We start from the raw sequence: 165,027 nt of genomic DNA, 5'->3' as shown, positions 1-165,027 counted from the left end.
ACCTGCGCAGATTGCTGGTATAGCGGCGAAGGTCGGCGTTACCGGTTGGTTCACTGTTACCGTCAGTGTAGTGGTATTCGCACACTGTCCTGCTGCTGGTGTGAAAGTGTAAGTTGTTGTGGCTGTATTGTTGATGGCAGGTGACCAGGTACCGGTAATGCCATTTGTAGATGTTGTAAGCAGGTTAATGGGGGAGCCAGCACAAATTGCCGGAATCGCGTTGAAAGTCGGCGTAACTACTGGGTTAACCGTTAAGGTGAATGCTTTTTGTGTGCTGATACATCCTGTTGCCGAGATCCGTACCGTAAGTGTTCCATTATAAGTGCCCGGCGTGATACCGGCGGGCACTGCCAGATTGATAGGTGAAGCAGGAAGGACAACATTCGTTGAATTAGTCAAGCCCGCTGACAACGCTGCTGCATCCCAGACAATGCTGTACTGGTTGGGCGTATTCAGTGTGGAATTGTATGGCAAAGGCGCTACAGTAGTTCCAACGCAGATCACAGGATTTGCTCCTAAGGTGATGTCAGGTAAGGGTCGCACAAAAATCGTAATAGTTACTCCAGTATTCACACAACCAGTTGTCGAGTTTCGTACCGTAAGCGTTCCTGTGTAGTTTGCAGGTGCAGGATTCGAAGGAATAGTAATGGGAATGGGGCTGGCTGGTAATGCCACATTCGTCACATCGGGGAAGCCCGCCGTATTTGCAGCTGGTCCCCAAACTATACTGTATTGGTTAGGCGAATTTGTTGTTGAGGTATAAGTATAGTTGACCAGCGTCGTACCTACGCAGGCTATTACATTTGGTCCCATCGTGATAGTTGGCGGTGGTGCGATAGTAACACTGATATTATAATTGATGCTGACACAGGTATTGGTTGTATTCCTGACCGTCAGAACAGCATTATAAGTTCCTGTGGCTGCACCTGCGGGAAGTGCTATAGTAATAGGACTCGCCGGCAAATTGGTAAACGCAACATTGTTGAAACCAGCTGGTGCACCGCTCCATGTCAGAGAATACTGGTTCGCTCCTCCTGTTGTTCCACTGTAAGTAAGGCTTGCGGAGGTAGCTCCCTGGCAAACCGTCGGGTTTGCACCTAGTGTAATGGTTGGTGCCGGATTCACCGTTACGGTGAAAGGCACGGCAACACTTTGACAACCCGTAGTGGAATTGGTCACCCGGATCGTTCCTGAATAAGTGTTCGGTGCAAGTGCGCCAGGTAATGCAAGCGTGATCGGTGTTGCCGGTAATGTCGTATTGCCCACGTCGGTAAGTCCGGCTCCTTCTGCTGCTGCATTCCAGTCGATACTGTACTGGTTGGGCGTACCCGTGGTACCGGTATAAGGCAGACCGACCGATGTTGTGCCCTGGCAGACTGATGGATTCGGGCCAAGGGTAATCGTGGGTGGTGCTACCACCTGAACAGTAAAGGGAACACTCACGCTCGAACAACCTCCCGCCCCTGCCCTTACGGTGATTGTTCCATTATACGTATTGACGGCTGCTCCTGCCGGTACTGTTATCGGTATGGGACTCGCCGGCAGACTGGTAAAGCCCACATTCGTAAAGCCCTGTCCGGGTGCCCCGCCTGACCAGGTAATGCTGTATTGATCCGGCGACCCGGTTGTGCCTGTATATGGCAAACTCGTTGAGGTAGTACCCTGACAAACTACCGGGGAGGTACCCAGTGTTATCGTCGGTGCCGGCGTAACGTTTACGGTCACCTGATCCTCGCGGAAACAGCCGGAAGCAGTCGTGAGCCGAACGATATAGGTGGTAGTTACTGCTGGTGTAACGGTGCCGGGATCTTCCACGGAAGAAGTGAAACCTGCCGGCAGGGAAGTCCAGGTATATCCTGCACCGGATCCGTATGTGAATGATAAGGTGAAATTATTAAAGACCCCGGTATAGCCTGTGTTTTCATCATCCACCATCCGGAGTGTCCATGTTCCATTTGGATTACAACCAGTATTCAGGGTGCTGAAAGCCTGTTCCGGGCGAAATGAGCCTGTAAACGGTGCAATGGCGCCTGACCCACCAACTGTTGCCGCAGCGGCATCAGTAAAAGTAGTGTTGACATAATTAACACCTGTTCCGCCCTGGTCAGCCACCAGCCGGACGCCCATGCCAGCCGCAATGGTATATTCGAACGTTCCCGCGCCGGCGCCAAAATTGCCGCCGCAGGGAGGCAATAAATACATCTCCACTTCCCGGTCACGCTGGTGGGCAACATTTACTGTCAGGGAAATCGTCACCGCGCCCATATTGGTCGGCAAACCCGACACCACTACTGATTTGTCGATAAACTGCGGGTTACCATTCTGGAAAGCCTGCGTTTGCGTATTGCTGAATGAAACCGTGGTGGTTGCACTATTCGATCCGGTAGAAGAAAGGTTCACTGATTGTCCGGCACAAATGGTTGTAGCAGATGCTGCGGCTGCTACGGTGGGTAGCGGATTGACGTTAACAGCCCGGGTAACGAAGTTGGTACAGCCGCCTGATGTTACGGTGTATACTATATTGGCGGCTCCGGAACTGACGCCAGTCACCACACCTGAACTATTCACTGTTGCAATACCTGGCGTTGTGCTTGACCATGTACCACCTCCCGTAGAATTGGTCAATTGGATGGTGCTTCCCTCGCAAACAGATGTGGGACCGCCGATCGCCGGGATATTGGGATAAGGATTTACCGTTACAGATGAAGTCACTGCCGGTGACGTACAACCGTTGGGCGCTGTTGCAGTGATGGTAAATGTTGATGTTTGTGATGATCCTGTAAGGTTGATGAGTGCACCGGAAATAGATGTGGGATTGGTTCCGGGATCACTGGGATCCATACCTGCTGTATTGGCTGTATTGTCCCTGCTCCAGGTATAGATAATGCCGGGTGTACTGTTTACATTGGTGAAGTTGATTGTTGAAAACGCAACACCCGAACAAACTGTCTGGTTCGTCGGGCTAACGCTGATCACGGGTGTGGCCCGAACCGTTCGTCTGAATGTCAATGGTGCACTGGTACAACCGTTAAGGCTGGCGACTACAGTAATATCAGTAAAGATATCTGCGCCTGTATTATTGGTTGCGGTATAGGCAGGTATATTGCCTGTTCCGCTAGTTCCGAAACCGATGTCATTAGTGCCCGTCCAGCTAATCGTTGCACCAGGTGTAGTACTGCTTAATGTAGTCGCTCCAAACGCAATACCCGCACAGGAACTACCTCCTCCCAGGCTGGCTGTAGGCGTCGCAGGTGAATTGGCAACTGTTATCGTAGTTTGGGCGGAATTCGTGCACCCGTTTCCGTTAGTGTAAGTGTAGGTGATGGTATGGGTGCCTGCTCCGGCAGTTGCAGGATTAAAATTGCTTCCGCTCACGCCTGTCCCGCTGAAGGTTCCACCGGCCGGACTACCCGTTAACGGAATGGAGGGTCCGCTGACACACTGGCCAGTGTAGGTTCCGGCACTAACGGTTGGTAATGGGTTAACGGTAATGTTCAGGGTATTTGAAGTAACCACCGGATTGGTCCCATCATCATATTCAGCATAAATGGTGTGATTGCCTGGTGCCAAAGGTGATGGCGGTATAGTTGCAGATCCGCCCGAAAGCGGTACCGTAGCGACTGGACTGCCGTCTATAAAAAACTGAACATTTCCGGTAGCCGATGTGGGATCAGCCTCAGCAGTAAAAGTCACTGATTGATTCTCGCAGGGGCTGTTGTTACTTGCTGTCAGATTAAGGCTATTGATCTGCGCATGCAATCCGGAAAATGAAACGGGAAGAAAAAAGGCCAACGCTGCAATAGCTAAAATCTTTGCGATGATCGGCATGCCGGGTATCGCCACACTTCCCTTAATTACCGATGCCCGCCTTTCAGGGGCGGGTTGGTAAGGTTGGGGCAGGGTTTGGCAATACACTTCTTGCAACATGCAGTGCGTGTTTTCTACGATTTCGTTTATTCTAAAGGGCTATCGAACGATCTATTTACTCTGTCGATGTAATTTTCCTGAGGCTATTTCCAGGGACAATAGATGACGCCGCGCTGTTTTTCCCTGTCTCCTCTCAGGATCAGTGATAATTCAAAGGTGGTCGGCCGCTTTGTGCCAGCACTTAATTTGGATATGGTAATGTCATAGGTAATTCCGACCTGGAATTTTTTATATACAAGGCCAACATATGGTATGATAGCATTCTTCGACCAATACCATAAACCGCCATTGACAATAATATCATCCGTTTCTTCAGGATCACTGAGGTAGTATCCGAGTGCGCCACCAATGGAAAAATAACTGGTGGTACTCTGTTGCTGATAGATAGCGTTGGCATTCAGCACAAGGATATTGCTCAGCAATTGCTGATAGTTGGCGTACCCTACATAACGTACAGGCAACACCTGGTTTTCATCCTGAACAAAAGTTTGTTTGGGCTTATTGATGTGAAAGGCAGATCCGCCTACATCAACGTTTGCGTACTCAGTATTATAGCTGTACAACATGCCGACGCTGGTGGAGAAATATGGCTTCATCTGTGCCAATGAACTTTCGCCCGTCGGCAGATTCTTGTCAAAGGTTGTGCCATTGAACTGGTTGCCAAAAATAAGCCGGCTGAAATCCATTCTCCTGTTGCCGTAAATGCCACCAAAACCAAGCCCCACGTGATGTGAGCTGTAGTCATCACCTGCCACCTGGATATTGTAATTGACGTTCAGTGAAGCATAGCTGCTTTTCAGAACACCATCCATTACCTTGTCATACATCAGCATCCCACCGACGCCGAGCACAGAGGTTTCCGGAAGTTTATTCCGTAAAATTTTTTTGTCGAACGAAATCGTTCCTGTCACATAAGGGTACGCCGGTCCCGCCCATTGGTAACGCAGATTTGAGACCAGTCTCCACTCACCATTGATATTACCGGTAAGCGCCGGATTGATGTTCAGTGGTGAAGCGAAAAATTGCGAAAAACTAGGATCCTGTGCCTCTGTGCGCAAACCAACCAACGTGAGGAAAACCAGTGTCGCCACGAGCCGGTAGACTTTTCCCACGGGTAGAGTTTTACATCATGTATTCCTGTTAAATCATCTCAATTTTGTTCGGATAAGGGCAGAACTTTCCTGTCTGGCTCCCCGCCTCGGGAAGACAACAACGATCAACCTGGGTTCACAGTAAATTAAACTCGGAGGGAATATTGGGTTTTAATGCTGTTGCACTAAATCCATCTGTTTTAGATATGAATTGGATTGGGTCTAAGGGGTAATCTGTATCTAATTTAGAAAGGCTTTTTGAGGAATGCAAGCACTTTGAAAAAAAATTCCAATTAAAATTAAGTGCGGTATTTCTTCTACTATAACGCAGGCTTCAGGTTCACAGGAGCTGATGCAGCCTGGTTTTCCCGGACTGTGAGGTCATCTCCGGGCAAGTGCCCGGATGGCGGTGTAACGGCATCAAAATCTACCTGAAGGTGATGCCAGCCATCCTGGTATATATAACTGATAACGAATTGATTCAATTCGCAGATCTGTTTTACAATAGCCAACCCGATTCCGACTCCTTTGCTGCATTGATTGCCTTTCTTGAACCTGCTGAATAATTCATCAGTGCCATTCGCCGGAGCATCACCGGTGTTGCTCACCCGCAGCGATTGTTTGCTCAGTGAAACGACAATCCTTCCTTCGCCAGTGTTATGCCGGATGGCATTGCTGATCAGGTTGTTCAGCAACATATCTGCAAGCAAAGGATGCAGATTCACCCAAACCTGCTTCTCTACAGTCTTTTCCAGGCGCAGGCCTTTCATGTCTACCAGTTCCTGGTAGGTAGCCAGCGACGCATTGATAAGCCTGCAGAACCGGATTGGTTCCTCCGCAGCATATTCATGATTTTCCAGTCTCGCCAGCAACGTAAGGGATTGATTGATCTTAGACATCTTTTCCAGTGATTGCTGAAGATCACTTATAAGTATGGCCTGCTCATCATTTGTAACTGTTTCGGCCAGCAACTCCAGTTTTCCGCGCATGATCGCTACCGGTGTCTGCAGCTCATGTGAAGCGTTCTCGGTAAATTCTTTCAGCGAGGAATAATCTTCAATGGCCTTATCCGACATCCCTTTCACAAAATGATTCAGTTGCCTGAATTCCAGCGTGTTGGTATCAGGTAATCGGATCGGTTGCTGCTTCTTGATATTAAAACGGCCAATCGCCCGCAGTGCCTTGTGAAACGGTCCCAATATGATACGGGAAGCAAGGCTCGCCGTTAGAAATATCAAACCCAGGATGATGCTCCATTTCCAGATGATGGAAGCTTCAATACCAGACAGGATCTGATCGGTGTGGGTGACGTAATCAAAGGAGCGGATCCGGTACCAGACGCCGTTCACTTCATGATCGGTCGCAACCGTCAGCCTGATCTCACGGTGACTGTGAAAGGGACCATTGATGTCTTCCTGGGAAACTCTTGAACGGGTGTCATGATCACTGCCGGTTATTTTTTCAACCTGCAGCTCAGCGCCTTCCAGGTACTGCGGAACTGCTTCTCCCCTGTCCAGACGTGCCACGGCACTCTGGTTCAGCTTCTCCAGCCTTTTTGTGGCGGCCTTGCTGATCCGGTCTTTCACACTCACATAAGTGATCATGGTACCGGCAATGGTGCAGACCATTGCAATACTGAGGTACCAAAGGGTGAATTTATGAACGAGCTTCATGATTCGTTGTCATTGAATTTGTACCCGATGCCATAAACCGTACTGATATAGTCGGCGCCTTTCACTGCGCTGATCTTTTTGCGCAGATTCTTGACATGCTGGTAAACAAAGTCAAAATTAGCGAGATCTTCCGTATAGTCGCCCCAGAGGTGTGCTGCAATGGATTGCCTCGACAGCACCCTGTTCTTATTGACAATAAAATAAAGCAGCAGGTCAAATTCCTTGCGGGTCACCTCCATAGGAGACTGATTAACGGTTACTTCCAGGGTATCGGTATTCAGGCTGATTTCCCGGAACTGTACCAGGTTGCTGCCCTGCAGGTTTTTCCGGCGATAAATAGCCCGGATCCGGGCATGCAGTTCACTCAGGTGGAAGGGTTTGGTAAGGTAATCATCAGCCCCCAGCTCCAGGCCGGTCACCTTGTCGTCGATGCTGTTTTTGGCGGAGGTAATCAGCACATTTCCCTGCTGCTGCTCCTGGCGGATCAGTTCGAGCAATTTCAGCCCGTTGCCATCCGGCAACATGATGTCCAGTATGATCAGATCGTACTGGAACAGGCTGATCTTTTCCCGCGCAGCATCGGCTGTATCTGCGATCTCGCAGATATAGCCCTCCCTGACCAGGAAGTCGCGCGTATTTTTAGCCAGATGTTCGTTGTCTTCGACCACCAGTAATTTCATGCTCTCAAATTTCCGGACAATTTTTGAAGGAATTCTGAAGCATGGGGAGATATAGCGGATTTGGTTGTATTTTGCTTCAAATCCACCTTATGAAAAATGGCATGTCCGGTAAATTCCTCAGCTATCTCAGCGGTAACCTTGCCGGCAATTTCGCAGGTTTCGTGATCGGCATGGCTTCCACCCGCCTCGTCGCCCATTTCTTTACCACCCGCTCTATTCACAATTTATGGGGACTCACAGCAAGAAAAACGGTGGTGGACAAACAATCCTTTCACGCCCTGGAATGGTGCATCTCCACGCTGATCGGATTCCTGGTATTTGAAGTCGTTTCCAAATTCCTGAAGCAAAAACTGGATGATTTACTACCGCGGTATAAAGCAACGCGGTGGTTAGTCGAAACCCAGGAAGCTCCCGCTAAAAACTAAAAGGCAAACCCGATATGTACGATATACCGGAAGCCAATACTGGTTGTTTTCATTGATCCACTGGCATCAAACGACTTGTCGGCAAATACATAGTTCATCCCGGGAAATTTCTGGGTGATCAGTTGTTTGAGGGCATCCTGTAGTTTCGCCCGTTGCTCTTCGGTCAGGTTGCCAGTTGACTTACCCTGCAGGTCATAGGATGATATGCCCGGACCGATCATTACCAGGTCAATGGCCAGCCGTTTCCAGACGATGAACTGGTAACCAAGTTCACCGCCCACCGAAAAAATCTTGAAGTCCGTTTCAGTTGTCAGCAGCTGCTCATCCGCACTTCCTTTTCTGAAAGTCCATTGATTGTTTCGGGTGAATTTGTTGTAGGATATCCACGGACCGATATACAGGCCGTGTGGGGGGAAATATCTATTCTCTTTTGCCAGGTAGAAACGGTAGTCGGCTGAAATATTGAATCCGTTATTCTTCAGATCCTTTTGAAGGTAGAAACTGTCGGTCTCAATGGTTACCAGTTTAGGAAGGGCAACAGTTCCACCATTGATCGAAAAGCTCTGATGCTTGTTTACCACCCGTTCATAACCGAAAACGACATATTTGTCAAACCCGAACAGTGCAGCACCTGAAAGGTCATAACGTATGACGTTCTTGCGGGCATTGTGCCACGAGGAATCTATGGTAGTTTCCTGGGCGAATACCGGGCGTGAAAGCAGGAGTAACAGACAGATCACTCCGGCCAGGGATCGTTTGCGTAACATGGTTGTGGTTTTATGAGTCGGGTACGAAATGGCGTAGACAACCAGGAACGGATACAGAAAGGATCGGGAAGGAAAGTACCACGAAAGTAGAAAGTATTTTCGATTGATTGGCAATTGTTTAACAGGAAACCATACCTGCCTTTTGGCACTTTGAAATAAAAAGTGCTTTAACTTTCAGAATTAAACCTCTTTATGAAAATCAAATTTGTGCTTCCGGCATTGACTGAAGCAAAAAGTCCATTCTGGCGTCCCATTAAATACTCACTTTTCCCCCCGCTGGGCCTGGCCACACTTGCTGCCTATTGTTCTGAGAGTGACGAGCCCATCTTGCAGGATGAACACGTGGAAAAACTTGTTACCGATGACCAGCCCGACCTGGTGGTCATCCAGGTGTATATTACCAATGCCTTCCGCGCTTATGCACTGGCAGATCATTACCGGGCACGGGGGATATATGTTTGCCTCGGCGGACTGCACGTGACTTCCCTTCCTGAGGAGGCAATGGCTCATGCGGACAGTATTTTTATCGGTCCGGGGGAAGATACTTTCCCGCAGTTTCTAAAGGATTTCCGGATGGGGAAACCGCGCTCCTGTTATATCAACCAGGTGAGAGATCTCAGCGAGCTGCCGCCGGTAAGACGCGATCTGATCAAAAGGGAACGTTACCTTGTACCCAATTCCATCGTCGTGTCAAGAGGTTGCCCGCATCACTGCGACTTCTGCTATAAGGATGCCTTCTTCGAAGGCGGTCGATCTTTTTATACGCAAAAAACCGATGCTGCCCTTAGGGAGATCGACAGGCTTCCGGGACGGCATCTGTATTTTCTGGATGACCACCTGCTGGGGAATCAAAAATTTGCTGCCGCTTTGTTTGAAGGCATGCGCGGAATGGACAGGGTATTCCAGGGGGCTTCTACGGTAGATGCGATCCTCCGAAATGATCTGATTGAGAAGGCTGCCGCGGCCGGGTTACGCAGTATTTTTATCGGATTCGAATCTTTAAGCCAGAATAACCTCCTGCAGAGCAACAAGAAACAGAATCTTAACCGGAGCTACCGGGAAGCCATCCACAAACTGCATTCGCTTGGAATAATGATCAATGGAAGTTTCGTTTTCGGACTCGACGATGATGATAAAGATGTCTTTAAAAGAACGGTCGACTGGGGCGTGAACAGCGGTCTTACTACCAGCACTTACCATATCCTTACCCCCTATCCGGGAACCCGGCTTTACAGGCAAATGGAGGCAGAGGGCCGGATACTTCACCGGAACTGGGATCAGTATGATACCCGACAGGTTGTTTACAGAACCTACGGACTGTCTGCATCGGAATTGAAATCGGGTTATGACTGGGCCTACCGGTCATTCTACTCCTGGCGCAATATTGCTAAAGCAAGTTGGCAACATGATCAGCCGGAAATGATCCTCAAACATTTCGCCTATTCCGGGGGATGGAAGAAGTTTGAACCGCTTTGGAATATGGTAATTAAGACCAGGGGGTTAAATAAGATGCTGCCGCTTCTGGAATCAATTCTGTCCAGGAGCAGGAACGGAAAATATAACTCACCCCGGTCCCCCTTTCCCGCGATTGCCTAGTTGTGTCTCCTCACACGGAAACTGCAACTGAAATCATGTACGGCCGAATTGTCAAACGCAATAAGCTTACCAGTAAACGATCCGCTGATAAAGCCACCAATTTCACCATATTCAGTGATGGCTAGTGGAATGGGCTCAGGCCAGTACCCGCGGCCGCCGGCAAATTTTGGCGAGAAAACCTCGGTAACAAAATGAGATTCACCAATGGTCCTGTTGCCATCGAACTGGAAACTGATATCGGGGTTACTGGTTGCATTATGGCTCAACGTAACAATCTGCGTATTGATATTCGCGGCACTTTCAGAAGGGGGCACCAGGTAAAACCCTGCCATTTTCATGGCAGGCTCATTCAATGTTGTGGTGACGCCGTCGATCGTAAAGGTGATATTCCCCATTGTGCTTGTTCCGCAGGCTGTCAGGTTGCCGAGATCATTGAGCCCGGCAACCAGGTTAATGATTTGAGGCTCACCCTGCTGGTTGGTAAGGTTATCCACAGCAACGATGTTTACGGGAAGATTACTGCAGGCCATTGCCGTAAAGCTGAAACGGCCGTCCACTACAGGGATCCTGTTATAGAAGCCATGATCATAAGTTTGTACATAGCCATCCTCAACAGGCTGGTTTAAGCAATTGGCAACAGTTCCGGTCAGGGTAACCAGGCTTTGGCCCATATTCCCGGAAACCTGGCCGAGATCGATAGCGGTAGAGGTGGTAACAAATGGCTGTGCATAAGCGGCAACTGCACAGGGCGTCATCACCTGCAGGATCAGGCTGCGGTTGGCAAATACCGACCCACTGATATTGCCGTCGGCATCGCTGTAGCCAAAACGGCCATAGCCTGCATTCAGCGGCATACCTGCTACGGTGATGCTCACCGGCACATTTGCCAGCGGATCACCATGCTCATTCACTACCCGGGCTTTGAAGTTGACCAGGGGAATTCCTTCAGCGCCCTGCCAGAATGAAAAATGGGTGGTATTCCCACAATAACTGTCACCTTTCCTGACAGCAGTTCCCTCCTGTTTCCATAGTCCTGTTGTTTCATTCAGACTCCAAAGGGCTATTTCCTGTGGTGCAGATCCCGCCATCGCAGCTGGAATGGGTATACATATGCTGGCTGTTTTGCCCTGCGCTATCTGTAATGCCTGGCCACTACTTCCGGTTAGTTCTATTGCTGCCATTCCGAACGAGCGCAAAGCTTTCAGGTAACCGGAATTATCTGTTCCCCTGCCATCGCCCGGCAGGAAGTCCGCTGCATCCGGAGTCTCTGTGGTCGTCAGGTTTTTGCAGTTGACCTGTACCATTCCATCATAAACGGTTCCATTGGCGGCCGATACCACGGCATCTGCCGGAATTACGATCCTGGTGCCATCAGCGGTAACGATTTCCCCGCCAGCGGTGGCTGGAAATGTTCCTGAGAGTGCTTTTGGGGTCAGGCGAATTCGGACAAACCCATTCCCGTCCGTCCTGGGCGATATGGTTTTATAACCGGTAAAAAAGCCGTTCCTTGAAACCTTTATAAGCGCCGCCGCAGCCGGAACAAGTTCCTGGCTGAAAGAGAAATAGCCATATTCATCCGTTACCGCATCGGTGTTCCCCATGTTGACTGCTGCCATAGCCACGGGTTTCCCCTCCGCATCGGTAACATATCCCGATACCGAAGTTGAAAGCCTTGTGGATAGGTCCGGCGTTACAGGATCAGGTTCCTTCAGTGGTAAATGATCACTCTTTTTGCAACCCGGCAATATAGCCACGAGTCCAATGACCGTAATTAATGTAACGATTGGTTTCATGCCTGCATAGATTTCTTGTCTCCAGAACGGAGACCTTTGAACGAAAATCCACCGGCATTAGTATTAAGCGTTACTGCGTTGTGAGCAGTTGATTGGTTTAGGATGTAGTATCTGCAATTTGTAATACAATCCGTCCTTCAATCTCACCCTTTTTCATTTGCTCAAAGACAGCGTTGATGTCTTCCAGTTTTGCTATATGCACACTGGATTTTACTTTACCGTCAGCTGCGAAAGCAATGGCTTCCTGCATGTCTTTTCTCGTTCCGACGATCGATCCCCGTATGGTGTGCCGGAAGAGCACCGTTTCGAAAATGGGCATTTCAAAATTGCCGGGTGGCAGCCCAGTCATGGAAAGTGTTCCTTTCCTGCGGAGTACTGACAACCCCTGTTTATAGGCTATTGGTGAGACGGCTGTTACCAATACGCCATGCATCCCCCCGGTCTTTTCTTTCAGAAATACGCCCGGGTCCTCTTTTCTGGCGTTTACCACCAAATCCGCGCCGAGCCGCTTTGCAAGCGCTAATTTGTCATCCGCCACATCGATCGCCGCAACCTTCAGTCCCATCGCCTTGGCGTACTGAACTGCCAGGTGTCCGAGACCACCGATACCGGAGATTCCTACCCATTCACCTGGTTGTGTGTCCGTTTCTTTTAGCCCTTTGTACACGGTTACTCCTGCGCAGGTAATGGGTGCTGCTTCTGCCAGGTTCATATTTTTGGGAAAATGGGCGATATAACGGGAATCAGCCACCACGTACTCCGCATAGCCGCCATCTACACTGTAGCCGCCATTTTGCTGACTTTCGCAGAGCGTTTCCCATCCTGTTATACAATACTCGCATTCGCCGCATGCGCTGAACAACCAGGGCACCCCCACGATATCACCCAGCTTTACGTTTGTCACTTCCGGGCCCAATTCTACCACTTCACCGATGCCTTCATGGCCAGGGATCAACGGTAATTTCGGTTTTACAGGCCAGTCGCCTTCGCAGGCATGCAGGTCTGTATGACAAACACCGCAGACGATCACCCTGACGAGAATCTGATGAATACCGGGCCTTTTTACCGGAACCTGTTCAATCTGCAGGGGCTTTCCGAACTCATACAAAACAGCTGCTTTCATCACTTCTGGAATCATTGAAAAATGCATTTTGGTAGTGAAAAAATGATTGCTACAGATCAGCGCATCAGCCGTAAGGATGAAATTACTAAAATCAGTTGTGATTCATTCCGCTCCCAAAATGCTCATGGAATTTTAATGCTGGCGGTTGCTGCTGAATGAATCCCGGTACATCTTCCAGCCCCTTGTCGTTTTTTTCCAGAGCACCAGGAATTTGCCATCGTCAAAAAGTTCACCTTTCGCATTAAAACTCTGCCAAAGCCCGACTTCCACCACATACCCCTCTCCTGCTCCATACACTTCCTGTGTTATGAATTTGCCATTCCTCAGACCAATATCGTTATAGGCCAGTCTGAAAAACTGCAACGGTGCAGCGGCACCGCACAAAGCCGGTGAATTGGGTGCCATGATGCAGGCGTCTTCTGCATACCGGTTGATAAAAATGCTGGAATCGCCTTTGGCAAAGGATTGAAAATAGATGGCGTTGCTTTCAGCAATGGCTTTTTTGGCTTCTTCCAGGGCCGCGGAATGCTGAGCGGCGACGTCGGTTCCGGAGGCTACAGCGAAAAACACTACAGTGGCTAAATAAACTAATATCCTTTTCATTGTAAAGATTTGCCACAAAACTATACAGGACCACAAAGACCAAATTGTACAAATCGGAACTGATATCAGCTTTCCGTAGTCGCCTGCGATACCGGGAACTCATCTGCCGAGTACGCGGAAGGCACCAGCCCGGTAAACGCCTTGAACTCCCTGATAAAATGTGCCTGGTCAAAATAACCGGCCTCGTAGGCAACGGCCGTAAGCGATTCGTTCTCCTGCCGTAACAGGGCCAGGCTTCTGCGGAACCGGCGGATTTTCATAAAAGATTTCGGACCGATTCCTGTATAAAGTACAAACAACTTGTGCAGGTACCTGGGACTGATATTATACCTGCTGGCAACGGTTTCCACCGTCAACGCATTATCCGGCAGCGAAAGATCGTTCACGACCTGCGAGATCAATGGCATTTTTCCGGAAAGCACCGTCTCCCCGGCGATTCGTTGAAGCAGCCAGGTTTCCAGTACACTTATCCTGTCTGAGGATACAGGAGTATTCAATAACTGCTCATAAAGCGTCACCACTTCTCCGCCGACCACATCCCGCAGGTCCATCACCTGGTCATTGAAATGTGATGCTTCCTGGCGCAGGAACAAAGATGCTGCATGAGGGTAAAACCGCACACCCAACATGTGATTCTTCCCCCCCGCCTTTACCCGGAGCGGTTGGGTGATCTGCCCCCACAACTCGACCGGCGGCGTAGTCAGGAACCGCTCATTTTGCTGAGTCTTCCAGAAGCCATCCCCCAGGTTAAAGATGAATTCCATAAAGCCACCAGGAAACACGGTATCCTGAATAGTACTGTCCGATTCAAATGTGTAATAACATCTGATATGGTGCCGTAGCGCCGGTGACGGTTGTATTTCCTGGTAAAGCAACATGCCGACAGACAGTTTCGGCTAAATTACCTTTTATTCTTCTTCGCCACTGTTCTTCATTTTCATCAGGATCGTATAGGCATTCTTTGTTACTATCCTTGTTGCCGGAAGTGCCCCCTGGATCGCCGTATAGCCATCCGAAGATTCACTGACATCCACCGGGATCATCCTGAAACGGTCACTGCCCTCTACGCCGAAGAGATAATATCTGTTTTGCCATTTGACTACGGCGTCATCCGGAACAGCCCTGAGGCGTGCATTCGTCAGTTCGATCGTGGCATTCATGTAAGTGCCCGGCAGCAGTTTGCTCCGGTTGTCAAAATCACAATGCACTTCTGTACTGCGCTCCTCCCCTATACTTGGGGTAATGAACACTATGGTTGCTGAATATTTTTCACCAGGATGGCTGTTCGTAGAACAGGTGATCTTCTGCCCTACGGAAAGCCTGGATGCATCGTTTTCAAAAACCGTGAGTGTCAGGTGCAGGTCATCCGGATTAATCAGCTCAAACAACACATCCGTCGGACCAGCATACTTGCCCATATTGACGTTCACCCGCGTAATATACCCGCTGAATGGTGCATACAGGTGAACAGTACGTGAAATGGTGTTTTCATTCAGCGTCTCCGGGTTAATTCCGATAAGTCGCAGTTTTTCTGCCAGGGAACGCAACAGTACTTTCTGGCTCTGGAAATTACTCGCCACTTCCTGGAAGATCTTGTCGCTGGTGGCTTTGGTTTCATTCAATCCCTTCTGGCGCGTATAATCCGCCTCCAGGAATGCCAGCCTGCTTTGTGCAGTGAGGTAATCCTGCTGCAGCTGAATATACTGCTGATCTTCCAGCGTGGCCAGCACACTGCCTTTATTCACTTTCTGCCCGGGGATCAAAGCCGTCTTTTTGATATAGCCTCCAAGGGGTGCACTCACAGAAGCGATATTGGCGGGTGGCACTTCAATGGTGCCGTTCACCCTGATCGTACTGTGCATTTCTTTTTCTTCCGGGGCCCCGGTTTCTATACCCGCGTTTTTCATTTGTTCTGCTGTAAGGGCTACAATTGCCGTATCAGCCGGTAGGTAATTCTGCTTTTCAGTAGCGTCAGCCGGTTGAGTCGTCTGCCTGCATGAAACTGAAGCAAAGAGCAATAATATTATTGTGGTGTGGAAGATTTTCATTTGATGATTTTTTATGGGTTGATGCCGCTGAGTTTTTCCAGTTCAAAAGCAGCCGTATTCAGCTGCTGGATGGTGTTCAGGTAGTCGTTGCGAATGCCGAGTGCCTGGTTGACATGAATCACAAAATCGAGGTAACCGATATCGCCTGCATGCAACTTTTGTGTGGCCGTTTGCAGAATCTCGCTTGCATTGGGCAACAGCTGACTTTGATAGGTTGCCGCCTGTTGTGCATTGAGCTGGTATTGTTCGGTTGCATTGGCAAATGCGGTAGACAATTCCTGCCGGAGGGCGTCCTTTTCAGCCGACTTCTGGCGCACGAACACCCGGGCCGCATTGATGCGCGATCGCTGTGCTCCGGAAAAAATCGGAATTCCGATTCCCACGCTGGCGGAATTGAACCGCCTGTTGCTGCCATACCAGGTTTCTTCCTTTTGCTGGTTCGCCTGCCAGCCTATAATGGTAGAACTGTTCACGCCGGCATTGAAGGAAGGCAGCAACCTGCTTTTCTCCAGCTTCACCTGTTGTTCGGATAAAATGATCATCTGCTGTTGCAGCTGCAGGGCCGGTAGAGCTTCCAGGATAGCGGAATCAGGGATTACAGGCATGAGGTATGCTATCGAATCAGCAATAGGTTCAACTGCCACCGCACTGTTGATCAAAAGGCCCAGGTCATTTTGAATCACTGCGTACGCCGTAGCCAATTCCCGCAGCTGGCTGGCTATCTGCAGGCGCTGGTTTTCTGCAGTAGTCTTTTCCAGGATATCCGTCTCCCCTGCTGCGAATCGTTGCTGCGCCCGCTGCAGGAAATGCCTATACAGGCTGTCGGCGTCGCGGAGCAACTGTCTTTTCCGTTGCAGTACGACCAACTGGTAAAAACGGGTTTTGACCTGTACGGTTATGTCCAGCTGTTTCTGTTTCAGACTGCTCTTGCTGATAGCGATATTCATTTGATTGATGGCACCCTGGAGGCGGAAAATGGTTGGGAAAGGGATAGATTGGGATAGTGAAAATTTGTTGTCGTTGGCCATGCTGTTGAATTTTCCGTATTCAAAGCCGGCTTCTGTCTTCTCAATGTCGAGGTGACTCTTTTTCAGTGCCTCCGCAAAACGCACCTGGGTCCTGGAGACCTCCAGTGAAGCGTTGTTTTTCACCGCGCTGTCGATCGCGGCCTGCAGGGTAATCGGCTTTTGCGCTTGCGTAAGCGAAACAGACAATAACAACAGAAGGATCGTTACAGCTGCTTTTTGAGGCCTGGGTTTTTTAAGACCGTTTTCAAACAGGATATACAATACAGGCAATACAAAAAGGGTAAGCATGGTTGATATTATTAATCCGCCGATCACCACCGTAGCAAGAGGCTTCTGCACTTCACCGCCTGCGCCGGTACTGATGGCCATGGGAATGAATCCGAGCGATGGCACGAGGGCTGTCATCAGCACGGCTCTTAATTTGGATTTGGTGGCATGGATGACAATGCGCCGGACATCAGTCCACCCATCGTTTTTCAACCGGTTGAATTCTGAAACCAGGAGGATGCCATTCAGTACGGCAACACCAAAGAGTGCGATAAAACCGACACCTGCGGAAATACTGAAAGGCATATCCCGCATGGCCAGGGCGAAAATGCCGCCCGTGGCAGAGAGAGGTATGGCAGTGTAAATCAGCAACCCTTGTTTTACTGAACCAAAAGCGAAATACAGCAACAGGAAGATCAGGAACAGTGCGATCGGCACCACGATGGCTAACCGATCCTTCGCTGCGGTCATGTTTTCAAAAGAACCGCCATACGCAATAGTGTAGGTTTTCTGCAGGTTCAGTTGCTGTTCAACTTTATGCTGCAGTTCGCTTACAATGGACTGAACATCCCGGCCATTCACGTTGAACCCCACGATTATTCTTCTCCGCGTGTTCTCGCGCTGGATCTGGTTGACGCCTTCCACCTCTTCAATATTGGCCACGAACGACAGCGGGATCTGGGTACCCTGGGCTGTCTGTACCATCAGGTTCTGCACATCATGAAGGGTTTTGCGTGCATCTCCCGCCAGCCGGACGGTCATGTCAAACCGCTTTTCCCCTTCGTACACCTGTCCCGCTGCCTGGCCGGCAAATGCCGTGTTGACCACGCGGTTGATATCACTCACATTCAGGCCATACTTGGCCATGCCATCGCGGTCATACTGAATCACGACCTGCGGCATACCGGTTACTGTCTCTTCGTAGATGTTTACCGCACCGTCAACGGTTTTGATAATATCCGTGAGGCGGTGCGCATAAGCTGCAAGACTATCCAGGTTCTCGCCAAAGATCTTGCAGACGATGTCCTGCCGCGCACCGGTCATCAACTCGTTGAAACGCATCTGCACCGGGAACTGAAAACCGACGGTGATGCCCGGAATCACGTCCAGCGCCCGGGTCATTTTATCTTTCAGTTCCGGGAAGGAATGTGCGGACGTCCATTCACTCTTTTCCTTCAGGATGACCATCATGTCACCAGCTTCAAAAGGCATCGGATCGGTTGGGATTTCAGCACTGCCGATCTTGGTGACTACCTTTTCCACTTCCGGGAATTTTTCCAGCAGGATTTTCGATGCCTGTTGTGTTGACCGGATGGTGTTGTTCAGGTTACTTCCTGTAAGCAACCGCGTTTCGACAGCAAAATCACCTTCTTCAAGTTGCGGGATGAATTCCCCGCCCATCCGGCTGAGGATCACTACCGCAACAAAAAAGAGGGCCAGTGTCAGGGCTATGGTGAACTTCGGCAGTTTCAGGATCTTTCCCAGGAGCGGCTGATATTTTCTTTCCAGCCAGATCATCAGTTTGTCCGTCACCGTGTGCTGATGTGAAAGTTTTTTATTCAGACACAATGCAGCCATCATCGGTACATAGGTGACGGAAAGCAGGAATGCGCCCAGTATAGCGAAGGCAATGGTGAGGGCCATTGGTTTGAACATCTTGCCTTCTATGCCTTCCAGGGATAAAATGGGCAGGTATACGATCAGGATGATGATCTGGCTGAATACGGCGGACTTGATCATCGCCCCGGTCGATTTACTGACCTCGTTATCCATCTGTTGCTGGCTAAGTCGGGATATTCCCCTGAAATGCCTGGAATGGGAAAACCGGTGAAGAATCGCTTCCACGACGATCACGGCACCATCCACGATAAGGCCGAAATCGATCGCGCCGAGCGACATGAGGTTACCGCCCACCCCGAATTTGTTCATCAGGATAATCGCAAACAACATTGACAGCGGAATAACGGATGACACGATGAGACCCGCCCGAATGTTTCCCAAAAAGAAGACCAGTACGAAGATGACGATCAGCGCCCCTTCCAGCAGGTTGGTCTCAACGGTCTTAATGGCGTTGTTGACCATTTTCGTCCGGTCAAGGAAGGGTTCCACCACCACTCCTTCCGGGAGCATTTTCTGAATTTCGGCGATCTTCGCCTTCACGCGTTTGATCACCACCGAGGAATTTTCACCTTTCAGCATCATGACCACGGCACCGGCAACTTCGCCCTGGTCATTGTATGTCATCGCGCCGTACCGGATGGCTGAGCCATAACCGACTTCCGCCACATCACGCAGCAATAAGGGCGTCCCGTTAGCCAGGTTTCGGATGACGATCTTCTGTATATCGTCAATTGAAGTAGTGAGCCCCTCGCTGCGGATATACAGCACAGTTGGTCCCTTTTCGATATAGGCCCCGCCAGTATTCTGGTTGTTCTTTTCGAGCGCCTCAAACACCCCACCGATGGTAATGTTATGTGCCTTCAGCTGTTCCTGCCTGACAGCAATTTCATATTGTTTAAGCTTTCCTCCGAAGCTGGCCACTTCAGCAACGCCCGGCGTACCCAAAAGCTGGCGGCGGACGATCCAGTCCTGGATGGTCCGGAGGTCCATCTCGTTGTATTTGCTTTCGTACCCTTTCACAGGGCGCACTACGTACTGGTAGATCTCGCCGAGGCCTGTGGAGACCGGTGCCATTTCAGGCGTGCCGATGCCATCCGGCAGGTCCCGGGTCACCTGCTGTAATCTTTCGCTGATCTGCTGCCGGGCCCAGTAAACATCAGTTTCTTCATCAAAGACAATCGTCACGAGCGACAGCCCGAACCGTGAAAAACTCCTGATCTGTTTCAGTCCGGAGATGCTGCTGCATGATTGTTCGATAGGAAAAGTGATGAGCCTTTCAACATCAGGTGCTCCCAGGGATGGGGAAACCGTGAGTACCTGTACCTGGTTGTCAGTAATATCAGGAACAGCGTCTATGGGTAACCGGGTGACTTCCCATGCCCCCCAGCCAATCAGTGCAAGTACAAATATTCCAATGATCAGCTTGTTCCTTACGGAAAAACTGATGATATGCTGTAACATAACCTTTTCTCGATTTCAAGTAAGTAATACACGCCTGTTCACTGGATGTAAACGGGCAGAGAATCAATAAGTATCATTGAGGAAGGTTATGCCCTTGGAGGACGGAACAATGCGTTGATCGCCGGATTGGGAAGGTGGTTGATATCCGTTACCGGGTAATCTTTGACTAGTACCGGTGTAGCTGCCCGTTTTAACGTAAATGTTCGGGGCGTGGATACGAAAGACAGTTGAAATGACTGGATGTTGAAGGACTTGAAGGGTAGTTGCCGGTCTCTTTCTTCATCATGATCATTAAGATCAGTGCCCCAGTAATGCATGGAAAGAAAATCGATAAAGCCAAGTTGCCTGTCCAGTTGCTGGTGCTCCATAAAATGAGCGACAAGCACCTGCAGCTTCATCAACTGGTTGATGGTGGAGCTGCTGGCGATGCACAAAACCAGGAATATGATCGCAGCGCGTCTTTGCACGGACGCAAATATAAAAGTTTAGCCGTTACCAATGGTGCCGCTATTTCTCCGGATGCAGTGTGTCCAGCGGTTTGCCTTCTTCAGATTCAGGGTCTTCATCCACTTGTTTTCCCTTGAGATCGTTTAGTGTTACTTTTTCTGCTTTGCCCCTTTCTTCACCTGGCGCTTTGTCGACTCCTTCCAGGTCTGCATTTGAAGCAATATCTGGATCAACGATCTTTTGTGGTTTGCCCGTTGTTTTCTTTTTCATGGTGATGAGTTATGTTTCAAACCATAAAAAGCAATGCCAGCTATAGCCGGGGTTAAGGCAGCCGACCTGGCTCAAACCTTCAGCCATACTGTATCCGTCCATCTGCCGGCCGGTGGGTTGTATCCCGTATTAAATATTGTTTTATTTGAGATATCTAAACGTTTTGTTAAAAACGGAATGATTTTTGACCCATAACCCAGCCGCCGGAATTAACAATCAGATCCCCAGGGGAATTGCCGGGAAGCATGGACGAAGCCAGGATGAAGCCGGGAAGCATACAGGTAGCCCCTGAGCTCACCCTAACCTGACCCTAACCTGACCCTAACCTGACCCTAAGCAGACCCTAAGCAGACCCCAACCAGACCTGCAAAAATGCAGGTAATCCGATTAATAAATTCTTGTGCTGCAACCTATCCAATATTGTATCTATTTAATAATCAGTAAACTGTGAAAAATCATGGCAATTCTTGACCAAAATCTGCTCATGCATGGAGCCAGCGGCTCCATCGACAACTATTATACCCGGCAACACCGGGGTAAAACCCTTCTCTGCCGGAAACCAACTTCAAAAGACGGCTGGAAAGCCAAAGGCGGACAAATCGAAAACCGGGAAAAGTTAAAGGCCGCCAATGCGTATGCTAACAGGGTGCTCCAGAATCCCGAACTCCTTGCGACTTACGAGGGCCTGCTCAAAAAGTACGAAAACGTGCAAAATATCGCCGTCCGCGATGCCTGGCGATCACCGGAAATTCTCGACCTGGCATTCGAACACAACAACACGGCAAAGAGACTAACTGTTACCGTTATCGCCATCGATGATACCAAAGTGGTGAGCGTGGAAGTTTTACTGATGGATTGCATTGACCAGGTGTTGTTGCATGGACAGGCCGTTCGTCACCCTTATAATCATAACAAATGGATCTTTGAAGCAGACAACGTAGCGGCATTACCGGAGCATGGGACAATTGAAGTCATCGCCTGTGACCTTCCGGGGAACAAGGCTACAGCAACCATGCTGACCGGCAATTAATATTTTGATGGTGAAGGCAGCCGCAGGCGTTAGCGCATTGCCTTCACCAGCTTTGCGAGCTGCTTCAGCCTGGGCTCCAGCTCCGGGGTCAGCAATACACCCAGGGAGATCCGCATACAGTTGTCGAACTGCGGCTGCAGTGTAAACATCCTGCCGGGCGAGAAACCAATCTTTTGCTTCAGCGCGATGTCGAAGAGTTCTGATGTGTTGACCATCCTGTTCAACTCGACCCATAAGGCAAGTCCGCCTTGTGGGCGGCTGATCCTCGTATCCGGCGGGAACCAGGTGGTGATGGCAGTCTCGTATCGCACATAGTTCTGCTGCAGCTGAACGCGTAGCTTCCGCAAATGATTCTCATATCTTCCTGAGCGTAAAAAGCTGGCAATAGCTTCCTGTGTGATCGTTGATGAGGAGATGGCATGTACCCACTTCAACCGAAGCAGTTGCTCTTTGAATTTGCCCGGCACCACCCATCCCGCACGATAACCAGGGGCCAGCGTCTTGGAAAATGAGCTGCAGAATAGCACATTGCCTTCCTGGTCATAAGTCTTGCAACATTTGGGACGTTGTGTGCTGAAATACAGATCACCATAGATATCATCTTCAATCAATGGTACCCCGTGTTTAGCCAGGAGTTCAACCACAGCTTTTTTATTTTCTTCCGGCATGCAACTGCCCAGCGGTGTATTGAAATTGGGAACGAGCAGGCAGAGGTCGATTTTTCGGGCAACTTTTTTCAGGGCATCCACTTCCACGCCCGAAACCGGATGGGTGGGAAGTTCCAGAACTTTTAATCCCAGGCTCCTCGCCAGTTGCAGGCTGCCTGGATAACAGGGAGATTCCATGGCAATGGTATTGCCAGGTTTACTCAGCGCCATCAGGCAAAAAGACAGGGCGTTCATCCCCCCTGCTGTTGTAATAATGTCGTCATCCCGCAGTTTTCCACCCCATGTGATAGACCGGGCAGCAATCATCCGCCGCAGGTTTTCATTACCCTGTAAAGGTTCGTATTCCGTCCCAGCAGCAGGAAGCCGCCGGGTCGCCTGCACGATTTCCCTGTTCAGCCTGGTAATGGGTAGAAACTCTTTGGCCGGTACACCGGTGGAGAAATTCGTGACTCCTTTAGCACCCCTGATCGAATAGACTTTCCGTAACAGATCATCCGGCTCCGGCCTGTCGGTATTGGTTGAGGGATTGCTGACAGAAGGAATCGGCAGTCTTTGAAAAGGCGGCTGGCACACAAAGTACCCCGACTGGGGTTTCGATTCGATCAGCGATTTAGCTTCCAGCTCCAGGAATACCCTTTTCGCTGTATTCATGCTGATGCCATGTTCTTCGCACAGCATCCGCACCGAAGGCAACCGGTCGCCTGGTTGTAAAACCTTGTCCCGGATCAGGCGGGCTATATTATCGGTGATGTCAGCGTAAAGAAAACTGCTTTTCATATTACAAAGGTAACTGTGTCCATATAAAAACTGAAAACTGTGACTGTGTCTATTGGTGTGCCTGGGGTAGTTTTGTTGAATAATTCATACTTATGCTGAAAGTAGAAATCAGGACGGGAAAAGAGAATATGGATATTGGCACCATATACCAGTTTCTCAGCGGAGAATCCTACTGGGCGAAAGGAATTTCTCTTGCCTTCGTAACCAGTTCTATGAACAACTCCTATTGTGTCGGGGCGTTCCACGAAGGCAGGCAGATTGGATTCGGCCGCGTAATTACGGACTACTATACATTCGCCTGGTATGCAGATTTTTTTGTGCTGCCGGAATTCCATGGACAGGGCGTCGCCAAACAAATACTCTCCCATATCGCGCAGCAGCCCTGGTCACAGCGCCTCCGTCGTACCATGCTGGGTACGCGGGATGCGCATAGCCTTTATCGTCAGTTTGATTTTAAAGAATTAAAGGTTCCCGCCAATATCATGGAAATATCAAGGCCCGACATCTACCGATAGTTCGCGATCCTGACCAGCTGTCCCACATCGTGAATTACAATCTTGCGGCCCCTGGTCTCCAGCATCCCGGCCTGTTTAAACTCCGTGAGTACCCGCACCACATTTTCCTTTGTCGTGCCCACAAGGCCGGCGAGATCTTCACGGCTCATGTTGATGATTACGCTCATACCCGGCTGGAAATCCACTTTGTATTTTTCGCGCAGCACCACCAATTGCAGGGCCAGCCTTTCACGAACTGATTTTTGCGTGAAGAGCGTGAGTCCATTGGCCAGAACACCAAATTCGTGGCTTAGATTCTTCAGCAGCCTTCGACCCAGGATGCCGGAATGGTTGAGCATATCGAGAAAGTCTTCTTTGGGAATAAAGGCGATCCGGCTTTCTTCCAGTGCTGCGGTTGAATCCGGATAACGTTCTTCGGCAAGCACGGCATGGTAGCCGATCAGGTCTCCGGCATTGGCCACATAAACAATATGTTCTCTGCCGGATTCATCCACCTTGAATTTCTTGACCTTCCCTGCCATGATATAAAAAATCCCCTGGGGATAAGCCCCTTCCCGGAAGATCAGTTCCCCTTTTTTATATACCTGTTCCAGGCGGTGTGCCATGAGTTGATCCAGGTCGTTTTCTGGCAGGCCGGAAAGTATGGATCCGCTTTTGAAATCCCACTTGTCCATGGGGAAAATTCCATTTAAACTCATAGCGAAGCAAAAATACCTTTTTAAAAATTGATATTATGCAGTTTTTCAATTGATATGGCTCAATGAAACCGGTGCCGTCCCCGGCTAATTTTGCGGGAATCCCTGACAGATATTTAAAAAATCCGGATCAAAGACTATTGAAAGCATATGAACATGAGAATTACCCAGCAGCTGCGAGAACGATGCAATGACCTTTGTGAACTGTGCAATGAGGAACAAGCCAGTGTAGCTTATGCCGTCAGCCCGAAGACAAATGAAGAAATTGAAAATGTTGTGGCGCTTTGCAACACCTGCCTGCCTTCGCTGGTAGATCCCGAGGCCGCCAATCGCTGGCGTTGCCTGGCCGGAAGTATCTGGAATCCCGAACCAGGTGTACAGGCGCTGACCTACCGGATCCTCTATGCATACAAGGATCAGGAATGGGCGAGTGAGATCATGAGTTCGGTCGAACTGGATGAATCGGTAGTCAATTGGGCATTGAGCGCCTACGAGGTGAAAGCGGTGCACAAAGACAGCAATGGCAATGCACTGGAGAATGGCGATACGGTGGTATTGACGCAAGGGTTAAATGTAAAGGGAACCAGTTTCACTGCTGCTAAAGGAACGATTGTACGGAAAATCAGGCTGGTGCCGGACAATGTCGAACAGATCGAAGGGAAGATCAACGACCAGACGATCGTGATTCTCACGAAGTACGTACGCAAATCCTGAACCGGTGTTCAAACCAAAACTCTTTACCACGTTAAAAGGCTACACCACCCTGCAACTGGGTAAAGATGTTCTGGCGGGGATCATCGTAGGAATCGTTGCATTGCCCCTGGCGATCGCCTTTGCCATCGCATCGGGCGTATCACCGGAAAAGGGACTGATTACTGCTGTAATTGCCGGCTTTATCATTTCAGTAATGGGCGGCAGCCGGGTACAGATCGGCGGACCGACGGGTGCGTTTATCGTGATTGTTTATGGCATTGTGCAGACTTACGGTATCGACGGACTGACGATTGCCACTTTTATGGCGGGGATCCTGTTGTTGATTATGGGGTTGGCGCGGATCGGATCTGTTATTAAATTCATTCCCTACCCGCTCGTCACCGGTTTTACCAGTGGAATTGCCCTGATTATTTTTGCGTCTCAGATAAAAGACTTCATGGGACTGAGCATGGGCGCTGTACCGGCGGATTTCATAGCGAAATGGGAAGGTTATATAAAGCATATCCGATCAGTGAATGTCGCAGCTGTCTGTATTGGGATGGCATCCATTCTGATCATTCAACTTACACCTAAAGTCACCAGGAGAATCCCTGGTTCATTGATTGCGCTCCTGCTGACGACTGCAGTTGTTTTAATTTTTCATCTTCCGGTGGAAACCATCGGCAGCCGGTTCGGCAGCATTACTGCATCCATTCCGTTGCCGTCGCTGCCGCATATCGATTATGCTTTAATCAAAAACCTGATTCAGCCTGCATTTGCCATCGCACTGCTTGGTGGCATTGAAAGCCTTTTGAGTGCGGTCGTCGCTGACGGGATGATCGGCAGCAATCATAAATCCAACATCGAGCTGGTGGCACAGGGCACTGCCAACATTTTTTCATCCCTTTTTGGAGGCATCCCGGCCACCGGCGCGATTGCACGTACTGCTACCAATGTAAAAAACGGCGGGCGTACACCTGTTGCCGGGATCGTCCACGCCCTTACCTTACTACTCATCATGCTGGTCGCAGGACAATGGGCCGTTTATATCCCGATGCCGGCGCTGGCGGGTATTTTGATCGTGGTAGCCTATAACATGAGTGAGTGGGAAAATTTTGTGTCGATGCTCCGGGGCCCCAAGGGTGACCGGCTTGTCCTCCTGGTGACTTTCCTGCTTACTGTTCTTGTGGATCTCACAGTGGCCATCGCGATCGGGATGATACTGGCAGCTTTCCAGTTTATGCGGCAGATGATCGAAAACAGTAAAGTAACGCAGTTTGAAGATACCGTGAATATTGACTCTGCCGGTATTCCCGCAGGCGTGGAAGTGTTCGAAATTACCGGCCCACTTTTCTTCGGCGCTGCATACAAATTCAGAGAGGCGATGCGTTTGATCGAATCTCCTCCAAAAGTCCTCATCATCCGGATGCGGCATGTGACTGTTATAGATGCTACCGGCATCAAGGCAATCCGCGAAATCCACAAAGATTCCAAACGCCACCACACCCGGCTCCTGCTTGCTGAAGTTAACGACACCGTGAAATCCGAATTGAAAACAGCAAGATTATTGTTCGCCATCGGCAAAGCGAATGTCACCCCGTCGCTGCCCGCGGCAATTGACCGGAGTCATCACCTCCTTCACGAACAACCCCTCTGACAGCTCCGCTAGCAGGTTCAGTATCTGTTGAATAACATATTACTATTTCCTAAGGTATTTAATTTTTCAAACAAATTAATTAAATGTTTGAAAAATTAAAATCTGTCCGTTATCTTCCATAACAGGATCAGACGAGAAAAATGATGAGCAAAAAGGAAGTCAATAAGGAGAAAATAGGAAAAGCCGCCATGAAATGTTTCATGAAGTTCGGCCTGGATAAAACAACACTGGATGATATCGCCCAATCTGTCGGATTGAACAAAGCATCGCTTTATTATTACTATAAAAACAAGGAAGACATATTCGTAGAAGCAGCTTTGAAAGAAGGGGAAGATTATCTTGTTTCGCTGCAACAAAAGGTTTTGGCAAAAAAGGGAGTGGAAAGCCAGGTTTCCTTTTATATGGAATCCCGGTTCAATTATTACAAGAATGTGCTCAACATGAACAGCGTTTCCGTAGAGACATTAAACAAGATCCTCCCCCGTTTTTTTGAATTGTACGAAGCGTTGATGAAACGTGAAAAGCAATTCCTATCGCTGCTGATCAAAAAGGCAATCGACGAAGGCGAACTGGAGAAAACCAATACAGAAAAGATTGCATCGGTGCTGATCAACATCAGCGATGCCTTAAAACATAGCGTGGAACAACAGGCCATTTTGAAAATGGAAAGTGAAATTGACTATTCGAACAGTCTTAAGGACATGAAGTTCCTGATTTCGCTGATGTTTAACGGGCTTAAAAAATAGTTTGAACGATTTTGCTGCCATGAGTGAATTGCATGTACTGAGAAACTTTTATGAAAGCGGCGCAACGCGTCCGTATGAATTCAGAAAACAGCAATTGCTGCTTTTGAAAGCAGCTGTGCTGAAATATGAGCAGGAAATTTACGTTGCGCTTCATACAGATCTCAAAAAAAGTGCTGAAGAAGCCTATGCCACGGAATCCGGGCTGGTGCTTGCTGAGATCAACCTGGCCCTGCGCCAGTTGCGCCGGTGGATGAAACCCCGGCGGATTCTTCCCGACCTGGTCAATCTTCCCTCCTCAGGCAGGATCCATGCTGATCCGCTGGGGGTAGTATTGATTATTGCTCCCTGGAACTACCCGCTTCAGTTATGCCTGATACCATTGGTGGGGGCTATCGCTGCCGGAAATTGCGCTGTGCTGAAACCATCAGAACTGGCACCCGCAACTTCGGCAATCATACAGAAAATCATCAGCGAGATCTACCCGCCTGCGTATATTAAAGTTGTTGAGGGCGATGGAAGTGTGGTAATCCCGGAAATGATGCAGCAGTTTCGCTTCGACCATGTATTCTATACCGGTAGTATCCCGGTGGGAAAAATCATTTACCAGCTGGCTGCCAAAACCCTCACGCCGGTGACCTTGGAACTGGGTGGCAAAAGCCCGGCCATCGTTGAAAAGGATGCCGATATAACAGTAAGTACAAGACGTATTGTACTGGGGAAATTTGCGAATGCAGGACAAACCTGCGTAGCACCGGACTATGTGCTGGTGCATGAAGATATCGCTGAAGCGTTTACCAGGAAACTGGTTCAAACGATACAGGATTTCTTCGGAAAAGATGCCCAGAAAAGTGCGGACTATGGAAAGATCATCAATGCCCGGAGATTTGACCAGCTGGCAAGCTACCTGAAAGATGGTGAACTCGTTTACGGTGGAAAAACAGACCGTACATCGCTGTATTTCTCTCCTACCGTACTGAAAAATATCACCGCGGGTTCGGCCATCATGACCGATGAAATCTTCGGGCCTGTATTGCCTATCCTGACCTTTTCCACCACGGAAGAAGCTGCCGCCATCGTAAGGCAACATCCTGATCCGCTTGCTTTTTATCTCTTTACTTCCGACAAGGTAAAAGAGAAGACGTGGTTGGATCAAACGCGCTTCGGCGGCGGCTGTGTCAACAATACCGTCTGGCACTTCGCCAATCACCGTTTCCCTTTTGGCGGAATCGGTAACAGCGGCATCGGTGCCTATCACGGTAAACATTCTTTTAACACTTTCAGCCATGAAAAAGCGGTGATGAAAACGCCGCTATGGCTGGATCCTGCTATAAAATATCCGCCATTCAAAGGAAAACTAAAATGGTTTAAGCGCTTTATCAGATAAAACGGGCCTCAAAAACTAACGATTGCAAACCTATAAACCCTCAACTGCTGCTTATGAAAGTAATCCAATCCATGCTCACTGTAGTATTGGTGTTTACTTCGGCGCTTTTATTTGCCCAGGCTGGCATTAAAGGCACGGTAAAAAACAAGGCTACAGGCGAATCCGCTCCTGCAGTATCCGTCTCCATTAAAAACTCATCTGAAGGGACCTATACGGATGACAGGGGAAGATTTACACTCAATACCAGGAAGCCCTTCCCGGTGATACTGGTGATCTCTTCCATCGGTTTTGAAACAAAGGAAGTGGAAGTGCATGACAACAATGCCAGGATCGACATTGCCATTGCTCCTGCTTCTTCATTGGGTGATGAAGTAGTGGTATCAGCAAGCCGCACCACGCAGCGGAAACTATCCTCGCCGGTCACCATTGAACAGATCAGCAGCAAGGATGTCGCTACCTCCCCACAGCTCAACTACATGGATATGGTCCAGGGCCTGAAGGGTGTTGATGTTACTGTATCAAGCATTGGGTTCACCACCATTACCACAAGAGGATTCAATACAAGCGGTAACACCAATTTCACCCAGATTGTGGATGGCATGGATAACCAGGCGCCGGGTCTGAACTTTCCCCTGGGCGGTGCCATCAGCCTTACCCAACTGGATGTGGACAATATTGAAATTCTTTCGGGTGCTTCTTCTGCCCTCTATGGTTCACGTGGCCTGAATGGTACCATGGTCATGACGGGCAAAGACCCCTTTAAGTACCAGGGGCTCAGTATGCTGATCACCCAGGGTGTCAATCACGTGAAAAGCAACAGCAGCAATGATCCGGTCGGTGCATCTCCCTACTATGACTGGGCAGTGCGTTGGGGTAAGAAGATCAACGACAAGTTTGCCTTCAAGATCAACCTGCAGTATACCGGCGCTAAAGATTGGGTAGCTACCGATACCACCAATAAAAATGGCCCGGGCACCAAATACACGGATCCGAACTACAACAGCCCCAACTATTATGGCGGTGCAACATCTGTGAATATCAACCCTTTCCTGGAATATGCCCTGGCTATGGATGAATCGCTGGCGCCTATCATTGAACCCATGCTGGGTCAACCCAACTATGTTGCCCGTACAGGCTATGGTGAGTATGGTTACCTGGATAACAACGCAAGGCTGTTTAAATCAAACGTTGAGCTCCGCTACAATATCAACTCCAGGATACAGGCGATCGCTTCGGGTACTTTCGGAACTGGTAACGTGGTGTATACGAATGATACGCGTTACCAGATCAAGGATTTCAAGGTTGGACAATACCGCCTTGAGCTGAGGAGCAACCGGTGGTTTGTACGCAGCTATCTTACCGCTGAAAACTCCGGTAAAACGCTGGTTGCCGGCCCGACCGCTCAATACATCAATGAAGGCTGGAAACCGAGTTTTGATGAAAGCACCGGCGATGGCTGGTATCCACAATATACCATGGCGCTTATCGGTGGATTGGCAACCGGTGCTTCGGCAGCTGACGCTCACTGGGCGGCAAGAGGATTTGCCGACCAGGGCCGCCCCATGCCTGGCGATCCCCAGTTTGAACAATTGAAAAGCGCCATTTCCACTACCCCGATTCCTGAAGGCGGTACTTTGTTCCAGGACAGGAGTAAACTGGTGAACACGGAAGCGCAGTATAATTTTTCGGACCTAATCAAATTTGCCAATGTAATAGCCGGAATCAACTGGCGGCTGTACAGCCTGAACAGCAAGAACACCTTGTTCCCGGATGAGAACAAGCCGATCAATGTAAATGAATACAGCGCCTATGTGCAGCTTTCCAAAAAAGTGATCAACAACAAACTGAATATCGGTGCCTCTTTCAGGCTGGATAAAAACTCGTTGTTCACATCACCTAAAGTTACTTCACGCGCATCGCTGGTTTATGAGGCTGCGAAAGAAAACTATATCCGGTTTTCCTACCAGAACGCTTACAGTTTCCCGTCCAACATCCAGGCATTGCAGAGCACCCTGAATGGCTACAACAGCTATTCTTCCGGTGGTTCCAATTTGTTGCTCATCGATCATTATCATTTTGATCAGTATGCGCCTTATACTTTGCAAAGCGTAGAGGATTACCAGAAATCAGATGATCCCGCAGCGCTTAAGAAATTTCTGTACAGCGACATCAAGCCGCAATCCGTAAATGCATTCGAACTGGGTTATTCCACCCTGATCGCCAAAAGAGTGCTGATTGATGTACTGGGATATTACTCCACCTGGCAGAACTTTATCGGGTACGCTGATGTAGCCAATACGCCCGGCACTACAGACCCTGAAGCCTTCAAGGACCACAGCACCTATATCCAGTACAATATTGCCTTCAATGGCGCGCAGACAGTAAATACCTATGGTTATGCGGCAAGTGTGAGTGTTGACCTGAGTCACAATTTCCTGGCAAAAGTCAACTACTATTCAGATTTCATGAAGAACAGGAACAACAGCCAGGTGAATAATTTCAACACACCCAACTATCACCTGAACATGGAGTTCGGCAACAATGGTTTCGGTAAGAAACAACTCTGGTCTTTCAATACCACCTTTCGCTATAAGCCCGGTTACTTTTATGTAGTGTCTGGCGGATTGGCGCAGGGTCGTGTGCCTTCCTCCGCTGTTCTTGATGCACAGGTCAGCTATAAGCTGGTGAAAGCACATTCAGGTATCCGCGTGGGTGGTACCAATGTTACCAACAAATATTATTCTACGGGTATCGCCAACCCGAATATTGGCGCAGTTTACTATGTTACTTATGCCTACAATATTTTCTAAGTCTACAAACACTGCAAATTATATGCGTAACCATTTTTGCCTGTCAGCCGTGATCGCGGCCTGTTGCCTGTTTGCTTCCTGCAGCAACCTCCCGAAAGATGCAGCTGAAAAAGCTCCCGAGTATGCCACGGAACTAACTTTTAATCCTGGTGAAGAAAGCAAGATTGTCGAAGCGCTATTGTCCCTGAAAGCCAATACGAGTATATTATTGAAAGCCGGCAAATATTCATTCGACAACCTGAGCATTGCCCAGGTAAATCATATTGCTTTAAAGGGGGAAGGAAAAGATAAGACGATACTGGATTTTTCCGGGCAAAGCCAGGGTGGCGAGGGCATCCGGATCACCAATGTGATCGGTCTGACTGTCAGCGACATGACCATCCGTGATTCCAAAGGAGACCTGTTAAAGATCAATAAAAGCCGGGATGTTGTAGTCGCCAACCTCAATGCCGTGTGGAAGACAGCTGATTCCACCAGCGGCGGCTATGCGATATACCCGGTAATGTGTAATAATGTGCTGATCGAAAACTGTTATGCCGAAGGTTCATCAGATGCCGGTATTTACGTCGGACAAAGCGACAGCGCTGTTGTGAGAAATTGTAAAGCTGCCAAAAACGTGGCAGGATGTGAGATTGAAAATACTACGAATGCATTGGTGTACAACAATGAGTTTTATAATAATACTGCCGGTTTCCTGATCTTCGACCTGCCGGGACTTTCCAAGCGGGGCGGTCATGTTAAAGCATACGACAACTACTTTCATGACAACAATTTCAGAAACTTCGCAAAAGCAGGCAGTTTCGGAACCTCCTGGGGCGTAGGCAATGCATCACCCGGAAGCGGTGTGATCATCCTGGCTACCTCTCATATCGAACTGTACCAGAACCGGATCATCAACAACAACAGCTCAGCGATCACAATTGCCTCTGGATTTGCAGTGGACGAGAAGGCTGCTGAGAAGATCAACGACAACTACGCTCCTATTTCACAGGATATCAAAATCCATAACAACACCATCGAAATGGGACCTGAGTTTCCTGCGCCTGCTTACGATCACCATATCGGTAAATTGCTGGTGGCCATTCAGCAGAAGCTGAATAAAAGGATCCCGGTGATCATGTATGATGGCATTTCCTCCAATATCATGACGAAGGGAACAGCCGCCAATCCGGACGGGATTTGTATCAACCAGCCCGGCGACAATATTTTTGTGAACGCTGATTTTCTGAACATGCAGCACCCGGAAAAGTGGAGCCCTGCTACGGATATCACTGCTTATACCTGTAAATAATGAAGAAGATCAGTTTTTTTACGCTGTTGTCGGGAGTGATTCTGGGTAGCCTTGCAGTGATGCAAAGTTGTGGAAGCGGAGCGCAAAAAAAGGAAGAAACCGTTAAAGGCAGCGCCCCGCTGGAATTCCGGGAGAAGCTTTCTGATTATGGATTTTTCGTGGGAAAACTCAGCAGTCTGCAACCGCAGTCCAATGTCATTCCTTATGAACTGGCTACTCCGCTGTTCACGGACTATGCCGTGAAGGACCGTTTCATTGTGTTGCCTGAAGGAAAGCAAATGCGTTATGTTGCCGAGGGCGCACTGGATTTTCCGGATTCCACTTTTATCATCAAAAACTTTGCCTACACGAATACAAATCATGAGAAGATCATGATCGAGACAAGGATCCTTGTCAAAGATCCATCCGACAAGCAATGGAAGGTGATGGATTACCTCTGGAACGCGGAACAGACAGAAGCGGTAAAACATATTACTGGTGCAAAATTGCCGATCACACTACTGGATGATAATGGCAAAGCCGTTTCTACGGTTTACCAGATGCCCAATACCAATGACTGCAAACGGTGTCATATCAAAAACGATGTATTGACGCCAATTGGTCCCAAAGCGAGAAATCTCAATTTTACGCCTGCTGCAATGCCTGCCAACCAGCTGGCTGTTTGGGCATCGCGTGGACTGCTGAAGGGATTACCTGATTTGAAGGCCGTGGAACAACTGCCCGACTGGAAAGATAGCAGGCACTTCAGCCTGGAACAACGGGCAAGAGCGTACCTTGATGTGAATTGTGCGCATTGCCATACCAAAGGCGGGGATGCCTACAATACCGGGCTGTTCCTGGAATATGAGCAGCAGGAGCCGCATTATCTCGGTATCGGGAAGGAACCGGTTTCAGCTGGTTCGGGTGCCGGCGGATTGAATATTGATATCATTCCAGGCGATCCGGAACATTCCATTTTGGCTTACCGGATGAACAGCACAGAACCCGCCACCGCGATGCCCGAACTCGCGAGAACCATTATTCACAAAGAAGGTGTTCAACTGATCACAGAATGGATCAAAAGTATGCCGAAGCAAAAGGTGCCAGCGAAATAAAGAAGGTTGGGGAAACCCAACCTTTACTTCATCACTTTACATAAACAAACTCCAAGGCCACTATTTGGGTACCCCCTGGCTCTTCCTGGTACCCTACGCCGTAACACCCCTGCGAACCAGGTGTGCGCAGCACTACACAATATTGCTCCTTCTTTTTGACCCTCAGGTCAACTTCAAAGCTTATCGCCCTGGGAGACCAGCCAATATTTGCCACGGGAACAGTCGCTTCAGCTAAACGATCACCGGTTGGATTGCCCTCTCTGTCAGCCTGATATACTGCTAGTTCCAGGTTCCCGTCCGGGTATCCAGACTGAAAAGAAGTGACCTTAATATGCTTTAGTGTGCCGGTTAAAAATGCAGTTATGGGTTGCGACACCGAAACCCCATTGCTTACTGCGCAGGCGACTGTTTTCCGGTTGCCTCCAACCGCCTCCCCGGGCATGCGGTAAGTATCACTGCAAACGAGCGGCTTAATTGATCCATCTGCATTAAATGAAAGCCGCGTCCAGTAAAAATTGGCCAGCGCCTCATTTTTGGCGGCATTGTTCCAGAGATCACTGCCATAGAGGATCACCTCGCCTTCAGGAAACTTGAAAGTGGACACAAAGGAAGGCTGACCGCCACAGGAATTGTCACTGATCTTAACAGGGGCAGACCATGGTCCCAATGGTGCCGGTGCCGTACGGTAGGATGTTCCGGTTCCGCTGCAATAGCCGCAGTTCGGATCGGAATACAACACGTAATAGATGCCGTTACGCTTGAACACACCCGGTGCCTCTGTTTGACCGCCAGTGATGTTGGTCACGTATTTGCCAGTGCCCGTCAGGTAGTCATCGCTCAGCTGTTCGATCACGATCGTTCCCTTCGTGCGCCAGTCCGTGAATGCCAGGTAGCACTTGCCATCATCATCCACAAAGAGGTCGTGGTCACCATTGTTCAGTTCCCCTGCCGGCATATTGCTGTTTACGGCGAGCTTTGGTTCTGCTACTTCCGTAAATGGCCCCGTGGCATTCCTACTCGTGAACACGCGGTATCCGCTGACATTGTCGTATACATTAATCCAAAGCACATATTGGCCGGTCCCTTTGTTGAACACCACGTGGGGCCGGAAACATCCATAAGTATTGCCGTTGCATCTTTTCTGCCATACCGGCGTATTGGGATCAAACAGGAAACCTTTATCTACCCAGTTTACCAGGTCGTTCGAAGCATAACATTTGAAGCCACAGAAGGGCGCATCTTTTTTCCCCCATTCAAATCCGCAATCGTAGCTCGTGCCATAGAGATAATAAGTTCCGTTGAACCATGCTATCTCACCGTCGTGTGCATCCAGCGCATTACCCAGGTTGCTGAAACGCACCAGCTGTTTTCCCTTTTCATCAAAATTGATAATCCGGGGAAATTCCCCGGGCTTTGTTTGTCCGTAAACAACAGTGCCAAACAGGAAACAAAAAACCAATGGTAGCCACGAATTCATCTTTAAACCTGGTTTGGTATAAAATAAAAAAAGTTCTTCCTATGCGCGACCCAACATCTTCAGGTAACCAAAATGCGACCGGATCGCTGCCGGTATACTTCGTTCATTATAGGGTAAATTATATACCCTTGCTTTTTCCCGTATGAGTGGTGTGATCTGGTTGTATACCGTATGGGGCAGGTTAGGAAACAGATGATGGGATGTATGGGAGTTGAAACCGCCAAAAATCCGGTTGGCCCATTTGCTTTCAGGATGGTAATCCAATGAAACGGCCAGTTGATGCTCATAATAATCGTATGGCAACTCGCCGTTCTCGTCAACTTTGGGAAACTCGGTTTCCATAGCCAGGTGAGAAATGATCAGCGTCAGCACAAAAAACAGGGACACGACCACATGCATGACGGCGAAAGCGAGTAATACCTGTGACAACGTAAGCGGCGTCAGCCAGACCGGCAGCGCAACAAGTAAAACCAGGTACATCATTTTCAGCAGGATAACTTCCGACACAAAGCCAAAGGAGTAAACCTGGTTCTTCAGGTTGGCCAGCTCCTTCTTACGCAGGTAAATGAAATCTTTTACAAAGATCCAGTGCAGGGTATAAATGGCATACAGAACCGGCGCATAAAGGTGCTGGTATCGTTGATGTCGTCGCAAGGGATGGTGTGGTGACAGCCTCATAAAGGGATTGTCGTCGATATCAGCGTCACATCCATCAACATTGGGAAAGATATGGTGCGATGCGATATGTCTTTTCTGCCACAGGCGGGAATTCACGCCCTGCAGGTTGAACACCAGGTAGAATACGATGCTATTGATGCGCTTATTGTCGGTGAATGTGCCGTGTATGCAATCATGGGCGCAGTTGAAAGCCAACAGGATCCCCGTCAGCCCGAACAGTATATAAATAAGAATCAGAAAAACCAGGTTGGACTGAATGATGGGAAAGTAAATGCCGGAATAGAGCGTAATATATATCAGTGAATAACAGGCGAACTTGGTGAGCATTTCTCTTTTCGCCAGCCGGAGTTTTTCGTTGTCCAGCAGATCAGCAACATCCTGTTTCAGTTCAGCGTAAAAAAGCGAACTCTTTTTCCTGAACTTAATTTTTAACGGTTTAGCCGGGGTCATGCGGGTTTACTTACAACAGGCAATAACACCTGAATTGAAGTAAATCAAATACTGGCACAAACGAAAATTACCGATCCTAATATTTCGTTAACTGACTTGCGGAATACTAATCAACCGCCCACTCATAATTGAGCCAATCCCGGTTTTCACTTGCGCCCAGGCGTTCGTAAAAGGCCTTACCGGCTTCATTCCAGGGAGCGACAGTCCATTTGATCTGGCAACAGTTGTTCTCCCGGGCTTCCTTATAAAGTGCCTTCATCAGCATTTCACCGATTTTTTGCGAGCGGTGGGATTCTGCAACAAACAGCTCCTTCAGGAAGATTGCCGGCCTGTTCCGGGCGGTATAGGGCAGGAAATAATAGACCAGCATTCCTGCAATCTCCCCGCCATTTTCCGCTACCAGGCAATAAAAGTCCGGCGGATCTTTCCGGAATCCACTCTCCCGCACTATTTCCGGCGTAATGGCAAAATCATCCAGGTAGTGCTCAAATACCGCCAGGTCTTTCATCAAAACCCACAGTTGATCGCTATCTGCTTCGATTGCTTTCCGAATGATGATCTTTTGGCCGTCCATTATTTAAAAGTATTGAAGTTTAACGCCTAATTCTATGAACAAATGCCTATATTCAGAAATCATTACCCGCAAAGGTGAATAATTTTTTAGCCGTCATAACCCGATGCGTATTGCTGGTGGTCATGGTCAGTCATGTTATCGTGTACCTGATCCTGCCGGGGTCCGAGAATTGCATGGACAGCAACAACTGCTATTCCATGGAAAAGCAGCATAAAACATCCGTCAATACGACGGGTTACGACTTCGATGGTATCGAGCACACCCTGCAAGCGGTACAGATCGGGGCGTTCACGATGAACCGGTTATCATTTGAAAGAATCATCTCAGATATCAGCCTGCCAGGTTACCCTGTGCCTGCCGCATATGACCTGGCTTCGGTTTATCCCGATAGCCTGGTTCCGCCCCCGTGGAACTGATCTTCCCTAACCGAATCTTTCAGTATCAGCATTCCAAACTTTCATTTTAACCATGGTGTTGTGGCCAGTTACGGCGCAATCCAAATCAAAAGCAAGCAATGTTTTTAGACCTGTTCGGCGCAGCGAAAATACCCTTTGAACATATTACGCACCTGGAAAAACAATCCGGCGACCTCATTGTGTATGCGATCCCTTTTATGGCTTTTTTCACTTTCCTTGAAATCTACATTTCTCACCGTAACGAAGGGAAAAAATACAATACAAAAGAAAGCCTTGGCTCCCTGTTTGTAGGCCTGGGAAATGTGGCGCTCAACCTGGTGATCAAAGTCGGACTGATCTATTGCACCGTATTTGTGTACAACCTTGTCCCCTGGCGGATGGCGCTGAACTGGTGGACCATCATTCCCTGCATCCTGATCTACGATCTTTGCAGTTATGCAGCACATGTGACTTCGCATTATTGCCGTTTCTTCTGGGCTACCCACGTGGTACACCATACGGCTGAACACTATAATCTCACCGTTTCTTTTCGCCTCAGCTGGGTGCAGCATTTCAAGATCTTCTTCTTTCTGCCGGTTGCGTTCCTCGGATTTCATCCGGTAGTTTTCTTCCTGGTGAACCAGATCGGTGTCTTGTTCCAGTTCTGGCAACATACAGAGTACATCACCAAACTGCATCCCATCATTGAAAAATACATTGTTACCCCTTCCAACCACCGGGTGCATCATGGGTCAGATGAGAAGTACCTGGATAAGAATTTCGGGGTGATCTTTGTGTTCTGGGATAAACTCTTCGGCACCTTCACCCCCGAGCAGGAAAGGCCTACCTACGGGATCACGACCCCGATTGATACCAGCATGAACCCCCTGTATCTGAACTTTCATGAGTACCAGGAAATGGTGACTGATATCAAAGGCGCAAAAGGATTCCGGCAAAAGATGTTCTTCCTGTTTGGCAGTCCCACCAAAATTGCCCTCCATAAGAAGCAGATGGCTGCAGCGGCACAAACGGCTGTGAGTGTGGAGACCCGCGCCTAATCCGTCAAATTGTGATAATTTGGATGGAAAGGCGATTTTATGAAAAAGGTTTATAAAATTATCTGGCGGCACGTTATTACCGGCTTCATTTTCATTATGCCCGTTCTGATCACATTTGCTGTAATCAGTAAATTCTGGAAGAAATTCCTGGTTATGGGAGGGAAAGTAACGAAGCTGCTTCATATAGACACCGTATTGGGGCCGGGTGGAGATGCCGTCATTGCTGTCATCCTTTTTCTGCTGATTTGCATCATAGCAGGTTTCCTGGTGAAGATGACGCTATTTAAACGGATGAGTGACTGGCTGGATGGCAAACTCGCTGATTTTGTGCCGGGTTACGGCGATCTTAAGAAAGAAACTGAAGTAAAGATTGGGACGGCAACGGTTAAGGAAGATGTTTATGAGACCTGTATGGTGCATACCGATGGCTACTGGAAACCTGCTTATTTAATTGATGTTGACGCCAATGATAACGCAACGGTTTTTATTCCCGCAGCCCCCGTTTTTTCCAATGGACAGGTAGTGGTTGTTCCTGCCGGTACATATAAAAAACTCCCGATCGATTCGGGCGTGTTGAATTCCCACCTGAAGAAACTGGGTAAAGGATTGCCTACCGGCTTTTATATTTAGACGGTAACAGGAATTGCATTGGTAGCAGTCACTGCTTCACTTTCAGCAGACTGGCATTGATCGCCACCACTACCGTGCTGACACTCATCAGGACTGCACCTGCCGCGGGACTCAGTAAGATTCCAGCCTTGTACAACACGCCGGCGGCAAGCGGAAGGGCAAAAATATTATAACCGGTGGCCCAGGCGAGGTTCTGGATCATCTTCCGGTAGGTGGCTTTGCCAAAAAGAATGAGGTTTACTATGTCTTTCGGATTACTGTTCACCAACACGATACCGGCGGTTTCAGCAGCGATATCGGAACCGGAGCCAACTGCTATCCCGATATTGGCCTGTGCCAATGCAGGTGCGTCATTCACCCCGTCGCCGGTCATTGCTACAAATTCCCCCTTATCCTGCAACTCTTTTATCTTTTGTAGTTTCTCATGCGGCAGCACCTCAGCAAAAAAGCTGTCCATTCCCAGTTGCTTGCTGACGCTCTCCGCCACCTGCCGGTTATCGCCAGTAAGCAACACCGATCTGATCCCGTTTTCACGCAGGGTCTGAATGGCTTCCGCGGACTCCGGCCGGATGGTATCGGCCAGCGAAATATATCCCGCCAGCCTGTCGTCCAGGAGCACAAAAACCACTGTTTCATCTGCTGCGGGACGAAAGCTACCGGGAATGGAGATGTTGGTTTCCTTCAAATAACCAGGACTCACCACTTTGACCAGCCGGCCTTCTACTATTGCCTCCACTCCTTTCCCCGTAATGGCCGTAAAGTTTTCAGCCAGCGGTACAGGTACAGAAGATGCTTTAGCTTTCTGCAGAATACCTGTGGCAATGGGATGTTCGGAGTTCTGCTCCAGTGCGGCGGCATACCGCAGCAAATCCGTTTCAGTAAGTTCGTTCAGCAGGACGACGATTTTCGATACTTCAAATTTTCCAATGGTCAACGTACCAGTCTTGTCAAATACCAGCGTGGTTATTTTACGGGAATTCTCAAAGGCAGTCCGATTTTTGATCAGCAAGCCATTTCGGGCAGACAAAGAAGTAGATTTAGCCACAACCAGCGGAATGGCCAATCCCAATGCGTGCGGGCAACAAATGACAATAACTGTTACCATCCTTTCGATGGCAAATGCCAACGTGCTCCCGGAAAGATACCAGATGAAAAAAGTAACCAGACCCGCCACGATAGCGATCAGGGTCAGCCAGCGGGCTGCTGTATCTGCCAGGAGCTGCGTTCGCGACTTCGATTGTTGCGCGTCCTGCACCAGCCGGATCACCTGGGAGAGATAAGAATCCTTTACGCCATGCAAAACGGTCACCCTGATTGCACCATTGCCATTGATAGAACCGGCAATAACCTTATCGCCCTTTTTCTTCTCTACCGGTTTCGATTCACCGGTAAGCAGGCTTTCGTTCACATAGCTTTCTCCGGAAGCGATCAGTCCGTCAGCTGCTACTTTCTCCCCCGGCTTGATGAGGATGACATCATTTTCTTTCAGCGTAGCTGTTTTCACGTCCATCACTTGTTCGCCGTGAACAAGGTGGGCATCATCAGGCATCAGCTGAACCAGCAACTCCAGTTCCCGGGATGCCCCTGCAATGGATTTCATTTCGATCCAATGACCCAGCAACATGATCAGTATCAACGTTGCCAGCTCCCAAAAGAAATCCATCCCCTGCAGGCCGAATATTGTCGCCACACTATACCCATAGGCAACGGTAATGGCAAAGCCGATCAGGGTCATCATACCGGGCGCCCTGTTTTTTATTTCTTCCCACCACCCCTTCAAAAAGGGCCAGCCACCATAAAAAAAGATAATGGAAGAAAGTAACAGCAGAACATATTGACTTCCCGGGAAACTGAAATGAATTTTCAGCCAGTGCTGGATCATTTCCGATAACAGCATCACCGGTACCGTCAGCACCAGCACGATGTAAAACCTTTTTTTGAAATCGTTGATCATCATCGCATGATGATCATGACCGGCATGGCCCATGGGAACATTATGCTGTTCCTGGTGCTGGTGCTGATGCTGATGTTCTTGCAGGTGCTGCGGTTTATGTTGGTGCTGATGTTCCATGATCAATTGTTTATGCTGAATGGAAATTCGATTATAATTTGTTCCCAGGCCATCGCAATCTTACCCGCATTTCTGGTGGTGCCGGTGATAAAGTACTGCAATCGCTCGGTATGCCCATTTTTTTTCGGCCTGACTTTCAGCCTGACAGCATCATCTTTCTGATCGTATTCCGAGGCCAGGTGTTGTTGCCAGTGACGGTTGATGATGACCATCCATTCCTTTTTGCCGGGAATGGTAAACAAGGCATACTTTCCCGGGGCCAGTTCCTTGCCGGCGATGATCATCGTCTTTCCGATTTCAATGGTCGTTGCATCGTGGGCGCCGGTCACCCAAACTTCATCATAGGGCACGAGTCCGCCCCAAATCACTCTTTTTCTCACAGCAGGTGAATGATAAGCTATCCTGATGCTATCCCCCGAAACAACCCCCACCGCCATAGCGTTGATGCTCTTTTTTGATGTATCTTTTACCAGGTTGGGGTTATAACACACTTCAGTTGCCTGCGCACTGGCTTCCAAAGATCCCGTTACCAGGAAGAGCAGTATAACTGATAAACGCAATAGGTATTTCATTGTTTGAGAAATCATGGTAATGGAATTATTTGATACTGTCTTTCACTTCCCCGCAGGTTTTCATTTTCTCACCGAAATACGGATTGACAATCTTCCTGCCGGAACTAATCCAATAGGCGCCTTTATCGTTCAGCGCCATGGGACAGAAATCGATATACAACTCGCCACTAGATAGTCCCGATTTTTTCGCCAGCGTGATCAATGCATCGCTCATGGTTGAATACGCTTCCCGCTGGGCATTGATATCGGTTGCTGACGAGATCTTTGCCGCGCTGGCCGCCAAGGTCACGCCATCGGCCATTTCCTTGCTACCGGCCTCAATCGCATTAGCCGCTACGCTGGCTTCATTCGCATCATCATTGGTCAAGGCTGTGGTGAGGTGAATGTAGTGCTGGTAGACGGCATTGAGCTTGTCTTCTTTGAATTTCGCCTTTTCCGGAGTTGCTGCTGCAGGAGCAGTTGCCGTTGCCGTACTGTCATGACCCTCATGACCGGCGTTCCGGTCAGTTTTTCCTTCCCCGCAAGACACCATAAAGATCAATGCTGTTAATGCCGTCATGGTCGTGTTGATTGTTTTCATTGCTTTGGTTGATTATGATTTTTTTGCCTATTGATGATGGTGACCGGTCATAGGATCCGCACCTTTTTTCAAAATGAATTCACTGTTCAGCAGGTAAGCCCCGGTCACCACTACACGATCACCCGTTTCCAGTCCCCCCAGCACTTCGATCATGGCCTCGGTTTCCGCACCTGCCTGAATCATCCGGGGTTCGAATCTTCCCTTCGCCGTCTCCAGCCATACATGCAAGCCTTTCCCTTCACGGATCACTGCATTGACAGGCAGGATCAGTGATTTGCCCGGTTGCCGGTGGGGTATTGATATGCGTGCCTGTAATCCCGGCTGCCAGTGGTTGCCGGGATTCGAAATGGAGCCCCTGACCTGGGTGAGCTGACTTCCGGCCTGATATGATGGATTGATAAACTGAATGGTCATGTTTTGTGGTTGTTCTTCCCACCCGGGAATGATAACGGTAACAGGCTGTCCGATAGTTATTGAAGCAAGATCGGCAGGATATGCATCGGCTTCTACCCATAATTTGTCATATCCTTCCAGCCGCATGATGCCACCACCTTCAGCTACATATTGCCCTTCCGTCACCATCAGTTCCGACACCACACCACCTGACGGGGCGGGATAGATTACAAAGGGATCGGTTTTCTGAGCACTGATCAGTTGGTCCAGTTGAGCCGGAGTGCGGGAATAGAGCAACAGTTTCTGCCGGGCTGCCTTTTCAATCTGCCGGAAACGTTCGTCTTCCGGAAATTGTTTCGCCTGTGCAACTGCCAACAGGAATTCCTGTTGCAATACAGCCAGTTGTTCTGAGTAGATCCGGTACAGTGGTTGGCCCCGTTCCACCTTTCTGCCCAGTTCCTTAATGTACAGATTCTCAATTCTTCCCTGCATGCGGCTGGAGATCACGGTGGTCTGCTCCGGATCCACCACCAGTCGCCCATTAAGCGATTTGGAAGCGGCAAAATCACCGCTACCCACCAGTACCGTACTGATATTGGCCAGCGCCACCTGGCTTTCATTTAAAGTGAGAAATGACACGGCATTGTTCTTGTCAAAAGGCACGAGATCCATTCCACAAATGGGACAGGTTCCGGGAGCCTCCTGTACGATCTGCGGATGCATAGAACAGGTATAGGTCTGCTTTTTTTTGCTTTTAGCCGATCCTTTATTATCGCTGCTGCAGGCCATCAGCAACACTGCTGGTAAGATGGCAACAGCAGCCAGATTTTTTATGAATGCTATTCGTCGCATTTCTATTGCTTTTTTTGACTGTCCGTCGAAAGGAAACTCTCACTATCCACCAGGTACCAGGCATTTTCGGCCAACAGCCAATCGCCAATCGGCGTTAGTACCTGTACCCAGCCTTCAGCTTCAATTCCGGTTCTCACTGTTTGAGGAACGAAAGCTGTTTTTTCTTTTCTGAACACGATACTGTTATTTCCGGATCGCCAAACGGCTTTTTGAGGTATCCACCATCCGGATGGATGCACCAGGGGAATGGTTGCACTGACGATTTGTCCCGGCAGGAGTCCGCTGTTCCTCAGGTAAACCCTGGCCAGCGTGAAGTTTTCACCGGAATTGACAACCGGCTGGATCAGCCCGATAAACCCGGGTATTAATTTCTCCGGTTGTCCTTCGGCGCGGATCAACAGCTTTGAACCGTTTTTGATGTGGGCTGCCTGTTCCGGCCGCAATGCGAAAGCCGCTACGAGGTCTTTCTCCTGGTAGATGGTATACAGCGATTGTCCTGCACTGATATACTGCCCCTCCCGCAGCATGACCGGTGGTGCTGTGATTTTGGCGGTACCATCACTGTTCGAAGTTTCTGCGGCAGAGCCATTCATCTGGTTCATCTCATCAGCACCGGATACATTAAGGGACCTTATGGTGGGTATACCCGCAATTGCAGCTGCCTGTTTTTCGAGGATATAGCCATCGGCGTTGCTGTACACAGGCACACGGTACAACACATTCCCTGTTCTGATCAGCTGATCGATCTGCCCCGGCAGCATGCCCAATAACAGTAATCGCTGCCTTGCCCGCTGCAACAGATCACCAGCATTACCGGATTGGGAGATGTACAACAGCTCGCGTTGTGCTGCCGCGAGTTCCGGAGCATAGATTTCAAGGATGCGCTGCCCTTTCTTCACAGGCTGGAAATTATATTTCACGTAAAGCTTCTCGATCCGGCCGTTTACCCTGCTGGAAATGCTGGTTTCATTCCTGGTATCATAAGTGACCGTTCCCCTGATGGTTACGGAAAACACCTTCATGCCGGAATCGGGTTGTATCACCGGTATGCCGGAACTGATCCGAATAGTTACCGGCTGCGCTGCCGCGATGATATTGCTGTCGATGCGCAGGTCATGTTTAGCGGCGTGGCCACTTTTCTCCGGCTCGCGGTCTTTGATTTTGCAACCCGCCAGTGCCGATAGCAACAGCGCCATAAATAAGATGTTACCGGTATAGTGCTTTTTCATATTCAATGATCATTTCATACAATTTCAGTTTGTCATCCAGCACCGTCATCTGCATCATGGTCAGCGCCTCCCAGGAATCAATTACCTGTGTCAGCTGCATCCTGTTTTCCTGGTAAGTGATGAAGTTCGCATCCAGCGCCTGTTTCAAGGCAGTGATCACTTTGTCTTCCGTTGCTTTTACCCTGGTCTGCATGGTTTGGATCTCATACTGCATACCGTACAGCATTCCCTGGGTTTCCTGCAGCATAGCGGATCTTTCCTTCTGCATGCTCTCAATATTGAGCTGCATCGATTTTATTTCCGATTTGTACATCCTGGAAGCCCATGGTGCTATCGGGATAGTTGCCATGCCCATAATGCTGAAAGCAGTCGGCATACCGGATCCCAGTGGGTACATGTTGTCATACCGGATCCGGAAGTCGGGTTTCTTCTGCATTTTCATGCTTTCGATATTCAGGGTCATCGAACGGATGCTTTCATCCATTCTAAACACATCTTTCCGGATGCCGGACAGTGCCAGCGTATCATAGGTAGTCATAGGATTGAATAAGGGCTGATAGGTGGTATCGATGTCGAAAGAATCATTACCTGCTGCGTTCATCAGGCTGTTGAGCCACGCCCTGGCTTTGGCTATTTCCCCCTGTTGCATCCGGATCATGTTGCGGTTCTCCTCGATCCCGGCATTGGCCTTGTACACATTTCCCAGTGGGGATTGGTTATAGGGATAACGGACCTCTTCAATTTTCTTCATCATCACGAGCAACTTCTCATTCTCCTCCAGCACACTTATCCGTTTGCCGGCAATCAGCCAGTTGCTGTACAATCGCCTGGCCTGCGATTTCAGGTCATTAAGCGTGATATCCCGCGTTGCACGATCGACGTTGCCCTGCGAGGCGATAAAGCGTTTTTTTGCCGCCAGCTTTGCCGGATTCGGAATGTCCTGTTCGATCTGCAGCATCAGGTTGCCCTTGTCCCGCGTGTCCATGATTTCCTGGCCGGGATAAGGTGTCATAAAGGTGCCGACGCCTACCATCGGGGGCATCCACGCAGTAGCGGCATCCGCGGTGTATTTATAGCTTTCTGCTTTCAGCGCGAAGGACTGTAACAGTACATTATTGCGCTCGATCCGCTGCAGTATCGTGTCTAGCGGCAGCACCGGTGTCTCCTGCGCCAGCAATTGCAACGGCAGCAGGAGCAGCAGCGACGCCGCGTATTCAGTGATGTACTTCATGTAATTGTAGTTTACCATATTTGCGCAGTTCATATTCTTTGGTCATCAGGAAGATCAGTGGCGTTACCAGCAGGATATGGGTGGACGACGTGAGTACACCACCGATCATCGGCAATACGATCGGTTTCATCACATCGGTACCTACCCCTGTTGCCCACAATACCGGTACCAGGCCGAACAGGGAAACACATACGGTCATCAGCTTCGGCCTTAACCGTTTGGCTGCCCCCATGATCACATACTGCCTGAGGTCTTGCGCACTGATAGTTTCCTTCGAATTGCCTTTCTGTTTCACCAACTGGTGCATCGCGTCGTTGAGGTAGATCACCATTACGATACCAGTCTCCACGGCGATGCCAAAAAGGGCGATAAATCCAACGGCTACGGCAACAGACAGGTTCACACCCCAGAAATAGATCATGTAGGCACCGCCGATCAGCGCAAAGGGAACCGTGATCAGGCTCAGGAAAGCTTCACGGATAGAATTAAAGGCAAAGTAGAGTGAAAAGAAAATGATCAGCAATACGATGGGTGCAATCCACAACAGGGTTTGTTGCCCCCGGATCAGGTTTTCATATTGCCCGCTCCATTCTACATAGTACCCGGCTGGCAGAATGCCATTGGCCTCGTTCATTCGTTGTATCGCCTCCTGCACCGTACTGCCCAGGTCTCTTTCCCGCACATTGAACAGGACGGCTCCCCTCAACATCGCATTCTCAGAAGTGATCATCGGCGGACCATCTTCGAAACGAATGTCTGCTACCGCAGCTAACGGCACTTCTCCAAATTCGGGCGATAGCAGCGGAATGCGTTTGATCCGTTCGACGCTATTCCTGTAATCCTGGGCCAGTCGCACATTGATGGAGAAACGCTTTCTGCCTTCCACGGTATTGCCGATAGAGGCACCTCCAAGGGCTGACTCCACCAGCTGGTTCACACCTTCGATGTTCAGTCCGTATCGGCTGAGCTCTTCCCGGCGGGGATGGATGGAAAGGTATTTACCCCCGGTCACTGGTTCAACATACAGGTCACGGATGCCCGGCGTTCCTTCCAGCACTTTCCTTACACGTTCGGATACAGCTGCCAGGGTATCGAGGTTCTGTCCGTAAACTTTAACACCCACATCGGTACGGATACCGGTTGACAGCATGTTGATGCGGTTGATGATCGGTTGCGTCCATCCGTTCACTACGCCCGGGATCTGGAGTTTGGTATCCAGTTCGTTGATGATATCTTTTTTGGTAATGCCCGGCCGCCAGTCCGTTTTTGGTTTCAGCATGATGATGGTTTCAATCATACTGATGGGTGAATTATCGGTTGCGGTACCCGCGCGCCCAGCTTTGCCCAGCACTTTATCCACTTCCGGCACCGTCTTGATGAGCTTGTCCTGCACTTGTAGAATGCGCTTTACTTCCGAATTTGAAATATCAGGAAGGGTGACCGGCATAAACAGGATACTCTGTTCATCCAGGGGCGGCATGAATTCTGTTCCCAATCCCCTGAGCAACGGAATGGTAATCACCAGTGCGATGATGTTGATCGCAAGCGTTGTTTTCCGCCATTTCAGTACAGCCTTGATAAGGGGTGTATACAGCTTTTCCAGCAGGCGGTTCACCGGGTTGGCATTGTCGGGCCGAAACTTCCCTTTCATAAAAAAGGAAATCAGTACCGGCGCCAGGGTGATCACCAGGAGCGCATCCACCAGGAGGATAAAGGTTTTCGTAAAAGCCAGCGGGTGAAACAGCTTTCCTTCCTGCCCGGTCAGCATAAATACGGGAAGAAAAGACGTAATGATGATCACGGTCGCAAAGAAAACCCCACGGGAAACCTGCTTGCTCGAACTTTCGATCACCTTCAGCCTTTCTTCCTCTGAAATCCAGGGTGTTTTCATGTTCTTTCTTCTTTTAGTGATGACTCTTGCCAGCGTTCATACTTTTCTGCGAGGTGTTTGTAGGCATTCTCGCTCATGATGATGCCATTATCTACAATCACCCCGATGGCCAGTGCAATACCGGTCAGCGACATGATATTGGAGGAAATCCCGAAGGCATTCAGCAGGATAAAACTGATGGCAATGGTGATGGGGATCTGGATGATGATGCTCAGTGCGCTTCGCCAGTGAAACAGGAAGACCAGTACCACGAGTGAAACAACGATCATTTCTTCGATCAGTGTCTTTTTTATCGAGCTGATCGATTCACTGATCAATTCGCCGCGGTCATATACTATATCGAATGTTACGCCCTCGGGAAACCCTTTGGCCACTTCCTGCATCTTTACTTTTATCCTGTCGATCACGGCGGCTGCATTTTCTCCATAGCGCATCACCACGATGCCCCCTACCCGCTCTCCTGCTCCGTCTTTATCAAAAATGCCCAGCCTGCTTTCACCCGTCATCTGTACGGTGGCCACATCGGCCACGCGGATGGGAATACTCTTTTGAGTTGTCACCGGGATATTTTCGATTTCTTCGATTGACTGCAGGTAACCAGATGTTTTAATGATATAACCGATATCACTCAGCTCGAATTTTCTTCCACCGGATTCATTGTTGTTGTTCCGTATGGCATTGATCACATCTGCAACCGAAAGCCGGTAATAGAGTAGTTTATTGGGATTGACGGTCACCTGGTATTGCTTCTGAAAGCCACCGAAAGAGGCGATCTCACTAACTCCTTCCACATTCTGCAGGGCGAACTTCACATACCAGTCCTGTAATGCCCGCTGCTCTCCCAGGTCCATCTGTGGTGCATCGAGGGTATACCACAGGATGTGGCCTACGCCGGTGCCATCGGGCCCTAACTGCGGTGTGGCGCCTGCGGGTAAGGAACGGGAAATGGTACTCAGCTTTTCCAGGACCCGCGATCTTGCCCAGTAGATATCGACGTCGTCGTTGAAGATGACATAGATAAAGCTCATGCCGAACATGGAAGTGCCGCGAACGTATTTGATCCGGGGCAACCCCTGCAGGTTGGTGACAAGCGGATAGGTGATCTGGTCCTCGATCAGCTGCGGGCCGCGTCCCATCCATTCCGTAAAGACGATCACCTGGTTTTCCGATAGATCAGGAATGGCATCAATGGGGTTTTGCTTCACGGCAAATATGCCCCATGCCAGCAATACTGTGGCCAGCATCAGTACGATGAACCTGTTTTTTAACGACCACGCGATGAGTTGGTGAACCATTTATTGAATTTTTTCTTCTACTATGCCACAATTCGGCATTTTACTGCCGTAATAGGGATTGATGATGTCCGCATGCTCACTTAACCAGCCGGCGCCCTTGTGTTCATTAAACATCGGGCAGAAATCATGATAAAGCGTTCTCCCGCTACCAAAGGCTTTGGCGATATCGTAGACATCTTCGCTCATCATGGCAAAATGTTCGCGCTGGTGACCGATTTTGCTTTTACTGATGTGTTCAGCATGCTCTTTCAGGTCGTCTTCAATGCCTTCATAAAGCTTTTTCTGTTCGGCTGTAAACAGTGATTTGTCCAGCTTTTTCAACATCTCCGACATTGCTGAACTGGCCTCTTCGGCAGCATCGGCGTCATCCCTGGCCAGTGAATTTTTTATTTGCAGGTAGCGTTCGATAATGGCGTTGACAGACGTAGCCAGCTTCGGATCTACGTCGGTGAATGTTGCAGCAACAAGCTTCAGGTCCTGGTCATTCACCGCATTGGATGGTGCCAAAGGATCCTGAATTGCCTGCTCGCCGGTGTTGTCTCCGGCTTTGTTGTCAGGAATGTTGTTGCAGGAAAGGAAAGCCCATGAAAGAAGGGCTACGAAAGCTGTGGCCAGCTTATACATGGTAAATAGTTTATAGTGAGAAATCCGGGTAATGTGAACAGCCGGAATTGACCGGCGGGAAATGCCGATAACCCGACAGAATTGTCCGGCTAATCAGTCAGAAACAAACTTAAATGCGGAAAGTACAGTTGCGGAGGTATACAGCGACAGCGCTACATCGTGGTGGAGCATTGCTCACAGGGTTCTGCTCCGCGATAGAAGCCAGCGATGTTTCCGGCAAAATAAAATGGGTCTCAGGTAGCAACGCGACAGTAGCCTGTTGAATATCGAAGCCACTGGCAGCTTTATGATCGTTTTCGACCTTTACCTGCTTGTGTTCATCCTTACAGCAACCATCCCCGATTGCCTTGCCTTTGTCCATACCACATTTACTGCACGTGGCAGCACGCTGATCATGGTGTGACAATCCCCAGTCCACCAGTTTCCCCATGCAGTAATGCAGGTGAACGGTAGCGCCGGTGGATGACCAGGCATACAGAAGGGTGATAATGGCTACGATGAATTTCTTCATGCTGCACAAAAGTAGGAGTAATTCAAATACGGGATCATTCAAATTGAGAAGTTCCCGTATTCGTGTTCATTTTTAACAAGCAGGTATCATTTGAATGCCGACTCGTAATCCAAGACAAACTGGCTGAAGGGAATCACATCCCTGCCCGTAACGCGTTTTACAGTATCGGATACCTCCGTAGCCTCACCCCTTGCATAATGCGCATAGTCTTCAATCAGTCCGCCTACCTGCCATTCCGGAAAACCGGCGGCCCGTAGTGCACTTTCCATTTGTTCCGGTGTCACATCAATGAAACGGATGGTTCTGCCCAGTACCCGTGAAAGTTCCCCGGCCATCTCCTCATGTGTGAGGGCATGAGGACCAGTGATGTTGTAAATTTTGTTTTCATGCCCCGCTTCCGTCAATGCCCGGGTAGCAACAGCCGCGACGTCCCTGGTGTCGACGGCACTGATACCGGCACTACCCACTGCCGCATAAAACCTGTCTTCCTTCGCGATATAGTCTTTGAATGCCAGTAGCCCCTGCATAAACAGGTTGGGCCGAAGGAAGGTATAGGACATTCCCGTTTTCTTTATCGCGTTTTCCACTGCAGCATGGTAACGCAGGAAACGTACGGGGGAATTTTCATCCGCAGCAAACTGCGACAGCTTGACCAGGTACCTCACACCCGCCCTCTCTGCTACGGTCACAAAATTCAGTTGCAGCTGTTCTGCAGCTTCAGAAGAATTCGTCAGCAGGAAAGCTTTTTCGATACCTTCCAGTGCGGGTTTTAATGAAGCTGCATCGGTAAGGTCGCCCACCCGGATGTCAGCCAACGGGTTTTTGGTAAAAAGCGGGTTATTTTCCCGGCTGCGTACCAGGGCCCTGAAAGGGATTTGCATAGCGGCGAGTTGTTGCACTAATTGGGAGCCTATACTTCCGGTTGCACCGGTAATCAGAATCTTTGGATGTGTCATAACATTTTTGTTGTTTTTTTTGATGACACAAAATTGATCCCCTGAAGCCGCGTGAGATTGTAAGAAAACGAAACCTATCCCCTGGGGTTGCAGACGGTTTGCTGGAATTTAAGGTACTGAGCCGGACTTATATGAAGAAAGTGATTGAAGTCGTGAATAAGCTGGCTCTGGTCATAATAACCACATTGATCAATGATTTTGAACCAGTCTGTTTTGGAGTTGCCTTTCGCAGCCATCGATTGCAACAATTCAACCGCTTTCAGGAAGCGCAGGTAGCGGCTGATCGCTTTTGCGGAATACCCAAAGTGTTTTTTGTGCTGCAGTTGAATGGCCCGTTCGGATAAATTGTTTTGTCCGGCAATTGTTTTGATGGCGCCCAGCTCTGGGTTGTCAAATGTTGCCAGCTGACCGGCGATGCCGCTTCTCTCGCGCAGGTAGGGCTGGCAAAAGGCGACCAGCCGGTCAATGATGCCTGCATCGGTACTGATCGTGCAAAGTTCCTGCCACAAGTCTGCAAAACAGTTACTTTCCAATAGCGCGTCAGGATCGGCAACAGTATGTTGCGTAATTACGGCCGTCCCGAAAAACCGGAAAAAAGCATCATCCTTAAAGTTCACCACTATGATCCTTGCACCGGGTGGTAACTGGTAACGGAGGGCCTGGCGGATTGGTCCCGCCACCACGCATTTTTCTACGGGCAGACTTTCTCCCGCTTCCGTCAGAAAGGACGCCGGGCTGCCAAAACTAAAAACCATAATGGTTTGAAAAGAAGGCAGCAGGGTCTGGTAGATGATCTCCTGCGATGCATTTCCACCAAAATAAAAATGGGAGAAGATACCTTCCACTACCTCTGGTACACCCACCCGGTAGCCATAATAACCTTCTTTGAACGCCATAATACGAAGGTAGGCAGCCAATCGGGTTAACTTCTTATTCCTTTATAAATTTCACAAGTACCCTAATTTTATCCCGTTCAACCGGCGACACCATGAAGCGCAACAAAGTTAATTCCTTAGTTCCTGTTATCGGCATCCAGGATTTTCGTAAAGGGCAGGTTGCCGGCCGGGAAGAACTACTCTTCAATGAACTGCACGGTAAACGCGTGATTGAAAAACCTCACCGGCACGATTTCTTCATCATCACACTTTTTGACAAGGCAAACGGCACCCATACCATCGACTCCATCGAACATAGCATCGGTGGCCGCCAGGCGCATGTGCTTTTCCCCGGACAAATGCATAAGTGGGACATCAAAAGCGGCACCATCGGCTACCAGTTGATGATTGAACGCAATTTTTTCGAACAGTTCGCCCCCTATTTCCGGTTCTCTTTTACCAATTACCAGAACCATCCGGTGATCCAGTTATCTGTTGGTGCCTTCCGCCAGTTGCTGTATGAGTTTGAAGCTATCCGTGATGAACTGAAGAACCGGGATTCCCTCATGCACCTGATCAGCGCCCGTGCGGCCGTCATCGCAGCGATCGTCAGCCGGGAAGCAGAGAAAGTATTCGGGGAGTTTAAAGTGTATCAGTCCCAGCCCCGGCTGGCAGCCTTCAATATGCTCATAGACGAACATTTTAAAGAACAGAAATTTGTCAACTTCTATGCGGGGAAACTTCATGTCACGCCCAATTACCTCAACATCCTCTGTAAAAAGAACCTGAAGATTTCCGCTACACAGCTCATACAGCAACGGGTTTGCACAGAAGCCAAGAGATTGTTGCAAAGCACCAGCCTCACGGTAAAGGAAATTGCCTTTGAACTGGGCTTTTCCGACCAGGCTTATTTCTCCCGTTTCTTTAAAGAACAAACCGGCTCCACCCCTTCCGGATTCCGGGAATAGTGATAAATAGTACAAATAATGCGATAAATTCCCCATCTGTTCCAGCGGCGCATTCAGGAACTTTGTACTCAATATCAAAGCTATTCACCGCCAATGGAACAATCAGGCATGTCACGCAAACAGTTTATCCGGAACGCTGCCCTGGGTTTTGCCGGGACGGCCCTTGCCCCCGTAACAGGCAAGGCATTGCCCTTGGGAGAGGCAAAAGGCATGAGCGACAACATTGCGGCAAATCGCTACCGGTTCAAAAATGTTCGCCTGGAGACCGGCTTTGAATTTGATGGCGAAGAAGTGGTGGGCACAAAGACCGGGTTATTTTCCATTGATATTGAAGACGGCAAAATCCGAACGATCAGTTCCAATCGCCCCGAGGAAAATGCTATCGATGCCAAAGGCATGCTGATGTTGCCTTCGTTTAAGGACATGCATATACACCTGGACAAAACCTTCTACGGCGGGCCCTGGCAGGCCGCCAGGAAAAGAACAGGTGGCGTAAAGGGGATGATCGCACTGGAACAAAAGATCCTGCCCGACATGCTGAAGACTTCTACTGCCAAAGCGGAAAAGCTCATTGAATTGCTCCAATCCAAAGGAACAGCCTTCGCGCGGAGCCATGTTAATATCGAGCCGACCTCTAAACTGCAATCCTTAAAAAACCTACAGGCAGCGCTTGACCATAAGAAGAAGGTTTTCGGCGCGGAGCTTGTCGCTTTTCCGCAACACGGGGTTTACTATACCGATTCGGTTCCCTACCTGAAAGAGGCCGCAGCGATGGACATTGATTTCATCGGTGGCCTGGATCCTTTCAGCATTGACGGGGCTATTGAAAAGACGATGGACTTTACAGTACAGCTGGCATTGGACCATCATAAAGGAATTGACATCCACCTGCATGAATCCGGTGACTCAGGTTTAAAAACAGTGGAGTACCTGATCAATAAGGTAAACGAAAATCCATCGTTGAAAGGAAAGACCTATATCAGCCACTGTTTCGTGCTGGGGAAACTGGACTCCGCTAAACAGGAGGCAATTGCAGAACAGCTGGCCGAGGCGCAGATCGGCATTAATTCAACCATCCCTTTCGGGGGACTGATCATGCCGATTCCCACCCTGATGAAACATGGCGTGAAAGTGATGACCGGAAATGACAGCATTATCGATCACTGGAACACTTTTGGTACGGGCAGTGTGTTGCAGAAGGCAAACCTGGCAGCGCAATTATATGGACAGTCAACTGAATTTGGCCTGTCGAGAATGCTGGCCCTCGCCACCGCTGGTCCGGTTCCCCTGACCGATAAGGGCGTGCAGCAATGGCCAAAGCCCGGGGATGTTGCCAACCTGGCCTTCCTCGATGCCAGCTGTTCGGCTGAGGCTGTTTCCAGGGTGTCTCCCGTTGTATCGCTGGTATACCAGGGCAATATTGTGTATTAAAAAGAGCAACGATGCATATAGTCGCTTTACTGCTGGTGTTCAGCGTGACCATTGGCTCCTGCTATTCAACACCAGTTAATGATAACGAAAATTCAGCCATCATGAACAGTAAAGATATCCTGGCCATGGTCAGGCAAAATGATCTGGCCGGTGTGGAAGCTGCGCTGAAAGCCGGTGTGAGCGTTAATACCACGGACAATGGTAAGCGCAACCTGTTGCTCATCGCTGTGAACAACCACCTTACGGAAATGGCAATACTCCTGGTGCGGTACAAGGCGGATGTCAACCAGCAGGCCGATAACCTGGATAGTCCCTTCCTGTATGCCGGGGCAAGCGGACAAACCGAACTGGTGAAACTCTTTATTACGAACGGTGCAAGGTTTGATATCTTCAACCGCTACAATGGCACGGCGCTGATCCCGGCCTGCGAACGGGGACATATAGAAACGGTCCGCCTACTGGCCAATACCAAAGGCTTCCCGATCAATCATGTGAACCGCCTGGGCTGGACTGGGTTAATGGAAGCGATCGTACTGGGAGACGGCAGTAAAAAATACCAGGAGATCGTGCAGATACTGAAAGATGCCGGGGCAAAACTGGATATACCGGATCATGATGGCGTTAAGCCACTCCAACATGCAAAACAAAAAGGCTTTAAAGAGATTGTGGATATTCTGCAGTAGTTTCCCATTCGAACCACATCAGAATTGGGTTCTTGTCCAGGTCTCCGTTCTGCCCAGCAGCGAGATGCCCACATAGCCCCGCACTTTTAAGGTAGCGCTGTTTTGCAGCGACAGGAAGGCGCTGTAGGTTTTTCCGCTTTCAGGATCATACACTTTACCACCGTTCCATTCATCATCATCGAACCGGAAATCCTTTAAGATGAGCAGTCCTATAACCGGCTGGTTTTGCAACCTGGGATCCGGATTCTTTGAATCGACAATAGGCTTGCCATCCTGTTCGGGTTCTTTCAGCCAGACTATTTTTCCATAATACCGTCCTCCGGAAGCGTAGATCTGTATTTTGGCCGGATGGTCTCCTTTCGTCAGCCAGAAACCGACAATGGCATCGGCATTGGTTTGCGCTTTCAGCGGTGTCGTGAAAGACAGTAATAACAGTATCAGTATCGAACTAATCGTTTTGTGAGCACCCATAAACTCCTGGTTACATGCTGTAATCTACAGAAAAGGATAATTAGTGCTGACTGGACGCAGGAAAGTTATTCGTTGGTTTCACTTTGTAATTCAAAGAGCTTTATTATCTTTATTGTATCACAGCTTTTGGACGTAGAATTGATCAGATGAAAACTAAAACCTTCAACGTCGTTACCGCCACTTCCATGGCTTTCACGACCGATACCTTATGAAAAAGTTGCTGTTCTTCATTTTCATTATCACCGGTGACCGCACGAATGCACAATACCAGGTGGATACCAATATTACGGCAGCTTACCGGAAAGTTTTTCAACAGGCACCAGACCATATTCAATCGTTAAAAGATACTGCGTTTCGAAACGGCTTAGGTCTTTTGACCAACATTCATACCGACACCCTGAACAAGGAACACCTAAAGCCGGTTGACACTTCATTACAGATCTTCATTGTCAACAAAGAAACAGGAATAGAAGAACCATTGGCATCCAGTATCGATGAAAACCTGTCCATCACGACAGAGCATCCTGCATGGTTAACCTGCCGTTGCCGGGTTAAAGGTGATACGCTTGAGATCGCCGCCGGACGGGCATTGTTATCAGGGTTCGGTGTTACGGCAAAACTTACCGGCAATAGTGTAACGGCACGTTATAACGAATTCACCAAAATCGCGGCCTTCCGAACCACTAAGTCGGGGAAAATGGTGGACAATTTCGACATACCTGCCACTGTCAGCAACCTTGTTCTTAACAGGAAGTATGAAAAAGGTCAGCAGGAAATTTTTGGAAAGCTATCAGTTACTTCAAGTGGTTTTTTCAGCTATCTGGATGCATCTGCTTTTACTCAAGGCTACCAGCATAAACGCATGCGCCTGGAATTTTACTTTCGCTGTTCTGTTTTGAATTAATCCGGCGATCATTTTCTATTTCCTGGTCAACCGTACCTGATCAATCATAGCCTGGTTAACTTCACCATTCATGTTATCATTCACATCCCGGTACTCGATTAGCAGTTCATGTTTTCCCGCGGTCAGGAAAACCTGTACACTGTTGCTGTAACCCCAGGCCGACCACTCCCCCTTTCCTCTTTGCGGTAATACCAGTACGCCCTTCTTATTACCATCCACCAGCAAGGTCCTTACGGCGCATTTGTTATCCGTATTGGTGGGACCATTTCCATTGGCATACCGGCAATCGATCAGGAAATTGCCATCCTTCTTTACAGTGATGGGGATGACGATCCGCGGGTTGACTGTTACAGTAGTTTCAACAAAACCCTCCCCGGAATATCCCTTATAAGGCAACGCAGCCTTCCCGGCATATTGTTCTGCCTCATAAATGGAAATAGCGCCCGCTGCCGTTACAGATACCGGCTCACTCGCAAAGGAAGGCACATTGTTTTTATCCAAAGCAATAACCTGGTACTCATCAAAACCCGACGCCCGCACCGACAGGATGGTGCCGGTAAGTTGTTTGAACGCCTTACCATTTTTCAGCACCTGGTAACTTGTCGCTCCTGCTATCGTGCCCCACTGCAATTCACCGCTTTCATATTTAATCTCCGGCGCCGGCAACGATGTGTAATTCCCATTGCCGGGCTTGTTGCCGTTCTGAACCAGTCCGCCGGTCATTACGATCTCCACATGATGGGTTCCTGACAAATCCGCCGGAACCTGATGAGACGAAACTTCTTTTCCATCCACAACAAACCGATTTACCACATTGCCGAAACCTTCCAGGTCTATGTTCAGCACAGCATTGCGGTACCGGAAATGATGCAGGCTTCTTTTTCCCTGCAGGGCCTTCGGCACAAAGGGGCGAAAAAGCAGGCCGTCTTCCCTGAACTGCATGCCGAACCATACCTTGTGTACAATGGCGATATTTCCCGCCAGGCTCCATAGCATATTGCTCGAGTTGATCTGCGTACCCAGGAAATCGCCATTCTCAGCAACAAAGTTTTCCTTGTTGGTCGCGAACAACGAAGCCGCCCGGTAGATGGTACTGATGCTTTGCATCACCGCTTCCTCATTGCCGCATTTCGCTGCCGCCAGCATCCAGTAGGCCTGCACAAACGGCCATACGCCATTGTTGTGATAGGGGGGAATATCCGGGATTTGCGGAGCAATACAGGGTATGCCAAAATCCGTTATGGGTGCATTGATCATCATCTGTTGCGCCTGCGCCTGGTCGGCAATATCAAATAAAATACACAGGGCCTCCCCTAATGTTTCCCACCGCGGCGACAGAATCCTGCTGGCACGGCCATACAGGAACTGCCCGTAGTACCGGGCATCTTTCTGCCATAAATAGTTATTGATACCGCGTTTGATGGTCAAAGCCAGCTGCTGATGCTTTTCCGCTGCCGCCTTGTCGCCCAGCAATGCACTCATCCTGCCCAGCACCATATTGGCCCTGTAATGCACGGCGTTGGTACCCAGGTTTTCTGATTCAAAAATATCCACCGGCTGCATCCACCGGGGATAGGTCTGCTCCCTCCAGTCCAGGAAGGAGGACTCACCTTTTACCAGTCCGGTCGCCGGATCATAAACATTCTCCAGGTCATCTTCTACCGAGTTTTTAATGATCTCCTGCGCCTGCCGCAGCCATTCCCTGTCTCCTGTCACTTCATAAATTTCCCAGGCGGCAATGGCCCATACCATCCGGTCAGTCGATACCGGCCAGGCCCCGCCCGTCCCCGTATCCTGGATGATCCTTTTCTTTTTGTTCACCTTGCGCAGCAGGCTGTTCATTGCCACCTGCGGCTGCAGCTGCGCCATCGAAAGGATAATGCTGTAGCTCACATCGCGCGTCCATACACCCGCCCATTCCTTACCGGTACGGAAAGTACTGTCGGGTTCCACGGCATTCAGCATTTCTTCCAGCGACAGGTTATAGTTCGCATCCGAAATCGGGTAAGGGGATTGGTACCGGGGCCAGGCATCCAGGTTCTTTTGCATTGCCCACGAGGCATCTGTCGTTTTCTGCTGGCCAAACGCATTCATGGTCAGGGTCACTTCATAGATCCCGTCCCCATCGGTATCCTGCAGCTGCAGATCCGGGTGGTTTACCAGGTTGTCGAAATCCCAGATCAGCGGCGCCGTACTACCGGCCACATACACGCCCTTGAAATCCTCCTTATAGATTTTCTCTCCTTTAAACGTCGTATAATAACCTGTTGCCGCAAATGCCTGTATCACCTCCCGCATATCCACGCGGATGGTCAGCCGCGTATTGGGTGCGATATATGCACCGGAGGGCTGGTATTGGTCCTGCGCCACCGTGCCGAATTTCAGCAGCGGCGTTGTATAAGCGCCATTTACTGCAACGCAGGCGAGATGGTGATCCGTTCCCGAAACCATCTCATTATCCTTTCCGTTGATACTGAATTTGAAGCTGATGTCCGCGCTCTTAAATAGGTTTGCGGGACTCTCATAATTGGACACGAGCTGCGTACCACTGATCGCTTTCGCCACATAGTTTCCCTGGCGCACGCTGTCTGCATATACGCTATAGGCCTTGTTTTGCCATAAAGGCTTTCCGTTTTGGGCGTTCGATCCCAGGGCTGCCGCAACCAGCATACCCAAAAATACTGTCGATTTCATCAGGATTATTTTGCTGTTGCCGGAGATTTGATGGTTACCTGTAGTGGCGCACCACCAGCAGGAAGTTTTATGGAACAGACTTTTGTCTTCTCGTTCCAGCTCCAGGCGGTGGTGGTGATTTCCTTACCGATCGCTGTTTCCAGTGCCGCTGCAGTAAGTACCTTCGCTGTAACCTTGCCGGTCGCAACAGCGGAAGGCTTCCTGTTGAGGTGCAGGTTCAGCACGATATTGCGATGGCTGTTCTGGACAAATCCATTTTTAGTATCGGTGACAACACTCACGGAATAACCGGCCCCTTCTTTCTTACAGGTGAATTGAACTGTTCCATATTCATCTTTCTGGTACCCGAGCGAATTGCCATCATCCTCATAAAGGGTAAAAGTCGCTTCCTCCCTATTGTCATGGGGAAAGATCTCTGCATAAACCGGATGATTCTTTTCCTGCCCGATATACTGCATCACCGGCATCATAGGAATGATCGATCCCTTCCGCACAAAAATTGGCGTCACGGCTAACGGTGCCGGATAGTTGATCACCTGTCCGCCGTTATAAACGGTCTTCCCGTCATTGAAATCGATCCACTCGCCTTCCGGCAGGTAAACATTCCGGCTCACCGCGCCTTTCTTCAGCACGGGCGCTACCAGCAATTCGTGGCCGAACATGAATTCATCGTCCACTTTGAATGCATTTTCATCTTCAGGATATTCCAGGATAAGCGCACGCATCAGCGGCAATCCCTTTTCATGTGCCTCCCGGGCATAAGTATAAATATAGGGAAACAGGCGGTACTTCAATTCAATTGCTTTCCGGCAGATGTCTTCTGCTTCTTTACCGAACAACCATGGTTCCACGGCATTATCGCCCTCATGGTGTGCCCTGCTCAGCGGGTTGAAAACGCCGAACTGCATCCACCTGGTATACAATTCCGCCATGGCGGGATAATCTTTTACATCACCACAATACCCCGAGATATCGCATGCCCAGAAGGGCAGCACACCCATTCCCGCCGATATACCAATCGGCACCTGGTTCGCCAGCCGGTTCCAGCCGTCCAGCACATTATCGCCATTTCCTGAATCGCCCGACCAGCCAAAAGTATACCGCTGTAATCCCGCATAGGCGGCACGCGTCATCTGGAATACCCGCTTATTGGGATTGCGTTTTTCAAATTGCTCTTTCACAACCTTATCCCAGCTGAAGCCATATACATTATGGATCTCATCGTGCATCCCGAGATAGTGTTTCATACGCAGGCGCTCAGTCGCATCCTCATTACTCCACGCCGGTTCACCCATATCGGTCCAGAACCCGCGCACGCCATCATTCAATGGTTTTTGCTGCTGCGCCCCCCACCAGTCCGCCACTGCCGGATGGGTAAAATCCACCACCCCGCAGTTACCACCCCAGGGCCAGGGCATATCGTATGATTTTCCCGTACTACTATCAACGGCGAAATAATGCAACGAATCTGCTTCCCGCCACTGCCGCTGTGTTGCCTGCGAGATTACCGGGTCCTGTGACAGGATCATTTTGAATCCCATTGAATCGAGGTAGCTGACCATCCCTTTCGGATCTGTATACTTATCCTTATGCCAGTTGAAATCCTGCAGACCATCTACCCAGCCGATGTCCTGGTAAATAATATCGCAGGGGATCTTCCTTTTCCTGAATTCCGCCGCCACACTCCTTGCCAGTTTTTCATTGGTATATAATCCGCGGCATTGGGAGAAACCAAAAGCCCAGTCGGGTGGCAATATCGGTTTTCCTGTCAGCTGCGTATACTGCTCAATGATCTGCTTGTAATCATTGCCATGGATGAAATAGTAAACCATCTCACCATTCGGCGCCTCAAAGGAATAATACTCATCTGACGCCGTTCCGAATTTGAATTGTGTCTTATAGGTGTTATCGAAAAAGATGCCATACCGATAGCTGCTCATGAAGAACGGAATGCTTTTATACAAAGGATCTTCATTCACACCGTAACAGGGTTTGTCGCTGTTCCACATCCTGTAACTCCGGCCCCGCCTGTCGAGGGGACCGGATTTTTCTCCGAGTCCCAGGAAATGTTCATCGCTGCGCAATGTCTTGAATGCTGCCGTGGCGTTGCCTTCGCTCACATGCCCCAGGTCTTTGTAATCGCCCAGCAACAACTTCTGGTACTTGTCAAAGACCTGTACCTGCAGGGGATACTTGTTCACCCTCACCCGCAGTTTACCGGTAAATACTTCATAACTCTGCGCCTGTTCTTCCACCCTGATCTCACTGAGCGGTTCCAGGTTTTCATTGATCACCGCAAAGGATTCATTGTTCCTTTTGAACGCGCCCTTCGGATCATACCAGATCTTCACCACACTCCCGCTGCTGAATTTTACAGAGAGTTTTGCCTTACCGGCAGTATTGAATACCACCGTGTTGCCGTTCGCTGCAAAGGAAGTGCAGTCACCTGCCTTCTGCCAGTTTTGTGCGTGTACCCCAACCGTCACCAGCAACACCAGCACCGTCAGCCATTTATGTTTACGCATGTTCATTTAGTTTTCGATCACTACCATATCCCAATACTGTAACACGGGCAGGTTGAAATTTACGGTATTACCATTTTGTGTAAAAGCGACCGGATGTGCAACACCATGATCAGTATCTGGTGATGCGACCCAGATCTTTGTCACCGGTTTTGCTGAAGTGAATTGTATCGCAGCGTTCTGAATAGTCAACGGCATCGTCTGGTTACCATTGGTATCGCGCCAATTCAGGTGCGCTGCATTGGCGAAATTGATGAGATGCAATACCTGCTTGTTGCCCAGGTCTTTCGCCACAACGGAAACGCTGCCGGATTGCGGCGGCCAGTTGTTCAGCAACAGCTTCCCGTTGGTACAGCTAACCGGCGCAGTCGTAAATGTACCGCCATCCCGCAACAGGTTCTGGTATGCCACCATGAAGTCATAATAACGCACCAGGGCCTGCTTCAGGTCATCTTTCATCTGGAGGTTATTATTAGGAAAATATTCCTTTCCCAGCATGTGCTCGCCCAGCTCCAGGTGTGCTCCGCCGAAGGCAAAGATCACGGCGTCGGTCAGCAGTACCCCGGGCGTATTGAACCAACCCTGGTTATCTGCCACCGCATAATCCATATAGGCAGCCAGCACTGTTTTTTTCAGTCCCCCCGCAAACAGGTCATTGTTCTGAATAATGGTCGCCAGGTCTTTGTACCCTTCATTCGGCGACCACACTTCCGTGTACAGAAAATCCACCGGCGATGCCGCAATACTGTTCTGCTGGCCGTACTGGTTCACCGCATTCATCACGAGCTGCCTGCCCGGTGATGCCGCTTTCATGGCTTCCACAAAAGGTAAATAAGCCGCGGCAAGGTTGATGCTGTTACCTGCATAATCGTATTCAGCACCCCGGTCTCCCAGCTGATCGATATGAAAACCGTCAAAATCAAATACGCTGTAGACGTCGTTATTCCTTGCCGCGAGATATTGCTGCCACACCGCATTGGAAGGATCAGTCAGGTAGATGTCGCTCTTAAAAGGGGGCTTTGGCAGCGGATGCAGATCTTTTACACCATGCGACCGGTCTTTGAACATATACCATTGTTCCTGTACGCCGTCCGCTGCCGCATCGTTCAGGGCACCCATGGCCAGGTTGTAAAACATCGCCTTCATGTTGCGGTTATGCGCCGCCGAAATATAACCATTCACCGTACTCCGGTAATTATCCCGGTTGGCTATATCCTTCCAGTTGTCTGCCGGGTTCGCCGCTGACCCCGCAAGCGGCTGGTGATGCTTGAAATGCCAGTCCTGGAACTGCAGCCCGTTGATATGATGCCGATTCAGGTTCGCGACTACATCTTCTATTGCAGCCGTACTCATCTGTCCGAAGGCGGATAAGAATCCATACCGCGGGAACTTTGCCCAATCACTTGATACATCCACTGCAATACTCCCATAAACCTTATCACTGTCGCCCACCCGTTCGTAGAGGTCAACAAGGTAACCAGTGTAGTCATCCGAAGGCGCCACCCACTCCCAGGAGGTGCCGGTGAGGGCATCCTCCCGGAGCGTGGTGCTTTGCCGGCGATAACGAACCTTAACCGTTCCCGGTATTGTTTTGCTGATCGTAAACATCACCCGGTCGCCGGGGTAGTAAGCTGCCTTATCGGTTGACAGGTCAACCTGGTAAGCGCTCTGTCCAGGGGTTATTGGATTATTCGTGGGGCCATCTTTTTTGCATCCGGCAATCATTGCCAGCATCACACAGCCTATAAAAATTCGCTTCATCAATGCTATTGCTTCGTTATCGTAATGGTCTCGTACAGTTGATTGATCACAATTTTGTAATTGCCCGGCGTGGTCACCTGCCACTTGTAATCCGGATCGCCCTTGGCCACAAACTTCATCTGGTTCACGCTGAGGTCCTGGTGATTCTTCACCGGCATGAAATAATCGCCACCCCAGTTCCCGGTACCCAGCGGAAACTTAAACTCCCCGGCTGTCAGCGGTCCGGTATACGTGAATACATAAGGATTCGTCGCATCGGCTACCAGCGGCGTCGGATTGTCGATGTTCCAGCCAGCCGGCGTCGCATCGCCCACCATCCAGATCTGCGTATATGGGGTAAAGGGCTTAATGTCCATCGTCAGGTGCTGCATGTCCAATACGATCTTATAGGGACCGGGATTGGTGATCTGCCATTTGTTATCTGGACTACCCCCCGGCACAAGCTGGACTCCCCGCTCAGTAATGGCCTGGTGATTAGTTAACGGCATGTAATAATCGGTGTTGAAATTACCGGTCGCCGTGGGGATCTTGAACTCACCTGCCTTCAGCACTTCATTGTACCGAAATACAAACAGGTTGGCAGAATCGACCCGCATTTCTGATGGATTGTCAATGTTCCAGCCAGTAGGCACGGCATCGCCCAGCATCCACAACCGCGTATAGGGCGGAAATTCAGACGGCCTGATGTTGATGGAAAGGTCCAGCAGGTTCAGCGTGATGTCATAGGCACCGGGCGTGGTGATCATGAATTTATCATCTGGTTGACCGTCTTCTGACCGGTATACCAGGTGAAAATCATCCGCCCCCTTGTTATAGCCGGGCAGGAATTGTCCAAGTGTCGTGATAAATTTCATTTCACCGCTTTTCAAAGATCCCTGCCAGGTAAAGGTGGTGGCATCTGAAGGCAACGGTGTTAACGCTGTCGCCTTGCCGGCATCCCATCCGTTGGGCGTGGCGTCTCCGATGAGGTACAGGGTTGTCGACGCTGGCTGGTATGGCGTGGCGGTGAGGATTACTGTAGCAGAGGTGTCGGCAGCAATGCCTTCGGCTTCTACGATCGCGATCACCCGGCCTTCCAGGGTGATGGGGGTACCCGGTGTAGCTTCCCAATGCTTCAGCAGGGAATCGTTCAATGCCGCATTCGAAAACACCCGCGAATAGATGGCTTTGCCGAGCGGCTCCACGATTGCATTGGTAAAGCCATCGCCTTCTTTTGCCAGCTGAAAAATATAACTGATGCCGGCATCGGTTCCATGGTTCGTACCGGTGGTCCAGGCAAATACCACGGCATCAGTAGCAGCGCTTTTTTGTTCCAGCACCACGGTGGTCTTTGATGCCGTGATCGCTAATGGCGTATTCCCTTTGTCGAATTCAGGATCGTTGTGCTTCATACAGGAAGACCAGGTCAGCAGGCTGATCGCTGAAAGCAGGAATAGTATGATGGGAAGTTTTTTCATGATAATCTTTTTACAAGGGGTTGGGGAAGATTAATAACCGGGGTTTTGTAGCAAATTGGGATTGGCATCGATCTCTTTCTGCGGGATCGGCAGCAGCAAATGTTTGGGCGCAGCATTCAGTTTCCCGATGGTGTGCAGGAAGTCCAGCGCATACTGACCTTTGTTGATCCTGATCATGTCAAACCACCGCTGTCCCTCAAAGGCGAGCTCCATCCGGCGCTCATGCAGTACTTTGTCGCGAAACGCATCTTTGCCGAGTCCGTTGACATCCCCCAGTCCCGCACGCTTTCTCACCTTATTCAGCGGTGTTTCCGCTTCACTGGTTTTGCCCAGTTCATTCAGCGCTTCCGCCTTCATCAGCAATACATCAGAAAACCGCAGTACGGGAAAATCCGCCGGGTTGGTGTCATAATCGGGTGACACCGATAAAGGGACCAGGAATTTCCGCACATTGTAACCGGTGGTGGAATAGGATGCGAGGTAAGGTTTGCCGTCGAAATCCGGACATCCCTCATACAGGATCGTCTGATCCTTGCGGTTATCCCCTGCTTCATAGGCATCCACAAATTCCTGCGTGGGCTGATCCCAGCCATATCCACCACCTACAAAATTCGAGTTCCGGGGACCCATAAAAGTGCTCACCCACGAAGCCTGGTTCTCATTGTCCCAGAAACTGTACTTCGTCTTTCCGAAATACTGGATCTCAAAGAGCGACTCTTTCGAGTTCTTGGTAGCAGGATTGAAATTGTCGGCATAATTATCATTCAGGGCATACCCCATGCCTTCTACCTGCTGGCATAAATCCACCGTCTTCTGGTATTCGCCAAGGGTCAGATACACTTTCGCCAGTAATCCCACCGCAGCGCCTTTGGAAGCCCTGCCGATATCTGACCCGGTATAACTTTCCTTCGCCGGCAACAGGTTGACCGCGTCATTCAGGTCTTCCGTGATCAATGCATACACTTCATCTTTCGGCATCCGCGGGGGACGAAGATCATCGCCCGGAACCTGGGCTTTCGTGATCAGGGGCACATCGCCAAACAGCTGCACGAGGATGAAATAGTAACTGGCGCGCAAAAATTTCGCTTCCCCGATGATCCTGTTCTTCAAGGCTTCATCGATATTCATGCCCGGTACATTCTCCAGCACCAGGTTACAACGCAGAATCCCGGGAGCTGGTCCACGCCAGATATCCAGTGCAGCCGCATTATCGGTTGTTGTTACAAAATTGGCCAGATCCTGCGTCTCAATACCATCGGTACCGCCGCCGGCTCCCACCACACTGTTGCCCGCCATGATATCGGTGGTCCACATGCGCAGGTTGTACAGCTTCGGCCATTGCATCGGCTGGTAAGCGCCATTGATGGCATTGATGGCATCGTCGGCTGTCTGGTAATAATTCGCCGTATTGATCGAATCCAGCGGCGCCTTGTCGAGGTACTTGTTGCAGCTGAAGCTCAACGTCACCAGGCCCGCTATTACCATATATTGAATGAATTTCATTGGTGTCTGTTTTGGTGCTTAAAAAACAAGATTGATACCGGCACTGATGGTGCGCGTTACCGGATACAGGTTGTAGTCAATTCCTGATGCCGCTACTTCCGGATCGAAGCCGGAGTAATTTGTGAAGGTGTACAGGTTCTGGCAGGACAAATAGATCCGCGCACTGCTCATTTTTGCTTTCCGCGAAATATCACCGGGCAGGGTATAGCCAAGGGTAATATTTTTGATGCGCAGGTAAGAACCATCTTCTACAAACCGGTCAGAGATCCGTGTATTCTTGTTGGGGTCATTGAATATCGCGCGCGGCATGCTGTTGCTCGTGCCCTCTCCCGTCCAGCGGTCCAGCACTTTGGTGGTCTGGTTCTGCGCAACGGCCATCCCTTCCTGGTAAACCCGGTTGGCATTGAAGATCTTGTTGCCCGAAACGCCCTGCAGGAAAATGCTCAGGTCAATTCCTTTCCAGGCGAAGGTATTGTTCATCGCGAAGATCAGGCTGGGGTTGGGATTGCCGATATAGGTCCGGTCGTTGTCATCGATCTTGCCGTTATTGTCAAGGTCCCTGAACCGGATATCACCGGCCGATGTGCGGTTGTAAGGATCAGCACCCGGAACCTGCGATGCATATTTATCCACCTCAGCCTGGTTCTGAAAAATGCCATTCGTTACAAAACCATAAAAGGAATTGATGGGATGTCCCGCATTCTGAATGGTCGTATTCTGGTTCAGTCCGCCGCCAAAACTGGCAAACATCGGCACACTGTCGTTCAGGCTTACGATTTTGTTTTCGTTGTAGGAAATGTTGAAACTGGTGTTCCATTCAAGAGCACCGCGAAGATTCCGCGTGTTGATGGTCAGTTCTATACCCTTGTTCTGCACCTTACCGGCATTGATATAAGGCACCAGGATATCAGAATAACCAGTTGAAATGGGCACCGACATCGGCACAAGCATGTCCGTGGTATTTTTCACATAGGCATCGGCGGTAATATTAATGCGGCTGTCCAACAGGCTCAGATCGACCCCGATATTCGCCTGCTCCACACTTTCCCATTTTACATTGGGATTCGGGATCATCTGCGGTACCACGGCATTCACCAGCTGCCCGTTGAAATTATAGTTCACCGTCTGCAGCACGGATGCAAAGGAATAATTACCGATGTTCTGGTTGCCGGTAACGCCATAGCCTATACGCACTTTGAAATCATTGATCAGGTCGGAATGATAGAAATCTTCATTCGATACCCGCCACGCAAAGGATGCCGAGGGAAACCAGCCCCATCGGTTATTCTCCCCGAAACGGGACGAACCATCCCTCCTCAAGGTTGCCGTCAGCAAGTATTTGTCGTTGTAGGTATAATTCACGCGGCCAATGAAGGACATCAGCGCCCATTCGCTTCCACTGCCATTGGTAGTTTGGTATGCCGGATTGCTGTTGCCCATCTGCTGCGTATGATCGCTGGCGAAATCCTTGCCGGAAGCAGACAGCCAGTCGTACCGGTTGTTCTGCGCACTGGTACCGGCGAGCACCGTCAGGCGATGCTGACCAATAGTCTTGTTGTAGGTGAAATAGTTGTCCCACAACCAGGTAAGTGATTTATTGGATTGCTGATAAAGCGAGGACAAAGGATTGGGAATAGGCACCCACGGATACTTTGGCGCCCAGCTGCGACTGTCCCAGAACAGCGCCTGCACACCACCGGTAGTTTTGAAAGTCAGGTCTTTGAACAACCTGACCTCTGCATAAAGATTTCCGATGACATTATATCCTTTCGTTGAATTCTCATTGATGGTCGCTTTTCCGATCGGGTTGTTGATATCGCCATACCAGGAGGATTGTCCTGCTGGACCGGACCATGATCCATCCGGATTGTAAATGGGTTGCACGGGGAGCGCTGCCATCGTATTCCGGATATCATAGTCACCGCTGGTTTTCTGGTCATGGTTCAGCGTGAGGTTATTGCCAAACTTGAGCCAGTCCAGCACACGCGATTCGCTGTTGAACTGCACTGTGTAGCGGCGATAGCCGGTATTCAGCACAATGCCTTTCTGATCAAGCATCGCACCGGAAACATAATAGTTGGATTTAGCCGAGCCGCCGTAATAGGACAGCGAATAGTTCTGAATGGGGGCCGTACTGAACAGGGCACCCATCCAGTCGGTTCCTTTACCCAGCGATACAGGGTTGGCATATGCCGGATTCTGTGGCTGTCCGTTGGCACTCATCATTTCATTGTGCAGGGAAGCAAACTGGCTGGCATCCAGTAAAGGCACCATGCTGGTAGCTTTCTGCACACCGGCAAAAGCTTTCAGTTCGAGGTGGCTGCCCTCACTGTTCCCTCTTTTGGTGGTGATGATTACCACACCGTTAGCGCCCCGCGAACCATAGATGGCAGCAGCAGACGCATCTTTCAATACTTCAATGGAAGCAATATCGTCGGGACTGATCGTATTCAGCGGGGCATCGGAAGGAATGCCATCAATCACCAGTAACGGTTCGCTGTTGTTGATCGTGCCGATCCCGCGGATCCGGAACGCCACATTGGATCCCGGAGCACCAGAAGAGATCACCTGCACGCCGGCCGCACGCCCCTGCATCGCTTCGCCGGCATTGGCTACCGGCAAAGACTTGATCTCCTTATTGCTGATAGACGAAACCGATCCGGTGAGATCCCGTTTCTTTTGGGTGCCGTAACCTACCACGACCACGTCATCCAATAAATTCTTTACATGGAACAGGGTGAAGCTGATCGCAGTACCATCGCCAAGGCGCTGCTGTTGACGGGCGAAACCCACCGACGTGGCAACGATCGCCGTATCGGAACCGGCACTAATGGAAAAATTACCATCGGCACCGGTCTGCGTACTGGTATGGGATGGAAGCAATTCGATGGTCACGCCGGGCATCGGCTTGCCATCTTCGCCGGAAACAACTTTACCGGAAATTATCCTGGTTTGTGCCAAAAGCAGGGAGGGTGACAGGACGATCAGGAGCATAGGTATCAATCGCCTGAAGCTGAGACTACATGCGGACATAAGCAATCGTTTGGCTTAATAAAAGGGTTTATATTCTTGGTGAAGAAACTTAGATTTGACAAGTAACTAGTATCTGTGCGTGTCAAATTGTTTTCATCCTGTATCATCTTCTTTCTTGGTTTGCAACTCCTGCAGGCGCAGCCCTACTATTTCAAAAACTACCAGGTCAACCAGGGCTTGTCCAGCAACACGGTGACCAGTATCACGCAGGACAAGAACGGGTTCATGTGGTTCGGAACCCGCAATGGATTGAACCGTTTTGACGGGGGTACGTTCAGGGTGTTCCGGTACAACGACAAAGACAGTAAAAGCATCGGCAGCAACTCTATCCTGAGCCTTTATGCCAATGAGGATAAGAGCCTGTGGGTCGGTACGTATAAAGGAATTTATGCTTATGATCCGCACACGGAAACCTTCAGCACGATCCCGCAATTGCCCCCGGGTGAAATAAGGGCAATCAAAGGCAACGGGGATCATGTATGGATCATCTCAGATTATCATTTGTTTGAATACAACAAGAAGCATCGAACTACCACTTCGCTGGAATCACCGAATACAGAAACTGTCGCCTTGTCTGTTGCTCCCGACGGCACCATGTGGAGCGCCACCGGTGAAGGCATGATTAAAAAATACAATGCCGTTACAAAAAGCTTTACAGCATTCAACCTGCCTTCGCTTTATAAAGCTGGTCCCGTTACGCGCATCCAGGAGATCTATACCGACACCGATTCCACGATGCTGATCGGTACCATCAACCAGTTGTTCCTGTTCAATGTAAAGACCAATACCCTGACCGATCTGCTCACTGTCTATAACCACGGAAGGCCGATTCAAACCCATTCCATCATCCGGCACGGCGAAAATGTTTACTGGATCGGTGCAGAGACAGGCCTCTATATCCTGGACCTTAACCGGCACTCTTTGTACCATATGCAGAAGGAGGCAAACGATCCCTATGCCATCACTGATAATGTAGTGTATTCTTTCTGCCGTGATTCCGAAGGCAGTGTCTGGATCGGTACTTTTTTCGGCGGCATCAACTATTATTCGCAGCAGAACAACCGGTTCAAAAAATATTTCCAGCAATCGAGCCAGAACAGGATCAGCGGCAACCTCGTACACGAGATCTGTGAAGATGATTACAACAATCTCTGGGTAGGCACGGAAGACGCGGGCCTCAATAAGATCAACCGTGTTACGGGTCAGGCAATATACTACCGCCCAGGTGGCCCGGGCAGCATTTCCTACACCAATATCCACGGACTCATCGCTGATCGCAACGAATTGTGGATCGGTACGTACGAACATGGACTCGACGTGATGGATATCCCCTCCGGAAAAGTCATCCGGCACTACAGTTCCGGTACCGGACCGCATGAGCTGAAAAGTAATTTTATCGTCAGTATGTATAAAACGAGGGACAATGACATCCTCGTCGGCACCTGGTACGGTTTGTTCCGGTATGACCGTGCCGCGAACAATTTTATTCCGCATTCCTTTTTCAATACGCAGATCCAGGCCGTGCACGAAAGCAATGACGGCACCCTGTGGATATGCAGCTACGGCAAAGGCGTCTATTATTATAACGCAGCAAAACGCGATTCAGGCAGATTACAATTTGATGCCGCCAACAGCAACAGCCTCTCCAATAATTATGTGAACAACCTGTTTGAGGACAGCCGGAGAAACCTCTGGTTCTGTACCGAGAGCGGGCTGTGCAAATACGCACCGGCAACCGGGAAGTTTACCCGCTACGGCATCGAAAACGGCCTGCCCGATAACCAGGTGTTCCGCGTTCTGGAAGACAAGCACGGCAACCTGTGGATCTCTACGGCAAAAGGCCTGGTACTGTTTAACGAGCAGGAACAATATGCCAAAACCTTTACGACCACGAATGGCCTGCCCACCGATCAGTTCAATTATAACTCCGCTTTCGCCGATGCCAAAGGCAACCTGTTCTTCGGCACCGCCAAGGGAATGATCAGTTTCAATCCCGGCGAATTCACCAAAAGCACGTTCGTCCCGCCGGTATACGTCACCGGCCTGCACGTGAACAATAAATCCGTACCCATCGGCGATAAATCTTCGCCGCTGCAACAATCCATTTCCTTCACGCGGAAATTGTCTCTGCCCTATGAACAGTCCTCCATCAACCTCGATGTGGCCGCACTCAGTTATGTGACACCCGAGATGAACGAATTCTCCTACAAAATGGAGGGGCTGGACAAAGACTGGGTGAACATCAAAAACAACCACACGATCTACTTCAATAAACTCCCACCGGGCCATTATGTATTGCGGCTGAAAGGCGCAGCTGGAGGGGAAGTGTGGAATCCGCAGGAAACTGTCGTTGACATTACCATCCTGCACCCCTGGTGGGCCAATACCTGGGCCTATATCACTTATGCCCTGATCGGGCTGGCGATAATTTTCACGATCATGAAGTATTACCTGCTCGCCGTCAACGAGCAGAACAAACGCAAGTTCGAAACGCTGGAAATTGAAAAGGAACGCGAGATCTATAATGCCAAGATCGAGTTCTTTACCAATATTGCCCACGAGATCCGGACACCGTTAACCCTTATCAAATTACCCCTCGATAAACTGATCGGTAAAGCCAACCATAATGCTGAAGACATCGCAAATCTGAACATGATGAAAAAGAATACGAACCGGCTGATCGACCTGACCGATCAGTTGCTGGATTTCCGGAAAGCGGAAGCAAACAAGTTCAGCCTGACCTTTATCCGCACCGATATCAATGATATCCTGAAGGATTTTTTCATCAGTTTTAAACCGGTCGCGGAACAGAAGGATATCTCCATGAAACTTGAACTGCCTCGCTTTTACCTGCAGGCCTATGTGGATCCGGAAGCCTTCCGAAAGATCCTCAGCAACCTGTTCAACAACGCCATCAAGTATGCAGAAAAAAGCATCGTCATCCGGCTGCTGCCTTTTTCGAGCAACGATACCTTCTTCACCATCGAGATCCGGAACGATGGTTACCTGATCCCCTATGAATTGAAAGAAAAGATCTTCGAACCTTTTTACCGGATCGGGGAAACTGCCAAACAAACCGGTACCGGCCTCGGCCTTCCCCTTTCCCGTTCCCTTGCTGAACTGCACAAGGGCGTGCTTGACCTGAAGCAACCGGAAGGCAATATGAATGTGTTCCAGTTGTCGCTTCCCATCCACCAGGACAAAGAGATCGACCTCTATGAATACGAAACTTTCGAAACCGGTGATACCAGGGAGGCCGTTACCGATGAACCCCTGCATGACAATGACAAGCCGCACCTGCTGATCGTGGAGGACAATAGAGAGATCGCCACCTTCCTTCGGAACGAACTGCAGGCGCAGTACAACATCACCCGCGCCGGTAACGGCCAGGAAGCGCTGGACATCATCGACCGGGAAAACTACCAGCTCATCATCAGTGATATCATGATGCCGGTGATGGATGGCATCGAATTCTGCAAAACCCTCAAGACCGACCTGCGGTACAGCCATATTCCCATCATCCTCCTGACGGCGAAAAACACCACCCAATCCAAGATCGAGGGTCTTGAAACCGGTGCAGATGCCTATATGGAAAAACCCTTCGCCTTCGAGCACCTGCAGGCACAGATCAACAACCTGATCAACAACCGCAAGATCATCAAGGAATTTTTCGCCCGCTCACCGCTGACCCATATCCGTGGGATGGCAAGTTCCAAAGCGGATAAAGAATTCCTGGAGCAGCTCAACCAGGTGATCTACGATAACATCACGGATATGGACCTGAACGTGGACAAGCTGTCGAAGATGATGAACATCAGCCGGCCGACACTCTACCGGAAGATCAATGCGATTTCCGACCTTACCCCCAATGAGCTCATTAACGTTACGCGCCTGAAGCGTGCTGCCGAGTTGCTCGCGGATGGCCGGTACAAGATCAATGAAGTATCCAGCATGGTAGGATATACCCTGCCGTCTAATTTCGCACGGGATTTTAATAAGCAGTTTGGGGTGACGCCTTCGGCGTATGTCAATTCGTTGGAAAAGGAAAGCAAATAAGGCTCAGCATTCTGCTTACAGCAGGCTGTTATTGATAGCTACGGGCTCCTGAAAAATTTTCAGGCAGTGCGAAAAAAAGACAGAAAAACTGCAAAAATTTCAGCGTTTTTCCCCTCTGGCACAGCCTTTGTTTTTTCGCTTTTTTGCCCAGCATTTGCTGCGGATGATCTTTTATTAATTGTTCATCTAAATCAAAAGGAGGTTGATTATGTCACTCATGAAAAAGAATGCTAATTTTCCGACTTTCCCGACACTGTTTGAAGACTTGTTCGGCCGGGAACTGATTCACTGGAACAATGGTAATTTTTCATCAACCAGTACCACTGTACCTTCGGTGAACATCAGGGAAACTGCAGACAGTTTTGAAGTCGAAATGGCCGCCCCGGGTATCGACAAGAAAGATTTCAACATTTCTCTGGAGGGCAATACCCTCACTATTGCCTCACAGCGACAGGAACAGGACGGCCAGAACGGTAACGGGTACAGCCGCCGTGAATTCAGCTACCAGTCTTTCCAGCGGAGTTTTGTGCTGCCCAAAGATGTGGTGGACGACGAAAACATTGAAGCCCGGTATGAGAACGGCCTGCTCCGGCTGACCATACCGAAAAAGGAAGATGCCAGGAAGAAAGGTCCCCGGCACATCCAGATCGGCTGACAATATTTAAAGGGCCCGTCCTGCGGGCCCTCTTTTCCGATGAATTGTAATTTCCGTCATTATTTTTTCAGAAATGAAACAGGCTTCCTCCATTACCGTGGATATGAGGGTGCCCGGTGGCTATGTGGAATATTGCCGTTTTATGCTTCCCTGCGATCAGCAGATCGCGCGCGGAATATTTTCCAGGTTGAAAACGACTGCTGAAACAGGAATAGCCCGGCCGCTGCGGCTTTCGCTGATCAATCCGGAGGCTATGCCGATGGAAGTGTCGGGCGTGGTCTATTGCAGACTTGACCAGCTGGCATGGAACTGCCGGTTTATCACGCGGGAAATTTTCAAGTATCATAACCTGGAATAGCGAGACGTCATCGTGTTGCCGAAATACATCGGGTTCCTTTAAATTTGCTTCTATACACTGCTGTCCTATGCCGCTTGAATTCAAAAAGTACCTGAAAGAGCATGTCGATATTACGGACGAACAATTTGAGGTGTTGTCTGCAAAAATCAAAGTAAAAACGCTGAAAAAAGGAACAACGTTAACCACTCCCGGTAGCGATGAGGAAGCTGGATTTTTTGTATCCCGCGGGTTGTTGCGGTCCTATGTCGTCGATTCAAAAGGCAGGGAGCATATCCTTCAGTTTGCACCAGAACGGTGGTGGATCGGCGATCGCGGGAACCTCTATCTTGGCCGCCCGGCCACATTTTTCATTGATGCCATAGAAGATTCGAGGGTTGCCGTGATAGACGGTGATTTCATTGAATGGGGAAAAGAAATTTGTCCCCGGCTCGGCCAGTTTGATCTGTACCTGCTGAATCATTTTATCATCAATCTGCAGCAGCGCATCACCCTGTTGCTGGCAGCTTCAGCGGAAGAACGATATCTCTCTTTCCAGCAAGTGTATCCTGACGTTTTGTTGCGCGTTCCGCAGCAGATGGTTGCTTCTTACCTTGGCGTGACACCGCAGTCGCTGAGCCGGGTAAAAAAGGAAATCGCGACCCGCGGCCGGGGATGAATCCGCCCGCTGGAAAAGAAAGTTCACCTGAAAAAATAAGCCCCGGTGTGGAAACACCGGGACTTTTGATTAAGGCTCTGATTAGTAGCTATTTTGACAGCAGCGCTGTTTTTTAATGTTGTTATAGTCAAGCAACAGATCAATGACAAATTCTTCGGGTGATGTGCTGCCTTCCGTCAGCCAGTCAAACAGTGCAGCGACAATAAAAGTTTCTTTTTGGCCACAGATGACCAGCGATAACAGGTTTTCAAAATGCTCGGTGATGCCGTCAATGGCTTCCAGCATTAATTTATCACCATAACTTCCAGAACGGTCATACAGGGTTTTAAGATAAGCGAGCCCAACCATTACTTGTGCTGCGCGCAGCCTGGTCAGGACGGCGTTAATGTTCTGGGATGCCGATACGTCAGAAATCATGCTGATTGTTTTTCAACAGCGCATAACCGTTAGCGTCGGTTTGTCACAAGTAATGGATGGCTTCTGATCTGTTTCGAATGTAAAAAAAATAGATATCCGTATGGACGCTTTACGAAGAAAGTGGTGATTTGTTACCTTATGATAAGTAACATTCCGGGGTATACCCGCTTTGTGGTACTATTGCCACCATTCACTTCCCAACCAAACCTGCAGATCCACCTGGCCATCCGCCGTGCCGCTGCCTTGCAGCGCAATGCATAGACCGTAATACTTGCCTACCGGCATTCCAGCCAGTTATTATTCCGGCATTCGTCGCCGTGTGTCGTCCTGATTTCAACTATCAGGTCGCCAGCTGCGACGAATATCAAAAATTGGGACCTTCTATTACAGCTTCCGGTCTGCCCCGATCCAGGTTATCGAATTTTACCTGGCACTATTTAGGGTGTTTTACCTGTCTCCTTTTTAACTGATTTTTACTTTTTTGACAAGTTTATACGAACTAAGTAATCGGTGTAGAAAAAAAGTTCACAAAAAGTGAACATATTGAACATTAAAGGATACCTTTGTTATGAAAGTTCATCTTATCAGAAAGGAAACTATCGAAGCGTTTGTCAGGAGAAATGTACAGGGCAGGGCGTCATTTGATCTTTGGCTTGAAAAATTGAAATATGCAGATTGGGAAACCCCTGGCGATATGAAGCGTACTTTTCCCGGAACAGATTTGTTGGGCAGCGGGTCTGGCAGGGCTGTGTTTGACATCGGTGGCAATAAATACAGGCTGATCGGAAAATATGCTTTCGGCGAAAAGCAGGTACATCTTTTTATTTGTTGGATGGGCACACATGCGGAATATGACAAAATTTGTGCAGCAGGGGAACAATACAGTGTAACCGAATATTAAATCTCACATGATGGAACTTAAATACAAGGTCATTACCAGTAAAAAGCAATATAAAGACTATTGCAATATATTGGAGCAGCTGGTCTTTTCTGGTGCAAAAGACAGAAATGCAAAGGATGAAATAGCCCTGCTAACCCTGCTTATTGAAAAATGGGATGCCGAACACCTTGTATCCCATGAAACAGATCCTATTCAGCTCCTGCAGTCTTTTATTGATGACCATCAACTGAAGGCGAAAGATCTTGTAGAAATCCTGGGAATCAGTAAAGGATATGTGTCAGATATTCTGAATTACAAGAAGGGCCTTTCCAAGGACGTGATCAGGAAGCTGGCCAGCTATTTCAAAGTATCACAGGAAGCATTTAACCGGCCTTATAAATTGAAGACCGAACAAGGTCAGCGGAAAGGAGCAACTGCTTCGGGTGCACAAGTTTGACGGTCCTGAACAGATTACCCAAACGCTTTTCGGTAACAGCCGGGAACCTCATATGCTCTTCATTATACCACTAGCCCTACTCCTTCGGCTCCAGTCCTTCTGCATCTCCACTCCTCGATTCCACAAATCCCCTGCGTGTCCTGCTCTGCGACCCATGCGACCCCTGGGCGAGCTCCCGCCGGTTGTAACACTTTCATCAAACTTTGATACAAAATGCACACTCCGCGTGCTCCCTTTTCGTGAATTTTACGCTTTCCAAAAGTCTAACGATTCAAAGAGATGAGAGCACCCCAGACACTTACCCTTACCCTCCTGGCAATAACCATATTCGTTGCGGGCAAAATCCAGGCACAGGAAAGAAAAGCCCCGGCCTACCCCCTGATCACCCACAATACCTATTTCAGCATCTGGTCCACCACCGATCAGCTGAATGCCTCCACCACACAACACTGGACCGGTGCGGAACATTCCCTTACCGGGCTCCTCAGCGTAGACAATAATATCTACCGCTTCCTGGGCAAAGCAGAAACCCAATACAAAACCATTCTCCCTGCAGCAGATGAAAAAGCCTTTACGGTAAGCTATACAACCGAACAACCCCAGGACAACTGGATGGCAAAGGACTATAATGACAAAAACTGGAAATCCGGGCAGGCACCCATCGGCGACAATGAGCAACAGGTAAAGACGGTATGGAAATCCGATAATATTTGGGTTCGCCGCGCTTTCGAAGCCGCCAACCTGGCGTCCATCAAAGAACTCCTCCTGAAGTTGAACCATGACGATAATGTCGAAGTATTCCTGAACGGAAAACAGGTTTATCAGAAAGAAGGCTGGACCAACCGTTTTGAATATATCCCCATCAACAAATCTGACCTTAAATCCGGAGACAACATCATTGCCATCCACCTGAAGAATTCAGCCGGCGGCCGTTACCTCGACTTCGGACTAGTGGAGAAGCTGGAGCCAAAGGGCAATGCCATTCAGCTGGCGGAACAGAAAACTGTGGAAGTGACCGCAACACAAACGATCTATCATTTCACCTGCGGTGCAGTCAACCTCAAACTGACCTTCACTTCTCCCCTGTTGCTGAATGATCTAAAACTACTTTCCCGCCCCGTTTCCTATATCACTTACGCGGTGCAGGCGAATGACGGAAAAGAACATGCTGTTAAAGTATTGCTGAGCGCGTCCTCCAGTATCGCCGTATATCAGCCTTCGCAGGAAGTAACGGCAACGCAGTATGCTGCTGGTAATCTCTCCATTTTGAAAACAGGCACCATTGAACAGCCGGTATTGCAGAAAGGTGCAGATGATATGCGGATCGACTGGGGCTATTTTTATGTCGCCGCACCCAAATCAAGCGGCGCTACCCAGTTCATCTCGAAAGCAGGCGCAGATGCCACTGCTTTCCAGGCGGGCAACAAAGGCACGTCGCCTGTTAACGGTAAGCAGCTGAGCCTGAATACTGTTATACCTTTTGGAAAAGTATCTGACACCCCCGTTGAACGCTTTATCGAACTGGGATACGACGAGATCTGGTCCGTTCAGTATTTTAACACGAACCTCAGGCCCTGGTGGAACAATTCCGGGAAAGAAACGATCGAAGGACAACTCACAGCAGCTGCTGAGGAATACAAAGCTGTGATGGCAAAATGTGCGGCGCTGGACCAGGAGATCCGGGAAACCGCACTGAAATCTGGCGGTGCAGCTTATGCTGAAATCTGCGTGCTGGCCTACCGGCAAAGCATAGCCGCACATACCCTCGTAAAAAGTCCGAAGGGAGAAGTGCTATGGCTGTCAAAAGAGAACAACAGCGGCGGCTTTATCAATACGGTGGACGTTACCTATCCGTCGGCTCCCCTCTACCTGTTGTACAATCCGGAACTGCTGCAGGGCATGCTGAACGGTATCTTTTATTTCAGTGAGTCCGGCAAGTATCCGCATCCCTGGGCGGCGCATGACCTGGGCACTTATCCCACTGCGAACGGACAAACCTATGGCGAACCGATGCCGGTGGAAGAATCCGGCAATATGATCATCCTGACAGCAGCAATTGCGAAAGTGCAGGGCAATGCCAACTATGCGAAGCTTCACTGGAACACCCTGACCACCTGGGTGGATTACCTGGTGAAAGAGGGACTGGATCCCGCGAAGCAATTGTGCACGGACGACTTTGCCGGTCACCTCGCCCGCAATGCCAACCTCTCCGTAAAAGCCATCGTGGGCATCGCCTGCTATGCACAACTGGCTGAATCCCTCGGGGAAAAGGAAACCGCAAAGAAATACCGCGCAATTGCAGAAAGCATGGTACCGAAATGGATGGGCATGGCTGCTGCCGGCGACCACTATGCGCTGACTTTCGACAACAAGGATACCTGGAGCCAGAAGTATAACCTGGTATGGGATAAGGTGCTCGATCTGAACCTCTTCCCGCAGAAAGTCTATGATACCGAAACCACCTATTACCTGACCAAAGGCAATAAGTTTGGCATTCCGCTGGACAGCCGGAAAGCTTATACCAAGAATGACTGGATCATCTGGACGGCCACTTTTGCACCCACGCAACAACAGTTCGAGGCATTGATTCAACCGATCTACACCTTTGCACTCGAATCACCCTCCCGCGTGCCCTTCAACGATTTCTACGATTCCAACACCGGCATCCGTGAAAATTTCAAAGCCCGCAGTGTTGTCGGCGGCTTTTACATGAAGGTGCTGGCGGACCGGCTCAAAGGCAATAGTGTTGCGGGCGACAGAAAGAAGTAATAGTCGCAAGTTTCAAATTAGATTAGCCCCCTTTGCTTTGGTGCAGGGGGGCTTTTTTTGGACCAATCGGTCCAAGCTTATCAATTCAATTTCGTGTTTGTACTCAATCAGCCAGGCTAACGATCCTTTCAAATTCGTACCAACCCTGACCCTTTCCCTTTAATTTCAGATCGCTAGTGAGCTTAGAATGAATGTGTTTTTCTGAATTGACATGATTGTTTTTAATACATCCAAACAATAGTTGGTTAGTGATAAGATCCGAATTGTAAGCGACAACTGACACTGATTGAATAGAATCTGAAAATATGTTTGAATAGATGTTGAGCAGGTACTCAACCATTTTATTATACTCCTTGCTATTTCCTTCATAATCCAGGGGGTTTTCCTCTCTGCAAGACGCAATAGAACCAGAAAGGAAAAAAAGCAAAAAGACATATTTCATTCTTCTGCATGTTAGTGTCGGGCAAGTTTACGACGAAAAAATCACCCTTAGCCATAACCCTTTCACGGCGGCCAGGAGGCCAATGCTCATGGCGGCACTTACCAGGAAAACGGAATAGCCAAATACCTGCCGATAAAACATCCCGTCGGAAATTTTTACCCGGAAATACCAAACGGCAATCAGCTGCGGCAGCAGGTAGGTAACAATACTAAGCACATTAAGTGCCGGTCCGCTGAATGTGTACGGGTCAAATCCGGCCGGACCGCCATTAACGACCAGCCATAGCATCAGGAATACCCTGAAAAACCAGACGCCGCTCATTGCCAGCAACAGGTGTACCGCCCAGCGGTTGTGATCGGCAATCTTCCGCTTCACGGCATTTCTCCATACCAGCCAGGCGCAGCCGATAATGATCAGGGCATTCAAACTGATTACTACAGCCTGAAACAGGTCTTTCCCGGAATCCTTCCGCCAGATGAGGCCAAGTCCATCCAGCCCGATGAGAAGCGCTGCAAATACATATACGCGGCCCATTAGCCGGTGCAACCCCGGTGTCCGGTTCCGGATTGCGGGCACAAACTGCAGGGGGCCAATCAGGCTGACGATTCCGGCGATCAGCACATGCAGTGCGAACAAAGCATTGATTACAGGCCTGTCTGCGGAATAGATCTGCGGCACGACGGCATTCCATCTGGCTGGATTTCCCGCGACAAAAGAACTTCCATAAAACAGCAGGATGTAAAGTGCAAACAGGACCTGACCGGTAAAAAATATCGCGAACCAGGATTTTATGGAAAGATCAAAAGCCCTGGACGAGGAACGCAATGGGATGTTTGACATACCGGACAAAAATATCCGGACCTGCATGAAAGCCACTTAACATTTGTTAGGAAATCTCTTTTCGTATACGGCTGAGACTTTCAGGCTTGATACCGAGCCACGAAGCAATATATTTCAGGGGGAAGTTTTTAATAATAGCAGGCGATTGCCTGATCAGCTTCAGGTACCGCTGTTCCGCGGTCAGGTTGGCGAGATCATCCACCCGTTCAAGGTAAGCTTCCTGTACCTGTTGAAATAACTTTATCGTGTAGTCTTTTTGTGTGAGACTGGTTTTTGCATCCGCATCGGCGTCGGCTTTGGTAATGCGCAGCAACTCACAATCAGTTACGCATTGCAGGTACTCGTTAGAAATTGTCTGGTTGGCAAAATGGTAGTAAGAAGTAAAAAACGCGGACCATCATTCAGATCAACCGTTACCTCGTCCCCTTTATCATTGATATAGTACTTCCGCATGAAACCGGAAACAATAAAGTTGTGGTGCGTATGCACTTTCCCCGCAACTTCAAGCAAGCTGTCCTTAGACATCTTCAAGGGCTTAAAACTGATCCTGCATTGCGCTTTGTCCTGCTCGGGTAACTTTATGATCTGCCCGATATAACCAAACAATGCATCGTAATAATGTTCCATACCCCCTAAAAATATAGAAAACTTCAGAATGGCTTGCTTACCCATCCTGAAGTTTTCCATCTTTGCCTACTGTCTTACCAGCTGGATCTCACTATTGATCTTCACCTCTTCGCCGAGCATGAGACCACCGGTCTCTGCTACTGCATTGAAATTAACACCCCAGTCGGTACGATTGAGTTTGCCGGTCACCTGGAAACCGGCCCTTTCGCCGCCCCAGGGATCTTTGGTAATGCCATTGAACTCCACATTGAGTTTAACGGGTTTCCGCTGCCCCTTGAGCGTAATGTCGCCATGCAACGCAAAGGTTTCATCGTCTACTTTTTCAATACGGGTGCTCTCAAACAGCAGTTCCGGGTACTTTTCCACTTCGAAGAAGTCGGAGTTGCGTAAGTGATTGTCCCGCTGTTCATTATTGGTAAAGATAGAGTCCATTGCGGCGGTGAGCTGAATCTGCGCTGTACCGAAATCAAGGTCTTCCGTTTCAACAGCAGCTTTTATATCCCTGAAGGAGCCGGAAACATTTGAGATCATCAGGTGACGGATTTTAAATCCCAGTTCGCTGTGTGTGGGGTCAAGAGCCCATTTTATTTTTGCCATAAGTGGTGTATTTATTGTCGTTTGACAATGCAAACCTACCTATCTTTGCTATCTGTAGGATAGTACTATCCTTTAGGAAAGCACTTTCCAAAAGGAAAGCACTATCCCAAAGGATAGTAACGCAACAAAAGCAAATACGCAAAAAAAGCAAATTCACAACATATGGCACCAGCAACAAAAGCAAAAACAGAAATCCATACTGCCGAAAGCTGTATTGCCAGTGTACGTGCGGTAAAGGATGCCCTGGAGGTATTGAGTGGCCGGTGGAAATTGCCGATCATCCTGTCGGTGTCGTTCGGAACGAAGCGGTTTAAGCAGATCTCTAAGGAACTGAACGGCATTACGGATAAGGTACTATCGAAAGAATTGAAAGAACTGGAAGCCAACCAGCTCATTTCCCGTACCGTATATGATGCCTTCCCGCCCGTGGTAGAGTATGCTATTACGGATCATGGAAAAAGCCTTAATAAGGTTATTGCCGAGCTGGGTACCTGGGGAGCAGCCCACCGTAAGAAGATCATCGGACGATAGCCAGGTTGCTACGCTTCTTTTTCACCATTCTTCTGAAACACCAGCGCGCCTGAAGGACAGTGTGCTACCTGCTGTTCAATCCTGTCTGCCGGGGCGCCATCAGGTTCAATCCATTTTTTCTGCGACGGTTTAAACACCTGTGGCAATTGCGTCCAGCAACGCGTGGAATGCTGACAGAATTCCGGCTTCCACAATACAGTGATCTCTTCGTTGCCGTATTTAATTGTTTTGGTATCGCCGGTTCTGAAGACAAATGTCCTCACCTTCACGTCGCTCTGCATGATTTTTGAGATCGGGCAGTTTTTGGCGATCTCCTGCAGCTTCAATTTTTGCTCTTCACTGACTTCACTGAGGAAAACTATGTCACAATCAATAATGTTGGTCGTCACGCCATCTTTAACTTCCTGGTACATATTGGCATTGATGGCTATCCTTTCAATATTCCAGCCTTTGCGGTCGATATACATCCGCAGGGTGATCAGCTTGCAGGAAGCGAGGGAGGAGAGTAATAATGTATAGGGATCAGGACCCGTATCCTTTCCACCCAATGATTCCGGTTCATCTGCCACAAATTTTCCGTTCCGCCACTCAATGGAACACTGGTACTTTTCAGTTCCGATACTTCCCTGGACGGGTTTGTCAAGTTTGTATTTCATGGTCGATTTATAAAAGCTGTTTCAGGTTCTTCTGGAAGAAATCCGCGCTTTCCTGCACACTGTCCATCGAATTCTTCCTAAAGTTACCCCCTTGTTCGATGTAATAGTATTCCAGGCCGCTCAGCTGCGCATCCGGCAGAATTTTGGTATAATCGATCAGGCCATTCCCCATCTCCGTATAATCTTTCGACACCTTGTCCATATCCTTGATATGCCACATCACAAACCGTCCCGGCTGCTTCCTGAAGAGCTCCGCCGGCGTGGTCGCCGCAGCACGGCATACCCAGTACAGGTCGACCTGCAGTTTGACATAGCGGGCATCTGTTTCTTTCAAGATGAGCTCATAGCCATTGGTGCCGTTATAATCAACAAATTCAAAATCATGGTTATGATAGGCAAAGCCCAAACCGGACTTCGATACGCGCTCCCCTACCAGGTTCAGCTTCGCGGTCAGCAGCTTAAATTTTTCCATATTCCGGTCGGCGGGATCGAGCCAGGGCCAGGTGATGTATTTCTGGTTAAGGATCTTCGCTCCCTCGATGCATTTATCCACGTATGCCAGGAGTTCCTGTTCAGGCACATTCAGGTATTTGAACAGGTCATAGTGGCCGCTGGTCGTAACCAGGTTGTTCCGCTTCAGCAGTTGCTGAAAGTCTTTTGCCTTATAACCGTAATAAGACATGATCACGGGATCGAAGCCATAGGTTTCCGTGTCCTGGTAACCCATCGCCGCGATACGCTGCAAAGTGCCGGCTGCATCGCTGGCCATCGCATCCCGTATCGTATACAACTGAAGCCCCATTTTATATTTTCGGGCGGAATTTGCGAATAAAGATGGAATAGCCAGCATCCCTGCCGCTGTAATGGCATTTTGGCGGATAAACGTTTTTCTTGTTAGCATGACAGATCGTTGCGGTTGGGTTAATTGTCTTTTCAATAAGGATCGGGTTGTCCGATCCTTGCAATATAATGCAATATTTTGCCGCTGACTCCAGTGAAATAGCTAAATGCGGTGTAAGGCATTATAAAATTCAAACCAATCGTTAAACAATTCAAACCCTTCCGCTTCTGCTTCTGAAAAAAACTTTGATTTTCATAATTTTGATTTATGCAAACAAGCGCCCCGCGCACGGTGTCTCCTTTTAACAATGATCTCAAACTAAAGGGGTTTAACGTCTTTCAGATTGAAAGCGACGGGGCAGCTACGCGGATCTACAGCAGGAAGGACTTTTACAAAATCTGCCTGACCACGGGAAGGAGCAGCATCCACTACGCGGACAGAAGTTTCGAGCAGGAAGGGACTATTCTTTTCTTCGGCAATCCTCATATCCCGTATTCCTGGGAGACTTTATCCACCACGTATGTTGGCTACACGGTATTGTTCTCGGAAGATTTCTTCAGTGCAGCTGACCGCAACGAAAGCCTGCAACACTCGCCGCTGTTCAGGATCGGCGGAACACCGGTATTCAAAATCGCTGAAGTGCAGCGTGAATTCCTGAATACGATCTTCCGGAAAATGATTGAAGAGCAACAGGGAGACTATGCTTATAAACAGGATGTGATCCGCAACTACATCAACCTGATCATTCACGAAGCCCTGAAATTGCAGCCTTCAGCGGATCACGACCAGCAACCAAATGCCGCGACCCGGCTCACGGCCGTCTTCCTCGAACTGCTGGAGCGGCAGTTTCCCATTGAAACAACAGATCGCCCGTTGCAGTTAAAGACAGCACAGGATTATGCCAATGCCCTGCACGTGCATGTCAATTACCTGAACCGGTCGGTGAAAGACACCACGGGTAAATCAACCACCACGCATATCAGGGAACGCGTTGCCGGAGAGGCCAAAGCCCTGTTGCAGCATACGGACTGGAATATTGCGGATATTGCCTATTCGCTGGGTTTCGAATACGCCACCTATTTCAACAATTTCTTCAAGAAGCTGACGGGCACCAATCCCAGGGCACTGCGCCTTCAGGCGGTTTGAAATACTTAAGGATCGGTTTGATTATCGTTACCTGCTGTTCCGGGTTCTGCGGAACTTTGTGTAATGAAAGCAGACTTACCTTCCAAAAACATATTTGAGCAGCTCCGGGATGGCGTAGCCATGGCTGCAGGGCACCCAGATGCTTACCAGCTGCGGGAAGCAGCTTTCGCCACAAAGCGATTGCTGGTGCAGCTGAACAACGCCACCGACCCGGCAACTGTTACAGACCTGCTCAGCCAGATCACCGGGTCTGCAATCGACCCCAGTGTTTCCGTATTCACGCCCCTGTACATCAACTATGGCCGGAACACCAGCATCGGTAAGAACGTATTCATCAATTTTGATTGCGTGTTCCTCGACCTGGGTGGAATTACCATTGAAGATGATGTACTGATCGCCCCAAAAGTCAGCCTGCTGTCCGAAAGCCATGGGCTATCCCCCGACGAAAGGCATGGTCTCCTGACCGGGCCGATTCATATCAAACGAAATGCCTGGATCGGTGCGGGCGCGACTATCCTGCCAGGTGTAACCATCGGAGAAAACGCTGTCGTTGCAGCGGGGGCAGTGGTATCGAAAGATGTACCCGCCAATACCGTTGCTGCCGGGGTTCCTGCCAAAGTGATCAAAACAATAGAGCAATAAATTAAGCGTCAATGAAAAAGATAGTAATGGCGGCCGGATTGATATTCCTGGCCGGACAGCTTCGTGCGCAAACAAAAGAAAACAGTAAAACCATGAACAACAACAGCCCCCGCGAACATTATACCTTTACCCTGGGCGAAACCGTAACCCGTCAGCATGTAACGTTTAAAAACCGGTACGGCATCACACTTGCCGCCGATCTTTACCTCCCCAAAAGCAAGGGGAACCAGCTGCTCGCTGCTATCGCCGTCAGCGGACCTTTTGGTGCAGTGAAAGAACAGGCATCGGGTTTATACGCCAATAAGATGGCAGAAAATGGTTTTGTTACCCTGGCATTCGATCCCTCTTATACTGGTGAGAGTGGCGGTGAACCCCGGAATATTGCGTCGCCAGACATCAATACGGAGGACTTCAGTGCTGCCGTGGATTTCCTGGGACTCCAGCCTTTTGTCGACAGGCAGCAGATCGGCATTATCGGGATCTGCGGATTCGGCGGAATGGCTTTAAATGCAGCAGCGGTTGATAAACGGGTAAAGGCGGTGGTCACTACAAGCATGTATGATATGTCTCGCGTGATGGCAAAGGGTTACTATGACAAGCTGACCCCGGAAGGTCGTACCAAAATGCTGCAGCAGATGGGTGAGCAGCGGTGGAAAGATGCCCAGGCCGGAACGCCTGCACCGGGTCCCCGCAACCTGCCGGAAAAGCTGACGGGAAATGAACCGCAGTTTGTAAAAGACTATTTTGACTATTACCGTACACAGCGCGGGTTTCATCCCCGTTCGTTGAATTCCAACGGCGCCTGGACCGCCACCAATGCATTATCCTTTATGAACATGCCGCTGCTAACCTATATCAAAGAGATCTCTCCGCGGCCAGTGTTGCTGATTGCAGGGGAAAAAGCGCATTCGCGTTATTTCAGTGAGGATGCTTTCAAGGCAGCGGCAGATCCGAAAGAACTGATCATCATTCCGGGTGCGGTGCATGTAGATTTGTACGACAAACCGGATATTATCCCCTTTGAAACGATCACCAGGTTTTTCCGGCAGCACTTGGAGGTGGCAACTCCTGCAACCCCCGCAATCCCATAAAGCCGCTGAACAGATTTTTCCGGCGCTGGATTTTAGTTCCCGGTCAGCGGAAAGATTTTTACAGACCTGAACGTTACCGTTCCGTGCTTGCCGTAAAACCACAGGTAATTGCCTTTTTGCTCTGGCGTACGGTTGACAATGCAACGGCGGCCATCAATACAAACATCAATGATATCATCCCTGAGTATGATGTCTGCTTTAATGGGCTTGTCTAATCCTGTCACAGCTTTTATGTCTGTATTGCCCAGGCTTACAATGCCTGTGTTGGGATTTATATTGAAACGGTATCCTGTACCGGCTTTATCGTCGGATCTTACTATAAGGCCGAATTCCTCCAGTGCTGTTGTGGGTTCAACTTCCATAGTTATCCGGCATTGTGCCGGTACATCGCTGATGGATGCAGCGCCTACGGCCCCGGGGGCTGTAATGGTTAAAGTACCGGAAGCTGCAGCAGCATTTACCCCTGCCGTTATTTTTACCGGCAACGCTGCCCCGGTAGATGGTATTAATTCTTCCGGAAATTTTGTCGTAAGCGTTCCGTCAGGCAGCTGCATCACTTCCCGGAATACCGCGTTCCCGCCAAAGATCTCATGCTCGTTGTCTTTATTATTATTGCGGTTAGGAATCCATGCGGCAGCAATGCGCCGGTCATTTTTAAACGCAGCGGTCTTTACTACATTAGCCCACGATTCATTCAATGACTGGAAAGACGGCTCGCTCCAGGGGCCATAGGGATTTTTGGACTTCACATAATAAGTATCGCTGCCATCACTGTAAACAAGATAATACCAGCCTTTCCAGAAGAAATAGTCGGGACATTCAGGAACAGATGGCTGGCCGGTAAGAATGGGTTCCAACACTTTCCAGTCCTTCAGATCTTTCGAAACCAGGTGCACGAGACATCCACCCGCATGATCCGGAATAAAACCTTCCTTCCAACTCGATACAAACAGGTGAAATTCGCCAGTCTTTTCGTCCACCACTACTTTTGGATCGCGGAAATCCCGCTTGCTGTAGCCCGGCGCAGACGTATAAAACGGATTTGGCCGTTGTTTTTCAAAATGGATGCCGTCTTTGCTGGTGGCATAGCTCAGTTGCTCATTTACATGGCCTTCGCTGTTGATCAGCCTGGTCGCATAGAACGCATAAAACAAGCCTTTATAGAAAACGACCGAACCCGTGCAGATAGATTTTTCCCAGGCTTCATCAATGCCCAGCACAACCGGGTAGTGTTTCCAGGACTTCAGGTCCGTGCTGGTGCTCAATGCCCACTGGTGCCCGCCCAGTCCGTTCAGGCTTTTGTGATGCGCAGAATCCAGCAGCCAGTACCAATAGTAAGTGCCGTTGTGCGCAAAAGGAATACAATCTCCTACAAACAAGTCTCCTTTGGGTTTGAAATATTGCAGGTTGGAGGTCTGCTGAACGGATGGATCGTACCGCACTCCCAGTTGAGCATTGACTACGGGGTGGCAGAGCAGCAACAAAGCTGTAACCAGGCAAAAGAAGATCAATCGATTCAGTTTCATGTAAATCTTTTATGGCGACCTTAAGATAAGCCCGTTTTCCTGCAAGCCGGGCAAAGTTTCCGGCGTTATTTTATTTTAACTATATGCTTATGCGCACAATAGTCATCACTACCAGATCCATGCAGAAGTATTGTTCAACTTTCACCGCAAAAGCCATGGCATAATGAAACCGGTCCTTGCTTTATCAGTTTACTGTAGTACCTTGATGTCTTTCATAGGATAAGGTTTAAATTCGCCCTGCTGTTCTCAGCGGGGCATGTTTTATTATTCCTTCAACCACTAAGTTATCCTGTGAATTGCCTCGTACCCGGGTCGCCGACGCAAATTAAAACCTTACCGGTATGGGCACGCGCAGATCTTCATTTCGGAACCTGACTGCAATAATTGCAATGACCATTGCGGTACAACTGAATTATAGCTGTTCTTTCGGACAGGATTCAACGAAAATCAGATCGCTTCCCGATGGCACCGAAGGAGAAAGGCTGGAAGTGATTGACAGTTCCACGATTCATAAGAAGCCCTGGAACATGCTGGATGGGAAATTTTCTACCCTGAAATTCGGGGTTGCTTTTCTGTTTGAATATGCAGGATTCTCGCCGGATGAAACAGTGAAGGAACAGATGAAGCAGGCAAAAGTTGAACTGAATTCAGGATTTGATGTACGGGATTTCCGGTTTCTGCTCAGCGGCCAGATCAAAAGCAAAAGAGAAATTACCTGGAAAGCCGGACTGATGTACGATGGATCACTCAAGTCATGGTTCGTGCGGGAAAGTGGGATTATGATCGCTTTTCCTGAAATCAGGAGTCATGTATTTGTGGGACGAACCAAAGAAGGATTCTCGCTCAGCAAAGTAATGAGTGGCTATGCCGTTGAAATGATGGAAAGGCATATGGCCAGTGACCCCATTCCTATTCTAGCAGACGGCATTAAGTGGATGGGCTTTCTGCCGAAATCAGGGTTCTTCTGGAACCTCGGCATTTTTGCGGACTGGCTATCAAAGGGACAATCTTTCTCAACCGATCGCTGGCAGCTGGCATCCCGGATCGGCTGGATGCCTGTTCATTCACCCAAAACAAACCTGCACCTGGCAGCCAATATCCGCTTCGGACACCCGCTCAATGATACCATCCGGCTGAAGTCAAGGCCCGAATCGAACCCCGCGCCCTTTTTTATTGACACCGGTAAGTTCCCGGCTGAACAATCCACCTATTTCGGCGGTGAAGCCTATTACAGTTCTGGCCCCCTGCAGATCGGTACTGAGATATTTTGGCATAAATTCAATTCACCCACCACCAATGACCCCCTGTTTCACGGCGGAGAAATCATGGTCAGTTATTTTTTCACGGGTGAATCCAGGCCCTACAGTACGGATGCCGGTAATATTTATGGTTATGTGCCGGTAAAAAAATCAGTGTTCAAAGGAGGCAAAGGCGTATGGGAAGCAGTGATCCGGTATTCGTCCTTTGACCTGGACGCAGGCACGATCAAAGGTGGCAGGTTCTGGAAGATTACGCCAATGGTGAACTGGTACCTGGCAGATTTTCTTCGCTTTGAACTGGCTTATGGTTATGGCGTGCTCAATCGTTTCAATATGCAGGGAGGTACGCATTTCCTGCAAAGCAGGTTACAGTTTCTGATCAGATAGTTCTACCTAAAAATCTGAGTTATGATCGCAAGTTACCGTATCGCAATGGTTGTTCTGATCACCATGGCAGGCAGCCTTCCGTTGCGTGCACAGTTTGGTTCAACCCCACCTGAAGATTCCACACGGGAAAAGAACAGTGACCACCGGCCGGGTACTGGATTCTTACTGGTGAGTAAAAAAGGTGGCACCCTGATCTTTTCTCCCTTCGCAACAATCCGTTACCTGAATTCCAAAGGCATCAAGGATAGTTATACGGATGTCGGTGGACAAACCCATGATGTTGCCCAACGGGATGATATCCAGTTTCAAAAAGTTACCCTTTATTTTAAGGGTTGGTTGTTTACACCCAAATTCCGGTACTTCACGTATGTGTGGACGTCCAATGCCAACCAGGGGCAGGGCGCACAGGTGGTGGTGGCGGGCAACCTGCAATATGAAATCAACAAACACTTTGATGTGGGTGCCGGTATCGGTGCCCTTCCTACCAGCAGGTCGCTGTATGGTCAATGGCCCTTGTGGCTGCGGCAGGATGCAAGGCCCATGGCGGAGGAATATTTCAGGGGATCCTTCACCACCGGTGTCTGGCTTCAGGGAGAAATCGTCAACGGGCTATACTATAAAACGATGCTGGGAAACAACCTGAGCCAGCTGGGTGTAGACGCGGGACAGCTCGATGATGGATTCAATACCTGGAGTACTGCGCTATGGCATACTACCGGCGATTTCGGCAGGTTGGGTCCATTTGGCGATTTTGAAAAGCATGCGTCGCTGGCAACCATTGTGGGCGGATCGTTTACGAGAAGCAATGAGACCCGCCAGTCCCAACCCGGTACCGATGCGCCGGAAAACAGCCAGATCCGGCTCTCCGATGGTACCGGCATTTTCGGCCTGAATGCCCTGGCGCCCAATTCACAGGTGCAAGAGGCCAAATACGAGATGGCATCTTTTAACGGCGGCATCAAATACAAGGGGTTCTCGTTCGATGCAGAGTACTTTATCCGTTGGGTGTCCAAATTCACCACGACAGGTGTGATTCCCGTTTCCAGACTGAAGGACAATGGCTTTTCCATGCAGGCTTCAGCTATAGTGGTAAACAAGCTGTTACAGGTCTACGCTGTAGGGTCATATATTAACGGGCAATATGGTTACCCGTCTGAATTGAACTTCGGACTGAATTTCCATCCCTTTAAAAACCGGGTTTTCCGTATAAATCCGGAGGTGATCTTTTCCAATCATTCACCCGTTGGCTATTACAGTTATCCCACCGTCGTCGGCGCCAAAGGCACTATTTACATGATCAACCTGGAACTGTTCTATTAAGGCAGGTTATTGAACAATATTTACTGACAGCTTATTGAAAACCTTTTTGGCCTCCTGTTTTCTTATCGCTTTGTCGGTAGCGATATAATGTTCCTTCTCCCTTTCGACCAACTTGAACCAGGCAATAGCAGGTATGGTTTTTTTAGAATGTATTTCCAGGCGTATGATAATACTATCACCGGGAGACCGGTGGTTGTTGATCAACTGGCTTAATTCCGTTTCATCAATACCGATCTCAGTGGCAAATTCCTTTCTTTTTTTGTTCTGCAGTTGAATATATTCTTTCAGAAAAAAACTGAATCTCATTCCCGGATCAAATACTTCACTTTCCAGGTAATCTTCCAGCTTAAACCTTAGATACAGTAAATTAGTTTTAAGCTTTTCCGCTGGCGACGTTTCAGATTGAACTTTGGACCTTGCAGCCTTTAGCTGTTTGTCCGCGGCCTTCTTTTCCTCCGGCGTTAATCTTACAGGATAGACCAAGGCTTCAGCCAATTCTGCCGATGAAAATCTGACTCTTTCCTTTTTTGTCTTCATGATTGATATTTGAGAATCATATTGTTTAACGGTTCCCCTTCCAAAAAAAGTTGGCGTCCGGCATCTTTCATTCCATATTTTCAATGTAATGTGGCTTTAATCTGGTTTTGGCACCAGTGACACACAAGCCCGGCATTTATGCAGACTGATAGCAATGCGGCATGCAAAGGTAATAAGATGTCCGGCTATGCCGTCGTATACCTTTGTCTTGCTGATATTTTCCCTGGAGCAAGTCAGCAAATTAATTTCAACCCTGCTTTCCACGGGAAACCGGATGATCGCCATCACGCCCAGAATATCATCGTCACCATCAATCATCAACTTATATAAAGTAACATCTGACCGATGCAAATAAGATCTCCAGGAAAAAAGTACCGTCCTTTAGTCAGTTTCTTATAATCTTCCCTTTCCAACGTCACTATTTTGACGCTCAATATTCTGCCAGTCTTAACTTCAATCAGCGCCATTGTAAATATACAAAAATCTTTACAGAAAATGTAAAGTATATTGCATGCTGCCTGCATGCCTGTTTGGTTGCCTGAGGCGAGTTAAAAGAAGGAAATTGTTTTTATCGCAGGAACAGTGTTTTGACCCAAAAGCTGCGGAGATTGTTTCAATCCCACTCCTGCTCTCTTCCGGAGAAAAACCATGCAAAAACGTATAAGTTTGTGAAATGTAGTGTAGTGGCTCATTTCACTCAGATTTATGAATTAGGCATTTTCAGAAAACAGCATCTCCCTTCGCCAAGGCTTTGGGAGACAAAGTCTTCCTTCGCCAGGGCTTCGGAATGCAAAGCCCGCTTTCGTCTTTAGCCTCTTACCGTATCACCGTGTACCGTGTCTCCGTCGTATGTCCGGCTGGTTTTCGGCGACATAGGTGTGCAACATGATGTTGACAAACAATTCGGCCATCCAATGTCGTTGCATTTTCAGTCCCGCCTGTGCGGTATAGGAATGGCCATATTCATGCAGGGCAAGGAGATCAAAGAAGGGCATCATGGTAAAGGAGCCGTCCTGCCTGCCATAGGCCTTTTTGATCTGTGCTGCAACGGCAGGTGGAAGTTTGTCCACTGCGGGCAGGAAGCCCGCCCAGAAGGCATTGTCGTCGGTCGCTACGACCAGCCGCACATCATCAATATTGTGGGAGAAACCATAAACATCCTTCAGCGGTTTTGCTGCTATGGCTGGCCAGTCCTGCGGGGCAAGGATGAAGATGGTGGTTTTTGGTAAAAATTCCAGTTGTTGATGTTAAAGATAATTGGTTAGGATGGCATTCCATAATGCTCCGGGATAGACATTTTCCGTTTCGGATCAATTCACTAGATTGCGCCGCGGTTTAATGTTTAGTATTGAAAGTCATACCAACACATTCTGCCAAAACCTGAAACACTATGAAAATATTAAAAACCTCCCTCCTCCTCCTATTGACAGCATTTCTGGCGTGTTCCAAAAGCAAATCTGATAACCTGTCCAAACAAACGGTAATGGAGTTACTGGTCAACAAAAAATGGCAGCTTACATCAATAACCGGCACAACAGATACCGGAAACCCCATTATCGATCAGTTTCCATCTCAGGAGGATTATATCAAGGACGATTACCTTTTGTTCAATAGTGATTTGACCTTTATTTACAGTGACAATATTATACTCAACCCGCAATTAAATGGCAATATAATTGAATCGGGCACCTGGAAGGTGACTGACTCAGATACCTATATCGAACTACTCAGCGATACGCAACAGGAGCAGGAAACCAACACTACTGATTATCCGACAAAGATTGTGGAAATCTCAGCCAGGCAGATGAAATGGGACATTTATACGGACTTTCACATCATTTATCATTACACCTTCAAGGCGCTATGACTTTGATTGAGCGCAGGGTTGAAGTCCGCTGATATCAGGGTTTATTCAGAGTACTCCAGTTTCCATACCCCTATTGTATTGTTATCCGATCGGATGGTGGTTTGCTTTATCCGCTGATCCTCGTCCAGAACGTTTTCAAAGCTGAAAATCTGCGTGTCCGGATTCATTTCACCATTCGGCAGGGACTGGACTTCGCGAATGAGACCAGATTTATGCATCGTGACTTCTATATCCTGGGAACCAACTGCCAGCAAAAAAGTACAGGGATATGGCAGGAAACCAGATTGCGAAGTTAAATCCCAACGCTGCGGCGCCATCAGGTAGTGACCGTCCAATCCACCTAATACCCGGTATAGGCTATCGAGACCAGTACCTGTAGGTTCATAACTCATCGCCTGTCCATACCCAAGGTCATTTGTATAGGTTTTGAGCCTGGATTGGCCATCGTATGTCAAAACTTCTTTAGCCCAGATGATCGTATGGCCCTGACCTTCGAAAGTGCCACCCGAACCCGCTATCAGCGATTTATCGGAGAAAACGTACCGCCTGCTGACCCGGATTCTTCTGTGCATGTGGTGGTGATAGTTAGTGGTTACTGCTTTTTCGCCGGCCTCCCGGTTATTTTACGGATCATCCGTTCATAAGTATCGGTATAGCGCTGCATGCCGATATCTGTCGGGTGGGTGCCATCGACGGTTGTACTGGCATCGAAGGAGAAAGCTTCCGCCGGCAACAGGTACAGTTTTTTGATCCCGGACCGCTGCAGCTTGTCAAATACGGCTTGCTGCAACTGGTTTACCCGACGGTAAGGATTCACCAGCGCAGTGTCGAGGGAAGCTGCTGCCACACCTGCCGGATGTTCAACCAGGAGGATGGGGACATCAGGACGCGTTTTGCGGAGATTCATAACAGCGGTTTCTATGCGCTGTTGTACTTCTTCCCGGGAGAACCTTTGTGCATCGTACAGGTTAGGCAGGCAGTCGAGTACATACAGGGATGCATCAATGGATTGCAGGAGATCAATGACAGGAGCTTCCAGTAACCCGTTTCCGGAAAACCCCAGGTTGACCACCGGCTGAGACAATCTTCTACCCAGCATATTGCTGTAGGCCAGTCCCGGCCTGCTGGCACATGCGCCCTGAAGGATCGATGTGCCATAAAAAACAATGGGTTTCGATTGCGGCACCGGCAGGAAAGCAAAGCTGCTGCCTTCCGCAGCGCCGATCTCCAGCCAGTTTACCGCATTGTACAGGGGTAAGTAAAGCCGGTACTCTTTCAGGGGAATCGCGGCGTGGATATGGGAGAATTTGTATTCAACGGTATCGCCAAAATTGTACTTCCCGTTTACCCAATGCCAGTAGTCCTTTTCATCGCGGGCGTAAAGATCCACCCCCCTGACGCCGGTCGCCGGCATATGCGGCATTGCCATCCCCCCTTCAACAGTATACCGCACCACTATTTCCGGTGCCGTGGTGGTAAAGGAGATATACAGGCCGGCACTGTTCCGCGACAGTTGCCACACGTCATTCCGTAGTTGCTCTTTTGCGCTGCCCGGAAACCTGTTAAAGGGAGAAGCAAACCCGGATGCCCAGCCACGGCCTGCGATCCCCTGAACATCGGAATTAGCCGGGTTGTGCCATTGAAACGGTTGTTCCTGTGCATTGGCATCACCCACCAGGGAGCCCAGGCCAATAACCAGCCGGAAAAAGAATCGTATCACGTAAAAGATTTAGTCTGATAAGGTAATGAACGTGCAACTTTTTTCCTGCAGGCTAACGATTGCGTAAGATCATGGAAAGATTTGCTATTTTAACGGAGGCTTTATTCGAATGATTTATGAGAGAACACAACAAGCGGTGGTTAATTTCAATGATGAAGACTGCGGGAAGCAGGCGTGACCACTTGCATAACGGCCGGTATGCCGATGAACGTCACCTGCAGAAATTCCAGTCACTGGAGGACCTCCCTTTCCACGAGCCGATTAAGGCCACTACAAAGTTTTACAATGGGAAGATCAATTACGGGTTGCTGGTCCGCTTTCTCCGCGGACAAACCGGCAATGACTGGGACGCCGTATACTCAGAGATCATCAGCCGCATACCCACCAAATTGCTTGCCTACAAAGAGATGGTCTTCTGGTTTGTTGCCGACCAGGTAGAGATGATCGACGGCCGCCCATGGAATAAGCGTACCCAACAGTTTATCTGGACCGAAGGAAAAATTGATCAGGTTCATTATACCAGGATTAAACAAAATCCCGAGTTTAAAGAGTTTTATGTAGATCCTCAAAGTAACAAGCTGATCCGGATACCACAGTTATCGCGCAGCAAACATTACAAATAATGTTCTGATGAAATTAATATTAAGTACAATGCTGATTGCCGCTTGCTTGTTCTCCTGCAAACAAGCATCTACAACAGCTGACAAATCACCTGCAGATACCAGCATCAAAAAACCCGCCTATTTTGATTATTCCGGAAGCGATGACCATGTGACGGGCGGGATAAAAATGATCCCCATTTCCACACCAAAAGGGACTTTTAAGGTCTGGACAAAACGCGTGGGAAACAATCCGACCATAAAAGTGCTGCTGCTTCACGGTGGTCCCGGCGGGACGCATGAATTCTTCGAGAATTTTGACGGCTATCTTCCCAATGAAGGCATAGAATATATCTATTACGACCAGCTGGATTCGTATTACAGCGACAAACCGAACGATTCCACGCTGTGGACTACCCAGCATTTCGTGGAAGAGGTGGAACAGGTGCGGAAAGCATTGAAACTCGATAAAGATAATTTCTATTTACTGGGACAATCCTGGGGCGGACTCCTGGCGATGGAATATGCGCTGAAGTATCAGCAGAACCTGAAAGGCCTGATCATTTCCAATATGATGGCCAGTATACCGGAATATGAGAAATATGCCAGAGAAGTACTGGCGCCGCAACTTCCGCCGGAAGTCTGGAAGGAAATTGCTGCCCTGGAAGCAAAGGGAGATTTTCAGAACCCGCGATACTCGGAGTTGCTGATGAAAAATTATTACACAGAGCATGTGGTGAGAAAGCCATTGGAAGAATGGCCGGAATTTATCAACAGGGCTTTTTCACACCTCAACCCGAAAATCTATGTGTATATGCAGGGGTATAGCGAATTTGGCGTAACAGGAAATGCCACCCTGAAGCACTGGGACGTATCGGGTCGTTTAAAAGAGATCTCCGTTCCTACTTTGATGATCGGCGGAAAATATGATACGATGGATCCGAAGTATATGGAATGGATGTCGAAACAGGTGCAGCACGGGAGAAATCTAACGGTAAACGCCGGGCATTGCGCGCAATATGATGATCCGGAAAACTATTTCGGCGGACTGATCAAATTTTTGAAGGATGTGGCGAACAATCAGTTCACAGCCAACTAGGAAAACCCACTCAGATTCACGAACCTGGTCCGTCGAGCCAGAAATAGACAATCTTCATCCGCATTCGCCTGTTTTCAAAATATGCTTTGATCTCCTTTTCGTGGTTGGATCCGTCACTATACCTGTCTGGTGTTTTGCGCTTCAGGCGAAAGACGTCTTCATTTTCGGCATCCCGGCGGCCATTAGTGTTCGGTTTTTTTGTGATTTGTTCTTTCCTATATGCAGGTTTTTAGGTGTTGAGCAGGTGAACAGGCTGTTTCAGACAGGGAGCGGGTGCGGAAAGTGCGGAAGAGGAAGAATACCTGTGTAAACGGGTGAAGAAAGGGGAAAAATGCGGTAAAAGGAGGTGGATTTTCCCGATTGTGCCTGTCGGAAATAGTTTGTAGGTTATTCCATATGAAATTATTTATTACAGCAATCTCGCTCATTGCCCTGCCACTCCTGGTAGTAGCGCAAGTCAAACCAACCCGTATCCTGGGTACTTTCGTGTACCAGAAAAAGGTATACAACTACGACTTTTCCATGCTGGCAGCAGACCGGTACTCTTTTAACATCAGCCGCGCCTTCACCCGCTCCACCCATTCCGACACTACCATCAAAGACCTGAGCAAAACAACGGATCAAACAGCAATGGAAGAAGAAACAAACGAAGAAGAGATATCAGATCAGCCGGATAAAACAGGCAAAAATGGCAGTGATACAACCAACGCCGGTGCCCTCCCCCTCTCCGGTTTTGATGTGGATGGTTTCGTCACCCTGTTTACAGAAATCATGACGGAGATCCAGGGGGCCACAGACAATGACACCCTGGGTAACGTAGCCCGTGAAGTGTTTTTCAGTATTAAAGCCCGCCTGCAGTTTGTAGATGATGAGCCGGTCACTGCCTACCTGATCCTGAAAAAGGACCGGATCAACAGTTTTCTGAAAAACAACAGCTCTACTTATTACCGCGGCGTCTATGGCCTGCTCTATTTTAACCATTTCATCAACCATGTCAGCGTGGAAACTGAAGGTGGCGCCATCAAAAACATCACGGTACAGGTGGTCGATACCAGCCTGGCCGCCAGGAGCATCCAGTCGCCCCGCGACTATATCGAATTCAAAAATCAATTCCCGATCAGTATCTCCGGAAAATTTGACCCGGAAAAATTCGCCAACATTAAACTGTATGCATACAACGCCGCCGGCATCCGTGGCCTGACCCGATACATCAAAATGGGTGACCTGCTGACGCTGAACATCGTGCTGGAAAGTGAAAAAGAAGATTATAGTCCTTCCGACCGGACCGTTGCCCTGAGCCCGGCCAACCCCATTGCCGAACTGAAAAAGGAAAAAAGGTCAAGGATCCTGGAAATTGCGGCCTTCACCGATTTTATCGGGCTGGACCAGGAAGAACCAAATGGCCTGATCCAGATCGAAGCCCGCCGGAAGATCAACATCAATTCCAAATCCAACCTGTTGATCAACGCCAGCAAGGATGAGTTGTCAGAGAATGTCCAGTTCGGAAAAATTGAAAAAACAGTCATCCTGGAAAGAAAGAAGAAGAAAGTGCTGTATGGCCTTAAACTAAGAGGCAGCAACACGAAATACCTCCCGCTGACCAAAGCAGAAAAGGATAAATTGATCGTCGGGGAAGGTGACGAATCAACCTTGAAAAAAATAGACTCATTCGGGTGGCAAACTGTAGTGGTTAAAAACAGAAAATTCCACTCTCCCTACTTTACACTTTTCCCCTACATCGAACCAAAATTGTTGTTCTCCAAACTGGAACAACATAACCGGGTAATCGATTCCGGTAAACTTGTGTCCAATCAAATCACCCCGATTCAGCTATACCGCTACCAGCTCGCCTCTTTCGGCGCCCAGGTAAACATCATCCGGTTCAATTTCCCGCAGCTAAAATTTAACGTCAGCCCGCTGAACATCGGCTATTACTGGTTCCGTACCCGGGTCGGTTCACCTTCCGACTCCCTCACCCAAAATTCCATCCCCCTGAACAGCCAGTACTTTTCCTGGGGCGCCCAGGTCAATTTCCAGCCCGACCACCGCTGGGGCGCTTCCCTTAGCGCTGAATACATCAGGGAAAAGATCCTGAATGACGCCTATTCCCTGACCAACAAGAACGGTCTTTTCCAATATGGGTTCGACGGTCATCTGAAAACCGGTGACTATTCCAAATTGTTCTTCCGCTTCCGGTGGACACATGAGCACCACAACCGGAACGACAATTTCACGCAAATCCAGCTGGGTTATTCCCTCAACCTGTTCGTCGGGCCATCCAACGACGACAAGAAGTAAAAGCATATGAAAGAACATAAACTGGGACTGTCTTTATCCGGCGGCGGTTACCGGGCCTCGGCCTTTCACCTCGGCACACTCAAAAAACTGCACGACATGAAGATCCTGCCGCTTGTCGATGTGCTGTCTACCATTTCCGGCGGGTCCATCACGGGTGCCTGTTACTGTTGCCACAAAGGCAGCTTCGACAGTTTTTACCAGGACCTTTACCTGGGTTTGCAAACCAAAAATGTGATCAGGAAAATTCTGTTCTCCTGGATGGGGCTAAGGTTCCTGTTATTGTTCCTGGCACTTGCCGGATCCTTTTATTTTCTGTTCACCCCCCAGGCCTGGCTCTTTCCTGTGGCCCTGGCCCTGATCCTGTTCCTGGTGCTGAAATACCAGTTTAACCTGTTTCCCATCAGTAAACGTATCGAAGAGATCTACGATGAATTTTTCTACCAGGGAAAACAACTCGGCGAACTCGAAACCAATCCAACGCTGGTCATTGGCGCCACCAACCTGCAGACCGCCAGGCCCTTTACCTTTTCCAAAAACTGGATGCAGGACAGTACTTACCAGTTCCTCGACGAACCCGTCAAATTTAAAGCAGCGGCTTTTCCAGTTGCGAGGGCCGTCATGGCCTCCAGCTGTGTGCCCTTCGCCTTCACTCCCGTTACCATTGACCGGCAATTTTTTTTAAACCCGGCTGATGCAGACACGGTACATCCGATACTGGTGGATGGCGGCGTCTACGACAACCAGGGTATCCACAAAGTGATGCAGAAAGGTTCCTACGCCTGCGATACGGTTATTACCAGCGATGCCGGGAGCGGGTCATCCGGTGAATTACATTTCGTGAATACCCTTTCCCTGTTGATGGAAACCGTCAATGTCTTTATGTCGCGGATTAAGAACGCGCAGATGGTGCGCAACGTGTATGATAACGCGAGTACCGCAAACCGGCAGGTGGCCTATTTTTCCCTGGGCTGGGATGCAGAAAATTGCATCGAGGGGTTTATCAGGAACCTCGAAAAAAAGCAGATCCCGAAATCCGTTGTGGAGGCGCACGAACTGCCTGTAGAATGGCAGGAAAATCCCAAAGCGTTTACTGAAGCGATCACGCTTTACCTGAAGCACCGTATCGACTACGATCATGTTCGCCTCCCCGATGCTGCAGCCCTGAAAACAGCCCGGTCGGTGAGCACTAACCTTACCGCTTTAAGCAAAAAACAGGTAGATGGCCTCATCGCCCAGGCGGAAGCGCTTACGGAGATCCAGGTGAAGCTGTATTGCCCTGTCCTGATTCAACAGTTTCACCCAGTCAATAAATAATAATATAAACAATACCGTATTAATAAATACTACTATCATGAACCGCCCAACCAGCCGTCAACTCCGTGGCTATTCGCTTGATCCCGGTTTCTCTACCAAACTGGATACCGCAGGTGTTAATGAAATCGTATATGCCGTCCCCTGGGAAGATGAGCTTTCACCCGGACCCAAAGGGCAATACTTTGAAGTGTATGACTATGATCCGGCCAGCAACTGCTGGTATGAACCGGTGGATTTAAACGACACTTATACACTCGCCCAGGACGGCGAGGCGCCCAGTGAAGGAAACCCCAAATTTCACCAGCAATTTGTCTATACGATTGCCATGAAAACCCTGGAGCACTTTGAAAACTCCCTGGGCAGAAAAATCATCTGGGCGACCAACCTGAAATTCGATTCCAAAGCGGAACTGGCCCGAAAGAAAAAAGAAAAAGATGAAGGCCCCCCGGCCGGTACCTACAATGCAAGGCTCAGGCTGTACCCACATGCCTTCCGGGATGCCAACGCCTATTATACTTCCGAAAAGAAAGCCATCCTGTTTGGGTATTTCGAGGCGGCTTCACAAATCCAGGGAAGTAACCTTCCCGGTGGCGTGATCTTCACCTGCCTGTCCCCGGATATTATTGCGCATGAAACCACCCATGCGCTGCTGGACAGTATTCATCCGCGGTTCCTGGAGAATACCAACAAAGATGTTGCTGCCTTTCACGAGGCGTTTGCAGACATTGTGGCCCTGCTCCAGCGGTTCACCATTACTCCACTCGTAGAACACCAGATCGCGCGCACCAGGGGAAACCTGGGCGAATACAGTGTATTGGGAGAACTGGCCACCCAGTTCGGAAACGCCTTGCAAAACAACCGTGGCGCGTTGCGCGGTGCCATTGGCGCGGTTAATGCCAAAGGTGTATGGGAACGCTTTACACCTGATCCTTCTCTCTACGAAAAGCAGTTTGAATGTCATGATCGCGGTGCCATACTGGTCGCCACTTTCTTTGACGCCTTTTTACGTTTATACAATGATAAAACACAGGACCTGCTGCGCATCGCTTCCAACGGCACAGGGATCCTGCAACCCGGCGCCATTCATCCTGACCTGGTGAAACGCCTGGCCGATCAGGCCTGTACCATTGCGCAGCACCTGCTTCATATTTCGATCCGCGCATTGGATTATTGTCCCCCGCTGGACATCAATTTCGGTGACTTCCTGCGGGCCCTGATTACAGCCGATGTGGATACTTCCCCCCGCGACACCAATGGTTACCGGATCGCACTGATCGACTCCTTCAGGAGCTGGGGAATATTTCCGGACCGGGTCAATACGCTTTCAGTGGAATCCTTACAATGGGCAAAACCGACCAATCTCACGCAGCAGGAAAAAGACATCTGGGCTTCCATTGCCAACCGGCTGAAAGACGATATCCGGCATATCATCGACCTGAGTCTCTCGCCCGGTGATCACCGCGAGGAAATCTTCAACGAAAGCTGGAAGGCACAACAAAAACTTCGGCTGATCTTATTGGAAAATTCTGACAGCTTCAATGTGACGGAAACGATCTGGAAAAACTTTTTATCCAAGCTGGGACTGACCAACGAAGCCGTAGAATTCGAATACGACGGAGGCTTTTATGGAAAAGCAGAGGCACCGGGACTGGAAGTACATAAGGTCCGGCCGGTTTACCGGGTTGGCCGTGAGAATAAAATTGTAGAGCAGATCCTGATCACGCTGTCCCAGACCATCCGGTTCCGATCCGGTCCACTCGAAGGTGCCAAATTTAGGGGCGGGTGTACACTGATCCTGAACATGTCCGGCAACTACGATGTCGAGTACATTATCTATAAAAATATCCATAGCCAGCATCGCTTTACCGCACAAATGGATTTTCAGCTGGGGCGTGCAGCCGGCAATCCCTCTTTTTCAGAATCGCTGTATGAAGACGGGAATGGGTTTAAGGATATCAATATTGCACAATTACATTCTTAAAAAAGCCTAAACTATTCATATGTCCATCACCGTAACGACACGTATGTACCAGGTTGGCGAACTGGGGGACTGTTTCCTGATCCGTTTCAAAAATGGTCAGACGGAAACCAACGTGCTCATCGACTGCGGCTCGTTTCGCAACGGCGCTGCGTCTATCACCCGGATGCAGAAAATAGCTGCTCATATCAAAAAAGACCTGAATGGCAAGAAGCTGGATATCGTGGTAGGCACTCACCAGCACAACGATCACGTATCAGGATTTGTGCATGCGGAGGCAACGTTCAATAACCTGGTGGACCAGGTTTGGCTGTCGTGGCTGGATGACCCCACGGAAACCCTGGCGAAACGCATCAAGCAGGAGCAGAAAAACCTGGTCAGCCAGTTGCAGCAAATTTATGGTCATGCCGAAAAATTGCAGCTTGCCGGTGACCATCTCACTGCTGTAAAAGACCTGCTGGGTTTTTATTCCATCACGGCCGCCAAAGGGGACGATCCGGAAATTCCTGCAAAAGGAATCGGGATTCTGAAAAAGATCGGTGCAAATCCCGTCAAATATCTTTCCCCTGGAGATCAGCCGGAGCTGCCCCGCTTTTCAGAGAACCAGGTAAAAGTGTATGTCATGGGTCCGCCCCGGAAAAGGGAACTGTTGTTTGATAAGGACCCTAAAAAAAATGAGTCCTTTGATCCCAAACTGGCATTTGCCAATATCTCCGCCAGCCGGATCCTTTCAGCCCTGGCTGCAAGGAGCAAAGGCGCAGACCGCCGTGAAGAAGACCAGTTTCCTTTCAACAAAAGCTTTAAGAAAACGGCCCGTCAGCTGGACCGCCAATTTATGAAGGACTACAACGACCCCGACGACCAATGGCGTCAGATCGACCTGGAATGGCTGGAACAGGCCGAAGGGCTTGCTTTGTATCTTGACTCTTTCACCAACAACAGTAGTCTTGTGCTGGCTTTTGAGCTGGTCAAGTCAAAGAAAGTGCTCCTGTTCGCTGCAGATGCGCAGACGGGCAACTGGTTGTCGTGGAATGAAATTTCCTGGAAGAATGCAAAGCCGGGATTTACCACAAAATCGTTGCTGGAAAATACCGTGCTGTACAAGGTTGGGCACCATGCCAGCCATAATGCTACGCTGAAAGACAGTCTGCTGGCGATGCAGCACGACGAGCTGGTTGCCATGATCCCTGTCGATGCCAAGGATCCCAATATTGACCGGGAGAAGGGCTGGAAGATGCCTGCTAAAAACCTGTATGCCGCCTTAAAAAAGCAAACCAAATTCCGCGTGTTGCGCATGGATATGGGATTTGCCGATGAGTGCGACCCGGTAAAAAACAAGGCCACCTCGAAATGGAAAGACCTGGCCCATAAGCCGGTTTTCGATACAAAGAATTTCTTTATGGAGTATACGGTTAGTGATTAGTAGGAGAATCTTTAGTAGAGCGGCTATTCAGTTTATGAACCGGGCGCGCGAATACAAGCTAACAGGAAATATCAATGCTTGCAGGGAAGACGTCAAAACCACATTTTGAAAAGTGCTATAAGATTGACTATAATCCGACCGCAGCAGGTAAAAGAGAAAAAATCAGAGTTTCCGACATTTATACTCAATTCCTTTCTCCACATAATATTTCTAATTGACCCGCTAACTTTCCAATATTTTTTGGACCCGGTTAACGCTAGTGCGTGCTTCCCAGGGTCCCATTCTTTGGCAAAAAGTGCCTAAATTGTAGGTAGGCTGACTGATTCCAAAACAAGGTATGCGGACTGCCATTACCATACAGTTATTGCTTGCCCTCTCTGCAACCGGATTGTGTGCACAACAAGGAAGCACCTACAATACTGCAGACATAGACAAAACATTGCAAATCGCCAAAACGCTTATTTTCAAGAAAGGCGAAGATCCAACGGACCTTGACAGCAGCATCAGGCTCCTGACAAAAGTTGAAACTCAGGCAAAACTCGTTGGAGATGAAAAGCAGCTTGGGGTAACTTACCTGCTTCGCTCACAGGCATTCCGTGAACTAAAACAACCGCAATCCGGAAAGGTATTTGCAGACTCCGCAATTGCGATCTTTGCCAGGACGCGTTCGGTCAATCAAACGGGGCATTCCTATATTGAGCTTGCTCAATACTACAACGCGTTTAACCCCAACGAACTTGCTCAGAAAATAGTCTATTATGAAAATGCCCGGGAATATTTTTTGTTGTCCCGTGATACACTAAATGCTGCAAATACCTACAAGGTTATTGGGGAGCTATATGGTATGAAGCACGATATCGCCACTGCGATTTCCATGCTCAGCAAAGCACTTGAACTGGGAAAACCGCTCAGGGGATTCGACCTCCAGGGGACATATGATTTGCTGGGAGACCATTACACTACCAACGGTAACCTGCTGGAAGGCATCCGATATGGTTTGCTTGCCGTTAAAACGGCAGAACTTCAGCGGGATTCCAGCCAGTTGAGTACTCTTTATAACCGGCTTGGTACAACTTACCTCGAACTGGACCAGTTTGAGAATGCGGATGACTATTTTCAAAAATCACTGGCGATTGCTATCAGTCACCGCGATACGACGTCAATTTATATCCTGGCTACCAACATCGGTATTAACTATGTTCTTATGAATAAGGGAAGAGAGACTCTGAACCTTATGAATAGCATTACCAGAAAATATCCACGTCCGCCAAACCAGATGATCAACCGGTTGTACATGAGCGGATATATCCTGGTGAATCAGCCGGATTCCGCAAAAAAATATTATCAATACCTCAGTAAAGCGTTAAGTGAACTGTCGGCCACCGATCCAACGCGCCGTGCCCTGGAGGGGCCAATTATCAAATACCTGATTGCCACCAAACAAATAGACCTGGCTTATCAGCATCTCAGCAGCTATTACGAAATGCGGAAGTCTTCCCCTTCAGCAATTGCCGACAGGCAATACCATTTATGGTCCTTCCAGGCAGATTCAATGAGCGGAAAGTTTGCATCTGCTGTCCGGCACTACCAACATTACAAAAACATCTCCGACTCCCTGTTCAATTCAACAAAAAACAACCTGGTTGAACAACTTAAAGTTGAATATGAAACCGGTAAGAAAGATATGGAGTTGCAGTCCCGCCAGGAAAACATCCAGTTGCTGGTTCAACAGAGCCATTCCCAGCAGAAACTCATCAGGCAGGAACGTCTCATCAGGAATATGATTGTTTTTATCTCCTTTGCGCTTCTGCTATTGCTTATCATCGCATACAATCGTTACCGGTTTAAAAAGCGCAGCAATATCCTGCTGGAACGACAACAACAGGAAATTAACCGGAAAAATAAAACGTTGGAAAAACTTGTTGGCGAGAAGGAGTGGTTAATGAAGGAAATCCATCATCGGGTCAAAAATAACCTTCAAACCGTCATAGGTTTACTAAACGTACAGATTGCCCATTTGAAGTACAACGACATGAAGGATGTACTAAGGAGCAGCCAGAACAGGATTACGGCGATGGCACTTATTCATCAGAAGTTGTATCAGGCCGGAAACAGTACTGAAACCTACATGCCATCATACATTTATGAACTGGTTGAACATCTGCGGGACATATATGGTGTAAAAGGTAAGATCAGCTTTGATCTAAGGATTGACAAAGTTTATCTCAATGTAGCCTTAGCTGTTCCAGTGGGTCTGATTATCAATGAATCTGTCACTAATGCGATCAAGTATGCTTTTCCGGGCAACAGACCCGGCACTATCAGGATTTATTTTATGAACAATAATGAAACCTGCAGTTTATCCATAGCAGACAATGGTTGTGGCATATGCTTTCAAAATGAAACGTTGCAAGATAATACACTTGGATTTCAATTGATGAAAGGTCTGGCAAAAGAGATCGGGACAGCGCTCGAAGTAGTAACGGACGCTGGACAAGGCACATCGGTTGCGATTCATTTTGTACCAGGCGCTGAGTTAACTAATATAGAAGAATATGCAGGGGAAAATTCTGATCGTTGAGGACCAGTTTATTGAAGCGCTTAACCTGAAGGTAATTCTGGAGAATGCCGGCTTCCCGGTCTGTGAACCGGTACAGTCGGTACCGGAAGCTTTACAGGCAATCAAAAAGCACCATCCCCGGTTTGTAATAGTTGATATCTTTTTAAAGGGTCCGGGAACGGGAGTAGACCTCGGCAGGAATCTTATGGAAAATCATATTCCCTTTATTTATTTGTCCGCCAATACCAACGCCGATGTGCTCGAAGCAGCCAAAAAAACCCATCCTTATGGTTTTTTGGTAAAGCCTTTCCGGGAAAAAGATGTTTTAGTAGCATTGAATATCGCACAATACCTCCACGAAAACAGTTTTGAGTCGCAGCTGTTTCGGGAGAAGATACTGTCCAATGAATTGGAAAGCATCAGGAAAGAAGGCGAAACCATAAGTCAAATTTTAACTGCCATAGCGGCGGTATTACAGTCACATATTCCCTTTGACTACTTTTCGATAGATTGGCCGTCAAATGAACAGTCGTCCATACGCAAAGGATTGCTTAGGGTTGGATTCAGAGAATACCAGGAGATTGGGCCACAGGAATTGAGTAACATTTCGCGGCAGGCATTGCCAGTGGTCGATACTATCAAACTTCAGCCGCAGCGGTTAAAAAATGCCGAAGTCTTCTCGGGCGACATGGAAACCCTATTGGCAAATCAACCGTTGTTCCGGGTACTGGCAGATTCATTTTCATTCCGCTCTTGCCTGGTATACCCATTTAATGCCACAAACAGCCAACTTTTGATCCTTTATTGTTTCAGCAGGAAAGAAAATGCATTTCAAAAGGAGCATACCGATTTGCTGGGCAGGATTGAACAAAAACTGCACAAAATATTGAAAACAATTACCGGAGAGGTCACTAAGGTTCAAAGATCAGGAGGTATTGCTTCCAGACCTATCCCGGCGGAAAACCCCGATCTGATCATTGGTCGGAGTGATGCCTTAATGAAAGCGTTGGATAAGCTATCGCTTGTTGCCCCCTGTGACGCGTCTGTACTGCTTTATGGTGAGAGCGGCACCGGCAAAGAAAAATTCGCTAACTACCTGCACCAACACTCAGCACGAAGCCGGCAACCATTTGTAAAAATTAATTGCGCGGCTATACCTGCTAACCTGGTAGAGTCCGAGTTGTTCGGGCATGAAAAAGGTGCATTTACGGGTGCATTGGCGCGAAGGATCGGTAAGTTCGAACAGGCAGACGGTGGCACTATATTTCTTGATGAAATTGGCGATATGCCGCTGGAACTACAGGTAAAATTACTGCGTGTGCTTCAGGAAAACGAAATTGAAAGGATTGGAAGCCTTCATACGATCAAAGTAAATGTCAGAATAGTTGCGGCTACCAATAAGGACCTTGAAAAAGAGATTGCTGCGGCAAGATTCCGGCTCGACCTCTATTACCGGCTTAACGTATTTCCGATCGACCTCCCTCCTCTTCGTCACCGCCAGGAAGATATAGTTTTGTTGGCCAGATTCTTTCTGCAACAGACCTGTGCCAAACAGAATAAGGCGATTCCGTCAATACATGCGGCTGCTTTTGATGAATTGTTGCGCTATCACTGGCCGGGAAATATCAGGGAATTGCAGCACGTTATTGAGCGAAGTGTTATCCTGTGCCGGGATGCTGAAATACAAAGTTTCCTCCTGCCTTCGTCTGACAGTTATTACGATAATCAACAACCACCGCTTAAAACCTGGGAAGAACAGGAAAGGGATTATATTATTTCTGTTCTTAAGCGTTGTTCCGGGCGGATCAGTGGTGAAAGAGGTGCTGCAAAAGTCATGGGAATACCAGCTACGACTTTGGAATACAAAATGAAAAAGCTTGGGATCAAAGGAAAAATTTCCTGACAGCTTTTCACGGATACCCGTGAGGCAAGCCGACTGGTTTCACGAATAACCGTGAAATCCTTCTTACTCCTTCAATAAGTTCATCCCGTATACATTGACATTCAGTTTGTTGCAGATTCCGGAATAGCTTTTGGAATTACTTCTGCGTAATCAAATTTGAAAATCAGGAAATGAAACTTCTATGAATCGCCTCAACCAGGAAGCATCTGCCATTTTCTCTGCTTTGCGGGCAATGGGATTTCACCAGAATTTCAGGATGGCGGGTGATTATATCCTATCGGTCAGCGAAAAGGTTCATGTTTCAGATTTTATCATACTGGAAGTACGTCCGCTGCAATGCTACATTGGTGTCCTGATACGAATAAATATATACCTGATTGAAAGCTACTCCGGTATCAGGGGACTGTTAATCACCAGTGGTAAGCACAAAATGGAAAGCCTTACAGATTCGATGCTAGAGAAATTGTGGGTAGGTTGATCAGGATAAAAAATCATTCTTAAACATATAAAAACAGAAACATGGAACAAAGACCTCCTTTTCCTCCGTTCACGAAGGAAACAGCAATGCAAAAAGTTCAGCTTGCAGAAGATGCATGGAACACCAGGGACCCCCAGAAAGTGTCAATGGCCTATACAGAAGACACTGAATGGCGTAATCGCGATATATTCCTGAACGGGCGCGCGGAAGCGGCTAAATTCCTGGAGGGTAAATGGAAAAAGGAACTCGATTACAAACTGAAAAAGGAATTGTGGGCATTCACAGACAACCGGATCGCGGTAAGGTTTGAATATGAATGGCACGATGTAAATGGCAATTGGTTCCGGTCTTATGGCAATGAAAACTGGGAATTCGAGCCTAATGGGCTGATGAAAAAAAGGTATGCTTCAATCAATGACATTCCTATCAATGAGAAAGACAGAAAGTTTAAGTAACCAAAAATAGCAGTTATGACCACATCAAGTCTTGTTGCCGGGAAGCTCTTCCTGGTGCTGTTTGTGAGCACAGTTCTTCAATTAAATGCGCAAAAAATGAACTATTTGACAGATCCCCATTTAAGCGTTGGTACCAAACAGTTTTTAAAGCTGTTAAACACTGGTGGTCCGCCCGTGGAAAGCCTACCGGTACCGGATGCCAGGAAAGTTCTTGAGAACGCCCAGGCATCTGTGAACGTGGACTTGTCCGGCGTAGATTTCACTGGGAGGACGATAGAAACCGAAGGATATCGCATTGTACTTGACATTGTAAAGCCTTCAGGGTCGAAAGAAATGTTGCCAGTTTTTATGTTTATCCATGGTGGCGGTTGGGTATTGGGGGATTTTCCCACGCATAGGCGTCTGGTGCGTGATCTTGTAACTGCATCCGGTTTTGCAGCAGTTTTTGTGAATTATACCAGAACACCAGATGCGCGGTATCCGCGTGCAATCCACGAGATCTACGCCGCAACTAAATGGGTATCGCAGCATGGTGACGAAATCGGGGTGGATGGAAGCAGGCTGGCGGTAGTGGGTAATAGCGTTGGGGGAAATATGACCGCAGTTACCGCCATGATGGCAAAAGCCCATGGCGGACCGGAGATAAAACTTCAAATCATGATGTGGCCCATTGTTGATGCGCAGTTCAATACAACTTCTTACAAATTGTACGGTGAACAGCGGTTTTTAACAACGTCGCTTATGAAGTGGATGTATGACTTATATACCACCGATCCAAAAGAGAGGAAAGAGGTCTACGCTTCGCCATTGCAGGCGAGCATAGAGCAACTTAGGGGCCTTCCCCCGGCATTGATCCAGGTGGCAGAAAACGATATCCTGCGCGATGAAGGTGAAGCCTATGGGCGTAAACTGGATGAAGCCGGCGTTACTGTATCGACAGTTCGTTACAATGGCGTGATCCACGATTTCGGCATGCTGAATGGGATGGCTGACCTTCCACAGACGCATTCGCTGATCCTGCACGCCGCTGCAGAATTGAAAAAATACCTGCGTTAGTTATGTCATCCAAATAAACAGTTATGAATACTATACATTATCGCACAATTGATGTCAATGGGGTTAGTGTGTTTTACCGTGAATCAGGCGACAGGCTCAATCCGCACATCTTATTGCTACACGGTTACCCCAGTTCGTCTTTTATGTTCAGAAATCTTATGCCGGTTCTTGGGGAAGACTATCATGTAATTGCCCCTGACCTGCCAGGGTTTGGGTTTTCGGCTGTGCCTGATTCGGGAGAGTTTGCATACACTTTTGAAAACCTTACAGCAGTCTTACAGAAGTTTATCGATTTACTTCAGCTGGATCGGTTTTCTGTGTACCTGTTTGATTATGGCGCTCCGATCGGACTGAGGCTGGCGATGGCGAATCCGGATAGAATTGGCGGGATAATTTCCCAAAACGGAAATGCTTATGAAGAAGGCCTGAGCAATGGATGGAATCCCATCCAGAAGTACTGGAGAGATCCCAACCCGGCGAACAGGAATGAGCTCCGGAAGTTCATGACTGCGGAATTCACAGCATATCAATACCGTGAAGGTGTAGCTGATCAGACATTAATTGCGCCGGATGGAATTGAGCTGGATCAGCATTTCCTCGACCGGCCTGGTAATATTGAGATTCAACTAGACCTGTTGAAGGACTATATCAGCAATGTGTTGTTGTATCCTTCGTTTCATCGTTATCTGAAGGAGTATCAGCCGCCGTTCCTTGCCGTGTGGGGAAACAGAGATCCGTATTTCCTGCCCGTTGGTGCCGAGGCGTACAAGAAGGATCTTCCCAATGCAACGATTAAGTTTTTCGACACGGGTCATTTTGCCCTGGAAACCCATTTTGAGGAGATCGGCAGAGAAATACTGCAATTTCTGCAAAAGGAAGTGGATGCAGTGGAGGAAATCAGCCATTAGACAGTGCCCCCGGTTTATCACAGGGGGGGGTGAGGCGCCTTCCATATCGAATACAGAAAAATTGGTGACACTCAATATCCACCCACCTGTAATTCGGCTACAAATACCCGTAATCAGGCTACAGATCCCGAAGCTCGTTTGCTGAGCTTTGCCTTCAACAATTAAAATTATGGCAAAGCAATCAAGCAAAGTATGGTTTATTACGGGCGCATCGCGCGGTTTAGGAAGGATCTGGACGGAAGCGGCACTGGAACGCGGCGATAAAGTTGCTGCAACTGCCCGCACGCTTTCGAGCATTACCCCGCTGAAGGATGCGTACGGAGACCAGGTATTGACCCTGCAACTGGATGTTACAGACCTTGGACAGGTAAAGAAGGCAGTAATGGAAGCGCATGCGCATTTTGGCCGGTTGGATATTGTACTCAACAATGCCGGCGTTCCGGTGATTGGCACCATTGAAGAAGCTGATCCGGATGCGGTACGGGCCTTGTATGAAACGAACATATTGGGACCGGTTACTGTTATCCAGGCGGTGCTGCCGCTGTTGCGCAGGCAGGGTTACGGTCATATCATGGGTACGTCCAGTAACCTGGGGCATCTGACACTGCCGTTTCTCGGTTATTACTGTTCCTCCAAATGGGCTTTCGAGGCTATTTACGAAAGCCTGGCTGCCGAAATTGCACAGTTTAACCTTAGAGTGACCATCATTGAACCGGGCGCCTACGCTACCGAATTTGGCAGCGGGGAGTTGTCGGAGTTTCTGACGGGGCTGGACGTTTATAAAGACTATAAAGTGAAATTTTTAGAAGGCATGAAAGGTATGGAAAGAGGCAACCCGGCTGCTACGCCTCAGGCGCTCTTTGCCGTTGTTGACGCAGAAAACCCGCCGCTGCGTTTCAACCTGGGCAGCCATAACCTGCCTGGTCTGAAAGCAGCTTATGCCGACCGTATCGCCACCTGGGAAGCGTGGGATGCATTATCCCGGTCGGCGCAGTGAAATTGAAATTGATTCATTTTGTAAGCGGCACGGGAAATCAACGGCCGCTTACATCCATTTAATTTGTATGAAAAAAGAGGAAGACCAACTCCTGAGACTGGACTCATTATCATATGCCCACCGGCTGTTTGGACTGCCGCAACCCCGGCATCCCCTGATCAGTGTGATCAATGGCGCGCATACACCGATTCCGGAGCAAAAACTGCCCGGGCAGCATGTGTTGGCTTATTATAAGATCTCCTACAAGCCCAAACTGGCGGGCAGGCTCAAATACGGACAGGGCTATTATGATTTTGACGAGGGCGGGTTATTGTTTGCGGCGCCGGGACAGATCATCGGGGGAAATGGCCAGGACGGTACAGTCTGTTCGCAGTACACGTTGCTGATCCATCCGGATCTTTTCCTGGGATATCCGCTGGCGAAGAAAATCAAACAGTATGGGTTCTTCTCGTACAGTACCCATGAAACACTGCATCTTTCCGAGGAAGAAAAGAATACGATCCTCGCCATCTTCAGTTTCCTGGAGACAGAGCTGAATGGTCGTATCGATGAGTTTAGCCAGGACGTCATGATCTCGCAGATTGATCTGCTACTCAGTTATGCCACCCGTTTCCACCGGCGGCAATTTCTGACCCGCAAAGCGGCCAGCACCGGTATATTGCAACAACTGGAGGAAACGCTGGATGCATACTTTAACGACGACATTTCCCTCAATAAGGGAATCCCTACCGTAGCCTGGCTGGCAGAACAATTGAACCTGTCGCCCAATTACCTCAGCGATATGTTGCGTACATTAACCGGGCAGAGTGCGCAGCAACATATTCATGACCGGCTGATCGGCAAGGCAAAAGAGAAATTGTCCACCACCAGCTTATCCGTTGCTGAAATCGCCTATGAACTGGGATTTGAGCACCCGCAGTCCTTCAGTAAATTATTCAAGGCAAGGACTAATTTTTCACCGCTGGAGTTCAGGAAGTCTTTTTCGGGCAATTAACCTGGTGCCACGTCGGGGGTAGGTTACTTCCGGGCCCTTGCGATAATAATATTGGGGTATTTGATTTACTCCCCCGTTCCTATTTCGTCAAAGTAGATCCGCTCCAGGCAAACAGGCCCATAAACGCGCCACCCTTTTCTTCACCGTTCCTTCACCGGCGCTGCCGGCGATTTTCCCATATAAAAAACGGGAAATTAACGCCAGGACCCCGGGGAAAAGACCCTCTAAAAGGCAGCCTAAATTAAAATACCTTTCGATTTCATTTCCTCAAAATCTTCTCCGCACCTGCTTACCGCGCCCGCCTTTAAATAATTCGTTTCTGATTTTTTCATGTTAAAAGAACCTACGCGCTATGGCAAAAAAACCTACGCTTCGGGGTAACAAGTCAATCAGACCGTTAGAGATCCCCGCATCTGCAATCCGCACAAGTATTCATCGTGCATCTGAACACTGGAGTGAAATCACTATTGCAAACCCCGGAAGCACACCAATGAACATCATTCTCCCTTCCAGGGAAGCCAGTGCAGAAAAAATCAAAGAACTGAAAAAAACCCTGAAAGACCTTCCTGGTCTGTTTTCAGATAAAAACCTCGGCGCTATTGATGTTAAACTTGAAAACAATGAAGGTGAGCAGGTCAAGAACGGCACGGTATTGCTGGAGTCTACCGGAGGAAATATTCAAATCGCACTGGATCCTGTAAGCCGTCGGTTCAGGGCCGGTGGCATATCACCGGGTGACTATTTGCTGAAAGCAACTGATTCAATAAACGGATCGGGCAATAAACAAATAACAGTACGTGCCGGCAATGTTAGCAGGAATACGCTTGTACTCGACGGGATCAAACCCCAGATGCCTACTACTGTACGGTTCCAGCTTAAAGGTTTTAGCGGGAATGAAATCCGCCTTAGAGCAAAAGATCGTATCAATGGCAAACTTGTCTTTGACAAGACTGTTCCTGTTAAGGATGAACTCGTTGAAATAAAAGATTTTCTGCCAGGAAGATTTCACTGGGATTTTGGCATTGATGATAATTACAATTGTTATGATAGTGATGAAGGTGGCTTGAATATCCACCTCAATCCCCATAGGATAGATTGGCAGGTAGTAAAAAGCCCAATTCCCAACCCGCCCGACCCACGATTCCACGGATTGCCGCTTGAACTTGAAGGCTTTACCCGGATATTGCCTGAATTAGGCATTCACTCTCTTGCTGAACTGGCTTCTGTAGAACCTGAAGACCTGATGCACCGATCCCAGAAACTCTCTGATAAAAACCTCACTCCCACCAACAGCAAGATATTCGGCATCGCTATCCGCGAAGCAAAAAACCTGCTGGGCGCCCATACTTCCAGCGCAGACCAACAGACTCAGTTTCGCATGAAAGATGGTTCGGAAACAAGAAAAAGCTGGATCCCGCGGACTGCAGGCGAAGGTGAAACACATATTGATCTGGGCCACGGACAAAAAGGGGAAGTCATTATTGAAACGCCACAGGGAATCGAACAAAGAAGTTTTACAGGCTCCACAATTGTTCACTGGCAGGCTGATTCAGAAGATATCGCTGCCGGCAAAGCATTTCGGATCTCTCTGAAAAACATTTCAGGTAAATCGTCTGTGGCAAAGGTCTTCACAAAAATGCCAAAAAACAGGCTGGTGCCAGGATTTGTTCCGAAACTGCTTACTACTAAAGAAATGATTGAAAGCATCTGTCGTGGTGTTGCTGAACAAAATCCCGGCCTTGGTTATACGGTGCCTGATGCTATCATGGAACCGGAAAATATCCAGATGTGGTTGGACAGGGCCCAAACTTTTATGCGCGAAGCCGGTGTTTGTAGTATTAATGATCTCGGCCGCTTCCGGATGAACCCATTGCAGAAATTCAAAACAGGCGTATATGCAGCACCGGTAGTGCAACCGCCTGCCTATGTGCCACCGCTTCTGCATTATGCATTCAGGGAATTGATTTCCAATTCAATCTTGTATTACCAGCCCAATGATTTGCTGCATGAAACCGCGGTTGTCCTGGCGGGTGAATGGGATATCCGTGGCCAATCGGTGGTGATCGCCAAAGAAGTTCGTGAGCTGGTCGTAATTGCGCGATCTGTTCTACACGACTCCGCTTCACGGATTACCTGGGAAATGCCTGTATTGCCTTCCGCCAATAGTTACTGGCCAAACCCTGCACCCGCAGGTAGTAACGGCAATGGTGCAGGGGTTCCCGGACAAGATGGTGCAGATGGTGATCCAAATCCACACCCATCCTACAATGGCGGTGCTGATGCGGTTACGCCCGCTCCAACGATAACCATGTATATTCTTGATGCTACCAATAATCTTCCCCCGATTGATCTCAAAGGTCAGCAGGGAGGAACCGGGGGCCGTGGACAGAACGGCGGCCGTGGGGGCAATGGTGCAGAAGGATTAAGAGCCGATGGCACATTCTTTGGTGGCTGCTGCCGTGGTGTTGGAACCGGCGGAAATGGCGGCCAGGGTGGTGATGCCGGTAGGGGTGGCAAAGGCGGAAATGGTGGCAGAGGCGGCCTGATTACGCTTCTCACCAGTCCGGCAAGCATAGCCATTTTAGCGGCTGTACCACCCACTATCGACATAAACGGTGGTAATGGTGGTGATGGCGGCCCTGCAGGCGATCCCGGTGAAGGTGGAACTGGTGGCCCTGCAGGAACTGCGGACTGCGAAACCTGGTGCGATGACCATCCTGAAAGAAGAGGAAGCGACGGCGCAACCGGCGCACCTGCATTGCAAGGTTTACCAGGTGATAACGGGCCAATGCCCGTGGAAGATGCCTTCCAGGTTTTACCGATCACTGAAGAACAATGGAACCAGGAATTCAATAAACCCCATATTCTCAGCATCCAGGTGGCTGAAGCCGAACCTGGGGAAACAGTTCAGATCACCGGCCAAAACTTTGATCCGGCAATTGATCGGGTATATTTTGATGGCGTAAATGTTGGTCCGGTTACATCAGCAACCGCAGCATCATTTACAGTACCGCTGGATGCCGATGGTGGTTACCATCCTATTATCGTTCGGGAACCCGGGCTATCAGACAGAAGGAGTAACCGTGTTATGCTGCGGGTACTTCCCAAACTGGATGACATTGCTGCCGGAACCCGATGGGTGGAAAACCAGGCAGTAACCCTTAACGGGCTGGCCTTTAAACCCGGATTGCAAGTGTTGGCAGAAGACCGGTCGGTTAGCCCGGCGGCCAGCTATTCGCTTCCGGTGACGGGTGTAACCCGCACGGCGATTAATCTCCAGGTTCCTGGTGGTTTCCTTGGATCACTGCGCGGCGTGCGACGCATTGTAGTCAGAAACCCTGATGGCGGTGTTAGTCGTGGTGAAAAAGTTGCGCGTATCAGTGATACCATTGTAGTTCGTTGTGCAGCCTTTATTGTAAAGGGCACATCACCTGGTATTGGTACCACACGCACCGTGGCAGAAATTACTAACCTCTTTGCGGAGGGGCCTGCCTTCTCCATTACGATTCCCTGGTCACAGGCAAGGATCTCATTCAGGCTGGTTCAGGCTGTGACCACGATCAATGTATCCGATACCAACGCTAATATCTGGCCGCTGCTGGATAATCCAACTGATACCGGGATATTATCTACTGCGCCGGGTGTTAACGGTGCGCTCAATTTCTTCTTCGTCCGCGACGTGGAAATTGCCACTGCCTATGCCTATTTCGGTGGCGGACCCCTCTTTATTGGTGATGAAGGCGGACCTTTGAGTCCAGTCGACTTTCAACAGGTTGTCGCCCATGAAGTGGGCCATTCACTCTGCCTGCGCCATATCTGCGATGGTGGTAGCGAAGGACCAGGTACATTCTTTAACCGGTTATGCGATGATGGTGATGATGCCTTCCTGATGTATCCCTATTGGGACACTTCCAACGGGATGGCCATCGATCCCGGACAGGTGGATCCCGCCAGACTGGGTGCAACTCATTTTGAAGACGGGAAAACCGCATCATTGCCGGCAACGTCATTATTCCAGGGGATGAACACCGCGCCTCAATGTCTCACTGCTGATACCCAAAATTAGAAGCCATGCCTACTGAAATAGAAATCAAAGTAATCAAGGCCTTATCGGCCATTGAAGTACCTCCAACCCTCGCGCTGACCATTGAGGGATGGGGAAATGAAGCAGTAACTGTTTTGTGTGAAGCTGCACTCGGAACCTATCCGGGACTTCGCCAGAAAATCCGCACAAATGCCGTTGCCTTATTGGGGTGGATGACACATCCGCAGGCAATGGAAACGGTCAGGATGCTCATCAATGATTCGAATGAAGATATTGCTATTCGTGCGATGCGTAGTTCAGGCCGGCAGAAAAATGACGGCACTACCGATCAGCTGCAGGCACTATTGTCAAAAAGCGAAACCTCGCCGCTGCTTGCTGCAGAGGCCGTTCAGTCTTTAATCAATAACGGTTCCGTTAAAGCAAGAGCCGTACTCACTCAATATGCAGGGCAAAGTCCCGAAACATTACCACACCGCCGCAATGCACTTGTGCAGGAGCTGCTCAACAAAATGCAACACTGACCTGGGCTTTTTCAGGATAGTATTTCTTAACCATAAAATCTACAGTTATGTCATGGATCTCCGGCAATTGCCAGGACGACAGGAATTTTTCCTGCTATTATGAAACTTTTGGTGAATGGGTGTGCGATGCATATGGGTGTGAATATGTAATCGAAAGTTGGTGCGTGGATTCAGATGAACCCTGCTACAGTGTAAATGATGGTGGTTACCTCACCGGGTATGTAGACCACCGGCAGCCACAAGGTGGCGGAGGTTGGTAATTATTCTTCATTCAAAAAACAATCAATGAAAACACAATCAAAGCTGGATCCACGCAGAAACAAAAAAGTGGAAGAAATCGTAAACAGGCTGGCGAAAGTAAAATACATACCCCTCGTTCATGAAGCCGACCTCCTTGAGTTGGAAAAGGTGTTCAAAAGTATTCCTGAAATGGAATATCCCATTAACTCCGGAGCCGAACTGATTGAAAAATTAGGAGGGTCAGGGAAACTGTATACTATAGCTGAAGTAACGGTAGATCCTGTAAGAATGATAAAATATATGCCGGCCTACTATTTCCCGGTAGCTTCTGCTGAAAATCTTATTGAGAAACTGGTAGAACTGATCAGGGCAAATCGAAAAAAAGTAGACATACCGGCAGAATTAATGAATCTGCGTCATCAAACCGGCAATTTGAAATTCCCGATCAAATCAGCCGACGAATTATATGCTCAGCTGCAGGATAAAGGGCAATATAAGTTCCAGGGAAGGGCAGTTGATGCAAAAATGATGATAGGCCGCATTCCTGAAAGGATGTTTCCTTTTAAATCTCAGACAGATTTTGAACATAAGATCATCTATACCATGATTAATAAACCACTTATTGTAAAAGACTGATGAGCGAATGGCCCACATCCCTGATGCTTGATGAAATCTGGTTGTCTGCAAGGCGGGCAATGGTAGTTTCTTTTGAGAACAAAGGTCTTTGGCTTGGCCCTGAGGATTATAAAGATCAGCGGCGCATCCAGCTGGAAAATGGAAACCAGTTGAAAACCGAGTTGCTGCCCTCCATATTAGGTAAGAAGGATTATCAACTTTTGTCCGGTGAATTATTGTTTGGCAAATACAATCAACAGTTCAAAAGGAAACTGCCATTTGCCCTTGCATTTGGCGATACCATTGGTAATGGCTTGTATGATGTTTATAACGCCGCCTGCCATTACAAAAAACAGGTAACAAATTTATGTGCTTTATTCAACCTGGGAATATCATTATTTGATTTCCTCCTCGATCAGTCAGGCAATAAAGCAACTTTCAGCAAGCTGATCACCAAAGAGTTGTTATCCGGATTACAAAAGCAGGAACATGCTTCATCGCTGCGTAAAATCTCTTCCCCGGAACACAGGGTTTTGTTAAAAATAATAGCAGCGTTTTATCGGCTGCTCTTTGAATTATTAGAATCCTGTAAACATTCGCCAGGGCAGATAATGCTGTTATTGAACAGGGCATACCAGGCAGAAATATTATCAACTGTTACTGGTGGTCTGAGCGATCGTAAAATGAAGGTGATCATCCGCAATAAATCGGTCCTGCCTTTTCTCATTATGGGTAGCATTGCGCAGATTCCTGTTAATGAACAAGCCGATACAAACGACAGAGAACTACACTTCGCCGCGCGGCTGGGTGAAATATTCTGGCGTACTGATGACCTGGCCGACATCATTTCAGACTTTCAGTCGGAACAACCCAATTTATTCCTGTTTGGAGGAGTGGATGCCAGGGTTAAAACAGATCCCGGACTTCATTTGCAGCGTCTGTTAGAATCGCCCCTGATTACGAGGGAATCGCGCAAAGTATTGAAGGGTGTTGATAGCTTTATTACCGACCTGTATGCCCAAAACAAAGATTCAGCGGAAAATTTCCGGTTTCGCCAGGGGTTATTATTTTATGTAAAAGATTGGTTCAACTAATAGTATGCCTGTTGGAAAAGATATTATCCGCAAGGGACTACATTATATCCTGGCTCAAAAAGGGGCAGATGAATTATGGTCAGATTTCGAGACACTGGCCGGACCGGCTACCGAATGGGTCTCTGCCTATACACTTAGTGGGCTGGCAGCAATATCAGAATACCAGGTCAGCATAAATGAATCCCATAAGAGATTATTGAGTTGCCAGCGAAAATCCGGAGGCTGGGGGTATAATCATTATGTTCCGCCAGACGCTGATAGTACCGCATGGGTACTTCTTTGTTACGCAACATTGCCGTGCTGGCGACCTTCTGCGTTGTCAAAAGGTCTACGGTATCTATTACGCCATGCAGACCAGGAAACCGGAGGCTTCAGCACTTATATTTCAGCCGATCAAATCGATCGGTATATCGGGGCCCGGCCTGAGCAGGTGGAAGGTTGGTTGCAACCACATCCATGCGTTACTGGTGTGGCATTGCAGGCCATTTTATATTATGGGCATATGGAAGAGGCGGATGTTTTGGCAAAGGGCTGCGATTATCTTCTGCGCGGGAGAGGTGAAGACCGGCTCTGGGAATCGTATTGGTGGAAAGGCAGGGGGTATGCAACGTACCATGCCCTTAAAGCGCTGTTGCTGATGCATCGGTTAGGCGGACAAAAATTGCGGCAAACGCTTGAAGCGATCGCTGATCACCAGGATAAGGAAGGGTTTTGGCGTGATAATTGTGGCCACCCTGATGCATTCAATACTGCTTTTTATTGCAGGTCACTTGCCTTAACAACGGATAGCCGGTATGCGGGTACAATTCTTAAAGGGACAAAGTGGCTGGCTGCTGTTCAGATGCGTGATGGAAGCTGGCCATCAACTCCCATGCTAAGGATTCCGGTTCCTATGATAACTGAGCCGGAAGCCATTACTGAATGGCGTGAGAATGAATTAGGCACCGGTGTCATACTTGCCGATCAGCATCGCCTGTTTACAAGTATGAGTATTTTGCAGGCATTGCATTATTGTTGACAGGGAAGCATTCCAGTTATTGGCGCTGGTAGCCGCAGCATCCCAGGTATTCAGCCTTTTTTCACCTGATCCAGTTCCTGCCGGATCAATTTAATCGCATTGCGTATGTCCTCGAGTTCATTGATTTTGATCTCCGGAGACCGGAAATTGTACCGGTAGATATTGCCACTCCAGGGATCACCGCACATCTGTTTCCAGTAATCTTCATCAATCTGCAACTGCAGGTTAACAATTCTTAATGCAGGCTCTCCAAATACGTCTGCAAGGGCCTGATTCAGTTTAGACAGGTTTACTTCCCGGTCGGGCAAAAAGTGTTTAATGTAGCCTCGGGTAGTGTAGCCCTCGGCAGTTTTAAAATCCGGATGTGCAGATTCCGAAGCCTGCCTTACCCGTAATGTCGGTGCCTCAGTGCAGGGTTGCACGGCATCTCCTGGTTTCAAATTCGAAGTATCCATACAATAATGGTTTTATTGTGAACAATTGCTGGTGATCAGAGATTTAATGGAGTGGTCCGCTGTTAAGGCGATAGCACTTTGCTCGATACGGTGGCCGACGTGTTCATACATTTTGAACAGGCTGGGACAATAATAGTCGCGCCGGTTATGGTCCCCAAAAAACTTATAGGCCCTGGCCTGGCAGCCGCCGTGGCATACATGCTGCCATTTACAGGAGGCACATTGTTCATCCATTTTCCTGTTCCGGTAATCCATGGCAGTTGAACTGTTTAGCAGGACGTCCAGGTCGTACTCGGTAAGATTGCCATATTTGGTATCGGCATGGCCGGAAAGCGAAGCACACGGATACACATCACCGACGGGATCAACTGAAATATTAGATCCGGCACACTGTGCCAACCCGACACAGTCCATCGGTCTGCCCATCATGATTGCCCGGGTTTTATAAATAAAATCAGAGCAATACACATAGTCGCGATCGGAATCATACCACTTATCATACATTTTTATCCAGGCGTCGGCATATTCCTCAGCATCCAATCCCACATCCTGGAAATGGTCGCGTGCGCTTCCAGATTTATTCAGCGGTATCACATTAAAGGGCAGGCGCTCCTGCGACAGGAAATCGTACAATTCCTCTACCCTGTCGATATTGGCTTTAGAAATAACCACACATACGCCGAATGGTAACCCTGCATCCTTTACCATTTTGATGGCACTCATAACTTTTTCGTAGGACCCCCGCCCTCTCCTGTCCACCCTGAACGCATCGTGCATCGAAGCGGGGCCATCAATACTGATACTGATGCTGAAATTGGCAATTTTGAAAAAATTGATCCATTTCTCGTCAATGAAAGTGCCATTGGTCTGTATAATGTTCTCAAACTTTACGTCATGCCCAAATTCACCCTGAAACTCAATTGCCTGCTGAAAATATTTCAGTCCCGCAATCATCGGTTCCCCACCGTGCCAGATGAAAGACACCAGTCGTTGCCCTTCAAACTTCCGGACATAGTTAAACGTCTGTTCAATGGTTCGGCGGAGGGTGTACTCCTTCATGACCGGATCCCGGACATCGTCATTGTAACAATACTTGCATGCCAGGTTACACAGGTGTGTCGGTTTGATCACATTGGTAAAAAACATAACTGAAGATTTGAGTATGACGGCACGAAAGTTTGGAAGGGAGTGGATATATGCGAGGACTATAAATTTATCGCATCCAACCAGGGTCAATCAACGGGAATTTCCCGCCAGCTGAAGGGTATTTTTCCCGGTTAAGCTGTAGGTCTCCTGGTCAATTCACGTGAAAGGTGACCAATACATCAACAGTTAGTGGTGAGCTTCCGGCTGCCGGGTTGGTACATGCCATAAAGGTGACTGGCAATGTGTGTGACGGTCCAAAGAGTGCGTCGATGTCAGCAGGGAAAACCTGGCTGCCGACGGCAAGTATTACCAACGCTGCGGGGTTATTGATGGCATTGCAATTAGCAGGAGATTGACCCTTTTTCAGAAAGATCAGTTCCGCAGATCCGGGATTCGAAATGCCTGTGATTTTGCCGCTGAATGGTGTTTCCGGAAATTCAGCAGTGTAGAGGTTGGAGGTGATTTGTCGGTGCAGGGTGACTTTGATTTGTTGATCTTTTCCCCGTTGATTCGGATCCACCGGTACATAGGTAACCTTGAAGCTGTTGGTGTTGGTGCCAAAACCTGCAGCGGTAGTGGAAACCTCAACAGGAGCACTGAGGTTGGTTACTGTCATCGGCTGGCTACCGGCGCCGCCTGATCCATTGGTACCCAGGATCCTGGTTGGGTTATTTACTTTGTTACTGGCATTCGGGATGTTTTCAGTCTTTGCTGAATAAAGGGACGATCCGTTTTGAGACACTTCAACTGAAAATGTCTTTACTCCTCCCGGATTAGACGCTATACCTGAGAACATAAGTTCCGATCCCATATCCACGTTCACAATACCAGCCCCGTTCATGGTTTGTTGTTCAATACGGCCACTGTTCGGAAAGGCAACGATGTCAATGGATGACAATTCATTACCACCGGCAACGACCATTTTATCATTGCATTGTATTGTACAGAAGCTGAATAGCAGGATCCAGGGATAGTATACAATTTTTGGAGGGACAATTGAGGGTTTCATGTCTATGGCTTTATGATAATTGTGGATAAAAAACACTTATATAAGAGTCATAGGGATTCAGCCAGACTGAAGCCTGATCCAAAACGCACAATAGTTTTGACGGGTGGAAAGGGTGGAGAAAAGGCACTTTAAAAGTAGCCCCTTTTTTCAGGTGGTGTAAAGGGTATTTTTCCCGTATCGCCCCCTGAACTGGATGCATGCTATTGAGGGCCATAGAAGATTATTGAAGCTAATGGATGGTATTATTTTTTTAATATTCTGGAAACTGAAACCGGATCAATAGCTGAACAGGTTCAGGAGTTGCAGGTTCGTCCCGGTGGTCGGGGGCGGCTTTTTTCTTTCGCATATGGCAGTGGTGTATTTTTGCACCTGCCATGAATGCCAATTTTCCGCATACCGCCCATCAGATTCACTATGTCACGAATTTTCAGGACCTGGTCGCTACCCCCTTTGCCGGCGAGGTGAATGCCATTTGCTGGACGCGTCAATTGGCCGGTGATTTTTCCGAGATCGTTGAAAAAGCAAAATTGACTGGAAATATGCGGGAAATTGAACCCGCCGAACTTGAAGATTTTCAGTTAAGCGAGAAGGGGCAAATTGCCCGTGACATTATTTTAAATGACCTGAGTTGCCTGGAAGCTCACGGCGCATCGCCAATGCTTAATGTGATCAGGAGTTATTACCAGGACGATCACTACCCGTTTTTTCCGACCGATGTCTATTCTTTTCATGTTGATCGCGCCTCCGTACCAACGGATACTTTTCTATGCACCTACTTTGGCGCGTCAAGTGAGTTGTTGCCCAATTCACAAGGCAAAAAGAAAGTTCTTATTCCGGAAATACGGTACGAACTAAAAAGACTATACCAGGGTGATGCCGAAGGGTTTGAATCATTTTTAAGTGAGTATTTCTTTGATCTGCACTACCTGGCCGAACAGGATGCGAGTCCGGTATCGCTGGGTACAGGTCATATGTGGCGGTTGGCGGTTGACCATCCTGAAAGCGTGGTTCCGCCCTGTATTCACCGTGCTCCAAGGGAAATACCCGGCCAGCCCCGGCTATTGCTGATCTGTTGATATGGCATGCTAAACTCTCTTCCTCCTCCTGGCCATTTTTGTCTTATACAATTTTTCGGTTAGACTGTAAATTTGGTATGCCATTGCCTTTCCTGCCTGGAAGCCATAGTTGCTTTTTGACAAGGGTGTTGGTTCGTCAGCCCTGCTTGATAAGGAACCTAAAATCATAACGGTTACGAATTCTATCAAATATGACTTCCTGTTCTTTGTAGTCAAATTGGTAGTATTTACTCAGCCATTCTTGTGTCGCACAGAAAATGCCCTCTTCCTGAAAATCGCAAATTGAAAAATCAAATACTTTTAAGTAATAGCAGACATTCTGATTTCCTATCCTGGCACCAATCTCATCTGAAAACTCGGATACAGCAGGGATCATGTACTTTAATAAAGTGCTCCGCTCAAAATTGATTCCGTTGGCAATTCTTAGATATATTGATTCAGTAATAACTGTGTCAGTATCCAGAATGTCAGGATTTAATATTTCTTCGATGTTCAGGTAAATTACAATCCCCCAACTGCTTTTTAATAATTGATAAGTAAGGTTCATTCCTCGCTATCGGTTTCTTAAAAGTAAAAATATGCAGTTACTGCAAGTTTGACTCATTATTTTATAGTAGTAATTTTATAAACAACTGTCCAACTTAAATGAAGATCACCTAATTGTATCTGAATATTCTTCGAGTCCAGACCCGCGTCGGCAAGCTTTTTTCTAAACTCGCCAGCCCCCACTCCTGCACGGTATAGGTAATCCAGCCCCTAAAATATGCGTTCTTTTTTCTTTCAGGTACATCTGACGGAGATACTGCGAGGCCATATCATGATCAGCCGTGCACATGTCCGCAGGATTAAAAGAAGCCGATATATTCTGCTAGCTGGATTAACAGAAGCCGCCCTGGTTGGTGGCTGCACATATTACCGTTAAAATAGCCTCTTCTATAAGTCGGGTGCTCCACCACCGATAGTAAGAAATCAGTAATCCTACAAAAATTATCAGCTTTCTGGCATCCATAAAAAGCAGCCCGGTTTTGTTTAGCCAATTTCCCCTCCTGGTCATTTGCCTCTTTGAAACCTGGAACCTCTTTGCGGGAAAACTAAATTCCAATAATTGAATACTTCTAGCGAAACTGGCACCTTATAAATTCTTCAGAATATAGCCAGTAAATACTTTTCATATATTCTAAAATATTTTAGAAAAATGCCAGTACAGAATTCGATATAGCTATTAAAACTTCTTACATCGATCGGATTATTGGCAACCACGTATCCATTTCCACTTTGTTCAGAATTAATCTCAGCTTTATAAGCAATCCCATTTTCAATATTTGCCTTTTCTAAATCCATCTTCCAGATTAGGAAAGAAAGAAATGATAAATCCCCCAGGAAAAGGAAAAACTTAGGATCACCAGGATGATAGATAGGAATTTGGTCCTTGTACTTCAAAGCGATAGTTGGAAATTTGTACTCATACAAAAAGTTCTTCTGTTCTCTTCCAACACTACAATCTAAAATAATTGACAAGTTATCGTTTAGTTGCTTTTGATAGCTGGTTTCATCAATTTTCTCAAAATCTGTCAAATTCTCGAAAAGGAATCTATCAATAAGGTCATTGAAATCTGACCGTACCCAAAAGCTTGTGGCAGGCACCTTCACTATTGCTTCCTCAAAAGTAGCAAATCGTCTAAGATCAAATATCTCATACAACCCAAGTCTCCTGTTTGGAGGCTCCAATGGTTTGACAGAATCAAGATCGCGAGGGGAACACATCAGAAGCTTGTTACCTTGTTTATGGCTATATTCTGTAAAGCCAAATACCACACAGTTCTCTAAAACTGTAACAATGTTATTTTGCGTAGAAAAATATACCTTATTTATTAAATCCCTTACGATAGCATTTGATCTCAGGTCTTCTACTATTAGGTCATAATAGGTCTTGATGTTGTTGTTTATCGTATTGAAAACTTCCATTTTTTGTATTGCTAATTACCAACTCAACTCATTGACTGTAGGTTAAAATTGGGTGGGAAGAATAATTTTTCGATACCTTCTTTTATATTATAGAAGTTTGTCCGGGTCAAGGTCTTCATTGGAAAGGTCGCTTATTGCAATATCAAAAATCCGACAGCACTCGACTATGTATCCGGTAACCTCATAGTATGCCATAGCCTTACCTGCTTCAAAGTCATTAGATGCTTTTGACATGGGTGCTAGTTCGTCTGCCCGATTCCTGATCAGCTGCACAAGGTGCTTCAAAATCAGTGTCATCTTTTCGTTCATGGATTGTTTTTAATAATAGAATCGGACTGAATACCGGCCGGAAGTCTATTCAAATATTACCGGCTCCAGATACTCCTGGCCCAGTGAGTATGGTATTATTTTCTTGTGCTGCAAACGACCGATGATAATACCCGGATGTGTATTGAACTGTTTTGCAAAGGCCCTTATGTCTTCCTCGCTAAGTGGAGCAGCGTCAATTATTTCAGCTTCTTCTTCTTCTGTAAGTGTCCATTTTACGGCAAATTCATCGGCTTCAGCTTCCTTCTGGTTGTCTTTATCGGAATAGTCCACTTTCTCCAGGAAAACGTCCTTTTTTCCATGCAGGATAATATGCCCCGCTTCATGAAAGAAGGTGAACCAAAAGCTGTCGTTCCGTTTATATCGCCCGGTCAATTGAATAAGCGGTGTGTCATTAAGCCAGCGGGTGGAACCGCTGATTGGCGCTTTGTTTATACAAGGCGTGTGGACAACCTTGACCCCTGCCCGGAGGCAAATGGATTGTAATTGAATGAAGAAATCGTCAGGATGGGTTGCCATTAAAGATTTCAAACCGGGTAATGCTTCCTTAAAACTCTTTTCTGAATAGTCGTTCGCTTTTAATTCAGCAGCCTGTAATTCTCCTTTGCGAAGCCAGGCTGAAATAGCATAGGGTTCGTTGGTTTCTGCCAGTGAAATGCGAAAATTTAGTTTGAGTGTCTGGTTGAAGTAATACTCTTCCCAGCCGGTGTGATTGGAAAATCCGAAAAAAGTAAGTATCGCCATTGTTTTTTCCCGGATGGAACCTACCGGGGGCAGCCAGCCTTTTTTTATCATATCGTTCAAGGGAAACTGCTTTGCCCATGCAATCGCGTCGTCAATGACCGTTTTGTGTTTTTCCCTGGCGATGAATTCGTCATAGCTTCTTTGGTGGTTCATCCAGAAATTAGCCGGAATCTTCGTTACTGTCTCGAACTGCACAGCCATATCCGGTGTAATGGCGCTTTTCCCACTTAGAATAGCAATGATGGTTTTTTCAGGCTTTCCGGTGCGAAGCGCAAATTCCTTCGGACCCATTTCCATTTCCGCCAGTTTTTCCGCTAATGTTTCTCCTGGATGAAATACTACTGATGGAATATATTGATTTTGCTTAGCCATTTTTCAACGATTAATGATAGTCAACAATCTCTACAATTTCTATTCCTGTAATCTCCAGCCAGATGTACCGGCCGTGGCTGTCGGTAGGAATTGGATTTTCATGGGGAGTAAAAATTAACCGGTATGGTTGATCCAGGTCACAACTCCATTGCCCTTTCCTTTCACCGGTTAACTCATGGAATCTGCCTGGCAGGTTTCTTACTTCCTCCAGGATAACAGCGTCCCGTAAGGCGTTGAGCCGAGATACGAATAGCTTTGCCCTTCTATCTCCCATTTTCTGACGGCACTTGCTAAAATCTGCCGAAAGTTTCTCCAGAAGTCTATTTGCAAAAGTTATTTCCACCGCAAAGGTAATAGTTTTTAAATAACAGTATGTGTAAGTTAAAATAAAATCGCTTTTAGCTATACCTTACCGCTGATTGTTAAAAATGAAATGGCGTATTGTATTGATATTCAACCGTATGTCAGTGTGGTCGCGGTCAAGTTACGCTGGGCTTCTCTCTGGATCCCAGTGGCCACGGATTATTTTCCACTCATTGTTAATGTTCACTAGCAATAATTCTATTCCGTCTTCTTCGGCGTTTTTTTCGTTCAATTTCCAGGTTACGAGCAACAGCACGCTTCCATCATGAAATATTTCTTTGCCCACGATCCTGAAATCAGAATAGAAGTCAGGTTTGCTTCTTATTTCAAGCAAATTCTCCCTGGTGACCTTAGGTGGGCTATAGACAAAGAAGAATGGAAAATAAATGTCTTCTGTAGGAAGCTTCTTGTCACTGTCGTTATAATCGTTCATTAAAGTAGTCAGCGAGTCCCTATTTACCAGTTTGAAAAAGGCAACCGTGTCTTTTGTACAAATGGCCTTTACAAAATCCTGCGATAGCTGCACAAACGTGGCATCGGTTTCATTGCTTTCCAGATGTGCCATTTGCACCTTTGGCCTTGTGGCCTCCTGGTGTGTGGCGGTAAAGTATACCGACCAGACGATGAGAAAAACCCACCACAGGACAATTGGCGAACTGAGCAGTATGCAGATATTGGCGCGAAAGCTCCGGGTGTAGCCATTTTCGTCCAGGACTTCCCTAAGAACTTCGAAAGAGAGAATAGTGCCCCCAATGAGGAGGCTCAGTATAATGAACGACCTGACTATTATGGGTATACTCCCGGGAATGGTAAAGAATATCAGATGGTCGCTAAAAAGATGGAAAGCAACGCAGAACAGAAAAAATAAGAAGGAAATCGAGGCTTTGGTTAGAAGATTCATGGCTGGTGTAAGGTTTAGGTAATTGATGGATGATTTGCAAGAAAATGAAAAATCCGGAAAAGAAATACCGTGTTTTCACCTATTGACTGGGTGGTTTATTTTTCTTAAAGAACCCCAGGCCAGGAATGGCCCGGGGTATTGACATCATATGCCGAAAAACAATCGTTCTTCCGTATCCTACTACTCCTAAAGTTTGGTCAGCCGCAACCAGGCTTCTTCCCTCCGCTCCAATCCTCCTTTGACCAGCTGCATCAGCTTACAAAAAGCGTCGTTGGATCTTTTCCCAACGCCCGGTCGGACCAACTCACTCACCGGCGCGATGCAGCCTTTGAGCTCTTTGGCCGCATTGTTGGCCTTGTGCAGCAGGATCAGGCTGCGGCCCGGAACGTTCTGAACCTGCAAGTGCCAGCGATGTCGTTCGCTGTAACGTAACGCTAATGGATAGCGTCCTTCGGGTATGCAGGATATCATCCGTTTGTTGTCGCGCCAGGGCAGTTCGATCGTAAAGCACACGAACCGTTCTTCGCAGCTGAGAATTCCACTCGTACCTGACGAGTCATATTCTCTTTCGAGCAGCAGTTCCACGATTACCCTTTTACCGCCACCTGGCTCACCGCACTGGCAACCGTAGCTGCCACGCCCAGGTAACTGGCAATGGTGGTAATAATGGCCGGCAAGGCTACCGGGGAAGCCAGCAACGCGGCACTGATGGCGGCCAGCGCCATCCCGATATTGCGCAGCTTCACGAAGAAGGGCGGCGTTTCTGCTACTGCCCTTTCGACCAGGCTAAGCCGGTCAATTTCCATCTGTTTCATGTCCATAGGTTTTGTGATTAAAAATTGGTTTTTCATCGGTACTGGTATAAAAACGGGTCATAACACCCTTTTGAGTACGGCTTCATTGCCGGGCAAGTCCCAGGCGATCACCCTGATCTTCATCCCCTGCAACAATGGGTTGGTCTTTTGCGTCGTGTATACCCAATGGAACACGTACCTGCAGACTGCCTCACCGGTTTCCAGTAAGGAACCATCGGCCGCGTACAACGCAAACACCACCCGCCATACCCGAAAATTATCTTCTGCCTTAACTACCAGATTTTGCCCGCCACCGCCATCATACCCTTCCATCCGGAGGTCCGACAATTCCGGTCCAAACATCATATCGTTAAAAGCAGTTCTTGTAACACTTCTGTTTCCTCCATTGGCCTGGATGTACCAGGCTCTCATTTCCGGATCAGCCTTTACCCGGCGTACATACCGGATTGCTTTCATAAAAGCCACGCGGACAGCAAGCTCTTTGGGTGTCAGTATCGTTCTTTTCCACGAACGGGGAGCGGCACTCACAATAGTCTTATTAGCCATAAATAAATGATTGATACCTGAATGTTGTGAAGGAACCGGAAGGCCATGCAGGGTACCCCTCCCGCATGGCCGGGAGACTGTCCGGTGTGGGATCAGGCATTGTTACGGATCTGCCTGAGTTTGATCATCGAAGTAGTTTTGATCACCTTACGGTAGAGGTGATACTCCACGGGAAGGCACCTGTCGCCTATAATGACGCCATCCCTGCTGAACCCGGAAATATACCGGACGTTGATGTAATAGCTGCGGTGGAGCTGAATGAAATTGCTATCATCAAGTGCTGCTATCATCTGCCGCATATTAACGGCAACCTGGTAAGCCTCATTTTCTGCGTAGACGTCGCAATACTTGCCATCTACAACAATGTATCGGATGCTGCTGTGTGGAACACGGAATATTTCGTCTTTCCCCCTGATCCAAATGTGTGTGCTTTTCATGATTGTTTGATTTCCCAAAGAGTAGCAAAACGTTTTGGTTCAAACAAGCGAAAGTCATCATCCGACAAGGATGTGGTACAAACTGACATTGCGACGGAACGAATGACATTCACCCACTACCGATTTGCAGTGCACGGTTGTTTTTAGAAAGGAGAATCATGGAAAAACGCTCCCGAAACTGCCGGTTTCGCTCCCAAAACTGCCGGTTTGATTTACCGCCTGGCAGTTTGCGCCAGCACCTCTACGGCTTCCTCAAAGGATTGATGCCTTGCGAAGGCAGCCACCAATAGAAAGAATTCTTCATGGGCGGAATCCTCTTCAACCCATTCGTCTAACCGACGTTGCTCCACACGGGTGGACACTTCCTTAAAAAACCTTTGCATAATTGCTGAAATCTCATCAGCCAGCTGAATTTCTGCCGCCTTCTCCAGGATGGTTTTCGCAGTAATTTGCATGGTGCTTCGTGTTTAAATAAATCAAGGCGCGCATCGCTGCGCACCTTGACTTGCTGCAAGAGAACGAATAAATCCAGAAATCCAAAATAGTCAACAGTTCTGAAACCTGGTACCGTATTTCTACGGAAAGCGGTCAGGCCCCCAAACCGGGCTTTGAAGCCTTTCTTCGTCTGCGGCCGATCCTGTTTTGGGACAACACTTCAAACAAGCGCCGGCGATTGGCCCGGGAAAGCGGAAACTGCATTTCACCAATGTTTACGCTGTTCCGGCGGAGGGTGGTGACAAACTTTGCGTTGACAACGTACTTCCGGTGAACGCGAAAGAAGACATCATTGGGAAGCCATTCCTGCAGCGTTCCCAGGTTGTACCGGACTTGAAGGGTAAACTCACCGGCATGTATCATACAGTGCTGATTTACCACGCTGATGTACTGGATAGCCATGACGGGTACCGGTATCAGGCTTCCTCTTTTCCTTACCCAGATCTGATCGATTTGCATAATTGTTTCATTTTCCAAACTATAGCAAACGGATTCTATTCATGCAACTCCATGTCACCAGGTGACTGAAGTCCGGAATAATCCGACAATCTGATGGTACATTCGACAAGGGTAACCCCGGCAAAAACCGTTCATCTAAAATAAACCTGGGCAAATAGCAGGGAAAACGCTCCCAAAACTGCCGGTTTCGCTCCCAAAACTGCCGGTTTGTATCAATCGACTATGGGTAGTCTGGCAATAACGGCGTTGTAATACTGCTTTGAAATCGGGATAAAATTCTTGCCGATGTGCAGGCCTTCCTGTTCGAGTGTCTTGATGTGATTGATCGCCACGGCATAGGTCCGATGCGTACGCACAAAAGCCTCTGTAGGTAATTTTGCCAATACAGCCGTCAGTGTAGAACGCACCAGGCAATACCGGTCGCCTGTGAGAAAGATTTTTGAATAGCTGTCTGAAGCACTGACAAAAGTGATCTCTTCAAGGTCTAGGCGAACAAGGGTTTTTCCCTGCCAGATAAAAATATACTTCATCTTTCCAAAATACATTTTTCGTTCGTGATTCATAAGGGTTGCCTTCGGGTTTCGTTCGTTAATTTAACGAAGCATCCCTTTGAAAAGCCATACCAGAGCCGAAGGCAACCCGAAGAAAGCTGCTGTAAACGGCATAACGATGGGTGTAAATGGCATAACAATAGCATTCGCTACATTTTTGGAAAAGGAATGAAAGTGAAATCTAGTTTTGAGTCTGGATTTGACCGGCTGGTGTCATGTATGCAAACGGGAACATGACCCCGTTTGTTTCCGGTGGGAAGAATCCAAACGGCATCATCATTTTATCATTTTAATCCAATGCCTTATGGCAAAATCAAAAGGCCTGATAACAGGCACCATTTCCGGAATGATCGGTAAAGAACTGGTATTCCGCGACTGGGAAGAAAAAGTAATCGTTGCAAAAGCGCCCGGCCAGCGGAGCACCCCTGCAACAGCCGCCCAGGAAGTGATCATGGAAAACTTCACCACCGGCGCCACCTATGCCAAAAACATCCTGCAGGATCCGCTTATGGCGGAAGCCTACAGGAAGGCGCGTAAACCCAGACAGAACCTCTACAGCAGGGCGCTGCAGGATTTCGTCAATCCGCCCGTGGTGAAAACCATCACGGCCCGTGAGTATACCGGCGCTGCCGGTGACAAGATTGTCGTGAGGGCTGAAGACGATTTCCGTGTGGACAAAGTTTTCGTGGAGATCCTTGCTGCCGGCGGCAACCTGCTGGAAAACGGGTTTGCCGTAGTACAGCCGAATGGCATCAACTGGACCTACACCGCCACCCTGCCCAACGCTGCAGTTCCCGGCACTACCATCAGGGCCACCGCCACTGATGTACCCGGCAACGAAACGACATTGGAGATTATCCTCTAATGCCAAAAAGTAAAGGCTGCGCCCGCAAGGGTGCAGCCTTTTTACTACATCTCTATTATTATTGCAATAGGTTGAGCTTACTCGCTATAAAACGTCCAATTCAATGCAGGGGTTTCAGTTTCAGCAAGGCACAAGACCTTTTCCCTGATTGCTTTACGGTGAGCCGCACCAACCAGGAAAACGGCATTGGTGTACTGATGTGTCCTACTATACTCGTAAATATTCTTTAACATCTCATTTTCCCTTCTTTTATGAATGTCTTTCCAAAGCTGGAATAATTCAGAATAAGTCGGTTCTTTCAATTCTTTCAAGCCTGCATCAATCAATTTCTCCTGCAAGTCATAAACATATTCAGCGTTATCGCTATTCAGATATTTGAATCCCCCACATACCGCATAATCTTTCATTGCATCAAGGACCTCTTTAAAGCGTTCTCCAATTTCGCCAGGAATAGCCTCAATACGTTTATTGAGATTTACGATCTCGTCGAAGAACCATTTTGGCGGCACTCCTTCCGGTTCAACCAATACCTGTTCCACCTGGTGATCTTTCTTAAATAATAGGATTGCCTCCGACTCAAGATTCGTGGACGATTTGTCGATATAATAGGCGTCATAATATGAAGGAGGTTTTTCTTCAAAGATTACCTCCGGACCGATCATATTCAGAATCTTGCACAAGCCAAAGGCACTAACATACCCGATAGGTTGATGCCTTGTACAGATCACGGTTACATTGTACATCTTTTCGTTTATTGACCAGGACTTACAATATCCCGGGACTTTCTAAAAGTGATAGAAAGGCGCTTCAGCTCGCTTCGGCCCCACCTTGATAAAGGCAGGTTTTTGCCGCAAATAAACAAACCAGCCTTTCCCAAGGTAATGACATGCCGGAGGGAAACGATATACCGCTTATGAATGCGAACGAACTGATCTTCCGGCAACTGGCTTGCAATCAGGCGCATACTTTTGTAGACGGTATATTCGCCGGAAGTGGTGACGACCAGGCATTGTTTTTTGTTTGACTGAATGTATTGTACAGCCGATACCGGTACGAAGTCATGGCCAGTGGGGCCGGGCAACAACAGGTTAAGATTGTCCATATTGCTAAGGTTTAATAAGGATGATGCGTTAATTTCCAGGTTTTGACACACTCACTTTGCCTGTGCTGTCCGTGATGACCAGCAGGTTACCCGGGCCGCTTTCTGTCTTCACCAGCCCGGCATCTACAAACAGGTTCCCCATGACATCATACCTGATGTGGAATCTCGCGCTTCCTTTCAGCACTACCGTACGTTTCCAGAAAAATGGATCCCGATAGGTCAGCGTTGAATTCGGATACAGTTCCACCCGGGTGCTGTCGGATAGCCAGAAGATCTTTGTTTCCTTTTCTGCCCATACTACTGCTGTCTGGTCGTTCCCTTCCGGCGGTTTCTTCCCTCTTACCAGCCAGGTCAAAGGATGAATAGGAATAAAGAAATCGGCAATAAGCAATGCGAGCATCGATCCTAATGTCCAGAGGATGATCTTGCGGATGCGCCGCCGCTTCTTTGGCAGCGGTGCTTTCTTTTTCAGTTTCGCCAGCAAATGCGGCGTTATAGCGCCCGGCCCTTCTGCGTTGAGCTCCACAAACAGGTCAAATAGTTTCTCATTGGCAACATTCTCATGTGTCCAGGCGGACAATTCCTCCTCTTCTGCTTCCGTGGTCAGCTCCAGGAAAAAATTCTGCAGCAGAAGTGCCGCCCTGGGATGAAGATCCGCAAACACGGCTACGGCTTCAATCTGTGCTTTTAGCGTATTCATACTACTTTATTTTTTTTCCTCCAGAATTTGGGGGAATAACCGGTGAATTGAAAAAAGTTATCGCGGAAGGTCCTTTCCGAGCCAAAGCCACATTCCATGGCGATGGCCAGGAGCGTTTTGTCCGTTTGCAACATCATGTCCTTCGTCATTTCTACCCGCTGTTTCCGTTGGATGGAGGCGATACTGGTATTGTGTTCCTTTTTGAAGGCCTTTTTCAGGGCGCATTCATTAAGATTAACCGCTTTGGCCAATTGAACTGTAGAAAACTTTTTATCAGGGTTGGTACGGATCAGCAACGCAGCCGCAACTGCATAATCGCGCTTGTTGCTTTTCTGACCGGCCTGCGTCCTGTCGACCGCAATGCTTTCATCCAAAGCCAGTAACAACTGGGAGATCCGGTTGGAGAGCCAGCGCTCCGGCTGATCGACTAGAGCAGGGGGATTCATGATCTCTCCCAGTTGCACTTGTACGGGAAGACTGGCCACATAGCGACCACCCGTGAGGTCGCTGATTGCCAGCCGTTGTTCGAACGGCGCGATATCTAAAACGCAATATTGAACCCTTGTGGATTCAGCAAGTTCGACGCTATAGTCGCTACCACAGAAAACAGCCATTGTATTCTTCTGGAGGAAAAGCTTTTCCCCCTCCCTGGGCACCAGGAGCAGGGAACCATGTGTCACCAGGAGTAATTTTTTCACCCCTTCCCCATGGGCGACGGCCAGTTCAACTTCTGGTTTCAGGTTAAAATCAAACAGGAATAGTGGCGTATCCCGGGCATCAAATACAGCGGCCCTGATGCTGCCGTGAAACTGGCGTGCAAGGTAATAGCCGAGCAGCGTGAGCGGCCCTTCTGGCTGATCTTTTTCATAAACAGCATGTAGATCCAGCTTGCCAATGCGTGTATGCGAAATCTGTATAAACACGTTAGAACGCATTTAAACTAAAAAGCAAAAGGCAGTCCGGCAAGTGTTTTCACCTAAATTTTGCCAAAAGGAAAATGTTCCCGTTTCTGCCGGTTTGTTTGAAAAACGATTCGTATATAGCTATCCGTTCCGTATAAATACGGAATGGGGGGTCGGTAGAAATTCCCCTTTCCTTCCGAGCTCCCGTTGAGGAAAAATGGTTTTGTCGGGAGTTAGCGTTATTGCATTTCTGTTAGCCTATGGCATTGCTATCATTTTGGGAGTTCTGATGAAGGTGAATTAGAATACAAAAAAAGTTTGTGATTTTCAAAAGGTCAAACGCGTAACTTAGAATTTCAGCCTTTTAAATATGTTACAGCCACCCAATTACAATGGCTTCGGACTATCCAGTTGTATGAGCCCAGAGTTGAGGAAGCTGGTTGAGCGACATCTGTCTGCGGATTTGAAGTTCTATGTAGATAAGCTTAACCTGAAGTTTGACTGGTCAGAAAGTTGTATTGAAGGTCATGACACCAAATTCCTGCAGTCAACAGTAGAGAACTTTTCTGGTATCGCTGTGTTTGATGAAAACGACAGCCTGGTAGGTGAAGGTTGGATGAAGTTTGTGCATGAGGGCGGCTTCTTCTTGGTTTATTGGGATTACATCACCACCTGGAGCAAAGAACAAAAACTGTCAGAGAAAGGCAGGCAAGGTATCCCCGATCACATCTGGGAATTGATTCCTGAAGATATTAAGCCCAACTATGAAGCTGAACGGAACAGATTTTACAGGTCTAATTTGTGGTAAAATTTACAACAATAGTACAATCTTCGACTACAGATTACAGCGTTGGCTATTCGCTAAACATCATCGTAACTGAATTGATATCGTATAATCTCAAGAACTCTGTAAAGGAGTTAGCAATTATTTGATGCCTGTCTCCGCAAACTATATAGATTTCGTTGTGATCCGTTGGCTCCGGATATAAACGAATCAGATAGGCAAACATGTGGAACATGTAATCCGCTATCACAAAGCAATTTTTATACGATGGCAGCGTATAGAACAAGTTCCCAAAGTCCGGCAAACCTCTAAAATTCACCAGGTTTTTATTGACGGTTTCAAAATTCTTTAATGTTCTGAATTGATACAATTCGTCGTTATAAGTCATCTGGCTTTGGCCCAGATAATTGAAATACTCCTTCAAATCTTCCGGAATACAAACTCCGCTACTTTTTTCAAAAGACACGAGTTCTCCGTCCGACAGCGGCTTTCCCTTTTTGCCAATCTGCGGCAATATTTCAATAATTGTTATTTGCATTTCGGCTTGATCAATTGATTTTCCCGAAAATTTTAGCCCAATTTAGAGTCAAAAAACGGTCCTTTTCCGGTAGCCAGAATTTTTGGCCTTCCTTGTAATCCAATGGAAAGGCGGGGCTTTTGATGCCGAAAGGACCGGTGCCTCCCTGCTGATAATAAAATTCTTTTGGGTCGTCAGAGCATCTGCCGGAACACAACAAACTGATAACTGTCTTTCGGTTTCGTACAGCTGAAACAGAAATGTCGATCCATACCGGAACTTTTCCTTTGCGAAGCAGGGTTTTAACGACAGTGTCCGCATTGGCATATTTTACTATTTTCCCGGCATCCTCGAGATACAGGTCAAACTGGGTCAACGAAGGATTATCATTTGAAAGGCTCAATATGATACAATAAACGTTTCTTGCCGGCAGGTCGTTTTTTATGTATTCAGTCGCAAATCGCCTGGATTCGTCTGTCGCCAAAGCCAGCAGGGCCTTAAATTCTTGTTCTTGCATTTTTGGATAGTTGAAATGCCCTGGAAGGCCGCATGGTTATAGGTTCTGTTCGGGGTTTGTTACTACAATGTAGAAAACGTTGGTGACATTTCGGCCGTCAGTCGCCTGGACCGTTTCCAATCCGTATATATACGGATACGGCAATCGGTAGAAATACCTTCTGCCGGAAGCGTACGAAAACAGTAGGTGGAAAAAGCAAAAATGCATATTTTTCCAATGGACATCAATCAACCCTATTGTCACCTTAACTACGTTATGAAAGATTTTGAAATTCTTCTGACAGAAAAATTCCCGGAGCCGGAAGTACCGGTAAAAGGGCAACTTGTTTTCCTAGGTAGTTATGATGATATTAGTGACGAGTGTCCGGAACTTCAGAAACTGACCCAACTTTCATACTTAAAAGCCAAATTTTTTACCGGCTTTAGGAATGCGCCTTTCATTCCCGCTATAGTTGGGGTTAGCGAAGACAGCCAGGTATTTATATTGACAAACCCGCTTTTTTCCGATTGGTATTGTACCCTCATTGGGGAGTTTGCAAAAATTGACGCTGCCGGTGTAGACGATGCCGTTCTTTCAGAGATCCTCTACCTGATCCGGGAGACCGGTACAGCCATGTGGAAAATCAGCAGGACAAAATATCATGTGGGTGTTGGCGAAATCCAGTGGGGCGTGTTAGACTTTGAAATCAACGGCACGCTTAAAATCTACACCCGATCGTTCCATGGCTTATCAGGAGTTATGGAAAAACGGCGGGGAAGAATAGCAGAAATGCTGTCGTGAGGACTATTACCAGTAATCTAATTAATTCGCAATGCGTCTCCTGCCACTATTCCTGATTCTAATGATTATTTCAGCTTGCAGTTCAAACCAGGACCAAATTGATGAGCTTAGCGATGATCTGCAAGATGTCAAGGAACTGAGACTACAGGTCGAATCACGTTTGGATGCTGCAAAAAGCAGGCTGGATAGCCTCGTGAAAGATTCGATTAAAAATATTCGGGATCCTCAGTCCCAATTACGGCTGGATTCTGCTAGATCGAGGGCTACTTCCCTGGACCGGATTTTTCGGGACCTTGACTGGGTATATGATTCACTGGATATGGAAATTGGAAAACTCCGATAGTCTGATTAAGCACGATGTTTAAAGTTGTTCGGAGTAAAAGGGAAGATCCTGCAAGTGAATACCGCCATTTTATTACATAAACATCCCGTGGATGCCCTAATCCTGGTGTCTGCCTGAATGCGTATAATACGGCTGTACATTAAGGGCTCCGGGATGTCCGAAGCGTGGGTAATAGAATTGGAGCTATTCCTGGGAATGAGAAAAGACGAAACTTTAAAATACTTCTGTGGAGAAACGATTATAAACACCTTGTTTGGAGAGGAACCAATAACTTACAAAAAGGATCAAGCGATAGAAAAATCTGCAAAAACATTAATAAGCGTAATCAACAATAATAGATGGCCCAATCAAAAGAATGGACCGAAATGACCTGGAATCCGACAACCGGTTGTGACAAGATTTCTGCGGGATGCAAATATTGTTATGCTGAAATCATGTCCAGGCGACTGCAGGCAATGGGAGTTGAGAAGTATAAGGACAATTTTGAGGTGAGAACTCATGAAGATGCGTTAGGAGTCCCCTATACCTGGAAGCAAGCAAAAACCGTTTTTGTCAATTCCATGAGTGACCTCTTCCACAGGGAAATCCCGCTGGAATTTGTTCAAAAGGTTTTTCGGGTGATGAATGATAACCTCCAGCATGTTTTCCAGGTGTTGACAAAAAGAGCCGACCGGTTATTGGAACTTCATACTGAACTGAAGTGGACACATAATATCTGGATGGGTGTTTCTGTAGAAAACGAAAAGGTAATCAGCCGGATTGATTGTCTTACGCAGACCAATGCCCGGGTGAAGTTTCTTTCGCTTGAACCGCTGATCGGACCCCTCCCCAGCCTGGACTTAACTAATATTGACTGGGTCATAGTAGGCGGCGAAAGTGGCCCTAAAGCCCGTCCAATGAAGCCGGAGTGGGTACTTGATATCCAGGAGCAATGTGAACTTACCAATACACCATTCTTTTTCAAACAATGGGGTGGTAAAAGGAAGAAGTCAGCCGGCCGGGAGCTGAATGGCAGGACATATGGTGAAATGCCGCTTGCTGTGTAACTGGTATTAAGTTATTTATGACTGGATTAGCCTCCATATTATCTGAGAAATTTCCATGGACCGGGGAACGGATTGAAGGACAACTTGCATTCCAAAAGAAGTTTGAAATAGTGAAACTGGACTGTCCGGAACTTCAAAAGTTTACTGGTTTGGCATTTTACAAAGCCAAATTCTCAACCGGATATAGAAAGTTTTCTATCATAGATATCGTTATTGGGGTTACCGAAATCGAAGAGGTATACCTGTTAATAAACCCCCTTTTCGCGGATAGCTATTCAACACTCCTTAAGCCCTTGGAGGAAATCAAATCTTCCGATGCAGGCCCATCCTTAATTTCTGAAATCGTATTTCTGTTCAAAGAGACAGGTGCCGTCATCTCTAAAATTGATGGAAACAGGTATCAATTGTGGTTTGGCAATGAAAAATGGAGGGTAATGATCTTTGCGCTAAAAGAGAACCTGGTTTTGCGAATAGTGCCAAACAGTAGTATGGGAGTCCTTTTTCGCATACAGAACTGGATTCGGGACTGGGTTTTCTATATAAAAGATGCACTCTAATCATAAACACACGTTATAATGAGTCCTGGGTTCCTTGACTACGGAAGGTCCTTGATGGTGGTCGCTCTTTTTTGAGATCAGCGAGTTGTCTAGTTCGCGACCATGTTTACCCACCATTACTGTATGTTGACCCACCCCGGTTAAAATTGTCTTGATGATTTTGACTCATCCAGAAGTTTCTTTTGCGGCAGTTTCGGCGCACACTTACCTACCTGGTTTAGGTTGTTGCGGTTGTCGGATTGATCTTCCTGCATTTCGATCACTAATAATCATTTACTCCTGCTTGGTCATTGCTTCCCCTTTCTTCACCAACTCTTCGATCAGTTCCTGAAAGCTAATTTCACTTCCCTTTTTATGGATGGCTTCAAAAATGGATTGCCTAAAACGCACAACCAAAGATGAAAGAGTATTAATAAGCTTAATGTTCGCCGCTCTATGCGAAACGCCGCTGTGCATTGCAAAATTTCTATATTCATAAGTTTCTAGGGCAATTCCGTTATAATACTCTCGCGCTTTGACATAGTCCTTTACTGTCAATTCGCTGTTGAACTCGGTCATTAACTCTTTAATATATGGATAATCCACATTGATGAACTCTAAAGGGATTATTCCGTTTAGTAGTTCTTTTTGAACTTCTCTCCTTCGCTCAGTTGAAACTAATGTTAAAGTCTCATTTGAATTTAAAAAGTTCATAAGACGAATCAGAACCCTTTTTTTACTGGTCTTTCGTTCGGTCAGAATAAGGAGTGATGAAAAAATCTCTCTAACGCGTTTCCCATTTCTCTCATTACCCGATAACAATATTTCCAAATAGATCCAATAGTCAGCAACTGATCTGTCTTTATGAGCTTCTACAAATAAGTGTTCAAATCCGAGAAACCAAGTTTTTGCCGCCCCATCGCAGTTCCTAAGCGCTTCGAATGCATTGTCTTTAAGATCTTCTATTAATCGCCATTCAAATTTTGAACCATAGTCTTGTAATGCCCAGTGTTTACCTAGAAAACTTCGGTCATTATTCAATACTAAAATGTTGTTAGAGTTGTCGGCGACCAGAATTCTTCCAAGTTTGGCAGATAAAAACCCCAATTCATTTTGAATTATATGCAACATAGTCCTAAACAGTGATTGTTTTGAGACCCATGTAACTGAAGTTTCAGCCAAAATAAAGTTGTCATCGCTGAAAAAATTATACCAATCTGAATCCTTATCTTTCTTTGCTAACTCCAGAATGTCTGGATGAGATTTTCCAAGAAATCTCACTTTGTTATATTTGAAAACAAAGTCGTCCGGGAAAATACCGCCGTAAACCCTGATAAATGCAATACCGGTAGATGGCTCTACTTTAAATACATTTGCGAATCCCATCAACTGTTGCCTTAAACTGCGGGTTTTCATAAATGTACGCTTGTCTGATTCTGTTTCAATGTCAGGAGAAAATGGAAATTTATTAATATCTCTACTAAAAACATTTCCTATTATATCATCAATTTCAGAAAGACCATAACCGCGAAACAAAAACTCCGATCCGAGCATTGTAGCTGCCGCAGCAAAGCTTTCTGCATGATTTCCAATTCCATCAGGTATAGGATCATATAATTCATGGTCACAAAGTGAATTATTGCAAACTGCGAATATCAGATCGTCGACCATGTTTGCTTTCAATTTCGCTTCTAATTCTTTCAATTGGATAATAAATTCTCTATTCTCAACTATGACGCATTTTTCATCCTTTTTCCCTTTTCCCAACAACCTGTATGCTTCAACTGATTTGATCACCTCATTGAATGCTTCGTATTTGGTCCAGTAATCCTTTTTTAAGAAGAATATGTTAGAAAAATAGTAGTCCAAATAGCCGATTTTGTGTGCCGTGTTGCATTCAATCTGAAAAATGATCTTACCGACCAACGAGGGTGGGCTTTCAATTTCAAGTAGTTTCTGTGTGCCGGCATACAACGTAAACTCCACGAGTTTGTCCAGGAAATAGTTAACTTTCTTTTCAACTAACTTATCTGGATTTGTAATTCCTCCAATATTGTGCATAACAAACCAAAGTATTTCCGCTAGTACTGTACACGATTAAGTTGTGTTAGTCAATTGCGTATTTTTAGATTTGACAATCTGTTTTTTAGTCAAGAAGGAAATAACCTTTGCGGTGGCTTCGTTCGTCATCGTTACATTATTAGCAATCGCATCTGTCAATTCGCCTGCTTTTATTTTTGCACCTTTTTCGATTTCTCGAAAATTGAAAATCCCTGCTGATTTTAAAAAGTCAATCAATTCAGCTTTGCTAAATTTTGGTGGAAATAGATTCCGCATATGTTCTTCTTGATACTCAGTATGATATTTTATAAAGTTAAAGGTTCGATCTTCATCCGAGGGGACATCGATGTCTGCCAATGAACCACCAATCACCTGAAGATGAATTTCCTCAATGATCAGCCCTATCATTCTAAGATGTTCTATAGCTTTATCAATTTCGTCAAAATTAAATGTCACCATTTTTGAAGCGGTATATCCGGATAGTCCATCCATATGACCATATCTTTTTTTTCTAAGTGTTCTTATCTGCTTTGAAAAACTTGTAGTTTGTAAAGTTTTTATCATCCCATTAATTTGGTTGAGTTTGGGATGGTTAGGATATGCTTTAAAAAATTCTTTTGACAATGCTCTTAATGAAGCTATATTCTCATGAGGTTTCATTGGTTGGTAGTCCTCAGTTAATTTGCAGAAATCCATAACAAAAACATATTGCAAACTATAAGAGTAGTTCCAAAATGTATAGCCAGTTGCTGTTTCTCTAAGTTTGGCATCCATTGCCGCACGACCTATATTATTGATCTCAGAGATAGAAAATCTACACGAGAGAAACGTACATGTAACTTGGATAAGACGTTCTTTAAGGTCCATTTTCAACTATCAAATTATTGATTGATAAAAACAAAAAATCCGCTGTAAAGCGGATTTTTAAATTTTGTCGGGATGACTGGATTCGAACCAGCGGCCTCTTCGTCCCGAACGAAGCGCGCTACCGGGCTGCGCTACATCCCGATGGATGGAAGGGGATCAAATATATAAAAATTTCGGAAAAATACGGTACGCTATAGAGTAGGTCGAAGTCGGTTGTGAGTTCGTTTATTCACGGACAATACCAGGCTTTGGCGTGGTCAGTTCTATGCCTAAACCTGGGCCTTCGGGGAGAGCAATGCGGCCATAGTCATATACCAATCCGGTGGCGAGATCGTCTTTCAACAAGAGAGGGCCGTCAGCGTCGAGATAGTCGGCAAGGGGCGCCAGGTGGGCGAGAGCGGCGGAGCCGATGGTGCTTTCGTTCATGCAACCCAGCATGACGGACAAGCCGAGCCTGCGGGCCTCGGTGATCATGCGCAATGCAGGTGTAATACCGGTGCACTTGGTCAGCTTGATGTTGATGCCGTGGAATTTTCCTGCACAACGTTGTACATCCTTTTCAAATACACAGCTTTCGTCGGCGATCAATGGCAAGGGCGAGCGGGCGTATAGCCATTCCATTCCTTCCCAATCGTCTTTGGCGAGGGGCTGCTCAATGAACTCCACTCCCATGCCTGCGAAGGCTTCGATCTTGGTGAGGGCTTCTTCTTTGGTCCAGGCCGCGTTGGCGTCTATACGAAAGGGCTTGTCGGTATGCTCGCGCAGGGCCTTCATGATTTCGATATCGCGATCGGTGCCGAGTTTGATCTTATAGATCGGCCAGGGTTGAGCGTTCATCTTGGCCACCATTGTTTCGATGCTGTCGATCCCGATGGTGTAATCGGTCAGCGGCATGCGCGTGGTGTCGAGCGGTGTAGCGGTAGCAGCAGCACTTGAACTGGCTACTGAGGTGAATGTTAAACCAGCCTGGCTGGAGGGATTAGTTTGGTTGGCCTGGTTGGCTGGCTCGGCGTTAAACAGCTGGTACAGCGGCTTGCGGCGCAGCTTGCCGTACATGTCCCAGCAGGCGATGTCGAGGGCGGCTACGAGGAAGCCGTTCGTGGGAAACAGGTGGTGCAGGTAATGCCAGTACCGGTCGGGTGTCGTGAAGGCGAATTTCTCCACGAATACGCGCTTGGCGGCGAGGTCGGCGGCCATCTGCTCTACGGGGATATTGTAGTACGATATGGCAGGCGCCTCGCCATAGCCCGTGCGGCCATTGAATTCGAGCGCCACCACGAAGGTCGGCTGGTGCGTCTTGGTGCCTTTCGAGATCGTAAAGGGATACACGAAGGGCAGGTCCGCTATGAAATGGGAAACAGTCATCGTCCGGCTGCCTTAATATGTTCTTTCAGATCGTGGTTAAAATGCTTCTCTTTCAGGAGCGCCTCCAGGGTCAGGTGCATCCGGTACTGCCAGTAATGCTTGGCCACGGCCGGCACGTTGATGCGCTCGGTCGCAGGATCCGCTACCCGCAGGTCGCCGTCACTGCCGAAAAGATCCTGCAACTGGAAGATCGCCCACATCGCGGGGGAATGCAAATGCTGCAGCACAATGGCCTTGTTCAGCCACGGCTCACAGGTAGCCGGGGCTTGTCCCCACTGGCTGAGCTCCGTATTGTAAAACTGCTGGATGCTTTGCGGATCTTCTTCCCACCAGCCACGGATCGTGCTCATGTCGTGCGTGCTCGGTGTCACCACGCTCAGGTAAGGTGCCGAGGCGGGATGGAAAAAGGTCTGCGACGGATCCTTGGGCATCCGCTGGATCTCCAGGCGCAGGATGCCGGTCTGTTCCATCACTTCGGGTACACAATGCGGTACGAGACCGAGGTCTTCACCACAGATCAGCATGTTGGTGGAGGCTTTCAGGGCAGGCAGTTTCTGCATCGCATCCTTCTGCCATTGCTGGTCCTGCCTGCGGAAGAAATAATCGACGTAGAGGTCCTTCAGCGCCTGTTGCGTATTGTGCTCGAGTGCCTGGAAACTGCTGGTATCTTCTATCCCGAAACGGAAATGAAATTGTTGTCCGTCGGAGCCAGCCACTTCAAAGAGGATCACGTTCGCCATCAGGTCAAGCAGGCCCTGTTTCCATTCCAGGATGGGGTCGTCGGCCTTGATGGTCGAGAACCATTCGCTGATCTTCTGCTGCGTATCGAAATTCGGTTTGAACGTGAATTCGCCATAGCCCGTGCTGTCCAGGAAATGACTGCTCACCCGCGCCGCGGCATCGCCAAAGGTTTCAGACAGCAGCTGTTCCGTGATAAAGGGACGGGTATAGCGCGTGGCATCAAACCAGATATGCCTTTCGCCGAATTCACTGCGCTGCACGGGCACGGCCGGCACAAAGCGGCCCATAATGCCTTCGGTGGCAGTGGTGGGTATCGACCAGATCCGGAAGAAGCCGAGGATATGATCGATCCGGAAAGCGTCAAAGTATTCGCTCATCTGCGCGAAGCGCTGCTTCCACCAGCTGTACCCGTCTTCCTGCATGCGCGCCCAGTTGTAGGTCGGGAAGCCCCAGTTCTGTCCCTTTACGGCAAAGGCATCCGGCGGTGCACCGGCCTGCATGTCCATGTTGTAAAGACCCGGGTTCACCCATGCATCGCAGCTGTAACGGTAGATCCCGATGGGAATATCGCCTTTCACGATCACGCCCTGCTTGTGCGCATGGGCGGTCGCTTCCTTCAGTTGCTTATGCAGCTGGTATTGCACGAAATAATGGAAACGGATCTCTTCATGATGCTTCAGCCGCGGGGAGATGAATTTCTGGATCGCGGCAGCATCGTAAGTGGCATGCTGTTTCCACTGCGTAAAATTGGACGTATTGTTCTTGTCGCGCAGGTAAGAGAACACGGCATAAGGTACCAGCCAGTGTTTGTTGTTGGTATAGAATTCCTGGAATTCCGGTTCTTCGCTCCACTCTCCGGCCATCGCCTGGAAGAGTTCGCGCAGCACGGACCATTTCAGGGTCATCACCTGCTCGTAATCGAGCACGGGATTTTCGTTAAGTGCTTTCTTCTGTTTGGCCAGCGGCTTCACGAGGTCTGCGTGTTTCTTGCCCGCAACCTTTTCGAGGTTGATGTAAATGGGATGCAGGGCAAAGGCGGAAATCGCGGCATAGGGATACGAGTCGGTCCAGCTATGCGTGGCCGTGGTATCGTTTACGGGCAGGATCTGGATGAGTTTGAGGTCGGTGGCTTTGGCCCAGTCGGCCAGCAGCATCAGGTCGCTGAATTCGCCTACACCGAGACTGTTCTTGCTGCGGAGACTGAAGACGGGGATCGCGACGCCGGCGCCTTTCCAGGTATTGTTGGGCAGCTGGGCAAAGCCGTCGTGCAGCAGCGAGGTGCTGCCTTCGTTGCCGCCAAAGAGGTAACGGTTTTCGCCGCCTTCAAAGTTCGTGAAGGATTTATCGTCGGTGTTGTAGATGCCGTATTTATAGGGCAGCGGAAGCTCTTCGCGGGGGATCTCCAGGCTGACGGTCCACCAGTGGCCGTCGAGGTGCAGGGGGATCACTTTGTCCGTGTCCCAGTCGCCGAGGGCGCTGCCGGCACCGCTGACGCAAAGCACTTCGTGTTTGCCCAGGAGGGGTGCTTTGACGCGGAAGATATGGGTCGGATGTTTGGGAGCCTTGGCTTTTTTGTGCTTGTGCGCGGGCAGCAGGGTGTCCTGGAAGGGCGCGGTATAGAAGGCGTTTTCGAATTCGCCGGCGTGGTTCCAGGTATCGAAGAGCTGGAGATCGCCTTTGGGCAGGGATTTGAAGGTGACCTGGCGGTCGTCGCCTCCTTCCTGCCGGATGGCGCCATCGGTGTCGGTCAGTTGGTATTTATAGTGAAAGCCCGGAATGGATTTTTCGTCCACTTCCACGGCGGCTGTCCAGTAGTCGTTATTGAGAAAGGTCAATTGGAGCGGCGCTGCAGTATCTCCCGTAATGGGAGGCTCACTGATCAACTGCAGGGTCTGGCCGAATTTCGTATGGAAACGGAGATAGAATTGAATCTTCATCGTGATCAATGATTTGGCAAGCGAAATTAAAATAAATATAAGATGATTTGTGTATTAGATACACACCCTTTATACACCCATAAAAAAAGCCCCCGGCGGATGGCAGAGGGCTCTTGCAATATTCTTGAAACCAGATCAGATAATATCCATGGCTTTTACGAAGCTCGTACAAACGAAGGGAATGATCATGGTGAGGTATTCCCAGTGCAGTACGATCGCTGCGATGAGTGCAGCAGTAGAGACGAAAAATCCGAGCCACCAGATACCGGTATTCTTTTTCTGTGTTTTTTCCATGCCGAGAAAATTTGGCCAAAAGTAAAGGAAAAAAACAAAAAGGCGGCAGGAAAATGAGGTGTATGAAAAAGCGGCCCATTGCTGGGCCGCCTTTATTCTATTTGTTTAACTGTTTGGTTGTATAGTTGTTTAGTTGTTGCCCTTTGCTGGAGGCAGCTTTTTTCTGTTTAGTAGTTACCCCTTGCTGAAGGTAGCTGTGTAGTTGTGCAACGCAGCTAACTACTAAACTAATAAACCTCTAAACTTTCAAACTTCTAAACTCCTATACTTCTAAACTCCTAAACGTTTATTTTACCTCTTCGAATTCAGCATCAGTCACGTTTTCGTCCGTACCTGACTGTTGTCCTTGTCCGCCCTGGGCTTGTGCACCATCGTTAGGCGCTCCACCACCCTGCTGTGCCTTGTAGATCTCTTCGGAAGCGGCTGTCCATGCGGCGTTCATTTCGTTCACCGCGGTATCGATAGCGGCCAGGTCCTGGCTCTTGTGTGCTTCTTTGAGTTTGGTGAGGGCGTCTTCGATGGGCGCTTTTTTGTCGGCCGGAACTTTGTCACCGAATTCCTTCAGTTGTTTTTCTGTCTGGAAGATGAGGCTGTCGGCCTGGTTGATCTTCTCCACCCTTTCTTTGGCTTCCTTATCGGTTGCTTCGTTGGCCTTGGCTTCTGCCTTCATTTTTTCGATCTCGTCCTTGGTGAGACCAGAGCCGGCTTCGATCCGGATTTTCTGCTCTTTACCGGTTCCTTTGTCCTTCGCCGTTACATGCAGGATGCCGTTGGCATCGATATCGAAGATCACTTCGATCTGCGGAACGCCGCGGGGCGCGGGCGGGATATCGTTCAGGTTGAATACACCGAGGCTCTTGTTCTGGGAAGCCATCGGCCTTTCGCCCTGCAGTACGTGGATCTGCACACCGGGCTGGTTGTCGCTCGCGGTGGAGAAGGTTTCGCTCTTCTTGGTCGGGATGGTCGTGTTGGAATCGATGAGTCTTGTCATCACACCGCCCATGGTTTCGATACCCAGGCTCAGCGGGGTAACGTCCAGCAAAAGGACGTCTTTCACTTCACCGGTCAGTACGGCACCCTGGATCGCAGCACCTACGGCTACCACTTCGTCGGGGTTAACGCCGCGGTTGGGTTTCTTGCCGAAGAATTTCTCTACCAGTTCCTGTACTTTGGGGATCCGGGTAGAACCACCCACGAGGATCACTTCGTCGATCTGACCAACATTCATTCCGGCGTCTTTCAGGGCCACTTCACAGGGCTTCAGGCAGCGCTCGAACAGTTTATCGGCGATCTGCTCGAATTTGGCGCGGGTCAGTTTTTTCACGAGGTGCTTGGGCACGCCGTCGATCGCGGTGATATAGGGAAGGTTGATTTCTGTTTCGCTGGAAGAAGACAGTTCCACTTTCGCTTTTTCTGAAGCTTCTTTCAGGCGCTGGAGGGCCATGGGGTCTTTGCGCAGGTCAACGTTTTCTTCTTTTTTGAATTCGTCGGCCAGCCAGTCCATGATCACTTTATCGAAGTCGTCACCACCGAGGTGGGTATCACCGTTAGTGGATTTCACTTCGAATACGCCATCACCCAGTTCGAGGATGGAGATATCGAAAGTACCGCCACCGAGGTCGAATACGGCGATCTTCTGGTCTTTGTTCTTTTTGTCGAGACCGTAAGCCAGTGCGGCTGCGGTGGGTTCGTTCACGATCCGGCGTACATTGAGACCGGCGATTTCACCAGCTTCTTTGGTGGCCTGGCGTTGTGCGTCGTTGAAGTAGGCCGGAACGGTGATCACCGCTTCAGTTACTTCCTGTCCCAGGTAATCTTCTGCGGTCTTCTTCATTTTCTGCAGCACCATCGCGGATATTTCCTGCGGGGTGTAGAGACGTCCGTCGATGTCGATACGAACGGTATTGTTGTCGCCCTTGGCTACTTTGTAGGACCAGTGGCTGATTTCTTCTGTCACTTCATCAAATCTGCGGCCCATGAAGCGCTTGACAGACATGATGGTATTGTGTGGGTTGGTGATGGCCTGGCGTTTCGCCGGGTCGCCCACTTTACGTTCTCCGTTTTTAAGGAATGCTACCACTGAAGGCGTCGTGCGACGGCCTTCGTCGTTGGCAATAACGACAGGCTCATTTCCTTCCATTACGGCCACGCAACTGTTGGTAGTTCCCAGGTCAATTCCGATGATCTTTCCCATATGATTGATTTTCCTTTTATGAATGAATGTCTATATGAATCGTCAAGAGATATGCCAAGGCAGGAAAAAGGTGCAAAAATGGCAGGATGGCAGGGAAAAGGGAAAAAGTTCACTTAGAGGATGACAAAATTTTACGCTGAGGGTGTGGACGGTGACAGAATTGCGTGGCTATTAGTTATATACGAAGTGCGTTGTGAGAGAATGGTTTGAGGTCTGGGGTTTGCGGTCTGAGGTTTGGCTTTGCCCACTGACTTTGGCTGCTGAAGAATTAGCGTAAGCAGTAGCTTTAGCGAAGGTGTGGGTTGGGTTTGAGGTTTGAAGTTTATCCGTGGGGTAAGGGGGCGATTGACCTGACACAGTTCTGGTAGTGGCGGGCTTTGACTGCCGACTAGCCTGCCGAAGCTTCAGCGCAGGCAGTAGCTTCAGCGCAGGCAGTAGCTTTAGCGAAGGTGTGGGCTTTGCCCTCCGAAGCTTTAGCGAAGGAGGGTGCTTTTCGGAAATAGGGTAATTTATGAAATTGAGGAAAATCCGCTCTGGTAGCGGGCTTTGCCCACCGAAGCTGTAGCGTAGGTGGGTTTCATATCCGTATGTGAATCAAATGGATATTAATCGGATCTAAGACGGCTAAGGTGTTAGGGTCTCCAGGCTGGTAATTGCGACGCTATCGGCGGAACGGCTTCGGTTTGGTTGATTAGACACATAGTCCGTTGGAGTGAAAGGGTATTACCGGGAAAGATTCTCACGGAGAAAACCCTTTAAAAAAACGCGTTTTACGGATACGGATCTGAAATGCAGACTGGTGGCTCATTTCACTGCATTTTATGAATTACCCACTTTCGCTAAAGCTACAGTGGGCGAGGCACGAAATTGAAAAAGTGACCCCCATTCCGGAAAACCCACCAGTCTCCCGCCCTTCCCGCTCCAATCTCGCCCATTTGACTAACAGTCGGGTTTTCCAGCAGTCATCTATTAGCCGACCTACAGCAATCCTACAGCGATCCTATAGCAAAACCACCCTTTTGCTGGGGGACGGCTATAGGATGGCTGTAGGACGGCTATAGGATGGGTATTAGAAGGATGGTAATTCGTGGGTAGTCTGCACACGCTAAAAAGCGAAAATGAGAGTCGTTGATTGGAGTTTTACGGGGTTGATTATCAGTAAGTAGTATAGATAACCGTGGATTCAACGTGTGATGGATGCAGCCAGTAGGAAGGAATCAGGCGGCTTCTTCGGAAGCAGCAACTTCAGGCACCAGCTTCTTGCGGAATGTAAAATAACGTTGGGACAGGTAACTGAATGTCACCACGAGCACCGTGGTCAGGATCTTCGAGATGGTCGGGTAGAATCCGAGCACTTCGACGAAGAGCTTGATCAGCACCACGTTCAGCACGAGGCAGACCAGCACCTGTACCAGGTAGCGGAACAACTGCACCCGGCCGCGGAGATCGGAATCATGGAAAACGACGGTCCGCATGAGGAAAAAGCCGGTTGGAAAGCTGACCAGAAACGCAATGAAAACGGATAATGTGTGGGGCTGGAAAGCAATCTCGTAGCCGCCGACAAAAAGACCGGTATGCCAGATCGACTTCTGAACAATAAAATGCAGGCTGAAAAAGAAGACCAGGATATCGAACAACGTGTTGGCGCCACCGCAAGCCAGGTACCGGAAGGTCTGGACAGGCAAAATCCGTCGGAATGGCGGATAAAAGAAATCCACTGCTGACGTTACGAAATTCGAGAGGCCTTTTACCATCGGATGCAAAGATAATTATCCATTCTTATTACTTTTGCCCCCTTATTGTTAATAATGTCGATAGCCGTTCAAATACAGTCACTTGCAGCCACCGCCATCGCGGCCAGCTACCCTGATGCCCCCGCGGGACTTCCCCTCCAGATCAGCCGGACGAAGCCCGAATTCGAGGGCGACTATACCCTCGTACTCTTTCCTTTTGTAAAGGCCCTGAAAAGTAGTCCCGATGCCATCGGCCAAGCGCTCGGCGACTACCTGGTGGACAACAGCGGCGGTCTCATTGACCGGTATAATATCATCAAGGGGTTCCTGAACCTCGTGGTGGCGGACAAATACTGGACGCATTTCCTCAACGAACAGGCGGGCAATCCCGCTTTCGGGGTAGCTCCTTCCAACGGCCACAAAGTGATGGTGGAGTACTCCTCTCCCAACACCAACAAGCCGCTGCACCTGGGTCACCTCCGGAACAATTTCCTGGGCTGGAGCATCGCTTCCATCCTGCAGGCGAACGGCAACGAAGTGGTGAAAAGCTGCATCGTGAACGACCGCGGCATCCATATCTGCAAGAGCATGATCGCCTGGCAACGCTTCGGCAATGGCGCCACGCCTGCCTCCACGGGCATGAAGGGCGACCATTTCGTGGGACTCTATTACGTGAAGTTCAATGATGCCCTGAAGGCCGAGGTCGAAGCGCAGGTTGCTGCAGGCAAGACTAAAGAAGTCGCCGAGAAAGAAGCACCGATTTTGCAGGAAGCCCAGCAGATGCTGGTGGACTGGGAAGCGGGCAAACCTGACGTGATCGAGCTCTGGAAAGCCATGAACGGCTGGGTATACGAGGGCTTCGATGAAACCTATGCCCGGATCGGCAGCAATTTCGACATCGTTTATTACGAGAGCAATACGTATTTGTTGGGTAAAAAGACGGTGCAGGAAGGCCTCGCGAAAGGCGTCTTCTACCAGAAAGAAGACGGATCTGTCTGGATCGACCTCACCGGCGACGGCCTCGACGAAAAACTGGTGCAGCGGAAAGACGGCACCTCCGTCTACATGACCCAGGATATCGGTCTCGCGCAGGAGAAATACAACCATTTCCATATCGATCAGAGCATCTACGTGGTGGGTGATGAACAGAACTATCACTTCAAGGTGCTGCAATTGATCGCCCAGAAACTCGGATTGCCCAATGCAGAAGGCATCCATCATTTATCCTACGGCATGGTAGAACTGCCTACCGGCAAAATGAAGAGCCGCGAAGGAACCGTTGTTGACGCAGATGATCTCGTGCAGGAGATGGTGACGATCGCTGAATCCCACACGAAGGAGCTCGGCAAGGTGGAAGGCTTCACGGAAGCTGAGCTGAAAGATCTCTATGACATTATCGGTCTCGGCGCGTTGAAATTTTACCTGCTGCGGGTGGATCCCAAAAAGAAGATGATCTTCAATCCCGAGGAATCCATCGATATTCACGGCTACACGGGTCCGTTCATTCAGTACACGCATGCGCGGACAAAATCTATTCTGAGAAAAGACGAAGTCTTTCAACAATATGTCTCAGGTGAAGGATTGTATGGCTACTTAAAAGCCAATCATCATAAATTTCCGACTGCACTGCTGCCATTGGAGAAAACACTTCTGGTGAACCTGGAAGAATATCCCTCCATTATTGATCAGGCTGCGTTGGAATATAATCCTTCCCTGCTCGCTAATTACTGTTATAATCTCGCGAAGACATTCAATTCCTTTTTGACCCAGCACAATATTCATCGTGCGGAGTCGGAAGAGAAGAAGCAATTGCGGCTGCGGATTGCCGTGATGACGGCTGGTGTGCTGAAGGCGGGCATGGCCTTGCTGGGAATCCGGGTGCCGGAAAAGATGTAAGAAATCCACTTTTCAATATGATGCGTCGACCGGGTTCTAAGATATCCGCACCAACAAGCGGGCTATTGCCGACAAACAGCCTGATGGGCAATGGACTTTCGTGGTAGTGGAGCCCCGCCAGAAGGCTATGCTGTCTAAATTCATTCCGAAGGAGTTGCTTTAACATTTGACGTTTGCGGGTGGCTCTTGCGGTGCCCCGATGCCTGGACGCCAGTAATTGTTAAGAGTGGGATGTGCTTTTTAGAAATCGGACAATTTATAAAAATCTGGAAAATCCGCGACCAGACTGCGTTCCAGGAAAATAAACACGTGCTTCCGTGTAATAGCGGTAACTTTTTCCTTAATGGCAGAACGACTATAAACGTATTCTCCTCCCTGCGCCACAGCGCCACTGCATCACTGCATCACTGCGCGCATGGCGAGAAAAAAGCGCGAAATGCTTTCCTCTTCTTTGCGGCTTTGCTCCTTGGCGTGCTTTGCGCGAAACTGCTGCCAAGCGAAGCGCAGCAGCAAACAAAACGCCACAGCGAGAAAAAGCAGGATGTAAAAAAAGCGCCAGCGCCAAATGACGCCAGCGCATATACATCTGCATGAAAAACTCTTTTGCGCGATATAACTTCTTGCTCAAAACAACTTCCGTGAGAAATCCTTTGCGCGCTTTTCTTATTCGGAGCGCAGGCTGCTCACCGGGTTGCTCGTCGCGGCGCGCAGCGTATTGAGGCTTACCACCACCAGCGTGAGCAGCAGCACGATGCCGCCCACCGCGAGGAACAGCCAGAGGCTGATGTTGATGTGGAAGGTGTATTTCTCGAGCCAGTTGTGCATGCCCCACCACGCGAAGGGAACCGCGATCAGAAAAGCGATCAGTACCAGTTTCAGGAAATCGCGGGAGATCAGGAGCAGCACCTGGCCGACGGAGGCGCCGAGCACCTTACGGATGCCGATCTCGCGGAAACGTTTCTCGATGGTGAAGGAAGCGAGTCCGGCGAGACCCAGGCAGCAAATGAAGATCGCGAGCCCGGCGAAGATGTTGGTGAGTTTGCTGATCAGTTCTTCTGCCACGAATTTCTTCCCGAATTCCTGGTCCACGAACTGGTATTCGAAAGGTATGGTCGGGTTGTGGCGGGTGAAAATCCCTTCCATCATTTTAATGGATTGCTGAACGGAGCTTCCGGGTTTGAGCCGGATGCTCATGATATTGATGTTGTTCGGGTTGTAGTATACCATCATGGGATCGACCGGGTTGAAGGGCGATTCCATCACGACGTTGTCGGTAATGCCGATCACGGTGTAGGTACGGGGACCGTAACGCATTTGTTTGCCGATCGGGTCTTTGATGCCCATCGCGTCGATGGCGGCTTTGTTCAGGAGCATGGCGCCGCTGTCGGAGGGCATGCCGGAGAAGTCTTTTCCTTCAAGCATTTTGATGCCCATGGTTTTGGTGAAGTCCACATCGGCGGACATGCCTGCGAAGAGGATCTGCAGGTTGTCGGGTTTGCCTTCCCAATCCGGGGCCGGTGATTTCCACCAGATATTGGTGATGGGTGAAAAGGTGCGGGTGACGGAAGCGACGTTGCCGGTTTTCAGGAGTTCCTGTTTGATGACTTCATAGTTCTTCTGGATGTCGCCTGAGGTGGGGATCATGATCAGGTTATTGGGATTGTAGCCGATATCGCGGTTGCGGATATGTTCGATCTGGCGATACACGATGATTGTGGCGGAGATCAGGAGAATCGAGATGATGAATTGTCCCACGACGAGTACGTGCCGCGGGAGGCTGGCATTTTTCCCTGCTAAAAAACTTCCTTTCAACACGGCGATCGGGTTGAAGGACGAGAGGTACAGGGCCGGGTAGCTGCCGGCGATGATGCCGGTGAAGCTGATGATGGCTGCGGAGGCGATCCAGAAGCGGGCCTGTGTGATATCGAGATGGAGGTGTTTGTCGACCAGGGTATTGAAGGCCGGCATCAGGAGGTAGACGGCGAGCAGCGAGAGGATGAAGGCGGAGAAGGCGAGGATGACGGATTCGATGAAGAACTGGAAGATCAGTTGTTTTTTATCGGAGCCCAGGGTTTTGCGGATGCCTACTTCTTTGGCGCGGCGTTCGGAGCGGGCGGTGGACAGGTTCATGAAGTTGACGCAGGCGATCAGGAGGATGATCACGGCGATGATGGAGAACAGTCGTACGTATTCGATGAGTCCGCCAGTGTTTTTGCCGTCCTTGAAATCGTTATACAGGCGCCATTGCTTCATCGGGAAGGTGAAGTAGGTGCTGATGGCTTTATCGTTGGGATCGTGGCTGAGTTTGAGGGCGGTGATCTTTTTATCGAGTGCGGGTAGGTTGGTGCCCGGGCTGGTGGTGATGTAGACGGCCCAGGAGGAGTTGGTCCATTCGGCGTAGTTTCTTTTGGTGTCTTCGTCGCTGTAGTTGAAGGTGTTGAGGTAGTCGAAGCGCAGGGTGGAATTGCCTGGCGGATCGGCTACGACGGCAGTGATTTTGGCGTCGCGGTCATTGTCGACGCGGATGGTTTTGCCGACAGCGCTGGTGTTACCGAAGAAGGCTTTGGCCATCGATTCAGTGAGGATGATCGACGAAGGGTCATTGAGGGCGGTGGCGGCGTTGCCTTCGAGGAATTTCCAGGTGAAGACGTTGAAGAATTTCTGGTTGACGGTATAGCCTTCCTTTTTGAGTTTGGTGTCGCCGTGTTCGAAGATGCGTGGTTGCGGGTAGGTGACGACGGTAGCGTGTTTGATTTCGGGAATTTCCTTTTCGAGGGCGTCTGCGAGGGGGAAGACCATGTTGGGATCCGTGAACATCTGGTTATTGAAGTTCCGGTTGGCCATGACCTTATAGGTATTGTTGTAGTTCGCGTGGAACTTGTCGTAGGTCAGTTCGTCCTGTACCCAGAGGAGGATGAAGATGGTGCAGGAGATCCCGATGGTGAGACCAAGGAGGTTGGTGAGCGCGAATCCCTTGTTGCGGGTGAGGTTGCGCCAGGCGATCTTGAAATAGTTTTGCAGCATGCGGCTTGGTGCCCGGCCGGTTATGGCGCGGGCAATACTTTGCTGCTACAGTTGTGCCAATCGTGTAAGAGGTTGTTGGTCAGTCTGTTGGGGATGAAATTGTCTAGGAAAGTGTACGGAAGCGGACAGCGGATGTGCTTTTTCGGGCAGTGTTGCACGCGAAGTGTCGTAATGCGGGGTTGAGCTGTTTCGGGTAAAGGGGTTTGTTTGCTGCTGCGCTGCGCTTAGCAGCGGTTTCGCGCAAAGCACGCCAAGGAGCAAAGGCGCGAAGGGGAATGCGCTGCCTGCTTACGCTAAAGCTTCAGCAGGTAATACACGACTGTTCTTTTCACGCAGGGGCGCAGGGAAGCAGTTTGGTATCGCCGGTTTGCTTAAATAGCTGCTTTAGCTATGCCATCCGGCCGTATAGATTGTTGTTTATAGATTCCAAAAGTATGAATGGCAGCGCCGGCTTTACCTGATGTGATGCGTAAGCGCAGTTTTGTTGCCGTTACCGGTTTACACTTTACGATCCACTTGTACCCGATAGACTGCTTACCGGTTGCCTCCGGAATCGGTGTCCAGCTTTTGCCATTGGCTGAATAGTCGACTGACCAGCCGGTGGTGCGATGACCCAATTCGATTACCTCCTGCAACATGAGGACATCAAATGTCTTTTTTGAACCCAGGTCCACTTCTATCGTATCGGTTGTGTAAGCGTCGGATGTCGCATAGTAACTACTTTCATTGTTGTCCAACATATTCGAGGGTTTATAGTTGGACCCGCGCGGATGCAAGGTTTTTATCCTGGCGCCACTGGCGAGATTGGTCTTAAATGTGCCGTGGATCAAATAGCGGAGGCTGTCTGTCCGTTGCGCATCAATAGAAGAAACCAATCCTTCCTTATTCGGCGGATAGTTTAATAGTAACACACTATTGCGGCCGACGGATTTTAAATAAATATCCCAAAGTTCATCAACCGTTTTTACCCTTGCATCTTCTTCCGGATGGTAGAACCAGCTGGGGCGAATGGAAACATCCACCTCGGCTGGTATATACGCCGTACCATTGATTTCACCTTCATTTAATTCTGTGATGTGGCCCGTTTCTTCCTGTATGGAGGAAGGATTGATTGTTGACCAGCACGGATCGCCGGATATTCCGGATTCATTGCCTACCCAACGGCAATCGGCAAAGGCATACGAATTCTTTGTGCCGAATATCACACAATTGGGTTGCAGGGCGCGAACGCTATCCGCCCAGCGTGTATAGTAAGCTGTGGTCAGCTTGTCAGCGCCGGCGCCATCCCACCATATTTCCCAGATCGGTCCGTAGTTCCTGAGCAACTCCGATAATTGATCCGCATAATAATTGGCATAGTCATCTGTTCCATACCTCGAATCATGCCGGTCATGCGGACCGAGATAGATGGCGGCCTTGATGCCTGCCGCTTTACAGGCATCCGTAAATTCTTTAACCACATCGCCTTTGCCGTCTTTCCAGGGACTATTCTTCACCGAATAATTGGTATGTGCAGTTGGCCAGTTACAGAAGCCATCTGCATGTTTGGCCACGAGGATGGCACTGGTAATGCCTGCACGCTTTAATACGCTGGTCCATTGATTGCAATCCAGCGCCGCAGGATTAAACTGCTCCGGGTCTGCCTTGCCATCGCCTTCATTATCGCCGGTAAATGTATTCATGCCAAAGTGAAAAAAAGCGATTATCTCCCGGTGGTACCATTCAATCTGCCGGGCATTCGGTACCGGCCCTACTGGTGTCGGTGCCGTTTGTGCATTGCCAGTGAGCGGTAGTGATGCAACAGTTGTCGCGAAAATCGCTATACACTTTTTTAACTGCGATAGTATCTGGTTACAAGGCATAGTACTTGTTAATAGCTTTTTTAAAAATGTTGGTCCGCTAAGATATTATTGCAGGTTTTACTGTTGCTGCGCAATTACGTAATTAACCCTTCAAAATGCGCAAAAGTAAATACTGCGCAGACGCATCATTTCAATGGCGTTTGCCAGGCAGTGTAAGCGTAATTAATTTCTGAAGTAATAGTCGGCCAGGGCGGTAGCGATAGCGCGGGGATTGGCTTCGTCGGTGTTGGTGAGGATGACGATGGAGAGGCCGTCGTTGATGAAGCGTGCATATACAGAGCGGAAGCCGGTGTTGGCACCGCCGTGGATCACGAGTTTATGGCCCTTGTATTCATCGATGGTCCAGCCGAAGCCGTAATACTCTTTGGCGTCGGATTTATCGGATGTTTTGATAAAGGGCGTCCAGAGCTTTTCCCAGTTGTCTTTTTTGAGGATGATCTTTTCTTCCCGCAGGGCTTTGTCCCATTTGATCATGTCGGAGCTGGTGGATAAAAAGCCGCCGCTGGGCCGGATGGCATACATGCTGGTGGCGTTAATGAGTGTGTCGTGCTGGTGCATGTACCCGCTGGCGCGGTTGGGAATGACCTGGTAGAAGTCGGTCAGGTAGCTGTTGTTCATGCCTGCCGGCACGAACAGTTTTTCGTGGATATAATCCTGCCAGGGTTTGCCGCTTACGCGGGAGATGATTTCGGCCAGCATGAAATAGCCGACGTTGCAGTACTGGTACTTCTCCCCTGTTTTGAACACGAGGGGCAGGTTGTAGGCGGATTTGATGACAATGGAATCGGGCTGGATCTTGAAATTGTCGTAGGCGGGTGCTTCGCGCTGGAGGCCGGAGGTATGGGACATCAGGTTTTTGACCCTGATGGGGCGCCAGGTTTCGGGGGCATCGGGAAAGAATTTGTGCACCGGGTCTTCGATGCTGAGTTTCCCCTCCTCTTCCAGCTTCAGGATGGCGGTAGTGAAGAACTGTTTGCTGACAGAGCCTAGCCGGATCACTGTTTCGGCGTTGACGGGCACATTCAGTTCGGCATTGGCGAGTCCATAGCCTTTGTTGGCGATGGTTTTCCCGTTTTTGATGACGGCGAGTGAGAGGCCGACGATCTTTTGCTTTTCCATCAGGTTGCGCACGATGATGTCCGTACTGTCGGTCTGGGCAAGGGAATAGATGGGGAGCAATAAGAGGAGTAGCAGCTTGTTCATGTGGGAATGTAGTGAGAATTTGGCAAATGATATTTCCCGTTAGAGCATTTTTGCCGGATCATTGGGAATCTGTTGCGTAAATCAGATTGGGCTTAGTCTACGCACATTCCATCCTCTTCGGGGGCTTCGAACATCAATACTGTTTCTAATAAGGTGATTTTCCCGGTTTCTGTAACGGTAAAGCGTTTATAGTAATTCGGGTTCGAACCACAGCCAAATACCTTTTTATCATGTAACAGCACCTCAAAACCGCCGTCTATTCTCTTTAAATAGGTTGATGGAAAACTTGATGAGTACACCCTATACCTGAATTTTTTGGCTATGTCATACAGGGGTATGTAAGTATAAAGCAGGCGATATCAATTAATATCAAGGTGTCTTGTAGTTTAGCTACGAGATTGATACAACTATAGATTAATCCTTGTGATTCCCACAAGCAAATGTGGTTTTGGAATGTCGATGTCATTAGTACGGAACTTCAACGCGATAGCCTTAAAATCCAAACTGTCAAATGTTAGCGGCTTTTCTGTAATAACTGTTCCTGGGTTCGGAGAAATGCATCCTGCAAGTTGGACTATTGGTGGCATATTTCTTCACCCGCCGGCGTTATTCGAATGCCGGAACTGCGAGCGGGGCTGCAAATGGGACGGTTGGAATTTATGCGTTGGCGGCGCTGGACATTAGTGGTATTCCCCTGGTAATTTGTGAGGCCCTTTCATTTACTTCAAAGTCTACCGATGATACATTTGTTACATAGGGCCGGCTGACCACTGCTTTTACCAGGTCAGAGTGCATGAAGTTGTCCATGGCTGCTTTGTTTTCCCACAAATAGAAACCTCCGAAAGTATTTTTTGCGACATCCGTCAGCCAGGTTTTTGAAATCAGGCCCTGTACTTTCGCGATAATTGGTGCATCGGGTTCCACCATTTGCTTCAGATACTCCGCCTGGGAGATATCTTTCAGCTGATAGGTGATTAATTGGGCTTGCATGATCCGAAAATTTAAGTTGGTTAATGGAATATACTTGGGACCGGATTATTGTAAAGTCAATGTTTGTCAATAAATGTAAGCACTGCCTTATTGAAGGCGGCCGGATTTTCATATTCCAGTCCATGGGAGGTGTTGGGAAGGGAAACGCGTTCCCTATTAGCCAGGCAGCGTTCCAGTTCATCGGTGATGGCAATAAAAAAGTGCGGCGACTTCTCTCCTGTTACCAGCAATACCGGTGCTTTTATTGTTTTCAGGTCGTCGCAGGTAACCTGGGGAAAGGGCTGCTGAATGAACATGACGCCTTTGAACTCGGGAATATTGTCCATGATGATTTTCTTACTCTCCGGGGAAAGTTTGGCGAAATAGGTATTGTCACCCATCACGCCATTCACGAAACTGATTACGGCTTTTTCCTGGTCATTGCTTTTGAAAGCTTCAATTGCCGGCATAAAGGCGTCCCTTGCGAAGTTGCCGGCAATGGTATCACCGCCGGAAACCTGTTGCAACAGGGGCATCACCGGCGCTTCTCCGAGGGTGAGGCTGCGCACCAGTTCGGGATGATCGAGGGTGGTTTGCAAGGCTGTAAAAGCACCGTATGAATGTCCGACCAGGTGGGCTGGCGGAAGGTTCAGCGCTTTCAGGAGCGCGGTCAGATCCTGCGAATTGGCAACGACAGTATATTCAGTAGTGTCATTTGCCGTTTGCTGGTTGGGGTATGCAAACCGGCGGCTGTAGGCAATGACGCGATGGCTATTGGCGAATGGTGCCATCTGGCTATGCCAGGTCCGATAATCGCCCAAACCGCCGTGGATAAATACGACCGGGTCACCTTTGCCGATGTCTATGTAATGGATGCTGTCGCCATTGATGAAAACGCTTTTTACCTCAGGAACCGGCTGGTTGTCAGTTTTGGTCGTTTTGCCCGTATGGCTGTTGCCACAAGAACACAAGTAATACAGCATCCATACAAAACTGAGTGAGAAAAAATTCTTTTTCATACGAAACAGTTTTAGTCTGGGCAGGATGGGATATTCTGATCCGGGTGTGGATGCGTGGTGCGGGTGTGAGAAATCTTAGCAAAGTTAACTACAAAAGCAAGTTTCCATGGTGTTATTTTCGATGGAATTTTAGCGTTTGTAAAGATTGCAACAGCGTTTTTTCCTTGTCCGATTTTAAATTTTGTCCGTACAGGTTAAAGCGGGTGATATCAGACTCTGAAACCCAAAGGCTATCGAAATAAACTCCTGTTATTCCAATACCAGATTGTTTAGGCTGTACGATTTTAGCCCGCCGTCCATCAATGGTGTCCCAGGAAATATGGGTTTTTTGGAATTTTTCGACGTCAATTGCTTGCCCGCTGTCGACAATTATCAGTTCAGTGCTGTCGGCAGGTTGCCGTAAATTGTTAAACGATGAACGTTTTTTGATTCGGATACCGGTTGGCTCTTGTTTTTTCCTTTTGCTTTCTCATATTGCTCCAGGCATTCGCGAAGTGGTTTGCCTTTGTTGTGTATGCAATCGCAAAATGCTTCACAGGCTTTCGGATCGCTGTTGCCAGGGCAGCTGTTCCAGCACTCCGCCGGGGCATTCCCGGGACGGATATCATAGATGATATTGTTTAAAAAGACAATAGCAGCAAGCGTTAATATGACACCACTGAAGAATAAATACGGGAATTTACCATTCAGGTGTTTCGGGTTGGTCGGTTCGGCGCCCGGTATTAGCTGTTTGAACGGCAGGATGAATTTCAGACGGTCATAGTGCCAGCACAGTAAGAACAGGTTAGCCAACAAAAGGAATGTTGTTACGCGAGTGCCTTCAAACCGGACGGAGTGAGCGAGCACACAAATATTCATCGCAATGGGAAAACTGGCGAGAGCGCCAAGCAATGCCGTTGCGGGGATCAGTAAAAGGATGGCGACAATTACCTGCCCGATCCCGATAAAGGTGTAGTAATAGCCTGTGTTGAGGAGTGCGTCAAAATATTGGCCCAGCGGATGGTTGTGGGACAGGCCGGCAGCGAAGCGTTCGCCGGAGATTTTTACAAACCCGGATATTCCCCAGGCGACAGCCAAAGCCACCCGGCAAAAGATGGCGAAATAGCGATACCATTTGTTGCCCTTAGCATCGTTGTAATATTGTTCTACCTTGTTTGTCACGAGTTTGTTCGTATCCCGCGGGTATGGGTTCCCAGCCATTCAACGATACCTTCGAACTTCAGTGCGCCGGAAGCAACGTCGATAATTAACACATACCTGCTATCACCGGAAGCTGTGATCTCAATTTCATTCACTGCCAGGAAGATCCGCAGCAAGGCATATCCTGTTCGCTTGTTGCCGTCAACAAAGGGGTGGTTGATCAGGATACTTTCAACCAGTGCAGCAGCTTTCTCATGAAGCGTCGGGTAAAGGTCGTTGCCTTCAAAACGCTGAAAGGGGCGTGTAATTGCTGATTCCAGCGCTGCCGACTCACGAACACCGTGAGCGCCACCAAATTGATCGATCATGATCTTATGAAGCTGAAATACTTCTGAAACGTCAATCATTGGGCAAGTCTTTGCAGCAGTTCCCTGTCTTCGGAAAGTAGCTTGTTTAAGTGATCGCCTGAAAACAGGGAAATATGCTCCTGCGGACGCAGGTTACGGAGGTATGTCAACACATCCTGAAGGGTATTTTCAGAGAAACTGTCCAGTTCCCTGTAGATTTCTTGCTTGATATCTTCTTTCGACATAATTGGATAATGAAAGTACGGAAAATGACTGTTGACAGAGGTTGATTACTGTATTTCAGGTCTGATCCGAGCTGATTCAAGGTGAATGATGGTTTGTTTCCATTCGCCGCTCGCCTGCTTTGTCCAGACAAAACTATTATTACCCTTTACGTTGAGTACTGGTCCACCCGGTGGAGTCAGGTCATGTGTATAGGTCCCGCCATCAAAAGCGATGTTGTTATTACAAACTTATTGCCGCTGCTTACCCAGTTTTCGGCAACTGCAGCGGAACCTTTAAACGCTATTAAATATGGTTACCAGTGGATCGATATTCGGGGTATGACTCAGATTAAATAGAGAGCAAGAGTTTCATGTTGTTTAATTTGGTTACTTGTCAATGAAGTCTTGTTTGTGATTCCGGATAAATGCCACCTGGATTTTTTGCAGCGCTTCTTTAGTATTCAGATCATAAAATTCGTCATCGAATTTCTCCAGGGGATTATCGTCATAGGATTTGCTAAATCCCTCCAGGGTGCCATCCTGGTGCCGCGTAATTTTTTCTTTTTCATTTGTGTAAAG

Annotated in this window: 148 protein-coding genes and 1 tRNA gene (1 of these 149 running past the window's edge); 61 read left to right on the top strand and 88 right to left on the bottom strand. The window is 48.5% G+C overall.

Annotated elements, in window-relative coordinates; genetic code table 11:
- The 4 genes from FPE01S_RS23245 to FPE01S_RS23230 form a co-directional block, all read right to left on the bottom strand.
- A partial coding sequence (locus FPE01S_RS23245; protein WP_157474144.1) for a beta strand repeat-containing protein occupies positions 1–3,927 on the bottom strand: 3,927 nt, incomplete at its 3' end.
- Between the two features lie 83 nt (positions 3,928–4,010).
- The gene (locus FPE01S_RS23240) at positions 4,011–5,039 is read right to left on the bottom strand and encodes a PorP/SprF family type IX secretion system membrane protein (protein ID WP_046371504.1); all 1,029 of its coding nucleotides are present in this window, start codon (positions 5,037–5,039) and stop codon (positions 4,011–4,013) included.
- 299 nt (positions 5,040–5,338) lie between these two features.
- The gene (locus FPE01S_RS23235; RefSeq protein WP_046371503.1) at positions 5,339–6,691 is read right to left on the bottom strand and encodes a sensor histidine kinase; all 1,353 of its coding nucleotides are present in this window, start codon (positions 6,689–6,691) and stop codon (positions 5,339–5,341) included.
- Positions 6,688–7,371, bottom strand: coding sequence for a response regulator transcription factor (locus tag FPE01S_RS23230; RefSeq protein WP_046371502.1), 684 nt, complete (start codon positions 7,369–7,371; stop codon positions 6,688–6,690). Before FPE01S_RS23230 ends, FPE01S_RS23235 begins: the two co-directional genes overlap by 4 nt.
- Positions 7,372–7,460: 89 nt before the next feature.
- Here FPE01S_RS23230 and FPE01S_RS23225 point away from each other — a divergent pair, with 89 nt between their 5' ends.
- Positions 7,461–7,796, top strand: a complete 336-nt coding sequence (locus FPE01S_RS23225) for a hypothetical protein (RefSeq protein WP_046371501.1) — start codon at positions 7,461–7,463, stop codon at positions 7,794–7,796.
- Here FPE01S_RS23225 and FPE01S_RS23220 read toward each other — a convergent pair.
- The gene (locus FPE01S_RS23220) at positions 7,793–8,563 is read right to left on the bottom strand and encodes a hypothetical protein (protein ID WP_046371500.1); all 771 of its coding nucleotides are present in this window, start codon (positions 8,561–8,563) and stop codon (positions 7,793–7,795) included. The genes FPE01S_RS23225 and FPE01S_RS23220 overlap by 4 nt on opposite strands.
- Before the next feature lie 192 nt (positions 8,564–8,755).
- On the opposite strand from FPE01S_RS23220, the gene FPE01S_RS23215 reads away from it, so the two are divergent.
- Positions 8,756–10,159 carry a B12-binding domain-containing radical SAM protein gene (locus FPE01S_RS23215; protein ID WP_046371499.1) on the top strand — a complete coding sequence of 468 codons (1,404 nt, stop codon included), beginning with the start codon at positions 8,756–8,758 and terminating at the stop codon, positions 10,157–10,159.
- Here FPE01S_RS23215 and FPE01S_RS23210 read toward each other — a convergent pair.
- The 8 genes from FPE01S_RS23210 to FPE01S_RS23175 form a co-directional block, all read right to left on the bottom strand.
- The gene (locus FPE01S_RS23210) at positions 10,156–11,952 is read right to left on the bottom strand and encodes a hypothetical protein (RefSeq protein ID WP_157474143.1); all 1,797 of its coding nucleotides are present in this window, start codon (positions 11,950–11,952) and stop codon (positions 10,156–10,158) included. The genes FPE01S_RS23215 and FPE01S_RS23210 overlap by 4 nt on opposite strands.
- Before the next feature lie 97 nt (positions 11,953–12,049).
- Positions 12,050–13,090 carry an alcohol dehydrogenase AdhP gene (gene adhP / locus FPE01S_RS23205; RefSeq protein WP_046371497.1) on the bottom strand — a complete coding sequence of 347 codons (1,041 nt, stop codon included), beginning with the start codon at positions 13,088–13,090 and terminating at the stop codon, positions 12,050–12,052.
- Between the two features lie 117 nt (positions 13,091–13,207).
- Positions 13,208–13,678, bottom strand: a complete 471-nt coding sequence (locus FPE01S_RS23200; protein WP_174446990.1) for a YybH family protein — start codon at positions 13,676–13,678, stop codon at positions 13,208–13,210.
- Positions 13,679–13,743: 65 nt separating this feature from the next.
- Positions 13,744–14,556 (bottom strand): helix-turn-helix transcriptional regulator, encoded by an 813-nt coding sequence (locus tag FPE01S_RS23195; protein ID WP_046371496.1) that lies wholly within the window; start codon positions 14,554–14,556, stop codon positions 13,744–13,746.
- A 30-nt stretch (positions 14,557–14,586) separates the two neighbouring features.
- Entirely contained in the window at positions 14,587–15,726 is a 1,140-nt protein-coding gene (locus FPE01S_RS23190; RefSeq protein WP_046371495.1) for an efflux RND transporter periplasmic adaptor subunit, read from the bottom strand.
- Positions 15,727–15,737: 11 nt separating this feature from the next.
- Positions 15,738–20,102 carry a CusA/CzcA family heavy metal efflux RND transporter gene (locus FPE01S_RS23185; RefSeq protein ID WP_046371494.1) on the bottom strand — a complete coding sequence of 1,455 codons (4,365 nt, stop codon included), beginning with the start codon at positions 20,100–20,102 and terminating at the stop codon, positions 15,738–15,740.
- Between the two features lie 86 nt (positions 20,103–20,188).
- Complete coding sequence (locus FPE01S_RS23180) at positions 20,189–20,569, bottom strand: hypothetical protein (protein WP_046371493.1); 381 nt, start codon at positions 20,567–20,569, stop codon at positions 20,189–20,191.
- A gap of 40 nt (positions 20,570–20,609) precedes the next feature.
- Positions 20,610–20,819, bottom strand: a complete 210-nt coding sequence (locus FPE01S_RS23175; protein ID WP_046371492.1) for a hypothetical protein — start codon at positions 20,817–20,819, stop codon at positions 20,610–20,612.
- Positions 20,820–21,276: 457 nt separating this feature from the next.
- On the opposite strand from FPE01S_RS23175, the gene FPE01S_RS23170 reads away from it, so the two are divergent.
- Positions 21,277–21,849 (top strand): hypothetical protein, encoded by a 573-nt coding sequence (locus tag FPE01S_RS23170; RefSeq protein ID WP_046371491.1) that lies wholly within the window; start codon positions 21,277–21,279, stop codon positions 21,847–21,849.
- 29 nt (positions 21,850–21,878) lie between these two features.
- Here the strand turns inward: FPE01S_RS23170 and FPE01S_RS23165 are convergent, their stop codons facing one another.
- Positions 21,879–23,294 carry an aminotransferase-like domain-containing protein gene (locus FPE01S_RS23165; RefSeq protein ID WP_046371490.1) on the bottom strand — a complete coding sequence of 472 codons (1,416 nt, stop codon included), beginning with the start codon at positions 23,292–23,294 and terminating at the stop codon, positions 21,879–21,881.
- 92 nt (positions 23,295–23,386) lie between these two features.
- Between FPE01S_RS23165 and FPE01S_RS23160 the strand changes: the two genes are divergently transcribed.
- A complete protein-coding gene (locus tag FPE01S_RS23160; RefSeq protein WP_046371489.1) occupies positions 23,387–23,809 on the top strand; it encodes a GNAT family N-acetyltransferase in 423 nt (140 codons plus the stop codon).
- Here FPE01S_RS23160 and FPE01S_RS23155 read toward each other — a convergent pair.
- A complete protein-coding gene (locus FPE01S_RS23155) occupies positions 23,800–24,483 on the bottom strand; it encodes a Crp/Fnr family transcriptional regulator (protein WP_245624053.1) in 684 nt (227 codons plus the stop codon). The two genes, FPE01S_RS23160 and FPE01S_RS23155, sit on opposite strands and share 10 nt — an antisense overlap.
- 177 nt (positions 24,484–24,660) lie before the next feature.
- On the opposite strand from FPE01S_RS23155, the gene FPE01S_RS23150 reads away from it, so the two are divergent.
- The 7 genes from FPE01S_RS23150 to FPE01S_RS23120 all read left to right on the top strand — a co-directional run bounded on the left by FPE01S_RS23150 (position 24,661) and on the right by FPE01S_RS23120 (position 34,179).
- The gene (locus tag FPE01S_RS23150; protein WP_046371531.1) at positions 24,661–25,218 is read left to right on the top strand and encodes a PhnA domain-containing protein; all 558 of its coding nucleotides are present in this window, start codon (positions 24,661–24,663) and stop codon (positions 25,216–25,218) included.
- Between the two features lie 4 nt (positions 25,219–25,222).
- Complete coding sequence (locus FPE01S_RS23145; RefSeq protein WP_046371487.1) at positions 25,223–26,854, top strand: SulP family inorganic anion transporter; 1,632 nt, start codon at positions 25,223–25,225, stop codon at positions 26,852–26,854.
- 140 nt (positions 26,855–26,994) lie between these two features.
- On the top strand, positions 26,995–27,600 hold the full coding sequence (locus FPE01S_RS25260) for a TetR/AcrR family transcriptional regulator (RefSeq protein ID WP_052956123.1): 606 nt from the start codon (positions 26,995–26,997) through the stop codon (positions 27,598–27,600).
- Position 27,601: 1 nt separating this feature from the next.
- Positions 27,602–28,984, top strand: coding sequence for an aldehyde dehydrogenase (locus tag FPE01S_RS23135; RefSeq protein ID WP_245624052.1), 1,383 nt, complete (start codon positions 27,602–27,604; stop codon positions 28,982–28,984).
- A 53-nt stretch (positions 28,985–29,037) separates the two neighbouring features.
- On the top strand, positions 29,038–31,794 hold the full coding sequence (locus FPE01S_RS23130) for a TonB-dependent receptor (protein WP_046371486.1): 2,757 nt from the start codon (positions 29,038–29,040) through the stop codon (positions 31,792–31,794).
- A gap of 22 nt (positions 31,795–31,816) precedes the next feature.
- Complete coding sequence (locus FPE01S_RS23125) at positions 31,817–33,085, top strand: parallel beta-helix domain-containing protein (protein ID WP_052956122.1); 1,269 nt, start codon at positions 31,817–31,819, stop codon at positions 33,083–33,085.
- A complete protein-coding gene (locus tag FPE01S_RS23120) occupies positions 33,085–34,179 on the top strand; it encodes an SO2930 family diheme c-type cytochrome (protein WP_046371485.1) in 1,095 nt (364 codons plus the stop codon). The genes FPE01S_RS23125 and FPE01S_RS23120 overlap by 1 nt, the downstream gene beginning before the upstream one ends.
- 31 nt (positions 34,180–34,210) lie before the next feature.
- On the opposite strand, the gene FPE01S_RS23115 is transcribed toward FPE01S_RS23120, so the two are convergent.
- The 3 genes from FPE01S_RS23115 to FPE01S_RS23105 all read right to left on the bottom strand — a co-directional run bounded on the left by FPE01S_RS23115 (position 34,211) and on the right by FPE01S_RS23105 (position 37,358).
- Entirely contained in the window at positions 34,211–35,656 is a 1,446-nt protein-coding gene (locus FPE01S_RS23115; protein ID WP_052956121.1) for a family 43 glycosylhydrolase, read from the bottom strand.
- A 39-nt stretch (positions 35,657–35,695) separates the two neighbouring features.
- Positions 35,696–36,784, bottom strand: coding sequence for a fatty acid desaturase family protein (locus tag FPE01S_RS23110; RefSeq protein ID WP_046371484.1), 1,089 nt, complete (start codon positions 36,782–36,784; stop codon positions 35,696–35,698).
- 106 nt (positions 36,785–36,890) lie between these two features.
- Positions 36,891–37,358, bottom strand: a complete 468-nt coding sequence (locus tag FPE01S_RS23105) for a GNAT family N-acetyltransferase (RefSeq protein WP_046371483.1) — start codon at positions 37,356–37,358, stop codon at positions 36,891–36,893.
- Between the two features lie 74 nt (positions 37,359–37,432).
- On the opposite strand from FPE01S_RS23105, the gene FPE01S_RS23100 reads away from it, so the two are divergent.
- The 3 genes from FPE01S_RS23100 to FPE01S_RS23090 all read left to right on the top strand — a co-directional run bounded on the left by FPE01S_RS23100 (position 37,433) and on the right by FPE01S_RS23090 (position 39,441).
- Positions 37,433–37,774, top strand: a complete 342-nt coding sequence (locus FPE01S_RS23100) for a hypothetical protein (RefSeq protein ID WP_157474142.1) — start codon at positions 37,433–37,435, stop codon at positions 37,772–37,774.
- A gap of 98 nt (positions 37,775–37,872) precedes the next feature.
- Positions 37,873–38,811 carry a sterol desaturase family protein gene (locus tag FPE01S_RS23095; RefSeq protein ID WP_046371481.1) on the top strand — a complete coding sequence of 313 codons (939 nt, stop codon included), beginning with the start codon at positions 37,873–37,875 and terminating at the stop codon, positions 38,809–38,811.
- Between the two features lie 39 nt (positions 38,812–38,850).
- Positions 38,851–39,441 (top strand): DUF502 domain-containing protein, encoded by a 591-nt coding sequence (locus FPE01S_RS23090; RefSeq protein ID WP_046371480.1) that lies wholly within the window; start codon positions 38,851–38,853, stop codon positions 39,439–39,441.
- 28 nt (positions 39,442–39,469) lie between these two features.
- Here the strand turns inward: FPE01S_RS23090 and FPE01S_RS23085 are convergent, their stop codons facing one another.
- The 12 genes from FPE01S_RS23085 to FPE01S_RS23030 all read right to left on the bottom strand — a co-directional run bounded on the left by FPE01S_RS23085 (position 39,470) and on the right by FPE01S_RS23030 (position 52,542).
- Positions 39,470–41,512 carry a copper-translocating P-type ATPase gene (locus FPE01S_RS23085; RefSeq protein WP_046371479.1) on the bottom strand — a complete coding sequence of 681 codons (2,043 nt, stop codon included), beginning with the start codon at positions 41,510–41,512 and terminating at the stop codon, positions 39,470–39,472.
- 2 nt (positions 41,513–41,514) lie between these two features.
- The gene (locus FPE01S_RS23080) at positions 41,515–42,084 is read right to left on the bottom strand and encodes a DUF2911 domain-containing protein (protein WP_046371478.1); all 570 of its coding nucleotides are present in this window, start codon (positions 42,082–42,084) and stop codon (positions 41,515–41,517) included.
- Between the two features lie 25 nt (positions 42,085–42,109).
- The gene (locus FPE01S_RS23075; RefSeq protein WP_046371477.1) at positions 42,110–42,664 is read right to left on the bottom strand and encodes a DUF3347 domain-containing protein; all 555 of its coding nucleotides are present in this window, start codon (positions 42,662–42,664) and stop codon (positions 42,110–42,112) included.
- A gap of 27 nt (positions 42,665–42,691) precedes the next feature.
- Entirely contained in the window at positions 42,692–43,909 is a 1,218-nt protein-coding gene (locus FPE01S_RS23070) for an efflux RND transporter periplasmic adaptor subunit (protein WP_046371476.1), read from the bottom strand.
- Positions 43,910–43,911: 2 nt separating this feature from the next.
- The gene (locus tag FPE01S_RS23065) at positions 43,912–45,138 is read right to left on the bottom strand and encodes an efflux RND transporter periplasmic adaptor subunit (protein ID WP_046371475.1); all 1,227 of its coding nucleotides are present in this window, start codon (positions 45,136–45,138) and stop codon (positions 43,912–43,914) included.
- A complete protein-coding gene (locus tag FPE01S_RS23060) occupies positions 45,116–46,369 on the bottom strand; it encodes a TolC family protein (RefSeq protein WP_046371474.1) in 1,254 nt (417 codons plus the stop codon). The genes FPE01S_RS23065 and FPE01S_RS23060 overlap by 23 nt, the downstream gene beginning before the upstream one ends.
- Positions 46,353–48,260, bottom strand: coding sequence for an efflux RND transporter permease subunit (locus tag FPE01S_RS26380; protein WP_046371473.1), 1,908 nt, complete (start codon positions 48,258–48,260; stop codon positions 46,353–46,355). Before FPE01S_RS26380 ends, FPE01S_RS23060 begins: the two co-directional genes overlap by 17 nt.
- Positions 48,257–49,555, bottom strand: a complete 1,299-nt coding sequence (locus FPE01S_RS26375) for an efflux RND transporter permease subunit (RefSeq protein WP_046371472.1) — start codon at positions 49,553–49,555, stop codon at positions 48,257–48,259. Before FPE01S_RS26375 ends, FPE01S_RS26380 begins: the two co-directional genes overlap by 4 nt.
- The gene (locus FPE01S_RS23045) at positions 49,556–50,179 is read right to left on the bottom strand and encodes a DUF3347 domain-containing protein (RefSeq protein ID WP_052956120.1); all 624 of its coding nucleotides are present in this window, start codon (positions 50,177–50,179) and stop codon (positions 49,556–49,558) included. It lies immediately after the preceding gene.
- Positions 50,180–50,288: 109 nt separating this feature from the next.
- The gene (locus tag FPE01S_RS23040; RefSeq protein WP_046371471.1) at positions 50,289–50,690 is read right to left on the bottom strand and encodes an HYC_CC_PP family protein; all 402 of its coding nucleotides are present in this window, start codon (positions 50,688–50,690) and stop codon (positions 50,289–50,291) included.
- An 86-nt stretch (positions 50,691–50,776) separates the two neighbouring features.
- Complete coding sequence (locus FPE01S_RS23035) at positions 50,777–51,646, bottom strand: SDR family oxidoreductase (RefSeq protein WP_046371470.1); 870 nt, start codon at positions 51,644–51,646, stop codon at positions 50,777–50,779.
- Between the two features lie 74 nt (positions 51,647–51,720).
- The gene (locus tag FPE01S_RS23030) at positions 51,721–52,542 is read right to left on the bottom strand and encodes a helix-turn-helix domain-containing protein (RefSeq protein WP_046371469.1); all 822 of its coding nucleotides are present in this window, start codon (positions 52,540–52,542) and stop codon (positions 51,721–51,723) included.
- 92 nt (positions 52,543–52,634) lie between these two features.
- On the opposite strand from FPE01S_RS23030, the gene FPE01S_RS23025 reads away from it, so the two are divergent.
- The 3 genes from FPE01S_RS23025 to FPE01S_RS23015 all read left to right on the top strand — a co-directional run bounded on the left by FPE01S_RS23025 (position 52,635) and on the right by FPE01S_RS23015 (position 55,603).
- On the top strand, positions 52,635–53,489 hold the full coding sequence (locus FPE01S_RS23025) for a helix-turn-helix domain-containing protein (RefSeq protein WP_046371468.1): 855 nt from the start codon (positions 52,635–52,637) through the stop codon (positions 53,487–53,489).
- Positions 53,490–53,597: 108 nt separating this feature from the next.
- The gene (locus FPE01S_RS23020; RefSeq protein WP_245624050.1) at positions 53,598–54,920 is read left to right on the top strand and encodes an amidohydrolase; all 1,323 of its coding nucleotides are present in this window, start codon (positions 53,598–53,600) and stop codon (positions 54,918–54,920) included.
- A gap of 11 nt (positions 54,921–54,931) precedes the next feature.
- Complete coding sequence (locus tag FPE01S_RS23015; RefSeq protein ID WP_052956119.1) at positions 54,932–55,603, top strand: ankyrin repeat domain-containing protein; 672 nt, start codon at positions 54,932–54,934, stop codon at positions 55,601–55,603.
- A gap of 18 nt (positions 55,604–55,621) precedes the next feature.
- Here FPE01S_RS23015 and FPE01S_RS23010 read toward each other — a convergent pair whose 3' ends face one another.
- Positions 55,622–56,074 (bottom strand): DUF2147 domain-containing protein, encoded by a 453-nt coding sequence (locus FPE01S_RS23010; RefSeq protein ID WP_046371466.1) that lies wholly within the window; start codon positions 56,072–56,074, stop codon positions 55,622–55,624.
- Positions 56,075–56,282: 208 nt separating this feature from the next.
- Here FPE01S_RS23010 and FPE01S_RS23005 point away from each other — a divergent pair, with 208 nt between their 5' ends.
- On the top strand, positions 56,283–56,978 hold the full coding sequence (locus FPE01S_RS23005) for a hypothetical protein (RefSeq protein WP_046371465.1): 696 nt from the start codon (positions 56,283–56,285) through the stop codon (positions 56,976–56,978).
- Between the two features lie 15 nt (positions 56,979–56,993).
- On the opposite strand, the gene FPE01S_RS23000 is transcribed toward FPE01S_RS23005, so the two are convergent.
- The 6 genes from FPE01S_RS23000 to FPE01S_RS22975 are packed head-to-tail and all read right to left on the bottom strand — an operon-like array spanning position 56,994 to position 69,909.
- Positions 56,994–59,672 carry an MGH1-like glycoside hydrolase domain-containing protein gene (locus tag FPE01S_RS23000; RefSeq protein WP_046371464.1) on the bottom strand — a complete coding sequence of 893 codons (2,679 nt, stop codon included), beginning with the start codon at positions 59,670–59,672 and terminating at the stop codon, positions 56,994–56,996.
- A 5-nt stretch (positions 59,673–59,677) separates the two neighbouring features.
- On the bottom strand, positions 59,678–62,197 hold the full coding sequence (locus FPE01S_RS22995) for a glycoside hydrolase family 31 protein (RefSeq protein ID WP_046371524.1): 2,520 nt from the start codon (positions 62,195–62,197) through the stop codon (positions 59,678–59,680).
- A 6-nt stretch (positions 62,198–62,203) separates the two neighbouring features.
- The gene (locus FPE01S_RS22990; RefSeq protein WP_046371463.1) at positions 62,204–63,955 is read right to left on the bottom strand and encodes an endo-dextranase; all 1,752 of its coding nucleotides are present in this window, start codon (positions 63,953–63,955) and stop codon (positions 62,204–62,206) included.
- A gap of 5 nt (positions 63,956–63,960) precedes the next feature.
- Positions 63,961–65,412: a SusE domain-containing protein gene (locus FPE01S_RS22985; protein WP_046371462.1), complete on the bottom strand. Its 1,452-nt coding sequence runs from the start codon at positions 65,410–65,412 to the stop codon at positions 63,961–63,963.
- A 30-nt stretch (positions 65,413–65,442) separates the two neighbouring features.
- Positions 65,443–66,915 (bottom strand): RagB/SusD family nutrient uptake outer membrane protein, encoded by a 1,473-nt coding sequence (locus tag FPE01S_RS22980; RefSeq protein WP_046371461.1) that lies wholly within the window; start codon positions 66,913–66,915, stop codon positions 65,443–65,445.
- An 18-nt stretch (positions 66,916–66,933) separates the two neighbouring features.
- Complete coding sequence (locus FPE01S_RS22975) at positions 66,934–69,909, bottom strand: SusC/RagA family TonB-linked outer membrane protein (protein WP_083990457.1); 2,976 nt, start codon at positions 69,907–69,909, stop codon at positions 66,934–66,936.
- A 114-nt stretch (positions 69,910–70,023) separates the two neighbouring features.
- Here FPE01S_RS22975 and FPE01S_RS22970 point away from each other — a divergent pair, with 114 nt between their 5' ends.
- From FPE01S_RS22970 to FPE01S_RS22955, 4 genes are all read left to right on the top strand, one after another.
- Positions 70,024–74,004, top strand: coding sequence for a hybrid sensor histidine kinase/response regulator transcription factor (locus FPE01S_RS22970; RefSeq protein ID WP_072054037.1), 3,981 nt, complete (start codon positions 70,024–70,026; stop codon positions 74,002–74,004).
- Between the two features lie 217 nt (positions 74,005–74,221).
- On the top strand, positions 74,222–74,659 hold the full coding sequence (locus FPE01S_RS22965; protein ID WP_245624049.1) for an Hsp20/alpha crystallin family protein: 438 nt from the start codon (positions 74,222–74,224) through the stop codon (positions 74,657–74,659).
- Between the two features lie 73 nt (positions 74,660–74,732).
- Complete coding sequence (locus FPE01S_RS22960; protein ID WP_046371458.1) at positions 74,733–75,017, top strand: hypothetical protein; 285 nt, start codon at positions 74,733–74,735, stop codon at positions 75,015–75,017.
- A gap of 67 nt (positions 75,018–75,084) precedes the next feature.
- Complete coding sequence (locus tag FPE01S_RS22955; RefSeq protein WP_046371457.1) at positions 75,085–75,672, top strand: Crp/Fnr family transcriptional regulator; 588 nt, start codon at positions 75,085–75,087, stop codon at positions 75,670–75,672.
- 81 nt (positions 75,673–75,753) lie between these two features.
- Here FPE01S_RS22955 and FPE01S_RS22950 read toward each other — a convergent pair whose 3' ends face one another.
- Positions 75,754–76,089 (bottom strand): hypothetical protein, encoded by a 336-nt coding sequence (locus FPE01S_RS22950; protein ID WP_046371456.1) that lies wholly within the window; start codon positions 76,087–76,089, stop codon positions 75,754–75,756.
- Positions 76,090–76,227: 138 nt separating this feature from the next.
- On the opposite strand from FPE01S_RS22950, the gene FPE01S_RS26370 reads away from it, so the two are divergent.
- From FPE01S_RS26370 to FPE01S_RS22935, 4 genes are all read left to right on the top strand, one after another.
- Complete coding sequence (locus FPE01S_RS26370; protein WP_281176223.1) at positions 76,228–76,350, top strand: hypothetical protein; 123 nt, start codon at positions 76,228–76,230, stop codon at positions 76,348–76,350.
- Between the two features lie 307 nt (positions 76,351–76,657).
- On the top strand, positions 76,658–76,990 hold the full coding sequence (locus FPE01S_RS22945; protein ID WP_046371455.1) for a type II toxin-antitoxin system HigB family toxin: 333 nt from the start codon (positions 76,658–76,660) through the stop codon (positions 76,988–76,990).
- A gap of 7 nt (positions 76,991–76,997) precedes the next feature.
- Positions 76,998–77,426, top strand: a complete 429-nt coding sequence (locus FPE01S_RS22940) for a helix-turn-helix domain-containing protein (protein ID WP_046371454.1) — start codon at positions 76,998–77,000, stop codon at positions 77,424–77,426.
- 279 nt (positions 77,427–77,705) lie between these two features.
- The gene (locus tag FPE01S_RS22935; RefSeq protein WP_046371453.1) at positions 77,706–80,195 is read left to right on the top strand and encodes a glutaminase family protein; all 2,490 of its coding nucleotides are present in this window, start codon (positions 77,706–77,708) and stop codon (positions 80,193–80,195) included.
- 469 nt (positions 80,196–80,664) lie between these two features.
- Here FPE01S_RS22935 and FPE01S_RS22925 read toward each other — a convergent pair whose 3' ends face one another.
- The 4 genes from FPE01S_RS22925 to FPE01S_RS22915 are packed head-to-tail and all read right to left on the bottom strand — an operon-like array spanning position 80,665 to position 82,701.
- On the bottom strand, positions 80,665–81,477 hold the full coding sequence (locus FPE01S_RS22925; RefSeq protein ID WP_046371451.1) for a DUF2306 domain-containing protein: 813 nt from the start codon (positions 81,475–81,477) through the stop codon (positions 80,665–80,667).
- A gap of 46 nt (positions 81,478–81,523) precedes the next feature.
- A complete protein-coding gene (locus FPE01S_RS26175; protein ID WP_217998265.1) occupies positions 81,524–81,790 on the bottom strand; it encodes a cyclic nucleotide-binding domain-containing protein in 267 nt (88 codons plus the stop codon).
- A gap of 11 nt (positions 81,791–81,801) precedes the next feature.
- The gene (locus tag FPE01S_RS26170; RefSeq protein ID WP_217998264.1) at positions 81,802–82,149 is read right to left on the bottom strand and encodes a hypothetical protein; all 348 of its coding nucleotides are present in this window, start codon (positions 82,147–82,149) and stop codon (positions 81,802–81,804) included.
- A 21-nt stretch (positions 82,150–82,170) separates the two neighbouring features.
- On the bottom strand, positions 82,171–82,701 hold the full coding sequence (locus FPE01S_RS22915; protein ID WP_046371450.1) for a YceI family protein: 531 nt from the start codon (positions 82,699–82,701) through the stop codon (positions 82,171–82,173).
- A 162-nt stretch (positions 82,702–82,863) separates the two neighbouring features.
- Between FPE01S_RS22915 and FPE01S_RS22910 the strand changes: the two genes are divergently transcribed.
- Complete coding sequence (locus tag FPE01S_RS22910; RefSeq protein ID WP_046371449.1) at positions 82,864–83,232, top strand: winged helix-turn-helix transcriptional regulator; 369 nt, start codon at positions 82,864–82,866, stop codon at positions 83,230–83,232.
- Positions 83,233–83,240: 8 nt separating this feature from the next.
- On the opposite strand, the gene FPE01S_RS22905 is transcribed toward FPE01S_RS22910, so the two are convergent.
- Positions 83,241–83,888, bottom strand: coding sequence for a (4Fe-4S)-binding protein (locus FPE01S_RS22905; RefSeq protein WP_052956118.1), 648 nt, complete (start codon positions 83,886–83,888; stop codon positions 83,241–83,243).
- Between the two features lie 7 nt (positions 83,889–83,895).
- Positions 83,896–84,789 (bottom strand): sugar phosphate isomerase/epimerase family protein, encoded by an 894-nt coding sequence (locus FPE01S_RS22900; RefSeq protein ID WP_046371448.1) that lies wholly within the window; start codon positions 84,787–84,789, stop codon positions 83,896–83,898.
- 207 nt (positions 84,790–84,996) lie between these two features.
- Between FPE01S_RS22900 and FPE01S_RS22895 the strand changes: the two genes are divergently transcribed.
- From FPE01S_RS22895 to FPE01S_RS22885, 3 genes are all read left to right on the top strand, one after another.
- Positions 84,997–85,875, top strand: coding sequence for a helix-turn-helix domain-containing protein (locus FPE01S_RS22895; protein WP_046371447.1), 879 nt, complete (start codon positions 84,997–84,999; stop codon positions 85,873–85,875).
- 63 nt (positions 85,876–85,938) lie between these two features.
- Complete coding sequence (locus FPE01S_RS22890; RefSeq protein WP_046371446.1) at positions 85,939–86,517, top strand: DapH/DapD/GlmU-related protein; 579 nt, start codon at positions 85,939–85,941, stop codon at positions 86,515–86,517.
- Between the two features lie 11 nt (positions 86,518–86,528).
- Complete coding sequence (locus FPE01S_RS22885; RefSeq protein WP_046371445.1) at positions 86,529–87,608, top strand: alpha/beta hydrolase; 1,080 nt, start codon at positions 86,529–86,531, stop codon at positions 87,606–87,608.
- A 32-nt stretch (positions 87,609–87,640) separates the two neighbouring features.
- On the opposite strand, the gene FPE01S_RS22880 is transcribed toward FPE01S_RS22885, so the two are convergent.
- On the bottom strand, positions 87,641–89,134 hold the full coding sequence (locus FPE01S_RS22880) for a glycoside hydrolase family protein (RefSeq protein WP_046371444.1): 1,494 nt from the start codon (positions 89,132–89,134) through the stop codon (positions 87,641–87,643).
- A gap of 341 nt (positions 89,135–89,475) precedes the next feature.
- Here FPE01S_RS22880 and FPE01S_RS22875 point away from each other — a divergent pair, with 341 nt between their 5' ends.
- Positions 89,476–90,780, top strand: coding sequence for an OprO/OprP family phosphate-selective porin (locus FPE01S_RS22875; RefSeq protein WP_046371443.1), 1,305 nt, complete (start codon positions 89,476–89,478; stop codon positions 90,778–90,780).
- A 21-nt stretch (positions 90,781–90,801) separates the two neighbouring features.
- Positions 90,802–92,100, top strand: a complete 1,299-nt coding sequence (locus tag FPE01S_RS22870) for a hypothetical protein (RefSeq protein ID WP_052956117.1) — start codon at positions 90,802–90,804, stop codon at positions 92,098–92,100.
- A gap of 6 nt (positions 92,101–92,106) precedes the next feature.
- Here FPE01S_RS22870 and FPE01S_RS25255 read toward each other — a convergent pair whose 3' ends face one another.
- On the bottom strand, positions 92,107–92,637 hold the full coding sequence (locus FPE01S_RS25255) for a helix-turn-helix domain-containing protein (RefSeq protein WP_052956116.1): 531 nt from the start codon (positions 92,635–92,637) through the stop codon (positions 92,107–92,109).
- 824 nt (positions 92,638–93,461) lie between these two features.
- Entirely contained in the window at positions 93,462–93,764 is a 303-nt protein-coding gene (locus FPE01S_RS22855) for a hypothetical protein (protein ID WP_052956115.1), read from the bottom strand.
- A 263-nt stretch (positions 93,765–94,027) separates the two neighbouring features.
- Between FPE01S_RS22855 and FPE01S_RS22850 the strand changes: the two genes are divergently transcribed.
- Positions 94,028–94,504: a lipocalin family protein gene (locus FPE01S_RS22850; protein ID WP_046371441.1), complete on the top strand. Its 477-nt coding sequence runs from the start codon at positions 94,028–94,030 to the stop codon at positions 94,502–94,504.
- Between the two features lie 41 nt (positions 94,505–94,545).
- On the opposite strand, the gene FPE01S_RS22845 is transcribed toward FPE01S_RS22850, so the two are convergent.
- Together FPE01S_RS22845 and FPE01S_RS22840 are read right to left on the bottom strand one after the other, a co-directional pair.
- A complete protein-coding gene (locus tag FPE01S_RS22845) occupies positions 94,546–95,076 on the bottom strand; it encodes a hypothetical protein (protein ID WP_046371440.1) in 531 nt (176 codons plus the stop codon).
- Positions 95,077–95,096: 20 nt separating this feature from the next.
- On the bottom strand, positions 95,097–96,224 hold the full coding sequence (locus FPE01S_RS22840; RefSeq protein ID WP_052956114.1) for an SGNH/GDSL hydrolase family protein: 1,128 nt from the start codon (positions 96,222–96,224) through the stop codon (positions 95,097–95,099).
- A 149-nt stretch (positions 96,225–96,373) separates the two neighbouring features.
- Here FPE01S_RS22840 and FPE01S_RS22835 point away from each other — a divergent pair, with 149 nt between their 5' ends.
- From FPE01S_RS22835 to FPE01S_RS22740, 20 genes are all read left to right on the top strand, one after another.
- Positions 96,374–96,847 carry a hypothetical protein gene (locus FPE01S_RS22835; protein WP_157474139.1) on the top strand — a complete coding sequence of 158 codons (474 nt, stop codon included), beginning with the start codon at positions 96,374–96,376 and terminating at the stop codon, positions 96,845–96,847.
- Between the two features lie 7 nt (positions 96,848–96,854).
- Entirely contained in the window at positions 96,855–97,922 is a 1,068-nt protein-coding gene (locus tag FPE01S_RS22830; protein ID WP_046371438.1) for a proline iminopeptidase-family hydrolase, read from the top strand.
- A 396-nt stretch (positions 97,923–98,318) separates the two neighbouring features.
- Positions 98,319–100,220, top strand: a complete 1,902-nt coding sequence (locus FPE01S_RS22825; RefSeq protein ID WP_046371437.1) for a hypothetical protein — start codon at positions 98,319–98,321, stop codon at positions 100,218–100,220.
- Between the two features lie 6 nt (positions 100,221–100,226).
- Positions 100,227–101,534 carry a patatin-like phospholipase family protein gene (locus FPE01S_RS22820; RefSeq protein WP_046371436.1) on the top strand — a complete coding sequence of 436 codons (1,308 nt, stop codon included), beginning with the start codon at positions 100,227–100,229 and terminating at the stop codon, positions 101,532–101,534.
- A gap of 37 nt (positions 101,535–101,571) precedes the next feature.
- On the top strand, positions 101,572–103,515 hold the full coding sequence (locus tag FPE01S_RS22815) for a gluzincin family metallopeptidase (RefSeq protein ID WP_046371435.1): 1,944 nt from the start codon (positions 101,572–101,574) through the stop codon (positions 103,513–103,515).
- Between the two features lie 19 nt (positions 103,516–103,534).
- Positions 103,535–104,935, top strand: a complete 1,401-nt coding sequence (locus FPE01S_RS22810; protein ID WP_046371434.1) for an MBL fold metallo-hydrolase — start codon at positions 103,535–103,537, stop codon at positions 104,933–104,935.
- A gap of 337 nt (positions 104,936–105,272) precedes the next feature.
- Positions 105,273–107,516, top strand: coding sequence for a histidine kinase dimerization/phosphoacceptor domain -containing protein (locus FPE01S_RS22805; RefSeq protein ID WP_046371433.1), 2,244 nt, complete (start codon positions 105,273–105,275; stop codon positions 107,514–107,516).
- A complete protein-coding gene (locus FPE01S_RS26365; protein ID WP_046371432.1) occupies positions 107,491–109,398 on the top strand; it encodes a sigma 54-interacting response regulator in 1,908 nt (635 codons plus the stop codon). The genes FPE01S_RS22805 and FPE01S_RS26365 overlap by 26 nt, the downstream gene beginning before the upstream one ends.
- A gap of 181 nt (positions 109,399–109,579) precedes the next feature.
- Positions 109,580–109,876 (top strand): hypothetical protein, encoded by a 297-nt coding sequence (locus FPE01S_RS22795; RefSeq protein WP_046371431.1) that lies wholly within the window; start codon positions 109,580–109,582, stop codon positions 109,874–109,876.
- Between the two features lie 41 nt (positions 109,877–109,917).
- Positions 109,918–110,331 (top strand): nuclear transport factor 2 family protein, encoded by a 414-nt coding sequence (locus FPE01S_RS22790; protein WP_046371430.1) that lies wholly within the window; start codon positions 109,918–109,920, stop codon positions 110,329–110,331.
- A gap of 15 nt (positions 110,332–110,346) precedes the next feature.
- A complete protein-coding gene (locus FPE01S_RS22785) occupies positions 110,347–111,387 on the top strand; it encodes an alpha/beta hydrolase (protein WP_083990453.1) in 1,041 nt (346 codons plus the stop codon).
- A 23-nt stretch (positions 111,388–111,410) separates the two neighbouring features.
- Entirely contained in the window at positions 111,411–112,295 is an 885-nt protein-coding gene (locus FPE01S_RS22780; protein ID WP_046371429.1) for an alpha/beta fold hydrolase, read from the top strand.
- A 169-nt stretch (positions 112,296–112,464) separates the two neighbouring features.
- Positions 112,465–113,292 (top strand): SDR family NAD(P)-dependent oxidoreductase, encoded by an 828-nt coding sequence (locus FPE01S_RS22775; protein ID WP_046371428.1) that lies wholly within the window; start codon positions 112,465–112,467, stop codon positions 113,290–113,292.
- 67 nt (positions 113,293–113,359) lie between these two features.
- Positions 113,360–114,286: a helix-turn-helix domain-containing protein gene (locus FPE01S_RS22770; protein ID WP_046371427.1), complete on the top strand. Its 927-nt coding sequence runs from the start codon at positions 113,360–113,362 to the stop codon at positions 114,284–114,286.
- 490 nt (positions 114,287–114,776) lie between these two features.
- Positions 114,777–118,352, top strand: a complete 3,576-nt coding sequence (locus FPE01S_RS25250; RefSeq protein ID WP_157474138.1) for an IPT/TIG domain-containing protein — start codon at positions 114,777–114,779, stop codon at positions 118,350–118,352.
- A 5-nt stretch (positions 118,353–118,357) separates the two neighbouring features.
- On the top strand, positions 118,358–118,852 hold the full coding sequence (locus FPE01S_RS22760; RefSeq protein WP_046371426.1) for a HEAT repeat domain-containing protein: 495 nt from the start codon (positions 118,358–118,360) through the stop codon (positions 118,850–118,852).
- A gap of 47 nt (positions 118,853–118,899) precedes the next feature.
- A complete protein-coding gene (locus FPE01S_RS22755; protein WP_046371425.1) occupies positions 118,900–119,112 on the top strand; it encodes a hypothetical protein in 213 nt (70 codons plus the stop codon).
- Positions 119,113–119,137: 25 nt separating this feature from the next.
- Positions 119,138–119,728 (top strand): hypothetical protein, encoded by a 591-nt coding sequence (locus FPE01S_RS22750; RefSeq protein ID WP_046371424.1) that lies wholly within the window; start codon positions 119,138–119,140, stop codon positions 119,726–119,728.
- Positions 119,728–120,801 carry a hypothetical protein gene (locus tag FPE01S_RS22745; protein ID WP_046371423.1) on the top strand — a complete coding sequence of 358 codons (1,074 nt, stop codon included), beginning with the start codon at positions 119,728–119,730 and terminating at the stop codon, positions 120,799–120,801. The genes FPE01S_RS22750 and FPE01S_RS22745 overlap by 1 nt, the downstream gene beginning before the upstream one ends.
- 4 nt (positions 120,802–120,805) lie before the next feature.
- Positions 120,806–121,819: a prenyltransferase/squalene oxidase repeat-containing protein gene (locus tag FPE01S_RS22740; RefSeq protein ID WP_046371422.1), complete on the top strand. Its 1,014-nt coding sequence runs from the start codon at positions 120,806–120,808 to the stop codon at positions 121,817–121,819.
- Positions 121,820–121,869: 50 nt separating this feature from the next.
- Here FPE01S_RS22740 and FPE01S_RS22735 read toward each other — a convergent pair whose 3' ends face one another.
- The 3 genes from FPE01S_RS22735 to FPE01S_RS22725 form a co-directional block, all read right to left on the bottom strand.
- A complete protein-coding gene (locus tag FPE01S_RS22735) occupies positions 121,870–122,274 on the bottom strand; it encodes a hypothetical protein (protein ID WP_046371421.1) in 405 nt (134 codons plus the stop codon).
- A 12-nt stretch (positions 122,275–122,286) separates the two neighbouring features.
- Positions 122,287–123,420, bottom strand: a complete 1,134-nt coding sequence (gene dynA / locus FPE01S_RS22730; protein ID WP_046371420.1) for a dynobactin maturation radical SAM/SPASM protein DynA — start codon at positions 123,418–123,420, stop codon at positions 122,287–122,289.
- A gap of 151 nt (positions 123,421–123,571) precedes the next feature.
- The gene (locus tag FPE01S_RS22725; RefSeq protein WP_046371419.1) at positions 123,572–124,429 is read right to left on the bottom strand and encodes a hypothetical protein; all 858 of its coding nucleotides are present in this window, start codon (positions 124,427–124,429) and stop codon (positions 123,572–123,574) included.
- A 374-nt stretch (positions 124,430–124,803) separates the two neighbouring features.
- Between FPE01S_RS22725 and FPE01S_RS22720 the strand changes: the two genes are divergently transcribed.
- A complete protein-coding gene (locus tag FPE01S_RS22720) occupies positions 124,804–125,505 on the top strand; it encodes a DUF1826 domain-containing protein (protein ID WP_046371418.1) in 702 nt (233 codons plus the stop codon).
- 136 nt (positions 125,506–125,641) lie between these two features.
- On the opposite strand, the gene FPE01S_RS22715 is transcribed toward FPE01S_RS22720, so the two are convergent.
- From FPE01S_RS22715 to FPE01S_RS22655, 13 genes are all read right to left on the bottom strand, one after another.
- Positions 125,642–126,052, bottom strand: coding sequence for a hypothetical protein (locus tag FPE01S_RS22715; RefSeq protein ID WP_046371417.1), 411 nt, complete (start codon positions 126,050–126,052; stop codon positions 125,642–125,644).
- 596 nt (positions 126,053–126,648) lie between these two features.
- Positions 126,649–127,470, bottom strand: coding sequence for a hypothetical protein (locus FPE01S_RS22710; protein WP_046371416.1), 822 nt, complete (start codon positions 127,468–127,470; stop codon positions 126,649–126,651).
- 87 nt (positions 127,471–127,557) lie between these two features.
- Complete coding sequence (locus tag FPE01S_RS22705) at positions 127,558–127,779, bottom strand: hypothetical protein (RefSeq protein ID WP_046371415.1); 222 nt, start codon at positions 127,777–127,779, stop codon at positions 127,558–127,560.
- Between the two features lie 45 nt (positions 127,780–127,824).
- Positions 127,825–128,913, bottom strand: coding sequence for a HigA family addiction module antitoxin (locus FPE01S_RS22700; RefSeq protein ID WP_046371414.1), 1,089 nt, complete (start codon positions 128,911–128,913; stop codon positions 127,825–127,827).
- Positions 128,914–128,923: 10 nt separating this feature from the next.
- Positions 128,924–129,187, bottom strand: coding sequence for a type II toxin-antitoxin system RelE/ParE family toxin (locus FPE01S_RS22695; protein WP_245624048.1), 264 nt, complete (start codon positions 129,185–129,187; stop codon positions 128,924–128,926).
- A gap of 210 nt (positions 129,188–129,397) precedes the next feature.
- Positions 129,398–130,177 carry a hypothetical protein gene (locus FPE01S_RS22690; RefSeq protein WP_046371413.1) on the bottom strand — a complete coding sequence of 260 codons (780 nt, stop codon included), beginning with the start codon at positions 130,175–130,177 and terminating at the stop codon, positions 129,398–129,400.
- 186 nt (positions 130,178–130,363) lie between these two features.
- Positions 130,364–130,762: a DUF5675 family protein gene (locus FPE01S_RS22685; protein WP_046371412.1), complete on the bottom strand. Its 399-nt coding sequence runs from the start codon at positions 130,760–130,762 to the stop codon at positions 130,364–130,366.
- Positions 130,763–130,764: 2 nt separating this feature from the next.
- The gene (locus tag FPE01S_RS22680) at positions 130,765–130,992 is read right to left on the bottom strand and encodes a hypothetical protein (protein ID WP_046371514.1); all 228 of its coding nucleotides are present in this window, start codon (positions 130,990–130,992) and stop codon (positions 130,765–130,767) included.
- A 57-nt stretch (positions 130,993–131,049) separates the two neighbouring features.
- Positions 131,050–131,538, bottom strand: coding sequence for a hypothetical protein (locus FPE01S_RS22675; protein WP_046371411.1), 489 nt, complete (start codon positions 131,536–131,538; stop codon positions 131,050–131,052).
- 92 nt (positions 131,539–131,630) lie between these two features.
- Complete coding sequence (locus tag FPE01S_RS22670) at positions 131,631–131,975, bottom strand: LytR/AlgR family response regulator transcription factor (RefSeq protein ID WP_046371410.1); 345 nt, start codon at positions 131,973–131,975, stop codon at positions 131,631–131,633.
- Between the two features lie 212 nt (positions 131,976–132,187).
- A complete protein-coding gene (locus tag FPE01S_RS22665) occupies positions 132,188–132,430 on the bottom strand; it encodes a hypothetical protein (protein WP_046371409.1) in 243 nt (80 codons plus the stop codon).
- 133 nt (positions 132,431–132,563) lie between these two features.
- A complete protein-coding gene (locus tag FPE01S_RS22660; protein WP_046371408.1) occupies positions 132,564–132,929 on the bottom strand; it encodes a LytR/AlgR family response regulator transcription factor in 366 nt (121 codons plus the stop codon).
- A 212-nt stretch (positions 132,930–133,141) separates the two neighbouring features.
- Positions 133,142–133,459: a LytR/AlgR family response regulator transcription factor gene (locus tag FPE01S_RS22655; RefSeq protein ID WP_046371407.1), complete on the bottom strand. Its 318-nt coding sequence runs from the start codon at positions 133,457–133,459 to the stop codon at positions 133,142–133,144.
- A gap of 325 nt (positions 133,460–133,784) precedes the next feature.
- Between FPE01S_RS22655 and FPE01S_RS22650 the strand changes: the two genes are divergently transcribed.
- Positions 133,785–134,345, top strand: coding sequence for an Ig-like domain-containing protein (locus FPE01S_RS22650; RefSeq protein ID WP_046371406.1), 561 nt, complete (start codon positions 133,785–133,787; stop codon positions 134,343–134,345).
- A gap of 77 nt (positions 134,346–134,422) precedes the next feature.
- Here the strand turns inward: FPE01S_RS22650 and FPE01S_RS22645 are convergent, their stop codons facing one another.
- From FPE01S_RS22645 to FPE01S_RS22630, 4 genes are read right to left on the bottom strand one after another with little or no spacing between them, the layout of a single operon-like run.
- Complete coding sequence (locus FPE01S_RS22645; protein WP_157474137.1) at positions 134,423–135,088, bottom strand: hypothetical protein; 666 nt, start codon at positions 135,086–135,088, stop codon at positions 134,423–134,425.
- Positions 135,089–135,096: 8 nt separating this feature from the next.
- Positions 135,097–135,447, bottom strand: coding sequence for a LytR/AlgR family response regulator transcription factor (locus FPE01S_RS22640; RefSeq protein WP_046371404.1), 351 nt, complete (start codon positions 135,445–135,447; stop codon positions 135,097–135,099).
- Positions 135,448–135,475: 28 nt separating this feature from the next.
- Positions 135,476–136,147 (bottom strand): hypothetical protein, encoded by a 672-nt coding sequence (locus tag FPE01S_RS22635; protein ID WP_046371403.1) that lies wholly within the window; start codon positions 136,145–136,147, stop codon positions 135,476–135,478.
- Complete coding sequence (locus FPE01S_RS22630) at positions 136,144–137,070, bottom strand: helix-turn-helix domain-containing protein (protein ID WP_169749217.1); 927 nt, start codon at positions 137,068–137,070, stop codon at positions 136,144–136,146. The genes FPE01S_RS22635 and FPE01S_RS22630 overlap by 4 nt, the downstream gene beginning before the upstream one ends.
- A 394-nt stretch (positions 137,071–137,464) precedes the next feature.
- Between FPE01S_RS22630 and FPE01S_RS22625 the strand changes: the two genes are divergently transcribed.
- On the top strand, positions 137,465–137,857 hold the full coding sequence (locus FPE01S_RS22625) for a hypothetical protein (protein ID WP_157474136.1): 393 nt from the start codon (positions 137,465–137,467) through the stop codon (positions 137,855–137,857).
- Positions 137,858–137,903: 46 nt separating this feature from the next.
- On the opposite strand, the gene FPE01S_RS22620 is transcribed toward FPE01S_RS22625, so the two are convergent.
- Both FPE01S_RS22620 and FPE01S_RS22615 read right to left on the bottom strand, forming a co-directional pair.
- The gene (locus FPE01S_RS22620; protein WP_046371400.1) at positions 137,904–138,371 is read right to left on the bottom strand and encodes an SMI1/KNR4 family protein; all 468 of its coding nucleotides are present in this window, start codon (positions 138,369–138,371) and stop codon (positions 137,904–137,906) included.
- Between the two features lie 10 nt (positions 138,372–138,381).
- Positions 138,382–138,867 (bottom strand): hypothetical protein, encoded by a 486-nt coding sequence (locus FPE01S_RS22615; protein WP_046371399.1) that lies wholly within the window; start codon positions 138,865–138,867, stop codon positions 138,382–138,384.
- Positions 138,868–139,053: 186 nt separating this feature from the next.
- Between FPE01S_RS22615 and FPE01S_RS22610 the strand changes: the two genes are divergently transcribed.
- From FPE01S_RS22610 to FPE01S_RS22590, 3 genes are all read left to right on the top strand, one after another.
- On the top strand, positions 139,054–139,647 hold the full coding sequence (locus tag FPE01S_RS22610; RefSeq protein ID WP_157474135.1) for a hypothetical protein: 594 nt from the start codon (positions 139,054–139,056) through the stop codon (positions 139,645–139,647).
- Between the two features lie 681 nt (positions 139,648–140,328).
- Positions 140,329–141,036, top strand: coding sequence for a DUF5131 family protein (locus tag FPE01S_RS22595; RefSeq protein ID WP_046371395.1), 708 nt, complete (start codon positions 140,329–140,331; stop codon positions 141,034–141,036).
- Between the two features lie 17 nt (positions 141,037–141,053).
- On the top strand, positions 141,054–141,593 hold the full coding sequence (locus tag FPE01S_RS22590) for a hypothetical protein (protein WP_046371394.1): 540 nt from the start codon (positions 141,054–141,056) through the stop codon (positions 141,591–141,593).
- Positions 141,594–141,866: 273 nt separating this feature from the next.
- On the opposite strand, the gene FPE01S_RS22585 is transcribed toward FPE01S_RS22590, so the two are convergent.
- From FPE01S_RS22585 to FPE01S_RS22555, 8 genes are all read right to left on the bottom strand, one after another.
- Positions 141,867–143,633, bottom strand: coding sequence for a hypothetical protein (locus tag FPE01S_RS22585; protein WP_046371393.1), 1,767 nt, complete (start codon positions 143,631–143,633; stop codon positions 141,867–141,869).
- 36 nt (positions 143,634–143,669) lie between these two features.
- A complete protein-coding gene (locus FPE01S_RS22580; RefSeq protein ID WP_046371392.1) occupies positions 143,670–144,500 on the bottom strand; it encodes a hypothetical protein in 831 nt (276 codons plus the stop codon).
- A 67-nt stretch (positions 144,501–144,567) separates the two neighbouring features.
- Positions 144,568–144,641, bottom strand: a tRNA-Pro gene (locus FPE01S_RS22575).
- An 84-nt stretch (positions 144,642–144,725) separates the two neighbouring features.
- Positions 144,726–145,865, bottom strand: a complete 1,140-nt coding sequence (locus tag FPE01S_RS26165) for a dipeptide epimerase (protein WP_046371391.1) — start codon at positions 145,863–145,865, stop codon at positions 144,726–144,728.
- Complete coding sequence (locus tag FPE01S_RS22565; RefSeq protein ID WP_046371390.1) at positions 145,862–148,543, bottom strand: 4-alpha-glucanotransferase; 2,682 nt, start codon at positions 148,541–148,543, stop codon at positions 145,862–145,864. Before FPE01S_RS22565 ends, FPE01S_RS26165 begins: the two co-directional genes overlap by 4 nt.
- 135 nt (positions 148,544–148,678) lie before the next feature.
- The gene (locus FPE01S_RS26035) at positions 148,679–148,837 is read right to left on the bottom strand and encodes a hypothetical protein (RefSeq protein WP_169749216.1); all 159 of its coding nucleotides are present in this window, start codon (positions 148,835–148,837) and stop codon (positions 148,679–148,681) included.
- A 286-nt stretch (positions 148,838–149,123) separates the two neighbouring features.
- The gene (gene dnaK, locus FPE01S_RS22560) at positions 149,124–151,031 is read right to left on the bottom strand and encodes a molecular chaperone DnaK (protein WP_046371389.1); all 1,908 of its coding nucleotides are present in this window, start codon (positions 151,029–151,031) and stop codon (positions 149,124–149,126) included.
- A gap of 1,217 nt (positions 151,032–152,248) precedes the next feature.
- The gene (locus tag FPE01S_RS22555) at positions 152,249–152,785 is read right to left on the bottom strand and encodes a GtrA family protein (protein WP_046371388.1); all 537 of its coding nucleotides are present in this window, start codon (positions 152,783–152,785) and stop codon (positions 152,249–152,251) included.
- Positions 152,786–152,839: 54 nt separating this feature from the next.
- Between FPE01S_RS22555 and argS the strand changes: the two genes are divergently transcribed.
- Positions 152,840–154,660 carry an arginine--tRNA ligase gene (gene argS / locus FPE01S_RS22550; RefSeq protein ID WP_052956111.1) on the top strand — a complete coding sequence of 607 codons (1,821 nt, stop codon included), beginning with the start codon at positions 152,840–152,842 and terminating at the stop codon, positions 154,658–154,660.
- A gap of 309 nt (positions 154,661–154,969) precedes the next feature.
- Positions 154,970–155,254, top strand: coding sequence for a hypothetical protein (locus FPE01S_RS22545; protein ID WP_157474134.1), 285 nt, complete (start codon positions 154,970–154,972; stop codon positions 155,252–155,254).
- 69 nt (positions 155,255–155,323) lie between these two features.
- On the opposite strand, the gene FPE01S_RS22540 is transcribed toward FPE01S_RS22545, so the two are convergent.
- The 9 genes from FPE01S_RS22540 to FPE01S_RS22495 form a co-directional block, all read right to left on the bottom strand.
- The gene (locus tag FPE01S_RS22540; protein ID WP_046371386.1) at positions 155,324–157,684 is read right to left on the bottom strand and encodes an ABC transporter permease; all 2,361 of its coding nucleotides are present in this window, start codon (positions 157,682–157,684) and stop codon (positions 155,324–155,326) included.
- A 371-nt stretch (positions 157,685–158,055) separates the two neighbouring features.
- On the bottom strand, positions 158,056–159,546 hold the full coding sequence (locus FPE01S_RS22535; protein WP_083990449.1) for an alpha-L-fucosidase: 1,491 nt from the start codon (positions 159,544–159,546) through the stop codon (positions 158,056–158,058).
- 162 nt (positions 159,547–159,708) lie between these two features.
- Complete coding sequence (locus FPE01S_RS22530; protein ID WP_046371385.1) at positions 159,709–160,749, bottom strand: serine hydrolase domain-containing protein; 1,041 nt, start codon at positions 160,747–160,749, stop codon at positions 159,709–159,711.
- 657 nt (positions 160,750–161,406) lie between these two features.
- The gene (locus tag FPE01S_RS22525; RefSeq protein ID WP_046371384.1) at positions 161,407–161,739 is read right to left on the bottom strand and encodes a YdhR family protein; all 333 of its coding nucleotides are present in this window, start codon (positions 161,737–161,739) and stop codon (positions 161,407–161,409) included.
- A gap of 56 nt (positions 161,740–161,795) precedes the next feature.
- On the bottom strand, positions 161,796–162,737 hold the full coding sequence (locus FPE01S_RS22520) for an alpha/beta fold hydrolase (protein ID WP_046371383.1): 942 nt from the start codon (positions 162,735–162,737) through the stop codon (positions 161,796–161,798).
- Between the two features lie 372 nt (positions 162,738–163,109).
- Positions 163,110–163,898, bottom strand: a complete 789-nt coding sequence (locus FPE01S_RS22515; protein WP_174446989.1) for a DoxX family protein — start codon at positions 163,896–163,898, stop codon at positions 163,110–163,112.
- The gene (locus FPE01S_RS22510) at positions 163,895–164,284 is read right to left on the bottom strand and encodes a type II toxin-antitoxin system death-on-curing family toxin (protein WP_046371382.1); all 390 of its coding nucleotides are present in this window, start codon (positions 164,282–164,284) and stop codon (positions 163,895–163,897) included. The genes FPE01S_RS22515 and FPE01S_RS22510 overlap by 4 nt, the downstream gene beginning before the upstream one ends.
- Complete coding sequence (locus tag FPE01S_RS22505; RefSeq protein WP_046371381.1) at positions 164,281–164,469, bottom strand: hypothetical protein; 189 nt, start codon at positions 164,467–164,469, stop codon at positions 164,281–164,283. Before FPE01S_RS22505 ends, FPE01S_RS22510 begins: the two co-directional genes overlap by 4 nt.
- A 366-nt stretch (positions 164,470–164,835) precedes the next feature.
- Positions 164,836–165,027, bottom strand: the end of a protein-coding gene (locus FPE01S_RS22495; RefSeq protein ID WP_083990447.1) for a DMP19 family protein. The gene runs 432 nt beyond the window's last position; only the last 192 of its 624 coding nucleotides appear in the window; its start codon lies off the right edge, out of view; the stop codon is at positions 164,836–164,838.

This window comes from Flavihumibacter petaseus NBRC 106054, assembly GCF_000974785.1.
Lineage (GTDB): Bacteria > Bacteroidota > Bacteroidia > Chitinophagales > Chitinophagaceae > Flavihumibacter > Flavihumibacter petaseus.
Note: the sequence above shows the minus strand (reverse complement) of the source record. Positions and strands in the feature narration are given on the sequence as shown.

Bases quoted from the DNA above. Each gene is read 5' to 3' on its own strand.
- FPE01S_RS23235 (WP_046371503.1), bottom strand. From the start codon at position 6,691: ATGAAGCTCGTTCATAAATTCACCCTTTGGTACCTCAGTATTGCAATG.
- FPE01S_RS23230 (WP_046371502.1), bottom strand. From the start codon at position 7,371: ATGAAATTACTGGTGGTCGAAGACAACGAACATCTGGCTAAAAATACG.
- FPE01S_RS23225 (WP_046371501.1), top strand. From the start codon at position 7,461: ATGAAAAATGGCATGTCCGGTAAATTCCTCAGCTATCTCAGCGGTAAC.
- FPE01S_RS23220 (WP_046371500.1), bottom strand. From the start codon at position 8,563: ATGTTACGCAAACGATCCCTGGCCGGAGTGATCTGTCTGTTACTCCTG.
- FPE01S_RS23215 (WP_046371499.1), top strand. From the start codon at position 8,756: ATGAAAATCAAATTTGTGCTTCCGGCATTGACTGAAGCAAAAAGTCCA.
- FPE01S_RS23210 (WP_157474143.1), bottom strand. From the start codon at position 11,952: ATGAAACCAATCGTTACATTAATTACGGTCATTGGACTCGTGGCTATA.
- adhP (WP_046371497.1), bottom strand. From the start codon at position 13,090: ATGATTCCAGAAGTGATGAAAGCAGCTGTTTTGTATGAGTTCGGAAAG.
- FPE01S_RS23200 (WP_174446990.1), bottom strand. From the start codon at position 13,678: ATGAAAAGGATATTAGTTTATTTAGCCACTGTAGTGTTTTTCGCTGTA.
- FPE01S_RS23195 (WP_046371496.1), bottom strand. From the start codon at position 14,556: ATGTTGCTTTACCAGGAAATACAACCGTCACCGGCGCTACGGCACCAT.
- FPE01S_RS23190 (WP_046371495.1), bottom strand. From the start codon at position 15,726: ATGAAAATCTTCCACACCACAATAATATTATTGCTCTTTGCTTCAGTT.
- FPE01S_RS23185 (WP_046371494.1), bottom strand. From the start codon at position 20,102: ATGTTACAGCATATCATCAGTTTTTCCGTAAGGAACAAGCTGATCATT.
- FPE01S_RS23175 (WP_046371492.1), bottom strand. From the start codon at position 20,819: ATGAAAAAGAAAACAACGGGCAAACCACAAAAGATCGTTGATCCAGAT.
- FPE01S_RS23170 (WP_046371491.1), top strand. From the start codon at position 21,277: ATGGCAATTCTTGACCAAAATCTGCTCATGCATGGAGCCAGCGGCTCC.
- FPE01S_RS23165 (WP_046371490.1), bottom strand. From the start codon at position 23,294: ATGAAAAGCAGTTTTCTTTACGCTGACATCACCGATAATATAGCCCGC.
- FPE01S_RS23160 (WP_046371489.1), top strand. From the start codon at position 23,387: ATGCTGAAAGTAGAAATCAGGACGGGAAAAGAGAATATGGATATTGGC.
- FPE01S_RS23155 (WP_245624053.1), bottom strand. From the start codon at position 24,483: ATGGACAAGTGGGATTTCAAAAGCGGATCCATACTTTCCGGCCTGCCA.
- FPE01S_RS23150 (WP_046371531.1), top strand. From the start codon at position 24,661: ATGAGAATTACCCAGCAGCTGCGAGAACGATGCAATGACCTTTGTGAA.
- FPE01S_RS25260 (WP_052956123.1), top strand. From the start codon at position 26,995: ATGATGAGCAAAAAGGAAGTCAATAAGGAGAAAATAGGAAAAGCCGCC.
- FPE01S_RS23130 (WP_046371486.1), top strand. From the start codon at position 29,038: ATGAAAGTAATCCAATCCATGCTCACTGTAGTATTGGTGTTTACTTCG.
- FPE01S_RS23125 (WP_052956122.1), top strand. From the start codon at position 31,817: ATGCGTAACCATTTTTGCCTGTCAGCCGTGATCGCGGCCTGTTGCCTG.
- FPE01S_RS23120 (WP_046371485.1), top strand. From the start codon at position 33,085: ATGAAGAAGATCAGTTTTTTTACGCTGTTGTCGGGAGTGATTCTGGGT.
- FPE01S_RS23115 (WP_052956121.1), bottom strand. From the start codon at position 35,656: ATGAATTCGTGGCTACCATTGGTTTTTTGTTTCCTGTTTGGCACTGTT.
- FPE01S_RS23110 (WP_046371484.1), bottom strand. From the start codon at position 36,784: ATGACCCCGGCTAAACCGTTAAAAATTAAGTTCAGGAAAAAGAGTTCG.
- FPE01S_RS23105 (WP_046371483.1), bottom strand. From the start codon at position 37,358: ATGGACGGCCAAAAGATCATCATTCGGAAAGCAATCGAAGCAGATAGC.
- FPE01S_RS23095 (WP_046371481.1), top strand. From the start codon at position 37,873: ATGTTTTTAGACCTGTTCGGCGCAGCGAAAATACCCTTTGAACATATT.
- FPE01S_RS23090 (WP_046371480.1), top strand. From the start codon at position 38,851: ATGAAAAAGGTTTATAAAATTATCTGGCGGCACGTTATTACCGGCTTC.
- FPE01S_RS23085 (WP_046371479.1), bottom strand. From the start codon at position 41,512: ATGGAACATCAGCACCAACATAAACCGCAGCACCTGCAAGAACATCAG.
- FPE01S_RS23080 (WP_046371478.1), bottom strand. From the start codon at position 42,084: ATGAAATACCTATTGCGTTTATCAGTTATACTGCTCTTCCTGGTAACG.
- FPE01S_RS23075 (WP_046371477.1), bottom strand. From the start codon at position 42,664: ATGAAAACAATCAACACGACCATGACGGCATTAACAGCATTGATCTTT.
- FPE01S_RS23070 (WP_046371476.1), bottom strand. From the start codon at position 43,909: ATGCGACGAATAGCATTCATAAAAAATCTGGCTGCTGTTGCCATCTTA.
- FPE01S_RS23065 (WP_046371475.1), bottom strand. From the start codon at position 45,138: ATGAAAAAGCACTATACCGGTAACATCTTATTTATGGCGCTGTTGCTA.
- FPE01S_RS23060 (WP_046371474.1), bottom strand. From the start codon at position 46,369: ATGAAGTACATCACTGAATACGCGGCGTCGCTGCTGCTCCTGCTGCCG.
- FPE01S_RS26380 (WP_046371473.1), bottom strand. From the start codon at position 48,260: ATGAAAACACCCTGGATTTCAGAGGAAGAAAGGCTGAAGGTGATCGAA.
- FPE01S_RS26375 (WP_046371472.1), bottom strand. From the start codon at position 49,555: ATGGTTCACCAACTCATCGCGTGGTCGTTAAAAAACAGGTTCATCGTA.
- FPE01S_RS23045 (WP_052956120.1), bottom strand. From the start codon at position 50,179: ATGTATAAGCTGGCCACAGCTTTCGTAGCCCTTCTTTCATGGGCTTTC.
- FPE01S_RS23040 (WP_046371471.1), bottom strand. From the start codon at position 50,690: ATGAAGAAATTCATCGTAGCCATTATCACCCTTCTGTATGCCTGGTCA.
- FPE01S_RS23035 (WP_046371470.1), bottom strand. From the start codon at position 51,646: ATGACACATCCAAAGATTCTGATTACCGGTGCAACCGGAAGTATAGGC.
- FPE01S_RS23030 (WP_046371469.1), bottom strand. From the start codon at position 52,542: ATGGCGTTCAAAGAAGGTTATTATGGCTACCGGGTGGGTGTACCAGAG.
- FPE01S_RS23025 (WP_046371468.1), top strand. From the start codon at position 52,635: ATGAAGCGCAACAAAGTTAATTCCTTAGTTCCTGTTATCGGCATCCAG.
- FPE01S_RS23020 (WP_245624050.1), top strand. From the start codon at position 53,598: ATGTCACGCAAACAGTTTATCCGGAACGCTGCCCTGGGTTTTGCCGGG.
- FPE01S_RS23015 (WP_052956119.1), top strand. From the start codon at position 54,932: ATGCATATAGTCGCTTTACTGCTGGTGTTCAGCGTGACCATTGGCTCC.
- FPE01S_RS23010 (WP_046371466.1), bottom strand. From the start codon at position 56,074: ATGGGTGCTCACAAAACGATTAGTTCGATACTGATACTGTTATTACTG.
- FPE01S_RS23005 (WP_046371465.1), top strand. From the start codon at position 56,283: ATGAAAAAGTTGCTGTTCTTCATTTTCATTATCACCGGTGACCGCACG.
- FPE01S_RS23000 (WP_046371464.1), bottom strand. From the start codon at position 59,672: ATGAAATCGACAGTATTTTTGGGTATGCTGGTTGCGGCAGCCCTGGGA.
- FPE01S_RS22995 (WP_046371524.1), bottom strand. From the start codon at position 62,197: ATGCGTAAACATAAATGGCTGACGGTGCTGGTGTTGCTGGTGACGGTT.
- FPE01S_RS22990 (WP_046371463.1), bottom strand. From the start codon at position 63,955: ATGAAGCGAATTTTTATAGGCTGTGTGATGCTGGCAATGATTGCCGGA.
- FPE01S_RS22985 (WP_046371462.1), bottom strand. From the start codon at position 65,412: ATGAAAAAACTTCCCATCATACTATTCCTGCTTTCAGCGATCAGCCTG.
- FPE01S_RS22980 (WP_046371461.1), bottom strand. From the start codon at position 66,915: ATGAAATTCATTCAATATATGGTAATAGCGGGCCTGGTGACGTTGAGC.
- FPE01S_RS22975 (WP_083990457.1), bottom strand. From the start codon at position 69,909: ATGCTCCTGATCGTCCTGTCACCCTCCCTGCTTTTGGCACAAACCAGG.
- FPE01S_RS22965 (WP_245624049.1), top strand. From the start codon at position 74,222: ATGAAAAAGAATGCTAATTTTCCGACTTTCCCGACACTGTTTGAAGAC.
- FPE01S_RS22960 (WP_046371458.1), top strand. From the start codon at position 74,733: ATGAAACAGGCTTCCTCCATTACCGTGGATATGAGGGTGCCCGGTGGC.
- FPE01S_RS22955 (WP_046371457.1), top strand. From the start codon at position 75,085: ATGCCGCTTGAATTCAAAAAGTACCTGAAAGAGCATGTCGATATTACG.
- FPE01S_RS22950 (WP_046371456.1), bottom strand. From the start codon at position 76,089: ATGATTTCTGACGTATCGGCATCCCAGAACATTAACGCCGTCCTGACC.
- FPE01S_RS26370 (WP_281176223.1), top strand. From the start codon at position 76,228: ATGATAAGTAACATTCCGGGGTATACCCGCTTTGTGGTACTATTGCCA.
- FPE01S_RS22945 (WP_046371455.1), top strand. From the start codon at position 76,658: ATGAAAGTTCATCTTATCAGAAAGGAAACTATCGAAGCGTTTGTCAGG.
- FPE01S_RS22940 (WP_046371454.1), top strand. From the start codon at position 76,998: ATGATGGAACTTAAATACAAGGTCATTACCAGTAAAAAGCAATATAAA.
- FPE01S_RS22935 (WP_046371453.1), top strand. From the start codon at position 77,706: ATGAGAGCACCCCAGACACTTACCCTTACCCTCCTGGCAATAACCATA.
- FPE01S_RS22925 (WP_046371451.1), bottom strand. From the start codon at position 81,477: ATGTCAAACATCCCATTGCGTTCCTCGTCCAGGGCTTTTGATCTTTCC.
- FPE01S_RS26170 (WP_217998264.1), bottom strand. From the start codon at position 82,149: ATGGGTAAGCAAGCCATTCTGAAGTTTTCTATATTTTTAGGGGGTATG.
- FPE01S_RS22915 (WP_046371450.1), bottom strand. From the start codon at position 82,701: ATGGCAAAAATAAAATGGGCTCTTGACCCCACACACAGCGAACTGGGA.
- FPE01S_RS22910 (WP_046371449.1), top strand. From the start codon at position 82,864: ATGGCACCAGCAACAAAAGCAAAAACAGAAATCCATACTGCCGAAAGC.
- FPE01S_RS22905 (WP_052956118.1), bottom strand. From the start codon at position 83,888: ATGAAATACAAACTTGACAAACCCGTCCAGGGAAGTATCGGAACTGAA.
- FPE01S_RS22900 (WP_046371448.1), bottom strand. From the start codon at position 84,789: ATGCTAACAAGAAAAACGTTTATCCGCCAAAATGCCATTACAGCGGCA.
- FPE01S_RS22895 (WP_046371447.1), top strand. From the start codon at position 84,997: ATGCAAACAAGCGCCCCGCGCACGGTGTCTCCTTTTAACAATGATCTC.
- FPE01S_RS22890 (WP_046371446.1), top strand. From the start codon at position 85,939: ATGAAAGCAGACTTACCTTCCAAAAACATATTTGAGCAGCTCCGGGAT.
- FPE01S_RS22885 (WP_046371445.1), top strand. From the start codon at position 86,529: ATGAAAAAGATAGTAATGGCGGCCGGATTGATATTCCTGGCCGGACAG.
- FPE01S_RS22880 (WP_046371444.1), bottom strand. From the start codon at position 89,134: ATGAAACTGAATCGATTGATCTTCTTTTGCCTGGTTACAGCTTTGTTG.
- FPE01S_RS22875 (WP_046371443.1), top strand. From the start codon at position 89,476: ATGGGCACGCGCAGATCTTCATTTCGGAACCTGACTGCAATAATTGCA.
- FPE01S_RS22870 (WP_052956117.1), top strand. From the start codon at position 90,802: ATGATCGCAAGTTACCGTATCGCAATGGTTGTTCTGATCACCATGGCA.
- FPE01S_RS25255 (WP_052956116.1), bottom strand. From the start codon at position 92,637: ATGAAGACAAAAAAGGAAAGAGTCAGATTTTCATCGGCAGAATTGGCT.
- FPE01S_RS22850 (WP_046371441.1), top strand. From the start codon at position 94,028: ATGAAAATATTAAAAACCTCCCTCCTCCTCCTATTGACAGCATTTCTG.
- FPE01S_RS22845 (WP_046371440.1), bottom strand. From the start codon at position 95,076: ATGCACAGAAGAATCCGGGTCAGCAGGCGGTACGTTTTCTCCGATAAA.
- FPE01S_RS22835 (WP_157474139.1), top strand. From the start codon at position 96,374: ATGATGAAGACTGCGGGAAGCAGGCGTGACCACTTGCATAACGGCCGG.
- FPE01S_RS22830 (WP_046371438.1), top strand. From the start codon at position 96,855: ATGAAATTAATATTAAGTACAATGCTGATTGCCGCTTGCTTGTTCTCC.
- FPE01S_RS22825 (WP_046371437.1), top strand. From the start codon at position 98,319: ATGAAATTATTTATTACAGCAATCTCGCTCATTGCCCTGCCACTCCTG.
- FPE01S_RS22820 (WP_046371436.1), top strand. From the start codon at position 100,227: ATGAAAGAACATAAACTGGGACTGTCTTTATCCGGCGGCGGTTACCGG.
- FPE01S_RS22815 (WP_046371435.1), top strand. From the start codon at position 101,572: ATGAACCGCCCAACCAGCCGTCAACTCCGTGGCTATTCGCTTGATCCC.
- FPE01S_RS22810 (WP_046371434.1), top strand. From the start codon at position 103,535: ATGTCCATCACCGTAACGACACGTATGTACCAGGTTGGCGAACTGGGG.
- FPE01S_RS22805 (WP_046371433.1), top strand. From the start codon at position 105,273: ATGCGGACTGCCATTACCATACAGTTATTGCTTGCCCTCTCTGCAACC.
- FPE01S_RS26365 (WP_046371432.1), top strand. From the start codon at position 107,491: ATGCAGGGGAAAATTCTGATCGTTGAGGACCAGTTTATTGAAGCGCTT.
- FPE01S_RS22795 (WP_046371431.1), top strand. From the start codon at position 109,580: ATGAATCGCCTCAACCAGGAAGCATCTGCCATTTTCTCTGCTTTGCGG.
- FPE01S_RS22790 (WP_046371430.1), top strand. From the start codon at position 109,918: ATGGAACAAAGACCTCCTTTTCCTCCGTTCACGAAGGAAACAGCAATG.
- FPE01S_RS22785 (WP_083990453.1), top strand. From the start codon at position 110,347: ATGACCACATCAAGTCTTGTTGCCGGGAAGCTCTTCCTGGTGCTGTTT.
- FPE01S_RS22780 (WP_046371429.1), top strand. From the start codon at position 111,411: ATGAATACTATACATTATCGCACAATTGATGTCAATGGGGTTAGTGTG.
- FPE01S_RS22775 (WP_046371428.1), top strand. From the start codon at position 112,465: ATGGCAAAGCAATCAAGCAAAGTATGGTTTATTACGGGCGCATCGCGC.
- FPE01S_RS22770 (WP_046371427.1), top strand. From the start codon at position 113,360: ATGAAAAAAGAGGAAGACCAACTCCTGAGACTGGACTCATTATCATAT.
- FPE01S_RS25250 (WP_157474138.1), top strand. From the start codon at position 114,777: ATGAACATCATTCTCCCTTCCAGGGAAGCCAGTGCAGAAAAAATCAAA.
- FPE01S_RS22760 (WP_046371426.1), top strand. From the start codon at position 118,358: ATGCCTACTGAAATAGAAATCAAAGTAATCAAGGCCTTATCGGCCATT.
- FPE01S_RS22755 (WP_046371425.1), top strand. From the start codon at position 118,900: ATGTCATGGATCTCCGGCAATTGCCAGGACGACAGGAATTTTTCCTGC.
- FPE01S_RS22750 (WP_046371424.1), top strand. From the start codon at position 119,138: ATGAAAACACAATCAAAGCTGGATCCACGCAGAAACAAAAAAGTGGAA.
- FPE01S_RS22745 (WP_046371423.1), top strand. From the start codon at position 119,728: ATGAGCGAATGGCCCACATCCCTGATGCTTGATGAAATCTGGTTGTCT.
- FPE01S_RS22740 (WP_046371422.1), top strand. From the start codon at position 120,806: ATGCCTGTTGGAAAAGATATTATCCGCAAGGGACTACATTATATCCTG.
- FPE01S_RS22735 (WP_046371421.1), bottom strand. From the start codon at position 122,274: ATGGATACTTCGAATTTGAAACCAGGAGATGCCGTGCAACCCTGCACT.
- dynA (WP_046371420.1), bottom strand. From the start codon at position 123,420: ATGTTTTTTACCAATGTGATCAAACCGACACACCTGTGTAACCTGGCA.
- FPE01S_RS22725 (WP_046371419.1), bottom strand. From the start codon at position 124,429: ATGAAACCCTCAATTGTCCCTCCAAAAATTGTATACTATCCCTGGATC.
- FPE01S_RS22720 (WP_046371418.1), top strand. From the start codon at position 124,804: ATGAATGCCAATTTTCCGCATACCGCCCATCAGATTCACTATGTCACG.
- FPE01S_RS22715 (WP_046371417.1), bottom strand. From the start codon at position 126,052: ATGAACCTTACTTATCAATTATTAAAAAGCAGTTGGGGGATTGTAATT.
- FPE01S_RS22710 (WP_046371416.1), bottom strand. From the start codon at position 127,470: ATGGAAGTTTTCAATACGATAAACAACAACATCAAGACCTATTATGAC.
- FPE01S_RS22705 (WP_046371415.1), bottom strand. From the start codon at position 127,779: ATGAACGAAAAGATGACACTGATTTTGAAGCACCTTGTGCAGCTGATC.
- FPE01S_RS22700 (WP_046371414.1), bottom strand. From the start codon at position 128,913: ATGGCTAAGCAAAATCAATATATTCCATCAGTAGTATTTCATCCAGGA.
- FPE01S_RS22695 (WP_245624048.1), bottom strand. From the start codon at position 129,187: ATGGGAGATAGAAGGGCAAAGCTATTCGTATCTCGGCTCAACGCCTTA.
- FPE01S_RS22690 (WP_046371413.1), bottom strand. From the start codon at position 130,177: ATGAATCTTCTAACCAAAGCCTCGATTTCCTTCTTATTTTTTCTGTTC.
- FPE01S_RS22680 (WP_046371514.1), bottom strand. From the start codon at position 130,992: ATGAAACAGATGGAAATTGACCGGCTTAGCCTGGTCGAAAGGGCAGTA.
- FPE01S_RS22675 (WP_046371411.1), bottom strand. From the start codon at position 131,538: ATGGCTAATAAGACTATTGTGAGTGCCGCTCCCCGTTCGTGGAAAAGA.
- FPE01S_RS22670 (WP_046371410.1), bottom strand. From the start codon at position 131,975: ATGAAAAGCACACACATTTGGATCAGGGGGAAAGACGAAATATTCCGT.
- FPE01S_RS22665 (WP_046371409.1), bottom strand. From the start codon at position 132,430: ATGCAAATTACTGCGAAAACCATCCTGGAGAAGGCGGCAGAAATTCAG.
- FPE01S_RS22660 (WP_046371408.1), bottom strand. From the start codon at position 132,929: ATGCAAATCGATCAGATCTGGGTAAGGAAAAGAGGAAGCCTGATACCG.
- FPE01S_RS22655 (WP_046371407.1), bottom strand. From the start codon at position 133,459: ATGAAGTATATTTTTATCTGGCAGGGAAAAACCCTTGTTCGCCTAGAC.
- FPE01S_RS22650 (WP_046371406.1), top strand. From the start codon at position 133,785: ATGGCAAAATCAAAAGGCCTGATAACAGGCACCATTTCCGGAATGATC.
- FPE01S_RS22645 (WP_157474137.1), bottom strand. From the start codon at position 135,088: ATGTACAATGTAACCGTGATCTGTACAAGGCATCAACCTATCGGGTAT.
- FPE01S_RS22640 (WP_046371404.1), bottom strand. From the start codon at position 135,447: ATGGACAATCTTAACCTGTTGTTGCCCGGCCCCACTGGCCATGACTTC.
- FPE01S_RS22635 (WP_046371403.1), bottom strand. From the start codon at position 136,147: ATGAATACGCTAAAAGCACAGATTGAAGCCGTAGCCGTGTTTGCGGAT.
- FPE01S_RS22625 (WP_157474136.1), top strand. From the start codon at position 137,465: ATGAGCCCAGAGTTGAGGAAGCTGGTTGAGCGACATCTGTCTGCGGAT.
- FPE01S_RS22620 (WP_046371400.1), bottom strand. From the start codon at position 138,371: ATGCAAATAACAATTATTGAAATATTGCCGCAGATTGGCAAAAAGGGA.
- FPE01S_RS22615 (WP_046371399.1), bottom strand. From the start codon at position 138,867: ATGCAAGAACAAGAATTTAAGGCCCTGCTGGCTTTGGCGACAGACGAA.
- FPE01S_RS22595 (WP_046371395.1), top strand. From the start codon at position 140,329: ATGGCCCAATCAAAAGAATGGACCGAAATGACCTGGAATCCGACAACC.
- FPE01S_RS22590 (WP_046371394.1), top strand. From the start codon at position 141,054: ATGACTGGATTAGCCTCCATATTATCTGAGAAATTTCCATGGACCGGG.
- FPE01S_RS22585 (WP_046371393.1), bottom strand. From the start codon at position 143,633: ATGCACAATATTGGAGGAATTACAAATCCAGATAAGTTAGTTGAAAAG.
- FPE01S_RS22580 (WP_046371392.1), bottom strand. From the start codon at position 144,500: ATGGACCTTAAAGAACGTCTTATCCAAGTTACATGTACGTTTCTCTCG.
- FPE01S_RS26165 (WP_046371391.1), bottom strand. From the start codon at position 145,865: ATGACTGTTTCCCATTTCATAGCGGACCTGCCCTTCGTGTATCCCTTT.
- FPE01S_RS22565 (WP_046371390.1), bottom strand. From the start codon at position 148,543: ATGAAGATTCAATTCTATCTCCGTTTCCATACGAAATTCGGCCAGACC.
- FPE01S_RS26035 (WP_169749216.1), bottom strand. From the start codon at position 148,837: ATGGAAAAAACACAGAAAAAGAATACCGGTATCTGGTGGCTCGGATTT.
- dnaK (WP_046371389.1), bottom strand. From the start codon at position 151,031: ATGGGAAAGATCATCGGAATTGACCTGGGAACTACCAACAGTTGCGTG.
- FPE01S_RS22555 (WP_046371388.1), bottom strand. From the start codon at position 152,785: ATGGTAAAAGGCCTCTCGAATTTCGTAACGTCAGCAGTGGATTTCTTT.
- argS (WP_052956111.1), top strand. From the start codon at position 152,840: ATGTCGATAGCCGTTCAAATACAGTCACTTGCAGCCACCGCCATCGCG.
- FPE01S_RS22540 (WP_046371386.1), bottom strand. From the start codon at position 157,684: ATGCTGCAAAACTATTTCAAGATCGCCTGGCGCAACCTCACCCGCAAC.
- FPE01S_RS22535 (WP_083990449.1), bottom strand. From the start codon at position 159,546: ATGCCTTGTAACCAGATACTATCGCAGTTAAAAAAGTGTATAGCGATT.
- FPE01S_RS22530 (WP_046371385.1), bottom strand. From the start codon at position 160,749: ATGAACAAGCTGCTACTCCTCTTATTGCTCCCCATCTATTCCCTTGCC.
- FPE01S_RS22525 (WP_046371384.1), bottom strand. From the start codon at position 161,739: ATGCAAGCCCAATTAATCACCTATCAGCTGAAAGATATCTCCCAGGCG.
- FPE01S_RS22520 (WP_046371383.1), bottom strand. From the start codon at position 162,737: ATGAAAAAGAATTTTTTCTCACTCAGTTTTGTATGGATGCTGTATTAC.
- FPE01S_RS22510 (WP_046371382.1), bottom strand. From the start codon at position 164,284: ATGATTGACGTTTCAGAAGTATTTCAGCTTCATAAGATCATGATCGAT.
- FPE01S_RS22505 (WP_046371381.1), bottom strand. From the start codon at position 164,469: ATGTCGAAAGAAGATATCAAGCAAGAAATCTACAGGGAACTGGACAGT.